Source organism: Saprospiraceae bacterium (genome assembly GCA_026129545.1).
Lineage (GTDB): Bacteria > Bacteroidota > Bacteroidia > Chitinophagales > Saprospiraceae > M3007.
This window is the reverse complement of the sequence record JAHCHX010000002.1, coordinates 346,028-576,713: the sequence shown is the minus strand read 5'-3', so window position 1 is coordinate 576,713 and position 230,686 is coordinate 346,028. Positions and strand designations below refer to the sequence as shown.

197 protein-coding genes, 5 tRNA genes and 1 pseudogene (2 of these 203 cut by a window edge) are annotated in these 230,686 nt (G+C 53.8%); 103 read left to right on the top strand and 100 right to left on the bottom strand.

Translation table 11 applies throughout. The annotated features are described in order from the left end of the window. The 3 genes from KIS77_16690 to KIS77_16680 all read left to right on the top strand — a co-directional run. Positions 1-141, top strand: the 3' portion of a protein-coding gene (locus KIS77_16690) for an enoyl-CoA hydratase/isomerase family protein (GenBank protein ID MCW5923982.1). 642 nt of this gene lie to the left of the window's left edge; 141 of the gene's 783 nt are visible here — the last part of the coding sequence; its start codon lies beyond the left edge, outside the window; it ends in the stop codon at positions 139-141. A gap of 141 nt (positions 142-282) precedes the next feature. Then, positions 283-669, top strand: coding sequence for a GtrA family protein (locus KIS77_16685; protein MCW5923981.1), 387 nt, complete (start codon positions 283-285; stop codon positions 667-669). A gap of 51 nt (positions 670-720) precedes the next feature. Beyond that, positions 721-1,248, top strand: a complete 528-nt coding sequence (locus KIS77_16680) for an O-acetyl-ADP-ribose deacetylase (protein MCW5923980.1) — start codon at positions 721-723, stop codon at positions 1,246-1,248. Here the strand turns inward: KIS77_16680 and KIS77_16675 are convergent. The 4 genes from KIS77_16675 to KIS77_16660 form a co-directional block, all read right to left on the bottom strand. Next, positions 1,221-1,655 carry a hypothetical protein gene (locus KIS77_16675; GenBank protein ID MCW5923979.1) on the bottom strand — a complete coding sequence of 145 codons (435 nt, stop codon included), beginning with the start codon at positions 1,653-1,655 and terminating at the stop codon, positions 1,221-1,223. The genes KIS77_16680 and KIS77_16675 overlap by 28 nt on opposite strands. Positions 1,656-1,671: 16 nt before the next feature. Then, positions 1,672-2,463 carry a CRISPR-associated endoribonuclease Cas6 gene (locus KIS77_16670; protein MCW5923978.1) on the bottom strand — a complete coding sequence of 264 codons (792 nt, stop codon included), beginning with the start codon at positions 2,461-2,463 and terminating at the stop codon, positions 1,672-1,674. Between the two features lie 117 nt (positions 2,464-2,580). Next, positions 2,581-4,707, bottom strand: a complete 2,127-nt coding sequence (locus tag KIS77_16665) for a gliding motility-associated C-terminal domain-containing protein (GenBank protein ID MCW5923977.1) — start codon at positions 4,705-4,707, stop codon at positions 2,581-2,583. A 409-nt stretch (positions 4,708-5,116) separates the two neighbouring features. Further along, complete coding sequence (locus KIS77_16660) at positions 5,117-5,686, bottom strand: hypothetical protein (protein MCW5923976.1); 570 nt, start codon at positions 5,684-5,686, stop codon at positions 5,117-5,119. Positions 5,687-5,814: 128 nt separating this feature from the next. Between KIS77_16660 and KIS77_16655 the strand changes: the two genes are divergently transcribed. From KIS77_16655 to KIS77_16635, 5 genes are all read left to right on the top strand, one after another. Continuing rightward, positions 5,815-6,648, top strand: a complete 834-nt coding sequence (locus KIS77_16655; protein MCW5923975.1) for a class I SAM-dependent methyltransferase — start codon at positions 5,815-5,817, stop codon at positions 6,646-6,648. A gap of 36 nt (positions 6,649-6,684) precedes the next feature. After that, a complete protein-coding gene (locus KIS77_16650; protein ID MCW5923974.1) occupies positions 6,685-8,025 on the top strand; it encodes an MATE family efflux transporter in 1,341 nt (446 codons plus the stop codon). Between the two features lie 154 nt (positions 8,026-8,179). Then, a complete protein-coding gene (locus KIS77_16645; GenBank protein MCW5923973.1) occupies positions 8,180-9,235 on the top strand; it encodes a hypothetical protein in 1,056 nt (351 codons plus the stop codon). 133 nt (positions 9,236-9,368) lie between these two features. Continuing rightward, the gene (locus KIS77_16640) at positions 9,369-9,875 is read left to right on the top strand and encodes an FKBP-type peptidyl-prolyl cis-trans isomerase (protein MCW5923972.1); all 507 of its coding nucleotides are present in this window, start codon (positions 9,369-9,371) and stop codon (positions 9,873-9,875) included. A gap of 21 nt (positions 9,876-9,896) precedes the next feature. Continuing rightward, positions 9,897-11,861 carry a KUP/HAK/KT family potassium transporter gene (locus KIS77_16635; protein ID MCW5923971.1) on the top strand — a complete coding sequence of 655 codons (1,965 nt, stop codon included), beginning with the start codon at positions 9,897-9,899 and terminating at the stop codon, positions 11,859-11,861. A 40-nt stretch (positions 11,862-11,901) separates the two neighbouring features. Here KIS77_16635 and pcaF read toward each other — a convergent pair whose 3' ends face one another. From pcaF to KIS77_16615, 4 genes are all read right to left on the bottom strand, one after another. Continuing rightward, positions 11,902-13,104, bottom strand: coding sequence for a 3-oxoadipyl-CoA thiolase (gene pcaF / locus KIS77_16630; protein MCW5923970.1), 1,203 nt, complete (start codon positions 13,102-13,104; stop codon positions 11,902-11,904). A gap of 501 nt (positions 13,105-13,605) precedes the next feature. Then, on the bottom strand, positions 13,606-14,529 hold the full coding sequence (locus KIS77_16625) for a hypothetical protein (protein ID MCW5923969.1): 924 nt from the start codon (positions 14,527-14,529) through the stop codon (positions 13,606-13,608). A gap of 120 nt (positions 14,530-14,649) precedes the next feature. Continuing rightward, entirely contained in the window at positions 14,650-19,137 is a 4,488-nt protein-coding gene (locus KIS77_16620; GenBank protein ID MCW5923968.1) for a DUF839 domain-containing protein, read from the bottom strand. A 199-nt stretch (positions 19,138-19,336) separates the two neighbouring features. Beyond that, positions 19,337-20,032, bottom strand: coding sequence for an NAD(P)-binding domain-containing protein (locus KIS77_16615; protein ID MCW5923967.1), 696 nt, complete (start codon positions 20,030-20,032; stop codon positions 19,337-19,339). Positions 20,033-20,264: 232 nt separating this feature from the next. On the opposite strand from KIS77_16615, the gene KIS77_16610 reads away from it, so the two are divergent. Then, positions 20,265-20,651 (top strand): helix-turn-helix transcriptional regulator, encoded by a 387-nt coding sequence (locus KIS77_16610; protein MCW5923966.1) that lies wholly within the window; start codon positions 20,265-20,267, stop codon positions 20,649-20,651. Positions 20,652-20,667: 16 nt separating this feature from the next. Here the strand turns inward: KIS77_16610 and KIS77_16605 are convergent, their stop codons facing one another. The 7 genes from KIS77_16605 to KIS77_16575 form a co-directional block, all read right to left on the bottom strand. After that, a complete protein-coding gene (locus KIS77_16605) occupies positions 20,668-21,177 on the bottom strand; it encodes a hypothetical protein (protein ID MCW5923965.1) in 510 nt (169 codons plus the stop codon). A gap of 180 nt (positions 21,178-21,357) precedes the next feature. Continuing rightward, positions 21,358-21,639 (bottom strand): transcriptional regulator, encoded by a 282-nt coding sequence (locus KIS77_16600; protein MCW5923964.1) that lies wholly within the window; start codon positions 21,637-21,639, stop codon positions 21,358-21,360. Continuing rightward, positions 21,632-22,222 carry a hypothetical protein gene (locus KIS77_16595; protein MCW5923963.1) on the bottom strand — a complete coding sequence of 197 codons (591 nt, stop codon included), beginning with the start codon at positions 22,220-22,222 and terminating at the stop codon, positions 21,632-21,634. The genes KIS77_16600 and KIS77_16595 overlap by 8 nt, the downstream gene beginning before the upstream one ends. 266 nt (positions 22,223-22,488) lie before the next feature. After that, entirely contained in the window at positions 22,489-24,321 is a 1,833-nt protein-coding gene (locus KIS77_16590) for a SusF/SusE family outer membrane protein (protein MCW5923962.1), read from the bottom strand. 23 nt (positions 24,322-24,344) lie between these two features. Continuing rightward, positions 24,345-25,919, bottom strand: coding sequence for a RagB/SusD family nutrient uptake outer membrane protein (locus KIS77_16585; protein MCW5923961.1), 1,575 nt, complete (start codon positions 25,917-25,919; stop codon positions 24,345-24,347). Between the two features lie 65 nt (positions 25,920-25,984). Beyond that, a complete protein-coding gene (locus tag KIS77_16580) occupies positions 25,985-28,996 on the bottom strand; it encodes a TonB-dependent receptor (GenBank protein ID MCW5923960.1) in 3,012 nt (1,003 codons plus the stop codon). Positions 28,997-29,659: 663 nt separating this feature from the next. Then, a complete protein-coding gene (locus KIS77_16575; protein MCW5923959.1) occupies positions 29,660-31,390 on the bottom strand; it encodes a SprB repeat-containing protein in 1,731 nt (576 codons plus the stop codon). Between the two features lie 606 nt (positions 31,391-31,996). On the opposite strand from KIS77_16575, the gene KIS77_16570 reads away from it, so the two are divergent. Then, a complete protein-coding gene (locus KIS77_16570) occupies positions 31,997-32,461 on the top strand; it encodes a hypothetical protein (GenBank protein MCW5923958.1) in 465 nt (154 codons plus the stop codon). 396 nt (positions 32,462-32,857) lie between these two features. Here the strand turns inward: KIS77_16570 and KIS77_16565 are convergent, their stop codons facing one another. From KIS77_16565 to KIS77_16555, 3 genes are all read right to left on the bottom strand, one after another. Continuing rightward, positions 32,858-34,153: a hypothetical protein gene (locus tag KIS77_16565; GenBank protein MCW5923957.1), complete on the bottom strand. Its 1,296-nt coding sequence runs from the start codon at positions 34,151-34,153 to the stop codon at positions 32,858-32,860. 240 nt (positions 34,154-34,393) lie between these two features. Continuing rightward, positions 34,394-34,726, bottom strand: a complete 333-nt coding sequence (locus tag KIS77_16560) for a hypothetical protein (GenBank protein MCW5923956.1) — start codon at positions 34,724-34,726, stop codon at positions 34,394-34,396. 273 nt (positions 34,727-34,999) lie between these two features. Further along, a complete protein-coding gene (locus KIS77_16555) occupies positions 35,000-35,803 on the bottom strand; it encodes a mechanosensitive ion channel (GenBank protein ID MCW5923955.1) in 804 nt (267 codons plus the stop codon). A gap of 340 nt (positions 35,804-36,143) precedes the next feature. Here KIS77_16555 and KIS77_16550 point away from each other — a divergent pair, with 340 nt between their 5' ends. After that, a complete protein-coding gene (locus KIS77_16550; protein ID MCW5923954.1) occupies positions 36,144-38,852 on the top strand; it encodes a HEAT repeat domain-containing protein in 2,709 nt (902 codons plus the stop codon). 720 nt (positions 38,853-39,572) lie between these two features. On the opposite strand, the gene xseB is transcribed toward KIS77_16550, so the two are convergent. The 6 genes from xseB to KIS77_16520 all read right to left on the bottom strand — a co-directional run bounded on the left by xseB (position 39,573) and on the right by KIS77_16520 (position 43,002). After that, entirely contained in the window at positions 39,573-39,770 is a 198-nt protein-coding gene (gene xseB / locus KIS77_16545; GenBank protein MCW5923953.1) for an exodeoxyribonuclease VII small subunit, read from the bottom strand. A gap of 45 nt (positions 39,771-39,815) precedes the next feature. After that, positions 39,816-40,202 carry an SET domain-containing protein-lysine N-methyltransferase gene (locus KIS77_16540; protein ID MCW5923952.1) on the bottom strand — a complete coding sequence of 129 codons (387 nt, stop codon included), beginning with the start codon at positions 40,200-40,202 and terminating at the stop codon, positions 39,816-39,818. 72 nt (positions 40,203-40,274) lie between these two features. Next, entirely contained in the window at positions 40,275-41,165 is an 891-nt protein-coding gene (locus KIS77_16535; protein MCW5923951.1) for a TPM domain-containing protein, read from the bottom strand. Beyond that, positions 41,146-41,577 (bottom strand): TPM domain-containing protein, encoded by a 432-nt coding sequence (locus tag KIS77_16530; GenBank protein ID MCW5923950.1) that lies wholly within the window; start codon positions 41,575-41,577, stop codon positions 41,146-41,148. The genes KIS77_16535 and KIS77_16530 overlap by 20 nt, the downstream gene beginning before the upstream one ends. Before the next feature lie 70 nt (positions 41,578-41,647). Beyond that, positions 41,648-42,175, bottom strand: a complete 528-nt coding sequence (locus KIS77_16525; GenBank protein MCW5923949.1) for a LemA family protein — start codon at positions 42,173-42,175, stop codon at positions 41,648-41,650. Positions 42,176-42,615: 440 nt separating this feature from the next. After that, positions 42,616-43,002: a hypothetical protein gene (locus KIS77_16520; GenBank protein MCW5923948.1), complete on the bottom strand. Its 387-nt coding sequence runs from the start codon at positions 43,000-43,002 to the stop codon at positions 42,616-42,618. Positions 43,003-43,514: 512 nt separating this feature from the next. On the opposite strand from KIS77_16520, the gene KIS77_16515 reads away from it, so the two are divergent. Continuing rightward, positions 43,515-45,191 (top strand): hypothetical protein, encoded by a 1,677-nt coding sequence (locus KIS77_16515; protein MCW5923947.1) that lies wholly within the window; start codon positions 43,515-43,517, stop codon positions 45,189-45,191. Positions 45,192-45,261: 70 nt separating this feature from the next. Here the strand turns inward: KIS77_16515 and KIS77_16510 are convergent, their stop codons facing one another. Beyond that, a complete protein-coding gene (locus KIS77_16510; protein ID MCW5923946.1) occupies positions 45,262-45,576 on the bottom strand; it encodes a divalent-cation tolerance protein CutA in 315 nt (104 codons plus the stop codon). Positions 45,577-45,720: 144 nt separating this feature from the next. Here KIS77_16510 and KIS77_16505 point away from each other — a divergent pair, with 144 nt between their 5' ends. Continuing rightward, positions 45,721-46,269, top strand: coding sequence for an SRPBCC domain-containing protein (locus KIS77_16505; protein MCW5923945.1), 549 nt, complete (start codon positions 45,721-45,723; stop codon positions 46,267-46,269). Between the two features lie 136 nt (positions 46,270-46,405). On the opposite strand, the gene KIS77_16500 is transcribed toward KIS77_16505, so the two are convergent. Both KIS77_16500 and KIS77_16495 read right to left on the bottom strand, forming a co-directional pair. After that, the gene (locus KIS77_16500; protein MCW5923944.1) at positions 46,406-47,185 is read right to left on the bottom strand and encodes a DUF4058 family protein; all 780 of its coding nucleotides are present in this window, start codon (positions 47,183-47,185) and stop codon (positions 46,406-46,408) included. Positions 47,186-47,532: 347 nt separating this feature from the next. Next, positions 47,533-48,162 (bottom strand): hypothetical protein, encoded by a 630-nt coding sequence (locus tag KIS77_16495; GenBank protein ID MCW5923943.1) that lies wholly within the window; start codon positions 48,160-48,162, stop codon positions 47,533-47,535. A 391-nt stretch (positions 48,163-48,553) separates the two neighbouring features. On the opposite strand from KIS77_16495, the gene KIS77_16490 reads away from it, so the two are divergent. Beyond that, positions 48,554-49,609 carry an alkaline phosphatase family protein gene (locus tag KIS77_16490; protein ID MCW5923942.1) on the top strand — a complete coding sequence of 352 codons (1,056 nt, stop codon included), beginning with the start codon at positions 48,554-48,556 and terminating at the stop codon, positions 49,607-49,609. Positions 49,610-49,611: 2 nt separating this feature from the next. On the opposite strand, the gene KIS77_16485 is transcribed toward KIS77_16490, so the two are convergent. From KIS77_16485 to dinB, 7 genes are all read right to left on the bottom strand, one after another. Beyond that, positions 49,612-50,193, bottom strand: coding sequence for a pseudouridine synthase (locus tag KIS77_16485; GenBank protein MCW5923941.1), 582 nt, complete (start codon positions 50,191-50,193; stop codon positions 49,612-49,614). Between the two features lie 11 nt (positions 50,194-50,204). Next, on the bottom strand, positions 50,205-51,245 hold the full coding sequence (gene ribD / locus KIS77_16480) for a bifunctional diaminohydroxyphosphoribosylaminopyrimidine deaminase/5-amino-6-(5-phosphoribosylamino)uracil reductase RibD (GenBank protein ID MCW5923940.1): 1,041 nt from the start codon (positions 51,243-51,245) through the stop codon (positions 50,205-50,207). 103 nt (positions 51,246-51,348) lie between these two features. Then, the gene (locus tag KIS77_16475) at positions 51,349-52,389 is read right to left on the bottom strand and encodes a tryptophan 2,3-dioxygenase (GenBank protein MCW5923939.1); all 1,041 of its coding nucleotides are present in this window, start codon (positions 52,387-52,389) and stop codon (positions 51,349-51,351) included. 182 nt (positions 52,390-52,571) lie between these two features. Beyond that, positions 52,572-53,699: a glycine cleavage system aminomethyltransferase GcvT gene (gene gcvT, locus KIS77_16470; protein ID MCW5923938.1), complete on the bottom strand. Its 1,128-nt coding sequence runs from the start codon at positions 53,697-53,699 to the stop codon at positions 52,572-52,574. 5 nt (positions 53,700-53,704) lie between these two features. After that, on the bottom strand, positions 53,705-55,006 hold the full coding sequence (locus KIS77_16465; GenBank protein ID MCW5923937.1) for an aminopeptidase: 1,302 nt from the start codon (positions 55,004-55,006) through the stop codon (positions 53,705-53,707). Between the two features lie 99 nt (positions 55,007-55,105). Then, positions 55,106-56,224, bottom strand: a complete 1,119-nt coding sequence (locus KIS77_16460; protein ID MCW5923936.1) for a hypothetical protein — start codon at positions 56,222-56,224, stop codon at positions 55,106-55,108. 58 nt (positions 56,225-56,282) lie between these two features. Then, on the bottom strand, positions 56,283-57,365 hold the full coding sequence (dinB, locus tag KIS77_16455) for a DNA polymerase IV (protein ID MCW5923935.1): 1,083 nt from the start codon (positions 57,363-57,365) through the stop codon (positions 56,283-56,285). A gap of 124 nt (positions 57,366-57,489) precedes the next feature. On the opposite strand from dinB, the gene uvrC reads away from it, so the two are divergent. From uvrC to KIS77_16385, 14 genes are all read left to right on the top strand, one after another. Continuing rightward, on the top strand, positions 57,490-59,322 hold the full coding sequence (gene uvrC / locus KIS77_16450; GenBank protein ID MCW5923934.1) for an excinuclease ABC subunit UvrC: 1,833 nt from the start codon (positions 57,490-57,492) through the stop codon (positions 59,320-59,322). A 133-nt stretch (positions 59,323-59,455) separates the two neighbouring features. Further along, positions 59,456-59,740 (top strand): hypothetical protein, encoded by a 285-nt coding sequence (locus KIS77_16445; protein ID MCW5923933.1) that lies wholly within the window; start codon positions 59,456-59,458, stop codon positions 59,738-59,740. Between the two features lie 153 nt (positions 59,741-59,893). Next, positions 59,894-60,460 (top strand): YdeI/OmpD-associated family protein, encoded by a 567-nt coding sequence (locus KIS77_16440; GenBank protein ID MCW5923932.1) that lies wholly within the window; start codon positions 59,894-59,896, stop codon positions 60,458-60,460. Between the two features lie 109 nt (positions 60,461-60,569). Next, entirely contained in the window at positions 60,570-60,812 is a 243-nt protein-coding gene (locus tag KIS77_16435; GenBank protein ID MCW5923931.1) for a hypothetical protein, read from the top strand. A gap of 6 nt (positions 60,813-60,818) precedes the next feature. Continuing rightward, a complete protein-coding gene (locus KIS77_16430; GenBank protein ID MCW5923930.1) occupies positions 60,819-61,232 on the top strand; it encodes a hypothetical protein in 414 nt (137 codons plus the stop codon). Positions 61,233-61,488: 256 nt separating this feature from the next. Further along, the gene (locus tag KIS77_16425; GenBank protein ID MCW5923929.1) at positions 61,489-62,292 is read left to right on the top strand and encodes a hypothetical protein; all 804 of its coding nucleotides are present in this window, start codon (positions 61,489-61,491) and stop codon (positions 62,290-62,292) included. 243 nt (positions 62,293-62,535) lie between these two features. Continuing rightward, on the top strand, positions 62,536-64,347 hold the full coding sequence (locus tag KIS77_16420; GenBank protein MCW5923928.1) for a fumarate reductase/succinate dehydrogenase flavoprotein subunit: 1,812 nt from the start codon (positions 62,536-62,538) through the stop codon (positions 64,345-64,347). Between the two features lie 169 nt (positions 64,348-64,516). Further along, a complete protein-coding gene (locus KIS77_16415; protein MCW5923927.1) occupies positions 64,517-65,260 on the top strand; it encodes a succinate dehydrogenase/fumarate reductase iron-sulfur subunit in 744 nt (247 codons plus the stop codon). A gap of 211 nt (positions 65,261-65,471) precedes the next feature. Continuing rightward, entirely contained in the window at positions 65,472-65,969 is a 498-nt protein-coding gene (locus tag KIS77_16410; GenBank protein ID MCW5923926.1) for a hypothetical protein, read from the top strand. Between the two features lie 255 nt (positions 65,970-66,224). Then, on the top strand, positions 66,225-67,139 hold the full coding sequence (locus KIS77_16405) for a helix-turn-helix domain-containing protein (GenBank protein ID MCW5923925.1): 915 nt from the start codon (positions 66,225-66,227) through the stop codon (positions 67,137-67,139). 102 nt (positions 67,140-67,241) lie between these two features. After that, a complete protein-coding gene (locus KIS77_16400) occupies positions 67,242-67,982 on the top strand; it encodes a hydrolase (protein ID MCW5923924.1) in 741 nt (246 codons plus the stop codon). Between the two features lie 10 nt (positions 67,983-67,992). Next, the gene (locus tag KIS77_16395; GenBank protein ID MCW5923923.1) at positions 67,993-69,780 is read left to right on the top strand and encodes an amidohydrolase; all 1,788 of its coding nucleotides are present in this window, start codon (positions 67,993-67,995) and stop codon (positions 69,778-69,780) included. Positions 69,781-69,787: 7 nt separating this feature from the next. Then, a complete protein-coding gene (locus tag KIS77_16390; GenBank protein ID MCW5923922.1) occupies positions 69,788-70,231 on the top strand; it encodes a DMT family transporter in 444 nt (147 codons plus the stop codon). A 2-nt stretch (positions 70,232-70,233) separates the two neighbouring features. Continuing rightward, positions 70,234-71,607 carry an alginate export family protein gene (locus KIS77_16385; GenBank protein ID MCW5923921.1) on the top strand — a complete coding sequence of 458 codons (1,374 nt, stop codon included), beginning with the start codon at positions 70,234-70,236 and terminating at the stop codon, positions 71,605-71,607. A gap of 89 nt (positions 71,608-71,696) precedes the next feature. Here the strand turns inward: KIS77_16385 and KIS77_16380 are convergent, their stop codons facing one another. Then, entirely contained in the window at positions 71,697-72,683 is a 987-nt protein-coding gene (locus tag KIS77_16380; protein MCW5923920.1) for a hypothetical protein, read from the bottom strand. Between the two features lie 70 nt (positions 72,684-72,753). Here KIS77_16380 and KIS77_16375 point away from each other — a divergent pair, with 70 nt between their 5' ends. The 4 genes from KIS77_16375 to KIS77_16360 all read left to right on the top strand — a co-directional run bounded on the left by KIS77_16375 (position 72,754) and on the right by KIS77_16360 (position 76,495). Continuing rightward, entirely contained in the window at positions 72,754-72,927 is a 174-nt protein-coding gene (locus KIS77_16375) for a hypothetical protein (protein MCW5923919.1), read from the top strand. A 126-nt stretch (positions 72,928-73,053) separates the two neighbouring features. Next, positions 73,054-73,593, top strand: coding sequence for an RNA polymerase sigma factor (locus tag KIS77_16370; GenBank protein ID MCW5923918.1), 540 nt, complete (start codon positions 73,054-73,056; stop codon positions 73,591-73,593). 100 nt (positions 73,594-73,693) lie between these two features. Next, positions 73,694-75,766, top strand: a complete 2,073-nt coding sequence (locus KIS77_16365; protein MCW5923917.1) for a hypothetical protein — start codon at positions 73,694-73,696, stop codon at positions 75,764-75,766. A gap of 186 nt (positions 75,767-75,952) precedes the next feature. Further along, positions 75,953-76,495, top strand: a complete 543-nt coding sequence (locus tag KIS77_16360) for a DUF255 domain-containing protein (protein MCW5923916.1) — start codon at positions 75,953-75,955, stop codon at positions 76,493-76,495. Between the two features lie 98 nt (positions 76,496-76,593). Here the strand turns inward: KIS77_16360 and KIS77_16355 are convergent, their stop codons facing one another. From KIS77_16355 to KIS77_16325, 7 genes are all read right to left on the bottom strand, one after another. Beyond that, positions 76,594-78,045, bottom strand: a complete 1,452-nt coding sequence (locus KIS77_16355; protein ID MCW5923915.1) for a vanadium-dependent haloperoxidase — start codon at positions 78,043-78,045, stop codon at positions 76,594-76,596. Positions 78,046-78,239: 194 nt separating this feature from the next. Beyond that, the gene (locus tag KIS77_16350; protein MCW5923914.1) at positions 78,240-78,986 is read right to left on the bottom strand and encodes a 1-acyl-sn-glycerol-3-phosphate acyltransferase; all 747 of its coding nucleotides are present in this window, start codon (positions 78,984-78,986) and stop codon (positions 78,240-78,242) included. Then, positions 78,983-80,611, bottom strand: a complete 1,629-nt coding sequence (locus KIS77_16345; GenBank protein ID MCW5923913.1) for a GMC family oxidoreductase — start codon at positions 80,609-80,611, stop codon at positions 78,983-78,985. The genes KIS77_16350 and KIS77_16345 overlap by 4 nt, the downstream gene beginning before the upstream one ends. Positions 80,612-80,812: 201 nt before the next feature. Further along, positions 80,813-82,360 carry a phosphatase PAP2 family protein gene (locus KIS77_16340; GenBank protein MCW5923912.1) on the bottom strand — a complete coding sequence of 516 codons (1,548 nt, stop codon included), beginning with the start codon at positions 82,358-82,360 and terminating at the stop codon, positions 80,813-80,815. Positions 82,361-82,403: 43 nt separating this feature from the next. Beyond that, positions 82,404-83,312 carry a transporter gene (locus KIS77_16335; GenBank protein ID MCW5923911.1) on the bottom strand — a complete coding sequence of 303 codons (909 nt, stop codon included), beginning with the start codon at positions 83,310-83,312 and terminating at the stop codon, positions 82,404-82,406. A gap of 223 nt (positions 83,313-83,535) precedes the next feature. Beyond that, complete coding sequence (locus KIS77_16330) at positions 83,536-85,923, bottom strand: DUF4394 domain-containing protein (protein MCW5923910.1); 2,388 nt, start codon at positions 85,921-85,923, stop codon at positions 83,536-83,538. Positions 85,924-86,412: 489 nt separating this feature from the next. After that, a complete protein-coding gene (locus KIS77_16325; GenBank protein MCW5923909.1) occupies positions 86,413-88,557 on the bottom strand; it encodes a CRTAC1 family protein in 2,145 nt (714 codons plus the stop codon). A 432-nt stretch (positions 88,558-88,989) separates the two neighbouring features. Between KIS77_16325 and KIS77_16320 the strand changes: the two genes are divergently transcribed. From KIS77_16320 to KIS77_16300, 5 genes are all read left to right on the top strand, one after another. Then, complete coding sequence (locus KIS77_16320; GenBank protein MCW5923908.1) at positions 88,990-90,258, top strand: arginine deiminase; 1,269 nt, start codon at positions 88,990-88,992, stop codon at positions 90,256-90,258. 75 nt (positions 90,259-90,333) lie between these two features. Beyond that, positions 90,334-90,753, top strand: a complete 420-nt coding sequence (locus tag KIS77_16315; protein ID MCW5923907.1) for an acyl-CoA thioesterase — start codon at positions 90,334-90,336, stop codon at positions 90,751-90,753. 31 nt (positions 90,754-90,784) lie between these two features. Then, positions 90,785-91,786: a YihY/virulence factor BrkB family protein gene (locus KIS77_16310; GenBank protein MCW5923906.1), complete on the top strand. Its 1,002-nt coding sequence runs from the start codon at positions 90,785-90,787 to the stop codon at positions 91,784-91,786. A gap of 44 nt (positions 91,787-91,830) precedes the next feature. Next, positions 91,831-92,796 (top strand): Rpn family recombination-promoting nuclease/putative transposase, encoded by a 966-nt coding sequence (locus KIS77_16305; protein MCW5923905.1) that lies wholly within the window; start codon positions 91,831-91,833, stop codon positions 92,794-92,796. A gap of 61 nt (positions 92,797-92,857) precedes the next feature. Then, positions 92,858-94,345 (top strand): magnesium chelatase, encoded by a 1,488-nt coding sequence (locus tag KIS77_16300; protein ID MCW5923904.1) that lies wholly within the window; start codon positions 92,858-92,860, stop codon positions 94,343-94,345. Here the strand turns inward: KIS77_16300 and KIS77_16295 are convergent. Further along, entirely contained in the window at positions 94,342-95,565 is a 1,224-nt protein-coding gene (locus KIS77_16295; GenBank protein ID MCW5923903.1) for a hypothetical protein, read from the bottom strand. The genes KIS77_16300 and KIS77_16295 overlap by 4 nt on opposite strands. A 354-nt stretch (positions 95,566-95,919) precedes the next feature. Between KIS77_16295 and KIS77_16290 the strand changes: the two genes are divergently transcribed. The 3 genes from KIS77_16290 (at position 95,920) to KIS77_16280 (ending at position 99,857) form a co-directional block, all read left to right on the top strand. Further along, positions 95,920-96,360: a hypothetical protein gene (locus tag KIS77_16290; GenBank protein ID MCW5923902.1), complete on the top strand. Its 441-nt coding sequence runs from the start codon at positions 95,920-95,922 to the stop codon at positions 96,358-96,360. A 144-nt stretch (positions 96,361-96,504) separates the two neighbouring features. Continuing rightward, positions 96,505-97,335, top strand: coding sequence for a M48 family metallopeptidase (locus tag KIS77_16285; protein ID MCW5923901.1), 831 nt, complete (start codon positions 96,505-96,507; stop codon positions 97,333-97,335). 281 nt (positions 97,336-97,616) lie between these two features. Next, positions 97,617-99,857, top strand: a complete 2,241-nt coding sequence (locus tag KIS77_16280; protein ID MCW5923900.1) for an MMPL family transporter — start codon at positions 97,617-97,619, stop codon at positions 99,855-99,857. A gap of 236 nt (positions 99,858-100,093) precedes the next feature. On the opposite strand, the gene KIS77_16275 is transcribed toward KIS77_16280, so the two are convergent. From KIS77_16275 to KIS77_16260, 4 genes are all read right to left on the bottom strand, one after another. Continuing rightward, positions 100,094-100,699: a thioredoxin family protein gene (locus KIS77_16275; protein ID MCW5923899.1), complete on the bottom strand. Its 606-nt coding sequence runs from the start codon at positions 100,697-100,699 to the stop codon at positions 100,094-100,096. Between the two features lie 90 nt (positions 100,700-100,789). Next, the gene (locus tag KIS77_16270) at positions 100,790-101,344 is read right to left on the bottom strand and encodes a TlpA family protein disulfide reductase (protein ID MCW5923898.1); all 555 of its coding nucleotides are present in this window, start codon (positions 101,342-101,344) and stop codon (positions 100,790-100,792) included. Between the two features lie 180 nt (positions 101,345-101,524). After that, the gene (locus KIS77_16265) at positions 101,525-102,280 is read right to left on the bottom strand and encodes a hypothetical protein (protein MCW5923897.1); all 756 of its coding nucleotides are present in this window, start codon (positions 102,278-102,280) and stop codon (positions 101,525-101,527) included. Positions 102,281-102,350: 70 nt separating this feature from the next. Beyond that, positions 102,351-103,139, bottom strand: a complete 789-nt coding sequence (locus tag KIS77_16260; GenBank protein ID MCW5923896.1) for a Nif3-like dinuclear metal center hexameric protein — start codon at positions 103,137-103,139, stop codon at positions 102,351-102,353. A gap of 319 nt (positions 103,140-103,458) precedes the next feature. Here KIS77_16260 and tatA point away from each other — a divergent pair, with 319 nt between their 5' ends. Next, positions 103,459-103,674, top strand: a complete 216-nt coding sequence (tatA, locus tag KIS77_16255; GenBank protein MCW5923895.1) for a twin-arginine translocase TatA/TatE family subunit — start codon at positions 103,459-103,461, stop codon at positions 103,672-103,674. A 153-nt stretch (positions 103,675-103,827) separates the two neighbouring features. Here the strand turns inward: tatA and dnaB are convergent, their stop codons facing one another. Further along, positions 103,828-105,360, bottom strand: coding sequence for a replicative DNA helicase (gene dnaB, locus KIS77_16250; GenBank protein ID MCW5923894.1), 1,533 nt, complete (start codon positions 105,358-105,360; stop codon positions 103,828-103,830). A gap of 604 nt (positions 105,361-105,964) precedes the next feature. Next, the gene (locus KIS77_16245; GenBank protein ID MCW5923893.1) at positions 105,965-106,648 is read right to left on the bottom strand and encodes a hypothetical protein; all 684 of its coding nucleotides are present in this window, start codon (positions 106,646-106,648) and stop codon (positions 105,965-105,967) included. Positions 106,649-106,822: 174 nt separating this feature from the next. Here KIS77_16245 and KIS77_16240 point away from each other — a divergent pair, with 174 nt between their 5' ends. The 21 genes from KIS77_16240 to KIS77_16140 all read left to right on the top strand — a co-directional run bounded on the left by KIS77_16240 (position 106,823) and on the right by KIS77_16140 (position 130,171). After that, positions 106,823-107,992 carry a sigma-54-dependent Fis family transcriptional regulator gene (locus KIS77_16240; GenBank protein MCW5923892.1) on the top strand — a complete coding sequence of 390 codons (1,170 nt, stop codon included), beginning with the start codon at positions 106,823-106,825 and terminating at the stop codon, positions 107,990-107,992. A gap of 250 nt (positions 107,993-108,242) precedes the next feature. Beyond that, positions 108,243-108,689 carry a response regulator transcription factor gene (locus tag KIS77_16235; protein MCW5923891.1) on the top strand — a complete coding sequence of 149 codons (447 nt, stop codon included), beginning with the start codon at positions 108,243-108,245 and terminating at the stop codon, positions 108,687-108,689. Between the two features lie 122 nt (positions 108,690-108,811). Continuing rightward, positions 108,812-109,333, top strand: a complete 522-nt coding sequence (locus KIS77_16230; protein ID MCW5923890.1) for a DUF4199 domain-containing protein — start codon at positions 108,812-108,814, stop codon at positions 109,331-109,333. Positions 109,334-109,597: 264 nt separating this feature from the next. Then, entirely contained in the window at positions 109,598-110,215 is a 618-nt protein-coding gene (locus KIS77_16225) for a hypothetical protein (GenBank protein ID MCW5923889.1), read from the top strand. Positions 110,216-110,395: 180 nt separating this feature from the next. Next, a complete protein-coding gene (rocD, locus tag KIS77_16220) occupies positions 110,396-111,643 on the top strand; it encodes an ornithine--oxo-acid transaminase (GenBank protein MCW5923888.1) in 1,248 nt (415 codons plus the stop codon). Between the two features lie 554 nt (positions 111,644-112,197). Continuing rightward, positions 112,198-113,592 carry a c-type cytochrome gene (locus KIS77_16215; GenBank protein ID MCW5923887.1) on the top strand — a complete coding sequence of 465 codons (1,395 nt, stop codon included), beginning with the start codon at positions 112,198-112,200 and terminating at the stop codon, positions 113,590-113,592. A gap of 77 nt (positions 113,593-113,669) precedes the next feature. Continuing rightward, positions 113,670-116,825 (top strand): Fe-S cluster-containing hydrogenase, encoded by a 3,156-nt coding sequence (locus tag KIS77_16210; GenBank protein ID MCW5923886.1) that lies wholly within the window; start codon positions 113,670-113,672, stop codon positions 116,823-116,825. Positions 116,826-116,917: 92 nt separating this feature from the next. Further along, positions 116,918-118,351 carry a polysulfide reductase NrfD gene (nrfD, locus tag KIS77_16205; GenBank protein ID MCW5923885.1) on the top strand — a complete coding sequence of 478 codons (1,434 nt, stop codon included), beginning with the start codon at positions 116,918-116,920 and terminating at the stop codon, positions 118,349-118,351. A gap of 71 nt (positions 118,352-118,422) precedes the next feature. After that, positions 118,423-118,953: a DUF3341 domain-containing protein gene (locus KIS77_16200; GenBank protein ID MCW5923884.1), complete on the top strand. Its 531-nt coding sequence runs from the start codon at positions 118,423-118,425 to the stop codon at positions 118,951-118,953. A gap of 113 nt (positions 118,954-119,066) precedes the next feature. Further along, on the top strand, positions 119,067-119,768 hold the full coding sequence (locus KIS77_16195; GenBank protein MCW5923883.1) for a cytochrome c: 702 nt from the start codon (positions 119,067-119,069) through the stop codon (positions 119,766-119,768). 83 nt (positions 119,769-119,851) lie between these two features. Beyond that, entirely contained in the window at positions 119,852-121,432 is a 1,581-nt protein-coding gene (locus KIS77_16190) for a hypothetical protein (GenBank protein ID MCW5923882.1), read from the top strand. 90 nt (positions 121,433-121,522) lie between these two features. Then, entirely contained in the window at positions 121,523-123,028 is a 1,506-nt protein-coding gene (locus KIS77_16185) for an OmpA family protein (protein MCW5923881.1), read from the top strand. A 62-nt stretch (positions 123,029-123,090) separates the two neighbouring features. Next, the gene (locus KIS77_16180) at positions 123,091-124,944 is read left to right on the top strand and encodes a cbb3-type cytochrome c oxidase subunit I (GenBank protein ID MCW5923880.1); all 1,854 of its coding nucleotides are present in this window, start codon (positions 123,091-123,093) and stop codon (positions 124,942-124,944) included. A gap of 111 nt (positions 124,945-125,055) precedes the next feature. Then, entirely contained in the window at positions 125,056-125,958 is a 903-nt protein-coding gene (cyoE, locus tag KIS77_16175) for a heme o synthase (GenBank protein MCW5923879.1), read from the top strand. Positions 125,959-126,043: 85 nt separating this feature from the next. Next, entirely contained in the window at positions 126,044-126,622 is a 579-nt protein-coding gene (locus KIS77_16170) for a heme-copper oxidase subunit III (GenBank protein ID MCW5923878.1), read from the top strand. Between the two features lie 38 nt (positions 126,623-126,660). After that, the gene (locus KIS77_16165; protein MCW5923877.1) at positions 126,661-127,563 is read left to right on the top strand and encodes a cytochrome c oxidase subunit 3; all 903 of its coding nucleotides are present in this window, start codon (positions 126,661-126,663) and stop codon (positions 127,561-127,563) included. A gap of 92 nt (positions 127,564-127,655) precedes the next feature. After that, the gene (locus tag KIS77_16160) at positions 127,656-128,084 is read left to right on the top strand and encodes a cytochrome C oxidase subunit IV family protein (protein MCW5923876.1); all 429 of its coding nucleotides are present in this window, start codon (positions 127,656-127,658) and stop codon (positions 128,082-128,084) included. 76 nt (positions 128,085-128,160) lie between these two features. Then, positions 128,161-128,787, top strand: a complete 627-nt coding sequence (locus KIS77_16155; GenBank protein MCW5923875.1) for a hypothetical protein — start codon at positions 128,161-128,163, stop codon at positions 128,785-128,787. 32 nt (positions 128,788-128,819) lie between these two features. Continuing rightward, positions 128,820-129,362: a DUF420 domain-containing protein gene (locus tag KIS77_16150; GenBank protein MCW5923874.1), complete on the top strand. Its 543-nt coding sequence runs from the start codon at positions 128,820-128,822 to the stop codon at positions 129,360-129,362. Between the two features lie 13 nt (positions 129,363-129,375). Then, positions 129,376-129,654, top strand: a complete 279-nt coding sequence (locus tag KIS77_16145; protein ID MCW5923873.1) for a hypothetical protein — start codon at positions 129,376-129,378, stop codon at positions 129,652-129,654. Positions 129,655-129,772: 118 nt separating this feature from the next. Further along, a complete protein-coding gene (locus KIS77_16140) occupies positions 129,773-130,171 on the top strand; it encodes a hypothetical protein (protein MCW5923872.1) in 399 nt (132 codons plus the stop codon). Positions 130,172-130,189: 18 nt separating this feature from the next. Here KIS77_16140 and KIS77_16135 read toward each other — a convergent pair whose 3' ends face one another. Then, entirely contained in the window at positions 130,190-131,026 is an 837-nt protein-coding gene (locus KIS77_16135) for a TonB family protein (GenBank protein MCW5923871.1), read from the bottom strand. A gap of 37 nt (positions 131,027-131,063) precedes the next feature. After that, positions 131,064-131,681, bottom strand: a complete 618-nt coding sequence (locus KIS77_16130) for a biopolymer transporter ExbD (GenBank protein MCW5923870.1) — start codon at positions 131,679-131,681, stop codon at positions 131,064-131,066. Positions 131,682-132,002: 321 nt separating this feature from the next. Between KIS77_16130 and KIS77_16125 the strand changes: the two genes are divergently transcribed. Continuing rightward, positions 132,003-132,728, top strand: a complete 726-nt coding sequence (locus KIS77_16125; protein MCW5923869.1) for a glycoside hydrolase family 25 protein — start codon at positions 132,003-132,005, stop codon at positions 132,726-132,728. Here the strand turns inward: KIS77_16125 and KIS77_16120 are convergent. Continuing rightward, positions 132,725-136,246 (bottom strand): hypothetical protein, encoded by a 3,522-nt coding sequence (locus KIS77_16120; protein MCW5923868.1) that lies wholly within the window; start codon positions 136,244-136,246, stop codon positions 132,725-132,727. The genes KIS77_16125 and KIS77_16120 overlap by 4 nt on opposite strands. 213 nt (positions 136,247-136,459) lie before the next feature. On the opposite strand from KIS77_16120, the gene KIS77_16115 reads away from it, so the two are divergent. Further along, the gene (locus tag KIS77_16115) at positions 136,460-136,864 is read left to right on the top strand and encodes a hypothetical protein (GenBank protein MCW5923867.1); all 405 of its coding nucleotides are present in this window, start codon (positions 136,460-136,462) and stop codon (positions 136,862-136,864) included. A gap of 787 nt (positions 136,865-137,651) precedes the next feature. Further along, the gene (gene hemB / locus KIS77_16110) at positions 137,652-138,629 is read left to right on the top strand and encodes a porphobilinogen synthase (protein ID MCW5923866.1); all 978 of its coding nucleotides are present in this window, start codon (positions 137,652-137,654) and stop codon (positions 138,627-138,629) included. Between the two features lie 6 nt (positions 138,630-138,635). Here hemB and KIS77_16105 read toward each other — a convergent pair whose 3' ends face one another. Next, positions 138,636-140,240 (bottom strand): family 10 glycosylhydrolase, encoded by a 1,605-nt coding sequence (locus KIS77_16105; protein ID MCW5923865.1) that lies wholly within the window; start codon positions 140,238-140,240, stop codon positions 138,636-138,638. Positions 140,241-140,436: 196 nt separating this feature from the next. Between KIS77_16105 and KIS77_16100 the strand changes: the two genes are divergently transcribed. Then, a complete protein-coding gene (locus tag KIS77_16100; GenBank protein MCW5923864.1) occupies positions 140,437-141,375 on the top strand; it encodes a UDP-3-O-(3-hydroxymyristoyl)glucosamine N-acyltransferase in 939 nt (312 codons plus the stop codon). Between the two features lie 18 nt (positions 141,376-141,393). On the opposite strand, the gene KIS77_16095 is transcribed toward KIS77_16100, so the two are convergent. The 3 genes from KIS77_16095 to KIS77_16085 all read right to left on the bottom strand — a co-directional run bounded on the left by KIS77_16095 (position 141,394) and on the right by KIS77_16085 (position 144,443). Next, a complete protein-coding gene (locus tag KIS77_16095; GenBank protein MCW5923863.1) occupies positions 141,394-142,125 on the bottom strand; it encodes an FkbM family methyltransferase in 732 nt (243 codons plus the stop codon). A 54-nt stretch (positions 142,126-142,179) separates the two neighbouring features. Then, entirely contained in the window at positions 142,180-143,142 is a 963-nt protein-coding gene (locus KIS77_16090) for a transketolase family protein (protein MCW5923862.1), read from the bottom strand. 80 nt (positions 143,143-143,222) lie between these two features. Further along, positions 143,223-144,443: an acyl-CoA dehydrogenase family protein gene (locus KIS77_16085; protein MCW5923861.1), complete on the bottom strand. Its 1,221-nt coding sequence runs from the start codon at positions 144,441-144,443 to the stop codon at positions 143,223-143,225. Between the two features lie 299 nt (positions 144,444-144,742). Between KIS77_16085 and KIS77_16080 the strand changes: the two genes are divergently transcribed. Both KIS77_16080 and KIS77_16075 read left to right on the top strand, forming a co-directional pair. Beyond that, on the top strand, positions 144,743-146,599 hold the full coding sequence (locus tag KIS77_16080) for an ABC-F family ATP-binding cassette domain-containing protein (protein ID MCW5923860.1): 1,857 nt from the start codon (positions 144,743-144,745) through the stop codon (positions 146,597-146,599). A gap of 39 nt (positions 146,600-146,638) precedes the next feature. Next, entirely contained in the window at positions 146,639-147,298 is a 660-nt protein-coding gene (locus KIS77_16075) for a hypothetical protein (protein MCW5923859.1), read from the top strand. A 58-nt stretch (positions 147,299-147,356) separates the two neighbouring features. Here KIS77_16075 and KIS77_16070 read toward each other — a convergent pair whose 3' ends face one another. Continuing rightward, positions 147,357-148,205, bottom strand: coding sequence for a cupin-like domain-containing protein (locus KIS77_16070; protein MCW5923858.1), 849 nt, complete (start codon positions 148,203-148,205; stop codon positions 147,357-147,359). Positions 148,206-148,680: 475 nt separating this feature from the next. Here KIS77_16070 and KIS77_16065 point away from each other — a divergent pair, with 475 nt between their 5' ends. Further along, positions 148,681-149,532, top strand: a complete 852-nt coding sequence (locus KIS77_16065) for a transketolase (protein ID MCW5923857.1) — start codon at positions 148,681-148,683, stop codon at positions 149,530-149,532. A gap of 159 nt (positions 149,533-149,691) precedes the next feature. On the opposite strand, the gene KIS77_16060 is transcribed toward KIS77_16065, so the two are convergent. From KIS77_16060 to KIS77_16050, 3 genes are all read right to left on the bottom strand, one after another. Then, the gene (locus KIS77_16060) at positions 149,692-150,453 is read right to left on the bottom strand and encodes a DUF4129 domain-containing protein (GenBank protein ID MCW5923856.1); all 762 of its coding nucleotides are present in this window, start codon (positions 150,451-150,453) and stop codon (positions 149,692-149,694) included. Between the two features lie 266 nt (positions 150,454-150,719). Next, positions 150,720-152,588 (bottom strand): stage II sporulation protein M, encoded by a 1,869-nt coding sequence (locus tag KIS77_16055; protein MCW5923855.1) that lies wholly within the window; start codon positions 152,586-152,588, stop codon positions 150,720-150,722. Positions 152,589-152,594: 6 nt separating this feature from the next. Further along, on the bottom strand, positions 152,595-154,124 hold the full coding sequence (locus KIS77_16050; protein ID MCW5923854.1) for a PAS domain S-box protein: 1,530 nt from the start codon (positions 154,122-154,124) through the stop codon (positions 152,595-152,597). Between the two features lie 106 nt (positions 154,125-154,230). On the opposite strand from KIS77_16050, the gene KIS77_16045 reads away from it, so the two are divergent. Continuing rightward, positions 154,231-154,303, top strand: a tRNA-Arg gene (locus KIS77_16045). 46 nt (positions 154,304-154,349) lie between these two features. Here the strand turns inward: KIS77_16045 and KIS77_16040 are convergent. Continuing rightward, entirely contained in the window at positions 154,350-155,486 is a 1,137-nt protein-coding gene (locus KIS77_16040; protein ID MCW5923853.1) for a glycosyltransferase, read from the bottom strand. A 734-nt stretch (positions 155,487-156,220) separates the two neighbouring features. Beyond that, positions 156,221-156,291 (bottom strand) — tRNA-Cys (locus KIS77_16035). Positions 156,292-156,508: 217 nt separating this feature from the next. Here KIS77_16035 and KIS77_16030 point away from each other — a divergent pair. Further along, the gene (locus tag KIS77_16030; GenBank protein MCW5923852.1) at positions 156,509-158,170 is read left to right on the top strand and encodes a sodium/solute symporter; all 1,662 of its coding nucleotides are present in this window, start codon (positions 156,509-156,511) and stop codon (positions 158,168-158,170) included. A 177-nt stretch (positions 158,171-158,347) separates the two neighbouring features. Here KIS77_16030 and KIS77_16025 read toward each other — a convergent pair whose 3' ends face one another. Together KIS77_16025 and KIS77_16020 are read right to left on the bottom strand one after the other, a co-directional pair. Further along, entirely contained in the window at positions 158,348-158,932 is a 585-nt protein-coding gene (locus tag KIS77_16025) for a DUF1573 domain-containing protein (protein MCW5923851.1), read from the bottom strand. 329 nt (positions 158,933-159,261) lie between these two features. Next, on the bottom strand, positions 159,262-159,570 hold the full coding sequence (locus tag KIS77_16020) for a T9SS type A sorting domain-containing protein (protein MCW5923850.1): 309 nt from the start codon (positions 159,568-159,570) through the stop codon (positions 159,262-159,264). A gap of 240 nt (positions 159,571-159,810) precedes the next feature. Between KIS77_16020 and KIS77_16015 the strand changes: the two genes are divergently transcribed. The 3 genes from KIS77_16015 (at position 159,811) to KIS77_16005 (ending at position 162,374) form a co-directional block, all read left to right on the top strand. After that, positions 159,811-160,320 (top strand): DinB family protein, encoded by a 510-nt coding sequence (locus tag KIS77_16015; GenBank protein ID MCW5923849.1) that lies wholly within the window; start codon positions 159,811-159,813, stop codon positions 160,318-160,320. A 65-nt stretch (positions 160,321-160,385) separates the two neighbouring features. Continuing rightward, on the top strand, positions 160,386-161,519 hold the full coding sequence (locus KIS77_16010; protein MCW5923848.1) for an exonuclease SbcCD subunit D: 1,134 nt from the start codon (positions 160,386-160,388) through the stop codon (positions 161,517-161,519). A gap of 21 nt (positions 161,520-161,540) precedes the next feature. Then, positions 161,541-162,374 carry an endonuclease/exonuclease/phosphatase family protein gene (locus tag KIS77_16005; protein MCW5923847.1) on the top strand — a complete coding sequence of 278 codons (834 nt, stop codon included), beginning with the start codon at positions 161,541-161,543 and terminating at the stop codon, positions 162,372-162,374. Positions 162,375-162,596: 222 nt separating this feature from the next. Here the strand turns inward: KIS77_16005 and KIS77_16000 are convergent, their stop codons facing one another. The 4 genes from KIS77_16000 to ung all read right to left on the bottom strand — a co-directional run bounded on the left by KIS77_16000 (position 162,597) and on the right by ung (position 165,722). Next, complete coding sequence (locus tag KIS77_16000; protein MCW5923846.1) at positions 162,597-163,553, bottom strand: T9SS type A sorting domain-containing protein; 957 nt, start codon at positions 163,551-163,553, stop codon at positions 162,597-162,599. Positions 163,554-163,770: 217 nt separating this feature from the next. Next, positions 163,771-164,283 (bottom strand): phenylacetate-CoA oxygenase subunit PaaJ, encoded by a 513-nt coding sequence (gene paaJ, locus KIS77_15995; GenBank protein ID MCW5923845.1) that lies wholly within the window; start codon positions 164,281-164,283, stop codon positions 163,771-163,773. A gap of 12 nt (positions 164,284-164,295) precedes the next feature. Beyond that, positions 164,296-165,048 carry a hypothetical protein gene (locus KIS77_15990; protein MCW5923844.1) on the bottom strand — a complete coding sequence of 251 codons (753 nt, stop codon included), beginning with the start codon at positions 165,046-165,048 and terminating at the stop codon, positions 164,296-164,298. Then, entirely contained in the window at positions 165,045-165,722 is a 678-nt protein-coding gene (gene ung, locus KIS77_15985; GenBank protein ID MCW5923843.1) for a uracil-DNA glycosylase, read from the bottom strand. Before ung ends, KIS77_15990 begins: the two co-directional genes overlap by 4 nt. A 143-nt stretch (positions 165,723-165,865) precedes the next feature. On the opposite strand from ung, the gene KIS77_15980 reads away from it, so the two are divergent. Beyond that, complete coding sequence (locus KIS77_15980) at positions 165,866-166,111, top strand: hypothetical protein (protein ID MCW5923842.1); 246 nt, start codon at positions 165,866-165,868, stop codon at positions 166,109-166,111. A gap of 816 nt (positions 166,112-166,927) precedes the next feature. Here the strand turns inward: KIS77_15980 and KIS77_15975 are convergent. Further along, positions 166,928-167,218, bottom strand: a complete 291-nt coding sequence (locus tag KIS77_15975) for an efflux RND transporter permease subunit (protein ID MCW5923841.1) — start codon at positions 167,216-167,218, stop codon at positions 166,928-166,930. A gap of 887 nt (positions 167,219-168,105) precedes the next feature. Beyond that, on the bottom strand, positions 168,106-168,597 hold the full coding sequence (locus KIS77_15970) for a hypothetical protein (GenBank protein MCW5923840.1): 492 nt from the start codon (positions 168,595-168,597) through the stop codon (positions 168,106-168,108). A 284-nt stretch (positions 168,598-168,881) separates the two neighbouring features. Here KIS77_15970 and KIS77_15965 point away from each other — a divergent pair, with 284 nt between their 5' ends. The 4 genes from KIS77_15965 (at position 168,882) to KIS77_15950 (ending at position 170,110) form a co-directional block, all read left to right on the top strand. Next, positions 168,882-169,151 carry a helix-turn-helix transcriptional regulator gene (locus tag KIS77_15965; GenBank protein ID MCW5923839.1) on the top strand — a complete coding sequence of 90 codons (270 nt, stop codon included), beginning with the start codon at positions 168,882-168,884 and terminating at the stop codon, positions 169,149-169,151. 343 nt (positions 169,152-169,494) lie between these two features. After that, positions 169,495-169,734, top strand: a complete 240-nt coding sequence (locus tag KIS77_15960; protein MCW5923838.1) for a hypothetical protein — start codon at positions 169,495-169,497, stop codon at positions 169,732-169,734. Then, entirely contained in the window at positions 169,716-169,949 is a 234-nt protein-coding gene (locus KIS77_15955) for a hypothetical protein (protein ID MCW5923837.1), read from the top strand. The genes KIS77_15960 and KIS77_15955 overlap by 19 nt, the downstream gene beginning before the upstream one ends. Continuing rightward, positions 169,946-170,110, top strand: a complete 165-nt coding sequence (locus tag KIS77_15950; protein ID MCW5923836.1) for a hypothetical protein — start codon at positions 169,946-169,948, stop codon at positions 170,108-170,110. Before KIS77_15955 ends, KIS77_15950 begins: the two co-directional genes overlap by 4 nt. Positions 170,111-170,112: 2 nt before the next feature. Here KIS77_15950 and KIS77_15945 read toward each other — a convergent pair whose 3' ends face one another. Further along, the gene (locus KIS77_15945; GenBank protein MCW5923835.1) at positions 170,113-173,280 is read right to left on the bottom strand and encodes an efflux RND transporter permease subunit; all 3,168 of its coding nucleotides are present in this window, start codon (positions 173,278-173,280) and stop codon (positions 170,113-170,115) included. Here KIS77_15945 and KIS77_15940 point away from each other — a divergent pair. Next, on the top strand, positions 173,279-173,761 hold the full coding sequence (locus KIS77_15940; GenBank protein ID MCW5923834.1) for a hypothetical protein: 483 nt from the start codon (positions 173,279-173,281) through the stop codon (positions 173,759-173,761). The two genes, KIS77_15945 and KIS77_15940, sit on opposite strands and share 2 nt — an antisense overlap. Before the next feature lie 2 nt (positions 173,762-173,763). Then, a complete protein-coding gene (locus KIS77_15935; protein ID MCW5923833.1) occupies positions 173,764-173,970 on the top strand; it encodes a hypothetical protein in 207 nt (68 codons plus the stop codon). Between the two features lie 6 nt (positions 173,971-173,976). Here KIS77_15935 and KIS77_15930 read toward each other — a convergent pair whose 3' ends face one another. Both KIS77_15930 and KIS77_15925 read right to left on the bottom strand, forming a co-directional pair. Beyond that, entirely contained in the window at positions 173,977-174,438 is a 462-nt protein-coding gene (locus KIS77_15930) for a hypothetical protein (GenBank protein ID MCW5923832.1), read from the bottom strand. 28 nt (positions 174,439-174,466) lie between these two features. Further along, a complete protein-coding gene (locus KIS77_15925; protein MCW5923831.1) occupies positions 174,467-175,558 on the bottom strand; it encodes an efflux RND transporter periplasmic adaptor subunit in 1,092 nt (363 codons plus the stop codon). Positions 175,559-175,638: 80 nt separating this feature from the next. On the opposite strand from KIS77_15925, the gene KIS77_15920 reads away from it, so the two are divergent. Then, positions 175,639-175,872: a hypothetical protein gene (locus KIS77_15920; protein MCW5923830.1), complete on the top strand. Its 234-nt coding sequence runs from the start codon at positions 175,639-175,641 to the stop codon at positions 175,870-175,872. Between the two features lie 44 nt (positions 175,873-175,916). Next, a complete protein-coding gene (locus KIS77_15915) occupies positions 175,917-176,210 on the top strand; it encodes a hypothetical protein (GenBank protein MCW5923829.1) in 294 nt (97 codons plus the stop codon). Between the two features lie 76 nt (positions 176,211-176,286). On the opposite strand, the gene KIS77_15910 is transcribed toward KIS77_15915, so the two are convergent. Continuing rightward, a complete protein-coding gene (locus tag KIS77_15910) occupies positions 176,287-177,636 on the bottom strand; it encodes a TolC family protein (GenBank protein MCW5923828.1) in 1,350 nt (449 codons plus the stop codon). A 220-nt stretch (positions 177,637-177,856) separates the two neighbouring features. On the opposite strand from KIS77_15910, the gene KIS77_15905 reads away from it, so the two are divergent. Then, positions 177,857-178,219 carry a Uma2 family endonuclease gene (locus KIS77_15905; protein MCW5923827.1) on the top strand — a complete coding sequence of 121 codons (363 nt, stop codon included), beginning with the start codon at positions 177,857-177,859 and terminating at the stop codon, positions 178,217-178,219. Between the two features lie 315 nt (positions 178,220-178,534). On the opposite strand, the gene KIS77_15900 is transcribed toward KIS77_15905, so the two are convergent. Continuing rightward, positions 178,535-179,146: a TetR/AcrR family transcriptional regulator gene (locus KIS77_15900; protein ID MCW5923826.1), complete on the bottom strand. Its 612-nt coding sequence runs from the start codon at positions 179,144-179,146 to the stop codon at positions 178,535-178,537. A gap of 180 nt (positions 179,147-179,326) precedes the next feature. Between KIS77_15900 and KIS77_15895 the strand changes: the two genes are divergently transcribed. After that, positions 179,327-179,530 carry a dodecin domain-containing protein gene (locus tag KIS77_15895; protein MCW5923825.1) on the top strand — a complete coding sequence of 68 codons (204 nt, stop codon included), beginning with the start codon at positions 179,327-179,329 and terminating at the stop codon, positions 179,528-179,530. A 156-nt stretch (positions 179,531-179,686) separates the two neighbouring features. Here the strand turns inward: KIS77_15895 and KIS77_15890 are convergent, their stop codons facing one another. After that, complete coding sequence (locus KIS77_15890) at positions 179,687-180,649, bottom strand: M23 family metallopeptidase (GenBank protein ID MCW5923824.1); 963 nt, start codon at positions 180,647-180,649, stop codon at positions 179,687-179,689. Between the two features lie 239 nt (positions 180,650-180,888). Between KIS77_15890 and KIS77_15885 the strand changes: the two genes are divergently transcribed. Next, positions 180,889-183,777 (top strand): tetratricopeptide repeat protein, encoded by a 2,889-nt coding sequence (locus tag KIS77_15885; GenBank protein ID MCW5923823.1) that lies wholly within the window; start codon positions 180,889-180,891, stop codon positions 183,775-183,777. Between the two features lie 177 nt (positions 183,778-183,954). Here KIS77_15885 and KIS77_15880 read toward each other — a convergent pair whose 3' ends face one another. The 5 genes from KIS77_15880 to KIS77_15860 all read right to left on the bottom strand — a co-directional run bounded on the left by KIS77_15880 (position 183,955) and on the right by KIS77_15860 (position 187,860). After that, a complete protein-coding gene (locus KIS77_15880; protein MCW5923822.1) occupies positions 183,955-186,777 on the bottom strand; it encodes a T9SS type A sorting domain-containing protein in 2,823 nt (940 codons plus the stop codon). A 563-nt stretch (positions 186,778-187,340) separates the two neighbouring features. After that, entirely contained in the window at positions 187,341-187,547 is a 207-nt protein-coding gene (locus KIS77_15875; protein MCW5923821.1) for a GIY-YIG nuclease family protein, read from the bottom strand. Between the two features lie 58 nt (positions 187,548-187,605). Further along, a tRNA-Pro gene (locus tag KIS77_15870) sits at positions 187,606-187,679 on the bottom strand. 10 nt (positions 187,680-187,689) lie between these two features. After that, positions 187,690-187,764: transfer RNA gene (locus KIS77_15865), tRNA-Val, on the bottom strand. A gap of 22 nt (positions 187,765-187,786) precedes the next feature. Beyond that, positions 187,787-187,860: transfer RNA gene (locus tag KIS77_15860), tRNA-Val, on the bottom strand. 201 nt (positions 187,861-188,061) lie between these two features. Between KIS77_15860 and KIS77_15855 the strand changes: the two genes are divergently transcribed. The 4 genes from KIS77_15855 to KIS77_15840 all read left to right on the top strand — a co-directional run bounded on the left by KIS77_15855 (position 188,062) and on the right by KIS77_15840 (position 192,609). Then, the gene (locus tag KIS77_15855; GenBank protein ID MCW5923820.1) at positions 188,062-188,886 is read left to right on the top strand and encodes a toll/interleukin-1 receptor domain-containing protein; all 825 of its coding nucleotides are present in this window, start codon (positions 188,062-188,064) and stop codon (positions 188,884-188,886) included. Positions 188,887-189,101: 215 nt separating this feature from the next. Continuing rightward, positions 189,102-190,391, top strand: a complete 1,290-nt coding sequence (locus KIS77_15850) for an MFS transporter (GenBank protein ID MCW5923819.1) — start codon at positions 189,102-189,104, stop codon at positions 190,389-190,391. A 232-nt stretch (positions 190,392-190,623) separates the two neighbouring features. Continuing rightward, the gene (locus KIS77_15845) at positions 190,624-191,283 is read left to right on the top strand and encodes a bifunctional 4-hydroxy-2-oxoglutarate aldolase/2-dehydro-3-deoxy-phosphogluconate aldolase (GenBank protein ID MCW5923818.1); all 660 of its coding nucleotides are present in this window, start codon (positions 190,624-190,626) and stop codon (positions 191,281-191,283) included. 3 nt (positions 191,284-191,286) lie between these two features. Next, the gene (locus tag KIS77_15840) at positions 191,287-192,609 is read left to right on the top strand and encodes a GntP family permease (GenBank protein ID MCW5923817.1); all 1,323 of its coding nucleotides are present in this window, start codon (positions 191,287-191,289) and stop codon (positions 192,607-192,609) included. A 229-nt stretch (positions 192,610-192,838) separates the two neighbouring features. Here KIS77_15840 and KIS77_15835 read toward each other — a convergent pair whose 3' ends face one another. Next, a complete protein-coding gene (locus KIS77_15835; protein MCW5923816.1) occupies positions 192,839-193,951 on the bottom strand; it encodes a mandelate racemase/muconate lactonizing enzyme family protein in 1,113 nt (370 codons plus the stop codon). Positions 193,952-194,294: 343 nt separating this feature from the next. Here KIS77_15835 and KIS77_15830 point away from each other — a divergent pair, with 343 nt between their 5' ends. The 11 genes from KIS77_15830 (at position 194,295) to KIS77_15780 (ending at position 212,061) form a co-directional block, all read left to right on the top strand. After that, positions 194,295-194,939 carry a cation:dicarboxylase symporter family transporter gene (locus tag KIS77_15830; protein MCW5923815.1) on the top strand — a complete coding sequence of 215 codons (645 nt, stop codon included), beginning with the start codon at positions 194,295-194,297 and terminating at the stop codon, positions 194,937-194,939. A 151-nt stretch (positions 194,940-195,090) separates the two neighbouring features. Continuing rightward, positions 195,091-198,015 carry a TonB-dependent receptor gene (locus KIS77_15825; protein ID MCW5923814.1) on the top strand — a complete coding sequence of 975 codons (2,925 nt, stop codon included), beginning with the start codon at positions 195,091-195,093 and terminating at the stop codon, positions 198,013-198,015. 12 nt (positions 198,016-198,027) lie between these two features. Continuing rightward, entirely contained in the window at positions 198,028-199,539 is a 1,512-nt protein-coding gene (locus KIS77_15820; GenBank protein ID MCW5923813.1) for a T9SS type A sorting domain-containing protein, read from the top strand. A 205-nt stretch (positions 199,540-199,744) separates the two neighbouring features. Beyond that, positions 199,745-203,557 (top strand): DUF4397 domain-containing protein, encoded by a 3,813-nt coding sequence (locus KIS77_15815; protein ID MCW5923812.1) that lies wholly within the window; start codon positions 199,745-199,747, stop codon positions 203,555-203,557. Between the two features lie 223 nt (positions 203,558-203,780). After that, positions 203,781-204,803, top strand: a complete 1,023-nt coding sequence (locus KIS77_15810; GenBank protein ID MCW5923811.1) for a LacI family DNA-binding transcriptional regulator — start codon at positions 203,781-203,783, stop codon at positions 204,801-204,803. A 58-nt stretch (positions 204,804-204,861) separates the two neighbouring features. After that, entirely contained in the window at positions 204,862-205,485 is a 624-nt protein-coding gene (locus KIS77_15805) for an RNA polymerase sigma-70 factor (GenBank protein MCW5923810.1), read from the top strand. A gap of 498 nt (positions 205,486-205,983) precedes the next feature. Beyond that, the gene (locus KIS77_15800; GenBank protein MCW5923809.1) at positions 205,984-206,802 is read left to right on the top strand and encodes an SDR family oxidoreductase; all 819 of its coding nucleotides are present in this window, start codon (positions 205,984-205,986) and stop codon (positions 206,800-206,802) included. 53 nt (positions 206,803-206,855) lie between these two features. Next, positions 206,856-208,070, top strand: a complete 1,215-nt coding sequence (locus KIS77_15795) for a hypothetical protein (GenBank protein MCW5923808.1) — start codon at positions 206,856-206,858, stop codon at positions 208,068-208,070. 36 nt (positions 208,071-208,106) lie between these two features. Continuing rightward, the gene (locus KIS77_15790) at positions 208,107-209,432 is read left to right on the top strand and encodes a right-handed parallel beta-helix repeat-containing protein (GenBank protein MCW5923807.1); all 1,326 of its coding nucleotides are present in this window, start codon (positions 208,107-208,109) and stop codon (positions 209,430-209,432) included. A 101-nt stretch (positions 209,433-209,533) separates the two neighbouring features. Beyond that, positions 209,534-210,721, top strand: a complete 1,188-nt coding sequence (gene uxuA, locus KIS77_15785) for a mannonate dehydratase (GenBank protein ID MCW5923806.1) — start codon at positions 209,534-209,536, stop codon at positions 210,719-210,721. After that, on the top strand, positions 210,718-212,061 hold the full coding sequence (locus KIS77_15780; protein ID MCW5923805.1) for a glycoside hydrolase family 28 protein: 1,344 nt from the start codon (positions 210,718-210,720) through the stop codon (positions 212,059-212,061). The genes uxuA and KIS77_15780 overlap by 4 nt, the downstream gene beginning before the upstream one ends. 96 nt (positions 212,062-212,157) lie before the next feature. On the opposite strand, the gene KIS77_15775 is transcribed toward KIS77_15780, so the two are convergent. Genes KIS77_15775 through uxaC form a run of 4 tightly spaced genes read right to left on the bottom strand, consistent with a single transcriptional unit; the run spans position 212,158 to position 217,057 of the window. Next, a complete protein-coding gene (locus tag KIS77_15775) occupies positions 212,158-213,402 on the bottom strand; it encodes a mandelate racemase/muconate lactonizing enzyme family protein (protein MCW5923804.1) in 1,245 nt (414 codons plus the stop codon). Positions 213,403-213,453: 51 nt separating this feature from the next. Further along, complete coding sequence (locus KIS77_15770) at positions 213,454-214,605, bottom strand: glycerate kinase (protein ID MCW5923803.1); 1,152 nt, start codon at positions 214,603-214,605, stop codon at positions 213,454-213,456. Positions 214,606-214,615: 10 nt separating this feature from the next. Next, a complete protein-coding gene (locus KIS77_15765) occupies positions 214,616-215,620 on the bottom strand; it encodes a sugar kinase (GenBank protein MCW5923802.1) in 1,005 nt (334 codons plus the stop codon). Positions 215,621-215,623: 3 nt separating this feature from the next. Further along, a complete protein-coding gene (gene uxaC, locus KIS77_15760; protein MCW5923801.1) occupies positions 215,624-217,057 on the bottom strand; it encodes a glucuronate isomerase in 1,434 nt (477 codons plus the stop codon). Positions 217,058-217,252: 195 nt separating this feature from the next. On the opposite strand from uxaC, the gene KIS77_15755 reads away from it, so the two are divergent. Beyond that, complete coding sequence (locus KIS77_15755) at positions 217,253-219,109, top strand: beta galactosidase jelly roll domain-containing protein (protein MCW5923800.1); 1,857 nt, start codon at positions 217,253-217,255, stop codon at positions 219,107-219,109. Positions 219,110-219,157: 48 nt separating this feature from the next. On the opposite strand, the gene KIS77_15750 is transcribed toward KIS77_15755, so the two are convergent. Together KIS77_15750 and kbl are read right to left on the bottom strand one after the other, a co-directional pair. Continuing rightward, positions 219,158-219,880: a response regulator transcription factor gene (locus KIS77_15750; GenBank protein MCW5923799.1), complete on the bottom strand. Its 723-nt coding sequence runs from the start codon at positions 219,878-219,880 to the stop codon at positions 219,158-219,160. A gap of 258 nt (positions 219,881-220,138) precedes the next feature. Further along, positions 220,139-221,335 (bottom strand): glycine C-acetyltransferase, encoded by a 1,197-nt coding sequence (kbl, locus tag KIS77_15745; GenBank protein ID MCW5923798.1) that lies wholly within the window; start codon positions 221,333-221,335, stop codon positions 220,139-220,141. Positions 221,336-221,584: 249 nt separating this feature from the next. Here kbl and ribB point away from each other — a divergent pair, with 249 nt between their 5' ends. Further along, entirely contained in the window at positions 221,585-222,715 is a 1,131-nt protein-coding gene (ribB, locus tag KIS77_15740; GenBank protein ID MCW5923797.1) for a 3,4-dihydroxy-2-butanone-4-phosphate synthase, read from the top strand. A gap of 6 nt (positions 222,716-222,721) precedes the next feature. Here the strand turns inward: ribB and KIS77_15735 are convergent, their stop codons facing one another. The 12 genes and pseudogenes from KIS77_15735 to KIS77_15680 all read right to left on the bottom strand — a co-directional run. Then, positions 222,722-224,629: a RecQ family ATP-dependent DNA helicase gene (locus KIS77_15735; protein MCW5923796.1), complete on the bottom strand. Its 1,908-nt coding sequence runs from the start codon at positions 224,627-224,629 to the stop codon at positions 222,722-222,724. Between the two features lie 218 nt (positions 224,630-224,847). Then, positions 224,848-224,931: pseudogene (locus KIS77_15730) on the bottom strand (hypothetical protein). Positions 224,932-225,018: 87 nt separating this feature from the next. Then, positions 225,019-225,312, bottom strand: coding sequence for a hypothetical protein (locus tag KIS77_15725; protein ID MCW5923795.1), 294 nt, complete (start codon positions 225,310-225,312; stop codon positions 225,019-225,021). 32 nt (positions 225,313-225,344) lie between these two features. Further along, positions 225,345-225,860: a hypothetical protein gene (locus tag KIS77_15720; protein ID MCW5923794.1), complete on the bottom strand. Its 516-nt coding sequence runs from the start codon at positions 225,858-225,860 to the stop codon at positions 225,345-225,347. A gap of 42 nt (positions 225,861-225,902) precedes the next feature. Next, the gene (locus tag KIS77_15715; GenBank protein MCW5923793.1) at positions 225,903-227,105 is read right to left on the bottom strand and encodes a phosphoglycerate kinase; all 1,203 of its coding nucleotides are present in this window, start codon (positions 227,103-227,105) and stop codon (positions 225,903-225,905) included. 9 nt (positions 227,106-227,114) lie between these two features. Continuing rightward, entirely contained in the window at positions 227,115-227,522 is a 408-nt protein-coding gene (locus KIS77_15710) for a PIN domain-containing protein (GenBank protein MCW5923792.1), read from the bottom strand. Next, positions 227,512-227,820: a hypothetical protein gene (locus KIS77_15705; GenBank protein MCW5923791.1), complete on the bottom strand. Its 309-nt coding sequence runs from the start codon at positions 227,818-227,820 to the stop codon at positions 227,512-227,514. Before KIS77_15705 ends, KIS77_15710 begins: the two co-directional genes overlap by 11 nt. A 32-nt stretch (positions 227,821-227,852) precedes the next feature. Further along, positions 227,853-228,338 (bottom strand): hypothetical protein, encoded by a 486-nt coding sequence (locus KIS77_15700; protein ID MCW5923790.1) that lies wholly within the window; start codon positions 228,336-228,338, stop codon positions 227,853-227,855. 81 nt (positions 228,339-228,419) lie between these two features. Continuing rightward, positions 228,420-229,418, bottom strand: a complete 999-nt coding sequence (gap, locus tag KIS77_15695; protein MCW5923789.1) for a type I glyceraldehyde-3-phosphate dehydrogenase — start codon at positions 229,416-229,418, stop codon at positions 228,420-228,422. Positions 229,419-229,511: 93 nt separating this feature from the next. Continuing rightward, on the bottom strand, positions 229,512-229,775 hold the full coding sequence (locus KIS77_15690) for a hypothetical protein (GenBank protein ID MCW5923788.1): 264 nt from the start codon (positions 229,773-229,775) through the stop codon (positions 229,512-229,514). Positions 229,776-229,823: 48 nt separating this feature from the next. Next, entirely contained in the window at positions 229,824-230,408 is a 585-nt protein-coding gene (locus KIS77_15685) for a DUF4240 domain-containing protein (GenBank protein MCW5923787.1), read from the bottom strand. Between the two features lie 48 nt (positions 230,409-230,456). Then, positions 230,457-230,686, bottom strand: the 3' portion of a protein-coding gene (locus tag KIS77_15680; protein ID MCW5923786.1) for a menaquinone biosynthesis protein. The gene runs 553 nt beyond the window's last position; only the last 230 of its 783 coding nucleotides appear in the window; its start codon lies beyond the right edge, outside the window; the stop codon is at positions 230,457-230,459.

Sequence of the window (230,686 nt, the reverse complement as noted above, 5' to 3'; positions counted from 1 at the left end):
GTCAACGCCTATTACGAGGAGGGCGTGGATGGTTTTTGGAAAGAAGTGGATGCCTTTGGCGAGTGCTGCGGCACGGAGGATTTTCGCGAGGGTGCGGCAGCGTTTGTTGAAAAACGAAAGGCGAATTTTCAAGGAAAATAATAAGCCGTAGGTGAGGATGTCTCATAAGCAATGTTTGTTTGACAGGATTCGCGCCCTTTTTCGGGGAAAAAACCTGCAAATCTTGTTAATCGCTTCGAAATTTGGACTTGTGAGACGGCCTCGCCTAGTGTGTAAAGCACCATGAACGACTTAATCATCAAATTCTGCAAATTCGGTATAGTGGGCGCTTCTGGGGTGGGCGTGGATTTTGGCATCACTTGGCTTTGCAAGGAAAAATTGCGCCTCAATAAATACGTTGCCAACAGCACGGGCTTTATGTGCGCGGTGGTGAGCAACTATACCCTCAACCGTGTGTGGACGTTTCACAGCCACGACCCCGCCGTGGCCACCCAGTTCTCAAAATTTCTCTTGGCTTCTCTCATTGGCTTGGGCATCAATAACGCCATTATTTACCTGCTCACCGAGCGCCTCGGCGTGAAGTTTTATACTTCCAAACTCATTGCCACGGGCGTGGTGACGCTATGGAACTTTTGGGCGAATTACACTTTCACGTTTCATGGCACCTGAGCATGGGGCAGGGTTCGACAATCCTCGTCAATTTTCGTCAACATCATCGCCATGAACACCAGACTCACACTCGAACAGGGCGACATCACCAAAATCGCTTTTGATGTCATCGTGAACGCGGCCAATTCTTCCTTGCTTGGCGGGGGCGGCGTGGACGGGGCCATTCACCGCGCCGGCGGGCCGAAAATTTTGGAAGAGTGCATGGAAATACGCGCCTCGCAAGGCGGCTGCAAGACGGGGGAGGCAGTGATGACAACAGGTGGCAACTTGCCAGCTCGATTCGTTATTCACACCGTCGGGCCAGTGTATAGCGCCCACGACCCTGCCATGCCGACGTTGCTGGGCAATTGTTACCGCAATTCGCTTCGTCTGGCAGCCTTGTATGGCCTAAAGACGGTGGCTTTCCCCAATATCGGCACGGGTGTATATGGCTACCCGAAAGCAGCGGCGTGCGAAGTGGCATTGCTTGCCGTGCGAGGATTTTTGAGCGAACACGATGGGAAACTGGAAGAGGTACGCTTTGTTTGCTTCGACGAAGAGAATTTCACGCTCTATTCCAAAAGGCTGTCGGAAGGTTGAGACAGGTCGTCTTGCGACTCCTCGCCGTCGTCTGAGGGGGCTGTCTTTTGGAGGTGCATTTCAAACTGCGCGCCGCGCAATTCGAGCGTCAGCACCAACATTGAGTCTGTCGCGCTTTGGATGACGTAAACGACGGGTTGCGGTGTTTTTTGGTGAATTTCATTCTTCTTCAACTCATACTCGGTTGGCACATCCGCGCCAACAGGCAGGTTGGTCATCATCTTTCCATCTGCGTCGAACTGAAAAAAAACGCCTTGCAGCGTCTCCGTTTCTCTTTGATTGCGAAGACCTTTCACCAACTTCCAATATCCTTGAACGGAAACTTGGGCCTTTTCTTCGCGCCCTCCACCGCCACAGGCAGCGACGAGGAGCGCAAACACTACTGACAGCAGGGAACTTGCACGCATCGTTTCGAGGATTTTTTTATTTAAAATCAGCATAGCCAAAGCCAAGATAGGGGTATTCCCCGAACCCGGCATAGTAGCAGAACTCCATGACCGCTGGCGGCATGCTTACCTCAAAATCATAAACGAAGCCGCGCAATTGGGCGATACCTTCCACATTGGGTTTAAGATGTATGAGGCGTGACTTCGCCTGGCCTATCAAACGATAGTGCATGGGAAAGGAAGGGTCGAGCAGTTTCAAGCCTGCCAGCGACTTGTATTGCCATGCCGCTTTCATGCGGCGCACGGCGTGCGTGAAAAAACTGACATCGTAGCCATCGCCATCAGGCAACAGGTAGGGGTTGGCAGGTTTGACTTCGTCCACAGAGGTGATGGAGACGGGCGACACCGCCTTGAAATGCATGGTTTCCTTGAAAGTGATGGGCTGCATCACTTGCCAATGTTTCACTTCAAATTGTGTCGGATGTCCGTCCACGGAGCCGAGTGGCAGTGGGACTTGCCGGAAGATATGCACCAATTGTTGCTCAAAGGAAGGGTCGAGGTAGATGGAGATGCTCAGCTTTACCTGATTGCCCAGAAGCCTGAATTCCTGCCTCACTTGGTCCATTTCATAAGGATAGATGGCCAAGGGGCTGAAGGTGAACAATTTAAAATTGCGAGAACCCAAATCAAAGCCACGCTGCTGCACCCATGATGAGAGTTCAGAACCCGCTTTCGAAAGGACATCAAAAATCCAATGGGAGATTTCCGATTGATAATTGATTGGAATAACGGTGCCCTTCTGGCAGGAAAGGCTAAACTGTATGCGCATAACATCCGGTTGTGATTAAAAGACAGATTAAAACTTCCCCGCAGTATGTTTTGGTGGAGTTTTCGGCGCGAAAAGTACGGATAACTTTATTGTGACAAAGGATTTTTTAACAATTCACTACCGTACAATTGTCACCGACCCTTCGAGTATCTCCTGTTTGCCGTCAATGTACTCAATGACCGCAAACCAAGCATACACTCCCGGTGGGGCTGGCTTGCCTCGATAAACACCATCCCAACCGTCCGTTTCCCATGTCGGAATGAAATCGTCGCGTCGAAAAACAAGCGTGCCCCAGCGGTCGGCGATTTGAAATGTTTGCACCCTGCGCACGCTGGCATCCGCAAAAATGCTCACATAGTCGTTGTGACCGTCGAAATTGGGCGAGAAGACATTGGGCACATAGACGTGGCCGCGCCGCGTCACGTTCACGCGGATGGTGGCTTGCACGCTGCATCCCGAAGCGTCGGTCATGGTGACAGAGTAAACGCCGGATTCGCTCACTCTTATGGTAGCCGTGGTGTCGCCTGTGTTCCAAATATATTGAAAGCCGGGTTGCTCGCTGCCTATGACGACCGAAGCGCCCTGCACTACTAACGTGTCGCCGTTTCCCAATTGCACATCGGGCGGAGGCGGTGGCACGACGCGCACCGTGTCGAACGCCGCGCAGCCCCAGCCGTCGCGCACGCGCACGGTGTAGGCGGCTGCCACATTGCCCTGCACCTCGATGAATGGCTCTAGGCTGCCAGTGTTCCAATCATAGATACAAGCGTCGCAGTCAGGAATGGTAGCGTCGAGCAACAAAAAATCGTCGGAGCAAGACGACGGCTCGCCGATGTGGGCAATTTCTGCTTGCAGGCCGCATTCAAAATACAAGACCCAGAAATCGTTGACGCCGAGATTGTTCTCTGTTTTTTCAAAGCCGATATTGCTTCTCGAATGCCCTCCAATGGCAAATGAACCCGTGGGGCGCATGGCTATTTTGGTCAAGGCATCATTGTCTATGCCGCCCACGGTTCGCTGCCACGCCGCGTTGCCCTGTCCGTCGAGGCCGACGAGCCAATAATCGTAGCCGCCACGCCCCTCTGAGGTTTTGTTGCCGGAAATATCGGAATCCGTCACGCCGCCGAGAATCAGATGCCCAAGCGGGTTTTCGTCAATGGCGTAGAGGTCGTCCAATCCGGTGCCGCCAAAAGACCATTCGCGGAGTTTTTGGCCGTCGTGGTCCAATTCGAGCATCCAATAATCGCTATCCCCGCCGTAGAACGGGGACTCTTTGCTCGTGTTGAAAGGCCCAGGCTGGGCAGGCTCCGAGCCTGAACGGCCACCTAGAAAGAGCCGTCCGGTGGAAGAAATGTAGAGCGCGTAGGGATAGTCCTCGCCTGCCCCGCCGTAACGACGGCTCCAGAGGAGCTGTCGCGTTTCCAGATTGAATTTACCCAGCCAGAAATCCATGCCGCCGTGCGAAGGCTCGTCGCTCAAGTCGCCTGTGCCGCCTTCGGACACCGTGCCGCCGGAGATATAGACATGGCCGTCGGGTGCCCATGCGAGGTCGTTGATTTGTTCGTAGCCGCTGCCGCCGATGGTTTTGTCCCAGATTTTATTGCCTTGATAGTCAATCCGAATCAGCCAAAAATCTTGCTCGCCCCGAGGGGGGTCGGTCTTGTCAGGCCCTGGGTCTGACCACGAGTTGCACCCCAGCAAATAGCCGCTTCCTGGAATTTCCAGCAATGCGAACAACTCATCGCGGTAGAGGCCGCCCCATGCTCGTTCCCACTGAAGCAGGCCCTGCGCACTGAGTTTCAGCACCCACACGTCCATGTCGCCGCGCGTGGGTTGGCTCTTGTCGCCGCTACTGCTTGAGTAGGAGTATCCGCCCGCGAGAAAGCCGCCGTCGGAAGTGGGTATGATGGACCAGAGGCGGTCGTCGGCATCGCCGCCATAGCGGCGCTGCCAGAGCACATTGCCGTCGTAATCAAGTTTTGCAATGAAAAAATCCCAAGAGAGATTGCCCGGCCCGGAGCGGGAAGACCCTGCCGCGATGATGCCATCGGGAAGCGTGAGCAGGCCGTTCAGTTCGTCCCAGCTGCTGCCGCCAAGCGTCTTGTCCCAACTTAACACAGGCTGAGCGAGCAAAGGGAGCGCATAAAAAAATGATGCAACAAGCCACCACTTTCCGACCCGAACATTCGAGCGCGATATTCGGAAAGCACGACCCACAGGTAACCGATTAGGGAAGATGTTCATGGCGCGGTGGTTTCAACGACTGATGCCAAAAGTAGCAAGTTTTGAAAACAACGCGACAACCTTTCAAATTGTTGACCGCGTTGCGAGCAGGGTTTTCGTGCCATTTGCCTGAAAACCAATGCGCTAAAACTTTGCCGGAATTGGTGACGGCGCGAATTTTAACAAAATGAGCCTCGAATTTGCGCAGGCCGTACGGCAGCCCCACCCTGTTTTCATTGCACCAGATGTTTCATTTGGACACCGACATTGCCCCCAAATGCGGCATCCGTCGAGGGAAAAAACACGAACCGCCCTATGCCAAAGACATAGAGCGGTCGTCCACCAATTTGCGAGCGTCGGCCCTTGGGCGTGCCCTTTCAACGATTTGGCCCAATGTGCCGGCGTTTTGCCGCGAACGTTCACATTCCGATTATCTTCTTCTGTTCTTGTTGTTCTTGTTGCTGTCTTTGTTTCCACCGAAATTGTCCCACACTTTCCAATCTCTCACCTTCCGCCGCTCGCGCTTGGCGAGCACATAGCGCACGGAGATGGAGCCGCCCGTCCATTCGAAGGGGTGAATCTGGTCGCCGGCGAGGTGGAGCTCGGGTTTCCAGTCGAACGAGACGTTGAATTTGCCAAGTGTTATCTCGGCGCCGCCGATGAAGCTGAGGCCATACACGTTTTCCCGCAGAGCGCCGCTTTCGGAGCGGTTGGCGGCGCTTTGCCAGTAGTAGTGCCCGCCAGCGCCTGCATACATATTCAGCCCTCGGAACAGGATTTTCTGGTGTTTTTCGGCCAACACGGTAAGGCCCAATTCATTGGAGTTGAGCGGTGTGTGGAGGATTGCCTCTGCTGTCCAGTTGTTCACGATATGCTGTTGCAAGGTGAAATTGATGCCGTTGTCGAGGCGAATGCCCGCTGCGGTTTTGTAAGATTGGCCGAAGGCGAGGAGGCATGTCAGGGAAAAAAACGGGATAAGCAACAAGCGCGTATTTTTCATAGTGCAAAGTGTCTGGTATGTCGTTGTCGTTTGTGATGCGGAAAAAACGGGGATGAAGGGTGGCTATTTCGAGATAAAATCAGCCTTAAACATTTTTTAACCGGAAGGGCGCTATTTTCGCCCGCTACATGAAAGTTTCGTTAAAAAACATTGCCTTGCAAGCCTATTTTTATCGCATCCTCCGGTTTTTGAAATTCTACCTCGCCGCAGTCACCAAGTATCAGCTGCATTCGCCGTTTGTGTTCGAGCTGACCAACGCAGTCTTGGAAGATGCTCGATGGTTCTACGCATTTCGAGATGTGGAGCGGGTGCGCCAACAGATGTTGGCAAGCGAGGTGCGCGTGAGAGCGATGGATAGCGGCCAAACCGCTTCTGCCACCACCACCATCCGCGCCGTGGTCCGCCGTGCCGCCAGCTCTCCCCGACAAGGCCAGCTGCTTTTCCGCTTGGCCTGCTGGGCATCTCCCCGAACCATGCTCGAATTGGGCACCTCTCTGGGCATCGGCGCGATGTATCTAGCCTCTGGGATGCGGAGCGCGCGATTCGTCTCATTGGAGGGTAGCGCGGACTTTGCGCAGGTGGCGCGTGCCAATTTGGAAACGCTGGGCTTGTCGAATGTCGAAATCCTCGTCGGAGCGTTCGCGGACACGTTGCCCACGGCTTTGGCTCGATTGCCTCAGCTCGACTTGGTGTTTTTCGACGGGCATCACCAACTGGAGCCCACGCTTCGATATCTCGAGACTTGTCTGCCCCATTCACACGCGCAAACGGTGTTCGTTTTTGACGATGTTTACTGGTCGCCCGATATGACGCGGGCTTGGGAGCACATTCGGCAGCACCCTCGCGTGACGCTGACCATAGATTTTTTTGAGGTTTCGCTGGCGTTTGTCAACCCCGATTTTAAGGAAAAACAGCACTACAAGGTCGTGCCGAAAGCATGGAAGCCATGGAAGGTTTTTTAGAGGATGCCGACCCGTAAAACTCGTTAGCCCGCAATTATGCAACTCGACCTCACTTACCGCCACATCTGGAGAATTTCTGCTCCCATCATGCTTGGTTCGGCAGCGCAAAACGTTATCGCACTAAGCGACGCGGTGCTGCTCTATCATCTGGGAGAGATAGAGTTTGGCGCCATTGGGTTTGTGGGCGTGTTTTATATCACCATTGCGGCGATTGGCTACTCGTTTTCGCGGGGCGGGCAGATTATGATTGCGCGGCGCATGGGTGAAGGGCGACCGGGGGCGGTGGGGCATCTTTTTCACACGATGCTGTTGTTCGAGATGGCTTTGGCGCTTTTGATGTGGGCGTTCATGCACTTCGCCACGCCTTGGTTTTTCGAGTTTTTTCTTGACCACTCGCCGGAGATTTACCAAAAATCGCTGGAGTATATTCATTATCGCTCTTTTGGCATTTTTTTCAGCTATGGGGGCATCGCGCTGATTTCGCTGTACAGCGGCATCGCCCGGCCAAAGATTATTTTGTTCACCACCGCAGTGTTGGCGTTCGTCAATCTGGTGCTCAACTATGGGTTGATTTTTGGCGAATTGGGTCTGCCTGCCATGGGTATCGGCGGTTCGGGGTTGGCCAGCAGCATTGCCGAGGGCGTGGCATTTTTGGTGTTCGGCACTTATATGATTTTTGACAAGGAAAACCGAAAACTGCGCATCTTCTCTCTGCCAGAGCCTGACTGGACTTTGACGAAACAACAACTCAACCTTGCTCTCCCGGTGGTAGCAAACGCTGCAGTCGGCCAAGGAAGCTGGGTTTTCTTTTTCGGCATGGTGGAAAACCTCGGCCCGCGGGCGCTGGCGATTTCGAACCTCGCTCGCATGGTCTATTTGTTGCTTTCGATTCCGATGTGGGGCTTTTCCTCTGGCGCCAATACGCTGATTAGCAATCTCATCGGACAAAAACGCCATCACGAGGTGCTGCTCGCCGCTTGGAAAATCGGGAAGCTGTGCTGGGCGGTCTCGATGGTGTTGGCGGTGCCAATTTTGCTTTTTCCGGGGCAATTGCTTTATCCGCTTTTGGGGAAATCGGACATGAGCCTCATCGGTGAGACGCAGCCGATTTTTTATCTGTTGTTGCTGATTCTCTCGATGGCGACGTTTGGCGTGGTGTTCATCAATGCGCTGGCAGGTACGGGTGCCACCTGGTTTGGGCTGAAGCTGCAAGCGTTCACGGTCGTCATCTATCTCGGCTACCTTTTCGTCATCACGAACTTCACTCGGCTGGGGCTGATTTGGGTGTGGATGGCCGAGGTGATTTACTGGGTGGTGATGATTGCGTTGGTCGTTGAGTACTTGCGGACGGAACGTTGGCACAAAATGGAGTTTTGATGCGTGATTGAAAGTTCTCTCTCTCCAAAATCAGGGACATCAATCATGGCTATCCCCCCCCAAAAAAAACGTGGCGAGTCAATCTTTAAAATGTTACCGCCGTAACGCTCGCTGCCAAATTCTCGCCCGACATTTGCCCCACAATTTTTTCCCGATGAGGCTCTGGCTCAAAAAATGGACGACTTGGGAGTTTCTCCCCTTTTGGTTGGCCAATCTTCCGATGTGTGGTTTTTGGCTGTGGTTCGCGGTGCGTGCGCGGCATCTGGTCTTTTTTTCCAACGTGAATCCCACCATTCCGCTGGGTGGTGCCATGGGCGAATCGAAGCACGACATATTGCGGCTATTGTCGCCCGAACATTTGCCCAAAACAATACTGGTGCGCGGAGGAGAGGCCTTTGAGCAGGTGGCGTCGGCATTGGAAAGGGCGGGCATCCACTATCCGCTCATCGCAAAGCCCGACATTGGCGAGCGTGGTTTTTTGGTAAAAAAAATATCCTCGCCCGAGGCATTGGAAGCACACCTCAGGCGCTTCCCGGTGGATTTTATCCTGCAAGAGTTTCTTACCCTCCCGGTGGAAATGACGGTGCTGTTTCATCGGTTCCCCACCCTCCATACCCAAACATCGCCCAACCGCCGCCCGATTTTTGGCATCACCTCCGTCTGCATCAAAGAGTTTTTGGCTGTCCGTGGCGACGGCCAATCCACCGTGCGCGACTTGATGCGCCGCGACGCTCGGGCGGCTTTTCAGTTGGAGCGTTTTGAGCAGGAATTTCCAGAAACACTCAAACAAACACCCGCCCCTGACGAGACGCTCCTGCTCGAGCCTATCGGCAACCACTGTCGCGGCACCAAGTTTCTGAACGGCAATCATCTGATTGATGAGGCGCTGCTCAGGGTCTTTCAGCCTGTTTGTGAGCAGTTGCCCGGCATTTGTTATGGCCGTTTCGACCTCAAATGCGAAAGCGTGGGGGCGCTCCGGCGCGGCGAGTTTAAGGTGATGGAACTCAACGGGGTGTTTGGAGAGCCTGCTCATGTGTACGACCCTTCTTTCGGGATGTGGCGAGCCTACCGCGACTTTTACCGCCATTGGCGTTTGTTGTTCGATTTGCATGGGGCACAGCGTCGGCAAGGGATTCGGCCCACGACACACGTCGAAGCGTGGCGATTCGTGTGGCGCTACATCAAGTACAAAAAGACGCTGGGGGTCTGAGAATGGAAGAGACCGAACTGGGGGGAGGGGCGTGGTAGATAATGCGCTGATGCAGGTCGGGTTAGATATAATGGGGAGCCTTTCGTCCAGTTGCGAATAAGCCTTACCTTTGCGGCTCACAAACTTTTTTTCAATGAATATCGCAGCAAACAAGGTAGTGTCTGTGCACTACACCCTGACCGAAGGCACTGCCGACGGACAGCTAGTGGAAACGACCAATGGAAACCAACCGCTGGTTTTTATTTATGGAATCGGCATGATGATTCCCGATTTTGAAAAAAATCTGGCTGGCTTGAAATCGGGCGACAAGTTCGAGTTTGGCATCCCTGCCGCCAGCGCGTATGGCGAATACGACGAAACGGCACTCGTGGAGGTGCCCAAAAATATCTTTGAGACGGATGGCAAAATCCCTGACGGCCTGTTGGAAGTTGGCAATATGCTCCCGCTCACCGACCAAAACGGCAACCACTTTCAAGGCATGGTGGCTTGGGTCGGTTTGGATAAAGTAAAGATTGACTTCAATCACCCGATGGCTGGCGTTGACCTCTATTTCACAGGCCATGTGGAGGCCGTACGCGATGCCGACCCTTCAGAATTGGCACACGGCCATGTGCATGGAGAAGGTGGCCACCACCATTGAGCTAAACACAACCACCACAACATGAATGCTCAAGGTAGCCAGCACGGGCATCATCGCCTCACGGCGGCGGGCCTGCTTGTCACGCTGGGTATCATTTTTGGCGACATCGGTACGTCGCCGCTGTATGTAATGAAAGCCATCGTGGGCGAGGGGGCGGTGATTGACCGACTCACGGTGCTGGGCGGCGTATCGTTGGTGTTTTGGACGCTGACGATTCAGACGACGCTCAAGTATGTTTTTCTGGTGCTTCGCGCCGACAACAAGGGCGAGGGTGGCATTTTCTCCCTCTATTCCTTGGTGCGGCGGCGGCGGCGGTGGTTGATGTATCCGGCTGTGTTGGGCGGGGCAGCCATGCTCGCGGAGGGCATGATTACCCCGCCCATTTCAGTTTCGTCGGCCATCGAGGGGCTATCGCTCAAATATCCCGGTATCCCTACCGTAGGCATCACGATAGCCATTATCTCGGCGTTGTTTTTCATTCAGCGGTTTGGCACTTCGGCAGTGGGGAAGAGCTTTGGCCCGATGATGTTCTTGTGGTTCAGTATGCTGGGCATATTGGGTCTTAGCCAAATCGTGCATTACCCATCTGTTTTTCAAGCTATCAGCCCAACCTACGGCATTGAGTTGCTGCGACACAGCCCCAGTTTTTTGGTGGTGATGGGCGCGGTGTTTTTATGCACCACCGGGGCGGAGGCGCTCTATGCCGACTTGGGGCACTGCGGTCGTCAGAACATTCGCGTCAGTTGGATTTTTGTAAAAATCTGCCTGCTGCTCAATTACTTCGGTCAGGCGGCATGGCTGCTTCACCACGATGGCATGGCGCTGGAGGAAAACCCATTCTACGGCATCATGCCCGAATGGTTTTTATGGCCGGGCATCATCATCGCCACGTTTGCGGCCATCATAGCCAGCCAATCCATGATTTCAGGCTCTTTCACCTTGGCCTCGGAGGCGATACGGTTGGGTTTTTTGCCCAAAATGACTGTGAGGTTCCCGTCCAATCTGAAAGGGCAGATTTACATGCCTTCTATCAACACTTTCCTGTGGATAGGGTGCGTGTGTGTGGTGCTCGTGTTCAGGGAGAGCAGCAGAATGGAAGCGGCTTATGGCCTTTCTGTGGTGTGCACCATGCTGTGTTCCACCATTTTGCTTTCCAACTGGCTGATATTGCAGCGCGTGCGCGCAGGGTTGATTTGGATGTTCTTGTTGTTTTATCTCGCGTGGGAAGGCGGCTTTTTCTTGGCGAACACCCTGAAATTCGTCGAGGGTGGCTACATCACGGTGTTCATGGCAGGCCTGCTTTTCGGTATGATGATGCTGTGGGTGAAAGCCCGCCGCATCCGCCAACGCTATACCGACGAGGTGAAAATCCGGGATTTCCTCGACCAGCTCATCTCTCTGAGCAACGACAAAGACATTCCCAAATACGCCACCAACCTCGTTTTCCTGACGAGCGCCAAAAGCCCCAAAAGGGTGGAGGAAAAGGTGCTTTACTCTATCTTGCAGACCCAGCCCAAGCGTGCCGATGTGTACTGGTTTGTTCACATCGAAACCACCGACGAGCCCCACACGATGGAGTATGAGGTGAACACCATCGCCCGCGACGATGTGTATAAGGTCAATTTCAGGCTCGGCTTCAGGGTGCAGCAGCGCATGAATTTGTTTATGAAAAAAGTGGTGGAAGAATTGGTCGAGAACGAAGAACTTAGCATCCACTCGCGCTACCATACCTTGAGCGGTATGTATCCCACTGGCGATTTCCGCTTTGTGCTGATTCAGGAATTTTTGTCAAACGAAAATGAAATCCCTTGGTTCGAGCAGTTGGTCATGTCCACCTACCTGACCGTGAAAGGCTGGGTGTCGTCGCCCAAAAACTGGTTTGGCCTCGACTCGGACTCGGTGGATACCGAGAAGGCTCCCTTGCTGTTGGAACCAGTGAAGGAAGTGCATCTCAAGCGGTTGCAGGGCGGAAACAAAGCCACCTGACGCGCGACGGGTTTTGAAACCTTCCTTGTCGCTCCCCGCCTCAGGCACGTTCAAGAATCACGGCATATCCTTGCCCGACCCCGATGCACATGGTGCAAAGCGCGTATTTCGCGCCGCGTCGTTGCAGCTCGCGTGCGGCAGCCAGCACAATGCGTGCGCCCGACATGCCCAACGGATGACCCAGCGCAATGGCACCGCCATTCGGGTTCAGGCGCTCGTCTTGGTCGGCAAGTTCGAGTTGGCGGGTGCAGGCCAGCACTTGGGCTGCGAATGCCTCGTTGAGTTCTATCACATCTATTTGGGAGAGCACAAGCCCAGCCTTTTGCAGGGCGCGGCGGCTTGCTCCCACTGGCCCGATGCCCATGATGCGCGGCTCCACACCCACTACTGCCGAACTGACGATGCGCGCGAGGGGCTTCAACTGGTGGGTCTCCAAACCTTTTTCGGAGGCGATGAGCAGCGCGGCAGCGCCGTCGTTGAGACCGGAAGCATTGCCTGCCGTGACGGAGCCTTCTTTTTTAAATGCGGGTCTAAGTTTGGCCAAAATATCGAGGGTCGTCCCCGGTTTGATGAACTCATCGTGTTCCATCAGCGTGGGTTCGCCCTTGCCTTGCAGCACTGGCACGGGCGTGATTTCTTCTGCCAAAATGCCTTTTTCGCGGGCGTGGGCGGCTTTTTGCTGGCTCCAAAGCGCGAATCTGTCTTGGTCTTCTCTGCTGATGCCGTACATTTCTACGAGGTTTTCCGCCGTCATGCCCATAGCGTCGGTGCCGTACATGGCGTTCATTCGAGGGTTGACGAACCGCCATCCAAAGCTGGAATCGTAGAGTTGGGCATCCGTGCCGAAGGGTTTGGCCGATTTGCTGATGACGTAAGGGCCTCGAGTCATGCCTTCCACGCCCCCCGCGATAAACAATTCGCCATCGCCCGCCATCGCTGCTCGCGCCGCTTGTATCACCGCCGACATTCCACTGGCGCAGAGGCGATTGACCGTCTCGCCCGGCACCGTGTGCGGCAAGCCTGCCAGCAACAAAGCCATGCGAGCCACGTTGCGGTTGTCTTCGCCTGCCTGATTGGCGCACCCAAGTATGACATCGGCGATGGCTGCCGGGTCAAGATTGGGGTGGCGTTCGAGCAATTTTTGAAGCGCATGGGCGGCGAGGTCGTCGGTGCGGACGGGCGCAAGGCCGCCGCCGAAATTGCCAATGGGGGTACGGATGCCGTCAACAAGGTAGGTTTGCATGGTCGAACATTTGAGGCGCAAAGGTGAGGCTCTTTTTGAAAAAACTCGCGTTACCGTTGTGGCTTGCGTTGCAAACTTATTGGGGGGTGAGATAAAATGCTGGAAACAGGTGCTATTCAGGCGGTGATTTGAAGAAATCACGAGAGTGTTCAGAAAAGTGTGTCAAACCATACCGGATGTTTTCTTTTTACGCAATACACGCCGCGCTTAAAGGAATGTAAATTGTTGAAAACCAAAACTCTGTGCCCTTCGTGCCTCTGTGTTTTCTTATCGTCTCCCTTGGGATGACACAGTTTCCTGAACACTCTCGAAATCCACCGCCTGAATAGATACTTGCGTATCATGCGCCAAGAAGTTCAACCCCTAATTCGCGTAAGTCGTTTTTTAAGCGATATATACCTTGATTCGCTAGGATTTGTCAGATGAACATGATTGATGCCCCTGATTTTGAGCAGAATGCGATTGCAGCTATGCCCGAAACTTGACGGCGCGAGGTATATTCTACTCAAACCGTACATCGCAACCAGCTGGCACCAACTGCCGCACACGCGCCTGCTCCGTCGCGCTCAGGTGGGTCTCTATGGCGATGAGCGTTCTCAGGTTGCGCAAGCGCCCCAATGAGTTGGGCAGTTTTTCGATGGGGTTGTAACTGATGACCAAGGTTTCCAACTGTTCCAATGCGCACAAGCTTTCTGGCAGGGCTGTCAGTTGGTTGAAGCTCAGCATCAATATCTTCAGGTTTTTCGCTTTGGTCAAATCCGATGGCAAGGCCGTCAGGGCATTGTGGTCCAAATTGATGGCCGACACGTTCTTGTTTCGGAACAGGTCGCCCACGGAGGTCAGTTGGTTGTAAGCCGCCGAAAATTGGGTTAGCCGTTTGGCCTTGGCCAAGCCTTTGGGCAAGTTGGTCAGTTTGTTCTTGTCGAGGGTGAGGGTGTGCAGCACGGGCAGACTGCCGATGGTTTTGGGCAGCGCGGTTAATTTGTTTTCGGCCACATTTAGCATCTCCAATTTGGCAATGCCCTTGATTTCGTTGGGCAGTTGCTCGAGACTGTTTTTGGAGAGGTCGAGGAACGTGAGGTTCTTGAGTTGCCGACACTTGGGGCTCAATCCGCCGATTTTGTTTTCCCTTCCGCTGATTTCGCGCAATTCCTGAAGGTCGAACAGTTCGTCGGGCAGGGCGCTTATGCTGTTTTTCATCAGATTGATGTAGCGCAGGTTTTTGAAGCGGCCTACCTCGCCGGAAATTTCTGTGAGTTCGGTTTGACGCAGGTTCAGCAGTACCACGGCTTGGGGTTCCTGCAAGCCCTCGGCGATGCTGTGGTAGATTTTGTGTTTGCCGGACTCCAGTTCGAGCAGGCTTTTTTGGGCGCCTGCGCACAGCCCGATGGCGGTACAAAGCAGGGTAAATACTATTTTTTTCATGTTTGGGACGAAATTGAAAATTCGTCCGACGAGGTTGTCGTCGGACGAATTCGGATATTGAGTCAAAAGAAATGACGAGGCGGCGACCTCTTGTCTTCGCCTCGCCAGTAAGCATCTGAATTACCGTTGAATCACAATGCGTTTGGTCGTCGTGCGGGTGCCCGCTTGGACGACCAAGAAATAAAGCCCGTTCGGCACCCGATAGGCTTCTAGTTGCAGGTCAATGCGATGCGTGCCAGCAGGCAGGTTGTTGTTGAACTGTTGCACCATGCGTCCCTGTGCGTCCACGAGGCTGGTTTGGAACGGCGTTGCCGAGTCGAGGTCGAACGTCATGGTAAAGTTGCCGTTGTTGGGGTTGGGGGCCACGGTCAGCTCTAAGGTCTGGTCGGGCGCTTGGGCTACGCTGACCGTGCCGCTGAGTACTTCGCTGCGGGCCACGATGACCGAGGTGCTGCGGTCGAAGCGAAGGGTGTCGCCGTTGATGTCGAGTTGGAACGTGGCCGCGTTGGTAGCACTGGGCGATTGGATGGACAGGAAACCAAAGCGGTTGTCGGGCGTGAAGTGGAAGCCGCAGGGTTCACTGCCGTTCGGCGTGCGGGCAAAAAGGAGCACATCGGGCTGGAACTGTGTGTGGTTGGGCGTGACCATCCAGACGTGGTCGTTGCTGCCGTCCTGAAGTACCCAGAGGTTGCCTCGGTCGTCCACCGTCATGTTGTCGTTGCCAGCGCCCCAGGGTTCGGTAGCGATGCCCGTACCGTAGTTGATTTGATAGCTGGCGTTGCCGACGTATTCGATGAATTCCGACACGGTGTTGCCGTCGTCCTTGAAGCGGTACACGCGGTTGTTGCCTTTGGAGGTGAAGTAGATGCGGTCGTCAATCGGGTGGTATTCCACATCCTCTGGGCCGTTGAAACTGGTGCCGCCGAGGCTGGCCGCGAGGAAGTTGGTGTTGTTGCGCTCGCTTTGCGTGGTGTTTGGCACCTGTACCCAAGTGCCTGTGGTGCCAGTGGGCGCGCCGCTTTGCAGGGGGCTGTTGAGGCGCAGCACATACAGCGTGCCGCTGTACAGGTTCGCTTTTTGGTCGGCCACGAACTTGTAAACGCAGGATGTGCCGCCGTCTTCGGCGAAGTACACTCGGATGCTGTCGGGGTGCGGCGCGGCGTTTTCGTGTGACATGCGACCCATGGCCCACAGTTTTTCCTTTTTGTTGTTGCCGTACTGCTTGACCTGTTTGGTCCATGGGTCAATCTCGACAATCCAGCCGTAGTCCATGTAGCCGTCGCTGTTGGCATCGCCAGCCACGAAGGTTTCTTCGCAGGTCAGGATGGTGCCCCACGGGGTGATGCCGCCGGAACAGTTGCGGCTGGTGCCCACGATGTCGTCGGTATAGAAATTCACGGCCTGGGTGGTGTCTATGAGCCAGCGGCGGTTGGTTGCATCGTAGCGTACGTCGGCGATGGTGACTGCGCCGGGGGAGGTCTCGTGATTGATGGTAATTACGCCCTCTGTGCTGCTGCCATTACGGCCCACAAACGCGGTGAAGTCGTTGTTTCCGGGAATGTTTATGAATGGGATACCGGACACCTGCTTGGTGTAGTTATCGCCCTGCTCGATAATTTTTTGGAACCGGTGCGTGCTGGGGATGCTCAGCCCCGTCGGACGCGGACCAAGCGGTGATACCGATGTGAAGCATGAGATATGTGTGTCGTCCGAACCGAAACAACCGGCAGCCACGTCGGGTGCTTTGGGCGCTACTGTGATTTCGAGGTCGAAGCTCAGGTCGGAGCTGGTGCCATCACGCTGGTGGACGCGGGCGGCGATAGCGTTGATGCCTGTCGAGAAAATGGTCTTGGGCAGTGGGAAGGTGTAATAGGTCGTTTCATCAGAGCCGGAAATGATGGTAGAGGCCCATGTGTTATCGTCAATCGGTCCTGCGGGCAAGTTGTCCCGAATGATTTCCGCCCCGTTCACATAGACAATAATGCCGTCGTCGCGGCGGATGTTGAACACGACCGTATCGGGTATGATAGCCAAGTTGGGCAGGTTGATGTCTTTGCGGAACCAAGTGGTGATGTACTTGTCGTTGGCGTTAGGGCCAAAGCCGACCACTGTACTGACCGGGTCGCCGTAGCCGAGCGGCGCCTCGCCGTAGTCCCAGTCGCTAAAATCAAAGCCGGGCTGGTTCCAGTTGTTGTCCACACTGCCTCTGTCCCAGAACGCCCAGATGGAGTTTTTGGTCAGCGGGAACACGCCGGGGTCAAGCCGGGGCTTCTTCTCGGTCACTTGCAGGTCGAAGCTCAGGTCGTCGCTGTTCACGGTATGCTGGTGTACGCTTACGGCCAGCACGTTGAGGCCGTTTTTCAAATCGGTAGCCGGGGCGGCGATGCGCAAAAACTCGTTTTCAGCGGCACCTTCCACGGCTGAGAGGGCTAAGGTTGCGTGGGTTACGGGGCCACTGGCCACGTTGTCGCGGAAGAGCTCCACTCCGTTGAGATAAACTACCGCGCCGTCGTCGCGCTTGAGGAGGAAGATGAGCGAGTCCACCCCGTATTGGTTGGGGTTGTAGATGAACTTGTGGCGGAAGTAGGATACGGGCCACTTGTTGTTGGCATCGGGGCCGAAGGGGATGACGGTGGCCTCGTCGCCGTCGCCGTATCCCAGTTCGGCAGGGCCGAAGCTCCAAGTGGTATCGTTGAAGGTGAGCGCAGTCCAGTTGGCCGCGGGAGCGGTGTCGTCGGCATACCAGCTCCACACCCGGCCTTTTTCCACGGGGAAGGCACCTACTGGCGCGACTGGGGTGCCACCACCGCCACCGAGGTAGCGGATGATGATTTCAGGCGCGTAGGTCAGGTTGCCGTGGCCTTCGGCACCTTCGTACGATTCAGCCTCGCGCGTGCCCTCACCAGTAAAGTAGAAGGCCATAGAGTTGCCGGGAGTCCAGTCGGAGCGATTGACGAGCTGTTGCACCAAAGCGCCGATATTGGTAGTGCGCTGTGCCGGGCCACGGGTGCCTGTGCTGCCGCCAGCCCAGCTGGGTACCACCCATTCCACGCTATCCGTCAATTTTGGACGGTTGGCCAGCTCGAAATTGAGGTTGTCCGTGAATGTCTTTGGGTTGCTGTCATCCTCTGCTTTGATGTAGAGGATACAGGGGTCGAGCGTCTTGTTGTTGTCGTAAGTAAATTGTATAAAAGCATCTTGGATGATGGCTCCTTGAGGCACCTCTATGTTGTTGAACCGCACACCCACGATTTGCTTGGAATCGGGGTTGGACGTGTTCTCCTGCACGAGTTCCAAGTCGCTGGAAGCGATGTCGTGCTCACCGGTGACTATATATTCCTCCATGTCGTCCGTGTCGCTGTCCACATGCTTGGCAAACGTGGTCACGTTGGCGTACTGGATGAGGAGTTCGGGCGCGTAGCCCAAGTTGCCGTGGCCTTCAGCGCCTTCATAAGATTCGGCCTCGCGTGTGCCTTCGCCAGTAACGTAGAAAGCCATGGCGTTGCCAGAGGTCCAGTCGGGGCGATTGACCAATTTCTGCACCAGTGTGGCGATGTCAGATGATAGTTGAGCCGGGCCTCGGGTGCCAGTGCTGCCACCGGCCCAGCTGGGCACTACCCATTCCACGCTGTCGCTCAGTTTGGGGCGGTTGGCCAGTTCAAAGTTCAGGTTGTCCGTAAAGGTTTGCGGGTTGCCGCTGTCCTCTGCCTTGAAATAGAGGATGCAGGGGTCGAGCGTCTTGCTGTTGTCGTAAGTGAATTGGATTTTGGCCGACAGAATGACTGCCCCTTGTGGCACATTGACGGAGGCAAAGCGAAGGCCTACGATTTGTTTGCTGTCGGGGTTGGAAGTGTTTTCCTGCACGAGTTCGAGGTCGCTGGAGGCCACGTCGTGTTCGCCAGTCAGGACGTACTCCTCCATGTCGTCGGTAGCGGAAATCACAAAGCTGGATGTGGACAGGGCCGGCAGGTAGGTGATGATGAGTTCGGGTGCGTATTGTAGGTTGCCGTGACCTTCGGCCCCTTCGTACGATTCGGCCTCGCGGGTTCCTTCGCCGGTGACGTAGAAAGCCATGGCGTTGCCTGCTGCCCAGCCGCTCTGATTGACCAATTGTTGCACCAATGCGGCGATGTTGGTCGAGCGCTGTGCCGGGCCACGGGTGCCCGTGCTGCCGCCTGCCCAACTGGGCACTGTCCATTCCACATAGTCGGGAAACTTTGGGCGGTTGGCCAGTTCAAAGTTGAGGTTGTCAGTGAAGGTTTGTGGGTTTGCGTTTTTTTCGGCCCAGATGTTCAGGATGCAAGGGTCGAGCGTCTTGTTGTTGTCGTAAGTGAATTGGATGTATGCCGATAGGATGATGGCACCCGGCGGTACATTGACAGCGGCAAAACGCAGGCCTACGATTTGTTTGCTGTCAGGGTTGGAAGTGCTTTCCTGAACGAGTTCCAAGTCGCTGGAAGCGACATCGTGTTCGCCAGTCAAGACATACTCTTCCATGTCGTCGGTGTCGGCACTGACAAAGGTGCTGACAGTGACTTGTGCCCAAGTGGCCGAAGTCCACACCGCGAAAAAGAGCGATAACGCAAGGGGTAAAAATTTTCTGTACATAAGAGCAAGAGAGAATGGTGAGCGGCAAAACTCCGAACACCTCTCCCCCTCGCCGTTAAGCCTTCATTAAGTTTGGGTCAAGTTATTGTGCAGTTGCGTAAGCGGCTGTTTTACAGTACATAAGGTATATGAGTGTCTTTTCTCGACAAGTATTGCCCTTGTTGCCAGATGGCATGCACCATGAAAAGTTTTTACCCGATTACTTCGGTGCCATCTTCAAATGGAAATTGAACATCGGTGTTTGCAACACTCCGTAAAGGCGCACCCAAATAGGCAATATCTGCTCTGTGCCCCGTGCGGTCGTGATGTCGCCCAAATCAAGGATGTTGTGAGCCGCCCATCCAAAACTCTTGAGCACTTCCACGACTTGAGCTTTGGCATCCGCATCGTTGCCACTGACGAAAATCGTGTGGTCGCCGGGAATGATGCTGGGGTTGACCATGATGGGATTGGTCACAGTGTTTAACGTTTTTACCACTTTCAAAGTCGGAAAGGCCGCTTGAATTTGTTCGCCCAGACTGTCGGTATTGCTCACGAACAATGAGGGCGGGAAGCCTTTTGAAAAATCCAAGGGATTCGTGATGTCGAGCAGGATTTTGCCCGACAGTTTGGCCTCGCCTGCCTGTTTAAGGCTGTCAATAGCGGCAAAACCGTTCATGGCGTGCACGATGATGCCATCCGAAAAAGCGGCCGCTTCCGAGTAGGTCACCAACTTGATGTGCGGGTTTTGTGTGGCCCAAGTGCCAATGGCTGGGTTGCCCCAAGCATCGGGAGTGGTGCGCGACAGGCTTTCCGCCACATTGCGGGTGCCCATCACGACTTCATGGCCCAAGCCTGCCAAACGACCAGCCAATGCTTGACCAACCGAACCTGTTCCGAGAACTGCGATTTTCATGCTGCGAATTTTTTTTGCTGAAACAAATAATTTGGCTATACCTTTGTAAGCCACTGTAAAAAGTATAGCAAAGGTGGGTCAAGATGCCGATATTTGTCAATACGCTGTCAAGCTTGACAGTGACTGTCGGAAGTGACAAGTTTGCTGAATGCGAACAGGTTAGAGCGGAAAAAATGTCAAAAAAAATTTTCGAGGCCATACAACACACACCAAACAAGCGTAAAAAACGGCCATGCTCATCAACGGAGAAGAACAAGTCATTCAACTAAGAGGCGAGACCTTTCACTGCGCCCTTGATGTCACCATGCACTTCATCGGCGGCAAATGGAAAACCGTGGTGCTGTGGTATTTGCGCAACGACAAAAAGCGATTTAGCGAGCTCAAGAAGCGCATTCCCGACATCACCGAAAAAATGCTGAGCCTCCAACTCAAAACTTTGGAAGAAGACGGATTGGTGAGGCGCACGGTCTATCCAGAGGTGCCGCCACGGGTCGAGTACGAACTCACCGATTTTGGCCGCACGACCGTGCCCATGTTGGAGGAAATCGCCAAGTGGGGGCGAACGTTGGGCAGTGTTGAAGGCAAGATGGTTCGGAAAGAGGAAGTCAAGGGGCATTGAGGAACATTGGGCGGCTTCACTCCCCTCGAAACTTGCTATCCCATTTACCCTTTAGCCGAAAAAAAGCGAAGGCCCCGATAGCCATGGTCAGCCCTGTCGCCAAGCCCGACATCAGGTAAAAGACCTTGTTGGGAACACCACTTTCGATGACGATTTTTGGCAGCCTGACCATCGTCTCAGCCGCAAACGCACCATAAAGCCCCATCACGCTCCAATACATGAATGACAGATGCAAAGAGATGTACTGCTTGCGAGGCCATTTGGCTAGGACAGGCCACAACCCACACGCGAGCGTCAGGGCGCTTACCACCGCCATCCAATGAAAAATGCCCCAACCGTGGAACAATCGGTAAATCATGAACGCCGTGCTCAAGAGCACCACCATGCTCAACGCATAGAGATAGCCGATTCTCTTGTGCGCAACCGTCCCCTTTTCGAGCCACAAAACAAAGGTGCCGGCGACGAGCGCAATCACCGACGCAAACAGATGTAACCATCCCCAAGCATCGCTCACCAAGTGTTGCATTGTTTGTTCGTTTTGTTATTAGACTTGTTGCGGTGGATGCCTTTGGCGAAGGGAAAGCCCTTTTTCCGACTGGCTTCGTTACATTTTTCGCCGAATATGCCCGATTTCGACTGCAAAATTTGCCTTGCCAGTCGAAAAAATGACAATCCCCTTCACTCAAAGCCCTCCACCGCAACAAGTCTATTCAAAATATGATTTCAGGTCCTTGTAAAAAGCATCGAACGCTTCCACACCTTTCTCCGTAATCCGGCAGATGGTGAGCGGGTAATTGTTGCGGTAGGTCTTTTCCACCTCGATGTAGCCAGCTTCCTGCAATTTGCTGATTTGTGCGCTCAGGTTGCCTGCCGTGGCATCCGTTTGCTCTTTCAGCAAATTGAAATCCGCTTCACGCGCCACCATCAGATACGACATGATGGCCAGTCGCAATTGCGACAGTAGCAAAGGGTCCAATTCCTTAAACATGTTGCTTCCGTGCTTTGTGGTTCAACCAATAGCCCGGCAAAAGATAACCCAGCACCACGGCCCCTGCTTCCACCAAGGAATGTTCGCGCACGGCGACGAACAGGCAAAGAACGGCACCTGCCCAAAGAGTCAAGCCGCCAAACACCAATGGGCGAAACCGAATGAGGATGCCAGACATGAACGTGGCAAATCCCGCCAAGACGAGTACCATAGGGACCGGGGGAATTTGTCTCATAACGCTAATGACCAATGTCAAAACCAGCGAGATGCCGAAACCAAGCCATAGGTAGCCGTACAGCTCGCGCACGATGTTTTTTTCCTGTTGTTTCTGGTCGCGCCGCCATTCGTATATCAACGAACCCGGTGCGCCGAGCAAAGGCATAACCATCCAGGCCAAATGAGCCCGTTCCCCGTAGCCATTCACCAGCATGTAGTATTCGGCCAGACAAGCGGCCACTACCAGCCAGCCCCACCACAAAAATTGAAACCCGTTTTCTCCTACCCCACGCTTGGCAAGGTCAATGGTCTCGCGGATGAGGCGCAGGCTTTCCTGCGGATTGAGTGTTTTTTCTTCTTGTTGCATGGAGGAAAAATTTAGTTTAGATTTTAAAATTTTGCACAAATGTAAAGTAGTTTATTTTTTAAACCAAATTTTTCGATGAAAAGACATTGTCGCGGTGAGCGTTGCGTCGCCGCTCACGATACTGCTTGGTGAAAACACCAAGCAGGGCGCGAAAGACATTTTTCAAAGGACGAGTGGGCGGTTTTTTTAGGGGGCTTGTGCAAAAAAATGAGCCACCCCGCGATTGGCGGGATGGCTCATTGCACCGGCGTTTATCAAGCCTGATTTTAGTTGAACGAATACTCTCCCGTGTTCACGTTGAACCGCACGTTGTACGTTCCGCCGGGAATCGGGATGTTCGGCCCGTTGGGCGTGGCAACGCCAGATGGGAAGCCGCTGCCGCCCCAGTTGTTGTCCCAGCTGTCGTTGGCGCGGAATTTTGCCTCACCGGCCGTCAGCGTGATATTGAGGGTGACCACGCCGACCTCCGTGTTTTCGGCCATGTTGGTATCGGTGTCCCAGCCACCGGGCGTGGCGTTGCCGATGATGCCGATAGAGGCGGGCGTGAAGCTGTATTCACCCGTGTTGGCGTTGAAAGTGACGAAGTAAATGCCTTTCGAGACCGGGATGTTCGGGCCATTTTGGGTGCCTGTCCCGGTTGGGAAAGAGCCTGCGCCCCAGTTGATGTCCCAGCTGTTGTTGGCGCGGAATTTTGCCTCACCGTTGCCAAGCCCTATGATTAAACTGAAAGTGCCATCGCCGTTGGGTTTCATTGGCGTTTCGGTGTCCCAGCCGCCGGGTGTGGCGTTTCCGATGATGCCCACCGAGGCAATGCCCGCGTCTGGCTCAAATCTGTAGGCCCCCGTGCCGGGGCTGAAGGTGATGATATAGGAGCCTGCCACCACCGGGATGTTGGGGCCGTTGAGTGTGGCGGTTCCCGTGGGAAAAGTGCTGCCACCCCAGTTGGTGCCCCAGCTTTTGTTGGCGCGGAATTTCACCTCGCCGTCGGTGAGGGTCATCTTGATTTCAAAATTGCCGCCACCGATGTTGGTCATTTCCGTGTCGGAGTCCCAGCCGGTGGGCGTGGCGCTGCCGATGATGCCGATGACGGGGTAACGCAGGAATTCGACGGTGTAGAGTCGTGTCCTGTCGTTGAAGGAAATGGTGTAGTACGCCTCGCCTTCGGGTGCGTTGAAGGTGATGTTGTTGCCAAACAGTTCGGCTCTGCCGTCACCGTCGTTGTCGCCCCAGTTTTGACCCATGAAGTTGGGGCCTTCGGAGAATTTGAACAAGTCGCCAGGCTTGAGCAGGATTTCATTCAAGACCCAAGTGTTGTCAGCCACAAGGTTGAACTTGTATTGACTCCCTTGGAAGTTGTTGAACGAGCCGAGCAAATAGAGCGCGCTCGCGTTGCTGGCAAACGTGATAGCAGGCGTGAAACTATACGCGCCGCTCGGGAACTCGAAGCGCACTTTCCATGTGCCTGCCGGGACGGGTATGTTCGGGCCATCCTGTGTGCCTACGCCCGTGGGGAAACTGGAGGCCCCCCAGTTGACAGCCCATGCATTGTCGGCGCGAAATTTCACCTCGCCGTCGGTGAGGGTGATGACGAGCTCATACACGCCGGGGCTGACCTCGGGCATATCCGTGTCTTCGCCCCATCCGCCCGGTGTGGCAGAGCCGATGATGCCGATATTGGGCTTGATGCCGATTTCAAAACCTGTGGTGCGCGATTGCGTCTTGCCTTTCGTATCGGTGACGGAGACGACCAATTTGTATTTGCCAAGCGGAAGGCTTGCGGCATTGAACGAGCTGCCCTCTATCAGGAGAGAGTCGGCAGTGCCGGTGAGCGATTGCGTTTTGGTGGCGATTTGTGTGCCTGCGTCGTTGGTGAGCGTCACGGTGGAGGAGGCCAGCGTGGAGACGCTGCCGGAGACGAACTTCACCACCACATCGAAATTTTGGCCGGAGCCGACGACGGCGCCATTGGCGGGTGTTATGCTGAACACGCCCGGCGGAAAGTCGGTGAGCGCGGCGAGGTCCAATTCTTCCTTTTTGCAGGCGAAGAACAGCACGAACGCGCCCAGCAGCAGGAGTGAATTTTTAAAAATATGCTTCATGCTTTTTTTATTTTAATGATGAATCAATACCCGGTGTTCTGTTGAAGGTTTCTATTCGCCAGAATCTCCGAAGTCGGAATGGGGAAGAGGTTGCGGAAAGCTTCGGTCGTGCGGCCTTCTTTCACGCCGCCTTTCCAGGGCCATACACCGTTCTCGGTGAATTGGTTGAAACGAACGAGGTCCGTGCGGCGGTGGCCCTCCCAGTATAGTTCACGAGCGCGCTCGTTGAGGATGAAATCCAGCGTCAGGTTGGCGGCGGACAAGTTGCCTGAGCTATTGTTGTAGGCACGTTCGCGCAGCGCGTTCACATAGTTGAGCGCCGTGCCGAGGTCGCCGCCAGTGCCGCCGCGCAGCACTGCTTCCGCGTACATCAGGTAAGCGTCGGCGAGCCGGAACATCGGATAGTCCGTGTCGGGGTGGTCGAGGTCGAGGCCGGGTGTGCCGTCGGAGGAGACGTTGGTGAATTTCTGCACCGCATAGCCGTCGCTGAAGTTGCTGATGGAATTGATTTCCTTGCTTTGGCCGTTGGTGTAGAAGTTGGCGCGTTCGTCCACGATGCCAGTGGGGTCGGGGAACAGGTCTACCAAGGCGCTGGTGGTGCGAAGGCCAAACCACCCGCCGTTGATGCCATAGTCGGCTGCGTTCATGCTGCCGCCCACGGGTGCGTGCACGAGGTAGGTCATGCCGCCCCAGGTTTGGGTGCTGAGGCCGTCAAACGGAATGGCGAAAATGATTTCCCGCGACAGGTGATTGTCGGTCTTGAACAGGTTGCGCCAGTTGTCTTCCAGCGAGTAGATGCCAGTGTCAATCACTTTCTTGCAAGCGGCGATGCACTCTGTGTTGCGCTCTTCGCCGATGTAAACCCGTGCGTTGAGATATAGCTTTGCTTGCAACATCCACACGGCGGCGCGGTCGGCGCGTCCGTAGTCGTTCTGACCGGGAGCCGCCATTTCGTTTTCGATTGCTTTCAACTCATTGTCAATGAAGTTGAAAATCTCGCGGCGGGTAGCCTGTGGCGGCGGTGCGGAGCCAAAGCCCGATTCCTCTGTGTAGAAAGGGATGTTGCCCACGAGGTCCATGCCATGCCAGTAGCTCAGTGCGCGCAGGAAGCGGGCCTCGGCGCGATAGGCTCTGATGGACTGGCGGGTGGCGTCGCTCACGCCACGGGCGTTGAGTTTGTCGTCGGTTGTCTCGCGCAAAAACTCGTTGGCCATGCTGACTTGGAAAAATATCCGGTAATACATGGCTCGCACGAATTGGTTGGCGGGTGTCCAGGTGTGGTTGTGCAAATCGGGCAGACCCTCGTCGCCCCAACCAATGACCGCCTCGTCGGTGGTCAGTTCCTGCAATTGCCAGTACTGGCGCAAGTAATTGGAAAAGCCTTCGTCGAGGCTGGAGATGTCGGCGTTGCCTGCCGGCCCGGATTGGCCAGTGACGGCCAATCCGGCATAGACGCGGGCGATGAAAGCGCGATAGGCTGACTCGTCTTTGAACAGCACTTCGGCGGTGACCCGGTCGGTTGGCTCTATGTCAAGGTCGGTGCATGCACCGATGGCCAACAATGAAACAATGAGAGAACTTTTTAGCAAAGTTTTCATATCAAGTGAGTTTGTTTTTTTCGTGAAGAAAAATGACTTGGCGGGGCGATTGCCCCCTGTGACGGTCAAAGCCCGAGGCTCATCCCGAACACATAAGCACGCGACCAAGGATAGGGGTTGTTGTCAATGCCTCCGGCCACCTCGGGGTTGAGGCCCGTGTAGCGCGTCCACACGAACGGGTTTTGCGCGGTCACATAGAGGCGGAGCGACGAGCGACCCGGCATCTTGGGCAATGTGTAGCCCAACGTGATGTTGTCCATCCGCAAGAAGGATGCATCCTCGACGTAGAAATCGGAGAAATACTGCGGCCCGTTGAAGTTGGACACCAATGCCGATGTGTGGAGGTTGTTCAAGAAAATATCTCCGCGCTCGTTCACCCGGTTGAAATAACCACCGTTGGAAGCATTGTTGTTGTACACATAGTTGCCTGCGTTGCCGCGCAAAGTGAAAGTCAGGTCAATGCCTTTGAAGTTGAACGAAGAGGTGATACCGATAAGCAGGTCGGCGGCTGGCTTTTTGAATGGGCGCTTGTCGTTGTCGTCCACTTTTCCATCGCCATTCACATCTTCGTACATGTCGGCCAGATTGATGACCCCGTCGTCGTTGTAATCCACCCCATCGGTAAGCGGCTTGCCGTTGGCATCGAATTTTTGCTTGAAAACAAAGAAAGAGTTGACGGGCTGGCCCACTTGCAGGATTTGCACAAAGTTGCCCACGCCGCCGGAGATGCCTCCAGTCAGCACGCCTTGGTCACTGATGCGGTCAATCGCCAGCACTTTGTTTTGGTTGGCAGCGATGTTGAAGCCCAGATTCCACGACAGGTCGCGCTTGTTGAGCACATAGCCATCAAGGGCGAGTTCGATGCCTTTGTTTTCCAGTTCGCCGATGTTGGTCAGGATGCGGTCGGTCAGGTTGGTGCCTGCCGGGATGTTGACGGTGAAAAGCAAATCTTTGGTGCGCTTGTAGTAGTAGTCAATAGAGCCGTTGATGCGACCATTGAGGAAGCCGAAGTCAAGTCCAACGTTGTAGGAAGAAGTCTCTTCCCATTTCAGGTTGGGGTCGTAGCCATTCGGGCGCGCGGTGGTGACGAAGACGGGTTGGCCGTTGTCGAAGCCGAACTGGTAGCGTGCGCGCACGTCGCCGAAGCGGTAAGTGGGCAAGTAGCCAAAGTTGAGGATGTCTTGGTTGCCCGTGATGCCATAGCTCAAGCGGAGCTTCAAATCGGAGAGGGTAGAGCTGATGCCCTGCGCCCAGTCCTCTTGCATGATGCGCCAAGCGAAAGCGGCGGAGGGGAATGTGCCCCAGCGATTGTTGGGGCCGAAACGGGTGGAGCCGTCGCGGCGCACCGTCGCCGTAAACAGATAGCGGTCTTTGAACGAGTAATTGACCCTGCCGAAGAAGGAAATCAGGCGGTTTTGCACCTCGCTAAAGAAGGGGATGGATTGCAGGGCCGAGCCTGCGCCACCCACGCCCAAGCTGTTGGTGGTGAGGTCGAAGGCATCGTAGCCTTGATATTTTTCGATGAAATCCTGATAAGAGTAGCCCCCTGTCACGTCGAAGCGATGGTTTTCGCCAAGTTCCTTGCGGTAGTTCATGTAGTACTCCAACAAGGGGTTGATGCGCGAGAACCCTTCGCTGCGGATGTTGCCGTCGCGGTTGCTGACGATTTTGTTCTGATAAGTCGTCGGTGTGAAAATCTGCTGCTCGCCGTTGGTGGCGTCGTAGCCGAGGTTGATTTTGGCGCTCAGCCCGGGTACCCAGTTTTTGAAAAAATACTCTGCTTCGAGGTTGCCGAGGTTGCGGAATGCCTTGCCTCGGTTTTCAATTTGCGAATAAGCCGACACGGGGTTGCGCGGCGCACCTGAAAAACCATACTCAAAGAACCCACCAAAGGCCGTGTTCGAGGGGTCGTACACAGGTTGCGTGGGGTCGAGCGCCCATGCGGCACCGATTTGGCCGGGGTCGAATTGGTTGGTGGTCAGTGCGCCCTTGGCGTTCACGTTGATATTCAGGCGGTCGTCGAACATCGCCTGATTATAGTTGATGGAGATGCTGGTACGCTCCAGTTCGGAGGTGCGCATCACGCCTTCCAATTGCTGATAGCCTACCGACGCGCGGAACCCAGAATTGGTGCCGCCGTTGGAGAAGCTCAGCGAATGGCTGTGGCCGCCGGCGGTCTGTGTGATTTCGTCGAACCAGTTGGTGTTGGCGTTGCCCAGTTTTTCCAAACGGTTGGGTGCCACGAATGTCACCACGTTGCGGAACTGCTCCGCGTTCAGCACGTTGGGCTTTTCATTAAAAGAGGAGGTCGTGTAATAGCCGTCGTAAGTGAGGCGAGGTCTCGCGCCTTTCTGACCTTTTTTGGTGGTGATGATGATGACCCCGTTGGCTCCCCGCGAACCATAAATGGCCGCCGCTGAGGCATCTTTCAGCACCGTGATGGTCTCGATGTCGGAAGGGTTGAGAAAATTGAGCGGGTTGCGGCCGCCTGCATAGCCGTCATTCTTGAGCGGCACCCCGTCAATGACAAACAAAGGCTCGTTGCTGGCTCCCACCGAGGTGCCTCCCCGAATGCGGATGGAAGCGGCAGCACCCGGCTCGCCGCTGTTGGGGGTGATAGATACCCCCGCCACTTTGCCCGCCAAGAGTTGCTCAGGGTTCACAATGGCGCCGCGGTTGAAACTTTTTTCGCTCACCGCGTTCACCGTTCCTGTGGCATCTTCCTTTTTTACGCTGCCATAACCAATGACCAACACTTCGTCGAGCGCGGTGCCCGGCGACAGCTGGACGTCCATGACATCGGAGGTGCCAATGGCCAGTACTACTTCAGCATAACCAGTGTAGGAATATCTGATTTCGGTCGCGTCGTCGGGCAGGCGAAGTGTGTAGCGCCCGTCAAAATCCGTGATAGCGCCGACGGTTGTACCTTTTACAATAACGCTGGCCCCGATGAGCGCCTCGCCATTGTCGGCATCCGTCACCCTGCCTGTTATTTGCCGCTGACCGAAGAGCGCGCTCCCCGACAGGACAAAGCTCCAAACAAGTGTTAGGAGAAATTTTTTGTTAAAGTGCTTCATACTAACAAAACAAAAGTTGGTGAAAGTGTAAAAATGAGTGTTTGTAAAAATATCTGCTTGACAGTCCGCGGGCACTGTCGCAGCGAACGGCAAAGAAAGGAAACACCTGCGAAATTCTAAGCGTGAACTTTACAATAAGGCCAATTTAGACACAAGTAAAATTTGGGTAGGCGGTGGTTGGTTTCTTTCCTCGTTTATTTTTCTGAGAAAATGCCAAACGGTGTTTTGTTTTAGAAGAATGGGAAGGCGGGTTAACGTGAATTTGGAGATTAGTTCTTTGAGAATCAACTTTGGTAGGGAGCACACTTCCTTAACATGAATCATCCCGAATTTTTGCCCCAGTGGGCCGGGATATGGGCAAAAATTCGGGATGATTCATGTTTCGCGTACCCATGCCCAATAATTTATGGAACAATTGCTGCGAATGAAGCAAGTGATGCGCCAATTCGAATACTGATAGGCTTCATTAACCCCGAACTCGCGTTTATGCATACTTCGTGCCGTCAGGTTTTGGGCATGACAAAAAAATGCATTCTGCTCAAAATCAGGGATAACAATCATGAGCATCTGACAAATCTTAGCGAATCAACGTATAATGCCCCCTAATGACCCCAATGACCCCTCTAATAACCCCTAATAACCCCTAATAACCCCTAATAACCCTCAATAACCCCTCACCAACCTTCCCACACCCACCGCCTTGCCACTCCCATCGCGCAAAATCACCGCGTACGCCCCGGCGGCCAAGCCCCCCAGACCCACCCGCCACGCCGCGCCCGCCGCCGACACCCGCTCCGACCGAACCAGCCGACCCCGAGCGTCGTACATCTCCAGCACCGACGGCATCGCCCCCTCCCACCGCAGCCACGCCCCCTCCCCCGCCGGGTTCGGCCAGATGACCAGCATGGCCACGCCCTCCGCCTCCGTCACGCCCACCAGCGCCTTCACCTCGAACGTCCACGCCGCCTCGCAGCCCCGCGCGTCCGTCACCGTCAGCGCGTAGGTGCCCTCCGACAGCCCCGCAAGAATGGCCTCCATGCTGCCGCCCGGCTCCCACAGGTAGGCGTAGGGCGGCGTGCCGCCCGTCACGCTGTTCACCACGATGCCCCCGTCGGCGCTCTGGGGCGTGGAGGGCCGGGTGACGGTGGCGGCGAACTGCAGGGTGTCCGGCTCGGGGATGTCGAAGGAGAAGGTGGCCGTGCAGCCCCAGCCGTCGGTGACGGTGACGGAGGCCGGGCCGGGGCCGAGGCCCGTGTCCACCGAGTCTGTGGCGCCGGAGGGCGACCACAGGTAGGCGAAGGGGGGCTTCCCGGTGAGCGCCCTGACGGAGAGCATGGCGTCGGCGGCGCCGAAGCAGGAGATGGGCTGGCCGTCCACCTGCAGGGTGGGCGCGGGGGCGGCGGGCACCGTGACGGAGGCCGTCAGGGAGTTTCCCCTGGCGTCGGTGACGGTGAGCAGGTAGTTGCCGGGGGCGAGGCCGGAGAGCGAGTCGCCGGAGAGGGGGCCGGACTGCCACTCGAAGGCGAGGGGCGGGCATTCGCCGACGAGCGGCAGGGCGATGGCGCCGTCGGGCAGGCCCGCGCAGGCGGCCTTGACGTCCGGCGCTGCGGCGAGGGCGAGGGCGGGGGTTTCGTAGGCGCCGATGTCCACCGTGCCGTCCTGGATGCGGGGGTTTCCGGCGAGGTCGGTGGGGATGCTGGCGGCGTGGAGGTTGTTGCCGGCGTTGACGAGGGGCGAGCAGCCCTGGAGGCGGAAGTCGCCCGCGGCGGGGTTGACGAACATGGGGTCGCCGCCGACGATGAGGCCGGGGCCGCACACGAGATTGCTGAAATAAAAGGTGCAGTCAATGTTTCTAAAAAAAGAATGCTCCACCTCGCTGCTTTCCGTCCCGCGCAGAAACAAGTACACCGAATAATCGCTCAGCGAATCGTTGAGCACGGAGTTCCACATCCTGAAATGTTTGCCGGGGCCGCCCAAGGCAGATTCTGGGGGGGGCACATTGTTCGAGAAAACGCAGTTTGCGAGAAACAGGCTGTCGGATGTCCCGTTTGCTCGCGAGATGTAGGTACTGAGTACATAGTTTCCCTCGACGAGCGCGTTCTTTATGGTCGTGTGCTTGTTTGGAGAAACTCTGTAGATGTGGTTAGTTTTGTTGCGACTGAACAACTCGGAAAACGTCTCAATCTTGGAGGCGCTTCCGTAGAGGGCCATATCGCTGATTGCCAAGTTTCCAACGTATCGGTTCTCGCTCATCCGGCAAAAGACATTGTTCCAGCCAATCGAAAGTATCCTGTCCCAGCCCGAGTTGCCGAGGAGCTCGCACCGTGTCACCCGGCACTCCGCCCCCGCCATCCCGAACTGGTCAACAAACACCGCCTGTGTGGGCGTGGGCACCTGCCCGGAAGGGACGAAATAGTTTCCCTCGAAGCGGCACCTGTCCAGCCACAGGGACTTGGTGGGCCTGTCGTTGTGGGGCCACAGCCGCAGGGCGCCCCCGTCGTGCCCGGTGTTGCCCGCGAAGTCGGTGCCGGCGATGACGCAGCGCGCGCCGTCGAGCCGGCCCAGCGACAGGTACGCCCCGCCGCCGCGCGGCGCGTGGTTGCCCTCGAACCGGCAGTCGAGCATGTCCAACTGGTCGGCCCCCTCCGCGTCCGCGTGGTACAGCCCGCCCCCGCGCTGTCCCGCCCGGTTGCCGACGAACGCGCAGCCCTCGTACTCCGTGCCCCGCTCCACCCAGCTGGCCCCGAAGCGGGCCACGCCGCCGCCGCTGTTGAGCGCGACGTTGCCCTCGAAGCGGCAGCCGAGCAGCCGCGGCCCCGCCGAGCCGAACCCCTCGCCGTTGACCATGACGCCGCCGCCAAAGATGCGGGCCGTGTTGCGCTCGAACACGCAGTTGCGGATGTCCGCGTAGGCGTCCCCGTCCTTGCCCTCCACGTACAGCCCGCCGCCGCACTTGCGCCGGTCGCGCGAGGGGGTCACCTCGCTGAAGTCCGCCGTGCCGTGGCGGACGAAAAAGCCGTCGAGCACGGTGCCGCTGTCGGGGTGGTGCATGTACACCACGTTGTAGGAGTTGTCGGTGCTGTCGCCCGCCGCGCCGATGTCGCCGCTCAGCACGGTGGGGCGCGCCTGCCAGTCGCGCTGCGCGAGGTCGGCCTCGGTGCCCGCGAAGCCGCCGTAGAGCGCCACGCCGCTCTTGAGCGTGAAGGAAACAGTGCGGTCGGTGCCGGAGGTAGGCCTGTACTCTCCCTCGGCCACCCACACCTCGTCGCCGGGCTGGGCCGCGGCGAGGGCGGCCTGCAGGTCGGCGTAGGCGTCCGTCCACGACGAGCCGTTGTTCTGCCCGGTGGCCGCGTGGCTGACGTGGAGGCGCTTTTGGGAGCGGGCGGGGCCGAGCGCCCCGAGGAGGAGTATGGAGAGGAGGAGGATGTTTTTCATGAGAATAAAAATTGTGTTCGGTTCGTGTAAGTCATGCAAATCAAGAGTTGGAAAATCCAAAGTGTTGAAAATCATATTTTTAAGCGCCCACGTTTACGAAACTTTTGAAAGTTTCGTAAACGTAAGTCGCTTAAAATGAAGTCAATTCTCTAACCCTTGATTCGCATAAGTCATTGCACATTGAGCATTGGGCATCGAACATTTAAATAAATGCCCAAGGTCGCCCTTGATTCGGGGATGTCTCACGAGTGATGTTTGTTTGACAGGATTGACAAGATTCGCGCCCTTTTTCGGGTAAAAAAACCTGTAAACCTTGTTAATCCTGTCGAAATTTAAACTTGTGGGACGGCCTCGAGTGTCCTGAAAGGGGTTGGCTGGTGGCCGGGCGACGTTGAGCCGCCCGGCCACTACATGCCCAAAAAACACTCACTGCTTCACCAGGTGCCCCTGCGCCGTCTCGCCGTTGGCTTGCACCTGCCAGCGGTACACCCCGGCGGGCAGGCGGGCCAGTTCCGGCAGCGCCACTTCCTGCCCGTCGGCCCCCAGCGCCACGTCGCGCAGCAGCAGGCGGTTGCCAAAAGCGTCGAGCAGCGACACGCGCGCCTTGCCCCCCGACGCGCCGCTCAGCGCGAGCGTCGCCTCGCCGGAGGTGGGGTTGGGCCGGGCGCTCACGCGCAGCGACCCCGCAACCGGCGCGGCAGCCGCCGCGCGCTCGGCGACGGGCGCGGATGCCTGCGTCACGGCGCACTCCGTGTCGTCGGGCAGCCATGCCGCGCAGGGCAGCACCCTCTCGTCGAGCCACAGCGGGAGGCCGCCCTCGGGCAGCGGGCCGAGCGCCTCGAAGGTCAGGTGGAACAGCGTCGCCCCCGGCTCCGCCACCCGCTCCGGCTCGTCGGGGTCGAGCGCGTGCCACAGGGTCCGTATCTCGCCCCCCGACACCCTCGTCAGGCCAAAATGGTCGGCCTGATAGCCCGGCAGGTCGCCTTGAGAGGGGCCCAGCAGGCGCAGCAGCGCCGGGTCGAAGCGAAGCCCCAGTTGAAAGGCCCGCAGCGGCGCGGCGCCCGCGTGCGACACCGCCACCGTCACCGTCTGGCCCGGCTTGGCCGCCGGGCTGCCCCACGCGAGCGGGACGGTGGGGCAGCCCCCCGTCCCCCTGTCAACCCCCATGGCCGTGTGGTTCACGTCGCCCACCTTGACGGCCACGAAGCTCGCCTTGTCGCCGCCCTGCGCGTCGAAACCTGTCCGGCTTTCGGGGAACGGTGTATTTTGAAACGGATTGGCCGGGTTCGGGAAGTCATACGCAGCGTCCACGAAGCGCCAGGCGGTGTTGTTGGGGAACTCGCTGTAGATGCCCAGAATGAGCTTTCGTATTTCCACCACGTCGAAGGTGGTGATAGAGTTCGACATGTTCGCGTCGGCGGCAATCATCTTATACGGGCTGTCCAGGACTTCCAGCCCGAGTATGTGTCTTGATATGAGCACAAGGTCGAAGGTGGTCACGCCGTTGAGGGGGTCGCCGTTTTTGGTGGGGGTGATGACGACGGCTCCCGTCATCTCGTCGCGCCTTTGCTCGAACACGACACCGGGCACGGGGATGCCCCGCTCGTCGGCCGCGCCGGGGGCGGGCTGCGCTTGGGCCATGCTCTTGAGCAGCAGGCAAAAAACAACGGGTGAGAGGGCGGCAAGCCGCCAAATGCGGGGACGGGTGCGGGGATTGCTCATCGGACGAAAAAGTGAGAAAAAATGGTGAAACAAAAACGGACGCGGCGCAAGCCACGGGGGGCGTTCGGGTCACAGGGTGAGATTAAAGCGTGCCGCCCGTCGTGCCGGGCAACGTGGTGGGAGGGGATTAGGCGCGCCAACGTCTTGGCGTGGGCTAATGTAGGGAGGGGCGGCGACGTGGGCAAGGGGGTGGGGGAGATTTAACATACGGGGTGAAAGGGGGGGGGGCTGCGACTCTCCTCACCACTCCCAATCCTTCATGCCTTCCAAAGGCTCTATTTTTACCGTCCGCTTGGTCTCGAGCCGCTCTTTTTGGCGCTCCAACACCAAACGGGCAAGACCCCAGTTAGCTGGTTCTGGCGCATCGGGGCGCATCACGGGGACGATTTTTTTCTCCAGCACATCAAGGCGATAGAGCATGCTCATCAGATACTCTGGCTGGCGTTCAAGCATTTCGGCGATGCGTTCGGCGAGCAGAGCAATCAATTCTTCTTCCGAATCTGGCACCGTCTCCATTTCGAACGGCTCTCTGACGAGCGCCGAGGCTTGTTGAAATAATTTGTCGGTAGGCATCGCTTTGAAAGAAATATGCTGTACTTCGCGCCGTTAGGTTTTGGGCATGGCTGCAATCGCAATCTGCTAAAAATCAAGAACATCAGTCATGTTCATCTAACAAATCCTAGCGAATCAAGGTATAAATGGGGAATGTGCCAGTCAGGACAAGTTCAAATTTCGACACGATTGACAAGGTTTACAGGTTTTTTCCAAAAAAAGGGCGCTAATCCAGTAAATTTTGTCAATCCTATCAACTGCTAGCGCTTGTGAGACATCCTCATTAGCGAATTATCAAACGCTCTCTCTGCGTCGTTCTTTAGCCACTTTCACCCCTCGTGCGGCAAACTCTTCCCTGAGCGCCTCGTGCATGAAGTCAAACGTCTTGATATAGTTTTCGCCCAGCGTCCACCAACCGATTTCGGCCTTCATGTCGTCGCGGCTGAGGCCAGTGATGGCTACTTCCGTATCCATGTCGGCCAATCGCCACGGGCAGCGAGCGGCGGCGGCATCGGCGGCGGCACGGATGGCGGCCACGTCGTTTTCGCTGTCAAGAAGAATAGTGATTTCTACTTGCACGGATTCGCCTTTTGCCGCTTTCTCTATGGGGCCTTCGGTCATTTTGCTGTTGGGGACGATTATCTTCTTTCCGTGTTCGGTGGTCAGCACGGTGCTAAAAATCTGAATTTCCGACACAAACCCCATCGTGTCTTCCACCGTGAGCAAATCGCCCACTTTGTATGGACGAAACAAGAGGATGAGCACGCCGCTGGCGAAATTGCCCAAGCTGCCCTGCAAGGCCAGCCCCACCGAGAATGCCACCGCCGTAAAAACCGCGATGAAGGAGGTCGTCTCGATGCCAACCGTGTCGGCTACCATGAAAATCAAAATGACCTTCATGCCCGTGTCCGCGAGGGAAGTGAAGAAGGGGCGAAGGCTTTCGTCCACATGGCGGCGGCGCAGAAAGGCATCGAAGCCTTGTGTCAAACGTTTGATGACCCAAAAGCCGCCAAACAGCAACGCAAAAGCGGTAAGCACTTTGGGGCCAAAGGTCCAGCCCAGGTCAATCAGTTGGTCGAGGTACGTTTTTTCCTCCATATTCGTTTATTGGCCTGTTTTTAAAAGTAAAAACTATGTGGAACGCCCCCGCGAAAAGGGGCTTTTGGCGAAAACGCAGCAAAGGTTGGCAAATAGCCGGATTTGAATTGCGAATTTTGCCCTGAAAAAAATGGGCTTGTATTTTCGACCGACTGACGGGTTCTGCCAGAAATCTTTTTTGACAGGACTGACATGATTTGCAAGATTGATGCTGTTGTTACCCAAATCCTGTCAAGTACCTTTCGGCACGTTCGGAACATGCACCCGCAAAGAAATTTTGCCCCCTCAACCACCTATCAATCTCAAAAAAGCACACACATCAACAAATCAGACTGCATCCATGCGAAGCCTTTTCTCTGCGGCGTTGCTCGCCGCTCTTGCGCTCTTCCTGAGCTGCACCCCCAAAACCGGCACTTCCACCGCTACCACGCCCACCCAGCCATCGCCGCCCACCGAATGGAACGACATGGGCAAACCGTTGGTCGGCGAGGATGAGGAAGAAGAACCGGAAGAATATACCTTCATGGAGGGTGCCGACGTGTATCCCGATGATGAATACCATTCGGACACCTTGCCGCCCTACAACCCCTCGCACACCCGCGAACACGACCTGATTCACACGAAAATCGAGATTTCGTTCGACTGGCCAAAAAAACGCGCCAACGGCAAGGCCACGCTCACCATGCGCCCGTGGTTTTACGCTACCGACAAAGTGACGCTCGACGCGAAAAACTTCGACATCCATTCGGTCTCTTTCGACGGCAAGGCCGAACAACTCAAATACGACTACAACAACGAGCAGATTACCATCCATCTTGGCAAGACTTTCACGCGCAACGACGAGTTCAAAGTCACCATCGCCTACACCGCCAAACCCGACGAGCGCGAATCGTTCGGCGGGAGCGCCGCCATCACAAGCGACAAGGGGCTTTATTTCATCAACGCGGATGGCGCCGACAAGGACAAGCCAATGCAAATCTGGACACAAGGCGAGACCGAGAGCAACTCCTTCTGGTTCCCAACGGTGGACAAGCCCAACGAGCGCTGCACCCAAGAGATGTACATCACCGTGGAGGACAAATTCAAGACCCTATCGAACGGCCTGCTCGTTTCCTCCAAAAAGAACCCCGACGGCACACGCACCGATTATTGGAAAATGGACAAGCCCCACGCGCCATACTTGTTTATGATGGCTATTGGAGAGTTTGCGGTGGTGAAAGACAAATGGCGCAACATTCCGCTGGAATACTATGTGGAGCCAAAATACGAACAGCATGCCCGCGATATTTTCCCTTACACCCCCGAAATGCTGGAGTTTTTCTCCACAAAGCTCAACTACACCTACCCCTGGCAAAAATACTCGCAGGTGGTGGTGCGCGACTATGTGAGCGGCGCCATGGAAAACACCACCGCCGTCATTTTTGGGGAGTTCATGCAGAAAACCAAGCGCGAACTCATGGACCAGCATCTGACCAACGAAAAAGTGGTGGCGCATGAAATGTTTCACCATTGGTTTGGCGACTTGGTGACGACCGAGAGCTGGGCCAACCTGACCCTCAACGAGGGATTTGCCAACTACTCCGAGTACCTGTGGCTCGAACACAAATACGGGCGCGACGAGGCCGACTACCACGAAATGCAGGAGCAGCAAGGCTATATTTTCTCGGCAGCAGGCGGCGGGCACCCGCTCATCCATTTTGGCTACGAAAACCGCGAGGATATGTTCGACGCTCATTCCTACAACAAGGGAGGCGCCGCGCTCCACATGCTGCGCCACCAAGTCGGCGACGACGCTTTTTTCACCGCGCTCAATTTTTATTTGAAAAAACACGAATACCGCAGCGTGGAAGCCCACGAACTGCGACTTGCCTTCGAGGAAGTGACTGGCCAAGACCTCAACTGGTTCTTCAACCAATGGTTTTTCAGCGCGGGACACCCCGTGCTCGACATCACCTATGGTTGGGATGAGGCGACCAAGAAAGCCAGCGTCACCATCGCCCAAAACCAAGGGGGCGACAATGTGCCGCACATTTTCGACTTGCCTTTGGCGGTGGATATTTACGACGCATCGGGAAAAGCCCGCCGCGAGCATATCCGCGTCACCAAGCGCAGCCAGACTTTCTACTTCGATGCGCCGACCAAACCAGCCCTCATCAACACCGACGCAAAAAAAACGCTGCTCTGCGTCAAGGACGACCAACACACGCCGGAGGAGTTCGCGTTCATGTATCGCCACGCGCCGCTGTTGCGTGACCGCTACGAAGCAATAGAGTACCTGCGGAACAAAAAAACCGACCTCGCCAAACAGGTGATGAAAGAGGCGCTGCTCGATAAATTCCACGCTATCCGGCAAATGGCCCTCAACCGCGTGGATGAACGCGACCTCGCCCCTCCAGCGGACAACGGCGCGGGCCAACGGACGGACAAGACCATATTGGAAACGGTGGCAAAGATGGCCGAAAACGACCCCGAGCACGAGGTGCGCGCAGCTGCCATCAAGATGCTGGGGGAGACGGGCGACAAGGCCTATATCCCCATCATCCAAAAAGGCTTGGCCAACAACCAGCCTTACAGCGTCGTCGGCGCTTCGCTCGACGCGCTCTCCAAACTCGACCCCAAGGCCGCCGTGGCCGCCTCCAAATCCCTTGAAGGCGACGAAAGCGGAGCCCTTTCGGGCATTCTCGCGGAGCTTTACGCACAAAACCCCGACCGCGCCAACTTGCCATTTTTTGAGAAAAAAATTGGCACGGCGGACTACATGGCAGCCTTCTCGTTCTTCAACAATTATCAGAAATTCCTGCTCGGCCTCGGCGACATGGGGGCGTTGGATGCAGGGGTGGAAAAAATCAAAGCGGTGTCGCTCAATCCGAACACCAGCGAGTTCCGCCGTTTCTCTGCCACCAAGGCCATTTTCGACCTTCGCTCGGGTTTGAAAGAAAAAGGCGACGCGGCAAGGGTGGAAGCGCTGGGCAAACTCATCAAGGAAATCAAGGAGAAGGAGACCGACGCTACGCTGAAGCTGTATTACGATATGTTTGACACGCCGTGAGGCCAAGGCCACACTACTGGAGGTTATTTTTGTGCTGCAAAGACTCAAAGGCACAAAACGCGGTAAATCAATGCGTACTTTTTGCGTTGCGTCTTTGTGACTTCGTGGCAAATTTGAAAATGTCCAATAGTGTAGGCAAAGGCAACGCAAGGGAGGGACTGAAATGAGGTTCGGAAAATGTGTGCTATTCAGGCCGCGATTTCAAATCGCCGCCTGAACAAGCGCCTCAGTTCATAGATGAGCGGAAATATCAACGCCTAATCCACATCGAGCAAGATATACCCAGATTGAAGAGGAGTTGAACCTGCCCGTTGGCAAGGCAGGGATGCCTTGATTGATTTGTATGGTTTTCAAAGGATTGCAAGCGTCGTTCGTTCAAAATCACCTTGTCAGACCATGTACTCAGGGGCTTGCCCGGCCAAGTGAAGCGGACGGGGCTGAATTGCGTTGACTATAACGCTCGTGACAATCACGGGGCACCCTCTACCCCTAGGGCAAGCGCATCAAAATGGCACAAACCTCGGAGAGGTCAAATGTTGGTAGAAACGCCCCATTTTCGCGGTATGTACGACCCCGGAGGGGTCGAATGTGGGTGACCTATTAGCTCCTATGGACATTTGACCTCTACGAGGCCGTGATAATTATCACAAAAACACGTCATTTTTACCCATGTCAAACCTCTCCGAGGTCGGTTGTATTTTGATGCGTTTGCCCTGCCCTCTACCCCCCCGCCAACTTCCCAATCTCTTCCTCCGTCATTCGCAGGCGTTCCCTGCAAAAACGAATCAGCTCGGCGGCGCGAGCGATTTTGGCCGTCAGTTCGTCAATGCCCACCGTTTCGTCCTGTAGGTCGCGGACGATTTGCTGCAGCTCGGCAAACGCCGACGCGTAGGTGAGTGGTTCGGGTTGCTTTTTCATGTCGTTGGTGTCTCAAAAGCCAACATCAATCGTCGTTGGGCGAGCTCATTCCTCAAACCACACTTTTGAGCGGTTGTCCGCATCGCCATTGTAGTTGATAAAAATCTCTTCACCAGCGGCGATGTCTTTTATGCAGTAAAAATCAATCGTTTGCGCTTCGAAGTCCATGCCGTATTCGGCATTTGGTTCGTAGGAGTGGTTGTAGAGCGAGCCATAGCCCAGGCAAAACGCAAACCACTCGCCTTGCTCCCCCCAGTCGAAATAGTAATCGTCCAACACCGTCTTGCGCACATATTCCAATTCTGTTTTTGGGAACAGGATAATCGGACAGACTTCAATCACCTCGCCTGCTTCAATGTCGCGGGCGGCAAAAACACCCTGACCATGCACGTCGGAGTGGGCTACGAATATGGGACCTTGTTGGACGCTCATAGAGTGGCGGGTTGATTTGGAAGGGTGTGTTCGCGCATTATCACGGCCTGTCACGAAGCATCGGAGTTCTCGCTACCAGCTCCCCCCCGCGCCGCCGCCGCCAAACGAGCCGCCACCAAAACTGCCGCCGCCTCCACCGCCCCAGCCACCACCGCCACCCCAGCCGCCACCGCCAAATCCGCCGCCGCCGCCCATCCACCAGTCGCCACCGCCGCGCCGGACTCGTCGCGTGGGCGTTGGGCCAGAATGTGTGTACCAAGTGCCGTGCTTTTTGGCCAGACGCGCCATGAGGAAGATAAAAAAGAAGATTATCAGGAGCATCAGCAAGGGTATCCACCAAGGTATTTCCGCATCATCCGTGCCTTCGTTGGTGTATTCGCCAGCCAGTGCGCTGATGATGTCGTCCACGCCCGCATTGATGCCTTGCGCGTATTGCTCGCGCTGGAAATAAGGTATCATGGTGTTGCGAATGATGCGCCCGGCAGTAATATCGGGAAGCGCCCCCTCCACGCCGTAGCCAGTGGCGATGAAGGCCCCTCGGCCCGGCGGCTCTGTTTTGATGAGCATCACCACCCCGTTGTTCTTGCTCTTGCGGCCTATGCCCCATCGGTTTCCCAGCTCGAAAGCGTAGGATGCGTTGTCGTAGTCGCCAATATCGGGGCGAATCATCACCACGATTTGAGTGGAAGTGGAATCGTAGTAGCGGACGAGTTTTTGTTCCAACACCGTCTTTTCGTGCGGGGTCAGCCAGTTCGAGTAGTCGTGGACGTACACGGCGGGTTCTGGCTTGGGCGGGAACAAGTCCTTGTCCCATTGAGCCTCGCCGCAAAGCGGCAGCAGCATCGCCAGCATCACGAACAACCACTGGCGATATGAAACTGCCCGACCCCACGAACGAAATTTGGAGTGGGCGAGCGATGGCCAATGGCTGGCGGCGTGCGTATCAACCAAAGATAATTTCATCGGGAAGTTCATTTTCGTTTTTGTCATCTGCTGCGGCGGGGAAATGTTCGCGGAGCCGTTCCCCGATTTGAGCGATGGCGAGGCACACGCCCTCAGCCGCTTGGTCGCGTTGGAAATATTCGCGCATCAATTGTTTTTCGGCATCCCAGAATTGGAAGCCGACCCGCTCGTGAATGCCCGCATCGCCCCATATTGCGAACTGATGCGACTTTTGGGCGATGTAAACAAGCACCCCGTTTCGTTCTTTCGTGTTGAACATCCCGAATAAATGAAAGACCTCCGCCGCACGCTCCACAGGGTGGTCGCGGTCGCAGAAGTCTTCCACATACACGCGGATTTCCCCCGATGTGCGGCGCTCCGCCGCCCGGATGGCTTGCACGATGCGGACTTCTTCGTCTTTTGTAAAAATCATGGTTGGGCCGTTGGCCATCGGCTGCCGCAACGCACGGATGTGGGTTGGGTAGGGCAGCCGATGACAAAAATTAAAACTTGACTTCCGGCGCTTTCTCCGAGCCGGGTGCGGCTTGGAAGTAGCCTTTTTTGGAGAATCCAAACATTCCGGCAATCATATTGGTCGGAAAACGACGGATGTAGGCGTTGTATCCCTCTACGGCTTCGTTGAAGTTTTTGCGCTCCACGGAGATTCGGTTCTCGGTGCCTTCCAATTGTTTTTGCAAGTCGAGAAAACTTTGGTTGGCTTTCAAGTCGGGGTAGTTTTCAGCCACCGCCAACAGGCGTCCCAACGCGCCGGACAGGCCTTGTTGTGCCTGTTCGTAGCGCCGTATGTTTTCCTCGGTCAGGTCGCCCACGTCAATTTTCACCTGCGTGGCGGAGGTGCGTGCCTCGACGACTTTTTGCAGGGTTTCCTGCTCGAAATTGGCGTAGCCTTTCACCGTGTTGACAAGGTTGGGAATCAGGTCGGCGCGGCGTTGGTACTGGTTTTCCACTTGCGACCATGCCTTTTTCACGCCTTCTTCCATCGGGCCGAGTTTGTTGTAGGTGTTGCACATGCTGAATCCGAACAACACCAAAACGCCGAGGATGATAAGTGGGAGGTACTTGCGAAAGTCTGTCATAGTTAGTTGTAAGTTTGTTTTGAAAAAAATTTGTGCGAAAGTAGCGATTCGTTTCTATGCGAACAGTCTGTTGTGGGCAAGAAAATTCGGACAAAAACAAAGAGCCTGTCACCGAGCGAACGGCAACAGGCTCAATTGTCTTCATCAGACGGAAGTCATACAGGCTCGCAGCCCTTGCGCCCGGCTCTTCCGCCGAACAGGCTTTTCTAAACCGATTAATGGGAAATGGGATGTTTCAAGTGGTTGATAAGAATGTTTTCAAGGGAGAATCGGGTCATTTGGAACGTTGGGGCGCATGGGCGCTTTCATGTGGTTTGGTGGCTTTTCAAGGTTGGGAGGTCAAGGGGGAGGACTGGGTATCTCATGGTTGCGTTTCACTCGGGGTATTGAGGCGAGAGCGTGAAGTGCTCGTCGCGGTATTCGCCTTGCAGGATGCCCGAATGGGAGACGCGCGAGCGCCCTGCTGCGGTTTTTATTTTTTTTCGGATGCGATAAGTCTTGTCCAACACAGCACTATCCGGCAACATCACTGGCAAAAAGTCGAAGATGAGTATCAAACTGGTCGAGGCCCGATTCCACACCGCGTGGGCGATGCCTTTGCCAGCTGGCAGCAATTGGTCGTTCAGCCAACCGATGCGTTTCCAGAGCATCTGCCCCCCGCGACCGGGGTAGCCGACTTCAAGGCTCAGGCTATGGATGTCGTTCCATAGTGGACTTTCTTGCGAGAGGTTGCAGCGCACCTCGAAAAACAGCGGTCTCATAAAGCATATTGAAGGGTGATTTTCTCATAGTAGGTTCGGACTGTTTCGCGACGGTTTTGAGATGTTTGGCTGTTTTCAGAACCCGACCCCTGCCGGCGCCCCGCTTTTCATCTTTCGCACACATGATTGGGTTAGGGCGCCGGTCAGGTTTGGTGGTCAGGTGGTTGTCAAGGGCTTCCCGCACAAACATTTCTCATGTTGGCCCAAGGGGTTGGAAGACTGCTTTCGGGTTTTGCGGGTGGTTGGGTTTTTCACGTTTCACTTCTGACGGTTATCAACCTTGTGTCGTTCATCATCGTTGACGAAACAAAGATGGGGGGTGGTGTCAGCGCATTCCTAACACACATTGCCGCATCACTTCCAAAGCCGTTTTTTATCTTTTTTTTTCAAAAATTGGCTGGTTGCCGCGTTTTTGTGACTTTTGCGCGGTTTTAATCCCCACCTTTTCCAAAATACGCGGCACACGGAACGCAATAGCTTCCATCAAAAAACGCTCTCCCCCGCCGAAAAAAATGCTTGACAGCCCGCTTATTCGCACATTGCAACTGCTCGACCCCGAGGAATTCGAGCAGTTTTACCTCTTTGTGGCTTCGCCTATATTCAACGAGGCCACGCGGTTCAAGGACACCCTGCGGCTGTTCGAGCACATCCGTTTGGGCTATCCGGCATTCACGGACGAGCAATTGACGAAAGAAGAAGCCGGGAAAGCGCTTTTTCCAGACCGAAAGAACCCGGTAGGGGAAGTGGAAAAAGCCATGTCGGAATTGATGCACATCCTCAAGCAATTCATCAATTTCCGGTACTCGGCGGTGAAAGGCGGCAAGCCCGTGCGGCGCAGCTCGAAAAAAGAATTTACCGAAAAACCCATGTTGCTGCTCAATTTTACCCGACAACAACTGGCATTGTTGCGGTTCTACAGCGAGCGCCTTCACCTGAAATCAGTGAATGCCTCTGCCAAGTCGGCTCCTCAGGGCAAAGGGCAGCGGGTGAAGCGCACCGAAAATTATTTCCAAAACCTCTACACCGAATTGCGCGAACTGCTTGATGAGCAAACAAAATTCGACCACTACGAAGGCTACGAGTTCAGCGACTTCCTCTTTTTCCGATACCTCTTGGAACACGAAAAGGCCCTCTACGACCACCATCGGGAGGAAATCGAGGCAGACCTTAATATGCTGGCCGCCTTGGAAGAGCTCGACCGCTTCTACCTCTACTCCAAGCTCGAACTTATGAGCCGCTTGGTGCATTACCAGAATATCGCGCAGATGTTTGCCAACGACCCCCCCAAGCGCCAGCGCCTCATGGCCAATCGAGACATCACCTTGGAAATGGTGGAGCTCATGCGCCGGCACCAATACTGGCAGGACACGCCGGGCATTGCGCTCTACACCACCTTGCTGGAGTTTTTGCCCGAAAACAACGAGGCGGGCGACTTGGCCTCCGACCGATTTGCCGATATGCTCGCCCGGCACATTGATGCCTTGCCCAAATCCCGCCTCGATGATTTCAATGTGCTGCTGCGCAGCTACTGGAACCGCCGCTATCGCCACACCAAAGACCCCCAGTTCATCGGTCGCTTGCACGGGATGCACCGCGAGCAATTGCAGCGCCTGCCCGCCAACAAGAACCTGCCCATGATTCAAGTGACCAATATGCTGAACACCGCCCTCAAACTGAACAAGGTGGCTTGGGCCGTGCAGTTCTTGCGCGAGTTTGCCGGAGCGCACAACGAGGAGCCGGGCACCAAGCCGCCGCGAGGCCGCCCGCATCCCAAGTATGCTGTTCGCATCTGGTGGTCCATGCTTTATTTTACCTCAGGAGACTACGAAAAAGCCGCCCAAGCCATACCCGAATACAAAAAATACAGCGATGTGGAGGACATCTATTTTTTCGCGGTGGCCGCCGCAACAGACGTGAAAATACAATATGAGCGGGGAGGATTGGACGACCACCTCATTCGCAACAGCCTCGCCCGCATAGAACGCAACAGGGATTTGCCCAAAGAGCGCCGCGACGAGCGCCTCCGCTTCTTCAAAACGGCTCGCAAACTTTTCAACCTGAAAATCAAAAAAGAAACCCGCCGCAACGCCGACATCGCCAAAGAACTCGAAGCGGCTCAGGCAATGCTCGACAGCAACGCAACGGTGGACTGGGAATGGCTGGAAGAGAAAATCGGGGAATTGAGTTAGAAAAAGCGCAAGGAAAGGACGCGCCCCCAAGCCTTGTTGACATGAGCGACGAACCTTGGCGCTTGCCCTATCAGCCGCCCGTTGTCTCTGCTACAATCCATGCTTCGTAGTCAGCGTTGGCCCGCGCCTCCCAGCGCATGATGCAGGGAACTTCGTAGGGGTGCATTTTGCGAATTTCGGCTTCCAATTTTTCTTCCAAATCAAGCCGCGTCTTCACGATGGAGACCCACTCGCCCTCGTGTTGCACCGCGCCCTGCCACCAAAAGACACTGGTGATGGGGAAGGCATTGCTGCAGGCCGCGAGGCGCTCCTGCACAAGGTGAGCGGCCACGCGGCGTGCGGTGGCCTCGTCGGGGTGCGTGATGTAGAAAACGAGAAAGGCCATGAGTGGTGCGGTTGCGTTGATTTCTCTCGTCCCAAAAGTCGGATATTCGGCGAAATCGCGGCGTGGGGTTTTTCAACAAGTCTAAACATTTGTTATCGCGCCAACGGAAAGCACGACCCGAATTTTGTGGCAAAAATATGCGCTATGACAACAAAACTTTTTGCCGCAATGCTGCTCTTTTGCTTCCGACTGACGGCTCAACCCTCCTCCTCGCCCGACACTTCGACGATTCATTGGCCTGCCCGCTACGAGCCTTCCAAAAGCAAGTTTTTTGTGCACAACGAAATCGAGGTGAGCGCCCCACCAGAAGTGGTTTGGGGCATTCTGATTGATGCCGAGTCGTGGCCCGCGTGGTATGAAGGCGCTCGAAAGGTCGTCATTCGCCCGGAAAGCGACACGGTGCTGACCGCCCAATCCGTGTTCACATGGAAAACGATGGGACTGAATTTTGAATCCGTCATACAAGAATTCGCGCCGCCTTTGCGGCTGAGTTGGGAGTCCAAAAAGAAAAACATTCAAGGGTACCATGCTTGGCTCATCGTTCCCACCGACTATGGCTGCAAAGTCATCACAGATGAGTCGCAAAACGGCTGGCTGACCTTTTTTGAAAAAACATTTCAGCCCAACAAACTGCGCAGGCTCCACGACGTGTGGCTGCGCGAAATCAAAAAGAAAGCCGAGGCGCACCGATAACCAACGCAGGAAAGGGAGATTGACAACTTTTCTTCCCGCCGTTGTTGGCATCTCGCCAACAACAAACGGCAACGTGGGGGCGGCCAAGCCCGAAATGCAGGCTGCTTGTGTTTTCACCAAGCGAGGTGAAATTCGCTTACACGGGTTTAAGCCCTTGCGCCCACGCTGCATCCTCTGCCTCCAATTTGGGCGGCGGCGGTGCGGCGGAATAGTCAATCGAAAGATGGTATGCCGCATCTTTATACACCTCGCGGAGCGCGTGTTGCAGATCGAGCGGCACGTCTTGGTCGGGTGCTGCTAACGGGACAGGCACGACAGGAAGCGGCGAGCGCAGGCCAACGGGCCAAATGTCCGTTTGCGCTTGGTGCGCCCGCGTGAGGGCAATCAGATAGGGCGTTTTTTCCAATTTCGGGTGTTGCACCGGGCGAGTTCCTCGTCGGAGCAGGTCAATTTCCAAAAAATGGATACCGGATTGATGCAACCGACGGCGCTTTTGAAGATATTGGTTCAAACCCGGCTCACGCTTGTTTACTGGCGACAAAATTTCAATGGCGGTAATCAAAAGATTGTCAGTCGAATCTCTGATTTCCACGACAGGAATTCGAACCTCCACCGGAGCAAATATTGGAACGGAAAGGGACGGAGGCAACGGCGTGCTTCCTGTGGAATAGGCGACGGAAGGCTCACTCACCGCTCCTGCCGACCGCCCCAACAACACTTCCACATCGGGGTACATGATGCCTATTTCGCTTTCTGGCGCGTTGTCCTCCACCACATACCGACTGATGCGAGCGACGTATTTGGGCTGAATCAACGGCATCAACTGGCGACGTATTTGAGAAGCCAATGCATGATGCACATCGGGCCACAAGTCGCCTTCGAGATAGGGGTCCATGCCGGGAAAAGGAGAGGCCATGAAGGATATTTTGAGGCAAATGTAAAGAAAAATCACGCGCCATCAACCGCCCAACCCTTGACCTTTACAACGTCCTGCCGCCCTGCCGTTGTTGGCGTCTCGCCAACAACTGGTCAGCGATTCTCCCTTTGTCGGGTTCTGAAGTATCATCCCGGAAGAATGGAGGGGTGACATCTCAAAAACAGGCCGAGGTGTCGCCTTTTTCGTTCCTCAAAAGATGACGCCTCTTACAAACCGAGAATAGCCAACAACCGGCCTCTCGTCAGCCACAAACGGCAGCATGAGGGGCCAAGCCCGAAACTCTAACAGTACGGGATGCCCAACGCTTTCGTCGTGAAAAGGGATATTCAATTCAGGAAAAAATTCCAATGACACCGCAAATACAAGCCCGGCCACACCCCGGAATACTTCAGGTCTCTGTACACAAAATCGGGGAAGGCCGCCTGCAATCCGAGCTCGAAGATGAATGACTTGTTTTTCCGCTCTTGCCTGAAAGTTTCCATCGCCCAACCCAAGGAGGCGAACGTGGTTTTAAAATTGCCAAGCAAATAGTTGCCGCGCACGGCAATGCCGTGTGCCCGCACCTTGTTCTTGTTTTTTTTCTCCTTCAAAAAACGACTTCCAAAATAGGTGTAGCCCACCCCCAACATGAAATTTCCTATATAGTCAAGAGACTCAAAGTTGCCATTGATGTCTTCTCTTCGTATCGCCACCCCACCTACATAGACTCCGCCTTCCACCACGTTTTTGGGATTGAAATAATAGCGTAGAGGCAGCCCAGTGCCGCTGAAAATAGAAATCCCAAAGCCGACCTTGCCACCATAGTCGCTAAAATCCAGCGTGTCCGCTGCAAGTGAATGAAGGTTTTTCCCGGACAACGAGTACGAGGGTTTGTTTTCAAAAGAGACATAATTCACCTCCGACTCCTGAAAAGGTTGGGCAGCCAGATGGGTAGCCAAGCCCCATAGAACAAACATGAAAATCGTGTTTTTTCCCATTTTTAGCCTGAAAATTGAAAAAGGTTTGAGTGTGGTTTTTCATAAAATACGCGAATCAAGGGTTAGAAAATTGACTTCATTTTAAGCGACTTGCGTTTACGAAACTTTCAAAAGTTTCGTAAACGTGGGTGCTTAACTCTTGATTCGTATAAAATGTAAAAGCTCATCGCATCACCCCCGACCCCTACCAGTAGGGAGGGGGTGGGGGTGATGCGCTAAGTTTTTTACCACAAAATTATCAAAGGTTCTTGTTTGACAATGCCTCAACATGAAAAAGACTCATCCCGAAAAACGCAACATATTCTTAACCCTCGCACCTGCCCCCTCCAACCCGAACCAGACTTACCTTGCCGCCTAAAATGCCATGCACATGAAATTCGCCTTTTTCCCCCTATTGTTGCTTGTTTTTTCCGCGCAACACATTGGCGCGCAAACACGCGCTGCCGCGCTGCCTTCTCGCATCGCTTTCGGCTCCTGCGGCTCGCAGGACAGGCCCATGCCCATTCTCGACACGGCGCTGGCACGTCGCCCCGACCTCTTTGTCTGGCTGGGCGACAACATCTACGGCGATACGAAGGACATGAACGTGCTCCGGGCCAAATACGCCCAACTCGCCGCCAAACCCGAATTCCAACGCCTGAAAAAAGCCACGCGGTTCCTCGCCACTTGGGACGACCACGACTTCGGCTGGAACGACTCCGGGCGCCACTATGCTTTCAAGAAAGAATCAAAGGAAATTTTTCTCGACTTCTGGGAAGAACCCGCCGACTCGCCGCGCCGCCAACACGAGGGTATCTACACCTCTTATATGTTTGAAGAGCAAGGCAAGCGCCTGCAAATCATTCTGCTCGACAACCGCACCTTCCGCGACGACCTGCGCATCTATCGGGGCGAGCTAAGCCGCGACGACCGCTTTTTTTACCCGCTCGACTACTACCCGCACGAAATCCCGGATTCTACCTTGCTTGGAGAGGCACAGTGGCAATGGCTCGAAGCAGAATTGCGCAAACCAGCCACCCTGCGCATCATCGGTAGCGGCACTCAGTTCAGCATTTCCTACAACGGCTACGAGGCCTGGGCCAATTTCCCCCATGAGCGCCAACGTATGCTCGACCTTATCAAAAAGACCCGCGCCAACGGCGTGCTCTTCATCACGGGCGACGTGCACTACGCAGAAATATCGGTCTTGAAAGAAGAAGGGATGTACCCCATCTACGATGTGACATCCAGCGGCATCACTTCCACTTGGCATTTTGCCACGCCCAACGACAATCGCATCGAAGGCCCCGTCATGGACAATCACATTGGCCTGCTCACGATTGACTGGCAGCAGCAAGACCCATCCATCAAAATGGAGGTGCACGACATCAGGGGCAATCAGCGCATCGAACACACGATACGCACGAGCGAGATTTCTTTTAAATGACGCTACTCCCCAAGGGCCACTTGCCGCACCTCCCCCGGCAGCATACCTGCCAAGGCGCCCTCTGCCAGTCGAAACGGCCCCAACCCTACCCGCACCAAGCGCAACACGGGAAACCCAATGGCGGCGCACATACGGCGCACTTGGCGGTTTTTGCCTTCGGTGAGGGTGATTTCAAGCCAGCTATCCGGCACCGTCTGCCGAACGCGGATGGGTGGCTCCCGTGGTGGCAGGTCTGGCGCGGCGGTGAGCAGGCGCACGGCTGCGGGGCGCGTCCGGTGGGTTTGGCCGCTGATGCGTATGTCGGTGCCACGGCGGAGTTTTTCCAAATCGCCCGCTGCGGGGACACCCTCCACTTGCGCCCAATAAGTTTTGGCGACATGGCTTTGGGGGTTCAGCAGTTTGAAGTTCAGCGTTTTGTCGTCGGTCAGCAACAGCAGCCCCTCGCTATCGGCATCGAGCCGCCCCACCGGGTAGGCGTTTTTGGGAAATGCGAAGCCCAAGTCGGCCAACGTCGTTTGCCCCGGATGGTCGGGGGTGAACTGGCTCAACATCCCGTAGGGTTTGAAGATGATAAAATGTGGCATGGCGCTCTTGTTTACAAACGGGCATACACTCGAACCATGTCGCTGCCCAATGCGAATTGTTCTCGCAACTGTGCCACTTCCGGGACTTTGGGTGCCGCTATGCCGTCGCCCAATGCGCGTTCGCTTTCGATGACGCGGATTTCGTCCCAGTAGCCTTGTTCGAGCAGTTGTGACAGCACTTGGGCACCGCCTTCCACCAACACGATGGCGTGGTTGGCGGCGCGGAGCTTTTCCAATACCTGGGGCACCAAGGTCGCGGCATCGTTTTCCGCTGGGAAAAAAGAGGTTTTTGAAAAATGGCCTTCCCGGTATTTTCCGAATATCCAAGTGGCGATGGAGTCGTCGAGCAAGTGAAAGCCCGCTGGAATTTTTCCGGCCCGGTCGAATGTGACGCGCAAGGGATTTTTGCCGCCCACGAGGCGTGCGTCGAGGCGGGGATTGTCGGTGAGGGCCGTGGTGGTGCCCACCCAGATTGCATCGGCCTCGCTGCGCCAGCGGTGCAATAGCCGCTGAGCAGCAGGGCCGGAGATGGGAGTGCGTTCGCCGCGTCTGCCGAGAAATCCATCGCGGGTTTGCGCCCATTTAAGGATGATGTGGGGGCGCTGCAGTTCGAGCCAAGTGAAAAAGGCACGATTGAGCCATTGCCCCTCGTTTGCCAGCACCCCTGTCACCACTTCCACGCCTGCTGTGCGCATTTTGGCGATGCTTTGGCCAGCCACTTGGGGGTTGGGGTCTTCGTTCGCCACTACCACGCGCGGTATTTTTTGTTCCAAAATCAAATCCACGCAGGGTGGTGTTTTTCCAAAATGGAAACACGGCTCCAACGAGCAATACAAGGTGGAATAAGGAATCAGGGGGCGGTCGTCGGGCGCGACGGAGCGCAAGCAATTGACCTCGGCATGGGCCGCGCCGTATCGCTGGTGCCATCCTTCCCCGATGATTCGCCCTCCGTGCACCAGCACCGCGCCCACCATGGGGTTGGGTGACACATGCCCTGCCCCCAGCAGCGCCAAGTCAAAGCATCGGCGGATATATTGAGCGTCGGTGGTCAATTTGCGAATGTGCTAATGAGGGAATGTGAAAATTGCCGACGAGACGGGAGTGTGTTCAGAGGAAATGGTCTTGTTATAGCACCCCTCAACTCGTTAATCCGGCTCAAAACCCCAACCCGTGCTCCAGCTCCTTGCTCAGTTGCGGGAGTTTTCGCCGTTCGATGAGGTAACTGGAAAGCGCGGCGATGTCCCGAAAAATATAGTGTTTGTCCAAAGCGCCTTTGAGATAGCCCTGACCGCTGGAGCCGCCTGTGCCGGTGCGCAAGCCAATCATGCGCGTCACCATGTTGAGGTGGCGATAGCGCCAAGTGGAGAGTTGCTCGTCTATTTCGAGCAGGTTGTTGAGCAGTTGGAAAGGCAGTTGGAGCAGCGGATAGCCCCGATAGAGCATGATAAAAAGGGCGGCACGAGCGGCGCTCGCGCTAAGGCGGCGCTCTGCGGGGTTGTTTTCGCCGAAAAAGAATTTTTCGAAGTGCCCCACGTTGCCTTTTTCGCCCTCTACCAGACTGTTGGTGTAGATGGCTGAATAATCGCTCCAAAATGGGTGTTTCCCATCCGCCACAGGGAACAAGGGGCGGTAGGAGGCCCAATAAGCAGGCGCATCGAAAAAGGGCATCCGTTCGAGCCATGCACTCACCAAATCGAGCAGGGAAGAGCGCTGTTCGGTCTCCTTAATCAGGGCGACTTGAGCCGGGCGCAATTGGGAGATGTAGTATTCCTGACCAAAACGCTCAGGAAATCGCAGCCCCAACTTGGCCTCCGCGATTTTGAACTGCCAACTTTGAAAGCCCGAGGCGGGGCGCAGGAAGTCGCGGAAATCGAGGAAGTCCATAGGGGTCATCGTTTCCAGAATATCAATCTGGTGGACAGCCACTTTCAAGATGGTCGCTACGCGACTGAGCCGATGCACCACCGTCTGGAGGTCGGGCGAGTTGTCGTTAATCGGGTTGGCCATGATGTCGGCCACCGAGTCTATCTCGAACAGGATTTGCTTGAACCAAAGCTCATACGCCTGATGGATGATGATGAACAACATCTCGTCGTGCGCGGGGGCACCTTGCAACTCGCTTTCAAGGGTTTGTGCTGAAAGTATTTTTTCGAGTTGGAGGTAGTCGGAATAGTGGACTTCTTTCATTGGAGTCATTCGTAAATCGTCATTCTTGAAATGGTCATTCTCGAAATGTCATTCTCGAAATGTCATTCTTGAAAAGTCATTCTTGAAAAATCATTCTCGAAATGGTCATACGCAAATCGTAAATCGTAAATCGTAAATCGCAAATCGTAAATCGTAAATCGCAAATCGTAAATCGTAAATCGCAAATTCCCTCACACTCCCGGCTCCACAAAAGGAACCTTCGTCACCACCGCTTCGAGTTTTTTCCCGCCAGCCACAATCATGATTTTGGTGCCGGGTTCGGCGAATTTGACTTTTACATAGCCCATGCCGATAGGTTTGTCGAGGGTGGGGGAGTGGGTGCCGGAGGTCACCACCCCGATTTTTGCGCCACGGCGGCTTTCGATTTCGTAGCCATGACGCGGCACGCGGCGCTCGCCATCCAGCACAAAACCGACAAGGCGGCGCTTCACGCCCTCGGTTTTTTGTTTTTGAAAACGCTCTTTTGAAGGGAACGTGTCCGCCTTGCCGAGTTTGGTTATCCACCCCAGTCCAGCTTCCAACGGGCTGCTTTTGTCGTCAATGTCGTTGCCGTAGAGGCAGTAGCCCATTTCGAGACGGAGTGTGTCGCGCGCGCCGAGGCCGGCGGGCTTGATGCCCCATTTCTCGCCGTGCTTGAAGACCTTGTCCCATATTTTCACCAAGTCTTTGTTTTTGGCATATATCTCAAAACCGCCCGACCCCGTGTAGCCCGTTGCTGACACGATGACGTTGTTGCAGCCTGCGAAGCGACCCCGGCGGAAGCTGTAGTATTTGATGCTTTTAAGGTCAATGTCCGTGAGTTTTTGCAGTGCCTCGGCGGCTTTGGGGCCTTGCACGGCGATGAGACCCGTCTTGGCGGAGATGTTTTGCATTTTCACCTCGAGGCCGCGTGCGAGTCGCTTGAGCCAGCGCCAGTCTTTGGTCTCGTTGGAGGCGTTCACCACCAGCATATAGCTTTGCTCGCCGTCCACTGTCATTTCGGGCGCGTCGTCGAGGCGGTAGATGAGCAGGTCGTCCACGATGCCGCCTTTTTTGTTGGGCAAGCTGGAATACTGCACGTCGCCGGGCTTGAGCTTGCTCACGTCGTTGGTGGTGGCGCTTTGAAGGAACCGGGTGGCATCCTTGCCACGCACGATGAACTCTCCCATGTGGCTCACGTCGAACACCCCAACGGCGGTGCGCACGGCGCGGTGTTCATCAGTGATGGAGGTGTAGGAAATGGGCATGTTGTAGCCCGCGAATTCGGCCATTTTTGCGCCGAGAGCGATGTGTCTTTCGGTAAGCGGTGTGCTTTTCATGCGAATTAGTTGTCGGATACGTTTTTGTTGGGTGCTGTCTTGGGTTGTACGGTGTTCACTCTGGGCTGTATTTTGGCGGGCGACACTTGCGAGTCGCTTGGTTTTTCATTCGTGGGCGTAGTTTTGGACGGGCGCATGGTGGGGCCGGAAGGTTTCGGCACGTCGGGCTGAATGCCGAGGCGGCGCTGAATATCGGCGGGCAGGGCGTTTTTGTGCAAGGTGAACGCGATGGTGTTGAGGCGCATATAGGCTTCCGACACGTTGAGGTAACCTTTGAGGTCTGACACTTCGCCCCAAGAGTTTTTCACGGCGTAGAAGTCGCCGCCGTGTGCTTCGTCGAGCCGCCCGACGATGTGCATCAGGTGGTCGTCCACCGTCACTTGGCGGTCGAAGAGTTCCTGACGGTATTCTTGCGTGATGCTTTTCTCCGGCTCCCAAGTTTTGAAGGCATTTTGGCGCTCGGCAAGGCTGAGCTCGGCCCATTCTTTTTGTGGCACGATGGCGATGCCGTTGGCGCTCGAAAAGCCCATGTTGCTCACATCGGCATCCCAAGCGACGGAGTAGCCTTGTTGGAGGGCATAGTTGAGGCAGCGCATCATGTCGTTGATGGGCAGGTTGTAATACATCCCGTTGGCCCAGTTGTCAGGCACTTCGAGGATGAATTTTTCGTAGAAAGGGTGGTGGGTGAACGATGTGATGTTCACATAGTCGTCGGGCTTGATGTCGAGGAAGTCACGGTAGGAGGCGGGGGTGAACATCGTGCTGCCGACTTCGAACTGCAAAGGCACTTTGCCAAACTCCGCGTCGAGCACGCTGTCAATCTTGGCGAGCCAATCGGCGGAAAGTTTGCCAGCCTTGCCTTTTGCCACAAAATCGTCGCACATGGATTTCAGGTCTTTTTCCAGTTGGCTGTGGTCGCGGGGTTTGTTTGGGTTTTTACGGCCGGGATAGGCGCTTTCCGGCACGATGCCGTGTTGTTTTGCCACATGAAAAACATCGTGTGCGAGGCCTCCTTCGCCGAATTGGGCCGTCCCCTGCCGCCGCACATAGTTCTCGCACTTTTGGCGATAGATGTGCCGCACGATGAACATTTCCGACAAATCGGTGGTGCCTTTGCCCAATCGCAGCGCTTCGCTTTCGAGCATGGAGGCGGTACTGTAAGCCCAGCAAGTGCCGGTTTTGTCCTGATTTTTTACCTCGGTGGCCGCGAGGCGCTTGATGTCTTTGAATTGATAGGGTTCTTGTTTTTGGGCGAAAAGGCCCGCCACGAACAGGGCGAGCAGCATGGAAAGGGCTATTCTCTTCATAGTGCGTAGTTTTTGTTTTTGCTGAAAAACGCTTATTGGAAAAAAAGTGGGGGTAAATCTACGAGATTTTTGAAAAACGGAGGTCGCGGCGCAAGGCCGTCACCCTGAAAACACCAGATAAACGCTCGAAACGACTTGGATGGCCAACGCAAGCAAAAGAATGGTGAACGTAAGTCTTCGGAAAAAATAAAAGCCATAGGCAAACACCCTGTCCCAAGCGGGAAAGAGGAACAGGAGCAGCACCGTGAATCCCGGCAGCAAGTAGCGCATTTCCTGTTCGGGGAGGCCGCCGACGAAGAGGGCAAAAAGCACCAGACTCAGGAGCAGTATTTTTTGAGCGGCGTGGTGAAAATCGGTCTTTTTGCCCATCAAAAAGAGCAGGGAAAGCGGGAGGCAAAAGCCCGGATGCGCTAGCGGAGCGAGTATGTAGAGGCCGTTGGGCAAGAGATGTTGAGAAAGGCCGCCCGGCGAAGACTGGAAGGAACGCCTGAACAAATTGCCCAGCGACCATCCTTGCCATGCCGGGGCATCAAAGCCAAGCGCCGACGAGGAGCAGAAACAGTAAGCCCCCAGCGTCGCAACGCCCACGCCACTCATCGCCAACACCCAGCCCCATTGCTGCCGACGCATCATCCGCCACCCAATGGCCACCACAAATGGCATCAAAAAAGCCGACGCGCTCCATTGAGTGACTCCAGCCAATACGGCCCACATCGCCACCCACGCCGCGCTTTTGTGGCGTCTCGACTCCAACACGCGCAAGCCCACATACAGCGCCACCAAAAAAAACAACAGCCCCAACGCATCGGGCAAAACCGAGAGGCCTGCCTTGATGAAAAAAGGCGACATCGCCAGCCCCAGCCCTGCGAAAACCCACCGCGACGCTGGCGAGGTGCCAGGCGACCACAATTGTAGCAGCCGCTCGAACATCCACACCGCCAAACCCGCTGATACCCACGAAATCACTTGCAAAGCCAACGCAGCATCCGGCACCCAAAATCGCAACACCGCGCCTGCCATCGGGTAGCCATCTGCCCATCCAACAGGGGCACTATGCGCGGAGATGCCGCTCCAACGCTCGAAATATGCTTCGCAAAGCCGCAAGCAGCCTTGTGCGGCGGGGTGCCGGAGGGCATCGAACGAGAAAATGTCGGAAAGCAAAATCAGGGCGGCGACCACCATCAAGGGTAGCAAGTGCAGCAGGTTTTTAAAAGCCATGCCGCAAAAGTAGGAGAAAGGCAGTGCGAATCTGCCGTCTTTGTTTGCACCGTATTCGCTAAAAATCCAACGTCAGCTGCTCGCCCGGCCCAAAATATGCCTGCTGCTGCTCGTGCTCGCGGCGCAGGTTCGACACGCCCAGCCCCAGCAGGCGCACCTTGCGTGTCAAGGCTTCCGTGTCGGCCAATAAGGAAGCGGCCCATTGGAGCATTTCGGGGGCAGTGGCGATGTCGTGCTCAAGCGTCTTGGAGCGGGTGACGGTGTGGAAATCGGCGTATTTCACTTTGAGGGTGAGGGTTCGGCCCGGGTTGTCGGCGTGTTCGATGCGTTGCTGCAATGCCTCGGCAATGGTTGTCAGGCGCTCCATCATTTCGGCTGTGGTGTCGAGGTCGGTGGCGAACGTATGCTCGGTGCTGATGGACTTGCGCACGCCTTGGCTGCGCACGGGTCGTTCGTCAATGCCGCGCACGATGTTGTGGTAGAAGCGTCCGGCCTTGCCAAAGCGCCGAGCCAGTTCGAGCAGGGAATGTTGTTTCAGGTCGTAGCCGTTGTGGATGCCCATGCGGTGCATTTTCGCGGCGGTGGATTTGCCGATGCCGTGAAATTTTTCGATAGGCAATTTTTCCAAAAATGCCTCCGCTTCGTGAGGCAGAATGACGGCCATGCCATTGGGTTTGTTGAGGTCGGAGGCCATTTTCGCCAAGAATTTGCAGTACGACACCCCCGCAGATGCTGTAAGTTGTGTTGCTTCGAAAATCCGTTGCCTCAATTCGCGCGCAATCAGCGTGGCAGAAGGCGGCCCCATTTTGGGGTTCGTCACGTCAAGGTAAGCCTCGTCCAAGGAAAGCGGCTCCACCAGGTCCGTGTATTCGGCGAACAGGGCGCGTATCTGCTGCGACACAGCCTTGTATTGCTCAAAATTGTGTCGAACGAATATCAATTGAGGACACAACTGCCGCGCTTTTGCCCCTGACATGGCGGAGCGCACGCCGAACTGCCGCGCCTCATAGCTGGCTGCCGCCACCACCCCGCGTGGCCCCCCGCCGCCCACGGCAATGGGCTTTCCACGCAGCTCGGGGTGGTCGCGCTGCTCTACCGACGCAAAAAAAGCGTCCATGTCAATGTGTATGATTTTGCGCAAGGGTGTGTGTGCGTTGGCCCAAATTTATGGCGTGATAGGTTGGTTTTTCCAAACAACCATGATTTTGAGCAAATCGCGCCCTCCATCAGGCGGCTGTTCGAAGGAGTGACATAATTTTGTCCCCATGACCAACGAGCAGTTCAAAGAATTTGCCCCCAGCATCCCGACCGCGCCGGGCATTTACAAATACATTGATGCCGAGGGCACTATCCTCTATGTCGGCAAGGCAAAAAACTTGCGCAATCGCCTCTCCTCCTACTTCGGCGACAAAAAATACCAGCTCGCCAAGACAAAGGTGCTCGTGCGTCACGCCCACCACATCGAGTTCACTATTGTGGAGACCGAACACGACGCGCTGCTGCTCGAAAATTCGCTCATCAAAAAACACCAGCCACGCTACAACGTGATGCTCAAAGACGAAAAATCGCCCCTGATTTACGTCTGCATCAAACGCGAGCGATTCCCCCGCGTGTTCCTGACCCGCAAAGTCATCAAGGACGGCTCCACCTATTTCGGGCCTTATTTGCAAAAATTTCGGGTGGAGCAAATCATCGAGCTGATTCGCAAACTTTTCCAGCTCCGCACTTGCACGCTCCATCTTTCGCCAGAAAATATCTCGAAAGGGAAATTCAAGCCCTGCCTCGAATATCACATCAAAAACTGCGCGGCGCCCTGCGTGGGACTGGAAACGGAGGAGGCGTACAATCAAAAAATCGAGCAAATCAAAAACATCCTGAAAGGCAATTTCGCCGCCGTGAAAGCGCATTTGAAAGAAGAAATGCAGCGGGCGGCGGAAAATCTGCAATTCGAGCAAGCGCAACTGCTAAAAGAAAAACTCTCGCTCTTTGAGGACTATCAAGGCCGCAGCACGGTCGTCAGCCCCAACATCCGCGATGTGGACGTGTTCGCCATCGCCGACGACGAGAAAGAAGCCTTTGTCAACTACCTCAAAGTCGTGAACGGCGCCGTCATTCACACCTACACGCTCACACTGACGAAGAATCTGGACGAGGACAAAGAGACCTTGCTCGTGTACGCAATTCAAAACCTGAGAGAGCGATTTCAAAGCATTTCGCCGGAAATCATCGTGCCGTTCGAGGTAACGCTCCCCTCTCCCTATTGGGGAGGGGCCGGGGCAGGGACTGTCACCGTCCCAAAAATCGGCGACAAGAAAAAACTGCTCGAGCTGTCGGAAAAAAACGTGCAATACCACCTGCTGCAAAAGAAAAAACAGGCTGCCAATGCCACGGGCAAGCAAACCCACGCAGAGCGCATCCTGCGCACCCTGCAAGCCGACTTGCACATAGAAGCCGTGCCGCTTTGGATTGAGTGTTTCGACAACTCCAACCTGCAAGGCACCAACCCGGTGTCGAGTTGTGTCGTGTTCAAAAACGCCAAACCCTCCAAGCGCGACTACCGCCACTACAACGTGAAAACGGTGGAAGGCCCCAACGACTTTGCCTCCATGGAGGAGGTGGTGTATCGCCGCTACAAACGCCTGCTCGCCGAGGGGCAGGGGTTGCCCCAGCTTGTCATCATAGACGGCGGCAAAGGCCAACTTAGCGCGGCCATGAAAAGCGTGCGGGCATTGGGGCTGGAAGGCCAAATGCTCGTCATCGGCATCGCCAAGCGCCTCGAAGAAATCTTTTTCCCCGACGACCCGGTGCCGGCACTCATCAACAAAAAGTCGGAATCACTCAAACTCATCCAGCAAGCCCGCAACGAGGCGCACCGCTTCGGCATCACGTTCCACCGCAACCAGCGCAGCAAGAACTTCATCAAAACCGAGCTCACCGAAATACCCGGCATCGGCGCAAAAACGGCGGAAAAGCTGCTCGCTCATTTCGGCTCGCTGACGCGACTGCGGGCGGCTGAGGCGGCTGAAATCGAAAAGGTTGTGGGGAAGGCGGCAGCGGGGAAAGTGGCCTCCTATTTCGATGCCAACGCCTCCGGTTAACATCAAACCATGCAAATGATGTCGGTGTTTTCTTGCCTGACTGCCCAATAACCGTTACCATTGCAGCCCGAAGGCCCGCGTTTCACGAGTGATTTTTCACCAAAAAAAGGAATTTCACAAAACGGAGCATACGATGGAACCACTGCAACGCACCTCGCAAGGTTTTGCCTCAGATGCCGACACCGCGCACGAGCCCGACACACCGCCCTCCGATGCTGTCCTGAAAGAAAAACATGAGCGCCTTTTTCAGCGCGGGTTGAAATGGCTTGGTGTCGGCATCGCTCTGATGGCCGTGAGTTTCGGCATCAACTTTTTTCTCTACGACACCGAACTGTCCTTTGCGACCAGTATGTATCTGCTGACCACCGTCGGGGCCGTTTGCATCCTGAAAGGCTTGGTGGATTTGTTGGGGTTTTGAGACCCCGCCGCGATTTCGTTTCTTAAAGTACACTTCGCGCCGTCAAGTTTTGGGTATGGCTAAAAGCGCAATCTATCGAAGTCAGGGAGAGCAATCATGGTTGTCTGACAAATCCTAGCGAATCATGGTATTAATGCCCAAATTAGTCTGTAAATAATGGAGATTACCGAAGTCTTTTACCCCCGCGACCGCGCCGAGTGGCGAGCTTGGCTCGAAGCCCATCACAAAACCAAAACCGAAGTCTGGCTCCGCACCTTCCGAAAAGCCAGCGGCCAGCCCTCGCTACCCTACGACGACATGGTGGAGGAGTGCCTATGCTTTGGCTGGATTGACGGCATCAGCAAAAAATATGATGAGGACAGCACCGTGCAGCGCATCACCCCGCGCCGCAAAAAATCCTTTCTTTCCGAACTCAACCGCCAGCGCGTGTGGAAGCTCCAGCGCCTCGGCCTGATGACCCCAGCAGGCATCGAGCCTATCGCCGCTCAAATCGGCTCACCCGATGCCCCCCTCGAAATGCCCGCTTGGCTCGAGGAAGCCTTGAAAGCAGACCCGCAGATTTGGGAAATTTTTCAGCAGTTCCCGCATCACTACAAGCGCCTCAAAATCGGTTGGATAACCGAAATCCGAGGCGACAGCCGCCGCGACGAAGCCATCAAGCGGCTCAATTATTTGCTCAAAATGACCGCACAGGGAAAAATGTACGGAACGATGCCGTGAGCGGTTTCCCGCCTCTTACCACCCCCCCCGCGATGATATGGTTTTTTGGGCAGGATGTCGCGGCGTTGCTGAAAGTGTGTAAATTTGCAAGAAAATAAAATTACCGGCCATGTCATCCGCTGCAAATTCCACTGTCTCCATCTCGAACGCCACCCAACTGCTGCCCGCGTTGAGAGCGTTGGAGCCGCACGAAAAATTGTACATCATTCAGTTTTTGGCGGCGGAGTTGTCGAGACAACAACATGAATTTTCGTTGCCCGAAGAGGTTTACCCTGTTTGGTCGCCTTATGATTCTTATGAGGCGGCGGCGGAGATGTTGCAAGCAATCAAAAACCGACAATCCAAAGGTTGACAGGCGATGCGCTTTGAATTCACCTCACTTCCAACGCAAAAGGGCGAGGGCGCGTTTATGCCCTTCTTGCCACTCACGTTGAGCCTCGAAGAACGCGAGTTGAAAACACATGGATTACTCGACACTGGTTCAACCGTCAACGTGCTGCCGTTTTCTACCGGCTTGGAATTGGGTCTGATTTGGGAAGAACAAAAAATGCCGCTCCGACTTGGTGGCAACCTTTCCGCTTTTGAAGCCTGCATCGTTTTTGTCAATGCCTTCATTGAAGGTTGCCCGCAAACGGAGTTGGCTTTCGCTTGGACAAAAGCCGACAACATACCCCTGCTACTCGGCCAAACCAACTTCTTCATGGAGTTCGACGTGTTTTTCTCCCGCTCGGCGATGTTTTTTGAGGTGATGCCGAAGGGAGCAAAACTCTGATACGCCCCCTCCCACAAAGAAAAATTCGCCCCAACACAAAATTCCCCCGCTATGATTTGGATTTTCGGGCAGGATGTGGGAATACTCCTACCCCACACCACATCTTCATTTGCAAAAACCAGCCTAAAAATTCATTTTCCGACAGATATTTCGCCCTTCCGCTAAAAAAGCCAACAGAAAATTTGCGCATCCGGTAGGTGAAATTATTTTTGCCTTGAAAGGAGAACCAACAACTTGTCTCTTCCGCTCACCGCCTATGCCCAACACAAACATCTCCCACACTCTCCCCCGCCTCGGCCACACCTACCGCCGCGACCCCTGGTGGGTCAGCCCCGCGCTCGTTTTCACCGTGCTGTCCTCGTTTGTGATTTACACCACTTGGGCGGCGTTTCAGGGGGAGCATTATGCCTATCAAGGGTATTTGTCACCGCTCTATTCGCCGGAGTTGTGGGGCAGTTCGCCACACGCCGTGTTTGGCCCCAAGCCGGGTTGGTGGCCCTCGTGGCTGCCTTTTTCGCCCGCGCTGCTCATTTTGTGGGCGCCAGGTTTGTTTCGCCTCACCTGCTACTACTATCGGGGCGCTTACTACAAAGCGTTTTTTCTTGACCCGCCTTCCTGCTCCGTGTCGGAATCGAAAAAACGCTACACCGGCGAGCGGTCGTTCCCCCTGTTCATGCAAAATATCCACCGCTATTTCGTGTTCATCGCACTCGGCTTTTTGGTCATCCTCACCTACGATGTCTGGAAAGGAATGTGGTTCACCGACCCTGCCACCGGCAAGGAAACCTTCGGCATCGGCGTGGGCACCATTGTCATGGCCGTCAATGTGTTTTTTTTGGGGTCGTACTCGACGGGCTGCCATTCGCTGCGCCATGTCGTGGGCGGTATGCTCGACCAACTTTCCCGCCGCCCGGCGCGGTTCCTCGCCTATCGCTGTGTCACCTGTTTCAACAAAAAACACATGCTCTGGGCTTGGCTGAGCTTGTTCTCGGTGGCCTTCACCGATATTTACATCCGCCTTTGCTCGATGGGGGTTTGGACGGATTGGAGAATATTTTGAGTACGTCTCGCTCGTTTGTCATCCTGTAAGGAACCGTCCGCTCTACGTCGGGAAAGCCGAGTGCGAGTACCCTCATAGAGCGGACGGTTCCTTACAGGATGACAAACGTAGAGTGCGCGTAGGGTTTGGATGCTTTGAATCTCTATTTTAACCGTGCGGGATTTCGCACATTTAGAGGCGGTTTTTTAAAACACCTTTTGACTTCCAATCGAACCAATCAAAAAAATCGAATCATTCGACTACATGACATCTTTCGACACCCTTGAATACGACGTATTGGTAATCGGCGCGGGCGGCGCGGGTCTTCGCGCAGCCATAGAAGCCTCTGCGCACGGCGTTTCGGTCGGCCTGATTTGCAAATCCCTCTTGGGCAAAGCGCACACCGTGATGGCCGAAGGCGGAGTCGCCGCCGCGCTATCGAACGTGGATGAGCGCGACAACTGGAAAGTCCATTTCACCGACACCATGCGCGGCGGCCAATACCTGAACAACTGGCGCATGGCCGAGCTCCACGCTAAAGAAGCCCCCGCTCGCGTGCGCGAACTGGAGGCCTGGGGGGCCCTCTTCGACCGCACGAAAGACGGCAAAATCCTCCAGCGCAACTTCGGCGGCCACAAATACCCGCGTCTGGCACACGTCGGCGACCGCACGGGGCTGGAGATGATTCGCACGCTGCAAGACCACGGGATTCACCTCGGCATGGAGGTGCACATGGAATTTACCGTCGTCACTTTGCTCAAAGACGGCGGGCGCGTGGTCGGCGTTTTTGGCTACGACCGCGAACGCGGCAGGTTCAAAGCCTTTCGCGCCAAAGCGGTGGTGTTGGCGACGGGCGGTGTGGGCAGAGCCTACAAAATCACGAGCAACAGTTGGGAATACACGGGCGACGGCCATTCGCTGGCCTACCACGCAGGGGCGGATTTGCTCGACATGGAGTTTTTGCAATTTCACCCGACGGGCATGGTGTGGCCGCCGAGCGTGCGCGGCATTTTGGTGACAGAAGGCGTGCGCGGCGAGGGCGGCATTTTGCTCAACAAGGAAGGCCGCCGCTTCATGTTCGACGACATTCCCGACCTTTACAAAAATCAAACGGCTGACAATGAGGAAGAAGGCTGGCGCTACACACAAGGCGACCGCAACGCCCGCCGCCCGCCGGAACTCTTGACCCGCGACCATGTGGCGCGTTGCATCGTGCGGGAAATCAAGGCTGGCAGGGGCAGCCCGCACGGCGGCGTTTTTCTCGACATCGCCTGGATAAAAGCGAAAATCCCGAACGCGACAGACGTGATTAAGAAAAAACTGCCGAGCATGTACCATCAGTTCAAAAAATTGGCCGACATTGACATCACGAAAGAGCCGATGGAGGTGGGGCCGACCACGCACTACATGATGGGCGGCGTGAAGGTGGATGCCGACACGCAAATGTCCACCGTGCCGGGGCTTTTTGCAGCCGGTGAATGTGCCGCCGGTTTGCATGGCGCGAACCGTTTGGGCGGCAATTCGCTTTCGGATTTGCTGGTTTTTGGAAAACGCGCCGGTGAGCACGCGGCTATTTTTGCAAAAGAAAATAAGCATGGGAAAATAGACGAGGCGCAAATAAAAACGGTGATGAACGAGGCGCTTGCGCCCTTCGACCGCAACGACGGCGAAAACCCTTATCAAGTGCAATACGATTTGCAGGAAATGATGCAAGACCTCGTGGGCATCGTTCGCAATGAAGAGGAAATGCAAAAAGCCGCCGTTGAATTAAAAAAACTGCGCGAACGCGCCGCGAAGGTGCGCGTCGTCGGCAACCGCGAGTACAACGGAGGCTGGCACACGGCACTCGATTTGCAAAATCTCTTGACTGTTTCGGAAGCGATTACGCTGGCGGCGCTCCATCGCAAGGAAAGCCGTGGCGCGCATTTCCGCGAAGATTTTCCGAACAAAGACGCGGAAAGCGGTACTTTTAACCTCGTGATTAGAAAAGGCGCGGGTGGGGAAATGGAGATAGTGCGGCAGCCGCGCTCGGAAGTGAGACCTGATTTGAAAGAGATTATCGAGGAAATGAAATGAAGCCACTTACAGGTGTTGTTTCTTATCTTTTGACAGGATTTACATGGTTTACAGGATTTTTTCCTTTTTGCGCTACGAGCCTGTCAACCATGTAAATCCCGTCGAAAAAACAATCCGGTAAAACGCGCCTCCAATCACCAAATCCGCGAATAAACAAATCACCAGTATCATGCCGACCGCATCTTTTACTATTTTTCGAGGCAACTCGACCGAAAACGGGCGATTTGAAACCTACACCACCGACACCGACGAGGGCATGGTGGTGCTCGATGCCGTGCATAAAATTCAGGCGGAGCAGGCCAACGACCTTTCGGTGCGCTGGAACTGCAAGGCCGGAAAATGCGGCTCCTGCTCGGCGGAAATCAACGGCGTGCCGCGCCTGATGTGCATGACGCGCCTGAGCGAGCTGCCACTCGACAAGCCCGTGCTGGTACAGCCGATGAAAGCGTTCCCCTTAATCAAGGATTTGGTGACGGATGTGTCGTGGAATTTTGAAGTCAAGAAAAAAATCAAGAAATTCAAGCCGCGCAAACCCGACGCGGCGGACGGCACTTGGCGCATCGCTCAGGAAGACGTGGACCGGGTGCAGGAGTTTCGGAAGTGCATCGAGTGCTTTTTGTGTCAGAATGTGTGCCATGTGCTGCGCGAACACCAGATGCACGACGAGTTTATCGGCCCGCGATTTTTGGTCTATACCGCTGCGTTGGAAATGCACCCGCTCGACGTGGAAGACCGCGTGCCGGATTTGAAACAGCAGGACGGCATCGGCCTTTGCAACATCACCAAATGCTGCACCACCGTCTGCCCGGAGGACATCCATATCACCGACAACGCCATAATTCCATTGAAAGAACGGGTGGTGGACAGGTTTTACGACCCGCTATTTTGGTTTTTAAGGCTGTTCAAGAAATAAAGTTGATGGAGGTTGAGGAGGCTTGATGAAGGTTGGTATACCTCGCGCCGCCAAGTTTTGGGCATAGCTACAATCGCAATCTGCTCAAAATCAGGAGCATCAATCGTGTTCATCTGACAAATCCTAGCGAATCAAGGTATAAATCGCGGTATGCCCTCCGTTATCAACTTTTATCAACCTTTATCAACTCCATCAACCAAAACAATAGATTATGTTTCAACTCAAACCTATTTCCAAACAAGGTATCCCGGAAGCCCTGCAAAAAGCCGAGCGCTATCGCCTGCTGAACGAACCGCATTTGGCGGAAAGCATTTGTCAGGACATATTGGACATCGAGCCGGGAAATCACGCGGCAGTTGTCACCATGATTTTGTCCATCACGGACCAGTTTGGCGGGCACACACCAGTCAATGTGAACACCGCCCGCCAACTTCTTCCTTTGTTGAAAACTGACTACGAGCGCCACTATTTTGCAGGCATTATCTGCGAGCGGCAGGGCAGTGCCATGCTGAGGCGCGGAAAAGCCAGCGACCATTTTGCCGCTTACGAGTGGCTCGCTGATGCCATGGAGCATTATGAAAAGGCAGAGACCGTGCGCCCGTCTGGCAACGACGATGCCATCCTGCGCTGGAACACCTGCGCTCGACTTATCACGAATCATCGGCTACAGCCTCGGCCGGAGCAGCACGCGGAGCCTTCGTACGATTGAGCATTGCAAGTTTTTCTAGTTCGTCGAAACGGGTTTGTTCAAATGACCATGCAACTGAAGATTTGTGTGTGTGGGGGAGCTGTATGCACACTTCGCATCGTCAAGTTTTCAGCATCAGTATTACTTCGCGCCGCTAGGTTTTGGGCATGGCTAAAAGCGCAATCTGTTCAAAATCAGGGATGCCAATCATGGTGAACTGACAAATCCTACCGAATCAAGGTGTAAATTTGCCACTTCAATTGTCTCATCATCCTCGTGCCGTTCCGCAGCATCCCCACTTTCAACGAATTCAACGAATTCCACACCGCCGCCAACGGACGGGTGCGCTCGGTGCACGACGACGTGCACGTTTTTCGCTTGCGCGAGGTGGGCCGCGAAGTCGTCGGTAAAATGCCGTTGTTCCGGCAGTGCTTTTACCAAATCGGCTTGATGACCCAGTCGGCCTTCAAAATCAGTTATTTTGAAAAAGAGCACGCGCTGCACGACGCGCAGTGCGTCGTGCTGTTCAAGCCCGGCCAGCTCATCAGCTTTCAGTGCGACCCCGATTGGGACGGCTATGTCCTTTTAATCAAAGAGGACCTGTTGCAGTTCCACCATGCCAATGCGCAGCTCCTGCGGGATTTTCCGTTTTTGGTGCCCACCGAAAACTCCCTCTTTTTCGTCAACGATACCCAATACACCGAACTGACGGAGGTTTTTGAAAAATTGCTCGCCGAGTATGCCAATCTCGCCCGCACTACGTCGGCTTTGCCGCTTATTCAGCTCTACGCCCGTATTTTGCTGCACAAAGTCAACGACTTATATGCTGCGCAACAGGCAGCGAGCAGCCTAAAACACTTGACCGAAAATTCCCGCAGCCTCGAAATAACCCTTGAATTCCTCTACAATCTCGACCGCGACATCGAGCAGATGAAAAGCGTGTCGGAATTTGCGAGCAACCTGCACGTCACGCCCAAGCACTTGGCCGAGGTAGTGCGGAACGTGAGCGGCCTGTCGCCCAAAGACCACATCAACAACAAGCTGCTGAGCGTCACCAAGACCCTGCTCAAGCACACCAACACGAGCATCAACCAAATCGCGGCCCAGTACAACTTCAAAGACCCGGCACACTTTGCCAACTTCTTCAAGCAGCACACCGGCCTAAGCCCACTTGAGTACCGCAACAGCTAACCGCCTTTTTCGCAAGCAGTGCCGAACATTCCGCACAACGTCGAGACTGTTCGGCGGTTTTGACAGACGATTATTTGAAACGATAACATCTCTGTCAACAACATGAAATTCAAACACAACAAAATCGCCCTGTTCGCAGGCATCACCGCTGCCGCTTTGCTGCTCCTCAACTTTCAAAACACCCGTCCCGCCGTCGCCGAAGCCAAGCCCAGCCCCAAACTGCTCGACCCCGCCAATCACACATTGGTCCTGATTGACCATCAGCCGCAAATGGCCTTTGCCACCCAGTCGCACCCCATCGAAATCATCCGCAACAACGCTGCGCTCGTGTCCAAGGCCGCCAAGACATTCAACGTGGCGACGGTCATCACGTCCGTGGCCGCCAAGTCGTTCAGCGGGCCGATTTTTTCGGAAATCACCGACGTGTTCCCCAACGAAAAAATCATTGACCGCACCACGATGAACACTTGGGAGGACGTGGATGCCTACAAAGCCATCACGGGCAAAGGCAAAAAGAAAATCGTTTTCGCCGGGCTGTGGACGGAGGTCTGCATCGTCGGCCCAGTGTTGAGCGCCCTTGCGGACGGCTACGAGGTGTATTTCATCGCCGATGCCTGCGGCGGCGTGAGCAAAGAAGCCCACGACACGGCCGTGCAGCGCATGATTCAGGCTGGCGCGCAGCCCATGACCAGCCTCCAATACCTGCTCGAACTGCAACGCGACTGGGCACGCGGCGCCACCTACGATGCCGTCAACAACATCGCGAAAGAACACGGCGGCGGCTACGGCCTTGGCATCAAGTACGCCAAAGAAATGTTCAACGCGCAAGAAGGCAAAAAATAGAACACCCACCATGCGACACTTGATTCTCGCCTGCGCGTGGTGGCTCCTCGCGGCGGGGCTGGCAGCGCAAACAGCCAGCCCCGCCACAGCGGACTTGCTCATTTTGAACGCCAAAATCACCACGCTCGATGCCGAACGCCCCGAAGCCGAGGCCCTCGCGGTGTCTGGCAACAAAATCCTCCAAGTCGGCTCCAACCGCGAAATAACCGCCCTGCGCGGCCCCAACACCCGCACGGTGGACGCCAAAGGCCGCCGCCTCATCCCGGGCTTGTTCGACAGCCACCTGCACGTCATTCGCGGCGGGCGTTTTTACAACACCGAACTCCGCTGGGACGGCGTGCGCACCCTCGCCCGCGCCATGCAGATGCTGCGCGAACAGGCCCGCCGCACGCCGCCGGGCCAATGGGTGCGCGTGGTGGGAGGCTGGAGCCCGCACCAATTCGCCGAAAAACGCTTCCCCACGTTGGCCGAAATCAACGAGGCTACCGGCGCGGTGCCGACCTTTATCCTGTACCTGTATGGCCACGCATACCTGAACAAAGCAGGCTTGCAGCAGTTGGGCATTGACGAAAACACGCCCAACCCGCCCGGCGGCCTCATCGAAAAGGATGCAAGCGGAAAACCCACTGGCCTGCTCGTGGCCGAGCCGAACGCTTTTTTGCTCTACTCGACGCTGGCCAAATTGCCCGAACTGACGGAGGTGGAGAAATTCAACTCCACCCGGCGGTTCATGCTCGAACTCAACCGACTCGGACTCACCGCCGTGATGGACGCGGGCGGCGGTTTTCAGAATTTTCCCGACGACTACGGCATCACCGACTCGCTCTGCGCGGCAGGCGGCCTCACGCTGCGGTTGCCCTACTACCTGTTTGCCCAAAAGGCAGGCAAAGAACTCGACGACTACACGCGCTGGATTCGCTCCGTCGAAATCGGGCAGGGCTGCGACGACCACGCGCACGGCATCGAGTACTATGTGCAAGGCGGTGGCGAAAATCTCGTGGCGAGCGCAGCGGATTTTGAAAACTTCGACCAGCCCCGCCCCGAGCTCAGCCCGGCGATGGAAGGCCAGTTGAAAGCGGTATTGAGCCTTTTGGTCAAAAACCGCTGGCCCTTCCGCATCCACGCCACCTACAATGAGAGCATCACGCGGTTTCTCAACGTCATCGAGGAGATTGACCGCGAAACCCCGCTGAATGGCCTCTTGTGGTTTTTCGACCACGCGGAGACCATCTCGGAGGCAAACCTGCGCCGGGTGAAAGCCCTTGGCGGCGGCATCGCCGTGCAGTATCGCATGGCCTTTCAGGGCGAGAGTTTCGTCCGGCGCTACGGCAAAAAAGCCGCCGAAGCCACCCCGCCCATCAAAAAAATGCTCGACATGGGCATCCCCGTCGGCATGGGGTCGGATGGCACGCGGGTCAGTTCGTTCAGCCCTTGGGTCGGTCTGTACTGGCTCACCACCGGAAAAACCGTCGGCGGCACTCCGCTCACCAGCGCCGAAAACCTGCTCGACCGCCACACCGCGCTGCGCCTCTACACGCAAGGCAGCGCCCAGTTGGTCGGCCTGCAAAAAGACCGGGGGATGCTCAAGGCCGGCTATCTGGCCGACCTCTGTGTGCTCTCGGACGACTATTTCCAAGTGCGCGACGAGGCCATCCTCCAACTCGAATCCGTGCTGACCATCGTGGATGGCAAAGTGGTGTACGGCGCGGGCGAATTCAGCCAGCTGGCACCACCCATCCCCGCTGCCATTCCGGTGTGGTCGCCCGTGAATTTTTATGGTGGGTATCAGAAAAAATGAGCAGTGCATGGACAAAATCTTCTGGATTCTGATTGTCATTCTTGCGGGAGCCATGTTGCCCGTGCAGGCCGGGCTGAACGCCAAAGTCGGCAAGGCACTCGAAAGCCCGGTGCACGCCTCCTTCCTGTCTTTTGTCATTGGCGCGGTGGCGTTGGTGCTTTACCTGCTCGTGACCCGTCAGCCGGCACAGTGGCAGCAATGGCGCGAGGTGCCCGCCGTCGCTTGGTCGGCGGGAGTGTTTGGAGCGGTGTATGTCACCATCACCATTTTGGCCTTTCCGCGTCTAGGCGCGCCGCTCACGTTCGGGTTGATTGTGGCGGGCCAGCTGTTTGTTGCGCTCTTGCTCGACCATTTCAAAATCCTCGTCGCCGAGCAACACCCCATCAATTTTTACCGGCTGCTCGGGGTGGTGCTCATCGTCGCGGGCGTGGTGTTGATTCGCCGTTTTTGACCATGAAAAAATCTATTATTGCGGTTTTGCTCGTTGTTTCGAGCGGTTTTTGGCAAAAAACCGCTGCACAGGGTTTTCCCGCGTTCAAAAGTTTGCGCTTCAACGAGGACTATTCTTTTTTGCAAAACGATTCCAGCGAGCATTGGTACAAACATTTGAAATACAAACCGCTTGGGAAAAAACAGGCGCATTATCGCTCGTTTGGCGGCGAGCTGCGCTGGCAATACCAGTTCTACAAAAACGAGGAATGGGGCGACGCGCCGCCCGACGACGACGGTTTTCTTTACCTCCGCAACCTCTTTCACGCCGATTTTCATTTTGGGAAAAAATCGAGGCTTTTTGCCCAGTTGAAAAGCAACTTCATGGCCAACAGGCCACAGCCGCCGCGCCAGATTGACGAGAACCAGCTGGACCTTCACCAGTTTTTCGGCGATTTTTCCTTTGGCAAATGGCTTGCCCGAGCGGGTCGGCAAGAGTTCTCGTTCGGGTCGCAGCGCCTTGTGGCCGTGCGCGAAGGTCCGAACAATCGCCAAACGTTCGATGCCGCACGGCTCGTCCGGGAGACCGCACGTTTTCGGGCCGATGCTTTTGTCGCCCGCGCCGTGACCGACCGCCCCGGCATTTTCGACGACGGCGTGGTGCCGCCCGGCGCTTCGCTGTGGGGGCTTTACACCGTGACCAATCAAGTCCGTTTCTTGAAAAACGTGGATTTGTACTACCTCGGGTTTTACACGGAAAACGGTGTTTTCGACGACGGCAGGGGCCGCGAACGGCGGCATTCCTTCGGGACGCGCATCTGGGGCAAAGGCGGCGCGTGGCAGTACGACGGCGAGGCCGTGTACCAGTTTGGCGATTTTTTGGACAAAACAATCAGCGCCTACACGGCTTCGCTGCACCTGCGCTACACGCTCACAGGCGTGAAAAACCAACCTGTGCTCGGCCTCAAAACCGAAATCATCAGCGGCGACCGCGCCCACGACGACGGGGCGCTGCAAACCTTCAACCCGCTCTTCCCGCGCGGCGCTTATTTTGGCCTCGCGGCGCTCATCGGCCCGGCCAACATGATGGACTTCCATCCTTGCATCGAGTGGCCGCTGGGCAAAACCTGGAGCGTGAGCGCGGACTACGACGTGTTCTGGCGGTACAGCCTCGCCGACGGCATCTATGGCCCCAATGTGCGGCCCATCTACTCTGGGCGCGGAACCTCCGCGCGGCACATCGGCAATCAACTCGGCGCCAATGTCACTTGGGAACCCAATCGGCATTTCAACCTTCAATTGGAAGGTACTTGGTTTGCCGCTGGGCCATATCTGCGCGAAGTGGGTGCGGGAAAGGATGTGTTTTTCACGGCGGTGACGGTGCAGTTCAAGTATTGAGAGGAGGGAACTATTCAGGGAGAAAGGCAGCGCCCTAGAATATGTTTTGGGTTCATGTGGCCCAATAAAGCCCTCTTCACGAACACCACCTATTCTCTCTTTTTCAGCCAAGCCTCCAGCGGCTTGACACACTGGAACTTGGGCTTCTCGAAGCGGGCAGGCTCGTCCAAGGCCTCTCGCAAGACTTTCATGGCCGGGCGATAGTCCACCACGCCCATGCCTTCAAATTTTTCCACCGTGCGCATTATGCGCTCCACCTCCCAACTGAATTTGCCAGCGTAGAGGTCGGAGGGGTGGGTACTGCGCTGGATGTTTTCCCGGATGCTGCGAGCGCTGTTCAGGATGCCTTGCTGCACGGCCTCAGGGAAAAGCGTCGTGTCCTCCACGTCATTAGAGGCCAAAAAAGTAAAGGCTTCGTCGGACCAGCCGCTATTGAGGCGGCGCACCAGTTCCTCTTGCCAATCGGGGCGGGTCTTGATTTTGGCCAAGGCACGCTCGCGGATGGCGCGGCTGTGATTGCGGTCTGTGTAAACAAGTAGAAACACCATGTCTTTTTCCACATTGCAGCGGTCAATGTTCTCCACCATGCTGTCGTGGTTGCTGGACTCCCGTTCAGATATAGAATATATGGCGGCGGCATTTCGGACGATGCCCTGCTTTATCCAAAGGAATATGAAAGGGGCAACTGCCAAAGCCCCCAAGGCCGAGGCAGCAACCACAGCGCCCCGATAGACTTTGGTTGGCATGAGTGTTTGCAGACCCTCGTTTAGCAGGATGGTCATACCGACGAGCAACATGACAGGGGTGAGCACAGCAGCCAATCCGCCAAACAACTTAACGATGCCCGGTATCGGGCCGGTCTCTTTATGAATGAAACCAAAAATGCTGGTGCCAATGATGGCTGATAGCATCCCTCCCAGCACCCAAAAAAAACGAGCGGTGGACGAATGGCCGACCCATGCAAACCCGCTTTTGGCACCGATGATTGCCGCGACGGTTGCCGTGCACACCAGCAAGCCAATGCTCAGCAGAATAATTGCCCAGAGATAGCCCACAGCGCCATCGTTGCTCGGCATTTTCTGAAAAAACAAAAGATTGACGAGCCCTAACAGAAGGAGGCTGGCGATGAACAGAAAGAGATTGCCAATGAAAACCATAAAAGAAAAGGAAGATGACGGTTTGGATGGGTTCGTAAAGGTACGGCGCTCGCTGCGAACAAGTTCAGGGTTTGAAAGGCTTCCGATCTTCTTCAACGATGGCGGGACTCTGCAAGAAAATATCCGCGTCACGGCTGTGCTCACTTTTGAAAATACGGGCTGAGAACTTGGGCCAACGGCTGTTGTGTCGTCGTTAATCCGTTCGACAAGCGGCTATTTCAGAAAAATAATTTCCCTCCCGCGCAGCAATATGCCTCATGCCCGCACCATTTAAGAAATGCCAATCAAAATGGATGCAACGCTAAAAAAACACATCGAGCAATGCCTGCGGGGCGACGCAGGGGCACAGCGTCAACTTTTCGAGCGGTACAAAACCTGGCTCTTCCCCATCTGCCTGCGCTACGCCCGCGACCGCCCCGAAGCGCAGGATATGTTGCAGGAGGCTTTCCTCGTCATTTTCAGAGATTTGGGTCAATATAAAGGCGAGGGCGCGCTTGGCGCGTGGCTCCAACGCGTCACCGTCCGTGTCGCCCTACAACAACTCCGCCGCAAAAATCCTCTCCGTTTCGCCGAAGACTACGACGAACTCCCACCCGACACCTACGACTTTAACCCGGATACAGAACTCAACGGCGAAGCCATCCTCCTGATGGTGCAACAACTCCCGGCGGGCTACCGCACGGTGTTCAACCTGCGCTGCATGGAAGGCTTCGAGTACCCCGAAATCGCCGCCGAACTCGGCATCGCCGAAAGTAGCGTTCGTTCGCAATACGCCCGTGCTTGCAAGCAGTTGCGCGACCTGGTGGAGCGTATGTTGGTGCTGGTTTGACCCTAATCTGTCATTCTGAACCGCCGACTGGCGGATAAGAATGACAAAAATCTTTTCTCAACTCCCTCAATCTCTTCAACGCTCTCAACAAAAATTTGTCATGGAAAATAAATCGCCACACGATTCTGATTTTGAAAAATTCGTCCGGCAGACGCTGCAAAAAACGGACGGAACGCCCGACGAAAATACTTGGGCGAACATCGCGGCGCGACAAAGCAGCCGCAACTTTTGGCTGAAGTTCAAATATTATGGCCTCTACGTTGCTCCCGTTGTCGTCTCGCTTGTTTTGGCTGTAGGTGGTTGGAAATATTTTACTTCCAATGCCGACACGCCGACGAATGTTCAGCCTGAAATACAGCAGCCGACAACGCCTTCGCAACAGCCGCAGGCAAACTTGGAAGAGCCTTTGCCCGATGTTGCTATTGCAGAAAATTTACAGGCAAAAGGTGTTCAAGGCAAACCCCTCGCCGCACATTTGCGAAGCAAAGTCCCCGCCACGACGGTGCGTTTTATTGCCGAAAAAGGCTTGCACTACGAAACCCCCGTCACCGGTACCTCCGTTTTTATTCCGGCCAACGCGCTCGTACGCTCCGATGGAAAACCCGTTCGCGGCGAAGTGGAATTTGAACTCCGCGAATACCGCAGCATTCCCGACTTCCTGATTTCGGGCATCCCGATGCACTACGCCGACGAGCGCGGCCAATATTTTTTCAACTCCGGCGGGATGTTCGATTTGCGGGTGAAGCAAAATGGCGAGCAACTGCAACTGGCCGCTGGCCAAGCCTGCGATGTGCGTTTCACTTCGACGCACAAACTGACCAAGCCCAGCCTGTTTTATTTCGATGAAACCAAAAATGGGTGGGAGTATCAACCCGACCCGGCATTCACGAATGAGGAGCGCCCGCCAGTGGTGACGGAAGCGACGGTAGTGCGCAACAACCGGGGGCTACAGGTGGCGTGTTTGCCGAGCGAGTTCGTGTCTTTTGAAAGCGTGATTTGGGAAACCCCATTTTCCTTCGACCCCGAAACGAAGATACAGACATCCGTGCAGATAGGTTACGACTACGCCTTCGGAAAAACAAAAATGCCGGGCTGGTTCCGCAAGCATCCCACTTGGACGAACGACCAGTTGTTGACAGGCTTGGAGCGCAGCACCATTCGCATGAAGCGCCACAAGGACACCGACGATATGTTTTTCCCAGAAGACATCAACAACCTGTTCACCGAATTGAAAGCTTTTAAAGACTGTTATTTCGTTATCAATGATGGACTTGGCGGCAAAAAATCATTCAGCAACGAAGACTTCGATGCCTATTGGGAGCGATTCTCGGTGGTGCAGGAAAACGGAGCGTTGTGTTACGTCTCGTTTTTTGGCAAACAAGGTCTGTTGCAGTTCTACGCGACGCTGGTCGGCAGCACGGAAAATTCAAATTTTGATGCCAACAAAGTGCTGGCGGAGTACGAGCGCCTGCGCGACGAACGCCAGCAAGGCTTTGAAAACCTGGCAAATTCGTGGCGATATTTTGCACAAGCCGCCCAGATGTTTCAAGAGCCGGACGAATGGTGCATGGACATTTATCAATGGTTCGACTACTTCGATGCCAACCTGCCGCTCATGCGCAAACGATACGCCGCCCTGAAAGAACAAGGCCTTGCCGACGACAGGCAAATCGCGTTGCAAGCGTGGAAGAACTGGGAAAAACGTCTGCGCGACATTCGACTTGACAACTACACCAACAAACGCTCCAACGACCAAAACATGGCACGAGGAGAAGGCCTTACTTACGCCCTGCGTGTCACCAATTTCGGCCTCTACAACTGCGACCAGATTTTCAACCTGATAAGACGACTGGCGCGCGACCAAGACCCGACGTTCGTGATGGCTGCCTACAAATCAGCCGACGGGCATCGGGTAGTGCCAAAAACAGTAAGCGTGGTGGAGCACAAGACCCGAATGTTTTTCACCTTGCCCGACCCTGTAAAAATGGTGTATGTCCCAGAGCGCCAAGTTGATATTATCGTGATGGCCACCGATGGGCGATTCTATCGGCTGTCGCGTGAGCAATACGCCAGCCTTGATTTGATAAATCAGAAATCATACACTTTTATCGTCAAAGACATCACCGAAAAAGTACAAACCCCGCGCGATTGGGCGGAGTTGCTGGAGATTTAGCACAACATAGTCGTCGGAAAGCGGTTAAGAGGATGTCTCATAAGTGATGTTTGTTTGACAGGATTGACAAGATTCGCGCTCTTTTTCGGGTAAAAAAACTGTAAATCTTGTTAAGCCTGTCGAAATTTAAACTTGCGAGACAGCCTCTTATTTTTGCGCATCTTTTTATCTGAATCTTTCCACGACATGAAAAAACTCGTTTTCGTCCCTGCTGTGCTGCTCATGCTGGCTGGCTTGGTCGCGTTCACCTTTCAAAACAGCACAACTTATCCTGCGGTCGGCACACTTCAATGGCACACATGGGAAGAAGCCGTTGAGTTGAACAAAACCGCTCCCAAAAAAATCTTTGTGGACGTCTATACTGATTGGTGCGGCTGGTGCAAGCGCATGGATAAAAGCACCTTTTCCGATTCGACGGTAGCGGCCTACATCGCCGCCAACTTCTACGCGGTGAAACTCAACGCCGAACAGAAGGAGGACATCCAGTTCAACGGCCAGACGTTCAAATTCATGGATGGCGGCAACGGTCGCGGGGTGCACACCCTCGCTTATTCCCTATTGGAGGGCAAAATGGGCTATCCGAGTTTTGTTTTTCTCAATGAAAAATATGAGCGCATCATGATTTCGCCGGGTTACAAAGAGCCGAAAGACATCCTGAAAGAACTCAAATTCGCCGCCGAAGAACAATACACCAAGACAACTTGGGAGAAATACCGCGACGAGAATTAGGAGCTTGTTTGATAGTCGCACCAATGAAGAGGGCAGCCCAGCACCGCTGGGCTGCCCTCTTGTCGCATATTTGTCTTCCTTTTCAGGCGAACCTCGCCTTATTTTTTCCACGGCAATTCCAAAATGCGCTGCGCGGCCACCTCGCCCATGCGGATGCCCTCATCGCAATCCATGCGGAAATGCACGCCGAGCGGGATGCGCGAGTAGGCATTTTCCCTAGATAAGTCGTTGAAAGAAGCCAAAGTACGCGGCTCGCTTCTGAACTCCACACGACCAAGATGGCACTTGTCCACCAGCGTGTAGGTGCCGGGGTGCTTGCTGTTGTACTCAAACATGGACGACAGTATTTTGGCACCTGCCCCCCCGAACCCGGAGTGTCCAGAAGGGTAAGCGGGGAAGGCTGGCGTGACCCCATAGAAGCCATCCACCGGATTGTTCAGGATAGGAAGCCAGTTGGCGGCTTCGGGATATGTTTTGGAGATGACGCGACGGATGTACGACACCGGACGCTCCAAACTGTACACATATTTCGATTGCCAGATGCCCACGCTGATGTCTTTGAGCGCCATGCCCATCTTGGCGTAGAGCTCTGCGGCCTCTTCGAGATTGATGCGCTCCAGTTCAGCCACTTGATTCGCTACGGCGACGAGGCGTGCGGGTGGCGAAAACGTCAGTCCGAGAATATCGTCGCTCCAGAACTCGGCCAGCCAACGCTGCTCGTAAGCGATTTTTTCCTCGTCGGGCGTTTTGTTGGGCTTGTTGATAAGGTTGACCGTCTTGTAAACCTCCATCGCTTGGGTGTAAAAAAGCGACTGAGGGTTTTCGCTATATGGGATGGGCGGTCGGGCCAATTGTTCGTTTTCCGAAAGGGCGAAGGTGCGTACCTGACCCCAAAAAGGGAAAAGGGCATGGACAAAATCCGGCACGGTGGGTTCCCAATAGCCCGGGCCAGAGGGAGCATTGTACGGCGGCTGAGGATTCAGAAAGGCATTGTGCGCCGCGTCGTCGGAGCGCGACCACTCGTAGAAGGCCATCGCCACTTCGATGCCGCGTTGCTTCGAGCGTGCTATCACTTCGGGCGATGCTTCGTTGGCATATTGCGCGTTGAGCAGGTCGCGGGTCAACGCTATTTGGCCATACAAATCGGGGTATCGAATCTCCATGTGGAAGAAAAAGCGGGTCATCATGTAGTAGTACACCTCGTTGATGACCGTTGGCCAGTGGTAGTCCAAGTTTTCGTTGAATTGGGGCATGGCCAACTGCGGATAAAGATTCGCCAGCGAGTTGTAGTCGGGCATACCCGGGGCCACAGCTTCGTAAGCGGCAAAGCCCAAATAGCCCAGCGCATTGGGCACAGGTCCTGGCCGATAGCCTACCGCATAGCGGTCGAGGCGAAGAAAAACATCGTTCCAACGAAGATAAACGTTGCTGTCGAATTCTCTCACCAAGGGGCGAGACGGCTCCACTCTAAAATCTTTACAGGCGTTGAACATGAACAACCCGAGCAGAGCCAACAATAAATGCAGTTTAGTGTGTGGAATTATTTTCATGCAGAATACAATTTGTTGCTGGTAGGAAAATGTTTGGGCGGCAGCGCAAATATCGTGCTAAATCACAATGGCTGCGCTATCGCCTCGTGTGGTTTTAAAAAAGCAAAGGTCGCAAATGTTGAGGGAACGGCGATTTCTTTTAGGGAGCGGAAATGGCGCTATGTAAAAAATCGTAAAAACTTAGCGTGCAAAGCCTATTTGCCTATGCGTTTGGTGTTTTGCCAAATCAACAATTGCTCATCAATCAATCGCTGTGTTGTTTCGAGCAAGATAGAGGCATCAGCCTCGAAGATGGGCGGGAAAAAGTGAAGCCAGACGTGTGTCTCTGGTTTTGAGAAACAGCGCAAAAAATGGGGAATAAAGGTGTCGGCGCCCACCCAGGCATCCGAGGCGTTGGCGTACTCAATAGCGATGGGCACCACGCCCACGCCCAAGTCGGCAGCCATGCCAAAAGTGCCCGGCCTGAACGGCAAAGTCGTGCCGACTGCCGAGGTGGTGCCCTCTGGATAGACCAACACCGCCCCTCCTGTCTTCAGCACCTCGCGGGCCGCCTCGCGGGTGCCGGCGCGGCTCGACTTGTCGTGTCGTTTGACGTAAAAAATGCCCGTCATCCGCGCGGCCCAACCGATGAGCGGCCATCGGCCCACTTCTGCTTTGGCAATGGGCACAAAAGGTACCAAGTCCGCCACGGGCACTGGGTCAATGTAGCTGCGGTGGTTGCTGATATAAAGGAAGTTGCCGACGCGCGGCGCCCCCGTCGTGGTCACTTTTATTTTTAAAAAACGCATCAAATCCCTCGCAATCATCTGCCGACGACGCACTGCCCACCATACGTCTTTGCCCAACAATGCCCGACCTATCAGGACTGGCACGAGATGCCCGAAAATGATGGCTGCCATGCCGAAGAGTCGGAAATAAGCCAATAGTGGTCTGTTTTTCATGTGTTTTCGCGTTTGTCAATTTGTTGCATCGCCCTTTCCGTGATGGCTGTGATGGTGAGCGCGGGATTCACGCCCGGGTTGGCAGAAATCATGGAACCATCGCACACGAGCATGTTCTCGTAGCCGAACACGCGGTTTTGGCTGTCAATGACTCCTTCCTCAGGCGATGCGCCCATGACCGCCCCGCCGAGGATATGTGCCGTGCCGGGTATGCCTGCCAAAGGGGTGAGGAAAAATGCGGTGGCTTTGCCGTTCAGAATACGCTCCATCTTCCGCGCCAACTCGGTGGCGCGAGGTATAAAAGCGGTGGGTTTGTCTTTGCCCACTATCGCCGTGCGCATTCCGCCCCATCGGCTGCGGGTGAACGTGACGGTGCTGTCCAGCGTTTGCATGAACAGCAAAATCGTGGTGCTTTTCGCCCAGTCTTTCACCCACGCATATTTCCACCATGCACGCGGGTGGGCCAGCAGCTCGCCAATAATCCGGGCAATGCGCGTCACCATGTTTTTGCCTTCCACATAAGGAAACAGGGACAGCCGCCAAGCGCCGGAGCCAGCGCCATACCGACACACTTCGAGATGGCTATCGGCATCGGTGTGCAGAATGGAGCCGATGGCCACGCCTTTTGAGAGGTCGTCGCGGCCATCCAATTGGGTCACCATGATGAGGCTCTCGTTGTTGGTGCGCACGTCTTGCCCGACCTTGTCGGAGAGGCGAGGCAAGGATGTTTTTTTGAGTTTCAGCAGCAGGCCGACTGTGCCGAGCACACCGCCTGCAAACACCACCCCGCGCGAGCACAGTCGTTTCTTTTTCCCAAACAATCGGGTGGAAGGCCGAAAAAACACTTCGTAGCCATCGCTGCCGTCGGCTCGTCCTCGTGGGCGCACGTCGAACACCTCATGTTCGGCGAGTATCTCCGCGCCGTGCTGTTGCGCCAAGTATAGATAATTCTTGTCGAGGGTGTTTTTGGCGTTGTGGCGGCATCCCGTCATGCAGCTGCCGCAAAAGTGGCAGCCCGTCCGGTCGGGGCCTTTGCCGCCGAAGTAAGGGTCGGGCACCGTTTGGTGCGGCTTGCCAAAGTGAACGGCCACCTGTGTGGGGGCAAAATGGGCTTCTTGGCCGATTTCCTTCGCCAGTGAGTGCAAGGCGTGGTCGTTGTCGAACAAGAGTGGGTTGGAGGCGGCACCGAGCATACGGCGGGCGGTGTCGTAAAAAGGTGCTAACTCCGACTGCCAATCGGTGAGATGTTGCCAGCTGCCCGAGCGGAAAAAGGCGGGTTTTGGCACGGGCAACGTGTTGGCATATACCAGCGAGCCACCGCCTACTCCCGTGCCGGAGATGAAGCCGACGTGCCTGAAAATCGTGATTTTCATGATGCCAAACCAGCGCAACGCAGGCACCCAAAGCCATTTGCGCAGTTGCCAGTTGGTGCGGGCGAAATCGTTGGCCCGATACCATTTGCCTTTCTCGATGACGAGCACTTTGTAGCCCTTTTCCGCCAGACGCAGGGCGCTGACCGAGCCACCGAAGCCGCTGCCGATGATGATGTAGTCGTAGTCCGTCGTGTGAGCCATTTCGGGAGCAAATAAACAGCCCGCCGGGATGCTATCCAAGCCTATGTGCACGGATTCATCGGGATTTGCTATGTCCGCGCTGGTCAGCGTTTACAGTGTTGGCGTGTAGGTATAGCCTGACGGTTGTGTTAGGATGTATCCATGACATGAAAAGGGGCCGCTCTTGCTTGTTGGCAAGGCGGCCCCAGTTTTTCACTAACCAAACTTTCTTTTAACCAAAGTTGTGTAAGGCTGCATCGGGGAGATATGCGTTCACTCTCCCCCGTCGGTCTGCGCGCGCAATACTGCGAATTGACCGATTTTTTTCCCGTGTTCGAGACCATCCTCGCTGTCGAACCGATAGTGGATGCAGCCGTAGATGCGCGATTCGGCGGCTTCCCTTGCCATTGCCCGCAAATCTGTTGCATGGTCGGGGAACAAGTACGCCAGCACTTCCGCGGCGGCAGCCGAGAAGGTGGAGTGGCCGGAGGCGTAAGCAGGGAAATTGGGGATGCCCGTCGCGGTGGTGATGTTTCGGTCCACTTCGGTGGGGCGGGGCAGCAGGTAATAGTATTTCACGTCCCAGCAAGCGATGCCGGCATCCTGCACGGCGGTGCACATCAGTGCCATGACGCGAGCCGCACGAATCTCGTTGAGTTGTTTTTCGTGAATCAATTGTGCGGCGCGGCGGTTCCAGTGTCCCGGTGGCGTGTAGGTGCCCACGCCGTCGGCCCAATAGGTGGTGATGCGGAATTGTTCGCGGGTACGGTTTTTCGACATTTTGCGCAGCTCTTCGATATTTCTCTCAAATTCAGGTGAGCCGGGTTGGGGGGGCGGAGGCAGGCGAAGGGAAATCATGGTGGCTTGGTCGAGGTTCCATGTTTTCACATTGCCAAAAAATGGCAACATAGGTGCGCGGGCGGGCACGTCGAGGCTGTGCCATTGAGTGGTGATGCCCCGGCTTTCCGCGTCGGCACGCAGGTTGGCAAAGGCTGCTTGGTTGTTGGCCATGCCCATTCTGTCGGTTTTGGCATAGTCAATGATGCGGGCGGCCACCGCAGCGCCTAGTGCCTCGCCGGCATCGAGGTCGCTTTGCACGTTGGAGCCTGCCCACAGACGGCTGTTTTTGTGTTCAGTTGCCAAGTCCGTCAGGTATTGCACTTCGCCGGGGAAGAGGAATTTGAGCACCTCGCGCGACGCGGCGGCCACTACTGCGTCTTCGGAAGGGTAGGAGGGGAGGTCGTTCGTCGGGATAAGTGGCTGGATGGACGCATCATTTTTGTAGGGCGCCAAGCGGTTGTGCTCGAATTTGGCACGCCAAGCCGTCACCAGCGCATCGTATTGAGCCACTGCCAAGAGTGCGAACGCACGAGAGGCATACGGAGGATTGGCAAAGGGGAATCGTGGATAAGTGGTGGGGTCCATGGGGTTGGGGGCAGGGTAGGTGCCGTCGGCGTTGTAGTTGGGCGGCACGTTGTAATTGGCGGCCAGTTCGCGGGCGATGGCGTGCCAGCGCATCACCCCGTTGGCACCCCAGTGACGGGCGAGTTCCTGTTGTTGGGGGGTGGCAGCGGCCATTTTTGCTTTCAGGTCGGCCAACTCGGCTTGGTAGGCAGCCGATGCGGCGGCTTCTGGTGCTGGCACGGCGATTTCGGCGCTATTGGCAAGGATGTAAGTTTTCCAGTTGGCGGCTCCAGCGTCGAGGCTGGTTTCGGGGTAAAACTCGTAGGCGGGGCTGTCTATGTTTTTGTCGCAGTGGCTGAGCGAAAACAGCAGGCCAAGGCTCAATGCGATGCGGTAGGTGTATGTTATCTTATTCATGGAAAATCAATTTTTTGACAAAGTGCGGTGTGTGAGTCTGCGTTTAGCGTTGGCCACCCATGGTGAAAAAATAGGTGATGCCGCCAGAGAGCACGGTGCTTTGCCCCATGTTGCGTCCGTTCAGGACTTTGCCAGCGGAGGCTTGCACTGCCAAACCTTGCCAGATGAAGTATTTGGCGTAGATGCCGGCAGTGGTTGCTTGCATTTTGTTGGTAGGCTGAGGCATCTCGTTGTAGCGAATGTCGTCGCCGCTGGTGCCGGTGAGGTAATCGAGCCAGACTTCCGCCTGAAACCTTGGATTGATGAAGCCCAATCTGCCGGTGGCATCTATCATGTTGGGTACCGGCACCTCGTCGGTCTCGTATTGGTTGCTGTGAAAAAGATACGAATCGCGGTCGAGTTTGGTGTTGCTGCGCCAGGTGTGGCCCGCTTGCGCGGTGGCGTAAATGCCGAGTGCGGTCGTGTAGTTGAGGATGCCGCGCAAGGAGGCATTTTTGGTCTGAAGGCCGATGCTGAAAGGAAGGAAATCAGGCACATAGTCGCTGACAGGGAAGGAAAATCCGCCCGTGGCTTGCACCTTGAAGGTGCCAAATTCGGATTCCGACTTGAACGGCTGATATTTCACGAACAGCGCGAGGTCTTGCAATCCGCTTTGGCCGGACAGGTAGCTATCGCTGCTTGTCCAGACGTAAGGCAGCCCCACCATTACGTTGAGGTTGTCGGTGATGCCGTAGTTGGTCATCAGCATCACGTTTTGGCCAACGAAGGTGCCGATGTTCAGGTTGGAGCGTTTGTTGGCGCCTTCCCAGTATTCGTCCCAGCTGCTGTGGGAGTATTGGAGCAGGGTACACCATTGCCGTTGATTCATCATCAAGGCATCGGTGGGCATTTGAGCCGATGCGATTTGGAAAGTGGCCGCGAATAACACGGCGAGCAAGTAAAGTTTGCGCATATACGATAGCGTTTTTGTTCAAAAAAACTCCCGCAAACGTATAAGCATATATAATTTGGAAACATTAGAATAGGCTTAGAATCACAGTCGGGGCGTGTGGCTGTGCTTTTGGGTTGGTATTTTTTAAAAAAGCCATCCCGAACATTGGGGCCAAACCGCGTTTGCGTTTTTCCCAAAACTCGAGATGGCTTGTTGATTTCAAAGGCGCGTTTCAAAGACGATTTTAGCGCCGCAACACCACTTGCTTCACCAGCCTGTCTCCATTCGTCGAGGAAAACTCGATGAAATACAGGCCATCGGCGAGGCTTTCCGGGAACACGATTTGGTCGAAATCGAGGCCGTTCACGGTGTAGTTCATCACCTCTTGCCCTTGTGCGCTCATGGCGCGGATTTGCAATTGGCTGCCAGCCCAGTCGGTGAGGTCGGCAAAAACCGTCCCACTCGTTGGGTTGGGGTAGATGCGCACGTCTTTTTCTCCCTGCAATGCAGCAGCGCCGTCGCTGCGGTCGTCGGCGGAGCCATCGTCGTCGAGACTGGATGTGCCGACCGTACAGTTGAACACATTGAGGTAAGCCGAGTGGTAGCCACTATTGCCAACGCGGGAAATGACTTGAATGTAACTTGGGTTGGCGACCGACGGGAGCGTGTATTCAAAGATGTCCGTTTGGCCATTGGCGATGCCGTCGTTGCCCGTTTCCTTGAATCGGATGGAATAGAAAGGTGAAAAATTGGGGTTGCGCACCTCATAGCTGCGACCTGCCGGGGAGGTGTAGGTTGAGTTGTTGGTGGGGCCTTTCGCCACCACCCCTTTCGGCAGTTGGAAAGCGGTATAAAAAAGTTTGTCGGCGCAATTGTTGGTGACGCGGATGCGGTAGGTTTTGTTGCCGGAGCCATCTTTCGTGACGGTGAGCACCTCGTATTTCATGCAGTTGATGGTTTTTGCGTCGCAGGCGGTCTCAATGGGCTGAATGACCACTGCGATGTCTCTGATGGCGATGCCATTGCCGATGCGGCCAATCAAAGTGGCGGCACCTGTGGCGAGGTCGAGGCGATACAGATTGTCGTTGGAGGAAGTGCCGGGGTTGGCTGCCAGATACGCCACGTTGGAGCCGTTGAAGGGGTTGTAGAAAATGTCCATGTCGGCGGTGGCATCGGCGAGGTTGATGGCGATGCCTGTGGTGCCGACGGTGTTCAGCACGCCGTCGTTGGGCGGTATCTGGGTAGTGAGTACGCTGAGCGAGTCATCGAAGTTATACAGGGTGGTGGTCGTGGCGCCGTTGAAGCTGTTGGTGTAGGCCACCGTGCCGATGGAGGGGTCTTTGCCCGCGTTGATATCGGCTGCGGCAAAAACGAGGTTGCCATCGGTGGCCACCAACGCGCTCGTGACGGGGTGCAGGCGGAAGTTGGAGTTGTCGCTGCCCGTCACGCGGATGCGGTCCACGGTGGGGTTGAAATCAAAGCCAACTTTCCCCATGTTGGGTTTCAGGATGAACGAGGCGGGACCAATCGGAGTGGCTGCTCCGGAAGCGAGATTGAGGGTGTAAAGACGGCCTTCGCCAGTCATGGCATTGTAGCCGAGCGCATAGAGTTCGCTGGTAGCGGGGCGAAAATCCATGCCCACCACCGTCTGACCCGCAGCGATGCCACTAAGCGGCACAATGTTGCGAACGATGCCCGGCATGCCCGAATCAAAAGAAAGCAGGAAATTGTTGGCGGCAAGTGCCCACACGATTTGGCCAGAGATGGTGGCCGGAATGGTGCGGTCAATGAGCACGGCTATGTCGCTGACCGGGATGCCAAGGTCGCCGACGAAGGTTGTTTGGCCTGTCATCAAGTTGACGCCGAAAAGACTGCTGGTCGAGCTGGTGCCGACATTGGCGACGAGGAAGGCGCGGTTCATGTTGGCTGCTGCGTCGAAAGTGATGTCCATGTCCACCATCGCGTTGGTGCTGTTCACCATGATACCCGATGTGCCGATGGTGTTCAGAGTGCCGTCGTTGGGCGGTATTTGGGTGGTCAGCACATTGAGCGAAGCGTCGTAGTTGTAAAGAGTGGTGGCGGTGGCGCCGACATAGCTATTGGTGTAAGCCACTGCGCCGACGTTGGGCATGGCGGCAGCGTTGGGGTCGGCGGCGGCAAAAGCCAAATCGCCATCGGTGGCGGCCAAGGTACCGTTGACGGGGTTGAGCCGGAAGTTGGAGCCATCGCTTCCGGTGACGCGGATGCGGTCCACGGTGGGATTGAAGTCGAAGCCAACCATGCCCATGTTGGGGTTGAGCACGAAAGCGGCGGCCCCGACGGGCGTGGCGACGGCGGTGTTGCGGTTGAGGGTGTAGAGCCGCGCTTGCCCGTTGCTGGCATTGTAGCCAAGCGCAAAGAGCTCGCCTGTGTTGGGGCGAAAATCCAGCCCCACGATTTCTTGTCCCATTGCGACACCGCTAATCAGCCTGCTATCGAGCAAGTTGGCGGGCGCGTTGGCCATGAACGAGACGAGGTTGTTGCCGGAAAGGGCGTAGATGGTTTGGGCGTTCAGGTGATTGCCCAAAAAAGGCAAAGCGACGAGGGTTGCTCCCAATACGAGTTTGGAAAGCGGTGTGAACAACTTTGACATGATGGTAGTTGGATTTGAACTGTTTGAAAAAATGGTTTCAGCACAGGCAGGGGGCGGTGCCTGTTTTCCAACTACGAGTGGTATGTTGCTTTTGGATTTCGGAATCGCGAAAAAACGAGAAAAGGTAAAAACTTGGGTAGAGGGTAGAAGGCGGAAGGCAGAGGGCTGTGAGACCTGATTTTGGGTTGAATACTGTTTAAATTGAAATGAAATCAGCCTTCTATACCTCGTGCCGCCAAGTTTTCAGCATCGTCTAGGGTAACGTTTACTAAACTTTTGAAGTTTAGTAAACGTGATCTCATCCTTCCAACCATGCTGAAAACTTGGCGGCACGAGGTATAGAAGACTTGATTTTTAGCAAAATAGTGAGCCAAAATCTGTTTTTCAAAATTCAGGATGACTCATGTTTAGGGCGTTCGCTCTCTACACAATTGATTTTTAAAAAAATAATCTCCGAACTCTCGCTTGGGCACTATCCTGCCTCATGCTTTACTCCGTTGGGGCGCACATGGGAATAGAGCCGTCCGCTTTTCTGAATACCAGTTTTTTCAGTTGCGCTTGCTCGTATCCTTCCGTGCCTTCTTTGATTTTGAGGAATTGGTTGGGTTGCACATTGGTCACCGTTTGGGTGATGCCGCTGGCAGGCCATTGGATGGTGATTTCGTCAATCATCGTTGCTGCGCCAATGCCAATCTCGCGGCGCAGGGGCGAGCAACCGAAGCTGGCACCTGAATTGACCTCGCGGTAAACCATTCGTTTTTTGCCGTTTTCGGTAAATTTTACCGTCACCTTTGCCCCGATGGCGGCTCGGTTGGATTTTGTTCCTTCGAGTTTCAGGTAAATCCAATGGTTGGCGTTCTCTTCCATGTTCAGATAAAGGGAACTTGGGTAAGCATCGCCACGAAATGCGCCGCCCATATCGGTAAATATGTCTTGGTCGCCGTCGTTGTCAAGGTCGGCAAACGCGACACCGTGACCTTTTTGCAAATTCCCGACACGGGCTGCGACCGTCACATCCTCGAACCGCTTGCTCCCTATGTTTTTCAGCAACTTGTTGGGCACCAGCGAGCGGTAATTGGGGTTGCCTGTGCCGAAGTAAAGGTCAAGGAAACCGTCGTTGTCAATGTCGCCAAAATTGGCCCCCATGGCGAACACTATCGGGTTGAGATTGACTTTTTGCGACACATCGGAGAAGGTGCCGTCGCGGTTGTTTTTGAAAAGCCTGACTTTTCCTGTTTCGTCGTTGGCTTTTTTCAATGCCTCCAATGCGGCATAGTGGGATAGCGGGCGGTCGAAATCGTAGTTGCAGACAAAAATATCGAGCCAGCCGTCGTTGTCGAAATCGAAAAAGCCCGTGGGAAAGGTGCGGGTTCCTTTTGGGAACCCTGCTTTTTCATTGACGACGCTGAACATAGGGGGCGAGTTGAGCACCCTTTGATTTTCGAGCAGCAAAAACTGGCCGTGTTGTGTGGAGATGAAAATGTCGGGCCAGCCATCGTTGTTGTAGTCCCCAGAGGTGACACCTTTCACAAAAGCAATGATGTGCACCAAATTGGGCAATGCCGTGTTGGTGAAGGTGCCATCCTGATTGTTGAGATACAGCTCACATGGGTGCAAATCGTCGGGCGATGTGGTTTCGTTTCCGATAAACACGTCGAGCCAGCCGTCGTTGTTGAAGTCGTTCCAAGTAGCGGTCTGGGTGGGATGGAATGATAAGATGCCAGCCGCCTCGGTCACGTCGGTAAAGGTGCCATCCCCGTTGTTGCGCAGCAATGAATTGGGCTGGTTGCCAAAACCAAATTGGCCCTGCCAGCCGCCGCGAAGCACAAAGATGTCGAGCCAGCCGTCATTGTTGTAATCCGTTGAGGTCATGTTCAGCCCTCCGGTGATGGCGCTGAGACCCGACGGCTGCGAAAGGTCGGAAAAAGTGCCGTCGCCATTGTTGCGGAAAAAGTGCATGGGGTCGTCAAGCCCCCAAGCAGAGCTAACGATGTCCAAAAAACCATCGTTGTCGAAATCATCCACGATGACACCGCCAGAGCGATTGTTGGTGTTGAGTTTCAAGTCGGGTGCCAAATCGAGAAAAGGTGTGACACGTTGGCTGGCTGTATATTTGTCGAGATTGGGGATGAGCCATTGAGCAGGCACTTTTGCGGGATACTCCCCTAAAGTCATGTAAGCGATATTGAGCAGCCAGCGGGAGTCATAGTCATCGGGGGCTTGCGTGAGCAGCTTTTCATACACTTGTATGGCCTTTCGTGCTCCCGTTTTGTCGTGGTGAACGCCACCACCTTTTATCGGCAGGATGCAGGATTCGGCGTTGTGGCCGTCCACGCAATTGTTGCGCTCGCCCAAACGCAGATAGGCGACTCCAAGACCCTTCAACACTCTGTTGAGCGCGGTGGTGTCTTCTTGGACGTATTTCAGTAAATCCTCGTAAATCGCCACTGATTGCGCCTCGTCGCCATATTCCAGCAATGTGGCGGCTTTGACAAATTGCATATTGAGCCGTTGAGCCATGTCATTGCCGGCAGCCGCTATGACCGAATCGCTAAACTGGATGCGCCTATCTGAAGCATAAAGGTTATCGGGGTGCAATGACTTTTGCCGAGCTTCGGCAAGCAGGTCTATCATTTTCTGGTGCGAGTTGGGCGCGGTGGTTTTGGCAGGCTCGTTTCCACAGGCACTGAAAAAAAGTGTGAGCGCAAGGGCAAAAAGCAAAACGCGGTATATGCAGAAATGGGCCGGACACGCCCTTCTTAGGAACATTAGCATAGAGCAGTCAATGTGTTTTAAACAATTCTGATTCATTCAAATTTGTCAAAGAGTGGTCTCTAACAAATCACTTTCGGGGCAAACGTCTTCATCTTTTTTTAAAAAACGACTTAGAAGTTAATTAGAATGACAAGATTGCTCATGCGCGTCATTCTGGTTTAAGCCTTTGGGATTTTGTAACCGAAGCATTTTTCACCCTACCTTCGCCCGCGTTTTTTCACCCGCCCCAATCTCGCGCTGTCGGGGTCGCTGCGGGCATTGCCCAACCATTTTTCTTTCCAAATACATTTTATGGACGCGAATAGCCGCATTTACGTTGATTCTGAAATCGGAAAACTCAAAAAAGTAATCGTTCACCGTCCCGACGAGGGCATCGCACGCATCACCCCCAAACGCGCCGGAGAGCTCCTGTTCGACGACATCGTGCACCTGCCGAATATGCAGGACGAGCACGACATATTTATAGGCGTGCTCAAAGCATTCTTGGGAAAGGAAAATGTGCTCGAAGTGCGCGACTTGCTAGCCGAAAGCACCCGCGACGAAGAGAGCAAATACGAGGTGATTAACAAAATCACCGATTTCGAGGAACTGCCCTATTCCTTCATCCCGCGGCTCGCAGGGCTGTCGCCCGAACAATTGGCCGACACGCTCATCACGGGCTATCTGGAGCCGGAAGACCGAATTTTGTTCGACCCCATTCCCAACCTGATTTTTACCCGCGACATCGCCGTGACGGTGAAAGACTACGTCATCATCACGAAGGCCAACAAGTCGGCGCGTTTTCGGGAAAATTTTCTCACGCGGCTCATTTTCAGCAGCCACCCCGTGTTTCGCCGCCTCAAAGCCGATGGCAAAACAATCAACCTCAACCGCGTGGACAAGTTCCCGCCCAACAAAAAAGGGGAGACCATCAGCGTGGAAGGCGGCGATGTGATGGTGTTCAACAAAGATTATCTGCTCATCGGTTGTTCTGAGCGCACCAACGAATATGCGTTCCAGATGATAAAGAACTACCTCTTCGACCGGGGCATCATCAAGAACGTGGTGCAGGTGAACATTCCCGCCGAACGCACCTATATGCACATTGACACGGTGTTCACGCAAATCAATCACAACCACATCGTGGGTTATTTCCCCATTGTGAAAGAAGGTCTCGGCTCTTATGTGGACGTGCACCGCTCCAACGGCGAGACCATCGAGTACCCCAGCCTGCGCGACTTCCTGCTCGCCGAGGTAAACCCCAATATGGAGTTTATCTGGGCCGGACGCGGCGAAAGCCCCTACCAAGAGCGCGAGCAATGGACCGACGGCTGCAACCTCGTGGCGCTCAAGCCCGGCGTGGCCATCACCTACGACCGCAACCCCGTGACCGAAAAAGCCTTCAAGGAGTTCGGCTACAAAGTCGTCGGCGCCGAAAAACTCCTGCGCGACATTGACAATGGCAAAATCACCCCCGACAAGGTGGAAAATACGATTATCACGATTCCCTCAAACGAACTTTCACGGGCAAGGGGAGGAAGCCACTGCATGACTTGCCCCATCGAGCGAGAGGAAATTTGATGATGGGCGATGAACAGCTCCTCGATCGCTCTGCGCGCTATTCATCGTCCATCATTAATCAGTCATCATTGAAAAATGTATTCACACGAAGTAGAAATCCGCGTCCGCTATGGCGAAACCGACCAGATGGGCTACCTCTACTACGGGCACTACGCTCAATACTACGAGGTGGGCCGGGTGGAGACGATTCGCTCATTGGGGCTGACCTACAAAGAGTTGGAGGAAAAACACGGTATATGGCTGCCAGTGGTAAGCCTCGATATGCGCTTTGTGCGCCCGGCTTACTACGACGATTTGCTGACGGTGCGCACCACCTTGCGCGAATTGCCCGCCGAATACATTACCTTTCACGTTGAAATTTTCAACGAGCGAAAAAAACTGGTGAACGCTGGCCGCGTGCGGCTTTGCTTTTTTAATGCCCAAACCAAAAAGGTGGTGCCCGCGCCCGCGCATTTGCTGGAAAAACTGATTCCGTATTTCACGGTGAACGGTTGACCGGGCACCGTGCATCGTCAACCGTGTACCCATGAGCGATTTTTTCACCCGCCTATATCATTATTTTCTCTACCATCCTTTGTGGCTTCGATTGGTGGGGTGGTCCAAGACGCACTCGTTGCCGGGCCTTCAACGCATCCCGCTTTACAGCCTCATTGTTTTTATCGTCAAGGAAACCCGCGACGATGCCATCACCACCCGCGCCAATTCGGTGGCGTTCAGCCTTTTCTTGGCGCTTTTCCCCGCCATCATCGTGTTGTTCACACTGTTGCCCTACACCCCGCTCTACGAGATGAAAGTGTCGGTGGATGGGGTGCCAGAAAAATTTCAGGATGTGCTGCGCAACAGCATCTCGGAAGTGATGCCGGGCGAGGCAGGCCAGATGTTGTTCAACACCATCGAGGACATTGCAAGCAAGCCGCGCAGCGGGCTGTTGTCGTTCGGTTTTTTTCTGGCGATATGGTTTGCGTCCAACGGGATGCTCTCCATGATGCGGGGCTTGGAGAAGAATTACAAAAGCACTTTTAAGCGTCGGACGGATTTTCAAAAACGCCTCATCGCTATTCAATTGACCTTTCTCGTGGGGTTGGTGCTGATAGCGTCGGTTGTTTTCGTGATATTGGGCAACGTCATTCTCAACCTTGTTTTCACTTATGTCCAAGTGGATGTGCTTTCGCAGGCGGCCTTCTTCGGCCTGCGTTGGGTGGTGGTGCTGTTGCTGTTTTATTCCCTGTTCTCCACGATATATCGCTATGGCTCTTCCACGCGCCGAAAAATCCCCTTTTTCAATTCGGGGGCGATGCTCGCCACCGTGCTTTCCATCCTGACCTCGTGGGGCTTTTCTTTCTACGTCAACAACTTCGGCAACTACAACGCGCTCTACGGCTCCATCGGCACGCTCATCGTGCTCATGCTGTGGATTCAGTTGAACTGTATGATTCTGCTGCTTGGGTTCGAGCTGAATGCGGGCATCGCGGTACTCAGAGACCAGCGGCGAGAGAAGCGAGAGGCGGAAGCGGCGGCCAAGCAGTGAGTTTTGGACTTATTCGTATTTTGGCTCCGAAGAATCTGCAAGCCATGACGCAATACCCCCACGATGAATTTTTCAAGTATCTCTTTTCGCTCACGGGCGTGGCGCGTGAGTTTCTCTCTGCCTTTTTGCCAACCGAGTTGTTGGAGTGCATGGATTTAGACACCCTTGCCCCAGACGACACAGAGTATATCACACCCGAACTGGCTTCCGTTTTTTCTGACAAAGTTTTTCGATGCAGATTGAAGGGAATGCCGAGCGGGAAACCGCTCACGGCTGTCGTGGCTATTTTGTTGGAGCACAAAAGTTTCGCTCCTGCGTACCCGCATTTTCAATTGAACGAATATCGCCAGCGTATTTGGTCGGAAGCGGTCAGCAAAGGCGAAAAGCCAGTAGCCGTATTGCCTGTCATTCTTTATCACGGCAAAAAAACGTGGAAAAAACAGCCGATGGCGCATTATTTCGGGCATCTGCCCAAGCCACTCGAACCCTATATCGGCGAGTTCGACTATTGGCTGGTGGATTTGTCCAAACATAGCGATGGGCAACTCTTGAAACTGCGCCTCGGCTTTCTTGCTTATGGGCTTCTGACCATGAAACATTCGCAGGACAAAATTTACCTCGTCAACCAAGTGATGGTCATCTTTGAAAAAGGCGAAGAGTTTCTTTTAACCGAGGAAGGTCGTATTTTTGTGGAAACTTTGTTCATCTACTACGCTCGCATCGCCAACTATCGGGCGCAAGATTTGAAAGATAAAATCATCGAAAATATGGGACAAACTGCAAAAAGAGCCTTCGTTTCGACCTACGAACAGATAAAACTCGAAGGCAAACTCGAAGGCAAACTCGAAGGAAAACTCGAAGGAAAAACCGAGCAGGCCTTGATTGTCGCCAAAAACCTTATGCTCGAATTCCCCACCATGAGCGACGAGCAGATTGCCAAACTTACCGGCGCGTCCAAAGAAGAAATCATAAAACTTCGCCGAGAAGCACCGCCTCGAGAACGAGGATGATGCCCATTTTTCCTTTGTTAAACAAAACCGCCCCACCTGCGTTTTGCCCCCCATGAAAAACATCCTCCAAATTCGCACCCTCGGCGAGTTGAAAAATAGCGGCTACCAACCCCGCTCCGTCAAAGAAGAGCTCCGCGCCAACCTCATCGAGAAAATCCGCAACAAGGAAACCATTTTCCCAGGCATCTTCGGCTTCGACGACACGGTGCTGCCCGATGTGGAGCGGGCAGTGCTCAGCCGCCACAATATACTGCTGCTCGGCCTGCGCGGCCAAGCCAAGACCCGCATCGCCCGCTTGCTTATCAACCTGCTGGACGAATACATACCCGTCGTGGCGGGCAGCGAACTCAACGACGACCCCCTTGCGCCCATAAGCCGCCACGCCAAAGATTTGATTGCCGAAAAAGGCGATAGCACCCCCATCGGGTGGCTCCACCGCGACGAACGCTATGTGGAAAAGCTCGCCACGCCCGACGTGAGCATCGCTGACCTCGTGGGCGACGTGGACCCCATCAAGGCCGCCAACCTGCGGCTGCCCTACTCCGATGAGCGCGTCATTCACTTTGGTCTCATCCCGCGGGCGCATCGTTGCCTGTTCGTCATCAATGAGCTGCCCGACTTGCAGGCACGCATTCAAGTGTCGTTGTTCAACGTGCTGCAAGAAGGCGATATGCAAATCAGGGGTTTCAAACTCCGGCTGCCACTCGACGTGGAATTTGTTTTTACGGCCAACCCCGAAGACTACACCAATCGCGGCAGCATCATCACCCCGCTCAAAGACCGCATCGAGAGCCAAATCACCACCCACTACCCCACAGCCATCGAGATAGGCCGGCGCATCACCGAGCAGGAATCGCGCATCACGCCTGAGCAGCGCGACAAAGTTCAGATTCCGAGCATGCTGAAAGACCTGATTGAGGAAATCGCCTTTGCCGCCCGCGAGAGCGAGTTCGTGGACAAAAAAAGCGGCGTGAGCGCCCGCCTCACCATCGCTGCTTACGAAAATCTGTACTCCACTGCCGAGCGTCGCCTCCTGCGCAATGGCGAGGGCAAAACCACTGCCCGCATCACGGACTTTTGGGGTGTCATCCCTGCCATCACAGGCAAAGTAGAGATGGTGTATGAGGGCGAGCAAGAAGGCCCGCACGCGGTTGCCCTGCATCTCATCGGCCAAGCCCTGAAAAAGGTGTTTCTGCAATACTTCCCCAATCCCACCAAACTCAAGCGCGGCCAAGAGCGCGACCCCTACGGCGTGGTGAAGGCTTGGTTTTCGGCGGGCAACACGGTGGATTTGTTCACCGACCTCGCGGACAAAAAATTCCGCCAAGAACTTGACCAAGTGGCGGGCCTCAAAAAAGTGGCTGAATCGGCAGGCGTTGATGCCTCAGAGATTTACACCTTCATGGAGCTGGCGTTGCATGGGCTTGCCGAGTTCGAAGTCTTGAGCAAAGAGTTCATACAGACCAAGTGGGTGTTCAAGGATTTTCTCACGGGCAACTTGAAAGATGAGGACGAGGAGGGAGGCGATTTGCGGGGGTTGTTCAATTAGTTTTGGATGAGTATCGGCTTGATGGTCTCCAATTTTTGAGTCCAGTCGTTTTTTGAACGCCCAAGCTGCTCCAATTCGCTTTTCAACTCCACGGCCTTGCTGAGGGAATCAAGTGATTTGCTGCCAAAAATCTCAAGCTGTAGGCTGTTGTTGACTTGGTGTAGCTCTTGTTCCCTTTTCCTTATTTCATGCTCGATGCTCCCTAGCTGCTCGACAATGACTTCAAGAATCCTTTCCATCGAAATTTTGCGGCGAGCGGAAGAATCAGGCTCTCGAACAAGATTGTCCAAATCATTGCTGTAAACCTGCCACAACCCCGCCATGGGGTCGTTGCCCACGGTTGAGATGACCCTATCCACAAACATCAAATCATTGCTGGCCTTCCTATGCCTGTTGAGGCGGTCGTATTCCGATATGACATACTTGTCATCCACCAAAGTAAAAGAGTTCAGTCGCGTCGGCACGGCGACCGCGTAATACGAGAACCGCTCGCCAAATCGCTTCAAGCATCTGACGACGTGCGTGATGGTCTCTTTGGGCAACAACTCCAACACTTTAATTTCCGGGTAATCAATCATCGAAGAACTGGCCTCAGACATCTGTATAGGCAAAGCAGCGAATCGCTCGTAGCGAAGTGATGTTTGCTGGGCCATCGTTGCCTCTACCTTCTCGTAGTAAAGCTCGTACTGCCGGAGCGCAAACGGCTTGATTTGGTGCGCGGCCTTGCTCAGATAGTGATAGACTCGAAGGTGCTTGGTTGCCTGACAGGCGAATCGCGCCAAATCCTCGAAGTAGTCATGCAAAAAAGAATTTTGCTTGGTTTCCTCTTGCTGAATATGGGCGGCCAAGGCATGGAAAGCCGCCACGCTATTGTGTCGCTCTAAAAGGCGCTCCTCGTTGAAGGGGGTGCGCAAATAATCAAGAGGATAGTCAAAATCCGTGACCTCCAAGTTGAAAAGATAGCACATCAACGCCAGCTCCTCTCTCGAAAACGTGGCTTTGCGCAACAGGACATAAGCAGCTGGCCTTGACTTGGCCAAAAATGGCTTTTCCGCAAAGTCATATACGCTCAGACCCAATTTTTGAAGGATGTGACGGAGGCGATGTCCATCGTGGCGTCCATTGACAGATGGTTCGTCGTCTTGTTTGTGAAGTTGCTGCTCTTCCATGCCGCCTGCGCAATTTGATGCGCGAAGGTACGGCGGGACTATTTCGGCCATGCGGCCTTGAAGTTTATGTTTTTGTAAATTAACATCTCAAAAAGTTTACAATTCGATAATCCTTTATTGAATTGTATAACGGCAAAATTGCTATATTTTTGTGAACTTCAAAATTTGTCAAACGCATGAACCATGAAAATAAAAGTCCACTTTTGTCGCCCGCCTCCGAATTTATTTTGTGAATGCCCAAAAAACAAAAAAGGCATCCCTTTCAGTGGCATGAAGAGGAATGCCCATAAGCGCAATCCAAGAAGGAAGACGCTACCTTAAAGCATAGGTTGGGCAAATGTAATCGGTTCTGATTGCATTTGCCGTGCGTCGGACTTCGATTTTCAACATTAAAAAAATCGAAAAATGAGCCGCACAATCATTGTAGAGCACGACCGGTACGAATTGTTCTGGTTTTTCCTGCTCATCCTCCTTGTACTTTACACGTTCGACCTGATTCAGTTTCCATCCAAAAATAATCCAACTTCAGAGGAGAAAGTGGGGCAAGGTACCCATGACCACGACCCCCGTCCTTTGAGCTTGACGGACCTAGGTATTGAAATGGCAGGTCGAGAAGTCACGCTCATGCCGTGCAAAATGATTTACACGCATTTCGACGGAAGCCAACATTTGACCGTTTTTGAGAGCCTCGACGAACCCGGAGCGGAAATTCTTGTCCTGTCAAAGCAAGAGCCGCTGCCGCGTGATATAATGTGGGTTCACGGGGTTGTGCAAGTCAACCAAAAGAACCGCGACAGCTACCAGATATACATGGAGGATGGACAGTTTTTGCCCATACGCCTTTAGAAGACCTGTTGCGGCGGCCCGGGCTTGGTGTGAGGTGAAGGAAACCTCCAAACAATCAATCGCAGTCTTTTCCGAAAAATCTATCTTAGCGGGCGAAAGGGAGCCATTCCCCTTCGCCTTTTTCTTCACAAAACAACTCACACCATGTTCGGTCAAAATCAACGCGGCGGCTCCGGCCTGCCCATCAAATTCCTCATCGCCCTCGTCTTGGCGGGGTTTGCGCTGTGCAAGTATTACGGTACCACCTCTTTCAACGAAATCACGGGCGAAAAGCAGCACATCGCCCTATCGCCGGAGCAGGAAATTGCGCTTGGCCTGCAAAGCGCCCCTCAAATGGCCCAGGAAATGGGCGGTCTCAGCCGCAATCAGCAAGCGGCCGCCATCGTCAAGCAAGTGGGTCAGCGAATCGTGCAAAACTCGGCAGCGCGCCAAACACCCTATCAATACGATTTTCACCTGCTCGCCGACCCGCGCACCATCAATGCTTTTGCTTTGCCCGGTGGTCAGATTTTCATCACCGAAGGCCTGCTCGTGCGTCTCTCGACCGACGGCCAATCGCTCAACGAAGATATGCTCGCGGGGGTGCTCGGTCACGAGGTGGGCCATGTGGTGGCGCGGCATAGTGCCGAGCGCATGTCGCAAATGGAGCTGGCACAAGGGCTGACGGGGGCCGTCACGATGGCGACTTACGACCCTTCCAACCCCAACATGGCCTACATCGCCCAATCGGTGGCCAACATGATAACGATGAAGTATGGCCGCGAGCAAGAACTCCAAAGCGACAACCTCGGCGTCCGGTTCATGCTCGAGGCGGGTTACAACCCCGAGTATCTCATTCAGGTGATGGAGGTGCTGAAACAGGCAGCTGGCCCCAACCGCACCCCCGAATTCCAAAGCACCCACCCCGACCCCGAAAATCGGCAGGCAGAAATCCAGCGAGCCATACAGGAATGGCGAGGCAAGCTGGGGAAATGAGCGTGCGCTCAGCGTGATGCCCTGAAAGAGGCCGTCTCGCAAGGTTGAATTTTGACAGGATTTACAGGCCTCTTCATCGAAGAAGAGCATATATCCTGTAAATCCTGTCAAAAAAATCACTTGCGAGGCTTCCGCTTGGCTGCTATTTAAACCCCTTCTAAAACCGCTGCCAACCGCGTTTTCTCTAAACGTTTTCCGCTTGTTGCGGTTTCCCGATTGCTTACGTCACACAGGCGAAAAACCGTCGGACCCTTCGCTCGGATGCCTGCACAAACACTGCCATGCAATCATACCGCAACCTCCTGTTGGCCTGCTATGCCCTGCTCGCTGTAGCTAGTCTTCTCCTGCTCACACGACTGAAATTCACCTTTGATTTCGAGCAGTTTTTTCCACAGGGCGATGCCGACTGGGAATTTTTCAAAAACTACATCAAGGATTTTGAAAGCGACGACAATTTTCTGCTCATCGCCGTAGAGCGCCGCGACGGGGTGTTCGAGCGGGCGTTTCTCGAAAAATTCCACGATTTCACTTTGAAAGCGGGCGAATTGCCACACGTCACGTCCTCCACGTCGCTGACGAAAATGCAGTACCCGCTGAAAACGCCGTTCGGCATCACGGCCATTCCGGCGATTCACATAGACGACCCTTCCTATTACGCTTCTGACCGGGAGCGGGTGTTGCAGGACAAGCGTTTTGTGCACAACCTCATTTCTGACGACGGCACCGCGCTCGCCGTGGTGCTCAAAACGGTGAACCAAAGCACCCTTCCGCAGGCTCAGGAACTGGTAGGTGCGCTGAACGCGCTTTTGAAAAAGTATGATTTCGACGAGGCGCACCTGTTGGGCAGGGCATATTTTCAGACAGAAATGGTGCGGATGGAGATGCGTGAAATCTCGGTCTCCACGGTCATAGCCGCTTTGCTCGCTTCTTTGGTGCTGTTCTTTATTTATAGGCGCTGGCGCATGGTGTTGGTGGCTATGGCGGGGGTGGGGCTGTCGCTCCTCTTTTTTCTTGGCCTGCTGAGCGCCTTGGGCAGGGAGCTCAACGCGCTGGCCGCGCTCTATCCCATCCTGATGTGCATCGTCGGGGTGGCCGACACGATTCACCTGAGCAGCAAGTATGTGGACGAATTGGAAAAGGGGCATGACCGTGAAACGGCGATTCGCACCACGATGCGTGAGGTGGGGTTGGCTACCTTCATCACCAGCATTACCACAGCAATCGGTTTTGCGTCGCTGCTGACCAACCGCACCGCGCCGATTCAGGGTTTTGGCCTCAATGCGGCGCTTGGCGTGCTGGCTGCCTTTTTCATCATTTACGGGTGGTTGTGGGCCATATTGCCGCGTTTTGGTAGCGAACAATTGGTGCGTTACACCCCCGAGTATGCTTTTTGGGGCCGTTTCATGGCATGGACGCATCGCTTCACGCGGGAGAAAAGCCGCTCTATCGCATGGGTTTCGCTCGGCCTATTGGCAGTGTGCCTGCTCGGCATTTCCTTGATAAACACCAATTATCGCATCAAGAGCAATCTGCCGCGTGGCCAAAAAATCACGACGGATTTTCTGTATTTTGAAAAAAAATTCTCCGGGTTCAGGCCTGTGGAGTTTGCGGTTTTTCCGCAAAACGGTCACAAAGCCGATGATTTCGAGGTGTTGCGCGAAATGGATAAGCTCGAGAGCCATCTGCGCACTTATTCACCCGTCAAAACGCTCGCCTCCGTCAACGACCTCTACCGAAGCATACGCGCCATGAATCATGGCAACCGACCGGAGGCATATCGTCTGCCCGACAGTTTGGAGGAGTTCAGGCAGATTCGGCGCATTGCGGAGCGGGTGCCAGCCTCTTATTCCGAAGTTTTGTTGAGCAAAAACCGCGACAAGGCTCGCATCGCCGGGAGAATGCAGGATGTGGGACGCGACACGGTGGCGCTCATGCAGGCAAGCATCGAGCAGTGGTGGCAGGAGAACACGGACTCTGCCGTAGCAAAATTCAAGATTACTGGCACGGGGGTCATTTTGGATAAAAATTCCGCTTACATCCGCGACAATATGCTGCAAGGGTTGATTCCTTCGGTGCTCGTGGTGGCGCTCATCATGGCCCTGCTCTTCAAAAATGCGCGAATGTTGCTCGTTTTTTGTGTGCCCAATGTGTTTCCCCTTCTCTTTGCCGGGGCGCTCATCGGCTACCTCGGTATACCTTTGGAAGCGGGCATAGCCACCGTGTTCAGCATTGTGTTTGGCATCGCGACCGACGATACGGTGCATTTTCTGAGTAGTTTCAAACTCAATCGAAGTCGTGGCTTGTCGGTGGAAGAGTCATTGCGTGTCACGCTGGCTGAGACGGGCAAGGCTATGTGTTTCAGCAGCATTATCTTGTTTTTTAGTTTTTTGGTCATGTTGTTTTCGATTCATCCGCCGTCTGTCACTGTTGGGCTGCTGGTGAGCGCGACGCTGGCGGGAGCCTTGTTTTGCGATTTGTTGTTGGCCCCGGTGATGGTGCGGTGGCTGATGAGGGATGAGTGAGTAAGTGCGCGAACGTAGCTGACTTAGGTGGCGGTTCCAAATGGTCGCCTGAATAAGTGCAGGGCCACACCTCGTTCGAGCATTTCAGTGTCCGTGATTTGCCCCCAAAAAAAGGATGGGTCATCGCCGGGAAGTCCGGGATGACCCATGTTTATCGTTAGTCGAGCTTCAGTGGCTTGCGCGATAAGTTTATATTTGGTTGAAGAGCGCGTTTCATTGACGGCTCTTCTTTGCTGTTAGTCCGGTTTTTTTTTAACGGTGCATCCGAGGGCGACGGTGTTGTTGGGGGTGGGCGATTCGCCGCGCAACATCGCCTCTACTGCGTTTTCCACCCAGCGGTTTTTTGCGTGGGAGGGGAGTTCAGCGTTGTCGTCAATACCCCCTATGTAACAAACGGTGCGGGCGGAGTCCAAAATGAACACATGGGGGGTGCGGGTGGCGCCATAAACCGGATAGACCGTCTGGTCTTCGTCGAAGAGATAGGGGAAGGGGTATTTCATCTCTTTGTGGCGTTTTTTCATTTCCTCGAAGCTGTCTTCGGGCACGATGATGGGGCTGTTTGGGTTGATGGCGATGACCGGGAAGCCTTTTGGTTTGTATTTGTTGTGGAGGTCAATGATGCGCTGCTCATACATTTGCGCATAGGGGCAGTGGTTGCAGGTGAAGACGATAATGACACCTTTCTCATTTTTATAGTCTGAGAGAGACACCATGGTGCCATCCACATTCTTGAGGGAAAAGTCGGCAGCTTTGTCGCCGACGATGTAACCGGAGGGGGCGGAGGCGCTGTTGAGCATCAAAAAGCCAACGAACGCAAAAGCCGCGAAGACGAGACTTTTCATGGATAAAAAGAAAGAATGAACGATGAATGGGATAAATGACCGCGTGTGAAAGACCGAAGTGGCAAGCAGTGTCCGCTGGCGGCACGTTGCTTACTTGCCGCTGTTGCAGTTGACCAAGTTCTTCAAGGAGATGTTTGGGCTATCGCCGATGTAGGGCAGCACAAATTTCTCCAAATCCGCATAGTCATCAAATTTTCCGTGTGAAATCGCTTTCACGTCGCCTTTGTAAATGAGCGTGACCGGAATGGCGCCGTCCCATTTTTCGTGAATCCGTGGAATCCAAGTATTGGCATCTTGGTCGGCAAACAGAATCACATCGGACTTGAGCTGCTGTGCTTTGAGGAAGGGAATGAGCTTTTTCTCCATCTGGCTTTTGAAGTCGAGGCTCACGAGCAGCACTTGCACATTTTTGTCGGCGTATTGTCTGCGAAGTTCTTCGAAGCAGGGGAGCTCTTCCACGCAAGGTTTGCACCAAGTAGCCCAAAAATTGAGTACCAAGGTTGAGTTGCCAGCTTGTTGGATGCGAGAGATGAGTTGAGGTAAGCTATCGTAGATAGCGAACTCTTGCGCCTGCGTCTTCGAGAATGCCAACAGGCAGACTAAGAGCAGTAGAATACGAGAGGACCGATACGGGTACATAGGCATAGTGAAACAGATTATTAAAAAAAACGATTGCAAGGAACGAATAAGTCCTGAATTGTTCAGCGATTTTAACAAAATTTCCGTCGAAAAAAAATAAATCGCTGTTTTTTCAAAAGAAAAATCCCTTCGGAGGGGCTAAATCCAAAGAGATTTTCTCAAAATGTCTTGTTTGAAAGTGTGTGGTCAGGCCATTTCCACGGTTTCGGGATGCGCGATGGAATGGTCCACGAGGATGCGTCCGCAGTGTTCGCAGGCGATGATTTTTTTGTGCAGGCCTATCTCGAGTTGCACCTGGGGGGGCACACTGTTGAAGCATCCGCCGCAAGAGTTGCGTTCCACGGTGACGACGGAGAGGCCGTTGCGATAAGTGCGGCGCGTTTTGTCGTAGGCATTGAGCAGGCGTTCCTCGATGCCGTGTCGGGCTTTTTCGCTCTTTGCGCGGAGGCGTTTTTCTTCTTCTTCCGTCTTTTCGATGATGCCTTGCAACTCGATTTTTTTGGCCTCGAGCTCTTTTTGCTTGGCTTCCATTTTTGCTTCTGCCACTGCGAGATTGTCCCGCTTGGAATCCAGGCCTGCTTTGGCCTCGCGCACTTTTTTCTCGGCTAGTTGGATGTCGAGTTTGGCCAGTTCTATTTCCTTTTGCAGTGCTTCGTATTCGCGGTCGTTGCGCACATCGTCAAGTTGTTTCATGTACTTCTTGATGTTGGCATCGGCCTCTTTGGCCATTGTTTGCATTCTGGAAATTTCTTGTTCGCTTTCCTTCAAAATGGCCTTCAATTTTTTCACGCGGGTATCTAGGCCCGCGATGTCGTCTTCCAAATCGGAGACTTCCATTGGCAGCTCGCCTTTGAGTATCTCGATTTCATCTAATTGAGAATCAATTTGCTGCAAGTTCCACAGCGTGCGGAGTTTTTCCGCAATGGACGCTTCTATTGTCATTATTATCGTGAGTTATGAATTTGTAAATTGTGCGCGTGAGAGAGAGGGGTGCTTGGGTGGTTTTCGATTTTCATAGATAAAACACGGGGTTGGTGTTGGTCTCCGTCAAATGAAGCGCAAAAGTATGGAATTTCTCGCGGACAATCTCGAACAAAAGTTCGATGGTAAATTGCTCGCTTTCAAAGTGCCCGACATCGGCAACGATGATTTTGTCTTCGGCATCGAAAAACTCGTGGTATTTGAAATCGGCGCTGACAAACGCATCGGCCCCTGCTCTTAGTGCCTCTGGGAGCAGAAAACTGCCGCTTCCCCCACACACGGCTACGGTGCGAACAGGTTTGCCGAGCAAGGCGGTGTGGCGCACGCATTGTGTGCGGAGACTGGTTTTGAGGTGTTGCAAAAATTCCTTCTCGGGCATTGGGGAGGGTAGTTGGCCCACAAGACCTGCTCCAATGGTGACATCGAGATTCGACTTGGGGGCCAGTATTCGTGTATCCAAGAGTTCGATTTTTTCGGCGATTTTGGCGTTTACGCCATGCCGATACACGTTGTCGAGGTTGGTGTGGATGGCGTAGATGGCTACGTTGTTCCGTATTGCTTGCACGACGGTGCGCTCCACATAAGTGGTGCCGTTGAGGCGTTTTAGCCCTCTGAACACGATGGGATGGTGGGCCACGATGAGATTGCATCCTTTCTCAACGGCCTCGCGCACAACGGCTTCCGTGGAGTCGAGACAAAAAAGCACTCCTGTGACCTCGGCCTCTGGGTGCCCCACGATGAGGCCTGCGTTGTCGTAGGATTCTTGCAAATGGGGCGGGGCTACTGCTTCCAACACGGTGAGGATGTCTTTGATTTGCATGCGCCAAAACATTGATTAGGAGGGGCAAATTTCGGAAGAAAAAGTATGAATTGGATAGATGGTGGATGCCGGAGCGTAGGGGTTGGTTTCATATCGCGCTGCCCTACTCTCTGATGAAGTTTTTACAAGAAAACCAACAGGACAGGCACGCGGTTTGGCTTTTGAAGGGGCATTGACGCGGCCCGTTGGTTAAATTACGCTTGGCGGGTACGATTTGCTTGCGAGCGACGTAACTTTGTCCGGCGATTCCGGTCAGAGCAGAGTCGCTGATGATGGCAAAGAGCCGCATTATGTTCCACCATTCAAAATTTCGACGACCATGACATCTACATTATTGTTCCTCGGCAACCTCGGCGCCACGGAGTTTGTATTGATTTTTTTAGTTGTGTTGCTGTTGTTCGGCGGTCAGAAGATACCTGAGCTCATGCGTGGCTTGGGCAAAGGTATTCGCGAGTTCAACAGCGCCAAGAACGCGGTGGAAGACGAAATCCGCCAAGGGATGCGTGAGGCTGAAAAGAAGCCGTTGGACAAGTAAAATTGTATTGCCTGACGCGAAAAAGGGCATCTCGTGTGTCATTGAAGAGTAACCAATGGGCATTGCTACATCTCATGCTGCTAGGTTTTCGGCATGGTTGAAAATGCTGGTGAGGCTCTTCAATGACGCAAGGGTTGCCCTTTTTTGGTGGTTTCAGAATGGTATATCCTCCTCGTTCATGCGCGAGGGCATGGTGATGATGCTGGGGGAGAAGGGGCCAGCGAGGGGGTCTTGCATGCCTGCAAACGCGGGGTCGTCGAGGTTGCCAAATTTGGCGAAGGTGTCGGTGAATTTGAGCCGAACAGTGTCGAGCGCCCCGTGACGATGCTTGGCGACGATTATTTCCGCGATGCCTTTGAGGCTTTGACCGTTTTCGTCTTCCAGGATTTGGTAGTATTCGGGGCGGTAAATGAAGGATACGATGTCGGCATCTTGTTCGATGCTCCCGCTTTCTCTCAGGTCGCTCAATTGAGGCCGCTTGCTTCCTCCCCTTACTTCCACTGCGCGGCTCAGCTGGGAGAGCGCGATGACGGGGATGTTCAGTTCTTTGGCCAAGCTTTTCAGCGCCCGCGAAATGCCCGCGATTTCCTGTTCGCGGTTGGCGTTGCGGCTGTTTTCCGAAGCGCCCGTCATGAGTTGGAGGTAGTCAATGATGACCAATTGGATGTCGTGCTGCATTTTGAGACGCCTGCATTTGGCGCGCAGCTCGAAGATGTTGATAGCAGGCGTGTCGTCAATGAAAATCGGGACGGCGTTGAGCCGCTCCACGGTGGTTTGTAGCTGCTGCCACTCCCAGTCTTCGAGTTTTCCGTTGCGCATTTTGGAGCCGGCTATTTCTGCTTCCATGGAGATGAGTCGCTGCACGAGTTGGGTGCTTGCCATTTCGAGCGAGAACATGGCGACGGGTTTGCCAAAATCCTTGGCGGCATTGAGCATGATGGCGAGCACCAAGGAGGTTTTGCCCATGCCCGGCCTCGCCGCGATGATGACCAAGTCGGAAGGTTGCCAACCGGATGTGAGGCGGTCGAGGTCAGTAAAGCCTGTGGGCACCCCAGTGAGGCCATCCGATTTGCCGGCCAGTTCCTCGATTTGTTTGAGGACTTTGCTGCTAAGCGACCCCATGCTCTCGTAGCTGCGGCTCAGGTTGTTCTGGGTGATGGCAAAAAGCCCTTTTTCGGCCTCGTCGAGCAGGTCGAACACATCGGTGGTGTCTTCGTAAGCGTCGCGGATGGTGCGTGTGCTGACGCTGATGAGCTCGCGCTGGATGTGTTTTTGGGCGATGATGCGGGCGTGGTATTCGATATTGGCGGCAGAGGCGATGCGGTGGGTCAGCTCGACCAAATAATACCCGCCGCCTATTTTGTCGAGGTCGCCGCTCTTGCGCATTTCCTCGGTCACGGTCAGCAAATCAACGGGGTTGGAACGCTCGAACAACTTGATGATGGCCCTGTAGATATGCTGGTGGGCTTCCAGATAGAAGCTTTCGGGGCGGAGAATGTCCATTACCATCGGCAGCGCCTCGCGGTCGAGCATGAGGGCACCGAGCACGGCCTCTTCGAGCGGTATAGCCTGTGGCTGTACCTTGCCGAAAACGTAGTTGGATAGGCTGTCCTGATTGTTCGTGCCGCGTTGGTTGCGCTTGGCTTGGGGCCGTTCGTTTTGCCCCTTGTTGTCCGATTCGTTCATGAGCAGGGAGATTTTCGGTTGGGCATTGAGTATGTCGTTTGCTGTGGGTTGCGACAGGGCGACAAACGTACTTTGAAATTCGGGCCGATTCCATTTCCAAACAATCCGTATTGCCTAAATCTGTGGAAAACCCCAATCCTACCTGTTGATAACACGCCATATTCGCCAAGTTATCCACATTGGATTTTGGTTATCCACACCTTTCGGCACGGGCTTGCTCGTCTTCGGCGACTGTTTGACGGGTGACATAAAGCGATAAATAGCAAGGGTTTAGAAATCGGGGGAAAGTGAAAATGTGGTGCCTTCTCGTTTTTTTCGGCAGCTTGTTAAGTTAAGGGAATGTAAATTTTCCACAGTGCAAAATTTTTTTTGACTGGCTTTTGAGCGTCAAAATTAAAAATTTATGTTTTAAAAAATATCGCCTTTTTTTCTCGAAAACAAAACTTTTTGAGTTTAGGCGTTTTGCTTATCCTTATACCGCTTTTTTCAAAAAAACAGCCGTTCACTCAAAAAAAATCTCAAAATGAAGAAAGAAATCCCGTCTTGGCCAGCCAAAACGGGATTTCTTTCAAACAAAAAGTAGAGGGGTGTCGCGATTTTTCGCTCAATTGCTCTCGCTTTCCACGTTTAGCTTGCGCTGCTTCATTTCTTCGATGACTTTGCGCTGATTTTCCATGTTGATGAGGCCACTTTCTTGGTCGCGTGCCAGCTTCAGAATGTCGTCTTCCGCCTTTTTGATTTTGGCTTTGTAGTCCTCGATGCTTTTTTCCAAGTCTTTGGAGGTCTTGGCCATGTTCTGGTTGTTCTTTTCCAAGTCCTTGAGTTTTTTCTCCTCGTCTTTTATTTGCTTGTCGTAGGTGGCGCGGCGCACGTCGTAGTAGAATTGTCGAAGGGCGCTCGATACCTCTGTGGCTCGCGACGGGTTGTCGCGGCTGTTGAGAAACGAGGAGCCTGTGTCGAACCACGCCGTCAGGGCAGCGCCCGACGAGGTTTTTTCGATGTTGGAATACAGCGAGAAGGGGTCGGCTCCCAACATTGAGGATTTCAGGTCGTTGGCCGACCATTCGTTGCCTTTCTTTTTCAATTTGGCGTTGAAATGTTTTTTTGTCCAGTTTTTCCACTCGTTTTCCACCATGTCAGTCGTGGCGTTTGGGAACTCGAGCCGGAAACCCGGTCGGCTGCCGAAGGACATCATCCTTTCGGTTTCTCTGACGACGTTGTTCTGTGCGGGAAGCAGGGCCGTGCCGAGCAGCACGAACAGGAGCGGTAGAATAGTTTTGAATTGCATAATCGTGAAATTTTGTTGTGAGGTGGGAATTGGCATTTGTAACAAAGGTAAAGTTGAAAAAAGAAAAATCGCACAGAAAAAAACGGTTGTTATGCGGTCGAATCGAGGGAAAGAATTTTTCTTTGTGCCTCCTTCCTTTCTTCATCAAAAAACCCAGAACCACTCTAATTAGTTATGGCCAAAATCCTGATTGTGGACGACGAAATGCCCATCCGCCGCACTTTGCGCGACATTCTCGAATTTGAGGGATATGATGTGGACGAAGCATCCGATGGGCTGGAGTGCATCGCAAAAGTGCAGAAAGAAAAGTACGATGTTGTCATCACGGACATCAAAATGCCCAAAATGGACGGTATCGAGGCGCTGGAGCGCCTGCAAATCCTATCGCCTGAAATACCCGTCATCATGGTGAGTGGTCACGGCACCATTGACACCGCCGTGGAAGCGGTGAAAAAGGGCGCGTTCGACTTCATTTCCAAGCCGCCCGACCTGAACCGAATGCTCATCACCGTGCGCAACGCCATCGAACGCGCCGACCTCGTGAACACGACCCAAGTGCTGCGCAAACAGGTGAAAAGCAGCAAGGGCGTGACGATGATTGGCGAGAGCGGGCCGATTCTGGAAATCAAAAAAATGCTGGAAAAGGTGGCGCCTACCGAAAGCCGAGTGCTCATCACTGGCCAAAATGGCACTGGCAAAGAATTGGTGGCGCGTTGGATTCACGAAAAAAGCAATCGCGCCGACGGTCCACTTGTGGAGGTGAACTGCGCGGCGATTCCGGCTGAACTGATTGAAAGCGAGTTGTTCGGCCACAAAAAAGGCTCGTTCACCGGCGCGATTGCCGACCGCCCCGGCAAGTTCGAGGCAGCCAACGGCGGCACTCTTTTTCTCGATGAGATTGGCGACATGAGTCTCGACGCGCAAGCCAAAGTGCTCCGCGCCCTGCAAGAAAGCAAAATCGTCCGTGTGGGCGACTCCAAGGAAATCAAGGTGGATGTGCGGGTGTTGGCGGCCACGAACAAAGACCTTCGCGCTGAAATCGCTGCTGGCCGCTTCCGTGAAGACCTCTATCACCGCTTGGCAGTCATCGTCGTCAAAGTACCCTCCCTCAATGAGCGCCGCGACGACATCCCGCTCCTTGTGGAGCACTTCAACCGCCGTATCGCCGACGACTACGGCCACCCGCCCAAGACTTTCACGCCCGGTGCCATCAAGTCCTTGCAGGATTACAACTGGACGGGCAACATCCGTGAACTGGCGAACGTCATCGAACGGCTATTTATCCTTTGCGACCAAACGGTGAGCGAGGCCGACGTGGAGCAGTACGTTTATCCCAAGAAGTAGTAGGTCTTGCGGATTGGCGGGTGGGCAGGTCGCACAACCAGTCCACTTGTTTGCACGAGGGCGCGGGCTTTTGGCCGCGCCCTCGTTTTGTTTGCCTCCCCGAACAACGCCTTCTTAAATCTCGCGCCGCCAAGTTTTCGGTATAGTTTAAAGCGCAATCTGTTCAAAATCATGGCCATCACTCGGGGACACCTGACAAATCCCAGCAAATCAAGGGGGATTTTCAGGCGACTTTTCCGATTTTTGCGACATGAAATGGACGACCATTTTCCTCTATGGCCTTGCGTTGGGGCTGTTGTTGGCGGCGCTGCATTTTTTCCAATACCGTTTGCTGGTGTTGGAACACGCCGAGGAGTGGTACGTTGGCTTGGTGGCTATCCTGTTCACGGCATTGGGCATTTGGGCTGGCAAAAAACTGACGCGCAGAAAAATGCCAACACACATCACACAGGTGCTGGCTGCTGCCCCCGCTCTGGCTCCACAAGAAAAGGTTTTGGAAAAACTCGGTATCACGCCACGCGAGATGGAAGTGTTGCAACTCATCGCTCAAGGCTTGACCAACCAAGAAATCGCCGACCGGCTTTTTGTTTCGCTGAATACCATCAAGACACACACTTCCAACGTGTTCGCCAAATTGGACGCGCAACGCCGCACCCAAGCCATTCAGAAGGCAAAAGCACTCGGCCTACTCCTCTGATGCACTCCCACGAAAGCATGATTTTGAGGTGCCGGGCCACGAATCACCCGAACGGGTGAGGCGACTGTGGCATGAGAGGCCGTCATTTGTGGCACTTTTTCACATTTAAAACACCTAACGACATGAACAAGATAGTTCTCAAATACGGATTGATTTCCGGCGCAGTAGCCGCCGTTATGATGACAGGCTCCGCGCTTTATTTCAAAAATGCGGCAGACCACCAAAACGGAGAGGTCATAGGCTATGCCGGCATTTTGCTCAGCATGCTATTCGTCTATTTTGGCGTGCGCACCTATCGGGAGCAATTCGCAGGGGATGCCTGGGGCTTTGGAAAAGCGTTCAAAGTGGGTTTGGCCATCATGCTGATTTCGTGCCTGTGCTATGTGGCGGCATGGATGGTCGTCTATCAGACGCTCATGCCTGATTTTATGGACAAGTACATAGAACAGGTGTTGGCGCAAATGAAGAGCAAGGGCGCGACGGAAGAGCAAATCAGCCAAGAAGCTGCCAAAATGGAGGGCTACAAAACCATGTATAAAAACCCATTTACCCGTGCGGCGCTGACATTTATCGAGCCATTGCCTGTGGGTCTGCTGGTGACGCTTGCCACATCGTTTTTGCTGCGGCGAAAAAAAGGAGAATAGGTGTTGATAGCATGGCACAGAAGTGAAAACAGTGGGTGTGTTTTTTAGTTAAAACAGGTTAAAACCCGTTAGAAAAACGTAAAGATTGCCTGTAGCGCCTCTTTTTTGTTCGCAATGTTGCAACCACCCATGTAACCTTGTTGTCCGTTTGAGCGTCGCTGGGAAGGCAGTCGAGACGAAGCGTTCGTTCCAAGTGTCGTAAGACCCAAGCGGCCTCCAATTTTCCTCGTGCTATTTTTCATTTAACGAATCAACCACTCTGCTATGCGCAACAAATCTTTCTTGTTCGTCCTTGCTTTCCTTCTCTCTTCCTTATCTGTTATCGGCCAACGCGAAGAAACCCTGCTCGGCACTCGGGGTTGGGGTCTTTCCGGCCTATGGGGCGGTGTCTCGTGGGATTACACGCAATATAAAAACATAGAAGCAACCAACCGGCGAGGCTTCTTCGGTTTTGAGTTTGGCCGTTCGCTTCAACTCGGCTGGTCGCACTTTCGCATGATTGACGACATCCTGCTCGTACCCGGCGAGACCCAAAGACTTGATTTCAACTACAACGGCGGCTTCATTGGCTATGCCTTCATCCCATACAAGGCCATCCACCCCACGCTCAACGTGGAAATAGGGCAGGGGAGAGTGCGGCACAGCGTGGAAGGACGCGACAACACGCTCACGATACAACCCTCTGCGGGAGTGGAAATCAATGTGTTCCGTTGGTTCCGTTTCGGTTTGGAAGGCGGTTATCGCTTTGTCAACGGTTCCAACTACGCCAGCATCACCGACCGCGACCTTTCGGGGCCTTTCGGACGGGCTACCCTCAAATTCGGCATGTCGTGGGGGCGTTACTGCAAAAAGCCTGACTACAAGAAAAACTACGAAGACTAAGCGCGGCATCTTCCCTAACAAACATCAGACGAGTGAGCGGCTCGCAGGCGAAACCTGCGAGCCGCTTGTTTGTTAGGCAGTGGCGAACTGATTGAAAACAATTGTCTCATCCACGTCCCTTGCGTCCAAAAACCGCTAATTTTGCCCCTAAATCTACCATTCTCAAATTAGCACACTCGCATGGAAGTCCTGACCACCTCTCCCGTATCCTCTGCCGACCTCATGGAACTTGAAGACCGCTACAACGCGCACAACTATCATCCTATTCCGGTAGTGTTGGAACGAGGACGAGGCATCTTTGTATGGGACGTGGAAGGCAAGCGTTACTATGATTTTTTGTCGGCTTACAGCGCCGTAAACCAAGGTCACTGTCACCCGCGCATCATCAGTGCATTGACGGAACAGGCTCAAAAACTGACCCTCACCTCCCGCGCCTTTTACAACAACCTGCTTGGGGAATACGCCGAATTCATAACCCATTATTTTGGCTACGACCGAGTGCTGCCCATGAACACCGGCGTGGAAGGCGTGGAGACCGCCATAAAGCTCGCCCGCAAATGGGCATATAATATAAAAGGTGTGCCGGAAGGGCAGGCCAAAATCGTCTTCGTGGAAGGCAACTTTCACGGACGCACGTTGGGAGCCATTTCTGCCTCGACCGACCCCAGCAGCCGCAAGGGCTTCGGCCCATACATGAGCGGCTATGTGGTGATTCCGTACAACGACCTCGCGGCATTGGAAAAGGCTCTGCAAGACCCCACGGTAGCAGGGTTTCTTGTGGAGCCGATACAGGGCGAGGCTGGCGTGTATGTCCCAGACGACAATTATCTGCCGACCGCTTACAAAATGTGTCGTCGTAGCAACGTCCTCTTCGTTGCCGATGAAGTGCAGACTGGCATCGCCCGCACGGGCAAACTTCTGTGCTGCGACCATTTTGGATTCAAACCCGATGTTTTGATTTTGGGAAAGGCGCTTTCCGGCGGCGTGCTGCCGGTCAGCGCCGTGCTTGCGAGCGATGAGGTGATGCTCACGCTCAAACCCGGCGAACATGGCTCTACGTTTGGCGGCAACCCGCTTGCTTGTGCCGTTGCGATGGAGGCACTAAAGGTCGTGGCCGATGAGAACCTGGCCGCCAACGCCGAAACATTGGGCAAAATCTTCCGCGCTCGCATGGAAGATTTGAAGCAGAAACGCCCAGACCTCGTGACCTCGGTGCGCGGCAGAGGTCTGTTGAACGCCATCGTCATCAACGACGCGGAAGACAGCGACACGGCATGGAATATCTGCCTCGCCTTGGCGGAGCATGGCTTGCTCGCCAAGCCCACACACGGCAACATCATTCGCTTCGCTCCCCCGCTCGTGATGACGCGAGAGCAACTGGAAGAATGTTGCGACATCATCGCAGGGGTGATTGGTGGTTGGAAATAGTCCGTTCAGACAAATTTGAAGGACATCCGCAGCCCGATGGCATTTTGCCCGTCGGGCTGCGTTTTTTTCAAGAGGCTGTTTTATACCTTGATTCGCCAGGATTTGTCAGATGCTCACGATTGATGTCCCTGATTTTGAACAAAAGGCGCTTTTGGCTATGCCCAAAACCTGGCGGCGCGAAGGATAAAAAGCTATTTCACAGGCATCGCAGGGTGCCAGCCCGCATTTTCCACATTTTTTGAAAACAGGCATTCTGTCCGGCTAACAACCGCTGTTCGCGAAAAGTATAATTGCTCGAAAAAAAATGGAGATTATTGCAAACGTGAACACCTTTTCTACCTTTGCGCCACTTCGTTTTAACGCTTTGTTAAGTTTCGAGCTGGCTGGGTGGATTTATAGCGTATCTAAATAAACGTGTTTCTTAACACTTCGTTTGGTGGAAAAAAGACCGTTTTTACCTTTGCGGTGACGAAACGCTGACGAAACGCCAACTTTGAAAATTTCGACGAAAAACACCTTTTTGCCCTGATTTGAGAAAAACAACCATACACGATATGTTGCTGAAACGCATTTGTTGGGTCATCGCGCTTGCATTTACTGCCTCGCTGTCGCTTTACGCAGCCCCCAACGTCGAAGAAGGTAAAGCCCTTTTCACGAACAACTGCGCCTCCTGTCACAATAAAAACATGAAAGACAAGCTCACCGGCCCCGCGCTGGGAGGCATGGAGGAACGCTGGGCACCCTACCCTCGCAAGGATTTGTATGCATGGATTCGCAACTCGCAGGCACTCATCGCCACGGGGCATCCTTATGCCAACCAGTTGTGGAACGAGTGGAAGCCCGTGCTGATGAACAATTTTACGGGCTTGACCGACGAGCAAATCGAGAGCGTCATCCTGTACGTCAATCAAGAGTACAACAAGGTGCCTACCACGGCTGGGCCAACAAGCCCGCAGGGAACTGGCAAGAAAGAATCAGGCACGCCGTGGCTTTTCGTTGGCCTTGCCGTCATTCTTGGCTTGTTGGCCTTCGCCTTGATGCGCATCATCAACAACCTCGGCAACATAGCACGGGTGCAGGAAGGGCAAGCACCGATACAAAGGACTTTGGCGCAGACGCTCACCAGCAAAGGGGCTATTGCGTTCCTCGTTTTTGCTGTCACACTCATTTTTGGCTACAAGACGGTGGACAACGCGACCAAATTGGGGCGGCAGCAGGGCTACAAACCCGACCAGCCCATCGCATTCAGCCACAAGCTCCATGCGGGCACCAACAAAATTGATTGCCAGTATTGCCACGACACCGCGCGCCGTTCCAAGCACGCCTCCATCCCTGCCGCCAACACTTGCATGAACTGCCACTCCGCAGTCAAAAAAGGCAGCATTTCCGGCACTGCCGAAATCACCAAGATATACGCCTCCATCGGTTTCGACCCGATGCAGAACAAATACATTCCCGACTACGAATTCTGGAGCGAAAAACAAATCGAAGACCTCTACAAAAAGTGGGTGGGTCAAGAGTATATGTCGGAAAAATCACTCACTGCCTTGGACGAAAACGGTCGCATGGTCGTGGAAAATCAGTGGGAAGGCATCGTGAAGGCGCTGAAAAATGATTCCAACGGCAAGATTCAAGGCCCCATCGAATGGGTACGCATCCACAACCTGGCCGACCATGCTTATTTCAGTCACGCACAACACGTCGCGGTCGGTCAGATAGCTTGCCAAAAATGTCACGGCCCCATCGAGGAAATGGAGGTGGTGCATCAGTATTCCACGCTCGGCATGGGCTGGTGCATCAATTGCCACCGCGAGACGGAGGTGAAATTCAAAGACAACGCTTACTACGAGCAATACGCACGCTACCACAATGAACTCAAAGCAGGCACCCGCGACAAAGTCACGGTGGAAGACATCGGTGGCTTGGAGTGCCAAAAATGCCATTATTGATTGCGTTGCCAACCACATTGCTCATTCTCCCCCTCTAAGCCTCAATAGCACATTCGCAAATTAGCACATTGAAAAATATGCATCACGATAACGGTATCTGGGTCAGCACTGAAGATTTGACGCGGGAAGAATCGTTCCTGCAATCGGCTGGAAAAGAGTTTTCCGTCGAAAACATGGACCAAACCGATGGCAAATGGGAGACCAATCGCCGCGACTTTCTAAAACTGCTCGGCTTTGGCTTGGGAGCAGCCACGCTGGCTGCTTCTTGCGAAATTCCCGTCAAGAAGGCAATTCCCTACGTCACTAAGCCCGACGAAATCGTGCCGGGCGTGGCCAATTATTATGCCTCCTCTTTTGTCAACGGTGGCGACTACTGCGCCGTCTTGGTGAAAACACGCGAAGGTCGCCCCATCAAAATCGAGGGCAACACATTGAGCAGCGTCACGAAAGGCGGCACTAGCGCCCGTGCGCAGGCATCCGTGCTGAGCCTTTACGATACCCGCCGCATCCAGCATCCGGGCACCGTCAAGGAAGGCAATGTGACCAAGATGGAATGGGTTGCCTTCGACCGCGAGGTCAAAGCCAAACTCGCCGCGGGCGGCAACATTCGCATCATCGCTAACACCATCATCAGCCCTACCGCCAAAAAAGCCCTCGCGGAGTTTCAGTCGAAGTACCCGAACAGTCGTGTCATTACCTACGACCCCGTTTCCGCGGCAGCGCTCTTGGCTGCCAACCAGCAGTCCTTTGGGCAGCGTGTCATTCCTGACTACAAGTTCGGGGCAGCAGATGTCATCGTTTCTTTCGGTGCTGACTTTCTGGGCACATGGATTAGCCCAGTCGAATACGCCCGCGAATACGCCAAAAAGCGCAAGATTCGTGACGTGAAAGGCGCAAAAATGTCGCGCCACTATCAAATCGAGAGCCACATGTCGCTCACTGGCTCAAATGCCGACAACCGTATCCTTATCAAGCCCAGCGAAATGGGAGCCGCCATCGTGGCGCTCTACAACGAGCTGACGGGCGGCAGCGGAGGGCCAAAACTAAGCAATGAAAAATCGGTGGCTGCCATCAAAAAAATGGCAAAAGACCTCACCAGCCGCAAAGGCAAAACCCTCGTCGTGTGTGGCTCCAACAACGTGATGGAGCAGCTCTACGTCAACAAAATCAATGAATTGCTCGGCAATATCAACTCAACCGTTGATTTCAATGCTGTTTCGTACATGCGTCAGGGCGACGAGCGCGAAATGATGCGCCTCATTGACGAGATGAACGCCGGTCAAGTCGCGGTAGCCATCGTATGGGGAGCCAATCCTGCTTGGGACTTGCCGAACGCATCCAAGTTCAGCGAGGCTTTCGCCAAAGTAGGAACCCGTATCTCCTTCAATGGCGTGCTCGACGAAACGACGCTGCTTTGCACACATTCAGCACCAACCCACCATTTTCTCGAATCATGGGGCGACGCTGAGCCGAAAGCAGGCCATTTCAGCCTCATCCAGCCGACGATTGCCCCCCTGTTCAACACACGCCAAGCTGAACACAGCCTGCTGGAATGGGCAGACAGCCCCAACCTTAATCGTCAGGACGAACAGCCTTATTATCAATATCTGAAATCGCACTGGGCGAATGAAATGTTCAAGCGCCAGTCGAGATACAGCACACCCACCGCTTTCTGGGACATGAGCCTGCATGATGGAGTGTTGGAAATACCGGCCACAGGCACGACGGTTTCTGTCAACGACATTGCCCTCAATCCTGATGCCGTGACCAAGCCTTCGGGCAGCGATATCGAGGTTTCTTTCTACGAAACGGTCAACATCGGTGGCGGTCAATATGCCCACAATCCTTGGTTGCAAGAAATGCCCGACCCGGTTCATCGCACTGTCTGGGGCAACTACCTCAGCATTCCGGTCGAGTGGGATGGCGTGAACAAGATAAAGGGTTGGAATGGCTTGCAGGACGGCGACATGGTGGATGTGGAAGTCAACGGCCAGAAAATCACCTGCACGGTCGTCCGTACCTTTGGCCAACCAACAGGCACGGTAGCCATTGCTTTGGGCGGCGGTCGAGAGGCAGGCGGATGTGGCGTGGGCTATGGCGTGAACGTGAACCCCGCACTTCCGATAGCAGGCGGCTTCATTCAGTATTTCGCGGGCAATGTGAACGTGTCGGGCAAAGTGGGTGCCGATAAACATTTCCCCACTGTTCAATTCCACCACACGATGGGTGTGGCAGCCGAGGGCAAGGAGGAAGGCAAGGTTATCAACGTGGACGAGAAGGCATTGGGCTGGAAAGGTTTCCAAGGCGCGTTGACCGACCGCTCCATCATTTTCCACACACACGTCAAGGATTTGCCCAAGTTTGCCGACAAAATGGAGGCTTTCCATGAAGAGGCCTCTCACTTAAATGAACAAACTCTCTACCCCGACCGCTCCGACTTTTTTGGCACGGGCGTCAAATGGGGCATGTATGTGGACATGAACGCTTGCGTGGGCTGCGGCGCTTGCCAAGTGGCTTGTGTGAGCGAGAACAACGTGCCAGTCGTCGGCAAAAAAGAGGTGCATCGCCACCACGAGATGACGTGGCTGCGCATTGACCGCTACTTCTACGGCGATTTTGAAAACCCGAAAGTGGTGTATCAACCCATGATGTGCCAACACTGCGACAACGCTCCTTGCGAGAACGTTTGCCCTGTGAACGCCACCAACCACTCTATGGAGGGCATCAATCAAATGGCTTACAACCGCTGCATCGGTACTCGTTATTGCGCCAACAACTGCCCTTACAAAGTGCGCCGCTTCAACTGGCTCGACTACACCACCGCAGACACTTTCCCCGGCAACGAGGAAAAAGTATTCCGCTTGGAAGGTGACGACAAGCCGTTCTACGCCGACAACCTCGTGCGCATGGTACTCAATCCCGACGTGACAGTACGTTCGCGTGGGGTCATCGAAAAATGCACCTTCTGCATCCAACGCATACAGGAAGGCAAACTCACCGCCAAGCGTGAAAGCCGTGCCATCATGGACAACGACGTGCGCACCGCTTGCCAGACCGCTTGCCCGACGGGAGCTATTGTGTTTGGCAACCTCAACAACCCGCAAAGCGAAGTGAGCAAACTGACCAAAGGCACTGCCCCTCTTGCCTACCAAGTGTTGGAGGAAATCAACGTTCGTCCGGGAGTGAGCTACTCGGCCAAAGTCAACAACAGCAACGAAGAACTTTATTCATGAATGACAAATGATGAATGACAAACGATGAATAACTGGCGCCACGACGTGCAAATTCATCATTCTGCATTCATCGTTCATAATTTTAAAAAATTATGTCTCAACCAGTCGCACCTGTACGGCACGTTTTGATTGAAGGCAACAAGTCTTACCACCAAATCACGGAAGACTTGTGCTCGCCTACCGAGAAGACTCCTTCGAGGGAGTGGATTGTCGTCTTTGCCTTGTCAACCGCCTTAGTTGGCCTCTATGTCTTTGCCATCGTGTGGACGGTCTGGAAGGGCATTGGCTCTTGGAACCTGAACCGCACCGTCAACTGGGGTTGGGACATCACCAACTTCGTGTGGTGGATTGGTATCGGTCACGCAGGCACGCTCATCTCGGCCATTTTGCTGCTCTTCCGCCAGCGTTGGCGCACCGGTGTGAACCGCGCCGCCGAGGCCATGACCATCTTCGCGGTGATATGCGCAGGCCAGTTCCCCATCTTCCACATGGGGCGCGTATGGATGGCGTTTTTCACCATTCCATTCCCGAATACGCGCGGCCCGCTCTGGACGAACTTCAACTCGCCGCTGCTCTGGGACATTTTCGCTATCTCGACTTATTTCTCCGTTTCCATACTGTTCTGGTACACGGGCCTTGTGCCTGACCTTGCCACCATCCGCGACCGCGCCAGTGGCTTTCGTCGCCGGATGTACGAGATATTCTCATTTGGCTGGACAGGTAGCGCCAAGCACTGGCAGCGCCACGAATCGCTCTCGCTCGTGTTGGCTGGTCTTTCCACCCCACTGGTGCTTTCGGTACACACCATCGTGTCGTTCGACTTTGCCACATCGGTGTTGCCGGGCTGGCACACCACCATCTTCCCGCCGTACTTTGTTGCGGGCGCAGTGTTCTCTGGGTTTGCCATGGTGCAAACGCTGATGATTATCACCCGCAAAGTGCTGGGTTTGCAAGAATACATCACTATCAACCACATCGAATCCATGAACAAAATCATCGTGCTCACGGGTACGATAGTCGGTGTGGCATACCTCACGGAGCTGTTCGTGGCGTGGTACTCGGGTTACATCTACGAACAATTCGCTTTTTACAACCGCGTGTTTGGCCCCTATTGGTGGTCATACTTCGGCATGATGTTCTGCAATGTCGTTAGCCCGCAGTTGTTCTGGTCGCGCAGGATTCGCCGCAGCGTGTGGTGGACGTTCTTCATGTCCATCATCATCAACATCGGTATGTGGTTTGAGCGTTTCGTCATCATCCCCACGACGCTGGCGCGTGATTTCTTGCCCTCTTCTTGGAGCCTTTACAGCCCCACTTGGGTGGAAATCTCCATGTTCCTCGGCACTATGGGCGTTTTCTTCTTCTGCTATTTGGTCTTCTGCCGCGTGGCCCCAGTGGTGGCGGTGGCGGAAGTGAAAGCCATCCTGAAGGTGGCAGGCGACCAATACATCGGCCCCAAGGCTAAAAAGGCGCACGGCCACGCATCGCAAACCGAGCCAGTATCGAAAAAAGTGGATGAGGGTTGATAAAAGGTTGACGCTCTTGATTTCGACGCTCATTCATCAATTATCGCTAAACTCTTAATACTCAAGAATAAATGGCTGCTCAAAGCAAAAAAGTCCTCTACGGGCTTTACAACGACGAAGAAGAACTGAAAAGCGCTGTCAAGGCGGCACATGCGCAGCATTTGGACATCATGGATGTCTACACACCCTTTCCTGTGCATGGCCTCGACCCTATTCTTGGTCTGAAAGAAAGCCGCTTGCACATCATGGGCTTTATCTATGGCTCTATCGGTGCCTTGTTCGCTTTCTTGGCCATGACATGGATTTTCACCAGCGATTGGCCCATCGTTTTTGGCGGCAAGCCATATTGGTCGGTGCCGGCATTTATTCCCATCATTTTTGAAAACACGGTCTTGTATTCCGCTTGGGGCATGACCATCACCTTCTACACGATTTGCGGAATGTGGCCGGGCGTGAAAGCCAAGATTTTGGACAATCGCATCACGGACGACAAGTTTTGCCTTGCATTCGACGTGACGGAAGCCCCGGAAGGCGATGTCAAAAACTTGCAAGGCTTTTTCACCAAAACCGGCGCGGCGGAGGTGAACGTGAAAACGATTTAAGTGGTGATTTGTAGAGATGTTGATTGGTTGATTTGAAAATCACGAATTGACATTTCGCCGCTCCGAGCAATTGCAAATCAGCAAACCAACAAATTCAACGAATTAACAAAAAGATGAAATACGCACTTGGCGCAATAGTCGGAATAGCCTTGTTTGCTTGGCTTTTTTCTGTGTGCTCTCCAGCAGGCATCAACAAGACGGGCCATGAATATATGCCCGATATGTATCACTCTGTCGGCTACGAGGCCAATCAGTACAATGCTTACTCTTGGAACCACTGGGACGGAGACAAGAGCGTCTTCACCAAGGCAGAGCTGTCGCAGCCGCGTGGCAGCGTGAACGGTACCATCCCTCGTGGCTACACAGCGGTGCACTATGGCGACGCTTCGGCTATTGATGTGGTGCGCGGCAAAAATGCGCCCAACGCCATTGCAGCGCCAGTGAACGGCCAAGTGCCATTCTACTACGAAAACACGGAGGACGACCGCCTTCGCTGCGAGCAGGAAATCACGACCAACCCCTTCCCAGTTACTAAAAGTGGTCTTGAGCGTGGCAAGGCACTCTACGATGTGCAGTGTGCCATCTGTCATGGAGAAAAAGGCAACGGTGAGGGATGGCTGGTGACCATGCCCGATAGCAAGTATCCCGCTCAGCCCAAAAATCTTGTCGGTCCAGACATGGTCGAGGCCAAGGAAGGCCGCTTCTATTTCTCCATCATGTATGGCAAAAACGTGATGGGCAGCTATGCGGACAAACTTTCCTACGAGGAACGCTGGCAGGTGATTCACTACATCCGCTCGCTTCAGACAAAGTAAAAATTTGGCCTACGGCGAATAAAACGCCATGTTGAAAACTATTCAAGAAACAAAATTTATCGGGCCAAGCCTGATTTTGCGATATGAATCTGACCAATACGCAATTTGTATTTGAAGGCAAAACCAAGCGCGTCCTCTTCGGCGGGATGGCGCTGGGTGTGCTTTGCCTTTTGCTCACGTTCATCAATGATGATGAATACCACACCCGTTTTTGGACCAATATCCTGCACAATTCGGTCTATTTCACCGGCATCGCTTTTTTGGCCATGTTCTTCATGTGCGCGCAGATTACTGCGTTTGCGGGATGGAACACCGTCATCCGTCGGGTCTATGAGGCAATGGGTGGGTTCATGGGGGTCGGCCTGATTCTCATGGCCATCATCACGCTGGGTGTCTGGGGGCACTTCCATCACCTTTATCATTGGAATGACCCCAATGTCAACGTGACGGACCCAGCCGCCCCGCATTACGACCGAATCATCGCGGGCAAAAAGGGTTTTTTGAACCCTGTTTTCTACACCATCGCCGCTATGGGTTTTCTCGGATTGTGGTATTTCTGGTATCGCAATGTGCGCAAACTCTCCATCGCTCAGGATACGGAGGAGACCGCCTCTTTCGACTACTATAAAAAAATCCGCAGGTGGTCAGCCTCATTCTTGCCCATCGGTGGATTTCTCAGTCCGGTCTTTATATGGCTGGTGATGATGTCCATTGACCCGCATTGGTACAGCACCATGTTTGCTTGGTATTCCACCGCCTCGGTCTGGCTTGGCTCCATCGCGCTTACCATCTTGCTCATCATTTTCTTGAAATCGAGGGGCTACATGGAATATGTCGGCCCAGACCACTTGCACGACATGGGCAAGTTCATGTTTGGCATCAGCGTATTCTGGACTTATCTGTGGTTCGACCAGTTCATGCTGATTTGGTATGCCAACAACGGTGAGGAGACGATTTACTTCAACGAGCGCATGACACACTATCCCGTGTTGTTCTGGGGCAATCTCCTGATGAACTTCGTGGCTCCGTTCTTTATCCTCATGCGCAACGACACGAAGCGCAAATTGGGTACTATGTTCTTTGTGGCGCTCATCGTTTTCTTCGGCCACTGGTGGGATTATTTCTACATGATAAAGCCCGGCGCTCGCATCGCCGCCTTTGAAGCGAAGGAACTGGCAGAAGGCGGGCACCATAGCAGCAAATCGCGCGAGGCTGCACCCATCTCGGATGCCGCTGCGCATCACGACGATGCCTCCCACGACGCTCCTCAACATGAGGACGCTGCTGTTTCACATGCTGCTGCCGACCACCAGTCGGACAACGCGGCCTCGAAGAGTGCCGAAACAGCGGTGGCCGCCGCTCCCGCGCCTTCGCCAGCAGACCACGCCGACCACGGCGGCGGTGGCGGACACGACGACGGACATGGGCACGGAACAGGGGGGGGCGAGCCGAGCGGGTTCCGTCTTGGCTTCACTATTCCGGGCTTGGAAGATATTGGGACGATGATTGGCTTTTTGAGCCTCTTCCTCTTCTTTTTCTTCCGCCAGCTTGAGCGTGTTTCCTTGGTGCCGCATAAAGACCCATTCTTGGAAGAGAGCCTTCATCACGAAACAGGGGCACTCATCGAAACCGAGTTGGAGGCAAAAGGCCACGCTCATCACTGATGATATTTATAGCCGTTCTAATCAAGAATGGTGTTTTGATACGCTCCGAACAACTTTTTTACCTTTGGGTTAAAGCAAAAAAACATTTCAATGACTGCGCTTATCATATTACTCTGCGTCATACTCATCTCCATCGTGTTGGTACAAATCGGTAGAGTCACCGAGCTCACCGCCCAAATAAAAGGCGAGCGTGAGGTGTTGCGCGACAACAGCAAATGGAATGGCTGGCTCTCGGTCGGCTTCATGATTGTGTTTCTCGTCGGTGTGTTTATTTCCGCATGGGAATACAAAAATGAGATGATGGGCTATGGCCCACACAAAGCGGCTTCTGCGCATGGCGATATTCTGGACAGTATGTTCAATATCACGTTGATACTCACGGGTATCGTGTTTGTGATTACGCATATCGCATTGTTTTGGTTTGCTTACAAATATCGGTGGCAGGAGGGTCGGAAGGCGCAGTTCATTGCCCACGACAACCGCCTTGAGCTCATCTGGACAGCCATCCCAGCAGTGGTGATGACGATTCTTGTGGTGCGCGGCCTCAATGCTTGGAACACGGTGATGGCTGACGTGAATCCTGATGAGGACTACTTGGAGATAGAAGCCACTGGCCAACAGTTCAACTGGATTATCCGCTACCCAGGCCCCGACGGGAAAATCGGAACGCGCGATTACAAACTGACAACGGCCAACAATCAGTTGGGTATTGACTTTAATGACCCAAAATCGTGGGACGACGTGGTGCCGGGTCAGGAATTGTTGCTGCCCGTAGGGAAAAAGGTGCGAGTGCGCATCCTTGCCAAGGATGTACTCCACAACTTTTACTTGCCGCACTTCCGCGTGAAGATGGACGCAGTGCCAGGTATGCCTACCTATTTCGTGTTCACCCCCATCAAGACGACCACTGAATATCGCAACGAACTGCGCAAATACGACGACTTCAACCTCCCGAACGACCCCACCGAGCCGAACGGCAAAAAACGGTGGGAGGCATTCGAGTATGAATTGGCCTGCGCGGAGTTGTGCGGCAAGGGACACTATTCGATGAAACGTATTTTCAAGGTGGTGACACAAGAAGAATACGATGCATGGTACAGACAGCAAGAGTCGTTTTACCTGTCGCAAATTCGCGGTAAAGACGAAGACCCGAACAAGGGCAAAGTGCTGGACATCGAGGTCCGGCAGCGTGCTAAGCAGTTTAGCGAAAGCATGAAAAACGCGGTGGAATCCACCAATGCGGCTGACAAGACACTTCCACTCCAATACGTCAATTTTGAAACCGGCTCGGCCACCCTCACCGCCGATAGCCGCTATGAACTGGATAATTTGGTGACGGCCATGAACACTTATCCCAGTTTGGTGATTGAAGTGGCGGGCCACACGGATGATGTGGGCGACCCGTTGCAGAATCGCCTGCTTTCTCAGATGCGGGCTGCATCGGTGGTCAAGTATCTGACAGACAGGGGCATCTCGGAAAGCCGTCTGCGCCCTCGCGGTTATGGCGACACCAAGCCGCTTGTTCCGAACGATTCGGATGAAAACAGGGCTAAGAACCGGAGGACTGAATTTACGATTTTGTCACCGGCATCCTGATTAAAAAGCAAACACCGAACCCGGCGTTTTTCTCAATAAAAAAATTCTCAAAATTTCTGGCTATGGCTCACGCAGTAACCGCCGCCGACACTTTGGAAGAAAAACTCACCCAAGAACTGGGTTATGATGACCATTTTCATGAGCATCATCACGGCGACAAGTTTCAGTCGAATTTTCTGACGACGTACATTTTTAGCACCGACCACAAAATCATTGCCCGTCAGTTCCTTATCACGGGGATTTTTTGGGCTTTCATCGGCGCTGCGATGTCCATCGTTTTTCGTTTGCAGCTGGGCTTTCCTGAAGCCGACTTGGCTTGGCTCAAGCCGCTTTTGGGAAAGTGGATTCAGGTGAACGACGCGGGCATCGGCAAACTCGACCCTGAGTTCTATTACGCATTGGTGACCATGCACGGCACGATTCTCGTGTTCTTCGTGCTCACGGCCGGGTTGAGCGGCACGTTTGCCAACCTGCTTATACCGTTGCAAATCGGCGCACGCGATATGGCTTCGCCGCTGCTCAACGCCATGTCGTATTGGTTCTTCTTCCTCGCCGGGGTCGTGATGTTCCTGTCGTTGTTCTTGAGCACAGGGCCTTTCTCCGGTGGATGGACGGCCTATCCGCCATTGAGCGCCTTGGGTCAAGCATCTGACGGCTCCAAGGCGGGCATGACGATGTGGATAGTAGCCATGTCGCTCTTTGTGGTGTCGTCGCTCTTGGGTGGTATCAACTATATCACGACCATCCTGAACCTGCGCACGAAAGGCATGACGATGTGGCGTATGCCGCTGACGATTTGGGCAATACTTATCACGGCCATCCTCGGCGTGTTGTCGTTCCCGGTGCTGTTTTCCGGTCTGTTGTTGTTGGTGTTCGACCGCAGCATGGGCACGTCTTTCTATCTGAGCGAGATTATTGTGGGTGGTCAAATTCTCGACCGCATCGGTGGTAGCCCGATTTTGTATCAGCACTTGTTTTGGTTCCTCGGTCACCCGGAGGTGTATATCATCATCCTTCCGGCGATGGGTATCGTGTCGGAAGTGCTGTCGGTGCACGCTCGCAAGCCGATTTTCGGCTACCGTGCGATGGTATATTCGATTCTGGCGATTGGATTCCTTTCGTTCATCGTGTGGGCGCACCACATGTTTATGTCAGGTGTTAATCCATTCATCAGTAACTTCTTTGTGGTGTTTACACTGATTATCGCCGTGCCGTCGGCTATCAAGGTGTTCAACTGGATTTCGACGGTGTATGGCTCAAACTTCCGCTTCAATTCGGCCAGTTTGTTTGCACTCGGCTTCGTGTCCATGTTCATTTCTGGTGGTTTGACAGGTATTTTCCTTGGCAACTCAGCGATTGACATTCAATTGCACGACACCTATTTCGTGGTGGCTCACTTCCACATTGTGATGGGTATCGCGGCATTCTTTGGGATGTTCGCGGGCGTGTATCACTGGTTCCCGAAAATGTTTAGCCGTTTCATGAATGAGACGCTTGGCAAGATTCACTTTTGGGGCACTTTGATTGGTGCTTACCTGATTTTCTGGCCCATGCACTACACGGGCATGGCGGGTGTGCCGCGTCGTTACTACGCCATTGACAATTTCGACTCTTTCAAGCATTTTGTGAGTTTGAACCAGTTTATCACAATTGCGGCCATTGTGGTGTTTTTCCTTCAAGTGTTGTTCATCATCAATTTCTTCTATTCTGTTTTTAGTGGTCGCAAGTTGACGGTGAAAAACCCATGGGGCTCCAACACGCTGGAATGGACCACGCCGATTAAACCGGGCCACGGCAACTGGCCAGGCAACATCCCGACCACCCAACGCTGGGCTTACGACTACGGCAAAGGCGGCGAGGAGTTCATCGCACAGTTTGTGCCTTTGAAAGAAGGCGAGCATGACCACGGGCATTGATTCGAGGTTGATAAAAGTTGATAAAGGGTTTATGAATGTTGATAAAAGTCAATTCTTCGAATCAAAATATCAACCTTATAAACTCATTATCAACCTTCATAAACAAATAAAATGGAGCGCAACTCTGTAAAGCAAGTATCAATTTGGGAAGGCTTGACTCAATCAGTCACCGATTTTGGTCTGTTGGTAAAATTCAAGTTGACCTTGTTAGTTCTTTTTTCTGCGGTAATGTCCTACGCGATTGTGTGTGGAGGCGACGTGGATTGGACGGTGATGGGGCTACTGGCGTTTGGTGGTTTCATGGTGACGGGGGCGGCCAATGCGTTGAATCAGGTGCTTGAGCGCGATTACGACAAGTTGATGCCTCGAACGGCCAACCGTCCTATCGCTACTGGGCGCATGAGCGTGTCGAAAGCTGTCTTGTGGGCAGGATTGATGGCGATGGCTGGCATCACGGTGCTTTCGTTTTTCAACCCGCTCGCCGGGTTTCTCGGCACCTTGTCGTTGATGAGTTATGCCTTTGTTTACACGCCACTCAAACGCTCCACGCCGCTTTCGGTGGTGGTGGGTGCAGTGCCCGGGGCACTTCCGCTCATCATCGGCTGCGTGGTGCACGAGGGATTTATTTCGCCAATGGCCTTCATGCTGTTCACGCTCCAGTTCTTGTGGCAATTTCCTCATTTCTGGGCGGTGGCATGGTTGGCGGATGACGACTACAAAAAAGCCGGGTTCTATCTTCTGCCGTCGAAAAATGGCGTGAAAGATTCCACGACCGGGTTGCTCTCCTTTGCTTTTTGTATTCTTATGGTGGGCAACGCGCTGCTGGGATGGTCGCTAGGATACGTTGGAACATGGGCCACGATGCTCCTTGTTGGGCTAAATGCCTATTGGGCCTTGCTTTGTTGGAGGCTTTTCAAAGAGTGTTCGAGAGCGGCAGCTCGCAAGCAGATGTTCATGTCGTTTGTGCATCTGCCAGTATCGTTGATTGTGATTTTGATTGATAAAATAATTTAGAGGATTTAGGGGGGGGTAGAAAAATATCTTTCTAAATCTCTCTAAACCCCCTGTAAATCCTCTAAGTCCTCTAAATTCAAAAAGAATGGGAGCCATTTCATCTCCTGAATATAGCCGAAGCAAAATACCGCCACAGAAGCTTGCGCTTTGGGTCGGCATTGCGAGCATCGTGATGATGTTCGGGGCCATCACGAGTGCATATGTGGTGCGGAGAGCTGCTGGCAATTGGTTTGAGTTCAAATTGCCAGATATCTTTTTTCTCAACACGGTGGTGATTTTACTCAGCAGTTTGACCCTTCACGTTTCTTACACCGCTTTTAAAAAAGGCAATGAGCAACTGTACAAGGGACTGCTGGTGGCGACTTTTGTGCTGGGAATTCTTTTTGTGGTGCTGCAATATCAAGGTTGGGTGGCGATGACAGCTATCGGTGCGACTTTCACCATCAACCCTTCCAGTTCGTTCGTGTATGTGATTTCCGGGTTGCATGCGGCGCACGTGCTGGGTGGTATCGCGGCACTGATTGTGGCAATGATTTACGCATTTGTGCTGCCGTACAGACCAACGGAACGTCGGAGATTGCGCTTTGAATTGGTGGTCAATTACTGGCATTTCGTGGATGTGCTTTGGCTCTATTTGATTGTGTTTTTCATGTTGCAATCTTGAACCACTTTTAATTTTGACATATTAACTGACTGATTATCATGGCAGAAACATCTGTTACACACGCGCACGACACGCACGAACACGCAGACGATGCTCACCTCTGGGAGGGTGGTAAGGAGCCACTTAAGGCGAGTTATGGCAAGCTGATGATGTGGTATTTTCTCGTTTCCGACGCATTCACGTTTGCGGGCTTCCTTATTGCATACGGGGCGCTTCGTTTCAGCATGCCCTCTTGGCCAGAACCTGACTTTGTGTTCGCCTCTTTTCCTTTCGTCAAGGCACATTGGCCATTGGTCTTCGTGACGTTCATGACTTTTGTCCTCATATTTAGTTCGGTCACAATGGTACGCGCCGTGCAGGAAGGACACCGCGAGAACCAGCGCGGAGTGGTGTATTGGATGTTTTTGACCATATTGGGCGGCGCCACTTTTTTGGGTTGTCAGGCCTATGAATGGACGACGCTGATTGCGGGCGAGAACATGACCGTGAAGCAAAACCCATTTGGTCGCCACATCGCGGACGGCATTTATCTGAATGACGACGGCACGGAAGCAAAAAAAACGGATGGCTCGCCTGATGTTTTCCAGAAAGGGGACTCATATCTGCTGCACATGCACCCTGTGCGTCAGGCTGACGGCACGATGAAAGATGAGTTCATCCAGCGCAAAATAAAGTACACCACGGGGCCTTATGCGGGGCAAACGGGCGTGCAGGAAATGGGGCCGAAAGCGTTTGGAGCACTTTTCTTTTTCATCACGGGTTTCCACGGTTTCCACGTTTTTTCTGGGGTGCTGTTTCTCGCCATCATTGCCATCAATGCTGCGGGAGGCGTGTACGCCGCTCGACGCAACGGCTACGAGATGGTGGAGAAAATCGGGCTTTATTGGCACTTTGTGGACTTGGTGTGGGTGTTTGTGTTTCTTGTGTTCTACCTCCTCTAAAACTCAAGTCCGTGTGAGGCAAAAATTTGACTCAAACTCGAGCCTCGCTTTGTCTGTCAACTAACTGTTCAACAAATCAACATTTCAAAGAAATGGCTGGACATCAAACTTATGAAGAACAAAAAGCCCTCGTCTTTCGCGGGCTGATGATACTCGGCGTGGTGACGATTGTGGAAGTTGTCATCGCCCTTTTTGCCAAAGGACATATCGTGCCCAGCATCCGATTCACGGAGGGGTTTGGGCATTACCTTTATATGCTCCTTATGATTGGCTTCTCCCTGTTCAAAGCCTATTTCATTATTTTTTACTTCATGCACATGGCGTATGAAGTGCGCGGTTTGGTCATGAGCGTGCTGCTTCCCACCACGCTTTTGATTTGGGCGATTATCGCCTTCTTCCAAGAAGGCAACTCTTGGGGCGCGCGCCGCGAATTGATTCAGGAAAAAAACGAGGAAGTTGTCAGCCCAGCTCCGGTGGGCAAGCCACAGGGGTACATCCTGCCCGGCACCATGAAAGGTTGACGTTGTTATTCGCTCAAACAAAAAAGGCGGGGAAACAAAACCTCGCCTTTTTTGTTGATAATCAGAACTTTGACAGATGGAAAACGAAGCAAAAAAGCCCTCCATGGGGCGAAAGGTTTATATCGCGGCGGCCTTGTTCCTCATACTCGTGGGACTTCCTGCTGTTTCTTGGTTTTATTTGCGCAGTGGGCTTAACTGGCGCAAGGCCGCGGTGGCCGAACTGGCCGATTATGGAAAAATAGCCAAGGCTCCTATCATTTGGCCGGACGGCACTTGGGAGGACCAACTCAAAGGAAAAGTGACAGTGGTGCACATTTTTGGCGACAATCCTGACCTGACGGAAACCAATCGGCAGATTCTCGACACGGCTGAAAAACTGTTTGACCAGTTTGGCAGCACAAACGAATTCAGGCTGGCAATGATAGCCAATGGTGGAACGGCAGAGTTCCGCTCTCATGCTCAGAAAATGCCGAGCGCCGACCATGCCACATGGGCTTGGTCGGGTGGCCTCGGGTCGTGGCGGACTGCGATTGAAAACGGCTATGAGTCGTTTTGCCTGGCGGAGGGCATTAAACCTGTACCCCGGTACTTCGCCCTGGCCGACACTGCCGGCACCATCCGTCGCTTCTACGATGCCACCAACCAAAAACAGGTGGACCGCATGGTGCAGCACATTGCGTTGCTGTTGCCTGTGAAAAATTGATTTTTTTGAAAAAACAAAAACAACACAACCCGATGGCAGCAGCAGCTCCCGATATTCAGTTGGAAAAAAGGCTCAACGTATTGGCATACATCATTTCCGGCGTGGTATTGCTATTGGTCGGATTGATGCGGCGGTATAAGATTGACCTTGGTGTTGACTTTAGTTTTTTGCCGCCCATACATGCGTCGTTGAATGCGCTGGCGGCAGCGATACTCCTGTTGGCACTCTACTTCATCAAAAACAAGCAGGTGGAAAATCACCGTCGCGCTATTTACGCGGCGATGGCTTGCTCGGCGCTATTCCTCGTCTCGTATGTGCTTTACCATTTTACCACTCCTGAGACCCGCTACGGAGGGGAAGGGGTGATGCGGACGATTTACTTCTTCTTTCTCATCACCCATGTCGTACTGGCTGCGGTGATATTGCCTTTCATTCTGCTTACCTTTACCCGTGCTTACACCAACCAATTCGAGCGCCACAAAAAAATGGCGCGGTGGGTGTTCCCGCTTTGGTTGTATGTGGCAGTGACCGGGCCGATTTGCTACCTGATGCTGCGGCCTTATTACCCAACATAAAAATGAGTGTGTTATGAAAAATATACTTTCAAAAATCGGGTTCGTGGTGCTTGTGGCATTGCTGGTGCTTTGCCTTGTGGAGCCTTCAGCGGCCCAGTGCGCCATGTGCAAGGCCTCCGCCGAAGCCAATCTGAAAAACGGGGGAGGCGACCCGCGCGGGCTGAACGCCGGCATCCTTTATATGTTGATGCTGCCTTACCTGCTGGTGTTTGGCATCGGCTATTGGTGGTGGAGCAATCGGCGCAAGGAGCGCCAAGAGGTATCCGAACTTTCAGAGCAGGATTTTGCCTGATTTTCAGGCTCGGGTTTTTGGGGCGATGCCCGGCAGTTAAAATTCTGCCGGGCATCGCTGTTTCGATATGCTTGCTATTATTTTCGCCGCCGCAATTCATAATCAAACCCTCTCTCGTATGGATAAACTGACACTCACCCTGCTTTTCGTTTCCCTGCTTTGCCTGCTCGGCCTTGCGCCTTCCTCGACGTATGCAGCTACCGCGATTTCCAAAGATGAAATGCGTGCGGGTTTTGTTGAAAAATTGAGCGAGGCACCCGCGCTTCATTCCAAAACGTTGGATAAAAAAGCGGAAAAGCGCCTCCATCGGCTTTCCAAAAAAATAGAGCGCAAAGCCGCCAAACAAGGAATGCAAGTGGATTTCAGCGACCCTGTGGAACAATGGCTCTGGTTTGGGCTTTTTGGTTTGGGCATCGCCATTGTGCTTTCGTTTTTTAACTTCGGCATTGCCGGCCTCATTGCTTTGTTGGCAGTGGCATGCTTGGTAGTTTGGGTCATCAAAAGAGGGGCTTTGTAACTCGGTTGCCAATTCTCTTTACTGCAACCTGAATCGGACGGGCAGCGTGAATCGCACTTTCACTGGATGCCCGTTGGCTTCCCCGGGAGTCCAGCGGGGCATGGACTGCACGACTCGCACGGCTTCCTTGCCGCATCCGCCGCCAATATCTTTCAGGATGCTCACATCGGTCACGCTGCCGTCCTTATTGACCACAAAGCTGAGCGCCACCGTCCCTTCTATGCCCGCCTCTCGGGCAAGTGCGGGATAGTTGATGTTTTCAGCCAGATATCTCAACAAATCTTGCTCCCCTCCGGGGAAAGTCGGTGGTTTTTGCACCGTCACCATATTGTACTCGCCGTCATCTCGTGCTTTTTTCGAGTTTTCCACTTCTCGCGGAAAGTCAGGCACGTCTCGCAGTGTGGGCGGCGCGTCCCCTTCCGAGGCACGAGTGGTCGCACCTACTTCGGCGGCTGCATTGAGCACATCCTCTTGAGTGGGAGGCTGTTCATCCTGCACAAGTTCATCGGGAGTGGGGGAGGGCGGCACAAAACGAATCGTCGCGCGTACTGGCGGTGGTGGTGTAGGCGGCGGAGGGGGTGGGGGGGGCGGTGGATTGTCGGCATCAATGTCGGGTGGTGGCCCCGGTTCGGCTATCACTTCGCGGGCGGGCGGTTCGGGGAACTTGCTGGAAATGGCGCTCAATAGGTCGGGAAGCCCGATGCCCAGCGCAAGGAGCAAAAAGCCGATGCTCAGGGCGCTGCGGAGGTGGCGCGGATAGGCGCGGCGCAGTTGGTAGGCCCCGTAATTTTTGTTTCTGTCGGCGAAAACGATGTCCAGCGCGTCCTTTGGCGACACGAATTGTGGAGTGTTCATGATATGAAAGTGATTGAGTGAAGAAATGGAGAAGCGGTTAGCGAAGAGCCGCTTCGAGCTGTTGTTTTGTGGTGAAGCGCAATCCTTCAGACGGTGCAGCGATGAACGCTTCTTCCTGTGGGGAAACATCGAGCAACACATAGTAGCGCACCCGGCATACGGCCATTTTATCCAAAGCATCCACGAGGTTTTGGAAGCTGGATGCGCGAGTCGGCTTGATGATGACGTTCAGATGCGAGCCTGTTTTTTCCTCCAGACTTTTAACGTTGGTGTATGTATCCGAGCCCCATTTGGCCTGCACACGTTTCATTTTTCCCAAAATCACCTGACGTAGCCCCGATGCTGAGTAGTCGGTGGAGTCAAGCGCGGCGTTTTCAATACCTTCATACCAATACACTTTGTTGTCAGCGCCGAGTAGAATCGTGAGCACTTTGGACTGTGGCAACTCGATAGAGGCATCCCTTTCATTGTCGGGCATGACCAAAGCCATGACATGGGGTTTGGCCAATGTGGTGGCGAGCATGAAGAAGGTGATGAGCAAAAAAGCCAAATCCACCATGGGTGTCAGGTCAACGCGGGTGGAGCGTTTTTTTGAACGAATGTTGCCGGGCGTTGTTCTGCTCGTGCCGTTGCTGGAATCTGGAAAGCCTGCCATAATGCTTGATGTTGGTTTTGAAGAATGCGGTACATGGCGCAGTGTGCTGCGACACTGAGCATAGTGCTGTTTTTCACGAAAGGGTTTGGAAAAAATATAGGCTTGTGAACCTTCTGAAATGCAAGATGCGGGCGGCAGATTTTTTGGTGTGTGCGCGACATTTTTTAAGCCTCTGAAAGACAGGGCGTTGGTTGCAGGGTATAAATTCCGGCATGAATTATGCCCGCCGAAAAATTGTCGGCCAACGACTAAACAAACGGTTAATCTGACGTGAATACGGACTACTCGCACTACTTTCGCAGCTATCGAACGTTTTGACTCATGATGAGACACTCTACATTTCTCTTGTTCATTCTTGTCCCCTTTGTGGGAAGTCGCAACACTGTGGCGCCGGTATTGTCGCCCGTCATGGAGCTACAGGGCGTGGATGTCTCTCATTATCAGAAAGTGATTGATTGGGAAATGGTAACGGAGCGTCAGGCAGTTGATTTTGCTTTTGTGAAAGCTACCGAAGGCCACGATTACCGCGACAGTTTGTTTTGCCGCAATTGGGAGAGTCTTCGACGGTTGGGCATTCGGCGGGGTGCCTATCATTTTTTTCGCGCTTTTGGCTGTGGCGACGAACAGGCGAGCAATTTTCTCCAATTTGTGGAAATGCTGCCCGGCGACCTTGCGCCGGTGCTCGACATTGAGCGAACGGATGGCATCGCTACCGAAATTATGCTTCAAGAGGCTCGCATTTGGCTCGATATCGTCGAAAGCACGTTGGGCATTCGGCCCATCATCTACACCAACCAGTATTTCTACGAACGTTATTTGGCTGGCCATTTTGAGGATTATCCGCTTTGGATTGCTCGCTATTCCAGCGAGCGCCCACTTTTGACTACTGGCAAAAAATGGGACATCTGGCAGTATTCCAGCGAAGGCTGCGTGGACGGCATTTCCAGACGAGTGGATTTGAACGTTTTTCCTGGCGGCTGGGAGATGCTCGACAAATTGTGCTGGTTCCCTGCTTCTCTCGGAACGGAAGCAGACTTGGCTCCTTAAAACACGGCCCGCACCTGCGCCCTTGCCACATGTATCACCCGGTTTGTTCCTGTTTTCCGGCCTTCATAGTTCAGGCTTAGTTGCAATGTGCGCGAGAACTGTCGGTCGAGGTTCAATCCCCACAAGTAGTTTTTTCCGTCTTGCAAGCCCTCCAGCATCGTGAAGGCCACAGCCGAGTTCGGTTCTCCGTCGAATCGGATGTTGGCAAAAGTGCCTCTGGCTCGCATGGAGGTGGATGCTCTGAAGCCTTGCGCGTTGGCGCGGCCTGTGGGGTTCCAAGTCAGTTCGGTATTCCAGTTGGTCTGGTCGGACTGCTCGCCCCCTGCGAGCGTGTTGCGGCCTGTCTGCCAGTTGAGGTTGAACACGACGCGGAACATCCGGTTGGGCAGCCAAGTCAATTTTGGCCCTGCCCGCCAGCCCAAAATGCGGAAATCCCGACTATCGAAAGCCTCATTGTCACTGGTTTTTTCGCTGCGCACGATATCGGCCTCGGCGCTCCATTGCTTGCCAAGATTGAGCCGTCCGTGCAGGGTTTGGTCGGCGTTGCGGCGCTGTTCGTAGCCGGTGGTGAGCACCACCTGACTTCGGTTGTCGCCCTGCGCGATGCTGGCATCCCATCGCGGGTTGGCGCGATTGACAAACAAGACATTGCGCACGGAGGCTGTCACCGTCACCAAAGCAGAGTCAGCAATGGCGAACTGGAATGGGTTCCACGGCGACACTCCGGCTGCCCCGGCGAAGGTGCGGCGATTGATTTGCAGGGTGCTTTGAGTAGAAAAACGACTTAGGGTTTTGAGCCATTTTCGTTTAGAGTTGGCCCATAGCAGGCGTGGTTCGAGCCTTAGGTTTTGGTTGAAAAGCACGTTGTTGGTTCGGATGTATTCAGGGGTAGTCACCGCTATGCGCACATAGTTGGCTTGGTCCTGAAATACCGCGATTTCCATTTCGTCAATCTGGATGATGCTGTCGCGGTTGCGGTCCACCCAAGTGTATTGGCCTTCTCCGGGGTTCACGGCGAGATAGGTGAACTCCACCTTGGGGCTTTGCCCGGAGCCGATTTCATAGCCAGTGGTGAAGTTGAGCGCGTTTTTCCAAGCCGTCAAGTTGTAATCGGCGCGTCCGAGATAGGTTTCTTGCGGCTCCAACGTGGTCAGTTCGGCATCAAGGATGCGCAAAGTGCGGTAGGTGAAAGTCCAAGAGATTTGCTGGTTGGTCGGTTGGGGGGCTTTTTGATGGTTGCGCCAGCTACCGTTCAGGTTGGCTTCGTTTGCGATGGTGTTGTTTTTGAAAAAACTGCCAGTCGGGAAAAAGTCGTTGCGTTGAGCGAGAAAACCACCAAACTGCCAAGCGCCCTGATTCTCTGGGGTTTGAAAATAGAGGCGGTAGAGGTCGTACCAAAAAGAGACGTGGCTCAACGTGTCGGCGCCAGTTCCTCGGCGCTCGTTTTTTTCCCTTTCCCCGTAAATGCCCACCTTGAGGAACGCCTTTTGCGAAGTCGAGTCTTTTGTGAAAAAAGTTTTTGAAATGTCAAATTTGGGTCTGGAAAAACGTGTCGCTTCCGCTGTGCCCGCTGTCGTCAGCAGATTTAGCTCGCCAAAAAGGGAATGCCCGTTCCGTTGGAAACTGGCTTGGCCAAAATGCCGTTGGCCATCGTACACGCCCTGCCGTCGGAAAGAGCCGAATTCATAGCGACTGCTGCCCCATTCCTTTTTTTCCAGCATCAAACCACCCCTTGCGATTTGCTCACCCACCGTGTCACGGCTGTTGTCGGTGTTCCAGTCACGCACGAATTCGGGCGGGCGATAAGGGTTGAGCGGGAAAAAAGTGGGTGCCGTGCGTTCATAATTGGTGTAAGCCGTCAGTCTCCAATTCTTCTGCTCGCCGAATGTGGCTTGTTGCTGAAAGCCCACAAAACCAGCCAAGCCATAGTTGTCGTCATTGTTGAGCGGTGAAAAGCGGTTGAAGTCTCTGTTGCTCAAGGCCAATTCAGCCTGCACCTGTCCGCCTTTGAAAGGTTGAAAATCGCCGCCAACGGCGTACAGATGCCGAAGCTCCGGCGCAATCAATTTTACCACTGGCTCGTAGTTGCCAGTCGGCTGGCAGCTGATTGGGTCGGGGGGCGACCAACTGAACACCCTGCCGTTGGCAGCGGAAGGTGCCAGCACATAATTTCCCTGCCCTGACGGTACTTGCGTAAAACGCGCGGCAAACCGGGCCGAATCAGGGTTGGTGCTGTACACCAATATGGTCGTCGGCAGGCCGCACACCACCGTGTCCACGCTGCGGTAGAGCACCCTGTTGGGGTCAAATTCGGCGAGCGTGTCTATTCCGGGAGCAAAAGCGTTTCGCAAATTGTCGCCGACTTGGGCAAGCGCCCGGCGTTCGGTGGGCGAGATTTCCTGTGCGCCGTTGTTGCGCGAGTCCTGTTCCGAGTAAAAGTTGAAATAGGCTCGCCCGCGTCGGTTGCTCCAGCCAGCGTTGGCAGCCATCGTGGAGCGCAGGTATGACTGCACGGCATATTCAAATTCCACTATGACGCGGCTGTCTTTCGTGATAAGCCTTCGCGGCGTGAAAGTCACCTCTCCAAGATTGTAATCCACGATGTAGTCGTCGTTCAAACCTCGGCGCAATAGTTGCCCATCGAGAAAAACTTTCTCCGTTCCTGCCAGCACGATGATAAACTGTTCTCCCTCCGTGCCTTGCAACCGATACGGGCCTTGGTTTCCTTCTTGACCCAAGATGATTTGCCGGGCAAACTTTCCACGCGACACGGCCGCCGCTGCTCGGATTTGCAAGGTGTCGCCTGATTTGGGATGACTGATGCTCGACTGTACCATAGCCCCTTGCAGCCTTTTGAAGTAATTGGAGAAATACCCGCCGTAGGGCGGGCGAGTGAGGTCGTAATCCCCTGCCGTGAGTGTGGTGTTTTTTCTTTTTAGTTGAATAAAAATGCGGTCAAACTCTTGCAATTGGCGGGTGGTGCCGTCAGGTTGAAGCGGGATAGAGTTGTCTGACAGGGCAGCGAGGATTTCAAGGTCGTTGCCAAGTTTGCCATTCAATTGGAGGTTCAGATTTGAGTTGAACACCAAATTCTGGCTGTTGCCCAATGAAAACCCGCGTGTGTAGGCACCCGTGGAGATGAGGCTGCCCGTTTCCCATGGTTTGGTGGTTGGTTGGTATGGCGAATAGTCGAATTCTATGGCATCGGGGCGGGCGCTACGCCTAATCGCGGCGGTGTCCAAACGACTCACGCTTGCGCCCAAATCAAAAGGCAGCACGCGATAGGTTATGCTTATCCTTTCACAATTGGGGAATGTGCCCCTAAGCCGTGCGGTATCAATGTGCAGCCAATTGTTTGCGATAGAAAAATACTCAAGCTCAATGACCTGCCCAGAGGAGGAATCAGTGGCAGCCACCAATGGGGCGACTACGGTGAGCGAGTCTAATTGCTGTGCTGGCAAGCGGGCATCTATGATGCGCGTTTTCAGGTTGGAAAAGTCTTGGTTGTACTGCGCCATCGTGTTGAGAGATAGGCATGACAGTATCGCCACCCAACAAAAACGGCGGAGAATCAATACCAGACCATTCGTGCTATGATACAATCGCTTTAAGTTGATGCGGCGGGCAATTTATGGAGGAATCGAGGCACGAACATTGGTGCGCTTCGGCAGAGGATGGTTGCTTATTTGAGCATTTTCAGAACACAAATCTGGTTTTAACGATTGTCCGTCTTGGCAGAATCCGCCTTGAAAATAGGGCCGACGGGTAGCGTGTCGAGCGGGGGAAGGCGTGGCGGTTGCAACGGTTTTTCGGGTCGCAACCGCAAGAGAGAATCGCTTAGAGCCATCATGGCATCGGCCAAAAGCAGCGAATCCACTGTTTTTTCGGCCTCATTTAGGAGATTAACAAAACACTCTCGCTCACTTTTCTCACGGAAAGAGATAACTCTTTCGGCCACCCTGCTTTCTATGACGGATTTCATCCGTTCTCCTTTGCAAGATGGAAGACAGAAAATTGCTAGCAAAACATATATTTTTGGCGGAAAAGCGCCGGAATTTATCACCTTATGCAATATGAGCGATATTTGTATCATTATTGAAGCGGTTAAAGGCCGCGTCAAAGATAAGGTTAAGTAAAGCAACTGTTCTGTCCATGATAATATTTCAGGTTTGCTGAAAAATTTCTGGAAATTTTGTTGGAAATTAAAATTGCTCTACTCGCCATTTTAGATTGATTTTTTTTCAATCTTTTCTTAGAAAAAAGTCGCCTTTAGTACGATAAAGGTTCAAACTTAAAGATTGTTTTCATTTGGTTTTTTGGGGTTATACAGGGTGCTACTGAGTAATCAGTTGGTGCCCTGTTTTTTTTATGTGCTTTTCTATTCTCTATCTTTTTTGTAAAATCTCTATCGCCTTTTACTATTTTTCAAGATTTGTTTATTGTTTCACTTCGGGTGCATTTCAAATTGTCGCGGAACACACTATTGGACGTTTTCAAATTTGCCACGAAGTCACAAAGACACAAAGCAAAATACTCATTGATTTGCCGCATTTTGTGCTGTTGTGTCTTTGCAGCACAAAAATAATGTCCAGTAGTGTGGTCGTGTAATGTATCACGGAATGGCGTTTCGTGCCCCCCGGAGTATCATTTCGGTTTGCGAGCGGCTTTGTTGCATGAATAAATAAAATTTGGCCAGATTGATTTTTTCCAAATAAATTTCAAAATAACAGCCTATTGAAAAATTTTAAAAACTCAGATCGCCAATTCTCCAAAGAAAAAATGTTCATGCAACAAAGCCTTTGCGAGCGTGACAATTTGAGAACTAGTTGCTGAGATGCATGCCTTCATTTCGCTCCACCGCAACAAATCCACTATTTATAGCTATAGTTTTGCGCCACTTATTTCATTCATTTCATCAAAATGATATTTCGTCGCCCGCGTCGCAACCGCCAATCTGCCGCCCTTCGCGGTATGGCTACAGAAACCCACCTAAGCGTTCAGCACCTCGTGTTCCCGATGTTTGTGTTGGATGGTCAAAAGATGCGCAGCGAGATTCGTTCGCTGCCCGGCATATATCGGCTTTCACCAGATACCCTGCTTCGTGAAATCGAAAGTTGCATGCACTTGGGACTTTCCAATTTTATCCTGTTCCCGGCGGTAGCCGACCAACTGAAGGATAAAACCGCTACATATAGCTGGTCGCCAGAAAACTTCTACTTAAAAACCGCTCGCGAAATCAAGCGTCGTTTCCCGGAATGCTGTCTTATCAGCGACGTGGCAATGGACCCGTATTCGAGTGACGGACATGACGGGATGGTGATTGACGGTGAGATAGCAAATGACGAGACATTGCCGATTTTGGCTCAGATGTCGGTGGCTCAGGCGGCAGCGGGATTCGATATGCTTGGTCCTTCCGATATGATGGACGGTAGGGTAGGATATATCCGTGAGGCTCTTGACGAACAGGGTTTTACGAAAACGGGCATACTGGCCTACACGGCCAAATACGCCAGTGCGATGTATGGCCCTTTCCGCGACGCGCTGGATTCCGCGCCAAAAAGTGGGGATAAGAAATCGTACCAGATGAACCCGGCGAACAAACGGGAGGCTCTTATCGAGGCCGAACTCGACACCGCCGAAGGCGCGGATATGCTGATGGTGAAACCCGCGCTGCACTACCTTGACGTGATTCATCTGCTGAAAGAAAAAAGCCATTTGCCCATCGCGGCTTATCATGTGAGTGGTGAGTGTGCCATGCTCCGGGCGGCGTGCGGCAACGGCTGGCTCGACTTCGACCGGGCGATGCCTGAGACATTGCTGAGCATTCGCAGGGCGGGAGCAGATGTTATTCTGACCTATTTTGCGAAGGAGTTTGCGGAGCGATTTCCTGAGGGGATTTGAGTGTTTTTAAAACATGTACCCCCAAAACTTCTTTTTCTTTTTTGCTCCCTTTTTTGTCTTTTTCACATAGATAGGCTCGCTGCTGTAACTCTCCACGTTGGCGCGGTTGTAAGCCACCACGACGTAGGTATAGTGGCGACCCTCCTGAGCCGTTTGGTCTTCGTAGATGTACTCTTCCGAATAAAATGGGGTGGTGACGAGCAGGTTGTAGGGGTCTTTAAAATTGCCCACTCCTTCCCCGTCGAAGCGATAGATGGCGAAGTAGTGCGGCACCTCGTCGCCCGTCAGCACGTCGCAGACGTGCCAAGCAAGTTTGACGGTGCTGGGCGTGCCTTGCATCCGGCATATTTGCGGCGTGGCGGGTGGGGCTTTCAAGAGGCCGGGCATAGGCGGCATGATGGCAGGCGAGGCATATAATTCGTTGACGAGCGTATCCTGCACACCAAGCGAGTTGCGCAGGAGTGATTTTGCTGAAAAATAAATACTTCCTTGCACGTTGGGGTTGGCGCGTGCCATGGCGACTTGCTTGCTGATTTCCTCTGGGTTGTTCCAATTGGGGTCGTTGGGGCTGTTCCCGATTTTATAGGCCGCGTGCCCTATGTAAAGGTGTTTGCCGTAGGTGTGTTTGCTCCACCAGTCGAGCAATTTCTGATAATCGGAGGGCGGGAACCCGATGCTCCAGTACAGCTGAGGGGCCACATAGTCAATCCAGCCGCTTTTCAGCCACAGCAAGATGTCGGCGTAGAGGTCGTCGTAGCTCGAAATACCTGCGCGGGTGTCGGAGCCGTTGAGAGGGTCTCGGTCGGAATTGCGCCATACCCCAAAGGAGCCAATGCCGAATCGGACATAAGGCTTGAATCTTTTGATGACCTGCGAGACCTCTTGAATCAGTTTGTTCACGTTGTCGCGCCGCCAATCCTCTATGTTGGTGAACCCTCGCGGGTTAGATGCGAACTCGTTGTAGTCGTTGAGGTTTTCTCCGGGTTCTTTGTAGGGATAAAAATAGTCGTCGAAATGAATGCCGTCCACGTCGTATCGGACAATGATGTCGCGCACGACATTGGTCAGATGCTGGCGCACAAAAGGGTTGGCTGGGTTGAAATAATAGCGCCGCCCGTAGCGGAAAAACCACTGTTCCTTGAGGTTGGGTGGCAGGGTTCGCATGGGGTGGATGAGCGAAAGGCTTGCTGTGTCGAGGTCCCAAGTGGCGCGATAGGGATTGAGCCAGGCGTGGAACTCCATGCGCCGGTCGTGCGCTGCCTTTATCATGTAGCGCAAGGGGTCGTAGCTGGAATCGGCTGGCGGAAGCCCTTGTTCGCCTGTCAGGAATTTGCTCCAGGGCACAGCGTTCGAGTTGTAGAAAGCATCGCCAGAGGGGCGCACCTGCACAAACACCGCGTTCATGTTCATCGCCTTCAACACGTCGAGCAGGCTATCGAATTCCGCCTTTTGACGCTCTACCGGTAGGCCGGGCTGCGAGGGCCAATCAATGTTGGCCACGGTAGCAATCCAAGTGCCGCGCATCTCGACGTTGGGTGGCTGAGCATCTGTGTTTTGCACAAAGGCGAGTAGCAGCAGGAAGAAGGCAAAAAAACGAAAAAGAGGCTTCATAACAAGTTGGTTTGGCGGCAAATGTAGGGAATTAGATGCTCGTGATGTTCGGATTGTTCATTCTTGGTTTTGCTGACGACAATCCGTACATCCTTGAAATAAATTGGGTGTGGCAAGATTACAGGTTTGAGATAAATGCATCCATTTTTTTTTGACTTTTGCGTGGAAATCCAGAAGTACCCACGTTTCCCCGAACATGAAATTTGCACAACCCATCCCTGTCTCCGCGCTGGCTGCGCGACTCAACGCTCGCCAAATCATCGGCGACGACACCCTCTCCGCTTCCGGCATCAATGAAATTCACAAAGTGGAACCCGGCGACATCGCGTTCTCCGATGTGAAAAAATATTTTGAAAAAACACTGCGCAGCGCTGCCACCATCATTTTGCTCAATGAGCCAGCCGAGTGCCCGCCCGGCAAGGTGATTCTCGTCGTCGAAAATCCCTTCGAGGCTTACGATTCGCTGGTGCGCGAACATCGCCCCTTCGAACCAATCACGATGCCCGTCAGCCATCGCGCCGACATTCACCCGACTGCGATTATCGAGCCAGGGGTCGTCATCGCGGCCAATGTTCGTATCAGCGCGCGTTGCCACATCCAAGCCAACACATACATCGGCGAATACTCCGTTATCGGCGAAGATGTGACCATCGGCCCCAATTGCATTATTGGCTCTGATGCTTTTTATTTCAAAAAATTAGCCGACGGCTCATATCGGAAATGGCGCTCCGGTGGCCGTGTCGTCATCGAGGACAACGTGGACATTGGCGCAGGTTGCACCATCAACAAAGGCGTGAGTGGCGACACCATCATCGGTGCTGGCAGCAAACTGGACTGCCAAATCCACATCGGGCACGGAGCTGTCATCGGGAAAAACTGCCTTTTGGCCGCTCAGGTGGGCATCGGCGGCAAGACCATCCTTGAAGACAATGTGGTGCTATACGGTCAGGTAGGCGTTTCGCAAGCCATCCGCATTGGGAAAGGCGCGGTGGTGTCGGCCAAAGCGGGCGTGTCCAAATCGCTTGAAGGCGGCAAGGCTTATTTTGGCATTCCGGCAGATGATGCGCGGGATAAATACAGGGAGTTGGCAGCGCTTCGACAGTTGCCAGAGGCGCTCAAGCAGTGGGAGAAATGAAGGGCTGAGCACACGGCACTAATTTTTTTGAAAAACAAAATTGTTGCAATACGGCTTCTGGTCTTCCGACTGATGTTTGGAAAAATCAAACTCGGCGAGCGGGCGAAACAAGGAGCCTTCGATAAAAAAGCCTTGATAACCCAGTTTTTCCAAAAAACGGAAAGTTTCCCAAACCCGCTCCGTCCCCACATGTCGCGCCTCGCATTCCAGCAGGATAGCCGGATGATATCGCTGCAACACTTGTTTGCCACCTTGCAGAACGGCCAATTCGTTGCCTTCCACGTCTATTTTGAGCAGGTGAGGCACAACCGAATGTTGGGAGCAAAAATGGTCCAACGTGTTCGCCATCACGGATTCCGTTCGGACATCGCCTTCCTCAAAAACCGTTTTGACGATGCTGGCCCCCGGCGATGATTTTTTGTCCTTTTTCACCGGAATGCGCAACTCGACACTGCCCTCGTGGTCGGACAGCGCCAAATGCTCCACCGAGAAATTTTCCCAGCGCAGGCTTTTTTTTATTTTGTTCAAATACTCAAAAAGGGACCGTTGTGGCTCGAAACCAATGACCCTTCCTCGCTCGCCAACTTGTTTCAGCATCCAAAAGGCATATCCCCCTTTGTGCGCTCCGACATCAAGCGCCGTGTCGCCAGGACGCAACGTTTCCAAAATGAAGCGAATGCCACCCGGGTCAGTACGGCGGCGATATTTGTCGGCACGCGCTTTCAGGCGGAGTTTGTCGAGAAAAGACATGGTTAGATGAAAATGAATGACAAGGCGATTTATCGGCCGACCCAAAGGTTGGCGCTACTTCTTTCTATCCAATACATCCTTCACCGCCCACGCCACGTCTTTTTTGCCAAGCCCGTATTTCTCTAAAAGTTCGGCTGGTTTGCCGCTCTCGCCGAACGAATCGTTCACGCCGACGTACTCCATCGGCACGGGCAGGCGGTGGACGAGCAGGTTGGCGATGGCATCGCCGAGGCCGCCATTGCGCTGGTGTTCCTCGGCCACCACCACGGCGCGCGTCTTGCTCGCCGAATCCAAAATCGCCTCTTCGTCGAGCGGCTTGATGGTGTGGATATTGATGACCTCGCAGGAAATGCCATCGGCCGCGAGTTCTTTGGCGGCCTCGATGCTCGTCCAGACAAGGTGGCCGGTGGCGAAAATGGTCACGTCTTTTCCAGATGCGAGATGAAGGGCTTTCCCGATTTTGAATTTCTGATTTTCAGCCGTGAATATCGGCCAAGCTGGGCGGCCAAAACGCAGATAGACCGGGCCGTGATGCTCGGCTATGGCGATGGTGGCGGCCTTCGTCTGGTTGAAATCGCAAGGATTGATGACGACCATGCCGGGCAGCATCCGCATCATGCCGATGTCTTCGAGTATTTGGTGGGTGGCGCCGTCTTCTCCCAAAGTCACGCCCGCGTGAGAGGCGCAGATTTTGACGTTTTTGTGCGAGTAGGCGATGCTTTGGCGGATTTGGTCATAGACGCGCCCGGTGCTGAAGTTGGCAAAGGTGCCTGTGTAGGGGATTTTGCCGCCCGTGGCCAACCCTGCCGCAATGCCCATCATGTTGGCTTCCGAGATGCCGCATTGATAAAAGCGTTCGGGAAATTCTTTCTGGAAATGCTGCATTTGCAGCGATTCCATCAAGTCGGCGGTCAGCCCCACCACGTTGGGATTTTGGCGGCCCAGCTCGAGCAGCCCCGCCCCGAAACCTTCGCGAGTGGCGCGAGCGGCGGTGCTTGTTATTTCGTTGATTTTCATGTTCTTGACACGTTGTTTGGTATGCGGGGCGAATTTTTTTGAAGAAAAATTGCGCTGTCGCTGAGTTGCCTGTCGGTATCTTATTTGAAGGCATCAAACCCCGTCACGTCGTGGCCGGTGATGAGCAGGTGAATGTCGTGCGTCCCTTCGTAGGTCAGCACCGTTTCGAGGTTCATCATGTGGCGCATCACGGGGTATTCGTTGGTGATGCCCATGCCGCCGTGAATCTGGCGGGCTTCACGGGCGATTTCGAGCGCCATGTTGACGTTGTTGCGTTTTGCCATGGAGACTTGGGCGGGCGTGTGTTTGCCCTCGTTTGCCAAAGTGCCGAGCCGCCACGCGAGCAATTGAGCCTTCGTGATTTCGGTAATCATTTCGGCCAGTTTCTTTTGCGTCAATTGGAAGGCGCCGATGGGCTTACCGAACTGGACGCGCTCTTGCGAGTAGCGCAAAGCCGAGTCGTAGCAATCAAGCGCCGCGCCAATCGCGCCCCATGCGATGCCGTAGCGAGCCTTCGTCAGGCAGGAAAGCGGGCCTTTGAGACCGACGACGTTGGGCAACACATTCTTCTTCGGCACCCGCACATCTTCAAAAACAAGCTCGCCGGTGATGCTGGCGCGGAGGCTCCATTTGCCGTGAATCTCCGGCGCGGAGAAGCCTTTCATGCCTTTTTCAACGATGAGGCCGATGATTTTGCCGTCCTCTCTTTTTGCCCACACGACAGCGATGTCGGCGACGGGCGAGTTGGTAATCCACATTTTCGCGCCGTTCAGGATGTAGGTGTCGCCGTCGTCTTTCACGTTGGTAATCATGCCGCCGGGGTTGGAGCCGGCGTCGGGTTCGGTGAGGCCAAAGCAGCCGATGAACTCGCCTTTGGCCAATTTGGGCAAGTAGTGGCGGCGCTGTTCTTCGCTGCCGAATTTGTAAATCGGGTACATCACGAGCGAGCCTTGCACAGAGGCCATGGAGCGAACGCCAGAGTCGCCGCGCTCGAGCTCCTGCATGATGACGCCGTAGGCGATTTCGTCCATGCCGCCGCAGCCATATTCTGCTGGCAAAGAGGGGCCATAAGCGCCGATTTCGGCCAAACCTTTGAACAGGTGCGTGGGGCACTCGGCGCGGTTGGCATAGTCCTCGATGATGGGGCTGACCTCTGCTTTCACCCAATCGCGCACCGCGTCGCGGGCGAGCAGGTGTTCGGCGGAGAGCAGTTCGTCCACGCCGTAGTAGTCGTGGTGTTGGTAGCGGTCTTCGCGTTGGGAGATTTTATGTGCGGAGGCGGTGGAGCCGTTTGATTGCATGATGTGTTCTTGTTGTTTTGGTCAGGAAAAATGTGGGGGCAAAAGTAAACAAACTTTCGCGGGCAAAGCGGGGCAAAGCCACTTCTTCACAATTTTGACCGAATATAATTTTTGAAAAAGAAAAAATCGGACGGGGTAAACGAAGATGGTTTGGAGGTGCGTCTGCGATTCGTCCGACGAACAAAAAATCGTCGGACGAATTCACGAGACACGGCTTGCGAACCTTGTAGGTGTGAAAACGCTACCTTCGCCGCCCGAAAAGTCCAACGTCTAACGTCCAACAATCCAACATCCACGTAGTGAATTTCCTCACTCTCGAAAATATCACCAAGTCCTACGGCGAGAAAGTTCTTTTTCAGAACATCAGCCTGCGCATTGACAAGGGCCAAAAAATCGGTCTCATCGCCAAAAACGGCACTGGCAAAACCACGCTCATGCGCGTCATCGCAGGCAAGGAAGGCGCCGAGGGCGAGAGCGCTAAAATCCTGCTGCGCAAGGACATCCGTATCGGTTGGCTCGACCAGGAACCCTACTTCAGCCCCGAACTCGATGTGCTCGGCGCGGTGCTCGACCCCAGCAACCCGCTCGTGCGCGTGGTGGAACGTTACGAACATGCGCTGGCTCACCCGGAGAAAACTGCCGAGTTGCAGGAGGCCATCGCTCTGATGGACTTGAACGACGCTTGGTCGTTCGAGGCAAAAGTGAAAGAGACGCTGTTCCGCTTTCGCATGGAGGATTTTGAGCAAAAGGTGAAAAACCTTTCCGGTGGCCAGCAAAAGCGGCTGGCTTTGGTCAAAATCCTGCTCGAAGAACCTGATTTCCTCATCCTCGACGAACCGACCAACCACCTCGACATAGAGATGATAGAATGGCTCGAAGAGTATTTGCAACAGCCGGGCATCACCCTTTTCATGGTGACACACGACCGCTATTTTCTTGAAAACGTGTGCGACAGCATCATCGAACTCGAAGGTGGGCAACTGCGCCGTTACTCCGGCTCATACTCGGATTATTTGGAAAAAAAAGCCTTGCGCGAGGAGGTGGAAGCCACGACCTACGAACGCCAGAACAAACTCCTTAAACGCGAACTCGAATGGGTGCGTCGTTCGCCCCAAGCCCGCACAACGAAAGCGAAGGCGCGCGTGGATGCTTATTTCAACAAAAAAGAGGCAAACGACGCGCTGAAAAAAAAGCCGGAAGAACTGCGGCTTGCCATCAAGGAAAACTGGCTCGGCAGCAAGGTGGTGGAGCTGCACAACATCAGCAAGTCGTTCGGAGAAAAGAAGTTGCTCGAAAATTTCACCTACAAATTCAAGCGCAAGGAGCGCATCGGCATCGTGGGGCCGAACGGTTCCGGCAAATCCACGTTCCTGCAAATTCTCACCGGCGCCCTGCCGCCCGACACGGGCAAGGTCGTCATCGGCGACACGATTATCTTTGGCCACTACCGGCAGGAGGGCATCCAACTCAAAGCGGACAAGCGCGTGATTGATGCCGTGCGCGACATCGCTGACTATATCCCGCTCGAAAAAGGCAAGGAACTTTCAGCAGCGCAATTGCTCGAACGTTTCCTATTCACCCGACCTCAGCAACAGGTGTATGTGAGCCAACTTTCAGGCGGCGAGCGGCGCAGACTCTACCTGCTGACAGTGCTGATGAAAAACCCCAACTTCCTCATTCTCGACGAACCGACGAACGACCTCGACGTGTTGACCTTACAAGTTCTGGAGGATTTTCTCGAAGATTTCCCCGGCTGCCTCGTGGTGGTCACGCACGACCGCTATTTCATGGACCGTCTCGTTGACCATCTTTTTGTTTTTGAAGGCAACGGAAAAATCAAGGACTTCAACGGCACCTATGCCGAGTACCGCGCTTTGAAACGAAGCGAAAATTCCGCCGCTACTGTCATTCCGCCGAAGGCGGAAACTGCACAAGCCAAGCCTGCCCCTGGTCTCACAAACACCGAGCGCAACGAGATGAAAAAACTCGAAAAAGAACTCGCCGCGTTGGAAAGCCGCAAGAAGGAGATTCTGGAAAAATTCAACGCCGCCGACTTGGGCGCGGAAGAGGCGACGCGGCTTTCCGCCGAATTGGGAAAGTTGCAGGACGACTTGGACGGCAAGGAGATGCGGTGGCTGGAACTTTCGGAAAAGTGAACAGTAGTCCTTATTTTTGAAGCCTCAATCGGCTTCGCCATGAATGCAAAACCGCTCGCTTGCGCGATTTTTTTCCAACTATTGGTTGCTCCCAATTTTGCTCAATCGGATTTCTCAGCCATAGATGCCCACGCCCGCTCCCTCCCCTTTCACGGCGAAAAAGACCTCGTGCGAATCACCGATTCGCTGACCAACCGTTTTGAAACTGACCTGGAAAAAGGCCGCGCCATTTTCACTTGGCTCACCGAGCACATCGCCTACGACTGCGGCCAGCAAAACCGCCTCGAAGCCGAGCCGGAAGCGGCTGCCCACCCGCACTATTACGCTCACCAACAAGTCGGGCTCATCCTCAAGCGCCGCCGCACGCGCTGCGAAGGCTATGCGTTCATGTTCAAAACCATGTGCCGCTTGGCAGGCGTTTACGCGACCACTCGCGAAGGCTACGCCCGCTTCGACGGCAGAAAAGTGGACCCTGCCATGGTGGAGCCAAATCACGCTTGGAGTGCCGCCTGCTTCGACGGCGAATGGTTTGAAATGGATTTGAGCGCCGCTGCCGGGCAATGTAGCGGGGGCCAATTCCGCCGCGAGCGTCGCGAGGAGTTTTTTTTGCTCAACGAAAAAACGCTTGAGCGGCTCTATATCCCCATCGAGGACGGACGCCACTCGAACAATTCCGGGCGCATCATCTTGAAATTTTAGGCAGCCCCTTTATCTGATGACTGCCGTTCACATGGAGCGAGTGCTTCGGAAACGACCATTACAACACCGACTCGGCACGTTTTTCGGCCAAGCGTTCTTTCAGCTTGCGCCAGCTCGGCCCCATCAACTTGTTCATGCCTTTGTCCACGACGTAGTGCGTGGCGATGTTCGCCAAACCACGCACGCGTGCGGGCAACGAGCCAAATGAGCGCAGGCTGATGGAATAGCCACCGTCGGTGTACTCGATGTAGTGCCAATAACCGGAGGGCATGAAAAGCGTCTCGCCCGGCTGGAGCATCACCTCGTAGCCTTTGGCTTGTGCCAGCGCCGGGTATTTTTCGTAGTCGGGATGGTTCAAATCCACATAGCTGGCCACCGTGAAGGGGTGATGGTAGAGATTGACCCCTTGGTCGGGCGCAAAGAGGATGACCCGTTTGCGGCCATGTATTTGATTGAGAAAAACATGGCTCATGTCAATGTCGTAGTGCAGCGCCACCTTGGAGCTCTCGCCGCCAAAGAACATGAAGGGCAGCTCGTCCACAAAACCATCCATGATGGTCGGGATGCTAAAATCGTGGCGTAGTTCGGGCGCCACGCGGAAAATGTTCCACAGGAAAATGCGCAGGTCGTTAGGCCCGCTTTCGAGGATTTCAAGGTATTCCTTGAATGATATCACGCGGTCGGGGGTCATATAGCCTCGCCCGGGTTTGGAGTAGTTGTTGGACACCACCGGCACGCGGAGGTGGCCGTATTGGGCTTTGAAGTGTTCTATTGTCCAGCGTTGCCGAGCTGGCCAAGAAGCGGTGAGGTCAGTAAAGACGACTGGCTTCATGGGGGTTAGATATTCAGCGGCAAAAGTCTCGCGGGTGAGGCCAGTGCGGCGGTCAACGGGTAAAAGTTCCAGCATAAGCGACATGATTTTAGGTGAACGAATGTGCCGATAGTGGTGATGCCGGGTCTTTGTTCGGGTGGCAAAAGTAAAAAGGAAGTTAATTGCGGATATGCCGGGTTTGGAATGTTAACCTGATTTTGACAAGCGCCGTCCTGTTGAGGTTGCAGCACTTTGTGGCAGTAGGTTGTTTTTCAACGTATTATGAGCCGTCGCGCAAATTTTGTTCAAGGCATAAAAGGCGAACAAAGGTCAAAAATGGCTGCCACAAATGTTCGAGGAAAGCCAGCGATGCCCCGCAGCCATGCCGAATGAAAGGGTGTCGCCTTCATGCTTTATGGCGCATCCCATTTGGCGTTTGTCTCGGCAATGTCCGAAAAACCCACATTCGCAGGCTACGCAGAAAGTGATTTTGCCGAAATCTCTACCTTTGCCGCGTTTCCTTCACATAACCCAACCGCTCAACCCCTCTCAACCTCTTAACCCTCACTACATGGCAGACATAACCCAGTTGAAAGAACTCGCCGCGCAAGTACGCCGCGACATCGTGCGCATGGTGTTCAATTGTCAAAGCGGGCATCCCGGCGGGTCGCTCGGGTGCACAGAGTTTTTTGTGGCACTTTACGGCAGCGTGCTCAAACACAAGCCCAAACCCTTCAAGATGGAGGGCAAGGGGCAAGATTTGTTTTTTTTGTCAAACGGGCACATTTCGCCTGTTTGGTACTCTGTGCTGGCGCGCACAGGCTATTTCGACGTGAAGGAACTCAATACTTTCCGAAAAATAAATTCCCGACTGCAAGGCCACCCCGCCACCCACGAAGGGCTGCCGGGCGTGCGCGTGGCCTCCGGCTCGTTGGGGCAGGGGCTGTCGGTCGCCATCGGTGCGGCGCTCGCCAAACGGCTCGACGGCGACCCGCGTTGGGTGTTTTGCCTGACTGGCGACGGCGAATTGCAGGAGGGGCAATGTTGGGAGGCACTTCTTTTTGCCGCGCATCATAAAGTGGACAATCTCATCGTGACGGTGGACTGGAACGGCCAGCAGATTGATGGCCCGAACGACGCGGTAATCGGGTTGGGCAACTTGCCGGCCAAATGGAAGGCGTTTGGGTGGGATGTGTTGGTGTTGGAGAACGGCAACGACTTGGAGGCTGTCGTCGGCGCGCTGCGCCGCGCCAAGCGTCGCACGGGCAAGGGCAAGCCAGTGGTGATTCTGATGAAAACAGAGATGGGCTACGGCGTGGATTTCATGCAAGGCACGCACAAATGGCACGGCAAAGCGCCGAACCAAGAGCAGTTTGAAAGTGCGATGAAACAACTGGCGGAGACGAGTTTGGGGGATTTTTGAAAAATGTCGTAACCGCTTAGGCGGAGGCAGCGCCCCAAAACACATTTCGGGGCGCTGCCCCTTCAAGAAACAATGCGGCGCATCACCTACTTGAAAAAGCATAGCTGTTGATTACAAACAACATCAACCATCTGTCATGATGGTCTCTCCTGCGTGGTTTCACTGAAACACCCCCAGCCTAGGTGCCAATCGTTCATATTCCGCTGCGGACAACGGCTGATTGCCGTACCAAACCTGCTCATAGATGCGTGTGGCCTCGCGGAAAAGCTCAGCCGACGAATGCCCTCTCATCTCTCGCAGGTAGTCGCGGTTCGTTTTTTCAGGCGACCACTTGAGGGCGTTTTGCTCCGACAGGTTTTTGATGATGCGCAAATAACTGATTCGCACCGCGAGGGTATAGTTGCCCCGCCCCAGCGCTTCGCGCAAAAAACGGTCGAGGTCGCTCTCGTGGAGGTAGGTGTCAAGATTGTCGAGCGTGATTTCCACGCCATCGCGTGCAATCTGCCGGTTGCGAGGTGCACGCAACATTCGCCAAATACCGAACGCGATGGCTACCGCCGCAGCCAGAATGGCTATTGTCTGGAGCAAATTGCCCAGCCACTGCGTTGCCGAAGTCCAATCTATATTGCTGTTGCCTACGTTCGGGTCGCGTTGTTTTTTCTCGCGGGGTGGCTTGGGGCGGTCTTTACTGTAGTCCAACCCTTGTGTGGCTTCGTCCCATCGTTCGCCCTTGATGCTGCGCACGGCCATCGGTGCCAACGGCGCAGGCTGATAGGGTGGGGGATTGTTGACGATGTAGTCCTCCTTGGGTTCCTCGTAATAGTAGGGGTATTCTTGCCCGTCGTTCCAGAGCGTGTCCACCTCTTGCGCGGCTGCGGCAAGCGGGAGCGACATGAAGAGCAGGATGTTTTTAATTTTCACTAAATCAAAGTTTTGTTGTCAACACAAATCAACCCCTAAGCACAAGGTCAGACGAGGCTGTTTTTTTAAACGAATTTAGTCAACGCAAGGTGATTTTGAACGAACGACACTTGCAATCCTTTGAAAAATCAAGCAAATCAATCGAGTGAATCCTGAAATCCTCGTTAGAGTTGTTGCGGTGGAGGCCCTTGGCGAAGGAAAGCCCTCCTCCGCAACAACTCTTTTAATCTGGGTATAACCCTTGTACCCCTTGTACCCGCCTAGCGTCATTCGCGTGCCAACCCCCTAATCTGTCGTCCGCTACCCACTTGCTCGATGCCCTCAAAAAGGCTGGTGGCATCGGTGATTTCGCGGCTCGAGAAATACTGTAGGCCACCGCAGAGCGCAATCATCAAGAAAGCAAAATAGAGCAACACGCTCGCGGCGCCGCAAGTGGCGATGGTCGTGTAGGCAGCCATCGCGCCAGCCTGCTGCGGCACCAGCCAGCTAAATAGTTGCAGGGCGAGGCTCCAAACAGGGGTGTCAATAAACATGAAAAGCAGCACTTGCAACATCACCACGAGAAAGCCTAGCGTCAGCCCCTGCCCCCAGCGCATCAGCCGAAAAGCCCGAAGCAATGCCGCCAAAGGGTTGAGTGTCTCAAAATAGATAGCGGCACTCCAAAGCGCCAAAAAAGGATAGGCTGCCATGCCCCACAAAAACGCGGCGCCTTCCTCCCAAAGCTGGAATACGAAGACAAAGCCCAACATTGGCAGCAATATCGGCAAGACCGCGAGCAACATCCTTTTTCGGGAAAAAGGCACTCGCATTTCTGCCGCCATTTCTTGTTCCAATGCGCGAAACGCCGCTATTGTCAGCATGGCGAGGAGCATGATTTGGAAATAGAATAAAAACGGGACCGGGTCATTTTGAAAAAACTGCGCGGTGCCGACTAAGGTGTTGAAAGGCCATCGGGCCTGATTGTCGAGGTAAAAAGTGCTGGCCGGGTCTTGGTGCGAAAGGCCGAACGCAAAAGCCACAAAAAGAGCCGCCGTGCCAAAAAGCCCCCACAAAGTGGTTTTAGGGTGGCGACGCAGCAAGGTGAAAGTATCGGAAAAAATCTCCCCGGCGCTTTTGATGGCATTGAAGTCAATGGCATGTGCGCGGTCGGGCGGAATCTCTTTGTCGTGTGGCGGCTCATGGAAACCGCCAGTTGTTGCCTTGTGGCGGGGGAGCCACACAAAGTACCAAAGTACAAAAGCCAGCGAGGTGAGGATGAACGCCGCCCGCAGCGCATCGGGCGTTTGGGTGTAGCGCGTGAAAAAGCCCTCAAAAAAAGCTGCCAGCAAGATGATGGGCACGATGCCAAAAAACATTTTTAGCCCGCGCCGTATGCTGATTTGAAAGGCTTGCCCGCGCGTGTAGGTGCCCGGAAACAACAACCCCGACCCAGCCACCAGCCCGGAGGCACCAGCGATGATGATGGCGCTAATCTCTAAAGTGCCGTGAATCCAGATGGTGAGAAAGGAATCCCAAAACACGCCCTTTTCGACAAAAAAATATTGAAAAGCACCTACCATGATGCCATTGATGAGCAAGATGAACACGGTGCCGATGGAGGCCAACACACCCAAAATGGCCGTTTGAAAAGCAACGAAAAGATTGCGAGCGGCGATGCTGACCGTCATGCCCCCCGGCGCCTCGCGCTTATATACGGCCATGGGGTCGCCTCCCTCGATGTTGCGCACGGTCATTTCCACATACTCGTCGCCGAGTATGATGCGGGCAAAATCGGGGTTGATGACGCTCGACACCACCCCAATCGAAAAGGCTAGGGCGAACACGCAAAAAGACAGAAAAAACGCCCGTCGCTCCAGCCAGAAAAGTTGTGGCAACTCGTCCGTCCAGAAGCGCCGCAGTCGTTCCACCGGGAGGCGTTTGCCTTGGTAGATGTTGTGGAAAATGCGCTGCGCCAGCGTGTTGAGATACATTCGTACCGAGCGGTTCGGGTAGAAAGTGCGGGCGTATGACAGGTCGTCGGTGATTTGCACGAAAAGTTCGTTCAGCCGAGCGGGGTCGTGCTGGCGCTCGCGGAGCGACTCCTCGAAGTCAGCCCATTTTTCCTTGTTTTGCTCGATGAATTTGGTCTCTTTCATGCTGTGTCAAAACTTGAACGCTACCCAAAACGTGCTGCCTTCGTCCACGTCGCTTTCAAACCCGACCTTGCCGTTCATCATTTCTGCGTAACGCTGCACGATGTAAAGCCCCAGCCCTGTGCCTTGGTAATTAGTGGCGTTGGTGGCGCGGAAGAAACGGTCGAAGAGGTGTTTCTGTTCTGATTTGGGTATGCCGATACCTTTGTCGCGCACACTGATGCGAGCCTCCGATTCATTGGCGGTGCTCTGCACGATGATGGCGGTGTTTTCGGGCGAGTATTTGATGGCGTTGGAAATCAAATTGATGAGGATGTTTTTCAGCAATCCACCATCCAAACGGACAGATGTTGAACCAGTATGCGAATACTGAAGCGTTTGCCCGTTTTTGAACAGGTTTTTCAGTTCCTGATGCACATTCTCGACACAGGCAGGAAGGTCGAGCGGTGCCGATTGGGGTTTGATGTGTCCTTCTTCCAAACGACCCAGCGAGAGAAACTCAGTAAGGATGGTGTTCAGGCTATTCACGGCGTTTTTGATGCGTTCGGCGTGTTTTTTCACGTTGGCGCAGTCGTCTTTGTCGGCATATTGCATGATAAGCCCCGCCGAAGAAAGGACAGCCGTGAGCGGGGTGCGAAATTCGTGTGAGGCCATGCTGACAAAGCGACTTTTCAACTCGCCCAATTCACGTTCTTTTTCGAGCGCAGCGGACAACTCGTTTTTCGCTTGCTCCAACTCTTCGGTTCGTTCGGCTACTTTGCTTTCAAGATTTTCATTCAGTTCTCGAAGGGCGGCAGTCATATCGGCGAGTTCCTGCTTTTTCTGCAAAATAGATTGCTCATAATTTTTCCGAAACGTGTTGTCCACCACGAACGCCACCACCAACTCGCCTTCTGCGGTGGAAAAAGGGCTAAGGCTGACCTCAATCGGAAACTCGGTGCCATCTTTTTTCAAACCAAACAAATCCAACCCGATGCCCATGGAGCGCGGTTGGGGGCGCTGGTGAAAATGCTGCCGGTGCGCCTCGTGTTTTTGGGCGAGCCGGTGCGGGATGAGCACCTCGACGGTCTCGCCCAGCATCTCGCCCGAGGCGTAGCCAAACAGCTGTTCCACAGCTGGATTGGCCATGATGATGTGGCCTTCTTTGTTGGTCAGCAGGATGCCGTTTGAGGCATATTGAAACAGTGCCTCGAACTTGCCTTCTTGTTGCCGCTCTATTTCGCGCAGTGAGATGAACCGCACCACAAAAAAAGCAGCTGCCCAAAAACTGACAATGGGTGGAAGCCGACGCATGAGCACTTGTTCAAAAGGTGCCTCGTGGGGCTTGAGCGCAATCGCAACCACCGTCAAAGTGGTGGTGATGACCGCGAGCAGTATCACGTCGCTTTTTTCTCGAAAATAGATGGCCAGAAAATGCGCCAGCAAATAGGCGAACACGATGTCGAAATGATTAGGCAGCAACAAGTCTGCTGCAAAAACGGCAGCCGTGAACAGCCATATCAGCTGAGCCAGACGAGGGTTGCTTCGTATCGTGTGCATGGGGCGAAGGTATGCAATTAGCAGACAGTCAATATCGGAACTTATTCGCTGAGGAAGCAGTTGGCGTTGGCAAATTATTCATACTTTTGCCCCTCTAAAAAAGTTGGGTCCCGTAGCTCAACGGATAGAGCAACTGCCTTCTAAGCAGTAGGTTACAGGTTCGAGCCCTGTCGGGATCACAAGAAGAAAAGCCTGATTGTCGCATGATGCGCAGTCGGGCTTTTTTCATGCCTCCAGTTGCTTCACCAGATGTTCCCACGCGAATCGCTTCTTTTCCTCGCGCACGCCCTGCTGCATGGCTGAGGCTCTTTCGTGCTCAAAAAAGTCGCGCATGGCCGCTGCAATGGCCGCTGGCTTTGGTGGCACCACATAACCCGACACCTCGTTTTTCACGATTTCCGGCAGTCCGCCCACATCGGTCACAACCATTGGCTTTTCAAACTGATAAGCGATTTGCGAAATGCCGCTTTGGGTCGCCGTTCTGTAAGGTTGCACCACCAAGTCGGCCGCCGAGAAAAACACCCGCACCTGCTCCGTCGGGACGAAGCCCAAGTGCAAGTGTACCCTTTCCGCAAGACCGTTGGCTTCGATTATGTCTTGATAAAACGCCCAATCGTCGTAACATTCTCCCGCTACGATTGCTCTGATACCGGGCGTTTGGCTCAATGCCTTGAGCAACAAATCAAGTCCTTTGTATTTTCTGATGAGGCCAAAAAAAAGCACCACCGGCGCATCCGGCGGCACGTCGAGCAGCCCGCGAGCGGCGTTTTTTCCCAACGGCGTGCCATAGACATCGTAGATAGGGTGCGGGGCATAGCGGATTGGCGGGCGCTTGCCTGATGCGGGCGCTTTCAAAAACTGCTCGATTTGTTTGCCCACCGAATGTGACATCACCACATAATCGTCGCAGCTGCGCACGAAATAACGGGCAAACCCTCTGTCGCCCATTCGTTTTTCATGTGGAATGATGTTGTCCACCAACGCCGTGATGCGGATTTTCTTTTTTGAAAAAAAACGAGCCACGCGCAGCACTGTGCCTAAGCATGGCCCCATGAACGGCAGCCAAAAACGCACGATGATTTGGTCGGGATTTTCCCGCGTGATTTGGTACCCGACCGCGAGCCAATTGAAAGGATTGACGGAGTTGAGCCGGGTTTTGATGTTCAGGTTTGCGGGTGGCGCATCGTCGGTGTACTGTGTTTTTCCCGGAAACAAAAAAGCGGGGTATTGCAGCGAAAAAGAGTAAACCACCACCTCCTTCCCAGCTTCTTGTAGTGCCTGCGCAAGGCGTTCGGACGAGGCCGCGATGCCACCACGCAACGGATGAGCAGGGGAAACAAGGACAATTTTTTTTGTGGACATGGGCGAAAAATAGTTCACTCTAACATGAACACACTCACAGTAGTAGGTTTATACCTCGCGCCGCTAGGTTTTGAGCATGGTCACAATCGCAATCTGCTCAAAATCAGGGGCATCAATCACGGCCATCTGACAAATCCTAGCGAATCAAGGTATACTTTTGAGGAAAAATCGTAAAAACTTGGGTAGAAGATTGAGGATAGAAGTTAGAAGGCTGATTTCATCTCCATTGAAACAGTGTGCAACCCTGAAGCATATCTCTCTGCCCTCTGCCCTCAGGGCAAACGCATCAAAATGGCACAAACCTCGTAGAGGTAAAATGTTGGTAGAAACGCCCCGTTTTCGCGGTGTTTACGACCCCAGCGGGGGCGAATGTCGGTGACCTGTTGGCTGCGATAGACATTTGACCTCTCCGAGGTCATGGTAATTATCACAAAAACACACCATTTCTACCAACATTTGACCTCTCCGAGGTCGTTGTATTTTGATGCGTTTGCCTGGCCATCTACCCTCTGCCTAAGTTTTTTCGATTTTTGAAGGATTGCGAGCGTTGTTCGTTCAAAACCACCTTATCGGACCCTGCGCTCAGAGGGTTGATTTGCATTGACTATAAGAACGCGGCAATGAGGCCAAAGGCTTTAAGGTCGTCAATCGGCAATAAGAAAAAGAAGAAGTTTTTTCATGTAAAACAAAACCGCCGCAACGCATGAGAGTGGGTTGCGGCGGTTTCTTTTTTGAGGTATCGAGCGGATTCGAACCGCTGTAGCAGGTTTTGCAGACCTGTGCCTAACCACTCGGCCACGATACCTTAACGCTCATCTCTCTCCGATGGGGGGGGGCGAGGCTTAAAGCGGGCACAAAGAAAATACTTTTTTCTCAAACCGCACAAATTTCTCCAAACATGAATTTTATTTGGAGCGAACGGCGCAACTGTGCGGCTTTGCATACATTTGGGCGCCTTAACCAACGCCATTTTTTTATTTCGCCAACCGTTTCTCTTCACTGCAAAAATTGTAAAAATCAACATGGGTCAGCGACTTCACCCTTACGACTACGTCATTTTCCTCATCTATTTTGTCGTCGTGGCAGGTTACGGCTACTGGATATATCACCGCAAAAAAGCCGCCGAAGCCAGCTCCAAGGACTTTTTTCTTGCCGAAGGGGCACTCACATGGTGGGCAATCGGCGCTTCGCTCATCGCCTCGAACATCAGCGCGGAGCAGTTTATCGGGATGTCTGGTTCGGGCTTCGCGATGGGCTTGGCCATCGCCTCTTATGAATGGATGGCGGCAGCCACGCTGCTGGTGGTGGCGGTATTCTTGCTGCCAATCTACTTGCGCAACAAAATCTACACCATGCCGCAGTTTCTCGCGCAGCGGTTCAGTCCATTGGTCGCCACCATCATGGCGGTGTTTTGGCTGTTGGTCTATGTATTCGTCAACCTGACATCCATTCTTTATCTGGGCGCGTTGGCTGTCAGCACCATTTCTGGCATCAGCTTCAGCGTCTGCATCTTTGGGTTGTCTTTGTTTGCAATTTTCATCACGCTCGGCGGGATGAAGGTCATTGGCTACACCGATGTGATACAGGTGCTGGTGCTGATTCTGGGGGGCTTGGCCACCACCTATCTGGCGCTCAATCTCGTGGCGGAGCATTTCGGCCAGCAAGGCGCTTGGTCGGGTTTGGCGCTGATGCGCGAAAAAGCCGACTCGCATTTCCACATGATTCTGAACAAAGGCCAGATGCTCATGCCCGATGGCAAGGGAGGCTTAGAGGATGCCTACGAAAAACTACCCGGCATCGCGGTACTTATCGGCGCGATGTGGATTGCCAACCTCAACTATTGGGGCTTCAACCAGTATATCACGCAACGGGCTTTGGGCGCTGACTTGCCGACGGCTCGCGCGGGGCTGCTTTTTGCCGCATTCTTAAAGTTGCTCATGCCGGTCATCGTGGTGTTGCCCGGCATTGCGGCGTATCTGCTGCATCAGAATGGTTATTTTCAAAAAGAAATGCTCGATGTGGTGACACCCGGCTCGGCAGAAACGGCACTCAAGCCCGACCGAGCCTATCCGGTGTTGCTCGAATTGCTTCCGACTGGCTTGAAAGGGCTTTCTTTCGCGGCGCTCACAGCGGCTATCGTGGCTTCATTGGCGGGCAAGGCCAACAGTATCGGCACCATTTTCACGCTGGATCTGTACAAAAAGTATTTCAACCGTGAGGCCGATGAGGCCAAGTTGGTCCGCACGGGCCGCATCGCCATTGTCATTGCCATTGCTATTGGCGCGGTGGTGGCACCTGCCCTGTCCAATTTTGGTCAGGCGTTCCAGTTTATCCAAGACTTTACCGGGTTGATTTCGCCGGGCGTGGTAGCCATTTTTGTGCTTGGCATGTTTTGGAGACGTGCGACGGCCTCCGCGGCTTTGGCGGGTGCGTTAGCAACCATCCCTACTGGGTTGTGGCTCGAAAAAATGTTTGTCGGGATGCCATTCCTGCACCGCATGGGCTGGGTCTTTTTGATATTGGTCAGCCTGATGGTAGTCGTTAGCCTGATTGACAAGCGCGGCCAACAGCGGGTGCGCACCATCGAAGTGGACCCGTCCGAGTTTCGTACCACGACTTCGTTCGCCATCGGTGCCTTGTTGATAGTGGGTGCATTGGCGGCGCTGTACATTGTTTTCTGGTGATAGGGTGCTTTGCTTCGCCCAAACAAAAATCCCTGGCAGAATTGCTCTGTCAGGGATTTTTGTTTTTTCTGAATTGTCTTGAAATGAAATGATTTTGTTGTGTAGGTGAAATCTCAAACCCTTCTAAATCAGACAAATCGAATCTGGGAAATCACACAAATCATTTTCATTATGGTGTTAGTTGGCGCTAGCGCCTTTGGCAGCAGGTTGTTCTTTGACCCGCACTTCGCCAGCGATTTCGAGATATGTTTCGGTAGGAGTGGTATTAGCCGTCACGGTCACGCGCTTGCTTTGTGGGCCGGGTTTGCCTTTTGAGTTGAACTCGACTTTGAGTTCTCCGCTGCCGCCCGGTGGGACGGGTTCTTTCGGCCAAGTCGGCACGGTACAACCGCAGGAGCCTTTGGCGTTGCTGATGATGAGCGGCTCGCTGCCGGTGTTCTTGAATTTGTAGGTGTATTTCACAATTTCGCCTTCGTCAATCACGCCGAAATTGTACTTTTCATTTTCGTATTGGATGGTGGTGGTGGGCAGGTTCGACACGGTAGCGTTCAGGTTCGTGCCGGGGATGTTGCCTTCCATCGCGGTAGGCTCGGCTGCCGAGAGGTTGTTGCTGTTAAGCGAGGTGGATGCGATGGCTGATTCACGGATTTTGTCGTTTTCCGATTTGAACCAGTTTTTGAAGCCGCCGCCGAAAAGGTTGGCGATGAGCAGGAGCGCCAGCAAGGCCAATAGGCCTATTTGAATTTGCTTGTTTCTTTCCATTTTTTCAAAAATATGAGATGGTGAAAGATTGAAATGATGCGTCGGAATTTTCGATGGGGCAAAATTACGGCTTTCGAGACGCGGCTATTTTGGTTTGCAAAAGTTTAACACCGCTTGTCTGAATGGCCTGATTTTCAGTAGGTTCAATCTCTTTTTAAAAGGTGGATTTCAAATTGTAGCAAGCAAATCGGAACGCTGTTCCGATACATGCCGGAACAGCGTTTCGGCGTACATAAGCGACAATTTGAAAAGCCCTTCTTCCGAAACGAAAAACCGCCCCCGCCAAAACTGGCGGGGGCGGCTCACTCATGGGATAGGATTAGAAAAGGTCAGTACATCATCAATTTGCGGCTGGCGGCACCAAACGGTGTTTCGAGGCGACAAGTATAAAGCCCCGGTTCCTGCAAATCGGCGCGGTGCAAGACCACATGATTTTCGCCTGCTTCGTAAGTGCCTTGCTTGGCGCTTACTTCTTTTCCCTTGGCATCAAAAATTCGCAGCACGATGCTTGCCACGGCGGGCAAGCGGAACCAGAGCAACGTCATTTCGATGAACGGATTAGGCGAATTTTGAAACAATTCTACTCCCCCTTCGGCCTTCGTGTGGCCTGCTTGAACGCTAAACTGTGAAGCAATCATGGTGATTAAATTGGCTTCCGCTGGCTGGTTTTCTCAAAGTATGAGCCAGTCCGGGAGACCTTTGAGAGTGATACAGGATGATGAGATAATGTGTACGGGAGACAATTTGATTGCTCCAAAAGATGTGCCATTTGCTTCCTGCACACGTGCTGCCGGAAAATTTTAATTTTTGTGGCGCTCATTAAACACATTTACATTTGGCAGTCCTTTTCTGTCTTTCAAAATTGCTACACGACTACCATGACGCTTGAGACGCTGCTCAAAGATTATGTAACCTACAACCGCTGGGCCAACCGCCTTGTGGTGGAGTGGCTCCGCGAAAAGCCCTCCGAACTGATGACCCGTGAGGTGCCTTCCAGTTTTCCGCACTTGCACGGCACGTTGCTGCACATCTGGAGTGCGGAAAAAGTGTGGCTCGAACGCTTGCAACAAGTGTCACCTGAACCATTTTTGGCCCAAAATTTCAATGGCTCGACGGATGATGTTTTCGACGGCTTGTTGCGGGCCTCAGAACAGTTCGAGGGGTATGTCCACTCACTTCCAGACGTGTCGTTTCACGAAATTTGTCATTTCCGCCTCCTGAACGGCTCCGAAGACCATCGGCCACGCCATCAAATGATACACCATTGCCTCAATCACAGCACCTACCATCGAGGCCAGATTGTCACCATCGCTCGCAATTTGGGGCTGACCGACCCGCCTCAGACGGATTATATCAGGTATGTCCGCTTGCACCATAAGGTTGAATGAGTTGAAGGGCTTGCCCGGCCAAGCCCTTCCCCCCCCTTTTAAACCCCCTTCAACTTATCAAACCCATGAAAGTTCTTCATTTTTCCGACACTCATCTTGGCTATCAGGCTTTCGACCGCGTCAGCGCTGAGGGCATCAACGCTCGCGAACAGGACGTTTACGACGCATTTGAGCGCGTGGTGGAAAGGCTCTTGGCCTTGAAGCCAGACGTGGTCATCCATAGCGGCGATTTTTTTCATCGCCCCAGTCCTTCCAACCGGGCACTCACTTTTGGCTTGGAGCAACTTCGCCGCATCTGCGACGCGGCCATTCCCGTGGTCATCATAGCGGGCAATCACGAGACACCCAAAACGATTTACAACAGTCCTATCCTGCGGGCATTGCGCAGTCTCGACTGTATCTATCCCATTTTTGGCGAAAAGTGGGAATACTTTGAATTCGATGGCGTGGTGGTGCATGGTGTGCCACACATCAACGACAGCCGGATACTGTATGAACAGCTGGGTAGGATGCGGCCTGTGGAAGGCAAGTTCAATATCTTGATGCTGCACACCTCGCTGGGCAAACGGTTTTTGATGGAAGAATACGGCGAGCAGGTATTTCCCGATGAATTTGAAGCCAAACTGGACGGGTTCCAATATGTCGCGCTCGGTCATTGGCACAATTTCCAGAAAATAGGCTTGCACTCGAATGCTTGGTATTCGGGCAGCACAGAGCGGCTGAGCGATACGGAGGTGGGCACGGAAAAAGGCTTTATCGTGTTGGACATTGAACCGGACGGCAGTGCGTCCAAGGCTGTTTTTGAAGCTATCCCAACTCGCTCGTGGCTGCGGTGGGAGATGAACGAATGCCATGCGTGTTCCGTCGCCGAGATAGAGGCAAGTCTGGAAAAGTTTATTTCGGAACACGACACTCGCAACGCCATCGTCACGCTGCTTTTCAACGACATCCGTCCCGAGCAAACGCTCGAACTGGGCAACTTGCGCCTCCGACAGATTTTCCCCGATGCCTTTCAGCTGATACCAAGACGCAAAACACACAGCGACACCTCTTTTGTAAGGGGTATCGAGGCTAGCCAATTCGACCGTTTGGACAAAATTTTTGCCGATTATTTGCGCAGCAAATACCCTGACGACGATGTTACGGCAAAAAAGTTGGAAGAGCGGGCGGCGCATTATTTTCGGCAACACATTGACTGACGTTTGGACTAAACACGAACGATGATACGCATTCTTCTTTTGATGTTGGTGGCCGTGTCTGCCTCGGCGCAGCGCGAACTCGCGGTGCTCACCTACAATATCCGCTTCGACAATCCCCAAGACGGCGCGGATGCTTGGCCCCTTCGGCGCGATTTTCTAGCGGGCCAGTTGCGTTTCCATGCCCCTGATATTTTCGGAATCCAAGAAGGTTTGCACCGACAACTCGAGTATCTGAGCGGGCAATTGCCCGCTTACTCGCGTGTGGGCGTGGGGCGCGACGACGGTCGGGAAGGAGGCGAATACTCGGCACTCTACTTTTTGACGCGGCGTTTTGGCTTGCTGGATTCCGGCACTTTTTGGCTTTCCGAAACGCCCGACAGTGTCTCGAAAGGGTGGGATGCCGCGTTGCCGCGCATCTGCACGTTTGCCCGATTGCACGATAGTCTTTCTGGAAAAAATCTGTGGGTGTTCAACACGCATTTCGACCACATCGGGCAAGAGGCACGCCGCCGCTCCGCCGAGCTCATTTTATCTGAAATCGCAAAAAAGAACATACTGGGGGAGCCTGTGGTGCTCATGGGCGACTTCAATGTGGAACCTCATGAGGCACCGGTGGCTGTATTGCTCCAAAAATTCCGCGATGCGCGGGCTGCCACGCAGGAACCGCCTTTTGGTCCAGACGGCACGTTCAATGCCTTCAATTTTCACGACCCGGTGAGGCGGCGCATTGACTATGTTTTTGTGAGCGAACACTGGGCGGTGCGGCAGTATGCGGTGTTGAGCGATTCGCGCAATTGTCATTATCCCTCCGACCATCTGCCTGTGTTGGCGCGGCTGATGTGGGGGCAAGAATGAGCTTACATGTCTCGCGCCGCCAAGTTTTGAACATGATTTTCAAAATCAAGGAAATGTGCCTCGCGCTGCTAAATTTTGAGCGTGGTCAAATGCGCAGTCAAGGAAATCAATCATGGCCATCTGACAAATCCCGGCGAACCAAGGTCTAAAAACGAAGCCGTCGGGGAAACATCCCGCGACGGCTTGCTTTATTCACCTCAAAATTTTCCAAAACAGATTTCACTATTGCTTCCAGAGTTTCCCAGTGTGTAGCACCACAGTGGCGGCATCGGCGATGCGATAGTTGTACCATCCGGCTGAGAGTTCGTGCAAGCTGATTTGGGTGCTGACGTGTTCGGTGGTCTCTTGGATTTCGAGTGTTTGCACTTGTCGGCCTGCGGCATCGAAAAGCGACCAATGAAGCGGGAAACTGACGTTTTTCACTTCTCCTTCCACGGTGACGCTGCTGGTGGTGGGGTTGGGATAGACTCGAAAGTTGGCTCCGCTTGCGGCTTCACTTTTTTTTTGAAGCCCGTCCGCCCGATTGTTGACGAACCAGCAATTTTCAAAAGGCAACATTTCGTCTTTGCCCTCTCCGGTGAAGAGATAGACAGCGCCGCCGAAGTCGCGGGCGTAGTTGTTTTCGAAGTTGCAGTTGCGGACGACGGGGTGTGCCGCATTGCCTTCGGCCATGACGTAAATGGCGCCACCACTTTTGCTGCTGGAATAGGCAGAGACGTAGGGGTCGCTTTCGTCGGCGCGGCCACCCACGAAGGTGAAGCCGTCCACGACGCTGACTTTATCCGATTTTTCGACGAAGAGTATGGTGTATGAGTTGTCGGTGTCGTCGTTGGGCAGGCCGATGTTGCCGCTCAGGATGGTTTTGAAACGCTCCCAGTTGCGCTGCTCGAGCTCCGTCTCTACGCCAGAAAAGCCCCCGTAAAGTTGCACGCCACCTTTCAGTTTGAAGGAAATCTCGCGGTTGTAGCCTTTCGTTGGCTTGTAGATGCCAATTGCCACCCACACATGGTCGCCGGGTTGGGCGGCGAAAAGTGCGGCTTGCAAATCGGTGAAGGCATTATGCCAAGAGGTGCCATTGCCGTTGCCAGAGGCATACGCATCCACATAGATGCGGCGACCTTGAGCGGTGCTGGAGGCTGCGAGCGTAATCAGGAGAAGAAGAGATATTAAATAGCGCATATCTGGCGGCATTTAGGTTATGGACGTTGATTAAGGGGGACACAAACCGCTATCCGAAATAAAATGCCAGATTTGGGACTACTGGCTGCTCTGCGCGGATTTTACCGTGAGGCAGGTAAGGTTTTTGGGCGATTCGTCGGGAAGACGACGAATGTTGACATGGCAAAACTTGCCTTGAAAAATATGAAGGATTTAACCTAAGGCCGCCTTTACCCGATTAGTGGCATTTGAAATAGTCGAAAGGCTCGAGGCAGTCGAGGCATCGGAATAGGGCCTTGCAGGCAGTGGAGCCAAACTGTGCGAGCATCTCGGTGTTGTTGCTGCCGCAATGGGGACATTGCAACGCACGCCGCTCTCCCAACAGTGCTTTTTTGTCGGCAGTAGCCTCGGCGGGCGGGGCTATGCCGAATGCTCGCAGTTTGCGGCGGCCTTCGTCGCTGAGCCAGTCAGTGGTCCATGCCGGGCTGAGCACTGTGGTGACGCGTACGCGCTCAAAGCCGCCTTCCTGCAAAGCAGCCTTGATGTTGACCTCAATGACACCCATAGCCGGGCAGCCGCTATAAGTGGGGGTGATGACCACTTCCACCGTGTCGTCGTCGAGGAGCCGAACGTCGCGCACGATGCCGAGGTCGGATACCGTCAGCACGGGAATTTCAGGGTCGCACACTGCGTCGAGCAAGCGACGGGCAGCGCTTATTTTTTCGTTATGGTTATTTGCTGTCGAAGTCATGTCTTCTTAACCTTAAATCTGCATCAATGTTTCGATTTTTTCCCGTACCTCGCCGCGCTCGCCGCGCCGCATGAGGCGTAGGCCGATGCCGACACCCAAACCCGGCGCGACGATTTTTTGGGCAAAAAAAGCGACGCTTGTATCCAATTCTTGGATGAGGGCTTTTTCTGTTTCGAGTTGTCGGGCAAAGGCCAGCGCGACAGCTGCTTTCCATGCCGTGCCTCTGGCTACTTTTATGCTGAAATGAATCCACCCCTCGTCGTCGGTGCGCAAGAACCAGTCGAGCAGTCGGAAGGGCAGCCAGATGTCGGCCAATCGCTCCTGCATCCGGTCGGTCAGCGCTGCGATGATGTCGTTGATGCGGTCGAAGTCTTTGCGGAGGCCAAATATAGCGTCGCCCGAACGGGTCTGTGCGGCAGCGATGCCGAGGTCGAGGTTGATATGCGCGTTGATGCCCAAGAGGACGTGCTGGAGGGCGGTGAGGTGTTCGTTGCTGGCAGATTCAAAGGCGGTCTTCCACGATTGGGAGCAGGGTTTGCCTGCTTGCCAAGCGTCGAAGGCATCGAAATAGCGGCTGGCAAAACGCACGTCGAGTTGTTCCATGCGCGAGCCGTTTTCAAACACGCCCGCTTCGATGCCGTCGCGCACGGCCAGCGTTATTTGCAGATATACTGCCGCGAAATAGCCGAGCGGAGACCCTTGTTCCTTCGACCATGCCACTATTTGTTCGAGCCGGGCTATAACTTCTGCAATGGACTGCATCATGTGTCAACACTCCAATCAATGGGCGTTTTGCCCTGTTTTCCCAAAATTTCGTTGGTGTGCGAGAAATGCCGACACCCCATAAATGCGTCGCCGGCGAGGGGCGAGGGATGGGCGGCTTCCAGCACATAGTGTCTCGTCTGGTCTATCAATGGTTTTTTGCCTTTGGCGAAGTTGCCCCACAGCAAAAACACCACGCCTTCTTTCTCATTGGAGATATGCCGAATCACTCCGTCGGTGAATGTTTGCCAGCCGATTTTCTGATGGGAGGCAGGTGAGCGGGCTTCGACGGTGAGCATGGCATTGAGCAGCAGCACGCCTTGCTCTGCCCAGTGCGTCAGGTCGCCGTGGCCCGGGATGGGCAGGCCGAGGTCTGTGTTGATTTCCTTGTATATATTGACGAGCGAGGGCGGCACTTTCACCCCCTTCGGCACAGAAAAGCAAAGCCCCATCGCCTCGCCGGGGTTGTGGTAGGGGTCTTGCCCGAGTATGACGACTTTCACCGCATCGAAGGGGGTCTTGTTGAATGCGTTGAAGATGAGCGGCCCGGGTGGATATATGGTCTTGCCCGCCTTTTTTTCATTCACCAAAAAGGCTTTGATGGCGGCGAAATAGGGCTGGCTGAATTCATCTGCCAAGACCTTTTTCCAAGACTCCTCTATCTGCACGTTGGGCACGGGTGGCTCGTTCATCGAATCAGAAGTTTTACAAGCATTGCGTTATGGGGCAGCAAGTTAAGGCATATTGCGGATTTTCCGCTTCGCCAGAAAATCCACGGTACCCGCGGGTATTCTTTTAAAAATTTAACATAGCGGGGTGTTTGCATCAAGCAAATGATATTCAACCCCAGTCCTTTCACCGATTCAACGCTTCCCTTCTGTGGGCGAATTCGTCGCGCACGCAGAGCACAAATTACACGCCGTTGTTCACCAATGCCACTTTTGCCAAGACGGTGAACGTCAGCCTGCCAGTAGGCACCGAGGCAGCCTCGGCAAATGCGGCCAATGGCGCTGCCACCCATATCATCCCAATTGTGGTGCCGCCCGGCACCAATGATGGGAGCTAGCGCACGCGCTCATCCGCTTATATCACGGAAATGATGAAAAAAGTGCGGCGGACGCATCAGGCTTGGGGTTTTCGCTTGTTCTATGCCTATCTGAAAAACCAGGCTGAAAAAATCGGCAGGCATCGCGCCCACGGGCTTTATATCGAGGCCAAACTGAGTTTGTATCGCAACCCAAAGAAACCCTGAATCAAACGGGTATTTGAAGAATTGCTGCCCCCGAATGGTATCAATGAGGGCTGGGGGCGATGGATTTTCTGAGCGAATGGGCGGTCGGTGAAAAACAGCAGAGCGTGCGGATCATCAATGTGGTGTGATTCTCATTTGATGTAACTTGCAAGATTGATTTTTTTAGAAAAATCAGAGCTTTTGAAAGTTTTTAAAGCCATTTTCGTGGAATTGACGTAGTTGGCTAACCTTTGGGGTAAGATGTCCGTGTCTGCGGACTGAAAAGACACAGAAAAGTACATCAAATGGGAATCGCACCCCAACAAAGTGTTTTCATAATGCCGCTTTTAAATCGTGAACGAAAAAATGGACGACGACTTTCCGGGGCTGGCGTGTTTGCTCTAAATTTTGGTGGGAAGCTAGTCTGTATTTTTCATTTTCTCGCGCTGCGCATGGTTTTTTCCCACGATTTTGTCATCCCGAGTGCAAAAGCGAGCACTCTACGTTTGTCATTCTGTTGGAATCCGCCCGCTCTAAGTGCGCGTACACCACGAGGTTGCGCTTTTAGAGCGGACGGATTCCTGTAGAATGACAAAAAACGCAACGGTGCGGTTGCCATTGTAGCATATCAATCAATCCCCAATCACCACTTCACACCACCCTCGGCGCCAACAACTTGTACAGCACCGGCGTCACAATCCGCGAGAGCAAAGTCGAAGAAATCAGGCCGCCGATGAGGACGTAGGCCAGCGGTGAGTAGAGCGGATTTTCCTCGATTGCGATGGGCGTGAGGCCGCCGATAGCCGTCAGCGAGGTCAGCAAAATCGGCACGAAACGAATCTCGCCCGCTTCCTGAATCGCGTCGTCGAGACTTCGCCCCTCGGCGCGGAGTTGGTTGGTGAAATCCACGAGCAAAATCGAGTTCTTCACCTCGATGCCCATGAGCGCGATGAGGCCGACCACCACCGTGAACGAGAACGGGGTGAAGATGTAAATTGAAAAAGATGAGGAGACGGTCTTTGTCGCGTTCTAGTGTCTTCACCAAGTTGAACGACGAAATGTGTAGATATAAGCCAACTTCAGCACCGATTTACATTTTTAGATTTTTTATATTCTCCGACATACTGACAAGACAACCATAATTGAACCGAAAAAAATAATTGCCCGGTGACGTGTTTCCCGGTTCTAACAAATCAGCCATAAACATCGAAACATACTTTTTAGTTAAGTGACTTGAATAGTAATTGCAATCAATGCCTAAGATGGGTCGTTTAATAGGATGATTAAGAGACATTATCTCAAAGTCATAATATTCCGCTACGATAAACAACTCGATTCCATTTTTCTGACAGAGTGACTGAATGAGGCCAGGTGAGATACATACGTCGCTTGAACACTTTGGCCTCCATAAGTACACTAAAGACTTTTCATGCTGCTCCAAGCACTTTTTCAATTCCACGCCATTGACAAGATACACAACAGGGGAATCAGGCTGAACAAGGTTGCAAATCAATGTAGTTGGCTTTTGAATCAAACTAGGAGCAACTTTGCTAGTTCTGTCTTGATAACTGTATAGACCCTGAAAAGATCCCTTAATGCTACATCCTGAGATTGCTATCATATTGAAAATCAGAATGCTTAACCATAACAAGGCCATTACAACCATTGATGCTTTTATATTGCACATAAGTAAACCTTTTTAAATCCAAATTCAAGCCCATGTTCAAAATGACTAAAAAACAACCTGTTGACTTAGAGAACGACTTTTTTTCTCACTTCAGTCAATTTTGAACATGAGCTACTTGAAAATACCATAGAGGGATCAAAGGCTAATAAAAAATCACAGGTAATTTATACCCTCCATAACTTCCGATACTCGAAAGAAATGGGTATTCACCAGCCTCAATTTTTACAAAATCCCATTCTTCATCAATTGAATCTTCAATTATGTCTTCATCTACATAAAGCGGCAGTTGAGATTGCGTAGCTGCGATTTGCAACGTATCCGTGTTGCTCAATGTGATTGTCAAAAAATATTCATTTGCTGTGTAATCGAAGGCGATGACCCCACTATAAGCAGATGTACCACAACAAGGCTCTTGCCAGCCCCAGCAGTCTTCGAAGTTACACAACCCCCACCCACCGCAGTTCTTGCTTTTCCTCCCCCACTCATCCCAACAGGCGGTATAAATTCTTATGCGTTCTTGAACGGGTTTATTAGGAGTGTCAATCTTGGGTTGGTCTGTTTGATAATATTTTTCACAGGCCAAAAATCCAAAAAACAGTAATGAAAACAAGGTAAGAAAAATGAAGTTTTTCATCTCCTGGAAGATTTAAAGTTATTCGCACTCGTATTTTTTAGGGAGCAAGCCAGTGCTTCAATAACGATTTGACTTTTGTAAATACGAAACTCCCGCAAGCATACTTGGTTCTATGGTTTAAGTGCAACAAGTTGTAATCTCTCTATGTAGAGTTGTATAATAAAGGCTCAATCTTTCCTCTTTGCGAGCACCTTTCCAAAAAAATCAATTACCATAAAAAGCGCGAAAAAACACTTATCTTTGCACTAAAATTTACATAAATGTAAAAAAAAGTGCTTTTTATTATGAAAAACCAGATAAAACAACTTGGCTTCAATCTTCGAGAAGCACGCGAGACCAAAAAAATCACCCGTGAGGATTTGGCAGACCGCTTAAATGTTCATTTCCGAACTTTAGCAAAATGGGAGAATGGGCAATCGGATCCTCCTGTGGGGAAAATCATGAAAATTGCTGAAGTATTGGAGATGCCAATGGCTAAGCTACTTGGGTTAGACCCGAATTCAGTCAAAGTAGTTTCAACAACAATCAGCAAGAAGGAGAGACTTGCATTCTAAATAGCGGCACCATTTCTTTTGACAAAGAAGCCATGAACGAAATCAACAAACGTTTCGCTTTTTTAGAATCATTAATACTGTCCTTGCAAAATGAAAATGCGTCGTTGCTGAAAATTATCGAGGGAGGAAATATACCAAAGGGGTAAGTTGCAAATCCTTGCAGGATGACAGAAAAACGCAGCTGGCAAAAATCTCACACCACCCTTGGCGCCAGCAACTCGTACAGCACCGGCGTCACAATCCGCGAGAGCAGGGTGGGGGGAAATCAGGCCGCCGATGAGGACGTTTGGGGTTTTTGCGGTAGATAAAGCATCTTTGTCAGCAATTCAAACATCTTTTTCCAATGCAAGCATATCGCACACACGCCAAAGTAGAAGAAGGACAAGTGGTTGTCCAACTGCCAGAGGCCTTCGCGGGCACGGAAGTCGAGGTGATTGTCCTGCCTTCTGAATCGGCTCCCGCAATGCCCAAAACCAAGAAAAATATGTCAAAATACAGAGGCGTTCTGAAAACCGGCCTATCGCGCGAGACGATTGACAAACAACTTCAAAACCTCCGCGACGAATGGGAACGGCCTATCTGATTGACATGAATACAGCCATCTACTACTTGGACGAACTTTTGCCTGAGAAAGGGATGGACTTTCTCGAAAAGGCAATGAACGAATCTGGCAGTTTCCTCTCCGTCATTTCAAAAATCGAATTGTTGGGTTGGCAAGCACCTACCGCCGCAGCAGCAAAACAAGTAGAAAACTTCATTGACGAAGCATCGTTTTGCCGCTCGACGACCGCATCGTGAACAAAACAATCGAAATCCGGCGCTCGCTCAAAATCAAATTGCCGGATGCTGTGATTGCTTCTACGGCACTCGTTTGCGATTTTACACTTCTCTCTCGAAATGACTTTGATTTCAGGCGCGTTCCCGGCTTGAAATATTTAGACCTGTTTACCGACTTATAGCCTCACACCACCCTCGGCGCCAGCAACTTGTACAGCACCGGCGTCACGATGCGCGAGAGCAAAGTCGAGGAAATAAGGCCGCCGATGAGGACATAGGCCAGCGGCGAATAGAGCGGATTTTCCTCGATTGCGATGGGCGTGAGGCCACCGATGGCCGTGAGCGAGGTCAGCAAAATCGGCACGAAGCGAATCTCGCCCGCCTCCTGAATCGCGTCGTCTAGACTTCGACCTTCGGCGCGGAGTTGGTTGGTGAAATCCACGAGCAGAATCGAGTTTTTCACCTCGATGCCCATGAGCGCGATGAGACCGACCACCACCGTGAACGAGAACGGGTAGCCCGTCGCCAGCAAAATCAGCACAGCACCGATGATGCCGAGCGGAATGACCGACAGCACGATGAGGGTGCTTCGGAAGGTCTTGAATTCCAAAATCAGCACGGCCAGCAGGCCAAAAATCGTCAGCAGAACGATGGTGCCCATGCCGCCGAACGAACGCTGCGCGCTCTCCTCCTCGCCCGCCACGACGTAGCGATAACCTGCGGGGAAGGTCATGGCTTTCAGTTTTTCCTTGATTTTACCGTTGATTTCGGCGGCGTAGTAGCCGCTTTTCACAAAAGCCGTGACAGCGGTAAAACGGTCTTTGTCGTAGTGCTGGATGAAGTTGGGCGAGGGCTTGAATTGCATTTCCGCGACTTGGTTGAGCGGCACGGCCTTGCCGAACACGTTGTTGACGTACAGGTTTTTGAGCGCGTCGAGGGTGGCGAACGCGCCTTCCTTCGGCACGGTGACGGTCATGTTGTACTCCTCGCCGTCGGTCTTGTAGGTGAAACTGCCGGCGTTCAGCCCCGCGATGGCGAGCCGCACCATGCGGTCCACTTCCACCACCGGCACGCCGAGCGTGGCGGCTTTTTCCTTGTTGGTGATGACCTGCAAATCGGTCTTGATGGTCGCAATCGGGTTGTCCACATACATCGTTCCTTCCGTCTCGCTGATGAGGGTCTCGACTTGGGCGGCCAAACGGCGCAGGGTGTCCAAGTTTTCACCAAAAACCCGAATCACGATGGGCGCTTCGATGGGCGGCCCCTGCTCGAAGTTCTTGACGTTGATGACCGCGCCGGGCGTGTTTTTAAATTTTTCCCTCAACTCGTCGAGCAACTCGATTTTCACGGGCGGTGGCGTGCGGTCTTCCAATTGAACAAACACCTGCCCGTAGTCGGCGGCCTCTTTTTCCCGAATCACGTTGTAATAAATGCGCGGGTTGCCGCGACCGACGTTGGAGGCGTACCAAGTGATTTTGGCTTTACCCCCGGAATACTTTGTTGTTTGTTGTTTGTTGTTCGTTGTTGGTTGTTCACCTGCTTTTAAGGAAGTCAGCAGGGCGTTTTTCATTCCAAATTCGGAACTGCGAAAACCCGGCGCGGTGTATTCATTCAACACGGAATCAACCATTTGCACCGTGCGGTTGGTTTGTTCCAAACTCGTTCCGGCGGCCATTTCCACGTCAATGTAAAACATCGGGCGCTCGCTGGCGGGGAAGAGGGCGAACCCCGCTTTTCCGGCCAAACTCACGATGGCGAAGAAGAGGACGGTGGCGGCCACCATCGTCAGGCGCGGCCACGCGAGCGCGAGGTGCAGTACTTTGGCATAGGTGCCGGAAATGAGCCATTTGAGGCCACGCAGGAAGATGTTGCCGCGTGGGTCGTGGTGTTCTGCCAAAAGGCGGCTGCTCAAAAACGGCACAATGGTGAGCGACACGAACAGCGAGGCCAACACCGTGAGCACGACGGCCAAAGGCAGCGAGCGAATGAAATCGCCCGACGCTTCGGGCAAAAAAACGAGCGGCAGGAAGGCCAAAACGAGCGTGGCCGTGCAGCCCAGCACCGCGAGGCCGATTTGTTTGGTGGCGAGAATGGCCGCCTCCACGCGGCTGTGTCCTTCGCGCAGCCATCGCTCTATGTTTTCCACCACCACGATGCTGTCGTCCACCAAAATGCCGAGCGCGATGATGAGGCCGACGATGCTAAGTTGGTTCAAAGAGTAGCCCATTTGGTCGAGGGCAAAAAGGCCGATGGAGATGCTGAGCGGGATGGAAATCATCACCACGAGCGCGGCGCGCCAGCCGAGGGGCAGCAGTGTGAGCAGCACGAGCGTGATGGCGATGCCGAAGTCTTTGGCGAAGCGCCCTAGCCTTTTGCGCACCGAGTCATTCTGGTCGAACACCTTCACATAGTCCATGCTGGCGGGCAAGGCGCTGCGCCATTCGGCCACTTTTTGCTCCACTTCTTTGCCGACGTTGAAGATGTTTTGCTCGTCCTTCATGCGGGCGGTGACCCACACGCTGCGCACGCCGTTGATGCGGGCCAAGTGGCGCGGCTCTTCGTAAGCCCATTCCACCTCGGCGAGGTCTTTGAGATAGACGATTTGGCCGTTGTTGCCATTGATGACGGTGTTTTTGATTTCCTCGATGTCCTCGTAGTCGCCGCTGGTTTCCACAAAAAACTGGCGCTCGCCGACGTTGACCGCGCCGCCGGGGATGGACACGTTTTCGCTTTGCAAAGCGCCCAGCACGCGGCTTACGGGGATGCCTTCGGCGGCCATTTTCGGCAAGTTGAGGCTGATGCGGGCTTCGCGTTTGGGGAAGCCCCAAGTGTCGGCGGCCTTGATGCCGCTTATTTTTTCCAAAGATTCTTCCAGACGTTCGGCCTCGCGGCGGAGGTCGGCGTAGGAGGCGTTTTCAGAAACAATCGCGCTTTGCAGAATCGCCACGTCCGACGACGTAAATCGCTGAATGGTGATGCGGTAAATGTCCTGCGGAAGTTCGGGGCGGAGGGCGTTGATTTCGCGCACCACCTCTTCGTACTTTTTGTCGGCATCCTCGCCGTGCTTGAACTCGATGGTCAGAATCATGAGGCCGTTGAGCGAGAGCGAGGGCATCCTGTCTATGTTTTCGAGCGCGCCGAGGCGGGCTTCCACCTTGTCGGTGATTTTGTTCTCGATTTCGGCAGGCCCGGCGCCGGGATACACGATGACGATGTTGTAGCCGGGCGGCGCGAACTTGGGGTCTTCGGCGCGGGGCATATTGAGCAAGGCCCCGATGCCGAGCGCCATGACAAAGCAAAAAATGATGAAGGTGAATTGGGGGTTGCGGACGGAAAATTCGGCGATTTTCATGGCAGACTGTTTATTTTTGCAGCACTTCGGTTTTGCAATGTTGAACTTTGATGAGTTTGGCTACTTGAAACCTTATGAGGCAATACCCGCTTCGCTTGAGGATATTGAAAGGCATTTTGTTTTCAATACCCGACGGGAGACTTTATATGCGTCGTTCAAGGCGTTTTTAAAGGAGTTGAGTATGGCTGAAATAAAGCCGTTGTACGTTTGGGTAAATGGCAGTTTCACGACTTTGAAAAAATATCCCAAAGGCATTGACCTCGTGGTGTTTGTAGCTTTTGAGATTTACAACAAGACGAAAAAGACTCGGTGGCTCTTGCGTAGAAAATATGCCAAGACTCTTGATGTCTTTTTTGAGCCTGAACATCCAGAACTTCATCCGCTTCGTTCAAAAACATTGGACGACCGGGATTATTGGCTCAAGCTTTATTGTTACGACCGAAAGGGGTTTGACAAAGGCATTCTTGAACTAAAGTTTTGAAGATGAAAAAGCTAGAAGGTAAAAAATTAGAAATCGCTCGCCTGTACGAGTTGATTGACCAAACCAATCGGGCTATCGAACGCCACAGGTCATACCCTGAACCTGATGATGAGGCCATCGAACAATTCCAAGAATTGAAAGACCGATTCACGAAAGACCTTTTCCAACTTTTGACCGAGTTGAAATTGGATTTTCAATTGGCGGCATAAATTGTTTTACATCGCATCGCCGAACAAAAATGCGACGAGCGCAAAAATGGCCAACCAATTGCGCCAAGTCATGTGCCTAATCCACAAGTCGCGGTGCGTGGTCCAATCCATCGGGTATGCGTGTGCCTGCCATGTGTTGATTTCCTTGTTCAACGGCGCATTTCCTCTGGTGGCGATAAGCACATCGGCCACCAGCAGCAGGAAAGCCATTATGGTGGCTGCCACTTGTAGTTGAGTCGCCCCCCCGTTCCAGACTAAAAGAACAATGTACGAGGCGCTGTAAATCAGCGTGAGCAAGTAGGAGGCGCTAAGGTTCCGGGCGATGGCCTTGTCCACTGATTGCCGCTGCTCGATGAACGCGCCGACGGAAAGTTGCTTGAGCGCCTGCGAGCCGCCGAGCAGCATGTAGAATCCCTGACCGGCGATGAGGGCGTAGAGCAGGGCGTTGAAAAAGGCTAAAATTTTCATGGCAGAAAAGATTGTTGAGTAAGCTGGCTTAGTATTTTTTGACCTTCTTCTTCTCGCTCAAATACGGCGCGCCGCTCGTCACCACCTCCGCCACGCCTTCCAGCCCCGACGCGATGACCGCCCGATTGCCTTCCAAAAACGCGATTTGAATGGGTACTTTTTTCACGCTTTCCCCATCGGCTTGCAGGGCGAACACGAACGCCGATTTTCCGTCGCCTTCCACGATGGCTTCAATCGGCACGGTGGTGTAGGTTCTCGATTTCGACGGCACGATGTCCACTTGTGCGAACAAGCCGGGCGCGAAACGCTTGCCCTGCGGAGCCACCTTGATTTCCACCGGGTAGAGGCCGCTCGCAGGGTCGGCGGCAGGGGCGAGGTCGCTCACTTTGCCGTTGAACGGCGCGTCGGGGTAAGCGTCCATGACGATTTTGGCGCCCATGCCGAGGCTGAGCCGCGCCCAGTCGCGGTCGCTGACGTTGATTTTCACCACCCAGTCGTCCACGCCCGTTTGGAAAAGGACGAAGACGGGGGTGCCGGGACCGGTGATTTCGCCTTCGTTCATCAGTTTCTTGATGATTTTTCCGCCTTTGGCAGAGCGGATTTCGGCGTACTGCTGGTTGAACTGCGCGATGCGGGCGGTTTCTTTCGCTACGTCGCGGGCGGTGGTGGCGTTTTGCAGGAGTTCGAGCGTGGCGCTGCTGTCGCGGTAGAGGCCCTCCACGCGGGCGAGGTCGCGCTCGGCTTTTGTGAGCGCCTGCTGGGCTTGCGCCACTTGCGCGTCTATTTCGGTTTTGTCCAAAATAGCGAGCAACTGGCCGGGACGCACCACATCGCCCTCTTTCACATAGATTTTGCGAATGACGCCGCCGACTTTGAACGAGAGGCGCTGCTCTGCCGACGAGGTCAGCGTGCCGCTCGCGTGGATGGGCAAGGCGATGTTTTTTTGCTCCACGAGGGCAGTTTGAACGGGGATGCGCTCGTCCACCACCGAGTTCGAAGTTTGGGCATTGGAATTGGCGTTGGCATTCTCGCCGCAGCCGCCTGTGAGGCAAAAGAGACCCACAACGGCGATGGTGGCCATTGAGGGGAGGGCTACTGTTTCAAGTGTTATTTTTTTCATGTTGTGTCGAATTTCAAGATTGAAACTAAGGCTTGGCTGTGCGGGTTGTTTGGTTTATTTTTGTGGAAAATTTTACAACAATGAGCGATTTCAATGTGAGAAATTCGGGCGACCAGATAGAGTTTATCCTGAGCGTCAGTCAAAAAGACTTCAATGAAGACTACATCGCACGGGCGGCCAAATGGCTTAGGGCTGAACGTTTGGCGCGAAAAAGCCATCTCTCCGAGTCTGCTGCTGTCGAACTTGCCGACGACGCCCGGCAAGAATGGTGGAAGCGCAGCGGTGAAAAAATGCTCAAAGAACTTGGCTTATGAATCCATCGGTCGTCATCGTTGATGCGAATAGAATTTTTTCGGCAATGGCCAAGACAAACTCTGCTATTCGTAAAATCATCATCACTGGCGAATACAATTTCACAACGCCCAGTTTTGCTTTTGTCGAGCTGCTTACACACAAAGAAAAACTGTTGAAAGCCACCGAATTTGACAATAATGAACTTGTAGAACTGCGTTCTCTCACCATTGAGCACATCACTTTTCTTTCTTCAAAAACCATTTCTCTCCGCAACTTGATAGCAGGTTATGTGCTTTGTAAAGATGTTGACCCCAAAGGTTTTCTCTATGTCGCCCTTACGCTCGAACTTGACGGCTAACTCTGGACAGGCGACCTCGAACTTAAAAACGGCCTGATTGCCAAAGGTTTCGACCGTTTTTTTGAGCCTTAAGGCATCAAATCCCCGCTGCCTTTCTTAGCGCCGCCTCTTTCAACAACACATCCGACCAAGCCAGAAGTTGTTGCAGGCGCGCCGTCGTCACGCGATTTTCGGCATCGAGAAATTCGATGAGCAAGGCTTGGCTCGCCCGGTATTTATTAGTGACAATGCGAAACGTCTCTTCGGCGGCTTTCAAGCCCGCCTGAGTAGTCGTGTACGAATTTTGAGCGGCCTGAAATTCGTTCCAGGCCTGCGTGACCTGCAGGGAGACCTGTTGCTGCGCCTCTGAGTATCGTGCGCGTATTTTCTCGGCCTCCAATCGGGCTTCCTGTGTTTTGCTTTTGCGCATGCCGCCGTCGAATATGTCGTAGGTGAGGCCCACGCGAGCGAGGATATATGCTTGCTCGTTGTTGAACTTGTAGCCAAACCCTTGAAACCCGGTCTCTCCCCCGATGTAGAAATCTGGAATCTTCAGGTTGGCATCGTTGCGTTTCACATCCATCTCGGCGGCGCTCATGCCCGCTCGCAGGGCGTTGAACTCTTGGCGATTGGCGAGCGCGTTTTGAATCAAGTCGGAAGGCTGATAGGCGGCTGCTTGCGAGCGGAGCAGTGCGGTGTCCACCGTGACCTCGCTTTGCAAATCCTTGTTGAGCAGAAAGTTGAAATAAGCGCGGGCGGTGTTCTGGCTGCTGCGGAGTCTGAAAATCTCGTTGTCGGCCTTGCTGAGTTCGTAGTCGGCGGTGGCCACCACGTCGCGTGTGGCGACGTTGTTGTTGACCAGGGATTCATTGAAGCGGCGCAATTCGGTCAGCACGGTCTTGCTGTTTTGCCAGATTTTCTCAGCCTCCAACGTTTGCAGGTATTGCAGATATGCCTCCGTGATTTGGTAGCGCAGTTCGTGTTGATATGCTGCCTTTTGTGCCGACTTGCTTTGGTACAGCTGTTCCTGAATTTGGCGATTGTATTTCAAATCTGAATTGAACAGCGGATAGGCGAAAGTCAGTTTGGTCTCGTGGAAATCGTCGGGCAGAAACTGCTCGTTCACGTTGGGCACATTCGTGGGGTAGTCAGGTGCGCCGGGCTGCACGAACTCGTTGAGTTGGTTGAGATTGGCGTAAATCGGGTTCACCAAGTCGCCAACCGGGAACGCGATGCGTCGGCCTCCGGCGGCACGGGTGTAGTTGGCGTTGAATTGCAGCGTGGGGTAAAAAAGCGCCTTCGATTGCCGAATGGCCTCCTGCGCCTTTCTGATGTCGAGCGTTTGCGTTTGCAAGGCAAGGTTGTTGTCCAGTCCCGTTTGGATGTATCGCTCCAAAATGACGGATTGTTGGGCGTAAACGCCTGACAAGCATGCGCTTGACAGCATAAAGATTAGGTATAAAGGAAGTGATTGCCTCATGGTAAAAAAACAGTTTTTATTTTCTGAACAGCGTTTAGTTGTTGCCACAAAAAAAGGCCGTGTCGAACGGCGGCGAAAGGTCAAACCTTTGAGTGGTCGTTTTTTGAGGGTGAATGGACTGAAATCGGTTTTAAAAGGTCGCAGTTTATCGTTGAAAATTCGTTTACCATTGTAAAAAATATCGCGTATGCACAGCGAAGAAATTGTCGAGACGAGCCTATCCGAGTACGAAATCGAACGGGACAAGCCTACGCCGAGCAAACACCACGCAATCATTCAAGGAAACATTCTTTTCTTGTTGCGCCTTCAATTCGGCGAAAAATTCAGAGTGCTCCCCGAAATCAGTCTCGATTTGCCTGTCCGCGACCGCGTTCCCGACTTAGTCATCTACTGCCCGATGGACTACGGCGAGGAGGAAATCAAAATGACCGAAATCGCGCTCGGTGTCGTCGAAATTCTTTCGCTCACCCAAAGCCATGAAGAATTGGAGAAAAAACGCAAGCAGTATTTTTGCCGCCGGTGTCCAATCTTATTGGCTCGTTTTCCCTGACCTCAAATCCGTTTATGTGTTTCGCAACGCCGAGGACTACGATGTCTTCACACGCCACGACTTGCTAAACGACAAGGTTTCGGAGGTTGAAATTGACACTTAAACTTAAAGAAGTGTTTATACCTTGATTCGCTAGGATTTGTCGGATGAGCATGATTGATGCACCTGATTTTGAGCAGATTGCGATTGCAGCCATGCCCAAAACTTGGTGGCGCGAGGTATAAATAGCGTTGTGAGAGATGAGTTATGCGTTTTTCAAACACCGCAAGGTCAACTCTGAGCAGGAAATCATTCCCGACTCGCAACTCATCATCCCTACAGGCTTTCCGCCATTTTCACCATCATCGCGAAGGATTTTTTTGCCAGCTCCTCTCTTTTTTCTTCCGGGTACATCCGCATCCGCTCTCGTATGAAGAGCGACACAAGACCGTGTGCATGGCACCAAAGCGTGTAAGCAATCGTCTCTGTGTCAGTGCTTTTGAAGTAGCGGGCATCCACACAAGCCTGCACCGTCTCCGCGAAGAAAGCATGGATGGCAATGCCCAACTGCCAACACTCCTGATTCTCAATGGAATCCATGGGGGTCAGGGTGATGAACAACAGGTCGTAGAGGTCAGGGTGTTTCATGCCGAAGTCAACATAGCGGCGGCCAAACTCGACGAGCCGTTCCCACGGGTTCTCGATTGAAGCCACCGGCATCAAGTGGTCGCGTTTCACGGCGGCAGCCTCGTATTGCAGCGCGAAGAAGATTTCGCTCTTGTCTTTGTAGTAGAGATAAATCGTCGCCGGGCTGTACTCGATGGCTTCGGCGATGTTGCGGATGCTCACGCCATCGTAGCCTTTTTCGCGGAAAAGCCGGAGTGCTGCCTCGAGTATCAACCGACGCATTTCTTCCTTTTCGCGCTCTTTTCTGGACACTATTCCCATGCTTGAAAAATAAACAGTGCAAAGTTAGTGAACAGTGTTTATAAAATGCAAGCGGATTTGGGTAAAAATTTGAAAACAGCGGTTGAACGGTGGATTTAAGCCGATGAACAATGTTTTTTCCGAATAAACAAACTACTTTTGACTGCTAAACCCGATTTTTTCACACTCAAAACAAACTCGATTATGGCAGTATTGAAAGTGCTCGAAATTATGAGCGACTCCAGCCAAAGCTGGGAAGACGCTACCCGCAAGGGTGTCGAAAAGGCCTCCGAATCCGTGCGAAACATTCGCTCGGCCTTTGTCCAAAGTCAGAGTGTCACGGTGGAAAACGGCAAGGTCAAATCCTTCCGTGTCAACTTGAAAGTCAGTTTTGAGGTAGAGTGAAAGAAGAGGAGGCCGTCAAAAGCAGGGGTGTCTCATCCATCCGTGTTGAGGGGCTTTCAAGGCAAGCCGTTGCCTTTCCACCTCATGGCGCGGAATCGAGCAGCCAATGCTTGCAAACCAACCCCGCCGCCACCGACGTATGAGACACCCCCTCGTTTAGTTGAAATTGATATAATCGCTTGGGTCCACGGCTCGCCCCTTGTACCAAAGTTCGAAGTGAAGGTGTGGCCCTGTGGTGTTCTCGCCCGTGTTTCCAATAATGGCAATTGCCTCGCCCGCCTTCACCGCGATGCCCGCTTGTTTCAGCAGCACGGAGTTGTGCTTGTACATGGTCACCACGTTGTTGGGATGCTGAATGGCGATGCTGTAGCCCGTCTCCACCGTGTAGCCGGCAGAAATCACCACGCCGTTGGCAGCGGCCTTTATGGCGGTATTCTTCGGCGCGGCCACGTCTATGCCAAAGTGATTTTTTTGCAAATCAAAACTTGCCGTAATCTCGCCAGACACGGGGGGCATAAACGACATTTTTTCCAAAGGGACATCTTGCGGCAAAACCGGGCCGACCGAAGCCGCCACCGTCTGCGCAGCTTGGGGGTCGCGGGTAAACGTGCCCTTTTCCACTGCCGACCTCAGCAACTCGTCCTCCGGAACACGCTCGATGTCTTCCGGCGGGATGTTGCTGATAGAATCGGCAGGCACGCCCTGTTTCTGCACCGCTTCTTTGCTAATATCGGCAAGGTCGCCGTGCATGATTTTTTTGATGTTTTCATTGAAGCGCCGATGCGCCACCATTTCCTCTTCAAGGTCAGCGATTTTGGTGGTCAGCTGCGCTATTTCCTCGTCGCGCGTGTAATCGCCGTAGCCCGGGATGTAACGTTTGAGCGGTGTCCAGATGATGAGAGCTGTCACGATAATCGCCGTGCCGACAATCAGCGAGCTCACGCCCACATAGAGCGAGAGCGGCGTTATTTTCATGGAAGTGACTTCCTCGAACGTGTCATCGTTCATGATGACAAGGCGATACTTGTCGCGCAACTTTTCCATGAGGCTGCGGTCGTCGTCGCCGTGCCGCCGGAAGAAGTCGAAGAACTTTTTGATAAAAGCAAAATACTTTTGCATCTCGATTGCGCTAAAAAGTGATGCGGGCGGGTTGAAGAGAAAAAAAAGAAACCTCCGCTTGCGGGGGCAAAGTTCGCTAAAATGCGGTTTGAACGCTCTGTTGGCGCGATTTGTTGGACTCGTTTTTTGTTAAAAGGCATCTGACGGACAACCCTTTCCACCCAAAAAGCACCTTATCCACCAGCTTGGGGTCGTCTGCTCACTCAAAGCGCATTACCAACCGCACCTGTTTTTTCAACATGAAAAGAAGCATAAGTCTCATCTTGGTATTGGTAGCCATCCTATTGGCGCCCGGCTGCGTCACAGAGAAGAAAAAAGGCTCCGACGTGAGCCGATTCAAACGCGGCTACCACAACCTCACATCGCGCTACAACTATTGGTTCAACGCCGACGAGCTGTTCACGCTCACCCAAGTAGAGCTGGAAAGCCAACACAGAGACAACTACAACCAAATACTCGACCTCTACCCCTACGCCGCTGTGGACCCACAATCGGCACGCGGTAATCTCGACAACGTCATCACAAAAGCAGCCAGAGGCATCGCCCTGCATCGCCCCAGCGACTGGGTGGACGATTGCTACACGCTCATCGGGCAGTCACAATACCTCAAGCGCGATTTTGAAACTGCCGAAAACACGTTTCGATACATCAAGGAAGAACACGACCCCAGAAAAGTGAAGCCCAAACCCAAACTGAAAAAAAGCGCCAAACAGAAGAAAAAAGAGGCCAAGCAAAAGAAAAAAGAGAAAGAAAAGAAAAAGAAAAAGAAGAAAAAAGCCGCCAAAAAGAAGAAAAAAGCCGCCGCCAAAAAGAAAGGCAGCGACAAAGGCAAGACGCTCTCCGACAAGAACCAACCCAAAGCACAAGAAGTGGCCCAGACGGAGGACGACAGCAAGAAAAAGAAAAAAGAAGAGCCGCCAAAACCCACCGGAGTGAACCCTTATGAAAAAGGCATGGGGCGCACCGCCGCCTATCCGCTGGCTATGATTTGGTTTGGCCGCACCCTCACCGAACGCGAGAAATACGACGAGGCCGATTTTCTCTATCGCGAACTTTGGGAGGATATGTGGTTCCCCGCACACTTGCGCGACGAACTGGCCACTGCCGAGGCATACCTGTGGATTAAGCAAAAAAAATACGACCGCGCCATCGCGCCACTCACCAAAGCGGTGGAACTGACCAACAAACGGAAAGAACGCGCAAGGTTGGCCTACATACTCGCCCAACTCCAACTCCGCGCCGGCAACAACGAACAGGCCTACGCAGCATTCAACAAAGTGATGGAGAGCAAACCCAAATACGAAATGCTCTTCAACGCCAACCTCCGACTCATCCAGTCAGGGTGGTCTTACAAGAAAATAACCAGCGAAGAGGCCAACAACTCGCTCAGCAAAATGCTGAAAGACGAAAAAAACCGCGAGTACAACGACCAGATTTATTTCGTCATGGCCGACATCGCATTGCAAGACGGTAAACGCGACGATGCCATCGCTTACCTGCGCAAATCACTCGACCACAACCAGAACAACGCCCCCCAACGCGCCGAGGCATATCTGAAACTGGCCGAACTGTATTTTGAAAATGAAGATTTCGTGCAGGCAAAACTCTACTTCGACAGCACCCTCACCGTCTTGCCAGCCAACGACCCGCGCTACAAAAACGCCTCCGACTACGCCGTCAACCTAAAAGACATCGCGCGGCTTATCCAAGCCATCGCCGCCAACGACAGCATCGTGCGCGTGTACAGCATGAACGACGAGGAACGCCGCGCCTTGGCCCGCCAAATCAAAAAACAACGCGAGGAAGAAAGCCGATTGGCCGACGAAAAAGCCAAACAAGCACTAGCCTCCGGCGGCGCCAAAGCACCCACACCCCAAGCAGGCGGCAGGGCCTCCACGTTTTATTTCTACAATGATGCCTTCCTGAAAAAAGGCAAAAAGGACTTCTCGAAAACTTGGGGCAATCGCAACCTTGAGGACAACTGGCGACGCAGCCGCCGCCCCACCATTAGCCTGATTGAAGACTCGGGACGTCCCGACGGCGCCGCCTCCGCAGGCGTGAGCGATGCCGAACTGCAAGACCTGTTTGCCAGCCTGCCCAAAAGTGAGGCCGAACTCAGTGTCATACACCTCGCCACCTACGAGGCCATGTACCAACTCGGCACCCTTTTCCGCGACAAAATCCAGAACAACAAACGCTGCTCTTCCACCCTCGAAGAAAAACTATCACGCTACCCCGACCAAGACAAATACGAAAAGGAAACTTGGTACTATTGCTATCTGGCCTTCACCGACCTGAGCAATCGGGAGCGAGCCAAATACTACTTGGACAAACTCGCAGCCAAATATCCCAACAGCGCATACGCACGCGCCATCACCGACCCCAATTTCCTCAACGCGACCAAAGCCCGCGAACGCGAACTCAACAACTATTACGAGGAAACCTTCACCGCTTTCCAAAAGGGAGAATACAAAAATGCCTACGACCGCTGCCAAGAAGCACCGCAGAAATACGGCTCGCAAAACCCGCTCATGGCCAAATTCTCCCTCCTGAGCGCCCTTTGCATCGGCAACCTGCAAGGCACCGAAGCCTACTGCAAGGCACTCTCGGAGGTCATCGCTCGGCATCCCGAGACGGCGGAAGCAACCCGCGCCAAGGAAATCTCCCGACTCATCTCCTGCAAGGGATTCGAGGTGGCCGCCGCCGAAGACCCCAAGAAGAGACCCGACCAACCGCCGCTCGACGATGCCTTCACGCTGGAAGATGACAAACTGCACTATTTCCTCGTCGCCATCAATGGCTCGGATATCCGCCTCGACGAGGTGAAAAATGCCGTGTCGGACTATAACCGCGAGAACCACCGCCTTGAACAACTCCGCATTTCCAACATCTTCCTAGGCAACGACACGGACAATCCCATCATCGTCATTCGAAAGTTCGACACCAAGGAACAAGCCATGCGCTACTATCAGGAAGTGAGCAAGAAGTTGGATTTTCTCGGCGAAACGGACAAGAAGAAATACAACAAAGAATTTTTCGCCATCACGCAGGAAAACTATCGCCGCATCCTGAAAAACAGGACCCTCAACGGATACCGCGAATTTTTCAACGAGAATTATTTGAAATAAAGTGATGCTGAGCGGGTTGAGGGGGAATGATATACCTCGCGCCGCCAAGTTTTCAGCATCGTCTAGGGTAACGTTTACTAAACTTTTGAAGTTTAGTAAACGTGATATCATCCTTCCAACCATGCTGAAAACTTGGCGGCACGAGGTATACAAGGCAAACGCATCCCCCCTCAACCTTCAAAACTTAGCCAACCGCTTGGTCAGTCGCGCCCCACGCTCATCGCGCACACTAAGGATGTAGATGCCCGGTTGCCAGCCTTCCGTTGCCAGTTCAAAATGCTGAAGCCCCGAAGGCAGCCTGCCAGTGGCAAGGCGCGAGACGACCCTCCCCGTCAAGTCAACAGCCTCTATCACGATATCGGCGCTTTCGTCCAAGAAAAAATCTACCGCGCACAAGCTGCCCACCGGGTTGGGATAGACCTCAAGGCTGTTCAACACGCCAGAAATCTCGCGGACAGGCGTGGGATTCACCCCTGCCGGGAGCGGCACATATTTGTCAAGGTATATCCTGTACTCGCCCGGCGCCAACATCGTGGGGATGGGGGCACCATGTGACTGCACACTATCGCCCGTGTAGTACTCATACCACCAACCGATGGTCGCGTCGAGGAAAAGCAAGGTGCTTTGCGTGGTGAGTGACACGTTGGCCACCACAAACACATTCATGTCGGGAGAGTTGAGCCAAATCCGACGGACGTTTGCAGGGCCAATATCTGCATTGAAATTAGCTGTCTCGAACACTTCGTGGTTTTTCCGAAGTTGGAGCAAGGCAGTGGTCACATCACTCAAACGACGGCGATAAGGGTCGTTGGGAAAATCCCATCGAATCGGCTTGGGCGCAGTGCGGCAGTTGGGGCTAATAGTTCCGTTTTCGCAATAGTTGATGGAAAAATCGTAGGCCAACTCTCCGAATTGCCACAGCATTTTAGGCCCGGGCACGGTGTAGAGCAAGTTGTTGAGCATTTCGATGCGCAGGGAGTAGTAAGGCAGCCACTTGATGTTGTAGTTGCCGTTTGCGTTTCCGAAGCTGGCGCACTCGAAGCCGATGCGCTCCTCGTCGTGGCTCTCGAAATAACCGATGAGATGCGGCTTGGTCCAGTTGCGCTCTTTCCATGAAACCCACCTCAAGTCAGTTTGCCCGCCGGTAAGGTTGTAGCCGAGTGCCGTTTCCTTGTACGAGCCGTGCATATTCCCCCAAAGCATCATGCCGTAGTTGGCGAGGTCTTGTTCCTCGTTGTTGTCGGCAAAATGTTCCAAAATGACATAAGAGGTTGGGTCAATGGACCACATGAAATCCGCATAACTTTTCAAAGTGGCCACCCGCCCAATGTCGTATTGTCCCCAAGCCGCCACGTTGGAACCCGTGTTTTTTTGCGTAAAACCTTTTGAAAGGTCGAAGCGGAAACCATCTATTTTGAACTCGGTGAGCCAGTATTTCAGGCAGTTGCGCACGTATGCCCGCGTGGCTTGGCTCTCGTGGTTGAAATCGTTGAACACGCTGAAAGGATGCGTCGCCACGGGGTTGAGCCACGGGTTGTCGGGCGCGGGCCGATTGTTGGCGGCATCCCAGTAGAGCTGTGCCAAGGGGCTTTGGTTATCTGCTTGATTGAACACCACATCGAGAATGACGGCCATATTGCGCTTGTGGCATTCGTCCACCAGTGTTTTCAGCGCCGTGGCCGTGCCGTAGTATTTGTCGAGCGCCTTGTGGAACGTGGGATTGTAGCCCCAGCTGTTGTTGCCGCTGAATTCATTGACCGGCATAAGCTCTATGGCCGTGATGCCCAGCCGTTCGAGGTAGTCCAGCGTGTCGAGCAAGGTCTGGTAGTTTTGCGCAGCGACAAAATCGCGGAGCAACAACTCATAGATGACAAGTTGGGTGTTTTTCGGGCGTTGGTAGTTGGTGGCCTGCCAGTTGAAAGGAGGTTGGGCCGTTTGCAGCACGGAGACGATGCCCGTTGTTTTTCCGGCAGGGTAGGCAGGTAAGTTTGGATAAGTGGAAGCAGGGATGAAGGGGTCGTGCGCCGGGTCGAGCACGAGGGTGCTGAGCGGGTCGGCGATGCGCATGGAGCCATCCACAAGGTATTGGAAACGATACAGTTGGCCGGGCATCAAGCCTGCGATGTCGAGCCACCAAGTGGCGTTGTCGGTGCTGCGCTTCATCTGAAAATTGCCGTCGGGCAGCCAGTTGTTGAAATCGCCCATGACGTGGATGACTTGCTTGTTGGGCGCATAAAGCGCAAGCCGGACGGTCTGGTTGTCCAAATAATTGATGCCCAATTCTGTTCCTGCTGGGAGGGCTTCCGTCACGACGTTGCCGGGCACCACATAGACAAAGGAGGAGGTGTCGGATTCGGTGGCGGTGGCCGCCACAAATTCCACTTTATGCACACCGGGAGCGCCTGCGCTGAGGGAGGTTTCAAGTGTTTTGCCATTGGCTGAGGCGACCTGTGTCCCGTTGTCAAAAAGCGTCAGCGAGGCGGTTTGCGAGGCAGCGGCTTTCACCGCGATGGGGCTGCCGCTGTTGGCCAAAAACACATTGGCTGTCGGTGTGACAAAAGTGGTCAGCAGACCAATGTTGGCGTCATACACCGGGTGAAAAATATCGGAGCCATCGGCGGCACGCCCCACGATGCTGCCATTCTGGTTGCGAAACACAAAGGCCATGTTCGTGACCTTGTCGTTGGGCGCGACGTTGAAAAACGAATTGATGGTCAGGGTCTTGGTCCAAAGATTAGGCCCGGCATTGGTCATCAACCCCACCGGGTCGGCCACGCCCCAAGTGGTCGGCACGTTTTGCCAGCCGTTTTTCCCCTCGATGAGCACGCCCATGTGGGCATACACTGGCCCGGCAAAGCCAGCCAATGCCCCATTGCCTTCGGCGGCGTTGAAGGTGATTGTTATTTGCTCGGTGGCGGTGGGGAACAATGGCTCGCAAGTGACTTGCGCTCCGACGGCGAAGGGCAGGAAGCCCAATGCGAATAGCAGCGAACTTTTCATACGGAGGGTGTGCTTGATTTGTTGAAAATAAAAAATCCTATTCCACCCGCCAAAAGCGGAGAAATAGGATAGGGCGTTTCGATGGCAAAGGAAATGACTTTGCGGGGAAAGGGCAAAACGCAAATTGCCTGATTTGGTCAAAGTGGGTGATGGTTACATTCCTCGAAAGAGGCGAAGCCTTGCGGGCCATCCAGCTCTACGCCTCAATCCCCTCAATGCTTCAGCACGAGCCACTGCGCCAGCAGTCGCCCGTCCGCCGAGCGCAGCACGAGGTGGTAATTGCCCGAAGCCAGGTCGCGCAACTGAAACGAATGGCGCTCCCCCACTTGTGCCGCCTGTGGTAGCAAGCCCTCGCCCCTCGCCCCTCGCCCCGTACAACTCAAAGCGCCCGCCTTCCACCACCGCGCTCACTTTGGCGGGCGAGTAGGTGTAGCCGCCGAAACATAGAGGGCGACCACAACCTGGCCGAGGCGACACGTTCGGCACGTTTACGAAACCTCGAAGGTTTCGTAAACGTAGAGGGCTAACGTAGAAGGGCTAACGTAGAGGGCTAACGTAGAGGGCTAAAACCGCTTGGCGCCCCTGGCTTTCACTCTCTTCTCGAGCAACATGACCGCCTTTTTGTCCTCGCAAAGGAATAGCCGCACCAGTTCCCACGGCCTTCCTTTTTTGGAAAAACGATACTGACCGCTGTTGTGGTGCAGCAGCCGCTTGGCGAAATCAGCGGTGTATCCGGTGTAGCACTTTTGGATGGGCTGACTGAAAAGCATGTAAACGCTATAGGACATTAAAGAGAAAAGGCCGCCTGTTTTGGCAGCCTTTCGCAAGTCGGGATGACAGGATTCGAACCTGCGACCACACGCCCCCCAGACGTGTACTCTACCGGGCTGAGCTACATCCCGCAACTCTAAGTGGGTAATACAGGATTCGAACCTGTGACCTCACGCGTGTGAAGCGTGCGCTCTAAACCAACTGAGCTAATCACCCTTTATCGCCCTGTGAGGGGTTGTCGGATCAACGGGATTCGAACCTGTGACCTCCACGATGTCAACGTGGCGCTCTAACCAACTGAGCTATGACCCGATTTTTTCAAAAAAACCGATGCTATCTCGCTTCGGGAGCGCAAAGGTACAACGCGCCTTTGCAAAAAAACAAGTTGCTTTAAAAAATTCCCCGCTTGGCTGAAAAAACTGTGTTTTGGGAAAAATTTAGTCGTTTCGCTACCTTTGGCGCAGCTTAGCAACACTTCTTTTCCAACAATTCTTCGACCACACATCAACCGGGATGAAAGATAAAATCCTACAACTCATAGGTGAAGGCCATACCAAGGAAGCACTCGAACTCTTGGTAAAGGCAAACCCCGATGCGCTGCTCCTCCAAGCGCAGTACAACAACGGGGAAAAACAATACAACCTTGGTCTTATTGATTTTGGGGAGTGGGGGCGCATTCAGGCACGGGTCAATTTTTCGGCGCTGGAGATGGCATCGAAGTCCGTACATCCGGGCACCGCTCCGGCGAGTCAGCATTCAGTTTCGGATAGCCCGCAAGCAGACAATTCGTTTCGGGTGTTTGTTTCCTACAATCATCACGATAGTGAGATTGCTAATAGAATGGCTGCTTTTTTGAAAAATAGTGGGATTAGGGTTTCCATTGATTCGGAGGAAATGGCACCCGGCCAGCCCATCGAAGAATTTATCATTGAACAAGTCCGCGGCAATGGGCACATTCTTTCATTAGTTTCCAAAAGCAGTCTAAGGTCGGGCTGGGTGGGTATGGAGAGCAACCTTAGTTTGTTTGCGAGCTTATTGACCGAAACGAGGTTTATCCCAGTGATGATTGACGACGCATTGTTCGACGATGATTTCTTTTTTGAGGTCGCCGAGGAATTGGATGCCAAAACTGCCGAGTTGGATGCCAAAATAGAGAGGGCCAAAAAATCTGGATTGGGTTATGGACAGTTTGAAAAATCTCGAAAACGAACGGTAGAGCATCGTCAAAACTTATCCAAAGTGTTTGAGCATTTTCAAGGGGTATTTGTGCCGGACATCAGCGGAGATAAATTTGATGCTGGCATGGGAAAGGTTGTTGCAACTATAAAGAAACCCTAATTGCCATTTTCTCTGGCTTTCCGGTCGCCTTTTTGCTGAGGTGATTTGAGGATATATGGTTCAGAACATTTAGTGCGGCGCAACATCGCTGGGCGAGACTTGATTTTGTTTCATAGAATATCGCTGTCCTATCAGGGAGAACTGCTATTGGGAGCGTCTTTTGCTCAATTCTCCCCGCATTGCCTCATCGCTCTTAACGAGCCGCATCAATACCGATGACTCAATATCGCTGGAGTATTGTCGCCCTGTTGTTCTTTGCAACGACCATCAATTATCTTGACCGTCAGGTCATCAGTCTGCTCAAAGAAGATTATTTGGACAGGCAGTTTGGCTGGACGGAGCAGGACTATGCTAACATAGTGATTGCCTTCCAAATAGCATACGCTATTGGCTTGCTTTTGGCAGGCGGCATCATTGACCGCGTTGGCACAAAGATTGGCTACGCGGCTTCCATTGTTTTGTGGAGCATTGCGGCCATTTTGCATGGTTTTGTGGGTAACACGGCGGGTTTTATTGCCGTACGCGGGTTTCTCGGCGTGAGCGAGGCTGGCAACTTCCCGGCAGCCATCAAAACAGTGGCCGAATGGTTTCCCGGAAAAGAACGCGCGCTTGCAACGGGCATTTTCAATACTGGAAGCAATATCGGAGCTGTGTTCGCACCACTAATAGTACCAGTCATTGCAGTCATGTTTTCATGGGAAATGGCGTTTATATTGACTGGCGCAGTAGGTTTTGTTTGGTTGTTCTTTTGGTGGGCGATGTACAGAAAACCTGAAACGCACCCGAAAGTGAACGCCGCGGAGCTGGCGCATATCAACAGCGATGAGGCCGAGATAGCTAATGTCCAGTCGGATGAAAAGCCGTTCAGTTGGTTCAGGCTGCTGCGATTCCGGCAAACATGGGCGTTTGTAATTGGCAAATTGCTCACCGACCCGATTTGGTGGTTTTATCTGTTCTGGCTACCATCTTTCCTCAAAAACGAGTATGGGCTTACCAAGACTCAACTGTCGCTTCCGTTGGCGACGGTATATATGCTTGCAGCGATAGGGAGCGTAATGGGCGGCTGGCTTTCAGGCTACTTCATTGAGAGAAAAGGGATGGCTCCTTTCTATGCTCGGCGACGTACTTTGCTTATTTTTGCTTTTTTTGCGCTGCCTGTGCTATTTTCTCAGGCACTTGGCTCATTGAATTTGTGGTTAGCCATTTTCATCATCGGCATAGCGACGGCTGGGCACCAAGGCTTTAGCGCCAACATCTTCACTACTGTTTCGGATATGTTTCCCAAAAAGGCTGTCGCTTCTGTTACGGGCATCGGCGGCATGGCAGGGGCTATTGGCGGTATATTGATTGCGAGTTTGGCAGGGCTGCTCTTTGACCACTACAAGGCGCTCGGCAGTATCCAGACTGGCTACTACATCATGTTTGTTGTTTGTAGCCTGGCTTATTTGATGGCATGGCTCATCATGCGGGCACTCACGCCGAGATTTGAACGAATAGAAATTTAGAAACCTGTGCCGATGGTTCGTGAAGAATTTGAATTGCATGGTCAATTGATATTCGTAAATCACTTATTTTTTGTAGGCTCCCCAACTGCGCAAAAAATATCATCGTTCATTCCAACTGTGTCACGAGCGCCTTCGAAGTGCTGAAATTCAAAAAACTAAGTCATCTTGTCACTATTCAAATTCTTCACGAACCATTGCTTTACAGGATGTTACTTTAAATACGAGACATAAAATGGACCGTTTAGCCACTTATCAAACAATAGCAGGGTCCGGCCTTGTGCCATTGTTTTATCACCCCGCTCCCCAAATAGCATTTGAGGTTGCGGTTGCTTGTCATCGGGGCGGGGCGAAGGTGCTGGAATTTACCAACCGAGGGCATTTCGCCCACGAGGTGTTTGCTGAACTGCGCAAACGCACCGTGCGCGAACTGCCCGGCTTGCTGCTTGGTGTCGGCTCTGTTCAAGATGCAGGCTCGGCAGCCTTGTATCTCCAAATGGGAGCCGATTTTATTGTCACGCCACTGCTGCGCGAGGATGTGATTTTGACCTGCAACCGTCGGAAAGTCGCCATCATACCTGGGGTTTCGACCAGTTCGGAGATTGGCCGTGCGGAGGAACTGGGCTGCGAGCTGGTAAAAATTGCGCCCGGAGAAGTGCTGGGGCCACAGTTCCTCAAAGCTCACCGCGCTCCATGCCCTTGGACGCGAGCCATGATTTCTGGAGGTGTTTCGTCCGACGAGGCTAACCTGCGCGGGTGGTTCGAGGCCGGGGCAGCTTGCGTGGGCATAGGCAGCAAATTGATTTCCAGTGAGATTTTGGAAAAAAAGGATTGGCTGAAGCTGGAGGAAAAAGTACAGGAAGTGTGTCGCATCATTCAGACCATCCGTGCCTGAACCATGCTTTACACAGCCTCTCTACTTATAGCGGCCATCGCCTCCGTTATTCTGCTCTCCGCACGGTTCAGATTCAACGTGTTTTTCGCGCTGCTCTTCGTTGCTGCTGCGACGGGGTTTGCAGCGGGACTGGATGCCGAAAAAGTCGTTGGGGCACTCAAAACAGGCATTGGGAGCACCGTCGAAAAAATCGGGTTGCTCATTATTTTGGGCATCACGCTCGGTGTTCTGCTCGAAAAAAGCGGTGCCATGGACAGCCTTGCACGGGCCATGCTGCGCCGCACGGGGCAGCGCAAAGCGCCGCTCGCGCTGAGCATGGTGGGCTACTTGGTGGGGCTTCCTATTTTTTGCGATTCGGGTTTTGTGGTATTGTCGGGCTTGTTGCGCTCGCTCTCTGAGCGTTCGCCGGGGCAGCGTTTGTGGATGGTAATCGCGCTTTCCTCCTCCTTGTACGCGGTGCATTGTTTGGTGCCACCGCACCCCGGTGCCACTGCGGCGGCGGGCATTTTACGGGCCGACTTGGGGCTGGTCATGTTGCTAGGGGGGCTGGTCGCTCTGCCTGTCGCAGCGGCAGGCTATTTTTTGGGGAAATGGCTGAGCCGTTGGTCTATCGTGTCGTTTGAAGATGTAGCCGCTGCTCCCCCCCCTCACGCCGCTCGCCTTCACCCGGCGTTGGCTGTGCCGCCTATTTTGGTTCCGATAATGCTCATTGGTCTCAAATCAATGCTAAGCCTTAGCCCCGATTATGGCGAAGCTATTGTTTGGTGGTCACTGCTTCAAATGGTGGGCGACCCGGTAGTAGCTCTTTTCATAGGCATTTTGTTCTGCATACCGCTACTGCGAAAAATGCCCCGTGCGGATTGGGCACCTTTGCTTGATACCGCTCTTGCCAAATCAGGCAACATTCTGCTCCTCACGGCAGCCGGCGGGGCTTTTGGAGAGGTCATCAAAGCCTTGAATATCGGCGAAGTGTTTGGTCAGACTTTGGCGACCAGCGGGTTGGGGCTGTTCGTGCCGTTTTTGCTTGCGGCAGTGCTAAAAACTGCACAGGGCAGCTCTACTGTTGCTGTTATTTCTGCGGCGGGCATCTTTGCGCCGTTCTTGCCCGCGTTGGGTTTTGAGAGCGATGCGGCTCGCTCGCTGGCATTGCTGGCTATGGGGGCTGGCTCGATGGTTGTGTCTCACACCAACGACTCGTATTTTTGGGTTGTATCCAAATTTGGCGATCTGGACGAAATGCGGGCGCTCAAAACGTACACCCTGACGACAGCGGCGATGGGGGCAACGGGCTTGCTGGGTGTTTGGGTTTTATGGCTGTTCGTCTGATACGGGCGAGCATCGTGCGAACGACGTGGGAAACGACACGCATTTCAAGCCTATAAAAAGCTGAGAAAAAGCATGCTGTCGCCTCGTTTTTAGGCTGGAAGTTGGTAGCAACCAGAATGGATAGGGCCGCCGCACCTCTCATGCCGAGGCGACATTTGCTCGGATAGCACACAGCACATCGCTACCGATTTGGAAACGATAAGGCTTAAATGATTCGAGGCGTGGAGGCCTATTTTCGCACCGCCTTGGCCAACGCATCCTCGTTCACCTCCAGTCCGAGGCCGGGTCCTTGCGGAATGAGCAAGTGGCCGTTTTCGTAAGTCAGTTTGTTGTGGAAAAAAGGCTCCAGGCCCATTTCGGGGCGGGGGCCGCTGCTTTCTTGCCAGCGTTCGATGTTGGGCAAAGAAGCCAGCAGGTGCAGGGTGGCAGCCGACGCCAGCGTGGGGCGGGTATTGTGCGCCATGATGCGGCGGTCGAAAGCAGCGGCTAGGGCGGCTATGCGGCGGTTTTCGGTGATGCCTCCTGCTTTTATTATGTCGGTATTCACAATGTCCACTTTGCCTTGCGTGATGAGCTCGCGCATCTGCCAGCGATTAAACTCGTGTTCGCCAGCGGCTACCGGAATATCTAGCGCCTCCACCACCTGTGCCAAATCGTGATAGTTGTGGTAGGTGACGGGTTCTTCCACTATGGCGATGTTGAAATGCTCGTAGAGTTTTTTGCCCAAGGCGATGGCGCGAGCGGGTGTGTATCCGTTGTTGAAATCTACAAACACCTTGACGTCGTCGCCAACGGCCTTTCGCACCGCACGCACCGCCTCGTAAGTCGGGTCGGGGTCAGGGTCCACGTTTAGGAGGCGGATTTGCATACGGGGCTTCACGGCGCTGAAGCCCTGTTCCACGAATCGGGCGGCGGTGGCTGCCATTTCATCAGGCGATTTCCAGCCACCCGGTTTGCTGCGCCCAAAACTGCCGTATAGCCGGATTTTGGAGGTCTGGCAGCCGCCCAGCAAGGCCCACACGGGCAATCCCGCCAAGCGGCCCTTCAAATCCCAAAGGGCGTTGTCGATGCCAGCCAAAGCTCCGAGCAACAATCCGGTGGAGCCTAAATCCTCTGCCTCGAACAGAATTTTCTGAAAGAGGTGCTCGCTCAGCCACGGCGATTGCCCCACCAATGCAGGTGCGCACACTTCTTGCACGGCTTTTGCGATGATGGGTGTGTGGTCGTGGTCGCCCTCTCCCCAACCGCTAAAGCCAGCATCTGTCTCGATTTTGACAAAAAGGGCATTTTTAAGGGGAAATACTTTGACGGAGGTAATTTTCACGTCGGTTAAGGAAGACATGGGGCAGAGCCTGGTTTGGGAAACGGGGTGTTGAGGCCTGGCCTGTGCGTCGGGCAGCAAGCAGGCTCCGAATATGGTGGCGGCGGCACCGCGAATAAATTGTTTGCGCTGCATAGGTGCTTATTTCCAACATAGACGAAAACGGTGTTGGCTGCCCCTGAACCTTACAAAACACGGCGTTGTCAGGTGGGTTTGTCTTTTTCAAACATGCCAGCGCAAAACGTCCAAGTCAGGATGCCGAAAAAAATCAGCAAGGTGTCGAGTGGGACAGTAGCGATGATGTTCATCTCGCGTAGTATTACACTTATTGCTGCACGACGAGTCGTTCGGCGCGTTCGGCGGCATGGCATACACGGTGGGCAAGCTTGGGCTGGGTGTGTTGCTGGGATTGGGCAAGCTCATGGCGGCGGTTTATCTGACCATGACGCTGTTCGTCTTTATCGTGCTCGCTGGGATATGCCGTCTGTACGGCTTTCGATTGCTCGCCCTGCTCAGGCACCTGCGCGAAGAACTGTTGCTGGTGTTGGGCACCTCGTCGTCGGAGGCGGTGCTGCCTCAGCTGATGCACAAGTTGGAGACTTTTGGCTGCCCGCGAGCCATTGTGGGGCTTGTGGTGCCTACGGGGTATTCCTTCAACCTTGATGGCACGACGATTTATTTGTCTATGGCCATGTTGTTTTTGGCACAAGCTTTTAGTGTCCCGCTCTCTTGGGGCGAGCAGTTCGCGATTTTGGGTGTTTTGATGCTCATTTCCAAGGGGGCAGCTGCCGTCACGGGGGGAGGATTTGTGGTGCTTGCCTCCACATTGGCCAGTATCCCGACGTTGCCGATTGAAGGCCTTGCGTTGTGGTTGGGCGTGGACAGGTTCATGCCGGAGGCGCGAGCCATGACCAATTTTGTCGGCAACGCGGTGGCGACGGTCGTCATCGCCAAAAGCGAGCAGGCATGGGAGGCGCCATTGTTTGAGCCAAACAATGACCAATTTTGACAAATTCAGAATTAAATAAAGCAATGTTAGGGGTAACGCGATGTTTTGTCCGTCAATTGGAAAAGTCGCAACGAAACATTTCTTTTTGCGCAAACGATTGCTCAGTTAGAAAATGCCACTTTCTGCATCATTTTTGCTTAAAACACACGACGTGCGCTGCCTTTTGGTAGTCTTTGTCGCTTTGTGCTGCTTGGACAACACGGTGGCCCAAAGTGCCATTCTCAAAGGAAAAATCACCGACGCGGCTTCCCAAGAGCCGCTCGGCTTTGCCACGGTGGCGTTGCCCGGCCTCGCCTTAGGGGCTGTCTCCAATGCGGATGGGATGTACCGCGTGACGAACATCCCCGTTGGCAGCCACAGCGTCAGGGTCGCGTACACAGGGTATGAGGCCATAGAGCGCACCGTTGAGTTCGTTGCTGGCGAGACGGTGGAAATGGATTTCGTGCTTGGGGAAGCCGTCACGACAATGGGAGAGGTGGTCATCGCCGCACAGGCTTATGGCCAGCAGGCCGCCATCAACCAACAGATTGCCTCCAACACCATCGTGAACGTCATTTCCAAGGAAAAACTACAAGAGCTGCCCGACCAAAATGCTGCCGAGGCGCTAGGCCGCCTGTCGGGAGTAGCGGTGCAGCGCGATGCCGGGGAAGGACAAAAAGTCGTGATTCGGGGGCTTTCCCCGCGTTTTGCCTCCGTTACCATCAACGGCGAGCGCATCCCCTCCACCGATGGTAGCGACCGCTCGGTTGACCTGAGCATGATAAGCCCCGATATGCTTTCGGGGGTCGAGCTGTTCAAAGCCATCCGCCCAGACATGGACGGCGACGCGGTAGGCGGCACCGTGAACTTTACCGTGAAAAAAGCCGACAAAGGTTTCAACGGAGACATACGCCTGTTTGGCGGCTACAACGGCATTTCCGAAAAAACAGGCCCTTGGCGCGGAAGCACCACGCTGAGCAATCGGCTCCTGAACAACAAGCTAGGCTTGCTTCTCACAGGCAACTACCAACGCGCTGACCGCAGCTCGCACAACCTCGAAGGCAATTACTATTTCAGCGACATCGTGGGCGATAGCGCCATCATTCGCGCTTCCTCCCTCACTTTGACCGACCAAATTGAGACCCGCGACCGCTACGGAGCCAGTTTGACGGCGGACTATGCCTTGAAAAACGGCTTCATCGTCGCCAACTCTTTTTGGGGGAACACCGAGCGCGACGTGTTGCGCCGCCGCCGCAGCTTCCGCTCGGCCGAAGGCCAACAGGAGTTCAGCATCAGAGAAACCGAACAAAACGTGCGCCTCCTCTCCAACTCACTATCGGGCGAACACAACTTTGGCTCATTCGCGCTGACTTGGCGCGGCTCTTACAGCAACACCTTGCAAGAAACTCCTTGGTCGCTTGATATGCGTTTCCGCGAAACGGCGGCGCTCACCCCCGAACACGACGACTCCAAAGGGCCGGAAATACTCGTGCAAGGCTACAAAAATGACCTGAACTCAACGCTCTTGCACGACTCGCGTTTTTCGCCACAACAAGTGACCGATTACAACGCGACCAGCCAACTTGACTTGCGCTACAATTTTGTTTTGTCAGAAAAAATAAACGGCTATCTCAAAACAGGCGGCAAATACAGGCAAAATGGCCGCACTCGCGACAACACCCAACTGCTCTCGCAGCCGTATTTAGCCAATGAAAACTACCCGCGTAGAGAACCAGAACGGTTTCTGCTCAACCCCAACAATCGAGCCTACATGCTCAATTTCTTAGGCGACTACCGCAATCTCAACTTTCTTGGCGGCGATTTTTCGTTGTTTCCAAACGACAACCAACAGTCAGTAGTGGCGCCTGAACAAGACATGGACATTTACAACGACTTCTGGGGCACCAACTACCGCCCCGGCGACACGATTGGGTACCCCGGGCACCTGGATATGAACAAAGTACGGGCGTTCTACGAACGATACAAAATGGAATACGATACATTCCGGGAAGTGGACGCAGAAGATTATAGCGGCACAGAAAAAATCTATGCGGGCTACCTAATGACCGAACTCAATATCGGCAAGCGCCTGATGCTCATGGGAGGCGTGCGCCACGAAAACACGCGACAGGACTATCGCAGCGTTTCTTTCGCCCTGCGCGACCCCGAAGACGACCCCGACGCTCAACGCCCCCCGGTCGACACACGCGCCGCCTCCGGCTATGTCGAGTGGCTCCCTATGGTGCATTTGCGCTACAAGTTCACCCAATGGCTCGATGTCCGCCTCGCTGCCACAAAAACCCTCAACCGTCCCGATTTTTTCAGCCTTGTACCATGGGAAATCATCGTGCCACAAAACCCGCCGCGCATCAGCAGAGGAAGACCCGATTTGAGACATACCACAGCATGGAACTACGATGCATTCGCCTACTTTTACAACCGATACGGGCTGCTCACGATAGGCGGATTCTACAAGCGCCTCGAAAATGTGGACGTGCAAAGCCGCTCAACCATCATCGGCGGGAAATACGCTGGCTACCAGCTCAATCAACCCATCAACCTGCCCGGCATCTCGACCGTCAAGGGGCTTGAAATTGACTTTCAGAGCAACCTTCGCTCCTTGCCCAAACCTTTCAACGGCATCATCATCGGTGCCAACCTCACCTTGGCGCGCTCCATGACGCAAGTGCCTTTTTTTGAAATCAAGCAAATTTTTGACCCCTCCACCCCTCCATTCTTTTTCACGGAAGTGACCGATACCGTACGCACCGGACGAGTGCCGGGCCAGGCAAACGTTATCGCCAATATGCAACTGGGCTACGAGTGGAAAGGCTTTTCGGGCCGAGTATCCATGGGGCTGCAGGACAATAGCCTTGCCCAAGTGGGCGAACGCGCCGAACTGGACGCTTTCACCGACCGTTCGGTGCGATGGGATGTAGCGGTACAACAGAAAATCAACCGCCATTGGGCCGCTTTTCTCAATCTGAACAACTTGAGCAATCAGCCAGAAGCCGCCTTCATAGGCAACTCCAATTTTCCCAGCGAACGTGAATTTTTTGGCATGACCGGAGAAGTCGGTCTGCGCTATAAATGGTAAAATGTTTTTGACATGAAAAAAACGCTACTCATCACCAGCCTTTGGGGCGTGATTGCCCAACTGGGCTTGGCCCAAACCCTCGTCGTGAACCCCGGGCCTGCTGGCACCCTCAACCAAGCTATTGCCAACAACCCCAGCATCACAACCTTTATCCTGAAACGGGATTTCCCCTACCTGCTCTCTGGCGAGCTCAACATCTCCTCTCCTATCACCATCAAGGCCGAACCCGGCCCAGGCAAGCGCCCCATCCTCCTATATGCTCCACCCTCCGGCGCGCCAAACATTGACCAAATCATCCGCACCAGCGCCAACCTGCGGCTCGAAGGACTTCATCTGACCAACCGCGACAACCTTGCAGGCATCTCGCAGCGCATGATTCGTACCACAGCCGACAACTTGCGCATCGAAACACACGACTGCATATTCGACGACTCAGGCCAAACCGCTTTTCGCTTGGACGGCAAAAACAACAAAATATATGTGACGAGCTGCTATGCCTCACGCATGGGACAGCCAAACAACCCCGATAATGGACGTTTCATCGACGACAGAGGCAATGATGTGGACTCGGTGGTCATTGAAAACTCTGCCATCTACAACGTGACCAGCCGCATCTATCGCAACGGCGGCTCCTTGGTCAACTATATGCGCATCGAAGGCAGCACTTTCATGAACTCCATGCAGCGTGGATTCGAAGTGCTCAAAGTCAGGGAATTTGTCTTTCTCAACAACATCTGCGCCGACTTGCACATCAACGGACGAGACTCCAGCTTGGTGCCGGACAACAATGAAACCAATATCAACAAAGCATGGATTCGCATAGATTCGACAGGCAGTGGCGGCGAAAAATGGACCATAGGCTATTCCAACTTTTTCTACACACCCACGCAAATAGACTATTACAAATTCCCTTTCGTCAATGACAACGACGACACTGTCACCGTCGTCTCTTTCTTCAATCCAAATGCCCTAAAGGCCATCGAGGCTGGCGGCTGGGGCAATACCATCATCTCCGAACCCCTCTCTTTCATAAACCCTCCCGTATTCCCGCGCTCCATCATTGATACCTTTAATTTCGGCGCCAACGCCAACGCAATGCCTTGGGATATGAGCGGCCTCACACCTGACCCAATATACTCCCAGTTGCCAGTAGGCACATCGCGCTATTCCACTTTGCACAATTTTAACTACACCTGCGATGCCCAATCCAACACAGCAGGCGTGAACGGAACAAGACTCGGCGCCATGCTTTGGGGAGATTGCCTAGTGTCAATCAATGACCTGTTCGACCAACATAACGTCTTGTTCTATCCCAACCCTGCCAATGACATGGTTTACATAACTGGCCTGACAAAAATAACAAGGGTACAGCTGTTCGACGTGCGCGGCAGGCTTCTGCGTTCGCTCTCCCCTGCGAGCGACTGGCTTGAAATGCCCCTACAAGGTCTTGCCAACGGCATCTATTTTATCAATCTAGTAGATGAAAAAGGACAAGTGAGCACCAGACAACTTGTAAAACAGTGAACAGCCCTGCCCCCAGCAAAAGCGCGGCAGGTGTACTCGCACAAGGAAAAACCAGCTCGGCATCCCAGTGCTCAATGCTCGTACAAAAAGCATGGGGCTCTCCTTGAAAAACACCTTTCCGACCCTTGTGATATTTTTTGGAAAAATGAAAATCGCTCGGCTCTGCCGCCGCGCGAACACCATAACTCGTTACCAAATTTTGGCCATGCATACCATTCAATCTATCCTAACGCTGGCGTTCACCATAGTGCTCGCACAAAACATTACCGCCCAATTCACACCCGAATGGGCCACTCAGGGACTGGGCAGCACCCGCACCGACGAAGGCAAGGCCATCGCCCGCGATGCCTCCAACAACCTTTACGTGACGGGCTATTTCCGCGAAATCGTCGTCATCGGCAACGACACACTGCGCTCGGTCGGCAACAACCGCCGCGACATTTTTGTGGCAAAATACAATGCCAACGGCGAGCCTATCTGGGCAAAAGCCTTCCCCGGCGTCCCGGCTCAAGACGACCGCGGGCGCGGCATCGCCGTGGATGCCGACGGCAATATTTACTTCACGGGCGAAATCCGAGGCGACGTGAACTTCGGCAGCACCCTCATGAGCCACGCCGACGGCACCAACCGCAACGGGTTTCTGGTGAAACTCGACAACGACGGCAACGTGCTGTGGGCCAACCAAATCGAGAGCATCGGCGGCGACGACCGCTCCTACGGCGTGCAAGTGGGCCCGGACGGGAACATTTACGTTGCCGGTCAATGCGGCAACAACACCGTGTTCGCCGCAGGGGCACCGCCCGTGCCCACGGCCGGCGGCGTGGATGCCTTTGTGGCGCAGTATGCCCCCGACGGCACGTTCAACTGGGCAGCCACAGGCGGCGGCAGCGGCAGCGACCGTTTCTTCGACGTGGTGTTCGATGCCGACGGCAACATCTGGACGACGGGCTACGCCAACGCATCCACCGCGTTCACCTACGGCACGGCGACGCTCACGCCCGTCGGCGATGCCGACATGATACTGGCGAAGCTCAAGCCCGACGGGACGTTTTTGTTTGCCACCAATTTTGGCGGCACTGGCTTCGACGAGGCGGGCGCGCTGACGTTTGGCCCCAACGGGCTGTTGTATGTGGGCGGTTTTTACACCAACGCGGCCACCTTCGGCAGCAAGTCGCTCGTGTCGGTGGGCGGTCGCGACGCGGTCGTCGTGGCGTTCGATGCCGACGGCAACATCGTGGATGCCACCTCGTTTGGCAGCGCGGGCGACGAAAACGTGTATGCCGTGCGCGGCACCGCCACCGACCTATTCGTATCAGGCTTTTACGGGCTGACCACTGCCGCGCCGGGGCCACCCATCACATTGGGCAGCACGACGTATCCCGGCAGCATCGGTGGCGACGGTGGCGCGTTTCTAACGCAGCACGATGCCAATTTCAATATCGTTTCCTCGGTGGGCTTTCAGGGCGAGGGCGGTGTATTGGCCGACGGAGACTCGGACGATATGCAGTCGTTCGTGGTGGATGCCGATGCCAACTGGATTTACAGCACGGGGCAGTTTTTTGGCACAGTCACCATTAGCGACAAGACATTGTCAGTGCCGGCAGGTTCTTCGAACAGCGATTTTTATGTTGCGGGTTTGCGTTACGCGCCTTCGGGCGACAACGCGGCGTTCGTGCAAGTGGTGCACAACGCTCCTGACCCCGCCGCAGCTGTGGTAGATATTTATGTGAATGGCCAACGTGTGCTCGACGACTTTGCCTTCCGAACAGCCACTCCCTTTGTGGGCGTGGATGCGTTCGCACCAGTTACGATTGCCGTGGCACCTGCCAACAGCCAAAGCGTGGCAGACGCAATTGCTACTTTCCCCAACATTCAGCTCACGAGAGGCGAGCGCTATGTGGTAGTTGCTAACGGAGTTTTGAATCCTAACAATTATCAAGGCATCAATCCCGGAGGGGCATTCAATTTGCATATCATCACTCCTGCCTTCACCTCTACGCAGGGCGCGGCAGGGACGTTCAGCGTGACGGTGATGCACGGCTCGCCCGATGCGCCCCCCGTAGATGTGTTCGTCAATAAAACCACTCCAGCTGTCATCAACAACTTGGCCTATCCCGGTGCCACTCCATATCTGACGCTTCCCGCAGGCGAGTACTTGTTGGATGTAGCTGCCAGTGCTGACAGCACGAACATCCTGAAGACCTATCTCGCGCCGCTAAATCTCCTGAATAGTATTGGGGTCAACGCCGGCGTGTTGTTGGCATCAGGATTTCTCAACCCCGCCAATGCTGACGGCAGCAACGACTTTGGTCTTTGGGTGGCCTTGCCCTCGGGCGGCCCGTTGGTGCAGTTGGCCGAAATACGCTCGGCATTTGTTCAAATCGTCCATAATTCGCCAGACACCACGCTGCGCCAAGTGGATGTCTTCCTCAACGGCGAGCTGGCCTTGGACAACTTTGCGTTCCGTACAGCCACGCCGTTTTTGGAATTGCGCGGCAACATCCCATACACCGTTGGCATTAAACCCGCCAATACGAACGACGCGCCGCAAGAGTTCGTGGTCGTGTTTGAAAACGACAAGACTTATGTGGTGACGGCCAGCGGGCTGTGGAACCCATTTGCTTACACGGGTGTGGGTTTTAGCGATTTCCTCAACCTGCGCATGATAGAGCCTGCCTACCAGATATCATCTCTCGGCACTGTGGCCTTGGCGGTCCAGCACGGCTCGCCCGATGCGCCGACGGTGGATGTGCTGGTCGGCATCCCTGCGGCGGTGGGCATTGACAATTTGGCCTACGGCGAATCCACCAATTATCTCAACTTTCCCAGCGACCGTTATTTGCTTGGCATCACTCCTGCCAACGATAACAGCACACTTGTGGCAGAGCATTACGCCAACCTTGTCCCGCTCGACGGTAGTGCGGGTGTGGTATATGCCTCCGGGTTTTTAAGCCCCAGCAACGCTTTTGCTAACGCGGATTTTGGGCTTTGGGTGGCATTGCCCACTGGTGGGCCATTGGTGCCATTGCCGGTCGTGGGTCGGGCTAACGTGCAGTACGTGCACAACTCGCCTGACCCGCTCGCAGCAGTAGTGGATGTCTATATCAATGGTCAGCTAGCGGCCGACAACTTCGGCTTCCGCACCGCGACCCCGTTTGTGGAGCAATTGACCAACTATCCCAATCGCATATCCATTGCTCCACCCAACAGCACTTCGGTGGCCGATGCCATTCTGAACTACGACAACATCTTCTACGAAACGAGCAAGACTTACGCCGTCAGCGTGAACGGTGTAGTGAATCCGGGTGCTTTCACGGATGTTCCACCGACAGCCACCATCCAATTCGTGGAAATCGAACCAGCGTTGACCTCTGCACCAGCAGGCAGCTTTGCGGTGGCAGTGGTGCATGGCTCGCCCGACGCGCCCGACGTGGATGTGGTGGTGAACGGCACTTCCACGCCACTCATTGACAATCTTCCTTTTGGCGAGGCAACGTCTTACCTGACAATTCCTGCCCAAGAATACATCCTTAACATCACGCCAGCCAACGACAACTCAACCATCGTGAAAAGCTATCGCACCCCACTCGGCACGCTGCCAGTGAGCGCGGCCACTGTATTTGCCTCGGGCTTCTTGAACTCGGCTAACCAGACGGGCACAACCAATGCTTTTGGCCTCTGGGTGGCGATTCCCGCTGGAGGCGCGTTGATTCCGCTGCAAGAGGTGGACGTTTCCACCCATGACTTGCTCTCAATGGCCAAAGTGAAAATATGGCCCAACCCAGCGCGGGATTGGCTCAATGTGCAGTACGAGCTCACCGAACCAGATGCGCTGCTTTTCAGCCTTACGGACGTTCGAGGAGCGGAGATTAGGCGGTTTGAGCGCAGTTATCAAGGCTCGGGCGAACAGATAGAGCGGCTCGACCTGAGCCAGCTTCCCGAAGGCGTGTACCTGCTTCGTATGCAGACCTCCGGCTCGCAAGGCTCCGCAAGGATAGTAGTCGGAAAAGAAAGATAGTAGAGAGTAGTTTTTGGTTAAGGTTTGGAAAGCCATTTGCCCCGTGCTCGGGTGCAAGTGGCTTTTTTAGTGCCAAATTTTTATCTTGAAATCCTGACTGCGACCATCTATACGCCAAACGATATTTTGATTCATCTTTTTTCAGAAAAAAGAATCAACTTTTTTGTGAAAAGGCGGGTTAGCCGTTTTATGTTTGCGCAACCGATTGCACAAAAAGTCACACATGGCCGACAAAAAAAGCACCATTCACGATATCGCACGCGAGCTTAGCGTGACAGCGAGCACCGTGTCGCGTGCGCTAAATGACAACCCGCGCATCAGCGAAGATATGCGCCGGACGGTGAAAGAAACCGCGCAGCGCCTTGGCTACGAACCCAATCACATCGCCTCGGCTTTGCGAAGTGGTCGAACACGCATCATCGGGATAATAGTGCCAACAGCCAACAGGAGTTTTTTTTCCAATGTCGTGCGCGGCGTGGAAGCAGTCGCTCAATTAGCCGACTATAACGCCATCATTTGTCAGAGCAATGACGACCCAGCCGAGGAAGCCGACATAGTGGACACCTTGTTGCGCCTGAGAGTGGACGGAATCATCGCCTCTATCGCCCGCGAGACGCGCCATTTCGACCACTTCCGAAAAGTGCGGGACAAAGGAGTGCCACTTGTTCTCTTCGACAGAGTCAATGAGGCGCTGGGGGCCAGTACCGTCGTACTCGACGACCAATTAGGCGCATATCAGGCCACTGAACATCTTGTAAAACAAGGATTTAAACGCATTGCCCATTTTGCAGGGCCACAGCATCTGAACATCTACAAGTATCGGCTGCGCGGCTACGCCGATGCGTTGGATGCCGCCGGAATCCCGTTTGACGAATCGCTCGTCACCACGGGCAACCTTGGCGTGGAAGATGGTCGTGAATACATGAGCAGATTATTGTCGCTGCCCCACCCGCCCGATGCGGTTTTTTCCGCCAGCGACTATTCTGCGGTCGGGGCGATGCAAGTGCTCAAAGAGCGAGGTGTTCACATCCCTCGGCAAATCGGCTTGGTCGGTTTTGCCAACGAGATGTTCACCTCTTTGGTAGAGCCCGGCCTCACGACTGTGGACCAACACAGTGAAAGCATGGGCGAGTTTGCCGCAAAGATTTTTTTTGAGGAAATTGAGTCCGAGGGCAAAAGTTTCGTCCCCCGAAAGACCGTGCTAACGCCTACCCTTGTGGTAAGAGGCTCCTCTAAACGCAATTGAAAATTTTTTTTCTAAACAAGCGCAAACGATTGCACATGATTTTAAGAAACATTTGACCATGCAAACTGCTACCTCTACCACTGCTCCGCTCAAAAAATCAATGCCCCATTTTGCCCCATGCGCGTCTGACGAGACACTCCTACAGTCAATCGCTGTTCATGATGATGCCCAATCATTGGAGGCGCTTTTCCGCCGACATCACGACGACCTCTGTCGCTATGTCTATGCCATTTTGCAATGCAGGCATACTACCGAGGAAATTGTCTCGGATGTGTTTTTGAAAATCTGGAATCAGCGCCAAACCTTGCAGGTACAAACAAGCCTAAAAGCCTATTTGCTTATATCCGTGCGCAACACGGCGATTGACTACCTGCGTCGTCAGTCGCGTCGTCGTACCGTCGGTTCTGATGCCATTCATCCAGATTTGCCTTGCGACTACACCTCCGCCTATGACCGACTGATTGGGGAAGAGACCACTAACCTCGTGGAGGCAGCGATAGAACGGTTGCCTCGGCAAGGGCGCACTATTTTTAGATTGAGCCGCGACGGAGGCATGAAGTACCGTGAAATAGCTGACCACTTGGGGCTGAGCATCAAGACGGTAGAGACGCACATGACGCGCTCGTTGGTGTATTTGAGGGGCGAGCTCGCGGCGCACATAGGGCCGGGTCTGGCAATGTGATAAGCCGGAAGGAGTGTTGGTAGCTAGAACAACGCGAGTTCGGAGATTAATTTTTAAAAAATCAATTGCGTAGAGAGCGAACGCCCTAAACATGAGTCATCCCGAGTTTTGAAAAACAGGTTTTGGCTCCTCATTTTGCTAAAAATCAAGTGTTCCAAATGCCCCAGCGGGGCGGAATATGAAGGAGGTTTTTGCCCATATCCCGCCCCGCTGGGGCAAAAATTCGGGATGATTCATGTTTCGCGGAGCTATCACCCAATAATTTATTGAACAATTGCTGCGAAATGAGCGAGAGATGCCCCAACTCAAATACTGATGGGTTTCGTTAACCCCGAACTCACGTTAGAATAGGGTCGGGCACTATTCTCGGCACACCATTCTGCCCATCGCCAATGCAACTCACGCAAAGGTGCCGCAAACCAGAAATATCCGTTCGACCAGTAAGGGTATCGCAGGCTGCGGTCAGTCTTTTGGGAGAATCTTGCAAACCGAAATTTTATGGACAAATTATTCGACGTTTCGGGCAAAGTCGCGGTCGTCACAGGTGGCTCCGGTATCCTCTGTGGCGCTATGGCCAAAGCCCTCGCAGCACGCGGTGCCAAGGTGGGTATATTGGGACGCACCCCTGAAAAAAACGAAAAAACAGTGGCAGCCATCCGCGCTGCGGGGGGCGAGGCCATCAGCCTCGTCGCCGATGTGCTGGACGAGAACACACTCGAAAATGCGGCCCAGAAAGTGGGGGATACTTGGGGCCGATTGGACATCCTCATCAACGGCGCGGGCGGCAACATGCCCGGAGCGGCCATCCCGCCCAGCGAAAACTTCTTCGACAACCACCCGTTTGCCAACTATAAGAAGGTTTTGGAGCTCAACCTTGACGGCACGGTGCTTCCAACAATGGTGTTCGGGCGTCTCATGGCCCGCCAAAAGTCGGGCAGCATCATCAACATTTCGTCCATGACGGCTATGCAGGCCGTCACCAGAGTGCCGGGCTACTCAACGGCGAAGGCAGCAGTGGACTTGTTCACGAAATGGCTGGCGGTGGAGGCAGCCCTCAAATTCGGTGAGGGCATTCGCGTCAACGCTATTGCACCCGGCTTTTTCGTGACCGACCAAAATCGCGCCTTACTCACCACGCCCGACGGTGGCTTCACGGAGCGTGGAGCAAGCGTCATCCGAAAGTCGCCCGGAGGACGCTTCGGCGAAGCCGACGAGCTCGTAGGCACTTGCATCTGGCTTTGTTCTGATGCTTCCAAATTTGTGACAGGCATTATCGTTCCAGTGGATGGGGGCTTTTCGGCATGGAGCGGGGTGTGAGCACCCAGATTTTTTGTCAGGTAAGTCTCTCCCTTGTCTTTTGTTTGTTAAGCATGAATAACAAAGCATTTTTCGTCCTATTCCTCCTTCCCGTCGCGCTTGCAGCCCAACCCGTTCCTCGCGATTCAACACTTCAAGCTCTCCTCCTCGGAAGCCAATATGCCGCCAGTGTGCTGCTCCGCCCTGAAGGCCCGTCGCGCTGCGACTACGACTGGCTTAGCAGCCAATGGCGCGACTATGAACCTGCCTGGCACACTGGTCAGGTCATCTGGGGCATTTTGGAAGCTCAGAAAATCACGGGCGACACCTCGGCACTACCCGCCGCTCGCCGAGCTGGAGACTGGTGGAAAACACTGGAAATCAGAGACCACCCTACACTCACGGGTTTTCTTCGAGCCATTCACGGCGCCGAGGTGGGCGAGCTCATCAACTTCACCACGCTGGCAGACGGCACACCCGGGCTATTTGAGCTCAGCCGTGTCACGGGCGACCGCTCCTACGCCGACGTGGCCACAAGCGCAGGTGACTGGGCGATGCAACACTTGTTCATCCCTGAAACAGGCCTGATGTACGACCTTGTGGACCCCGCGACGGGCGAAATTTTGAAAGACCACAGCCCACACTTCCAGAAAGAAAAAGAACTGAGCATCAACGAGGTGGCGCGGCCTAACACCGAGGGCTTTCTTTACGCCGATATGTATCGCCACACAAGCGAGCAGCGTTACCTCGATTTTTTTCTGCGGCAGTGCGACACGCTGGTGGCCTGCCAGTCGCCCAACGGTTTTTGGATGGATTTTCACCCGAACAAGGCCGAGACAGGGCGCATTCACCCGCGCTTCAACCTGTGGTTGGCAGAAAGCCTGCTTGTGGCTTTTGAATTGACCCAAAACGAACGCTACCGCGAGGCAGCCCTGCGCACCGCTCGTGCAGTGCAGCGTTGGCCGACCAAAGACGGCCAGATATATTACACCAACTACGCCGACGGGCGGCACGACGCCAGCTCCATCTGCGGCTCGGCGGTGGCCTTTGCAGGGATTGTTTGGCTGAAATTCAGAAAAATGGGCTATTCGGAATTTAACCGCGATATTGACCGAGCGGCACGCTGGGTCGTGCAAAACCAGTTTCCTCCAGACCACCCCGACCCCAATCTGCGCGGGGCGTTTTTGGAGACTTGGGTAAAAAACGAGGGGGGGCGGGCGCGGGTCTATGTGCGCGACATCGCCACTGCGTTTGGGCTCCGGTTTTTGGCGGAGTATTCTCTCCCTTGATTCAGGGCAATGTCGTGGAAAACTCGTCTTTTTAGCATGAAAAACGTCGTGCTGCTGTTCCTTTTTCTACCAATATGTCTTCTTGCCCAGCCTCTCAACGTCCGCGACTTCGGCGCCAAGGGCGACGGCCAGACCCTCAACACGCGCGCCATCCAAGCGACAATTGACCAAGCTGCCGCACAAGGCGGGGGAGTGGTCCATATACCCGCCGGACAATTCTTGAGCGGCACCATCTTCCTGAAATCCAACATCGAACTCAACCTTTCGCCGGGTGCCGTTTTGCTCGGCAGCGACAACCTTGCCGACTACGACACCGCGCATCCGCACCTCGTCTTTGTGGAAAACGCTCAAAATATCACCCTCTCTGGCACGGGCAAAATGGACGGTCAAGGATATCGCTTTTTCGATACCCTGCAACCTACCTGGACGGCCAAGCTCCGCCCCGCACCTTGGATTTTGTTTGAAAACTGCTCGCGCTTGCGCATCCGCGACGTGCAGCTTCACAATTCGCCCGCGCACGTCTTAGTCTTGAAAAAATGCGACGACGTGGCGATAAACGGTATTAGCATACGCTGCGACCTGCGAAGCCCCAACACCGACGGCATTGACATCACCGACTCTCGCAACGTGATGATAGCCAGCTGCTACCTCGAATCCGGCGACGACCTCATCTGCCTCAAATCGCACGAACACTGGGTCGAAAATATTACCGTCACCAACTGTATCCTCGTCAGCGACGACGCAGCTATAAAATTCGGCACAGGCTCTCATGTCGGTGTGCGAAATAGCACGTTCAGCAACATCGCCATACACGGCACACGCTACGGCATCGCGTTGTTCATGATTGACGGCGGCACTCACGAACACTGCATCTTTGAAAACATCACCATCCGCAACGGCTCGCGCTGGAAAAACGACTACCCGATTTTTGTGGATGCACACCGACGCACACCCAGCAGCAAAATCGGGCGCATCAAAGACATCCACTTCCGCAACCTCAGCATCCAGACCAGTGGCAACATCCTCGTGGCCGGCCAGCCCAGCCACCCGCTCGAAGACCTCGTGTTCGACAACCTCCATATGACCCTCACCGGCTGCAGCGATGTGACCCGCTACAGCCAAAAACCGCGCGGCAACAAAACACTGCAACCTGACCCCGAACTCGTGGATTACGCCCAAGTGCCTGCACACTTTACCATAGCCCATGTGCAGGGACTTAAAATAAACAACATAGCCCTCCGAAAAGGCCGAAAACTGAACGCCTGCGACCGCGACGCTTTTTGGCTCAAAGACCTTCAAGGCGACGACATCGGCAAATTGGACATCGGGACTGGATTGAAACAAAGCATTATTAGAAGCTGAGGTTGTTGAAACTTGATTGAGACCTCACGGTTTTCCGAGCACCACCCCGAAAGATACCCAACAATCTCAACGGCGCAGCCGCTCAACATCCTCAACAAAGTATGCGACACATCGAACAAACCTGGCGCTGGTTTGGCCCAAATGACCCCGTTTCTCTGCAAGACGCGCGGCAAGCAGGCGCAGCGGGTATTGTCACCGCCCTGCACCACATCCCAAACGGACAGGCGTGGGAATTGGCCGAAATTTTGAAGCGAAAAACAGCTATTGAAGCCGCTGGGCTTGCCTTCTCGGTTGTCGAGAGCATACCCGTACATGAAGACATCAAAAAACGAACGGGCCGCTACCGACATTGGCTCGAAAACTACAAAATCTCGCTCCGCAACCTCGGCGCAGCAGGCATCCCTACTGTGTGCTACAACTTTATGCCCGTGCTCGACTGGACGCGCACCAACCTTGCCTACCGCATTGAAGATGGCTCGGAGGCCCTGCGATTCGACATCGTAGAAATTGCCGCCTTCGACATTTTTATGTTGAAAAGAAAAAACGCTGACCACGACTACATGCCCGATGTGCTGTCAAATGCCGAAAAATGGATTGAACACGCTTCCGAAACTGACAAACAACGCCTCATACGCAATATCATCGCTGGGCTGCCCGGCTCAGAGGAGGCCTACACCGTTGACAATTTCCGCGACACGCTCGCCACTTACGAGGGCATCACCGCCGACGTGCTGCGCACACACTTGGTGGAATTTTTGCGCGACGTAGCACCCGTAGCCGAAGAAGCAGGTGTTCGATTGGCCATACACCCCGACGACCCACCCTTTCCGATATTTGGCCTTCCCCGCGTAGTCAGCACCGCCGCCGACGTGGAGGCCGTATATGCCGCCTACGATTCGCCATTCAATGGCCTGTGCTACTGTACGGGTTCGTTCGGGGCGCGAGCCGACAACTACAACTTGCCCGCCATGTTCCGCCAATTGGGGCACCGCGCCAACTTTCTGCACCTTCGCCAAGTACAACTCGAACCCGACGGCTCTTTCTACGAAGCCAACCATCTCGAAGGCAGTCACGACGTGTACCAAATCATGCTGGAAATCGTGCGCGAACAGCAGCGCCGCGAACACCCTATCCCGATGCGCCCCGACCATGGTCACCGGATGCTCGACGACCTCCGCAAAACAGGTGGCAATCCCGGCTACACCGCCATCGGGCGGCTGCGCGGGCTGGCCGAGTTGCGCGGATTGGAAATGGGCATCGCTCGAAGCCTTTTTGACAATAAAACATGAAAATCCAATCCTTTTTGCTGACTTTATTGCTGCTGGCACTTGCTTGCCATACCACTCGTTTCACGGTAAAAAATGCCGCTCGACAGGCTGCCCGTGCTTGGGAAACCCAGCCCCGCGACATCCTGCGAAACGTTCAGCCTCCCGTGTTCCCAGCACGCGATTTTCATGTCTTGCTTGAAACAAACGCGGATTCATGCGCAAAAAACTGCCGTGCGGCCATTCAGAACGCCATTGATGCCTGCCACGAAGGAGGAGGGGGGAGAGTGGTGTTGCCCGCTGGAAATTACCTGTCCGACGGGCCGCTTCAGCTGAAATCGAATGTCCGTTTACACTTGGACAGTGGCGCGATGCTGGTGTTCGACACGCTGCCCGGACAATACCTGCCGCTCGTGAAAGTACGCTGGGAAGGCACGGTATGCTGGAATTACTCGCCGCTCATATATGCCTTTCAGCAAAAAAACATCGCGCTCACGGGGGAGGGCTGCATCAACGGGCAATCGCTGTCCTATTGGAAACACTGGCGCGCCCTCCAAGAACCCGCCAAAAAACGCCTCCGCCAAATGGGCAACGACCTCGTACCCGAAAACGAACGCCGCTTCGGCGAAGGCTGGTGGTTGCGGCCCTCGCTCATCGAGTTCTACCAATGCGAGAATGTGCTGGTGGAAGGGTTGACGCTCGAACAAAGCCCGTTCTGGACGCTGCACCCCGTATTCTGCAAAAACGTGACCCTCCGCAGGCTGCGCATCACGGGGGGCTACTGGAACGACGACGGCATTGACCCCGACTCCTGCGAGGATGTACTGATAGAAGACTGCGACATCCGCACCTACGACGATGCCATTTCCATCAAAGCCGGGCGGGACCAAGACGCTTGGGGCCGCCCCGGTTCGCGCCGCATCCTCGTGCGCCGCTGTGCCCTGCGCTCCGAAAAAGCAAACGCATTATGCATCGGTTCTGAACTGTCGGGCGGCGTGGAGCAGGTTTTTGCGAAAAACTGCCACATCAGCCGCGCCCGCTACGGGCTGAATTTCAAGACCAACAACGATCGAGGAGGGTATGCGCGGCACATCTTCGTCCGCGACGTTCAGGCCGACACCTGCTGGGAGGGGCTGTTGTTTTTCCAGACCAACTACCACTCCTATCGTGGCGGGAATTTCCCTACCCAGTTCAGCGATTTTTTTCTGCAAAACATAGATTGTCATATGGTTGACTCGTCGGCAGTCCGCATGAACGGGCTGCCTGATGCGCCTATTCAGCGTGTTTTTTTGCAAAACGTGCGGGTGAAGCAGGCGGGCAAACCGGATGTGTTGGAGCAGGTGCGTGAGTTGGTGTTGGACTGAAAACGCTGGGCGAGCGCCCTGTGGCAAAGGCGCCCCAACCCCGTTCGGCACATTATGCCCTTGTCCCGAAAAATATCCGGTAGCATGCCCCAAGGCTCACCAGCCCTCTACCACGGTGAGCTGTTTCACAAAGTCGGGGTCCAATGTGACCCCCCATCCCGGTCCCAGCGGGATGGGCATTCGACCGTGCTCGACGCTAAGGTTGGGGGCGTACACTTTTTTCAGGTAATCGTTAGGCTGCCACTCCTGAAACCTCGGCATATTGGGCGTGATGGCGGCCAAGTGCAGCATCGGCGCGTGCAAATGCCCGACGTGGGGGCTGTGCGGCGCGATTTGCAACCCGTGTTCGGCAGCTGTGCGGGCCACGCGCAAGGCGCGAGCAAAGCCACCTGTGTACATTAGGTCGGGCTGCACGACATCAACGATGCGCTCGGCAATCATGCGCCGCCAGATGGGCATGGCGCTGTCCTGCTCGCCGCCGGCAATGCTGATTTTAAGGCGTTTGGTTGCTTGACGGGTCAGCTCGTATTCGCGGAAGGGGCAGGGCTCTTCCCATATTTCATACCCTTCGGCGTGCAAGCGGCGGCCGATGCGGAGGATGTCTTTCAGATTTTCGTAAGAACCGTTGGCATCAGCATAGAGCGTGAAATCGTCGCCCGCTATTTTTCGGAAGAGCGGGATGATGGCCTCCGTTCGGCCGGGCACAGGGTCGGGGGCCATGCGTCCGCCGATTTTTACTTTCATGGCCCGAACGCCCAGTTCGCGGGCTTTTTCAAGGGCTTTTTGGGCATACTCTTCCGGGGCGCTTTTCCGGTCAAAGGTGGTGTAGTAGGTTTCCACGTCGCGTCGAATCAAGGTGCCGTAGAGCTCGGCCACTGGTTTGCCTGCCAGTGTGCCGAGCAGGCCCAACGCTGCGATTTCGACATGTCCGATGCAGTTCCAAAGCGGCATGCCGCAGTATTTGTAGTTGCGCTCGTCGCGGTAGCAAGCTTCCACGAGTGCCTCTATGTTGCGCAGGTCTTTCCCGATGAAAAACGGTGCGACGAGACCGTTGAAGATGCCGCGCAGGTATTGGATGCGGCTGTTGGCGGGCATGGTGTAGGCCACGTCGTCGGTCACTATGCGAACAAACCAAGCGCGGTTTTCGTCCCAACCCTCTTTTTTGAGCAGTTCGATGCGGCGTGGCGCCACGGGGTTGGGCAGTATTTGACAAAAATCAATCAGCGGGGCGGGTGTTTTTTCTGCTGAAAAGATGAGCCATTCGGCCCGCATAATATCGGGCGCAGCCAGCGTGCCGGCCAAGAGCGTGGCAGTTTTTTTGAAGAAAGAGCGGCGAAACATGGGGGTTGTTAGTGTTTTTGGCAAAAAGACGCAAAAGTTGGTTCTTCGCCCTTAGTGACGGCGCAGCAAATCTTGAACTAAATTTTTTTCGTCGAAGACACGGCGTGCGGTTCGTTCCAGCTGTTCCGCTGTACGGGGAAGCAGTGTGTGGAGCGGCGTGCCGGGCGCGGCATCATCGTTGATGCCGAAAGCTGCGCGAAGTCCGGTTTTGGCTATCTGTGCAGCGTCTGCTTCCAATTTTCCGCAAAAAGCCAGCACCGGGATGCCGTGATGTTTGGCTCGGCGGCAAAGCTGATGAATCAGTTTGCCATTTGCTGTTTGGCCATCAATCGCACCTTCTCCTGTGAGTACCGCATCGGCCCAGGCTAGTTTTTGGTCAAAATCAAGCAGGTCCATCACGGTGTCGGCACCGGGTCGGAGTTCGGCACCCAAAAAAAGACGGGTGCCGTAGCCCATGCCACCAGCGGCACCGCTGCCGGGCAGGTCGGGTGCGAAGTCGTATCCATGTTGAGCAGCCACAGCTGCGAAGTGGCGCAGCCCGGCATCCAACTGCTCGATGGCGTCGTCGCTGGCACCTTTTTGGCGGGCGTAGGTGTGTGCCGCCCCGTTGGGGCCAAACAGGGGATTGGTCACGTCGCAAATGACCTGTATGCTGGCGGGGAAGGGTTGAGCTGGCGACACGATTCGTTCGATAGCAGAAAGGTTGGCCCCGATGGGTGCGAGCGACACGCCGTTTTTGTCCAAAAAACGCCAGCCGAGGGCAGCGGCCATACCTGTTCCGGCATCGTTGGTGGCGCTACCGCCGATGGCCAGCACCAGTTTTTGCACGCCGCGCTGCGCCGCATCCGCCATTTGCATGCCTGTGCCGAAAGTGGTTGTCAGCAGCGGATTGCGCTCTTGTGGGGTCAACAATTGCAGGCCAGCGGTGCGGGCCATTTCGACAAAAGCAGTGTGTCCATCTGCACCCAGCAGGTAAGAGGCCGTGAGAGGGCGGCGGAGCGGGTCGCAGGTCTGGATTTTGACGGTGGTGAGCTTTAAGTGCCCGGTCAGCACTTCGGCTGTGCCTTCACCGCCGTCGGCCAATGGGCAGCACACGATATGCGCGTGGGGCATCGCTGCCTGCACACCGCGTGCGAGCGCCTGACAAACGTCCGTCGCGGGAAGGGCATCCTTGAAGGAATCGGGCGCAATGAGTATTCGCATGGCAAGTTGCTCAACGATTTACTTTCCCGCCGGTATTGCCTGCCATCAAATCGCGCACCTCCACCTCGTCGCACAAGTTGAAGTCTCCCGCAACATAGTGTTTGAAAGCGGCAGCGGCAGTTGCAAACTCGACTATTTGCTGTGTGTCGTCGCTCATTTTTCGCAACCCGTGTATAAGGCCTGCCATGAAGGCGTCGCCGCTCCCGATGCGGTCGAGCATATCGGGCAAATCGTACGATTGGGACATTCTTAGTTGAAGGCCATCGTAGAGCAAGCCCTGATAAGTGTTGTGTGAGGCCGAGATGCCGTCGCGCCGTGTCATGGCGATAAAACGAAGGCGAGGGAAAGTTTTTCCCACCATTGCAAACAATGTATCGGGTGAAGTTTCTTTGGTGCTATTGATGCCTAAGCAAGTGAGAAAAGATTTTCGGTCGCCGAGCAACACATCGGCAAAGCCTACCAACTCGGGCATCACACTGGCTGGCGATGCGCCATATTTCCAAAGGCTTGCCCGATAGTTGAGGTCGCAAGAAACTTTCACATCAAGTTTCTTGGCTAACTCAAGTCCTTCCATCAAGGTTTGGGCGGCACCTTGCGACAGTGCGGGTGTGATGCCTGACCAATGAAGCCAATCAGCTTGCTCCAACGCGCTCTGCCAATCCAACATTCCGGGCTTTAGGTCTGCCATGCCACTGTGCGCACGGTCGTAGAGCACCTTCGAGGCTCTTCGCCCGATGCCCTGTTCCAAGAAGTAAATACCCAGACGTTCACCTCCGCGCTTGCAATGGCTGATGTCCACCCCTTGTTGAGCTAGCGCGCCCAGCGCAGCCTGCCCCAATTCGTTGTCAGGCACGCGGGTCAGAAAGGAGACCTGCTCGCCCCATTGGGCGAGAGATGCGGCCACGTTGGCTTCAGAGCCGCCATAGACGGCATCGAATAGGCGAGCTTGCACGAAACGGTAAGCGTTGGGTGGGGATAGTCGCAGCAGAATTTCCCCGAAACAAAGTATTCGCATGAATCAAAGATTGAAATACCGTTTGGCGTTTCGGTAACAGATGTCCTCCACGATGCCACCGAGCCAGTCTAATTCAGCGGGGAGCTCGCCATTGGCAACATCACGGCCAATAAGGTTGCACAAGATGCGACGGAAATACTCGTGGCGCGGAAATGACAAAAAACTTCGGCTATCGGTGAGCATGCCCACAAAACGGGCGAGCAGGCCGAGATTGCTCAGCGTGTTTAGTTGTTTTTCCATGCCGTCTTTTTGGTCGAGAAACCACCATGCGCTGCCCCACTGGATTTTACCGGGCACGGAGCCGTCGTTGAAGTTGCCGAGCATGGTGGCAAACACTTCATTGTCGCGAGGGTTGAGGTTGTATAATATGGTTTGTGGCAGGTTGCCTTCGTGGTCGAGGCGGTCGAGGAAACGAGCCAGATGCCGTGCCTGCTCGAAGTCGCCGATGCTGTCGAAGCCAGTATCGGGGCCGAGCGATTGCATCATTCTGGTATTATTGTTCCTGAGCGCTCCCAGGTGGAATTGTTGCGTCCAGCCGCGTTGGGAATAGCCGATACCAAGATGGAACAGGATGGCTGATTGGTAAATCTCGACTTCTTTGGGCGAGATGGGTTGGTTTTCGATTTTTTTCCTAAAAATTTCGTCAGCCGCTTTGTCGGTAAATTCGGCGGCATACACCCGTTCCAGACCGTGGTCGGAAAGCCGGCAACCAAGCGAGTCGAAAAAATCCATCCTGCGCTCGAGCGTTTCGAGCAAGTCGGAGAAGGAGCGAATCTCTATCCGGGCTGCTGCGCCAAGCCGCGCAATGTATTCCCCAAAACCATCTTTTTCGAGCAAAATCGCCCTGTCGGGGCGGAAGGTAGGGAGCAGTTTGGTGGCGGCATGTTGTTCGGCGAACATCAAATGGGCTGCGAGCTCGTCGGCGGGGTCGTCGGTGGTACACACGACTTCGACGTTCATCTTTTTCAAAATACCGCCTGCCGACAGATTGGGGGAATAGAGGGCGGCGTTGGCTTGCTCAAAAACATCGCTCGCCGAGGCAGGGCAGAGCAGCGCCTCTATGCCGAAATACCGACGCAGCTCGAGGTGCGTCCAATGGAACAACGGGTTGCGCACGGTGTAGGGCACTGTCTCTGCCCATTTTTCAAATTTTTCCCAATCCGAGGCCTTTCCAGTGATAAAATGTTCCGTCACGCCCTGTGTGCGCATCGCTCGCCACTTGTAGTGGTCGCCTTCGAGCCAGATTTCAGTGATGCTTCGGAATCGGCGGTCGCTGGCGATGTCTTCGGGCGAAAGGTGGCAATGGTAGTCAATGATGGGCTGCGGAGCGGCGTGTTCGTGGTATAGTTGCTCGGCGAATTCGTTGTCCAGCAAAAAGCTATCTCCCAGAAAAGGACGAGGTGGGGCATATTCGAGCGTGCCGTTGCGTTGCGACATGGTGTGATTTTGCATTTAGATAGAATGACGAAAATGAAATACTTTACCCTTAAAATCCGCAAGTTAGATGCTGTCGGGCACAAGGTTTTAAAATTGTCGCTGTTCCCAAAAAAACACAAGGATGTGCCAACTTGAAAGGTGTTTCAGGGTAAATACAGCGCCTACCCGTCTTTCCTCCAAAAAACAAACCGCGCCATGCGTTTTTTATCCGGTCTTGTCTTAGGCTGTCTCTGCCAATATGCCGTTGCTCAAAACCTTCACTTGCATAATGTGACCAATCGCCCAGCCACCCTGCTAGCGGGCAATTGGCACTACATCGTTGACCCTTACGAGACGGGCTTCCGCAACCATCGCAACTGGACGCCTTACGACGAAAAGGAGGCTGCTACCACCTCCTCAGCCGCACCCTATTACACTAATCGCAAACAGGTGAATCGCTGGGACCGCATCGAATACGACTTCGACCAATCGCCCACGCTCAATGTACCCGGCGACTGGAACCACCAGCGGCCCGAACTGCTCTACTATGAAGGTTCGATATGGTACAAAACCGATTTCAAATACAACCTGCCTGCCGGGCGAAGGCTCTTGCTTCACTTCGGTGCCGCAAACTATCGCGCCGATGTCTATCTCAACGGCAAAAAGGCCGGGATGCACGAAGGCGGCTACGACCCCTTCCATTTTGACGTGACCCAGCTGGTGCAAGCAGGCGACAACTTTCTCGTCGTGCGCGTGGACAACCGCCGCGAGCGCGACCGTGTGCCGGGCATGACTACTGATTGGTGGAACTACGGCGGCATCACTCGCGATGTGTCCTTGCTCGAAGTGCCCCAGACATTTATCTCGAATTTCTTTTTGCAAGCGGACAAGGCAAAACGCGGGCGTGCCACTGGCTGGGTACAACTCGATGGCCCCCAACTGTCCCAAAAAATAACCGTTTCCATCCCTGCGCTATCCGTCAGCCAAACCGTCGCCACCGATGCCAAAGGCCGCGCCTCACTCGATTTGGATATTTCGGCAAGCAAACGATGGTATCCTGAACGCCCCCAATTGTATGAAGTTGTTTTCAAGGCAGAAACCGACCAGACAAGCGACCGCATCGGCTTCCGTACCATCGAAACCAAAGGAAAAGACCTGATTTTGAACGGAAAGCCAATTTTTCTGCGTGGCATTTGTATGCACGAGGAAGTGCCGACCCGCATGGCTCGCGCCTTCTCCCGCGAAGATGCTCAACTGCTCCTCGGCTGGGCCAAAGAACTCAACTGCAACTTCGTGCGCTTGGCGCATTACCCACACAACGAACATACCGTGCGCCTAGCTGATGAAATAGGGCTGCTTGTGTGGGACGAGGTGCCAGTATATTGGGGCATCAACTACGAAAACTCCGCTACCTACGCGCAAGCTGAAAGCCAAATACGCGCCATGGTGGAAAGGGATAAAAACCGCGCGTCGGTCATCGTGTGGTCAGTTGCCAATGAAACACCCCGCGAAGACCCCCAACGTCTCGTATTTCTGAACAACATGGCGGCTGCGGTGCGCCAGATTGACAATACGCGCCTACTGAGCGCCGCCTTGGACCGCACCGAGGACAAAGCAACCAACCACATCCGCATCACCGACCCATTCGCGGCCACCTCCGATGTGGTAAGCACCAATGAGTACCTCGGCTGGTATGGCTCCACACCCGACCATTGCCGCGTCGTGACGTGGAACCTCGCGGAACACGACAAACCATTTTTGGTCAGCGAGTTTGGCGCAGATGCGCTGTTCAATCACCGAGGCGATAGCCTGACCATCTGGACAGAAGACTATCAAGAATGGCTTTATCGCGAGCAAATCGAGATGCTCAAAAAAATACCCTCATGGCGCGGCGTGACACCTTGGATTTTAGCCGATTTCAGGGCACCTCGGCGCAACCTTCCGGGTATTCAGGATGGCTGGAACCGCAAGGGCCTCATATCGAACAATGGCTACAAAAAACGGGCTTGGTATGTCTTAAAGGCGTTTTACGATGAATTGGAACAACAATGGGCGTACGAAATCGAGGATTAGGCACACCCCCCAGGGCAAACTATTTTGAGAATAAGGCATAGTGACAAACTACCCGGCCCTTCCCAATCTCCCCATCACATATTCCTTGTGACTCCGCCCAATCGGCAGCACACGCCCGGCGATTTCGACCTCTGCGGCGGAAAAGGATTCGATTTTGTCAACCGCCACCAAAAACGACCGATGGATGCGCAGGAAATGGTGGGGGCGCATCAGCTCTTCCAGCTCTCCGAGTTGATAATGCGTGTTGTAAGCCCGTGCTTTGGTCACGATGCTCACCGAATCCTTCAAACTTTCGATGAACAGGATTTCGTCCAAGTAGATTTTTACCGCGCGCTTGCTCACGGTGAAAAAATAGTAAGGTCGCACGGAATGTGCGGGCTTGGAGTGCGCCTGCACATCGGCAGGGGCGCGGTGGGGGAGCAGCAGTTTATTGGCCGCCTTGGTGAATCGAGAAAACTCTATGGGCTTCAGCAGATAGTCCGCCACTTGCAAATCGAAGCCCTGCACCGCAAATTCATGGTAGGCAGACGTGATGATGACTTTCGGCGGGTGAAGCAGCGTTTTCAAAAAATCCAAACCGCTGAGCTTGGGCAGGTTGATGTCGAGGAACACCACATCCACCGGATGCGCGCGCACCACTTCGAGTGCTTCGATGGCATCGTCGCAGACGTGTGTGAGCCGCAGAAAAGGTGTCTGAGCGATATATTCGGAAAGGATTTCGGAAGCCAGAGGTTCGTCCTCCACGATGATGCAACGCAATGGGTCGTTCATAGCCGTCAATGGTTGGTAGTTTTTTGATGTTTGCTTTGCGCGAAATGTACGAATTAAGAGTTGAAAACTTTTGGCGTTTGATATTCAATCTCTTATTCAGGCGGTAATTTGAAATCACCGCCTGAATGACACGCCCCTATTTCAACCCTTAGTCCGCATTAAACGCTAAAAAAGAAAACCGGAGCGAATGCCAAGTTGCATCGCGCCGGTTTTTTTATTTCAAAAATAGCCGTTTCGCTCCCAAATACGGCCAAACGACTATTTCAGAACCCCCAACGACTTGCCTACCTTGGCGAATGCGGCCACGGCCTTTTCCAAATGCTCCGGCTCGTGCGCGGCGGATAGTTGCACCCGGATACGGGCCTTGCCTTGCGGCACCACCGGGTAGAAAAAGCCTATGACGTAGATGCCTTCGTCTAGCAGTTTTTTGGCAAATTGTTGCGCCAACGGCGCCTCATAGAGCATCACAGGTGTGATGGGGTGCTCGCCCGGCACAATATCGAACCCCGCGGCGGTCATTGCGTTACGGAACCACTTCGTGTTGGCCTCCAACTTGTCGCGCAGCGCCGTGGAGCCGCTGAGCAATTCCATCACCTTGATGCTGCCTCCAACGATGGATGGCGCAACGGTGTTGGAAAACAGGTAGGGCCGAGAGCGCTGGCGCAGGATTTCCACAATTTCCTTTTTGGCCGAGGTGAAGCCGCCGCTCGCGCCGCCGAGTGCCTTGCCCAGTGTGCCAGTGATGATGTCAATGCGGCTCATCACGTTGCGGTATTCGTGGGTGCCGCGCCCGGTTTTGCCCAAAAAGCCCGTCGCGTGGCACTCGTCTATGCCCACCATCGCGTCGTATCGCTCCGCCAAGTCGCAAATTTTGTCCAATTGCGCGATGGTGCCGTCCATTGAAAAAGCGCCATCGGTGAAGATGAGTATGCGGCGGGCGTTGGCAGCCTTGGCTTCTTTCAGGCAATCCTCCAAAGCGTTCATGTCGTTGTGCTTGTAGCGAAAACGCTTGGCCTTGCACAACCGGATGCCATCAATGATGGAAGCGTGGTTGAGCTCGTCGCTGATGACCGCATCCTCCTCGCCCAAGAGCGGCTCGAAGAGGCCGCCGTTGGCATCGAAAGCAGCGGCGTAGAGGATGGTGTCTTCCATGCCGAGAAAATCGGCAAGCCGTTTCTCCAACTCTTTGTGAATGTCCTGTGTGCCGCAAATGAAACGGACGGAGGAAAGCCCATAGCCATGTGTGCGTATGGCTTCGATGGCTGCTTCGATAACCGCTGGATGACTGCTCAGGCCCAGGTAGTTGTTCGCACAAAAATTCAAGACGTGATGCTGTGCGGTGGTGTCAATGACCGGGCCCTGCGGCGATGTGATGATGCGTTCTTCCTTGTAAAGCCCTGCTTCGCGGATGCTTTGTATTTCGCGCTCGAGGGCAGGTTCGACGGTGGTGAACATGGTTGCTATCGGTTGTTTTTTTCAAATAAAAAATTCAAATTGGCGAGCAAAGGTAGGGTGGGGAGGTATGTATTTTTGAAAAAAAAGAAAGCGGAGCGGCTTTTCAAATTTTCAACAAACATCAAAAAACGCCAAATCAAATTTTTCATCCGCGCAACATTTACCCGCCCAACAGAATTATCTTTGTCGCCGAAAATGTGTCGCAACAGGAAACGACTCCGAAACCCACGTTTTCTCTCCTTTGCAGCTATGAACAGCACTTTCCAACTTAGCACCATCGAAGAAGCCATCGCCGACATCCGGGCGGGAAAAGTCATCATCGTGGTGGACGACGAAGACCGCGAAAACGAGGGCGACTTTATCTGCGCCGCCGAAACGGTGACTCCCGACCTTATCAACTTCATGGCCACGCACGGGCGCGGCCTCATATGCACACCCATCGAAGAAAAACGAGCCGACGAGCTTGGCCTCGACCTCATGGTGAACGCCAACACGGCCCTGCATGAGACGGCTTTTACGGTGTCCATTGACCTGATTGGGCATGGTTGCTCCACCGGCATCAGCGCCTACGACCGCGCCACGGGCATCCGTTGGCTCACCAACCCTATCGCCAAGCCCAGCGATTTTGCCCGCCCCGGCCATATTTTCCCTCTGCGAGCCAAGTCGGGGGGCGTGTTGCGCCGCACAGGGCACACGGAGGCCGCTGTGGATTTGGCACGGCTGGCTGGGCTGTACCCGGCAGGAGTGTTGGTGGAAATACTGAACCCCGACGGCTCCATGGCGCGTTTGCCCCAGTTGATGGACGTGGCAAAGCAGCACAACCTCAAAATCATCTCCATTGACGACCTCGTGGCTTATCGGATGCGCACGGAGCGTTTGGTGCGGCGCGAGTTCGAGACCCGCATGAAGACGATTTACGGGGACTTCGACGCGGTGGTTTTCACGGACGTGTCGAGCGGCGACACGCATTTGGTGTTGCAAAAAGGCGAGTGGGCGGCGGATGAGCCAGTGCTGGTGCGTGTCCATTCATGGTCGGAGACGGGGGGCATTCTTGGCAATCTATTGGCCGACTACGGCGCTCAGATTCAGCATGCGCTGCGAATAATCGAAAAAGAGGGCAAGGGGGCTTTTGTCTATTTGAGGCAGGCAGACAAGGCTGATTTGTTGGCGCGGCTTCGGGTTTACAAGCAACTGATGGACGATGGCGAGCCGGAGAAATTCGAGCTTCACACGAGCATGGGCAAAAAGGATTTCGGGGTGGGCGCTCAAATCCTACGCGACTTGAACGTGTCCAAAATTCGCCTGCTGACCAATCACCCCCGCCCCCGCACCGGATTCATCGGATATGGGTTGGAAATTGTGGAAAATATACAGTTGTAGGAGCCGTCACTTTGCCCACACCAACCGCCCTTCCTCGTCCCGCACCAATCGCCCTTCGTCAATTAAGTAGTCCACCACTTGCGCCACGGCCGCGTGGCGCTTCATGGCGAACGCTTGGAGGATTTCCTCAAAGGGGAGCGGTTCGTGAGTGAGCACATGCCGAATTTTTCGTTCGTAGGCCTCAAATATGTTTTCGCTGACCTCACTTTTGTTTCTGCCTGTGCACACATCGCAAATGCCGCAGGGTTTGCTGTTCTTTTCGGCAAAATAGGCGAGCAACTGTTGGCTGCGGCATCGGCGCGTCTCGGCGTAGCGGATGGCCTGCTCCACCCGTTCCTCGGCGCGTTGTTTCCGAAAGTTGAATTTGGCGAGGTCAATTGTTAGATTTTCCGCAGCCACGCGCTCGCGGGTAAAGATGAGTTGGGGCTTGTCTTTGCGCGGCTCATAAATCAGATAATTCTCTTGGTGGGCTTTTTGCAGCACCTGTCGAACGGTGTCGGGCGGCACTTTGGCATACTTGGACATGAAGGTCTCGCTGATGTCGGTGAACTGCGTATTGATGCCGGGATAGGCGCGAAGCAGCACTTTGATGACCGAGTCGCCGTGTTTGCTTCGCAACTGATAATCGTAAATCGCTTCGCGCGAGGCCGTCACCAACACGCGGGCGGGAGTGCCCGTCGCGTCGCTCAGCGCAATCCAGCCCTCTTGTTCGATGAGGCGCAACGCGGCATGAGTGGGGGCTTGGTCGAGTTGATAAGCCGCGCAAAAAATCTGCAAATCGAAATCAAAGGCCTCGCCCATGCCGGCCCCAATCGCCAACTGCGTGTAACTGCCCAATGCCTGATACACCCGGCGCACCTCCTCCATCGGCGGAAAAGCGGCTTGCAAATGATGGCGCAAGCCATCGGCATCATTATAGTCGTAGAGCAAGACCGCATACGATTTCAAGCCGTCGCGCCCGCCGCGCCCTGCCTCTTGAAAGTAGGCTTCCAGACTGTCGGGCAGGCTCAAATGAACGACCACTCGCACATCGGGCTTGTCAATGCCCATGCCGAAGGCATTGGTGCAGACGATGATGCGCGTCTTGCCCGCTATCCAAGCCTCTTGGCGGGCGTTGCGTTCTTCCGAAGTCAGGCCCGCGTGATAAAAGTCGGCGCTGAAGCCATTGTCCGTCAGCATTTTGGCGATTTCCTTTGTCTCGCCTCGGCTTCGCACATACACGATGCCGGTGCCCGGCACATTGCGCAGGATGTCGAGCAGTTTTTCCCGCTTTTTGCTTTCGTACAACACGGAGTAAGACAAATTGGAGCGGACGAAGCTTTGCCTAAAAACATCCTTTTCCCGAAAGGCTAATTTTTCCTGAATTTCCTCCAATACTTCGGAAGTCGCTGTCGCGGTGAGCGCGAGCACAGGTACATTGGGCAACAAAGGCCGCAAATCGGCAATCTGCAAGTACGGCGGGCGAAAGTCATAGCCCCATTGGCTGATGCAGTGCGCCTCGTCTACTGCCAGCAGGTTGACGTTCATGCGCTGGATACGGGCGAGGGCGAGGTCGGTTTTTAGTCGTTCGGGGCTGAGGTATAGGAGTTTGTACGCGCCGTTGCACGCATTTTCAAAAATAATATCAATCTCGCGGCTGCTCATGCCCGAAAAAATCGCCGCCGAAGGCACCCCCCGTTTCTGAAGGTTGTGTACTTGGTCTTTCATCAAGGCGATGAGCGGCGACACGACGAGGCAAATCCCCTCTTTGCACAGGGCTGGCACTTGATAACAAATTGATTTTCCACCACCTGTGGGCAGCAGCGCCAGCGTGTCGCGCCCGGCCAAAGCCGAGCGGATAATGTCTTCCTGCAATGGGCGGAAGGCCGGGTAGCCCCAGTATTGTTGAAGGATGGAAAGCGGCTCCTGATGCACGCGGCGAACTGTTTTCGGCAAAAATACAGGGCAGGCATGATTATTTTCCTATCTCGGTTCCCCTATGAAAGAGGGGGGAAAGAATGCGTCTCTTCTTGAGGGGCTGCACCCGATGTCCAAAACAATAAAACGGCGAAGCCCACGCATGGCTTCGCCGTTTTTTTCAAAAATGCCCCTAATGACTTCAGTTGCCCTTAATGACCCCTAATGACCCTTAATTACTCCGCAATCGCCTTTATTCCCGGCAGCTCCTTGCCTTCCAAAAACTCCAGCATGGCGCCGCCGCCGGTGCTGACGAAACTCACTTTTTTGGCGAGTTTGAGTTGATTTACCACCGCTGCCGCGATATTCAACTGCTTGAGACACCCGGTTGACGCTGCTTTTTGATTTTATGCCGATACCAAAGCAGGCTTTTTGGTCAATCCGAGACGCTCTTTGGCGAGTTGGAGCATCCATTCCCGCACCTCAGCGGCATCCATGGCGGCGACTTTTTCGTAAGGGAGGACGATGCGGTAATAGCGCCAGCCATCTTTTTTCCAACTGTAGTTTCTGCGCCAGTCGCCTTTGGTGCAGGCGAAAATGATGCCGACGTTTCCATCTACATCTTTGAGAAGCTGCCTGACATATTCATCGTCCAATTTGGGCGCGATGTCTTGCTCTACGATTCTGGCCGTTTTTAGCATAAAAGCGATTTTGACGCTAAAGTAATCTGTTTTTAATCGGTCCGCAAATTTCCCGGAGGTTTTGCCAGCCGTTGAGGGGGCGGGCGGACGAGGTTCTCCGGCAGCAGAGGGTATTGAAAAATTTTCCGCTTTTCTTCTTCCAAACATTCTTGCAAACTGCCGCGAAATTGAGGCAGATAGTCCAAGTCGTTTTGAATGAGAAAATCTTTATGGTACCTGCCGTCTTGTCCTTTTCGTGTCACACCGTATTTCCACACTTCACCAGCGTTGAGAAAAATTGTCGGAGCGGGGCATTTGAGACAAGGGTAAAATTTGGGCTGCTTTGCAATCAACGCATACTGCTCTGCTTCTTGCAATTCCTTCAACTCCTTTTGCATTTGCCTTTCCCGCTTCTTCGCCAAACGTGGTTCGCCGTCCTTCCACTCTACGACCTCGTCGAAAGTGAGTGCGGCAACCATGACCGCCGTCGCAGCCAGCAACCATACGAACACCGGCTTTCGTCGAGGTTCGGGTTTGATAAAAATCGGTTCTCGGTAGTCAGCGCCCATGTTATGGCACTTGGTTTAAAAAATGGCCCCTAATGACCTCAATCATCCCGCAATCGCCTTTATTCCCGGCAACTCCTTCCCTTCCAAAAACTCCAGCATGGCGCCGCCGCCAGTGCTGACGAAACTCACTTTTTTGGCGAGTTTGAGTTGGTTCACCGCCGCCACCGAGTCGCCGCCGCCCACCATCGTGAACGCGCCTTTTTTCGTAGCGGAGGCGCAGGCTTTCGCCACGACTTTCGTTCCGTTGGCGAAAGCGGGCATTTCAAAAACACCCATCGGGCCGTTCCAAATCACGGTTTTGCTTTTGCGAATGACCGAAGCAAACGACCGCGCCGCCGCCGGGCCGATGTCGAGGCCCATCCATCCGTCGGGGATTTGGTTGCTGGGGCAGACTTGCACGTTGGCATCGGCAGCAAATTTGTCGCCGCAGACCGAGTCTTTCGGCAGCAACACTTTCACACCCGCGTCTTTGGCTTTTTTCAAAAATTCTTTGGCGATTTTCAGTTTGTCGGCCTCCACGAGCGAGTTGCCGATGGCGCCTTTTTTCGCCATGAAGAAAGTGTAGGCCATCGCGCCGCCGATGAGAATGTTGTCAGCGTAGTCTAGGAATTTTTCGAGCAACAGGATTTTGTCGCTGACTTTGGAGCCGCCGGTGACGCAGGTGACGGGTTTGGCGGGGTTTTTCATGGCGCGGGTCGCGTTTTCGATTTCGCGCTCCATGAGGAAGCCGAAGGTCTTGCTGTTTTTGTCAAAAAAACGGGCAATGACGGCGGTGCTGGCGTGAGCGCGGTGAGCGGTGCCGAATGCGTCGTTCACATACACGTCGCCGAGCGCGGCGAGTTTTTTGGCAAATGCCTCGTCGCCTTTTTCCTCTTCGGCGTAGAAGCGGGTGTTTTCCAACAGCAGTACTTCGCCGGGCTTGAGGGCGGCGGCTTTTTTCACGGCCTGTTTGCCGATGCAGTCGTCGGCAAAATGGACTTTGGCTTTCAACTTTTTGCGCAGGTGTTTCACCAAATGTTGGAGGGTGAATTTCTGGCGGTTGATGCTGCCGTCGGCGTTCAGTTTTTCCAAAGGCCGACCGAGGTGCGACATCAGGATGGCCGAGCCGCCCTGCTCCAAAATGTGTTTGATGGTGGGCAGCGCCTCGCGGATGCGGGTGTCGTCGGTGATGCGGAATTCTTTGTCCAGCGGCACGTTGAAGTCCACGCGGACGAGGGCTTTTTTGTTTTTAAAATTGAGTTTCATTGTGTTGTGTCAAATAATAAACGGATTCACGGCGGTAAGTTTTCCTTCGTAGATGCGAAGGTGCTGCAAATCTTCTGAATAAAGCAAGTTGCAATCGGCTTCCAACGCGGAGGCTATGATGCGGCTGTCGTACACTTGGATAGTGTCTTTTTGAAAAATGTCGAAAGCCTTTTGAACGGTTTTTTCAGTGTCGAGAATGAGTGTACAGTTTCGGAGCAATCTGCGACCGTGCTTCAGAGCATCGGTCTTGCCGTAGCCGAACTTTTTAATGGCGACATTGATATTCTCGAAGACAACTTGCGGAGAGATGAATGGGCGATTCGAGAGGATTTCGAATGCTTTTTTTCGTTTTGCGGGCATATTGTCCAAGAGGTAGAGGAATATGTTGGAATCAACGAAGATTTTGTCAGCGTTCATTGGCTTCGTCTCGATTGAATTTAAAATTGCTCATGTCCACCTGAGGGAGGTCGGCGTATTCGCGCATCAAGGCCTCTATCTTTTCCTTATTCTTCTCACCCGATTCCCGCAGCAGTTTGCGGGTGTATTCCACCGCCTCTTCCGCCACTTGACTGTCGGTTTTTGCTGATTGAGCATATATTTTTTCTTCTTCCACTTCAATGGTGATTTTCACCTTGCGCCCTTGCGCGAAGGAGCGGATTTTCTCGATGATGGAGGCATCGAGTTCGGAAAGAGAAATGCTGAACGTCGCGGTCATTTTTCTTGAATTTTGGACAAAAATAAGACTTTTTAATCAACGACTTCACGCTGTTCAACCTTGACTGCCCTCTCATTTTCAAAAGTTATTTTCAACGTGTGGAATCTCCAGCCAAACCCTGCACTCGACCACCCCATGTCATATTGCCACACATTCGTCGTATCGCCCCAAGTCGGCCCACCAAGTATGCTCGCCACTTCTTCCTTTGTTTTCCCCTCCAACAACCTGCTTTTCATCAAATTCTCTTTCATCTCGTGTCTCGATTCCTTGTCCGAGAACCACTTTTCTTGACTAAAATCTCTTTTAGGAACGTAAGACCACGAAGCAATCATCGCAATGATAAGCCCGACGTAAATTATCGGAGTTACAATAATCGTTGCGCTCCAAACTGTCCATTTTCTTTGTTTTTCATTGCGAATGAATTTTCTAAAAAGCCATCGAAAGGAAAAGAAAACTGCCGCACCAATAAGAAAATTGATGACATAAACTTCAATTGATGGCAAGAGAAAGACAAGCATGACAAGAGGTTTTCAGAAACAACATTGGACGCGAACCCCAAAGTCCAGCGTCCAATGTCCAAAAGTCTAAAGTCTTGAAAGTCAAACCATCGCCGCCAGTTGTGCCAAACGCGCCGAGTAACCAGCCTCGTTGTCGTACCAGCCCACGATGCGGCAGGTGTTGCCGTTGGCTTGGGTCAGCGGCGCGTCGAAGATGACCGAGTGCGTGTTGCGCACGATGTCGCTCGACACGATAGGGTCGGTGCTGTATTCGAGGATGCCTTTGAGCGAGCTTTCGGCAGCGGCTTTGAAGGCCGCGTTGATTTCTTCTTTAGTCGCTGCTTTTTTGATGACGCACACGCAGTCGGTCACCGAGCCGGTGGCGACGGGCACGCGAAGCGAGTGCGCCTCGATTTTGCCTTTGAGGTGTGGTGCCACGAGGATGACTGCCTTGGCAGCACCGGTGCTGGTGGGCACGATATTTTGCGCAGCGGCGCGGGCGCGGCGCAGGTCTCGGTGCGGGCCGTCTTGTAGGTTTTGGTCGGCGGTGTAGGCGTGGATGGTGTTCATGAACAATTGCTCCACCCCGAAGGCCTTGTCGAGCACCATCACCATCGGCACGAGGCAGTTGGTGGTGCAGGAGGCGTTGGAGATGATGAGGTCGGTGTCTTTGATTTGGTCGGCGTTGGCGCCGATGACGAAGGTGGGCACATCGTCGGCTTTCGGCGGGGCGGAGAGGATGACACGCTTGGCGCCCGCTTGGAGGTGTAGCCCGGCTTTTTCTTTGTCGAGGAAAATGCCCGTACATTCGAGCACCACGTCCACGCCGAGGGTCTTCCAAGGGAGCTCGGCGGGGTTTTTCACGGCGAGGGCAGAGATTTTTTGCCCGTTCACGATGATGTATGCGTCATCGTCGGAGACTGATACCGTGCCTTCGAAGCGGCCGTGCATGGTGTCGTATTTCAAAAGGTGGGCGAGCGTGTCGTTGTCGGTGAGGTCGTTGATGGCGACGACTTCGACGTTGGGGTTTTTGAGGAGGTTGCGGAAAGTAAGGCGACCGATGCGGCCAAAGCCGTTGATGGCGATGCGTTTTTTTGCCATGATTGTTTTGAAAAAAGTTGTTCGTTGATAGTTGAACGTTGTTCGTTCTTGGTTAAAAAGCGGGGCAAAAGTAGGGGTTTCAAAATCAATCCCTCAAATTTCCCGGCGGTCGGCGGCCATGTTTTTTTCGAATGCCTGGATATGTTGCCGCTCTATTTCACGGGCCTGCCTTCTACCAGGTATTTCACGCAGCAAAATTTTGGCGTAAAACCGAGGAAACCCGGCAATGCGATTGAATAAGTCAACCTGTTCTCTTACTCTGTCTGAGAGGCCGTCTGCATCTATAACATTGTCGGTGATGCCGTATTTGTAGATGCTGTCGTCGTCGCCGTCTATAATGGCGTAGAGGTGGTGCAACTCTTCGTTTTGGTAGGAATTCCCGTGAAAACCCATGTTCCGAAAAGGCTATTTCCAACCTTCGCGGTTGCCATAAGTTTCGATGTTGAAGGCGGGAACATAGCGAAAGTGTTGGCCGGTCTTGCGCTGATAGGCGAGGCGAGCAATGCGCAAAAGAGCCTCAAAAGCCAAGTTTTTGGGCATCAATTCGGGGTTTTGCAGCACTTTTTCGTAAGCCTCCCGACCATTTGCCACCACACAGCAACGGGCGTAAAGAAATTCGTCGGTGGAGAAAAAAGAGTTGTTGCCATCCGTTTCAACATAGGCATTTTCACCTGTGTTCTCCGCGTGGGCGCGCGAGTCGAGGCGGTGCAATTTTTCGGAAAGAATGTCTTGAAACTCGTAAATGTGGCGCAGAGGGTGTTTAGAGAGTGCTTCCACGACGGGTTCAATCACCGCATTGCTATCCCCTTCTTTCGACCAATCGAGCAATTCCATGAGCGACCAAAACTGCTTTTCGCTCAACCCTCCGGATTGGGGTGAGACACTCACCTTGATTTCCAAAGAGGCGTGGGGGTATTTTTCCCGCAGGCTTTCCACAAAATGTTCGTCCAATGTGTCAGTTGAAAGCCGGTAAATTTCTTGCTCTCCCATAGGATGAAGTTTTGCCACAAAAATAGGTTTTTTTGACAAGAAGCCGCACTACGTTTCGGCAATCGCCCCTGCGCTCCGCCGCAAGCGATACCCCTCCTCGCCAGCCACCAAGCCCAAAAAACGATTCAAGGCCAGCCATTTGGCTTCATCCAGTTCGTAACTGATGTTTTCCCGAAAATACTTTTCCACGTCGAAGCCATCGGGCATGGTGGGCAGGATTTTGGTCAATTGGGGAATGTGGTCGAGGCCGATTTGCAAGGCTGCGTTGAAGCGAGCGA

Bases quoted from the DNA above. Each gene is read 5' to 3' on its own strand.
- KIS77_16075 (MCW5923859.1), top strand. From the start codon at position 146,639: ATGAATGCAAAACCGCTCGCTTGCGCGATTTTTTTCCAACTATTGGTT.
- KIS77_16185 (MCW5923881.1), top strand. From the start codon at position 121,523: ATGACTGCGCTTATCATATTACTCTGCGTCATACTCATCTCCATCGTG.
- KIS77_15960 (MCW5923838.1), top strand. From the start codon at position 169,495: ATGCAAGCATATCGCACACACGCCAAAGTAGAAGAAGGACAAGTGGTT.
- KIS77_16295 (MCW5923903.1), bottom strand. From the start codon at position 95,565: ATGGCCGAAATAGTCCCGCCGTACCTTCGCGCATCAAATTGCGCAGGC.
- KIS77_16660 (MCW5923976.1), bottom strand. From the start codon at position 5,686: ATGAAAAATACGCGCTTGTTGCTTATCCCGTTTTTTTCCCTGACATGC.
- KIS77_16355 (MCW5923915.1), bottom strand. From the start codon at position 78,045: ATGAAAATAATTCCACACACTAAACTGCATTTATTGTTGGCTCTGCTC.
- KIS77_16555 (MCW5923955.1), bottom strand. From the start codon at position 35,803: ATGGAGGAAAAAACGTACCTCGACCAACTGATTGACCTGGGCTGGACC.
- KIS77_15905 (MCW5923827.1), top strand. From the start codon at position 177,857: ATGCACAGCGAAGAAATTGTCGAGACGAGCCTATCCGAGTACGAAATC.
- KIS77_15930 (MCW5923832.1), bottom strand. From the start codon at position 174,438: ATGAAAATTTTAGCCTTTTTCAACGCCCTGCTCTACGCCCTCATCGCC.
- KIS77_15820 (MCW5923813.1), top strand. From the start codon at position 198,028: ATGAAAAAAACGCTACTCATCACCAGCCTTTGGGGCGTGATTGCCCAA.
- KIS77_16490 (MCW5923942.1), top strand. From the start codon at position 48,554: ATGAAATTCGCCTTTTTCCCCCTATTGTTGCTTGTTTTTTCCGCGCAA.
- KIS77_16030 (MCW5923852.1), top strand. From the start codon at position 156,509: ATGGGTCAGCGACTTCACCCTTACGACTACGTCATTTTCCTCATCTAT.
- KIS77_16520 (MCW5923948.1), bottom strand. From the start codon at position 43,002: ATGAGACCGCTGTTTTTCGAGGTGCGCTGCAACCTCTCGCAAGAAAGT.
- KIS77_16365 (MCW5923917.1), top strand. From the start codon at position 73,694: ATGGAAAATAAATCGCCACACGATTCTGATTTTGAAAAATTCGTCCGG.
- KIS77_15835 (MCW5923816.1), bottom strand. From the start codon at position 193,951: ATGTCTTCCTTAACCGACGTGAAAATTACCTCCGTCAAAGTATTTCCC.
- KIS77_15790 (MCW5923807.1), top strand. From the start codon at position 208,107: ATGAAAAACGTCGTGCTGCTGTTCCTTTTTCTACCAATATGTCTTCTT.
- KIS77_16390 (MCW5923922.1), top strand. From the start codon at position 69,788: ATGGACAAAATCTTCTGGATTCTGATTGTCATTCTTGCGGGAGCCATG.
- KIS77_16410 (MCW5923926.1), top strand. From the start codon at position 65,472: ATGTTTCAACTCAAACCTATTTCCAAACAAGGTATCCCGGAAGCCCTG.
- KIS77_16160 (MCW5923876.1), top strand. From the start codon at position 127,656: ATGGCTGGACATCAAACTTATGAAGAACAAAAAGCCCTCGTCTTTCGC.
- dnaB (MCW5923894.1), bottom strand. From the start codon at position 105,360: ATGAACGAATCGGACAACAAGGGGCAAAACGAACGGCCCCAAGCCAAG.
- KIS77_16190 (MCW5923882.1), top strand. From the start codon at position 119,852: ATGAATCTGACCAATACGCAATTTGTATTTGAAGGCAAAACCAAGCGC.
- gap (MCW5923789.1), bottom strand. From the start codon at position 229,418: ATGGCAAAAAAACGCATCGCCATCAACGGCTTTGGCCGCATCGGTCGC.
- xseB (MCW5923953.1), bottom strand. From the start codon at position 39,770: ATGAAAAAGCAACCCGAACCACTCACCTACGCGTCGGCGTTTGCCGAG.
- KIS77_16645 (MCW5923973.1), top strand. From the start codon at position 8,180: ATGAGGCTCTGGCTCAAAAAATGGACGACTTGGGAGTTTCTCCCCTTT.
- KIS77_16325 (MCW5923909.1), bottom strand. From the start codon at position 88,557: ATGATAGACCTGCTTGCCGAAGCTCGGCAAAAGTCATTGCACCCCGAT.
- KIS77_16435 (MCW5923931.1), top strand. From the start codon at position 60,570: ATGTCATCCGCTGCAAATTCCACTGTCTCCATCTCGAACGCCACCCAA.
- KIS77_16260 (MCW5923896.1), bottom strand. From the start codon at position 103,139: ATGCAAATCAAAGACATCCTCACCGTGTTGGAAGCAGTAGCCCCGCCC.
- KIS77_15750 (MCW5923799.1), bottom strand. From the start codon at position 219,880: ATGAACGACCCATTGCGTTGCATCATCGTGGAGGACGAACCTCTGGCT.
- KIS77_16400 (MCW5923924.1), top strand. From the start codon at position 67,242: ATGAAATTCAAACACAACAAAATCGCCCTGTTCGCAGGCATCACCGCT.
- KIS77_16505 (MCW5923945.1), top strand. From the start codon at position 45,721: ATGACAACAAAACTTTTTGCCGCAATGCTGCTCTTTTGCTTCCGACTG.
- KIS77_15810 (MCW5923811.1), top strand. From the start codon at position 203,781: ATGGCCGACAAAAAAAGCACCATTCACGATATCGCACGCGAGCTTAGC.
- KIS77_16525 (MCW5923949.1), bottom strand. From the start codon at position 42,175: ATGTGCAACACCTACAACAAACTCGGCCCGATGGAAGAAGGCGTGAAA.
- KIS77_15815 (MCW5923812.1), top strand. From the start codon at position 199,745: ATGCATACCATTCAATCTATCCTAACGCTGGCGTTCACCATAGTGCTC.
- KIS77_16200 (MCW5923884.1), top strand. From the start codon at position 118,423: ATGGCTGCTCAAAGCAAAAAAGTCCTCTACGGGCTTTACAACGACGAA.
- KIS77_16330 (MCW5923910.1), bottom strand. From the start codon at position 85,923: ATGTCAAAGTTGTTCACACCGCTTTCCAAACTCGTATTGGGAGCAACC.
- KIS77_15900 (MCW5923826.1), bottom strand. From the start codon at position 179,146: ATGGGAATAGTGTCCAGAAAAGAGCGCGAAAAGGAAGAAATGCGTCGG.
- KIS77_16145 (MCW5923873.1), top strand. From the start codon at position 129,376: ATGAAAAATATACTTTCAAAAATCGGGTTCGTGGTGCTTGTGGCATTG.
- KIS77_16540 (MCW5923952.1), bottom strand. From the start codon at position 40,202: ATGAGCGTCCAACAAGGTCCCATATTCGTAGCCCACTCCGACGTGCAT.
- KIS77_16025 (MCW5923851.1), bottom strand. From the start codon at position 158,932: ATGGAAAGAAACAAGCAAATTCAAATAGGCCTATTGGCCTTGCTGGCG.
- KIS77_16395 (MCW5923923.1), top strand. From the start codon at position 67,993: ATGCGACACTTGATTCTCGCCTGCGCGTGGTGGCTCCTCGCGGCGGGG.
- KIS77_16280 (MCW5923900.1), top strand. From the start codon at position 97,617: ATGCAATCATACCGCAACCTCCTGTTGGCCTGCTATGCCCTGCTCGCT.
- KIS77_16055 (MCW5923855.1), bottom strand. From the start codon at position 152,588: ATGAAAGAGACCAAATTCATCGAGCAAAACAAGGAAAAATGGGCTGAC.
- cyoE (MCW5923879.1), top strand. From the start codon at position 125,056: ATGGAGCGCAACTCTGTAAAGCAAGTATCAATTTGGGAAGGCTTGACT.
- KIS77_16360 (MCW5923916.1), top strand. From the start codon at position 75,953: ATGAAAAAACTCGTTTTCGTCCCTGCTGTGCTGCTCATGCTGGCTGGC.
- KIS77_16420 (MCW5923928.1), top strand. From the start codon at position 62,536: ATGACATCTTTCGACACCCTTGAATACGACGTATTGGTAATCGGCGCG.
- KIS77_15770 (MCW5923803.1), bottom strand. From the start codon at position 214,605: ATGCGAATACTCATTGCGCCCGATTCCTTCAAGGATGCCCTTCCCGCG.
- KIS77_16215 (MCW5923887.1), top strand. From the start codon at position 112,198: ATGTTGCTGAAACGCATTTGTTGGGTCATCGCGCTTGCATTTACTGCC.
- tatA (MCW5923895.1), top strand. From the start codon at position 103,459: ATGACATCTACATTATTGTTCCTCGGCAACCTCGGCGCCACGGAGTTT.
- KIS77_16240 (MCW5923892.1), top strand. From the start codon at position 106,823: ATGGCCAAAATCCTGATTGTGGACGACGAAATGCCCATCCGCCGCACT.
- KIS77_16350 (MCW5923914.1), bottom strand. From the start codon at position 78,986: ATGAAAAACAGACCACTATTGGCTTATTTCCGACTCTTCGGCATGGCA.
- KIS77_16180 (MCW5923880.1), top strand. From the start codon at position 123,091: ATGGCTCACGCAGTAACCGCCGCCGACACTTTGGAAGAAAAACTCACC.
- uxuA (MCW5923806.1), top strand. From the start codon at position 209,534: ATGCGACACATCGAACAAACCTGGCGCTGGTTTGGCCCAAATGACCCC.
- KIS77_16305 (MCW5923905.1), top strand. From the start codon at position 91,831: ATGACGCAATACCCCCACGATGAATTTTTCAAGTATCTCTTTTCGCTC.
- KIS77_15915 (MCW5923829.1), top strand. From the start codon at position 175,917: ATGGCCAAGACAAACTCTGCTATTCGTAAAATCATCATCACTGGCGAA.
- KIS77_15975 (MCW5923841.1), bottom strand. From the start codon at position 167,218: ATGGGCATCGAGGTGAAGAACTCGATTTTGCTCGTGGATTTCACCAAC.
- KIS77_15830 (MCW5923815.1), top strand. From the start codon at position 194,295: ATGGCATACACGGTGGGCAAGCTTGGGCTGGGTGTGTTGCTGGGATTG.
- uvrC (MCW5923934.1), top strand. From the start codon at position 57,490: ATGACCAACGAGCAGTTCAAAGAATTTGCCCCCAGCATCCCGACCGCG.
- KIS77_16675 (MCW5923979.1), bottom strand. From the start codon at position 1,655: ATGCGTGCAAGTTCCCTGCTGTCAGTAGTGTTTGCGCTCCTCGTCGCT.
- KIS77_16415 (MCW5923927.1), top strand. From the start codon at position 64,517: ATGCCGACCGCATCTTTTACTATTTTTCGAGGCAACTCGACCGAAAAC.
- KIS77_16460 (MCW5923936.1), bottom strand. From the start codon at position 56,224: ATGGCTTTTAAAAACCTGCTGCACTTGCTACCCTTGATGGTGGTCGCC.
- KIS77_16090 (MCW5923862.1), bottom strand. From the start codon at position 143,142: ATGAAAATCAACGAAATAACAAGCACCGCCGCTCGCGCCACTCGCGAA.
- KIS77_16590 (MCW5923962.1), bottom strand. From the start codon at position 24,321: ATGAAGCATATTTTTAAAAATTCACTCCTGCTGCTGGGCGCGTTCGTG.
- KIS77_16640 (MCW5923972.1), top strand. From the start codon at position 9,369: ATGAATATCGCAGCAAACAAGGTAGTGTCTGTGCACTACACCCTGACC.
- KIS77_16285 (MCW5923901.1), top strand. From the start codon at position 96,505: ATGTTCGGTCAAAATCAACGCGGCGGCTCCGGCCTGCCCATCAAATTC.
- KIS77_15970 (MCW5923840.1), bottom strand. From the start codon at position 168,597: ATGAAAAACTTCATTTTTCTTACCTTGTTTTCATTACTGTTTTTTGGA.
- KIS77_16465 (MCW5923937.1), bottom strand. From the start codon at position 55,006: ATGAAGAGAATAGCCCTTTCCATGCTGCTCGCCCTGTTCGTGGCGGGC.
- KIS77_16600 (MCW5923964.1), bottom strand. From the start codon at position 21,639: ATGTTTAAGGAATTGGACCCTTTGCTACTGTCGCAATTGCGACTGGCC.
- KIS77_15795 (MCW5923808.1), top strand. From the start codon at position 206,856: ATGAATAACAAAGCATTTTTCGTCCTATTCCTCCTTCCCGTCGCGCTT.
- KIS77_16610 (MCW5923966.1), top strand. From the start codon at position 20,265: ATGCTCATCAACGGAGAAGAACAAGTCATTCAACTAAGAGGCGAGACC.
- KIS77_15955 (MCW5923837.1), top strand. From the start codon at position 169,716: ATGGGAACGGCCTATCTGATTGACATGAATACAGCCATCTACTACTTG.
- KIS77_16340 (MCW5923912.1), bottom strand. From the start codon at position 82,360: ATGAATAAGATAACATACACCTACCGCATCGCATTGAGCCTTGGCCTG.
- KIS77_16510 (MCW5923946.1), bottom strand. From the start codon at position 45,576: ATGGCCTTTCTCGTTTTCTACATCACGCACCCCGACGAGGCCACCGCA.
- KIS77_16560 (MCW5923956.1), bottom strand. From the start codon at position 34,726: ATGCCTACCGACAAATTATTTCAACAAGCCTCGGCGCTCGTCAGAGAG.
- KIS77_15765 (MCW5923802.1), bottom strand. From the start codon at position 215,620: ATGCGAATACTTTGTTTCGGGGAAATTCTGCTGCGACTATCCCCACCC.
- KIS77_16665 (MCW5923977.1), bottom strand. From the start codon at position 4,707: ATGAACATCTTCCCTAATCGGTTACCTGTGGGTCGTGCTTTCCGAATA.
- KIS77_15805 (MCW5923810.1), top strand. From the start codon at position 204,862: ATGCAAACTGCTACCTCTACCACTGCTCCGCTCAAAAAATCAATGCCC.
- KIS77_16290 (MCW5923902.1), top strand. From the start codon at position 95,920: ATGAGCCGCACAATCATTGTAGAGCACGACCGGTACGAATTGTTCTGG.
- KIS77_15800 (MCW5923809.1), top strand. From the start codon at position 205,984: ATGGACAAATTATTCGACGTTTCGGGCAAAGTCGCGGTCGTCACAGGT.
- kbl (MCW5923798.1), bottom strand. From the start codon at position 221,335: ATGTTCACCACCGTCGAACCTGCCCTCGAGCGCGAAATACAAAGCATC.
- KIS77_16310 (MCW5923906.1), top strand. From the start codon at position 90,785: ATGAGCGATTTTTTCACCCGCCTATATCATTATTTTCTCTACCATCCT.
- KIS77_16070 (MCW5923858.1), bottom strand. From the start codon at position 148,205: ATGCTGGAACTTTTACCCGTTGACCGCCGCACTGGCCTCACCCGCGAG.
- KIS77_16230 (MCW5923890.1), top strand. From the start codon at position 108,812: ATGAACAAGATAGTTCTCAAATACGGATTGATTTCCGGCGCAGTAGCC.
- KIS77_16155 (MCW5923875.1), top strand. From the start codon at position 128,161: ATGGAAAACGAAGCAAAAAAGCCCTCCATGGGGCGAAAGGTTTATATC.
- KIS77_16100 (MCW5923864.1), top strand. From the start codon at position 140,437: ATGAAATTTGCACAACCCATCCCTGTCTCCGCGCTGGCTGCGCGACTC.
- uxaC (MCW5923801.1), bottom strand. From the start codon at position 217,057: ATGTCGCAACGCAACGGCACGCTCGAATATGCCCCACCTCGTCCTTTT.
- KIS77_16385 (MCW5923921.1), top strand. From the start codon at position 70,234: ATGAAAAAATCTATTATTGCGGTTTTGCTCGTTGTTTCGAGCGGTTTT.
- gcvT (MCW5923938.1), bottom strand. From the start codon at position 53,699: ATGAAAAGCACACCGCTTACCGAAAGACACATCGCTCTCGGCGCAAAA.
- KIS77_16425 (MCW5923929.1), top strand. From the start codon at position 61,489: ATGCCCAACACAAACATCTCCCACACTCTCCCCCGCCTCGGCCACACC.
- KIS77_16195 (MCW5923883.1), top strand. From the start codon at position 119,067: ATGAAATACGCACTTGGCGCAATAGTCGGAATAGCCTTGTTTGCTTGG.
- KIS77_16165 (MCW5923877.1), top strand. From the start codon at position 126,661: ATGGCAGAAACATCTGTTACACACGCGCACGACACGCACGAACACGCA.
- KIS77_15910 (MCW5923828.1), bottom strand. From the start codon at position 177,636: ATGCTGTCAAGCGCATGCTTGTCAGGCGTTTACGCCCAACAATCCGTC.
- KIS77_16655 (MCW5923975.1), top strand. From the start codon at position 5,815: ATGAAAGTTTCGTTAAAAAACATTGCCTTGCAAGCCTATTTTTATCGC.
- KIS77_16020 (MCW5923850.1), bottom strand. From the start codon at position 159,570: ATGATTGCTTCACAGTTTAGCGTTCAAGCAGGCCACACGAAGGCCGAA.
- KIS77_16105 (MCW5923865.1), bottom strand. From the start codon at position 140,240: ATGAAGCCTCTTTTTCGTTTTTTTGCCTTCTTCCTGCTGCTACTCGCC.
- KIS77_15775 (MCW5923804.1), bottom strand. From the start codon at position 213,402: ATGTTTCGCCGCTCTTTCTTCAAAAAAACTGCCACGCTCTTGGCCGGC.
- KIS77_16380 (MCW5923920.1), bottom strand. From the start codon at position 72,683: ATGCCGAGCAACGATGGCGCTGTGGGCTATCTCTGGGCAATTATTCTG.
- KIS77_16140 (MCW5923872.1), top strand. From the start codon at position 129,773: ATGGATAAACTGACACTCACCCTGCTTTTCGTTTCCCTGCTTTGCCTG.
- KIS77_16595 (MCW5923963.1), bottom strand. From the start codon at position 22,222: ATGCAACAAGAAGAAAAAACACTCAATCCGCAGGAAAGCCTGCGCCTC.
- KIS77_16530 (MCW5923950.1), bottom strand. From the start codon at position 41,577: ATGATTTTTACAAAAGACGAAGAAGTCCGCATCGTGCAAGCCATCCGG.
- paaJ (MCW5923845.1), bottom strand. From the start codon at position 164,283: ATGACTTCGACAGCAAATAACCATAACGAAAAAATAAGCGCTGCCCGT.
- KIS77_16275 (MCW5923899.1), bottom strand. From the start codon at position 100,699: ATGAAAAGTCTCGTCTTCGCGGCTTTTGCGTTCGTTGGCTTTTTGATG.
- KIS77_16015 (MCW5923849.1), top strand. From the start codon at position 159,811: ATGACGCTTGAGACGCTGCTCAAAGATTATGTAACCTACAACCGCTGG.
- rocD (MCW5923888.1), top strand. From the start codon at position 110,396: ATGGAAGTCCTGACCACCTCTCCCGTATCCTCTGCCGACCTCATGGAA.
- KIS77_15700 (MCW5923790.1), bottom strand. From the start codon at position 228,338: ATGCTTGTCTTTCTCTTGCCATCAATTGAAGTTTATGTCATCAATTTT.
- KIS77_15710 (MCW5923792.1), bottom strand. From the start codon at position 227,522: ATGAACGCTGACAAAATCTTCGTTGATTCCAACATATTCCTCTACCTC.
- KIS77_16585 (MCW5923961.1), bottom strand. From the start codon at position 25,919: ATGAAAACTTTGCTAAAAAGTTCTCTCATTGTTTCATTGTTGGCCATC.
- KIS77_15885 (MCW5923823.1), top strand. From the start codon at position 180,889: ATGAAAAGAAGCATAAGTCTCATCTTGGTATTGGTAGCCATCCTATTG.
- KIS77_15880 (MCW5923822.1), bottom strand. From the start codon at position 186,777: ATGAAAAGTTCGCTGCTATTCGCATTGGGCTTCCTGCCCTTCGCCGTC.
- KIS77_16235 (MCW5923891.1), top strand. From the start codon at position 108,243: ATGAAATGGACGACCATTTTCCTCTATGGCCTTGCGTTGGGGCTGTTG.
- KIS77_16500 (MCW5923944.1), bottom strand. From the start codon at position 47,185: ATGGCCTCTCCTTTTCCCGGCATGGACCCCTATCTCGAAGGCGACTTG.
- KIS77_16650 (MCW5923974.1), top strand. From the start codon at position 6,685: ATGCAACTCGACCTCACTTACCGCCACATCTGGAGAATTTCTGCTCCC.
- KIS77_16170 (MCW5923878.1), top strand. From the start codon at position 126,044: ATGGGAGCCATTTCATCTCCTGAATATAGCCGAAGCAAAATACCGCCA.
- KIS77_15840 (MCW5923817.1), top strand. From the start codon at position 191,287: ATGCTTTACACAGCCTCTCTACTTATAGCGGCCATCGCCTCCGTTATT.
- nrfD (MCW5923885.1), top strand. From the start codon at position 116,918: ATGTCTCAACCAGTCGCACCTGTACGGCACGTTTTGATTGAAGGCAAC.
- KIS77_15850 (MCW5923819.1), top strand. From the start codon at position 189,102: ATGACTCAATATCGCTGGAGTATTGTCGCCCTGTTGTTCTTTGCAACG.
- KIS77_16550 (MCW5923954.1), top strand. From the start codon at position 36,144: ATGCGAAGCCTTTTCTCTGCGGCGTTGCTCGCCGCTCTTGCGCTCTTC.
- KIS77_16485 (MCW5923941.1), bottom strand. From the start codon at position 50,193: ATGCCACATTTTATCATCTTCAAACCCTACGGGATGTTGAGCCAGTTC.
- KIS77_16270 (MCW5923898.1), bottom strand. From the start codon at position 101,344: ATGCCTATGTACCCGTATCGGTCCTCTCGTATTCTACTGCTCTTAGTC.
- KIS77_15755 (MCW5923800.1), top strand. From the start codon at position 217,253: ATGCGTTTTTTATCCGGTCTTGTCTTAGGCTGTCTCTGCCAATATGCC.
- pcaF (MCW5923970.1), bottom strand. From the start codon at position 13,104: ATGCAAACCTACCTTGTTGACGGCATCCGTACCCCCATTGGCAATTTC.
- KIS77_16680 (MCW5923980.1), top strand. From the start codon at position 721: ATGAACACCAGACTCACACTCGAACAGGGCGACATCACCAAAATCGCT.
- KIS77_16375 (MCW5923919.1), top strand. From the start codon at position 72,754: ATGAAAACCATAAAAGAAAAGGAAGATGACGGTTTGGATGGGTTCGTA.
- KIS77_16005 (MCW5923847.1), top strand. From the start codon at position 161,541: ATGATACGCATTCTTCTTTTGATGTTGGTGGCCGTGTCTGCCTCGGCG.
- KIS77_16315 (MCW5923907.1), top strand. From the start codon at position 90,334: ATGTATTCACACGAAGTAGAAATCCGCGTCCGCTATGGCGAAACCGAC.
- KIS77_16430 (MCW5923930.1), top strand. From the start codon at position 60,819: ATGCGCTTTGAATTCACCTCACTTCCAACGCAAAAGGGCGAGGGCGCG.
- KIS77_16225 (MCW5923889.1), top strand. From the start codon at position 109,598: ATGCGCAACAAATCTTTCTTGTTCGTCCTTGCTTTCCTTCTCTCTTCC.
- KIS77_15725 (MCW5923795.1), bottom strand. From the start codon at position 225,312: ATGCTAAAAACGGCCAGAATCGTAGAGCAAGACATCGCGCCCAAATTG.
- KIS77_15940 (MCW5923834.1), top strand. From the start codon at position 173,279: ATGGCAGACTGTTTATTTTTGCAGCACTTCGGTTTTGCAATGTTGAAC.
- KIS77_15705 (MCW5923791.1), bottom strand. From the start codon at position 227,820: ATGACCGCGACGTTCAGCATTTCTCTTTCCGAACTCGATGCCTCCATC.
- KIS77_16515 (MCW5923947.1), top strand. From the start codon at position 43,515: ATGCTTGACAGCCCGCTTATTCGCACATTGCAACTGCTCGACCCCGAG.
- KIS77_16085 (MCW5923861.1), bottom strand. From the start codon at position 144,443: ATGCAATCAAACGGCTCCACCGCCTCCGCACATAAAATCTCCCAACGC.
- KIS77_16040 (MCW5923853.1), bottom strand. From the start codon at position 155,486: ATGTCCACAAAAAAAATTGTCCTTGTTTCCCCTGCTCATCCGTTGCGT.
- KIS77_16445 (MCW5923933.1), top strand. From the start codon at position 59,456: ATGGAACCACTGCAACGCACCTCGCAAGGTTTTGCCTCAGATGCCGAC.
- KIS77_16620 (MCW5923968.1), bottom strand. From the start codon at position 19,137: ATGTACAGAAAATTTTTACCCCTTGCGTTATCGCTCTTTTTCGCGGTG.
- KIS77_16000 (MCW5923846.1), bottom strand. From the start codon at position 163,553: ATGCGCTATTTAATATCTCTTCTTCTCCTGATTACGCTCGCAGCCTCC.
- KIS77_16475 (MCW5923939.1), bottom strand. From the start codon at position 52,389: ATGACTCCAATGAAAGAAGTCCACTATTCCGACTACCTCCAACTCGAA.
- KIS77_15920 (MCW5923830.1), top strand. From the start codon at position 175,639: ATGAGCGATTTCAATGTGAGAAATTCGGGCGACCAGATAGAGTTTATC.
- KIS77_16495 (MCW5923943.1), bottom strand. From the start codon at position 48,162: ATGTTTGTTCTATGGGGCTTGGCTACCCATCTGGCTGCCCAACCTTTT.
- KIS77_16605 (MCW5923965.1), bottom strand. From the start codon at position 21,177: ATGCAACACTTGGTGAGCGATGCTTGGGGATGGTTACATCTGTTTGCG.
- KIS77_15845 (MCW5923818.1), top strand. From the start codon at position 190,624: ATGGACCGTTTAGCCACTTATCAAACAATAGCAGGGTCCGGCCTTGTG.
- KIS77_16615 (MCW5923967.1), bottom strand. From the start codon at position 20,032: ATGAAAATCGCAGTTCTCGGAACAGGTTCGGTTGGTCAAGCATTGGCT.
- KIS77_16685 (MCW5923981.1), top strand. From the start codon at position 283: ATGAACGACTTAATCATCAAATTCTGCAAATTCGGTATAGTGGGCGCT.
- KIS77_16580 (MCW5923960.1), bottom strand. From the start codon at position 28,996: ATGAAGCACTTTAACAAAAAATTTCTCCTAACACTTGTTTGGAGCTTT.
- KIS77_16670 (MCW5923978.1), bottom strand. From the start codon at position 2,463: ATGCGCATACAGTTTAGCCTTTCCTGCCAGAAGGGCACCGTTATTCCA.
- KIS77_15685 (MCW5923787.1), bottom strand. From the start codon at position 230,408: ATGGGAGAGCAAGAAATTTACCGGCTTTCAACTGACACATTGGACGAA.
- KIS77_16050 (MCW5923854.1), bottom strand. From the start codon at position 154,124: ATGCACACGATACGAAGCAACCCTCGTCTGGCTCAGCTGATATGGCTG.
- KIS77_16320 (MCW5923908.1), top strand. From the start codon at position 88,990: ATGGACGCGAATAGCCGCATTTACGTTGATTCTGAAATCGGAAAACTC.
- KIS77_16635 (MCW5923971.1), top strand. From the start codon at position 9,897: ATGAATGCTCAAGGTAGCCAGCACGGGCATCATCGCCTCACGGCGGCG.
- KIS77_16065 (MCW5923857.1), top strand. From the start codon at position 148,681: ATGGCAGACATAACCCAGTTGAAAGAACTCGCCGCGCAAGTACGCCGC.
- KIS77_16370 (MCW5923918.1), top strand. From the start codon at position 73,054: ATGGATGCAACGCTAAAAAAACACATCGAGCAATGCCTGCGGGGCGAC.
- KIS77_16120 (MCW5923868.1), bottom strand. From the start codon at position 136,246: ATGGCGCAGTACAACCAAGACTTTTCCAACCTGAAAACGCGCATCATA.
- KIS77_16150 (MCW5923874.1), top strand. From the start codon at position 128,820: ATGGCAGCAGCAGCTCCCGATATTCAGTTGGAAAAAAGGCTCAACGTA.
- KIS77_15715 (MCW5923793.1), bottom strand. From the start codon at position 227,105: ATGAAACTCAATTTTAAAAACAAAAAAGCCCTCGTCCGCGTGGACTTC.
- ribB (MCW5923797.1), top strand. From the start codon at position 221,585: ATGAACAGCACTTTCCAACTTAGCACCATCGAAGAAGCCATCGCCGAC.
- KIS77_16245 (MCW5923893.1), bottom strand. From the start codon at position 106,648: ATGCAATTCAAAACTATTCTACCGCTCCTGTTCGTGCTGCTCGGCACG.
- KIS77_16095 (MCW5923863.1), bottom strand. From the start codon at position 142,125: ATGTCTTTTCTCGACAAACTCCGCCTGAAAGCGCGTGCCGACAAATAT.
- KIS77_15990 (MCW5923844.1), bottom strand. From the start codon at position 165,048: ATGATGCAGTCCATTGCAGAAGTTATAGCCCGGCTCGAACAAATAGTG.
- KIS77_16010 (MCW5923848.1), top strand. From the start codon at position 160,386: ATGAAAGTTCTTCATTTTTCCGACACTCATCTTGGCTATCAGGCTTTC.
- KIS77_16125 (MCW5923869.1), top strand. From the start codon at position 132,003: ATGATGAGACACTCTACATTTCTCTTGTTCATTCTTGTCCCCTTTGTG.
- KIS77_15780 (MCW5923805.1), top strand. From the start codon at position 210,718: ATGAAAATCCAATCCTTTTTGCTGACTTTATTGCTGCTGGCACTTGCT.
- KIS77_15890 (MCW5923824.1), bottom strand. From the start codon at position 180,649: ATGCAAAAGTATTTTGCTTTTATCAAAAAGTTCTTCGACTTCTTCCGG.
- KIS77_15855 (MCW5923820.1), top strand. From the start codon at position 188,062: ATGAAAGATAAAATCCTACAACTCATAGGTGAAGGCCATACCAAGGAA.
- KIS77_16210 (MCW5923886.1), top strand. From the start codon at position 113,670: ATGCATCACGATAACGGTATCTGGGTCAGCACTGAAGATTTGACGCGG.
- KIS77_15965 (MCW5923839.1), top strand. From the start codon at position 168,882: ATGAAAAACCAGATAAAACAACTTGGCTTCAATCTTCGAGAAGCACGC.
- KIS77_16135 (MCW5923871.1), bottom strand. From the start codon at position 131,026: ATGAACACTCCACAATTCGTGTCGCCAAAGGACGCGCTGGACATCGTT.
- KIS77_16130 (MCW5923870.1), bottom strand. From the start codon at position 131,681: ATGGCAGGCTTTCCAGATTCCAGCAACGGCACGAGCAGAACAACGCCC.
- KIS77_15720 (MCW5923794.1), bottom strand. From the start codon at position 225,860: ATGGGCGCTGACTACCGAGAACCGATTTTTATCAAACCCGAACCTCGA.
- KIS77_16565 (MCW5923957.1), bottom strand. From the start codon at position 34,153: ATGAGCAATCCCCGCACCCGTCCCCGCATTTGGCGGCTTGCCGCCCTC.
- KIS77_15875 (MCW5923821.1), bottom strand. From the start codon at position 187,547: ATGCTTTTCAGTCAGCCCATCCAAAAGTGCTACACCGGATACACCGCT.
- KIS77_16625 (MCW5923969.1), bottom strand. From the start codon at position 14,529: ATGAAAAAAATAGTATTTACCCTGCTTTGTACCGCCATCGGGCTGTGC.
- KIS77_15945 (MCW5923835.1), bottom strand. From the start codon at position 173,280: ATGAAAATCGCCGAATTTTCCGTCCGCAACCCCCAATTCACCTTCATC.
- KIS77_16265 (MCW5923897.1), bottom strand. From the start codon at position 102,280: ATGACAATAGAAGCGTCCATTGCGGAAAAACTCCGCACGCTGTGGAAC.
- KIS77_15935 (MCW5923833.1), top strand. From the start codon at position 173,764: ATGAAAAAGCTAGAAGGTAAAAAATTAGAAATCGCTCGCCTGTACGAG.
- KIS77_15925 (MCW5923831.1), bottom strand. From the start codon at position 175,558: ATGAAAAAAATAACACTTGAAACAGTAGCCCTCCCCTCAATGGCCACC.
- KIS77_16335 (MCW5923911.1), bottom strand. From the start codon at position 83,312: ATGCGCAAACTTTACTTGCTCGCCGTGTTATTCGCGGCCACTTTCCAA.
- KIS77_16535 (MCW5923951.1), bottom strand. From the start codon at position 41,165: ATGAAATTATCTTTGGTTGATACGCACGCCGCCAGCCATTGGCCATCG.